Genomic DNA, 212777 nt, shown 5'->3' with positions numbered 1-212777 from the left:
GGTGGATATGGCGGCGGATGTGGACCATGTGGTCATGGCCATCATCACCATCATCACCACGGGCATCAAATATCTCCATTTGGACCAGGACCGAATGTATCTCCATTTGGACCAAATATGGGACCAAATGTTGGTGGAATGTTTAAAAAGTAAATGATATGTTAGAACTAGCAAAATGCTAGTTCTTTTTTTGTAATTGGAGTGTTGGTATGAAAGTTGTTGCTGTAACAGGATATAAGCCATTTGAGCTTGGAATATTTAAAAATGATCATCCAGGAGTAGAATGTATAAAAAAGGCGTTGCATCGTAAATTAACGGCCTTTGTAGAAGAAGGTTTGGAGTGGGTTATTATAAGCGGCCAGTTAGGAGTCGAGTTATGGGCTGCTGAAGTTGTTTTTGAGATTCAAGTAGAGTATCCGGATTTGAAATTAGCGGTATTTACCCCTTTTTTAGAGCAAGAAGAAAATTGGAAGGAAGATAACCGTGAATATTACGAGCATATTCTTTCGCAAGCAGATCACATTGATAGTATTACGAAACGGAAGTACGAAAGCCCGGAGCAATTTAAATTAAAGAATCAATTTTTTATTGAAAAAAGCGATGCGCTTTTAGCGGTATATGATGAAGAAAAGCCTGGGAGCCCGAAATATATTGTAGAAGCAGCAAAGAAAAAAGGAGAAATAGAAAATTATCACAGTTATTTCATTCTTTTTTCTGATTTACAAGATATAATAGAAGAGGAACAATGGAATAATGCAGAGTAATATGTAATATAGTGCTCGTATATATGATTGACAAAAGGCGTTGTTTCTGAAAAAATTTAGTTAATGAAAGTTTTGGCAAAAATTTGAGGTGAAGAAAATGATTTCGGATAAAATTAAATTAACGGCGAAAGATATTTTAGAAAAAGAATTTAAAACAGGTATGAGAGGTTATCAGCAAGAAGAAGTAGATAAGTTTCTTGATATGATTATTAAAGACTATGAAGCCTTTCATAAGGAGTTTGATCAATTAAAACAACAAAATGCTCGTTTGAAACGTGAATTAGAAGAACAGAAAGTAGCGGCAACACAAGTTCCGCAACAACCGGTACAAACACCAGTTGCACAACCGGTATATAACAATACGAATACGGATATTTTAAAACGTCTATCTAATTTAGAAAAAGCTGTATTTGGAAGCAAGTTATACGAATAATTTAAGGTAACAAAAAGGTTAAAGCATTTTACATAGAAAAAAACATTGCAAAATCTTTTTGTTTCCACTATACTAATGGATGTCATAACGTTTGGGTAATCGCTGCAACGCCAACGTTGTAGAGGAAAGTCCATGCTCGCACGGCCTGAGATGGCTGTAGTGTTCGTGCCTAGCCAATTCATAAGCTAGGGTATTCTGGCTGTAAGGCTGGTTTAACGGCAGGGAAAAAACCTAAGTCCTTTCGGATATGGTTTGACTACCTTTAAAGTGCCACAGTGACGAAGTCCTTGAAGAAATGATAGGAGTGGAACGAGGTAAACCCCACGAGCGAGAAACCCAAATAATGGTAGGGGAATCTTTCCTAAGGAAATCAACGATGGGAAAGGACAGGTTTTCGTAACCTGTAGATAGATGATTGCCACCGGAGTACGAGGCGTGGGCCGTTTGCAGTACAAAGGAACAGAACATGGCTTACAGAACGTTATGAACCAACTATGAAATAACTCAGCTCTCCTTTGTTAGAGGAGGGCTTTTTATTTGTATGAAGTTATAAATTGTGAGTTAAAATGGTAAATGAGAAGATTCTTCGTAATATGTAATAATTAATAGGACAACATGCTATTAATTATTGTTTGATTATACATAAGAGGTGAATGCAAATGGGAAAAGTTACTTTAATTGCAACAGCGGCAATGGGTATTGAAGCGTTAGTTGCCCGAGAAGTTCGCGATCTTGGTTACGAATGTGAAGTGGAAAACGGAAAGGTAACGTTTGAAGCGGATGAAAAAGCGATTTGTCGTACGAATTTATGGTTACGTACTGCGGACCGTGTGAAAATTAAAGTCGGTGAATTTAAAGCAACGACATTCGATGAGTTATTTGAAAAAACGAAAGCATTAAACTGGGGAGATTATATTCCGGAGGATGGAGAATTTCCTGTTATCGGTAAATCATTAAAATCTGAATTGTTTAGTGTTTCGGATTGCCAACGTATTGTTAAAAAAGCGGTTGTTGAAAAATTAAAAACAACATACAAACGCACAACTTGGTTTGAAGAAACTGGTCCACTATTTCGTATTGAAATCGCAATGTTAAAAGATATTGCGACATTAACAATTGATGCGAGTGGTGTTGGGCTTCATAAACGTGGATATCGTGTGGATCAAGGGGAAGCTCCTTTAAAAGAAACGTTAGCTGCATCTTTAATTAAATTAACAAATTGGAAGCCAGATCGTCCTTTCGTTGATCCTTTCTGTGGATCTGGAACAATTCCAATTGAAGCTGCATTAATAGGACAAAATATCGCACCAGGATTTAACCGAGGCTTTGCATCGGATGAATGGGGCTGGGTTGGTAAACAAAATTGGCGCGAAGCTCGTCAAGAGGCTGAAGATTTAGCAAATTATGATCAACCATTGCAAATTATTGGATCAGATATCGATCACCGTATGATAAGAGTTGCCCAAGATAACGCAGAAGAAGTTGGACTAGGGGATCTTATATCATTTAAACAAATGCAAGTAAAAGATTTCACAACAAAAGAGGAATATGGCTATGTTGTAACGAATCCTCCATACGGAGAACGTTTAAGTGAAAGAGCGCTTGTTGAAAAATTATATAAAGAAATGGGAGAGGTATTCCGCCCATTAGATACGTGGTCAATGTATTTATTAACAAGTTATGAAGCATTTGAGAAGTGTTACGGAAAAGATGCATCGAAGAAGCGTAAGTTGTTTAACGGCTTTATCCGTACAGATTACTACCAATACTTCGGAAAACGTCCACCGCGTAACTCATAGTATAAAACTCCTCCGGCGCGCATATACTGGCTATTATGTAATGCGTAAAAGGAGGAAGCGATATGGATGGTTTCCAATTATCAATGATTCAAAAGGCTATTCACCGTACGTATGATGAGCTCGGAAAAGAAGTGGATAGTCACGGCGTAATTGCGGATGAAATACAAAAAGCGCAGGAAGAGTATTTATCGGCACTGTCACATGAAACAGCGATTGATAAACGGTATTTAAAGTCATTAATATAGAAAAAAATTTTCCTTTTTCGAAAGGAAATTTTTTTCGTGTATTTTTATGTATCACAACAGGGGAAAAGCAACTGCGCACGTATGAGTAGCAGTTGCTATATCTTTTTATAGAAAAACTTTTTGGTTGGAGGCTAAGGATGTTTACTGAGAAGAGGTTACCATTTGAAGTAGGAAAACAAGATAATTTTTATGATAAGTTGAATGAGTGGATTGGAGATGTGTTTTACGACATCCTTCCGGAAAAAGGCTTCGAAGAACGTGATGAGCAAATTTTTATGGCGTTTCAGTTAGAACGTGCTTTCCAAGAGAAGAAAGTTATGTTCGCAGAGGCGGGAGTAGGAACAGGGAAAACAATTGTATATCTTCTATATGCAATTTGTTACGCGCGTTATACTGGAAAACCGGCTATTATCGCTTGCGCAGATGAAACGTTAATTGAACAGCTTGTGAAAGAAGAAGGAGACATTGCTAAGTTATCTGAAGCATTAGGACTATCTGTTGATGTTAGACTTGCGAAATCAATGGATAATTATTTATGTTTACGTAAACTTGAAGATGTTATGAGTGGACGAGCTCCAGAAGTAATTGAAGATGTATATTACGAATTACCTCAGTTCGTATTCGATCATGGTACGATGCAAAACTTTACTCACTATGGTGATCGAAAAGAATTTCCACTGTTAAATGACGAGGAATGGTCAAAAGTAAACTGGGATTACTTCCAAGATTGCTTCACTTGTGATTCCCGTCATCGTTGTGGTCAAACACTTTCTCGTGAACATTATCGTAAAGCTGCAGATTTAATTATTTGTTCTCAAGACTTCTATATGGATCATATTTGGACATATGATGCTCGTAAACGTGAAGGGCAAATTCCATTATTACCTGAAAGTAGCTGTGTTGTATTTGATGAAGGGCATCTTGTGGAGTATGCAGCGCAAAAAGCTTTAACATATCGTTTAAAGCAAACAATGATGGAACAACTTTTAACGAGATTGTTACAAAACGATATTCGTGAAGAGTTTGCACATTTAGTAGAAGAAACAATTTGGCAAACTGAACGATTCTTTGAGGTACTACAAGAGAATAAAAAGGAAATTGAAGGTTCTGATCGTTTAGAAATTACTGTAACAGAAAAGGTAACTGCTGAGGCGAATAGACTTTATGCAAAAATCGGTGAGGTTGGTGACGCATTAGTATTTGAAAGTGAAATGCATACAGTAAACACATACGATTTAAATATCGTTGATGAGCATTTAGATGTGTTAGAGCACTCACTTCGTCTTTTCATGCACGAGAAAAATGTAATTACGTGGGGTGAAGAAGGTGATGGTGCCTTCACGTTAGTTATTATGCCGCGTGCAGTTGAAGAAGTGTTACAAGAAAAAGTATTCTCGAAGAAGATTCCGTATATTTTCTCTTCTGCGACATTATCGGACAACGATTCGTTCGCATTTACTGCAAATAGTCTAGGGGTAAAAGATTACTTATCATTCTCAGTTGCTTCGCCGTTTGATTATGAAGAGCAAATGACAGTAAACTTACTTCCGTGTGCGGAAGAAAATGAATGGGAAAGAAAGTGTCAATATACACTTGAAAATATACAAAAAACAAATGGACGTACACTCGTATTATTCCGTACAACGCAAGAACTTGCAGCGTTTAAAGAATATGTAAGTAAAGAGCAAATGTCAGTTCCGTTCCTATATGAAGGGGATCAAGAAATTAGTCAGCTCGTTTCTCGTTTCCAAAATGAAGAAGAGACTGTACTTTGTGCCGTTCATTTATGGGAAGGTTTAGACATTCCAGGTTCATCATTATCACATGTTACTATTTGGTCATTACCATTCCCTCCAAACGATCCTGTGTTTGAGGCGAAGCGTAAACATGTAAATGATCCATTCTGGGACGTAGATGTGCCTTATATGATTTTACGTCTTCGTCAAGGAATTGGACGTTTAATTCGTACAAGTGAAGATAAAGGTGCTATATCATTATTCTTATCAGATAGTGAAGATGAAAAAGTGATAGAAGCAGTGAAGAAAGTGCTTCCAGTAGAAGGAAAAGTACTATAAGTGAAAAAATATTTGTTATAGGAAAAAGCTTGGCGCTTGCCAAGCTTTTTTTCTATTAGAAAAGGAATTTATGTTTTAATGTCGAAATAATTTTGAGGTAGAAAAAGGAGGTTTTTTATACTATGACAGTTGCTACACATGAAGTAGAAAAACAATTTTTAGCATATGTGAAGAAGATAGCGAATTATGGGGAAGCATTAAGTTTAATGTTTTGGGATTTAAGAACAGGTGCACCAAAGCAAGGTGTAGACCAGCGTTCAGAAGTAATTGGAATGCTTTCATCCGAGGTGTTTGTAATGTCAACTTCGGATGAGATGGGGAGCTATTTAACTGAACTAGAATCATTAATTGCTGAAAATAAACTTTCTGAAACGACAAAGAAAATGGTTGAAGAGTGTCGTAAAGAATATGATAGAAATAAGAAAATTCCACAAGCGGAATATGAAGAGTATGTGAAATTAGAAGCGAAAGCGGAAAGTGTATGGGAAGAAGCTCGCGAAAAATCTGACTTCGAAATGTTCCGTCCGTATTTAGAAAAAATTGTTGAATTCAAAAAGAAGTTTATTACATATTGGGGTTACGAAACGTATAAATATAATACACTATTAGACATGTATGAGCCAGGAATCACAGTAGAAGTATTAGATCATGTATTTGGTCAATTGCGTGAACGGATCGTTCCGCTTGTAAAAGAAATTTCTGAGTCTAAAAAAGAACTGAAAACAAATTCTTTATCCGAACATTTTTCAAAAAAACAACAAAAGAATTTTACTTTAGAGTTATTGAAACAGTTGAATTATAACTTTGAAGCGGGTCGTCTTGATGAAACGGTACATCCTTTTGAAATTACATTAAATAGAGGAGATGTTCGTATTACGACTCGCTATGATGAGAAAGACTTCCGTATGGCTGTTTTCGGCACGATTCATGAATGTGGTCATGCTGTATATGAACAAAACATTGCAGAGGAATTAGAAGGTACACCGCTTTGCAGTGGAACATCTATGGGTATTCACGAATCACAATCGTTATTCTTTGAAAACTTTATCGGCCGTAATAAATCATTCTGGAAGAAAAATTATGATTTATTAAAACGATATAGCGATGGTCAATTTGATGATATATCAGTGGATGAGTTTTATGATGCGATTAACGAATCGAAGCCGTCATTCATTCGTATAGAAGCAGATGAGCTTACATATCCGCTTCACGTTATGGTTCGCTATGAGCTGGAGAAAGAATTATTTGATGGCACACTGCAAGTAAAGGAGTTACCAGCAGCATGGAATGATAAGATGGAAACGTATTTAGGAATTTGTCCGGAAAACGATGCGCAAGGTGTATTACAAGACGTTCACTGGGCTGGTGGCTCATTTGGCTATTTCCCATCTTATGCGCTTGGTTATATGTATGCAGCGCAATTTAAACAGAGGATGTTAAAAGATATTCCGAACTTTGATGCATTATTAGAAGATGGAAACGTGACACCAATTCGTGAATGGTTAACAGAGAATATTCACCAATATGGTAAAACGAAGAAGCCGCTTGAAATTTTAGAAGATGTGACTGGTGAAGGTTTAAATGCAAACTATTTAGCTGATTATTTAGAAGCGAAGTATAAAGACATTTATGAGTTATAAAAAAAGAGCTGCTTAATTGCAGCTTTTTTTTTTGAAAGGGGAGCGTAGTGATGGGATATGTTTTTACAGTAATGACGCAAAAGGAAGCAGAAGAAATTGCACACAACTGGCATTATGAAGGGGAGTATTCTTTTTATAATATGGAGGCAGATCAAGAAGATTTAGCTGAGTTTTTAAATGGTGAGATGAGGGGAAATCATACATTTTCGGTGAAGGAAAACGGTACCACAATTGGTTTCTTTAGCTTTTGTAAAATAAATAATCGAACGGTTGATATGGGACTTGGAATGAGACCTGATATAACTGGCAATGGATTGGGTTTAAAGTTCGTAAACGCTGGACTAGATTTTAGTAAAGAAAAATACGGCTGCAATTATATAGCATTATCAGTAGCGACATTTAATGAAAGAGCAATTAAAGTATATAAAAGGGCAGGATTTGAAGCAGTTGGGACGTTTATTCAGAAAACAAATAGCAGTTGTTTTGAGTTTTTGAAAATGAACTATCTATGTAAAAATGATTAAAAAACAGAAGGAACTCTTCTGTTTTTTATTTTGATGTTAAAAGTAGAAATAAATGATGTTTGTTTTTATACTTGGTGTAATTTGAAGTTTTGAAATTTTGGAAGAGGGTGTGTATGATTGAACTTAAGTAGCAAATAGCAAGTTTAGCAAGGAGAGATAACATGATTACAATTAAAACGAAAAATGAAATAGATTTGATGCATGAATCTGGAAAATTACTTGCTTCATGTCATAGAGAAATTGCCAAAATGATGAAACCAGGTATAACTACAAAAGAAATTGATACGTTTGTTGAAATGTATTTAAGAGACCATGGTGCAATATCTGAACAGAAAGGTTACAACGGGTATCCATACGCGATATGTGCATCTGTAAACGATGAAATGTGTCACGGTTTTCCTAGTAATGTACCTTTACAGGAAGGAGATATTGTAACAATTGATATGGTAGTAAACTTAAATGGTGCACTCTCAGATTCTGCATGGACGTATATAGTAGGGGATATTTCTGATGAAGCAAAAAGGTTATTGTTAGTAACTGAGAGTGCTTTGTATAAAGGGATTGATCAGGCGATAATCGGTAATCATGTAGGAGATATTGGCTATGCAATTGAAAGTTATGTAGCTTCTGAAGGTTTTTCTGTTGCAAGAGATTTTACAGGACATGGGATTGGTAAAGAGATTCATGAAGAACCAGCAATTTTTCATTTTGGGAAGCCAGGACAAGGACCAGAACTACAAGAAGGAATGGTAATTACAATTGAACCGATTGTAAATGTAGGTATGAGGTATTCTAAAGTAGATCTAAACGGATGGACTGCACGAACGATGGATGGGAAATTATCTGCTCAATATGAGCATACAATTGTAATTACAAAAGATGGGCCAGTCATCTTAACGACGCAGTAATAAGAAATGTAAGAGTTTACAAAACTCGAACGAAAATAGTATTTTTATAAAATTCGTACGTGTTTTTTTGATAAATGCTTTTCAAAGTATAAAAAGTGCGTTATAATCCTTCTATAAAATAAATAGTTAGCTACACTCATATAATCGCGGGGATATGGCCTGCAAGTTTCTACCGAAGTACCGTAAATACTTCGACTATGAGTGAGGACGAATATATTTGCTTGTTTAGCATTCTTTTTTGCGAAACTCCAAAAGCACGTCTCTCACTTGTAACGAGTGGTGGCGGCTTTTGGAGTTTTTTTATTGCATAAGAGGGGGAACCAACATGAAAGTATTACAAGAAAAGATTTTGAACGAAGGAAAGGTTTTATCTGGAGATGTATTAAAGGTAGATGCATTTTTAAATCATCAAATTGATCCAGTACTTATGCAAGAAATCGGAAAAGAATTTGCTAAACGTTTTAAAGAAGATAACATTACAAAAATCGTGACGATTGAATCTTCTGGCATTGCACCAGCAGTTATGGCTGCTTTAGAGCTTGGTGTAAAAGTGATTTTTGCAAGAAAGCGTAAATCGTTAACGTTACAAGATAATATGTATGTTGCGAAAGTATACTCATTTACAAAACAAGAAACGAACGAAATTTCATTATCTCGAAATCATATCGATGAAAATGATCGCGTGTTAATCATTGATGACTTTTTAGCAAACGGTCAGGCTGCTTTAGGTTTGATGAGCTTAGTAGAGCAAGCCGGAGCAAGTATTGCAGGAATTGGTATTGTTATTGAAAAAGCATTTCAAGATGGAGGAAAGAAACTGCGTGAACAGGGCGTTCGTGTTGAATCACTAGCAGAAATTGCATCACTTGATAACGGCACAGTTACATTTGTACAGCAAGAAACTGCGGAGGTGAACTAACAATGAAGCAGCACCCATTTAAAATCGCATCGCTTGGTATTCAGCACATGCTTGCTATGTATGCTGGTGCAATTATCGTTCCGCTTATTGTGGGCGGCGGACTTGGTTTAAATCAAAAAGAGTTAACATATTTAGTCTCAATTGATTTATTAATGTGCGGCGTTGCGACAATTTTACAAGCATTATCAAATCGCTTTTTCGGTATTGGACTTCCAGTTGTACTTGGTTGTACATTTACAGCGGTTGGACCGATGATTGCAATCGGGAAACAATACGGCGTATCTTCTATTTATGGAGCAATTATTGCTGCGGGGTTATTCGTTGTTATTTTTGCGAAATTATTTGGAAAGCTTGTAAAACTGTTTCCACCTGTTGTAACAGGATCTGTCGTTACCGTAATTGGAGTTACACTTGTTCCAGCAGCAATTAATGATATGGCTGGAGGAGTAGGAAGTAAAGATTTCGGTAGTCTTGAAAATTTAGCGTTAGCATTTGGGGTTTTATTATTTATCATCGTTATGTATCGTTTCTTTGACGGATTTATCCGTTCAATCTCTATATTACTGGGTCTTTTGTTCGGTACAATCGTTGCAGCATTTATGGGGAAAGTAAGTTTGCAAGCGGTTGGAGAAGCGGATTGGTTCCACGGTATTCAGCCATTTTACTTCGGTACACCAACATTTGAATTAACACCAATTATTACGATGATTCTTGTTGCTTGCGTAGGGATTGTGGAAGCAACAGGTGTATATTTTGCATTATCTGATATTTGCAATAAAAAGATTGGTGAAAAAGAATTAACAAAAGGTTATCGTGCAGAAGGATTAGCAATGATATTAGGCGGTATTTTCAACGCTTTTCCGTATACAACATACTCTCAAAACGTAGGTCTTGTTCAATTAACTGGAGTAAGAAATCGCGTTATTATTTATACTTGTGGTGGTATGTTAATCGCTCTTGGATTTATTCCTAAAATCGCAGCAATTACAACAATTATTCCGAAATCAGTACTTGGCGGTGCGATGTTAGCAATGTTCGGCATGGTAATGGCTTATGGCATTAAAATGTTAAGTAGTGTTGATTTTGGAAAACAAGAAAATTTATTAATTGTTGCATGTTCTGTCGGAATCGGGCTTGGTGTTACAGTTGTTCCAACGTTATTCTCGCAGCTGCCTGAAAGCATTCGTATTTTAACGGATAACGGAATTGTACTTGGAAGTGCATCAGCAGTTCTGTTAAATATCGTGTTTAATATGGTACCGCAGCGTAAAGTGAAAGTAAAAGAAGAGCCAGTCTCTATGCAAAGTGCAGTAAGAGAAGCGTAAAAAAGCAAGTAGACACAATACGAATTAATATACAGGATACAAACTGTTAATATCCGACGTATAGGTACAAGTAATGTAGAGGTATTAAAAGAAACAAGAATGTATGACTTTGGCTTTCAACAAGCGTATGATTATTTTTATCAGCGAAAAAGTCAGAAGGATTACGTGAAAAAACGATTACTAGCCACGAAGAACACTTTTGCTTTTTTTCTAAAGTGGGTATCTGCGTATCATCCCGAATTAAAAAAGGCGTCAGAAGTAAATACGCATTTGATACGTAAGTACATGGTCTATATGATAGTGGTGTATGCGGAGAAACGAAGTGATCGGTAACAGTGTCGAAAGTAGATATAAAGTCGAAACGGATTGTGTATGTAATTAAGCCTATCTCATGTGAGATGGGTTTTAATTTTGAACCATTAACGTGGATGTTTTTTAATCACCAATCAAATTCTACCCTTCGATTTTAGACAAAAATAAAAACCACCTCATTTGAAGTGATTTTTTTATCATGACAATACTCTGGTTAAATTTGTTGCCAAATCTATTTTCAAACCTTTTCAATCGTTATATCCTGCTTTTCTTCTACTGAATCCTTGAGTGCACTTCCTAGTAAATCAAGGAAGGTTTTTCCTCTTTTGGTAGTATGATATTCTGCTAAGTTGGTTATATCTTCAGGAATCTTATCTCCATAAGGAGGTTTTTTTGTTAAGTCTTCAATATCCCAAATTACTTCTGAAGGGGGTATTTCACTTAATGTTCCTCTAATTTCTTCCACATTTTTTAGAGCCTCAGATGCATCCTGCCATTTTAATTTATTAAAATACAAGTCTTTCACTAATAAAGGGTATTTAGTCCCCCATCCATCTGGCTCACAATGGTATGACACTGTTGAGAAAAAGCTGTGTAAAAAATCAGGGTGTCCTGCTTCATAAAAAAACATATCTACAGAAAATCCTACTGCCATTTTTATCAGTCCTCTTTAATAAATTTTATTTCTGGTAAGGTATTAGCTTTATTGCTTATTCCAGTCTTTATTTCCTTTAATATTTCATTAGTAACAATTTGTCCCCTTGTGTCAATAACTACAGTCTGTCTTGTTCCCTCAGGTAAGTGAATATCTCTATCATTTAGTTGTTTGACAATTACATTCACTAAATTAGTTCTTTTTGATTTGGTGGATATATCATAATTTTTAAGTTCTACACTATGACCCTCTATATGGAAATCAGGTCTGGTACTACCTTTTGTGTTCTTGGATACTTCTTGTCCATCTTTGAAAGCTACTTGATCATTATATTTAGGATGCATTTCGCCATACTCAGTTTCAGTTGTTCTCCACGAAGGTCTAGCAAACATAAGATAACCACTTAAATAATTACCCCAATGTCCCGATGGTGGAAGTGTACTAAGTATTCCTTCACCAGTTAGGCCACCACCTGCAAAAGCAGGTGGTAAACGTGGTGGAAAGGCTTCTGTTACTTTATATACATTTACTCCTCTAGCAAGCTTAGAAACCTTATCAAGACCTTTTCCTCCGATAAATCCTGTCGCAATTGATGTTAGAAAGTAAGAACTCCAATGAAATCCACTCTCAACATCTCCATTCCAAACATCATTCATGAAAGAATCAGAGAAAGCATTCCACATGGCAGGAAGAGTCTCATCATAATTTACAACTGCATCCCACATATTTGACCATGTTTCACCGTCACCTAATGATATGAAACCTTCCACTGCATCTCCGACTGCTTCTCCTGCTCCGTTGTAAAGTCCGTCCCATGCATCAGAAATATTATCCAATATATTACCAGAATCACCTGATTCAGATGTATTCTCATATATTAGGTCTTTATTAGTTGAATTGTCTTTATAACTTTCATCTGTATTACGAAATTTCTCAGCAGCTCTCATTAGTTCATCGGAAACTTTGTCTAGTTCCATTAGAACAGTAAACATTTTTGGTTTTGCCTCGTTAAATCTCTGATAAAATTGTTCTCTACTCGCTCCATTCCACTGAGAAGCGATATTTTCAATTTGATTGTATAAGTCATTATGTAAATACTCTAAGAAGTGTCTAGTATTACTTACTGTTTTTGCAGCCTGTTCTAACATCTCAGGCGTTACTTTTATTAATACCATGCCATCCCTTCTTTACAAATTGATTGACATGTAAATTATACCATATTCCTTTAGGGGATTATTAGCGAAATAAGAGTAAAGACAATAAGTTTTCTTCTTAAGTAGAGTGTGTAGTTGGCGCTATTTCTCACAGATTTACTTGGTAATAGAGTAACACGTTCGTTTAATAAAGTTGTAGTATGTATTGTGCAGTGAGAAAAAGAAAGAAGAGCCAGTCTCTATGCAAAGTGCAGTAAGAGAAGCGTAAAAAAGCAAGGTCTCATTATGAGACCTTGCTTTTCTTTTTAAGTGGCATCATCTTTCCGTACGTACCTAAGCGCCATATATATTCAAGTGGCCCGTATTGGTAACGAGAAAGCCACCAATGGCTAACAAAGATTTGTAATGTGTAGAACCCGATGCAAAATAGTGGTCCAACCCATAATGGAGCAGGATAATAATTTTTCAAAATTAAGCCGAATACAATTAACGTAATAATTGTATGTGAAATATAGTTTGTTAATGCCATTCGTCCGACATATTGGAACGGGCGTAATATTTTTTGCCATCTTTCTTTTTGTAATAAGCGCATCAGTGTGAAAATGTAGAAGATAAATAATGTTTTTCCGCTAAACATTGTAAAGGCTTGCATATAAAATGGTTCATAAGATGGTTTTGATAAGAAGTAACGGACCATGAAGAACCACATTGGTAATGTCAAAATGAACATAATGATTTGCCACTTTTTAAGTTTTGGATCTAACTCTTTCGTGCGGCGGAAAATATCTTTTTTGCCAGCGTATAAACCGAGTAAAAATAGCCCAACTGTTTCTGGGAGCATGAATACATTTAGTCCAATTCCTTCAGAATAAAATGCATGGAAACGATTTTGTATTTGTGACATCCAATCTTCAAGTGGCATGATCGGTAAGGAAAATCCTAACTCTGCCTTTGGTACTAAGGCAACCACTATACTAGCGATTAGCATGAAAAATTGAAAAACACTTAGTAAAACTAAAGCCCATATTAAAATAGTACGAGGCTCTCTCTTATAAAATAAGAATAAGAAAAATCCAGCGATGGCATAACTATGTAGGATGTCTCCGTCCCATAAAAGAACGTAATGCAAGAAACCAAATAGTAATAAAATGAGCAGGCGGCGAACAAATAAAGTTTTCGGACGATCTGTTTTCGCCTCAGCACGATTCATAAAGATATAGAAACCTAATCCAAATAAAAATGAAAAAATAGTATAAAATTTCGTTTGAATAAACATGTCATAAAATAAGCGAATATAGCTATCTAATCCCTCGTAAACGCCTGAAATGTCTCGAGAGTCAACACCAGCGATAACTGGCCAGTTAACAAGAAAAATACCAAGTACAGCTATGCCTCTAATAATATCGATGGAGTGTATCCTATCGCCTTGTGAAAGATTTTGTGTCATTATTTTCCTCCTTGATAAGTAATTCCCTTTTATTATACAAAATGTAAGATGGCGGAGCTAGGGGAGATTTCCAATTTTTAAAACTGTTAAGATGTGTATTATGAGATATAATAAGAGTGCACAACAAGTTTTAAACTTCTTTAAAACAGGCAGTAAAGCTCCTTTTCCCGAAGGAGCTTTCTTTTTTAGAAAATTGTTGATAATGATTCTCTTTAATGATAAAATATATTCAAAAGTGATAATCATTATCAAAAAGGTTGGTGTGTTAATATGGTATATGCACTTGTTGCAGGAACGGTTGCTATATATGTTGGTGTTACAAAGTATGTATTAAATGGAGTAGGAACAACAAAATGAACGATATGACATAAAATCCCTTTCATTTTTAAAAAGAATGAAAGGGATTTTTTATTTTTGATGAGAATATGCTGAAAATTTAGTATGATAATAAAGTGAAACTTTAATCAGTGAGGAGGTTCATCTCCTGCTGATTAATAGCCCACATCAATTGGGCTTTTACTGCCCGTAAATAGTGGGATAAAGTATATACATCTTGGATAAAGGGGAACAAGGGGATGACAAACATAGTACAGACAAACGGTATGAAAAAACTTGTTTGTTTTTATGAAGAGTGGCAAAAACACGGCGATACGGAAAATAGTTTGAAATTGTTTGAGGTGATTCAAAAATATAAACAAGAACAGCTTATGATAGCTTTCTGTGGTCATTTTTCTGCGGGGAAATCGACAATGATGAATCACCTATATAAAGCGCAATTATTACCGACAAGCCCGATTCCAACGAGTGCTAACGTCGTTAAAATTGAAAGAGGATCTGATCGCGTTGTTGTAACGATTAAGTCTGGAGAACAGTATGAATATGACGGTGCATATTCAGCAGAAGAATTAAAACAAATTTGTAAAGATGGTGATGAAGTAATTGGTGTCCATATTTATCGAAATGATGCGCCAATTCCTGATGGGGTTATGTTAGTTGATACACCAGGAATTGATTCTACGGATGATGCCCACCAATTAGCAACAGAATCAACTTTGCATCTTGCAGACGTTATTTTTTATATGATGGATTATAATCATGTCCAATCAGAAGTGAACTTACAGTTTGTTAAAGAATTGAAACAACGTAATAAAACGGTTTATCTCGTTGTAAACCAAATAGATAAACATAAAGAAAATGAACTATCGTTTGAAGATTATAGAGATAGTGTAAAACAATCCTTTTCTAACTGGGATATTGAAGTAGATGGTATTTTTTATACATCATTGCGAATGATGAATCATCCATACAATGAGATTCAAAGTTTAGAGACATTAATCTCTTCTATTATGAAAGAAAAAGAGCAGTATGTAAGAAAGGGAATGGAGCGAGAAACAGAACATTTACTGCAAGAACATTGCTCGTTCATTCTTTCTGAAAATGAAAAACATCTCATGAAATATGAAGAAGAGTTAACATCACCACTGTCACTTTCAGAGATAGTTGAAAAAAAGGAAGAGTTAACTGAAAATAAACATCGCACGGTTAGTAAAGAATCTGATGTGAGAAATGAATTTATAAAAGGTTTACAAGCTATATTAGATAACGCGTATTTAATGCCATTTGAAATGAGAGAGCTGGCGAATGAGTATTTAGAAACGAAATTAACGAAGTTTAAAGTTGGTTTGTTATTTGCGAAAGGAAAGACGGAGCAAGAAAAACAGAGACGTGTAGATGCTTTTTATTTTGCTCTTCAAAAGACTGTTGAAACGCAACTTGATTTTCATGTGAAAGAATTTATTGTAGCCTTCTTAAAAGAAGAAGGGTTATTTACAGAGGAAATCGGGAAAGACATATATGCTTTAGAAATTGCTTTCGGACCAGAAGTGTTGGCTGAAACAATTAAACAAGGGGCTGGATTTACAGGCGATTACTTACTTCTTTATACTGCTGATGTTGCAAATGAGTTGAAGAAAAGATACTTTATGAAATCTCAGCAAATTTTTGAAAAAAGTACGGGTGCACTGCAGAAGAAAGTGAAGATAGAAATTGCTCGTATTGAAGAAGAAATTGAAAAATACACGATGTTACAAACGGCGAAAGAAACGAAATTACAATACATTCAGACGTATGAGAAATATGAGGGCTATTTACAAGATGTTTGGTATGAACGTGTTTCTACACCAGATGGATTGCGAATAGACGAAATATTACAAAGTGAAAAACAAATCGTTAGTGAGAAGTTTACTCTACAAGAGCAAGAAAGCATAAATGATAACATAACGGCTAGGGAGGAAGAGATTAAAGGAACGGCAACATTAAATATCCAGCGCATACTAGAAAAAGTGAAGAAGGCTGAAACAATATTAGATCCATTGCCTACACTTAAACATTTACAGCAAGAAGTAGTTAGTAAAAGACAGCGCGTGGAAACGAAGCAATTTACAGTAGCGTTATTTGGAGCTTTTAGTGCAGGGAAATCATCATTTGCCAATGCATTACTTGGTGAAAAGGTACTTCCTGTATCACCAAATCCAACGACAGCAACAATTAATCAAATTTTGCCGGTTACAAAAGAAAAGCCGCATGGAACGGTAATTGTTCAGTTTAAGTCCGAGCAAGCGCTATTAGAAGATATGAAAGCTGTTTATAAAATGTTTCATTATGAAATTGCTACGCTAGAAGAAGCGTTAATACAAATTGATAAAATTATGAAATACCCTTCACCAAGCGGGAAGCAAAAAACAACATTTAGCTTTTTACGAGCGGTACAAAAAGGATATGAGGCAGTTGCTACTCATTTAGGGGAACAAGTACAAGTCACGTTAGAAGAGTTCTCTGATTATGTAGCTAATGAAGAAAAATCATGTTTTGTTGAGTATATGGAGCTTTATTACGATTGTGCTTTAACAAGGCAAGGAGTAGCTCTTGTAGATACACCAGGAGCTGATTCTATTAACGCCCGCCATACGGATGTTGCATTCCAGTATATTAAAAATGCGGATGCTATTTTATTTGTAACATACTATAATCATGTTTTCTCTCGTGCAGATCGTGAGTTTTTAATCCAGCTTGGTCGTGTAAAGGATACGTTTGCACTTGATAAAATGTTCTTCCTAATTAATGCAGCCGATTTAGCACAATCTGAAGAAGAACTTGAAATGGTAAAAGGTTATATTGCGGATCAGCTTTTACAATACGGTATTAGAAATCCACGTTTATTTGCAATTTCAAGTTTATGTGCGCTTGAAGAAAAACAAGGGAAAAGTATTGAAAAAGAAAAGTATGGTATTTTACAAAACTCTGGGATTGCTAAGTTTGAAGAATCATTTACGTCCTTTATGATGAGGGATTTAATGCTTGTGTCTGTGCATGCTTTATACGGAGCATTGCAAGGTGCAAATCAGCTTCTTGTAAATATGATAAATGGCGCGAAGCAGGGAAATGATGAGAAGGAGAAGCAAACAAAAAAATATGAAGCAGAGCGTGATCAGCTACTTCATATTATTTCATCATATAGTGTACTTGCTGAAGAGCAAGCAATGCAAAATGAAGTGAAAGAATTGCTTTATTACGTGCAACAACGTCTATTTTTACGCTATAACGATGTGTTTACTGAATTTATTAATCCGGCGTCGCTTCGAACAGATGGGAATGTAAAAGCACAGTTGCAACAGTGTGTAATGGAATTAGTTTCATTTATTCAACATGATTTATTACAAGAAATGCGTGCGACATCATTACGTCTTGAAAAATGGATAGATGAAGCGATGAAGCGTGCAAAGGATGAAATTGTTGTGAACTGCAAAGTAGAAAATGAATCGATTTCTATGAGTGGAACAGTGGATTATGAATATAAGGTTATTACACATAAAGAGCCGTTTCCTTCAATAGAAATTAAGGATTTCAAAAAGGCATTAGCGCATTTTAAAAATGAGAAAAGCTTTTTTGAAAAAAATGATAAAGCTTTTATGCAAGAAGACGCTAAAGGAGTGCTAGAACCTTTCGTATCAAACTATGTAGCTGATGAAGAAGGATTATTCGTTCATCATTATAAGCGAGAGTGGGATGCAAAATGGAACTTATTCCAAAAAGTGATGCAGCAAGATATTGAGAATTATTATGAAAGTATATTATTCGCTTTAGCTGAAACAATTGATGTAACACTATATGAACAAAGTAAAGAGCAACTACAAAAGCAGTTAGTAGAAATTGAAAAAGAAATTTATATTATATAGTCGTTATGAAAAAAAGATTCGTTCAATTTTCTTTTGTAGTACAGTATCTAGAGATTTTACGAACCCTGCAAATTCATCAGTAGAAATCATATGGGTAAGAACTAATCGTCTGCCGTCTGGTGTTTCACCGCATAAGACGAATGAAGAAAATTCATATGTTTTGTTTTCTACTACTAATTTTGGATAGGAATATGTGTCGCTCTTCTTTTTCTTTCCATCAATGGAGATGACGTTGCATTTTTTCTCATTGTTGTCCATGGTGAATCCCTCCTTTCTATTACTTATGGTAGACAAGGAGGGATTAGAACAATAGAGAAGGGAGAATTTTTATGTCTGTTGTAATAGAGCGTATTTCGAAAGAAGCTATACCGAAATCTTTATTGCTCCTTGCTGATCCAAGTGAACGTCAAATTGATGCATATGTGCAAAGAGGACTTATGTATATAGCTAAACAAGAGGAAAGAGTTATCGGTGTATATGTGCTTTTGGAAACAAGACCAAAGACAATGGAACTTATGAATATTGCGATTGTAGAACATATGCAAGGAAAAGGTATTGGTAAGAAGTTATTGTTGCATGCAATAGAAACTGCTAAAGAATATAATATGTACAAGCTTGAAGTTGGTACAGGTAATTCTAGCGTTTCACAACTTGCGTTATATCAAAAATGTGGATTTCGGATTTTTTCTATTGATTTTGATTACTTTTCGAAGCATTATGAAGAAGAGATTATTGAAAATGGAATTGTATGTCGTGATATGATTCGGCTTGCAATGGAATTAAACAAATAAGTATAAATTATTTAGGGGGAAAGAGAAGATGGAAGTACATAAAGCAATTACAGCACATTCTCGTAAACAAAATGAAATTGTAAAAACATTTTTGCAATTAGATGCGCAACGTGAAGCAGCAATAGAGGCTGCAATCGCACTTGCATCAAATGGAAAACATTTCTCAGTTGATGCAATAAATATGGTAACAAAGCAAATTAATGACCTTGCAAAACGCGGCGTTGCACCGCAGCGTAAACTTGTTACAGCAGAAATGGTTATGGAGTATGTAGATCGCACGCAAGAGAAAGAAGGGCGTTAAGGATGATTGTTACAGTCGAATGGTTGCGTGAGCATTTAGAAGATGAACATGTCCGTATAATCGATTGTCGTTTTGATTTAGCGAATCCAAATTGGGGTAAAGAGAAGTATGAGGAAGAACATATTCCACATGCATTATATTTTGATTTAAATTTAGATTTATCAAGTCCTGTAATTGAGCATGGTGGTCGTCATCCATTACCAAATGTAGAGCAGTTTGCGGACAAGCTTTCAAAAGCGGGGATTGATGAACATACGACAGTGATTGCATATGATAGTCAAGCTGGGGCAAATGCTTCTCGTTTATGGTGGTTATTAAACTATGTAGGACATGAGAAAGTATATATACTAGATGGCGGTTTTCCTACTTGGAAAGAGAATGGATTACATACAACAACGGAAATTCCAATTGTTGCACGAAAAACATTCAAAGCAAACATACAAGATAATATGCTTGTAACGATGGAAACGGTCAAAGAGAACATTCATGCAGGTGCAGATATTACGTTAATTGATTCTAGAGAGCCAAAACGTTATGCTGGTGTAGAAGAGCTTGTTGATCCGAAGGCAGGACATATTCCGACAGCAGTAAACTGTTTTTGGAAGGATGGAATTCTAGAATCAGGACAATTTAAACATGAAGCCCAGCAACAAGAACGTTTCAAAAATCTTTCGAAAGATAAGGAAACAATTGTATATTGCGGCTCTGGTGTTACAGCATGTCCGAACATAGTTGCATTAAAATTAGCTGGTTTTCAAAATGTTAAATTGTATGCAGGTAGCTGGAGTGATTGGATTTCTTATCCAGAAAATCAAATTGCAAAAGAAGAAGATTAATCACTTGCATGCAAAAATAATTTGTATTAAAATAAGGTCACAAGCAAGAGATTGCTTGAAAAATATTATATTTTACACATTGGAAACAATGTGATAATATAACGACAAGTAAATAATACATCCTGCGGTGTACGTAACTTATTTATGTCTAAAACCGATGTTAGTTATACGGAAGCTCAATATTTAGCGACCATTATCAAGCCTTCCTTGTGGAGGAAGATATACGGTAACTGTGAGGGCATCCACCTGCGAGTAGCGGGTTTTTGGACATTTACGAGGGACGGCACGTGCGGGGGTCTTATTTCAACTAACATCATATAAAATTCCTACGGTGTACGTAGCTTGTGTATGTCTTAAACCAATAAGTATAATACGGAAGTTCAATATTTAAATGTAGATAGCAGGCCATCTTTTTAAGAAGGAAGTTACAAACATTTGTGAGAACATCCACCTGTGAGAGCAGGTTTATGGACATCTATAGATAACGGCATATGTGGGGCTATATAAAAACCTTACGTTTTATACGTAAGGTTTTTTTGTTGAATAAATATGTACATCTTATCTCGATTCACCTGTGAAATTTCCATAATAAATATAGCACTTGCGGTCTTCATCAATTTCTCTTGAATCTAGGGTGAATTCCATATGTCTTCCATCTCTTTGGATGTATATAATATCTGAATGGAGAAAGGGTAAGATTTCCTCGTAATTCCACACATCTTTACTTTCTATCATAATTGAGCTTGTTTCCTTTAGTTCCCTAATTTCAAAACCAATGTGCGAGTATGTAGAATCTGAAGGGTCGTTGAAAAAAGCTTCTTTTTGTACATATAGCGCTACTGTTCCGTCTGGATCTACCGAAGTTGCAGTAACGACATATGTATTTCTATCTTTTATAAAATATTCACAAGTCATACGCGCGATAATTTCAGAATTAGAAATATTTACGTAGTTCCATAAAGCAGGATACCCGTTAGTTTCATCATTGAGTCGATATTCTAATCGCATTTTATCCCTCTTCTTCCTTTTTCTTCTACTTTATCATGGCTTCTTATATAATAGAAATATAATTTAAAAAGGGGAGTTCAAGGGTGACAAAAACGAAATGGCTTGTAGGTAGTGTCTTGACGTCATTAATGACGGGGACCCTATTTGGCTGCGCGCAAGATGTTCCTGCCGAACCGAATGATAATAGTTGTTCTGATTGGGATTGGGATGATGAACTTGGTGTTTGGCAGTGTGATGATAGTAGTTCAGGGTATCGTGGACATTACTTTTACGGTGGTAAATACTATCAAAATAAATCCACTTTCAAAAATTCATCAGAATTTAAATCTTATCAATCTTCGGCAGAATTTAAAGGTGGAATTGGAAGTGGTTCAAAGGGCGGATTTGGAGGATAAAAGATGTCACAATACATAAAGAAACGAAAAAGATTTTATTCAAATTATCCGCATTTCTGGTCGGATTTATATGGTGGTGAGTATAGTTTGTTTCATGTTTGTCCGATAACAGAACAAACTATGAAACAGCTACAATTAGCAACTGAACGAATGGGGAAAATATTTTTTAAGACTGCTAGACTTCTACGAGAATTATCTAATGAACAGCTTCTTGAACTTGGTTTTCCATCGGCAAGCTTGCCTTTTATTAGAATGAAGGGTATGTATCCTGAATCTGTTATTTCACGATTTGATTTTGCCTTAACAGAAGATAATCGTATTAAAATGCTTGAGTTTAATAGTGATACGCCAACTTTTATTATGGAATGCTTTCAAATGAATGGGAAAGTTTGCGAACAGTTAGGCTATGCTGATCCGAATATAAATCAAGAGCGTTTACTTTCTTCTGGTATTACAAAAGCCGTAATGGAAGCTGCAAAAGGAATACAAAATCCAAATGTCGTTTTTACAGCTCATCATGAACATATAGAAGATTGGAATACGACTATGTATTTGAGTCAACTATGTCATGTTGAAAATAAAGTGATGTCAATGTCAGAGCTTAGAATTACAGATGATGCTTTAGTGGACGGAGATGGAATGCCAATTGATGTTCTGTATCGCCAAACGTATCCAATTGAAGATTTGATTGAGGATCAAGATCCTGAATCAGGGGATTTAGTAGGAGTAGAACTTTTACAACTTGTAAAGGAAGAGAAGCTTTTTATTATAAATCCTGTATCAGCATTTTTACTACAGCCTAAATCAATTCAATGTCTTATTTGGGGATTAGCAGAAGAAGGTGCTTTTTATACGAGAGAGGAACAACAGTGGATTACAGAATATATGCTACCTACATATTTAGAACCAAATTTGTTTTTAGGGAAAGATTCTTTCGTTCAAAAGCCATCGTTCGGTAGGGAGGGTGATACGATTACTATTCGTGATAAGGATACAAACATTATGATTCGAAATGTACATCAAACGTATAAATCGTCACTTCCTATATTTCAAAAATATATAGACCTTCCAATAGTATTTTTGGAAACTGAAAAAGGGATTGAAAAACTATCGTATGTGTTTGGGTCATTTTTAATTGCTGGAAAAACGAGTAGCATCGGTATACGTGCCGGAGAAAAAATTACGGGAAATGAATCGTATTATTTACCGGTAGGTATTAAGAAGGAGGAAAATAAATGATTAATTTTTTACTATACTTAGCAGTATCACTTGTACTTTTATGTATCGGTCTTTTTCTTATGGAGGTGACAACGAAAGTGAAGGAATTTAAGTTAATGGCTCAAGGGAATAAAGCGGTAAGCTACGTACTTGGAGGAAGATTACTTGGTCTTGCTATCGTTTTATATTCAACGGCTGCTAATTCTATTTCACTTCTTGATATGGTGTCATGGGGAGCAGTTGGGATTTTAGCACAAATTGTTGTCTATTATTTAGCGGAATGGCTTACACCACGTTTCAATATTAGTAAGAGTCTGGAAGAAGATAATCAGGCAGTCGGTCTTTTCCTTATGTTTTTATCACTTTCAATTGGAATTGTAATTGCTGGCTGTGTAACATATTAAAAGCCTTACGTTTAAAACGTAAGGCTTTTATTGTTCGCTAATTCTTGAAAAATATGTTCGATTAATTTAAATAGTCGAAGGATGAATGTGATGTATATTACCGTACTACATTAGAGTTAGTTGTTGTAATAAGGAAAAGTTTCCATACAAAGTGTTGACATCTATTTTAAATAAGAGTAACATTTTCTATGTAATTAAAATAAGTCTCTGTTAGGTGAGGCTCCTGTATAGAGAAATGCTACTGCCCAAAAATGTCGAGAGACGCCAATGGGTCAACAGGAATGATCGAATTAAGGTTTTTCTTAACGTAGCTGGTAATGTACCTATGCTATACAGTGCTAAAACTCGACGAGGGAGAGGTCCATAGATTTCTAATTATATTAGGAATCGTTTATTTGTGCATGTAATGACCTTTGCTCTCTTATGAGTGGGGTCTTTTTTGTTACCAAGCTATGAGTAATTTCATAGTATAGATTATAACTATAAAATAAACGAGGAGGTGAGGAACATGTCAAATTCTGACTCGGTTCCGTTACCCATATACTTCAAAGCAAAATTATATGATGTAGGCAGGAAACGACTTGTTCCTCCCTCTATATTTATCATAATGTAGCGTTTATTCGAGTAGTTAAGCGCTAGACACTTTCACGATAAAGTGGATAAATCGAGAAACAAAGCGTTTCTTCCTATGTTATAAAGGAGGAGACGATAATATGTTATATGCAAATAAAACTGTGGGTAACACGTCATATAAACCAAGTAAAAAATCAATGAAAGAACAAACAATGCTCCAAAAAAATAAAGATTTATTAATTGAAATTGCAACAAGAGATGTAAAATCTGTATTTGCGTATTTTAAAACAACAAGAGACGGATTATCTGTGAAAGAAGCACAGAAACGTATTCAAGTATACGGTCGAAATGAATTAATTTCAAAAAGAGCGCTTCTTGCAGAAGTGATGATAAAGCTAAGTGGAATGATTCCAGGTCTTTCAAAACAAAATGTGAATGATGAATTACAATGTGAAACAGTTACTGTTTCTCGAGTAGCAGGCTGTAACGTAACAGGGCTAAACAATGAATTGAAAATGATGAAGCTACCAGTACAAGAGCTTGTACCTGGAGATATGATCTTTCTTTCCGAAGGTGATACAGTACCGGCAGATGTACGTATTATTTATGCAAATGATTTATTAGTAAATGAATCTGTGCTGACAGGAAACGATGCGAGTATTGAGAAATTTGAAAGTTGCTATCATATTGAACGTAAACGATTTATTCCATTAAAACGGATGAAAGACTATAATCCACTGGAGCTTGAAAATGTTTGTTTCAAAGGTACGTATATTGTTGGTGGCAATGCAAAGGCTGTCGTTGTTTCAACAGGTAAAAATACGTATTCAGGAATACTTCATACTTGTTGTGGTAGAACGTCTTAAGGTGTTAATGATGCTAAATATACAAAAACAATGTATAATAGACAAAGTTGAACAAAAACGTAGAATGGTAATCTATTTATATAACCTTACGTGATAACGTGAGGTTATTATTTTTTGTTAGTAGGAGAGGAATTATGAAAAAAGTATTGTTAGTTGATGGTATGGCACTATTATTTCGTGCTTTTTACGCAACAAGTGTCTATGGACAATTTATGAAACGACAAGATGGTACCCCGACGAATGGGATTCATGGTTATATGAAGCATTTATTAACAGCAACACAAGCAATCAAACCAACGCACATTGTAACGTGCTGGGATATGGGAAGTACGACATTTAGAACGGAATCGTTCTCGAATTATAAAGCGAATCGTGCAGCACCGCCAGAGGAATTAATTCCGCAATTTGATTTAGTGCAAGAAATGACTGCGAAATTATCTATGCCTGTCATCGGTATGAAAGGTTACGAAGCGGATGATTGTATCGGTACGCTTGCAAAGCAATATTGCAATGAAGCGGAAGTTTATATTTTGACAGGTGATACAGATTTACTTCAACTTGTTGATACGAATGTTACAGTTATGCTTCTTCGTAAAGGAATTGGAAATTACGAGTATTACACACCAGAGAAAATCATGGAAGAGAAAGGTGTAGAACCTTGGCAAATTGTTCATGCGAAAGCTTTCATGGGAGATACAAGTGATAATTATCCGGGTGTAAAAGGTATTGGTGAAAAAACAGCGTATAAGCTTATTCAAGAACACGGAACAGTATCAGCTGTACTAGAAAATATAGCATCATTAACAAAAGCGCAGCGCACAAAAATTGAAAGTGATTTGGAGAACTTAAATATCTCTTTACAATTAGCGCAAATTCATTGTGAAGTTCCAATTACATGCTCGTTAGAAGAAGGGTTACACACAATGGATGAAGAAAAGCTACGATTCGTTTGCAACGAAATGAATTGGGGAAGACCTGAAATATTAATTAATATGCTTTAAAGAGTATAGAAAGGTAGATCAAATATATTTTTGATCTACCTTTCTTTTTTGTTCACAAAGTTGTCAGAAAATAAACTCGGTTTTCATATGAAGTTCAAATAGATTTCACAACAATCAATTATTATAAGAACACACAGATAATTCCTTATCTTTTATATAAACCATCCCCCAAGGAGGAAAATGAAAATGCGAAAAAAAGTGAGAAAATCCTTTAAACAATTATTAATAGAAAATAAACAATCCCTACTAACTAATAAAGAAAATATGAGAGAGATTGAAGAACGGATTGAGAAACGCCATGTAGCATATAGTGGCTCCAATAATTAAATAAAATAAAAAAAGATAGTCTATAAAGGCTATCTTTTTTTATTTTATATTCAAAAAAATCTATTTCCTTTATAGATTTAATAAATATGCAAGGTATATTTATGGTGTTTTTCTATCAATATTTCCCATTTTTCGAGGTTGAAATTGGTATATACCAATTATTGGGATTTTCTATTCAAAATATTACAAAAAATGTTACAATACACTCAAATTTATAATATAAAATCATTTTAATATGAAAAAATGGAATGAAAAGAAGGGAGAGGAATATGAATAAAGATGTCGCTTTGAAATGATTATTATCATCATTTCATTAGGAGTTGATGTAAAACGATGAAGAGGTATGAAGAACTGGATTCTATAAGGGGAATTTCTTCATTTTTAGTAATGATTGGACATCATCTAATGATTTTCTCAGCATATCAAAATTACAGTTATGAAGATAATAAACCATTTGTTGTATATCTATTAAGAGAAACGCCTGCTCGTCTTATTTTTAGTAGTGGTAACGAATCTGTTATTATCTTTTTTGTTTTGAGTGGATTTGTTTTGTATGAATCCATTCGAAAAAACTATAGTAGCTATGGATCATACCTTTTAAAACGTATATGCAGAATATATATTCCATATATTGTAGCAATAATTATAGCTATTATATGCCAGACTACAATAAGTGAATATGGTATTTCTTATTTAAGTGAATGGTTTAATCGCTCATGGACGATTGAAAGCTCTTTAAGCTTAATAGCACAACATGTTTTATTGATCGGGAAATATAATACAGATGCATATAACAGTGTGATTTGGTCACTTGTACATGAAATGCGAATATCAATAATTTTTCCGTTAGTTTTAATGATATGTTTACGAAAAACAATTTGGTATTCATTATTATGCTTGTTTAGTTTTAGTATATGTTCTGTCGTAATATTATTTTTATTTCACTCTGGTTTAACATTGACAAGCTATGCATTAACGTTGTATTACACAGTACTGTTTTTATTTGGAGCGCAAGTTGCGAAGTATAAAAAACATTTAATAATGTTTTTTAGTAATTGTACCAAAAACAAGAAAATTTTATGGTTTTTATTAGCGGTTTTTCTTTATATGTATGAAGGGATTATTGGAGAAATTAATGTGCTCAATAATTTCGTATTTCGAGACTACGCAGTAGCGATAAGTGCATGTCTATTTGTCATATTAAGCTTGTCAGTATCAACTTTGTCATCTTTGCTGCATAATAAATACTTGTTATATTTGGGGAAGATTTCTTACAGTCTTTATTTATACCATACTATATCTTTATTTTCCCTTATATACATGCTCCATGAAACAGTACCATTACCTATTGTTTTAATTATGTCGCTTATTATGTCGTTTATACTTGCAACGATTTCGTATGTATTTGTAGAAAAATTTGCATTTAGGGTCGGAAAGTATGTAACAAAGCGAGCGGATAGAGATAAGAAAGAGTTATCTGTAGAAAATGACTTGCAGGACGTTATTCAGACAAAGGCGGTGAAATAATTGAGGCAAGAAATGAGTATAAAAGATTTTCAACAGTTATTGAAAAGAAGATTCGTAACGATTATTTTGACGATGTGTTGTTTAACCGTTTCTCTAGTTCTTATTTCTATGTATGTGCTAAAGCCTTCGTATCAATATTCAGCGCAAATCCTTGTTGGGAATTTAGATGAGTTTAATAAGGAAAATACAGCGAATAAAACACAAGAAAATAAGCAACTCGTAACATCGTTTGTTGATATTTTAAAAAGTCCACTAATTATTTCGACAGTAAAAAACACTTTAAAATTAGAACAATCAAGTTATGAATTAGCACAAAAAATTTCGGTGGTGAATACGGACAACTCGCAAATTGTTACTGTAACAGTAAAAGATTCAGATCCTCAAGTCGTTAAAGAGATTGTAAAGACATTGGCAGAACAATCTCAAAAAAGCTTTCAACAGTATACGAATGTACAGGGCGTAAAAATATTAATTAGTCCAGATTTACAGGAAAAAGCGGAGAAATTGTTTCCGAAATTACAACTTATTATTCCTATCTCTTTAATTGTTAGTTTTTTTGTTGGCATTGGTTTAGCTGTACTTCGGGATTATTTTGATGAGCGTATATATGTGGAACAAGATTTAGAGAAAATAACAACAGTCTCTGTTATTGGTCACATAAATATGGAGCCAAAAAGAAAGAGAAAATCTACAGAAGTTGAAACGCAATCATCTATATATGGAGGTGAACATGTCGATGTTTAAGAGAAAGAAACAGCTGAAGTTCGATCCGCATGATGCTGTAATGAAAGAGCAATTTTATACTGTATATCATGAGTTGAAAAAATCGGGAAAACAAGTATTCACAGTTAGTTCGACTAAGGATAGAGGCGCTGTTGCTTTACTAATAGTAAATATGGGATTAGTTTTTGCGGAAATGAAGAAAAAAGTGTTACTTGTCGATGTGAATTTTTCTGATCCTAAGCTGCATCTATTGTTACAAAGTAATCATATGACAACAGTAAACGATATAATAAGCTCTTCTACCTTAAATTATGAATCTTTTTCTAGTGATCTTTCTGAATACTTATATTGTATTCCTGCAAAAAAGACTGTACATATTGGAACGCCCTTAGTTGCTATGGATGAATTTGATAATGTAATAGATAAGTGGAAAGAAGAGTTTGATTACATTTTCTTTTATTCATCTGAAGTGTTTGAGCTTCCTGTTACGCATTTTATTGCGGAGAAATGTGATGGAGTAATTTTGGCAGTCAAAAAACGAAAAGATTCATTGAGTGCAGTACAAAAAGTAATCGCGGACATAAAGCGGAAAGAATGTGAATTGCTAGGTATAGTTTTATATTCTTGAATTTGGGGGTAACGATCCATGATTCGTGAAACAAATCAAGCTAAGTTGTATACTATTCCGGCTCAAGAAAAGAATAGCATTTTGAATCGAAGTGTAAAACGCTTGTTTGATGTAATATTTTCACTCATATTGTTACTAATAATGTTACCACTTATGTTGTTCTTTTGTATTTTGATTGCTTTAGAAACACCTGGGGCTCCAATCTATTTTCAAGAGCGCTTAGGAATAAACGGAAAGAAGTTTAATTTATTTAAATTAAGGTCGATGGTAAAGGATGCTGAAAAGAACGGACCGCAATGGGCAAACGAAAATGATCCAAGAATTACAAAGGTTGGATTGTTTATAAGAAAAACGAGAATTGATGAATTACCACAACTTATAAATATTTTAAAAGGTGATATGTCTTTTGTTGGCCCTAGACCAGAGAGAGAGTATTTTTATAAAAAATTTGAAGCTAATATTCCAGAATTCAAGAACCGTTTATTAGTGAAACCAGGGCTAACAGGATGGGCACAAATAAATGGAGGATATAATCTTGATCCGAGAGAAAAGTTGAAGTTTGATATGGAATATGTGGAATTGAAAACGATTAGGATGGATATTCGTATTTTATGTAAGACAGTTTTTATTGTATTGAATGGGAATGGTGCAAGATAAAAAAACATAGTAAATATAATTGTATACAAATATAGGTAGGTTACATGCAAAGGAGAACTGGTATGGGTAGATCCATTCTAAATAATATTGTACATCTATTTTATAGTACGATTTTAGCTAATCTTCTTCAAGCCATTAGCTTAATTGCTTTAGCCAACTTTTTTAATGCACAAAATTATGGGATGTTTAGTGTTGCGATAGCATTAACGTTTGTTATGTTATTTTTTACAGATTTAGGACTTAGTAATACATTTCTTCGAGAAGGAGCAAAGGAAGGAGTAGATTTAGGGAAGATTGTATCTTCATACATAAAAATAAGGATGCTTCTTCTTATTTTTATTTCTGTAATTGGTTATATAACTATTCATTATGTGTACGATGATAAGGATTTAATTTATATGATGTTAAACGTAATGTTTCTGATGTTAATAGGCCTCACATGGCAAAATATAGGGATTGCCTATTTTCAGCTTATGGAACGTATGAAATATATAGCACTAATTAAAGTTGTATCAGCATCAGTTGTTATTATAATTACATGCTTTTGCATTTTCGGAGAATTACCAGTGTATATAACGGCTCGCTTATATGGTTTTGGTTATATGATCGGTGGTTTATTTAGTTTTTACGTAATGAGAAGAAAAACGAATATGAATATGAAAGTAATAGTTCACAAAGGATTATTTTGGCAATTAACACCTTTTATTGTAAGTGGGTTTTTAATAATGAGTACGCCACAATTAGCACCTATTTTACTCAACTATACATTGTCATTAGGTATGGTAGGTGTTTTCGCGGTTGCTTATCGGATGCCAGCAGCTTTATACCAAGTGCCGGGGGTAATTGCAGGAGCGTTTTTCCCGGTGCTCTTTAAACATTATAACCAAAATAATTTAGAAGAGCATACGAAATTAAATATGCTTCAAATGAAATCAATGGCAGTTGTGGGCATATGTATGACGATAGGCTTATATAATTTAGCGCCATATTTTATTTCTATATTTTTTCATGAGGAATGGAGTAATGCAGTAAAGCCACTTCAAATATTATCTTTCCTTATTGTGTTACAAAGTATAAATATTGCTATCGCTGATGGTTTAACAACGAGTGGGGGTCAAAAAAAAAGAACTGCCGTGCAGTGTGTTGCTCTAGTAATTGGTGGGATTATGCTATATAGCTTCAGTAGTATTTGGGGAGTTATAGGAGCAGCTTATGCTATGGTTTTATTTGAGATAGTGGCCTTAGTTGGGTATATAACAGTAAGTGTAGTGAAGAAAAAAATTGCATTTCAAATAGTAATCCCTTATACAATTTACTTTGGCATAACTTTTATAGGAGTGCAATATATGTTGCATACGTACAATTTGATTGCACTTGTACTTCATACGTTTATCGTAGTAGTTGGTATATTCCTATATGATTATGAGTTAAAAAAACTTATTCTTTCATTTATAAGAAAAACACGAGAAAAGGATTATATTACGAAGCAGGGGATATAGCCTATGGAAAATAATATGCAAATTTCGATGAAATGGATTTTTCTTCTAATCTTGTTTGTAATGCTAAGTAAATACAACATATATATCGGATTTTCTTTAAAGATATACATGATTTTTCTAGTCATTTATTTTTGTTTAACAATTAAAGATTTTTATATTCGAAAGCTATATTTTCATGAAGTTGTATTTTTGCTGTTTTATTTCATCTATTGTTTAAGTGGCATTCTTTCTATATATTTAAGCGCTAGTATTCGTATGATTTTTGGCGTATTACTTGTTTTAGGGTGTTATTTTATTATGAGGAATTTATTGGGTAACACCGAAATAGTAGTACTCGAGTCAGCCATTGTCTATGTAGGATTAATATTTAATATTGTGAGTCTCATACTCTATATAGTCGGATTACAACATTTTGGATTACATGGCGGAGAAGAGAGAGAGGTTTATGCTGGATTATTAGTAGATAGAGGGTATCCAAGATTAATCGGATTATTAGATGATCCCAATATTTTTATTTTTTATAATACAATATTTTTTATGTATTATATGACTAATTTAAATAATATAACCAATCTAATAGGATTGATTCTATGTGTTACAACGAGTTTATTAACCTTTTCAAGAGGTGGTATTTTAGCGATTGTACTCGTCATTTTTGTATATGTATGCATGTCCAGTTTTGCTAAAAAAGTAAAACTAATAATGGGTTTAGTATTGTTTAGTGTTATTGTTTTTAGTTTATCGAATGTATTAATGGGTGGAGAACTAGATGATATATTGAATAATCGGATTTCTGATTTTTCGCACGATAATGGGAGTGGCAGATTTACACTATGGGAAGCTGCTTTCAAATATTTTTTATCTAATCCATATATCGGTATCGGTGCGTTTAATTTTTCGAATTATTATGAGTATCAGTTCAATGAAAAACTATATGTGCACAATACATTTTTAGAAATTTTATCTGAATCGGGTACAATTGGTTTCCTTTTATACAGTGCTTTTTTATGTATTCTAATGGTGAAGTTGACTAAGTATAACTTGTTCCGTGAAAAGCCATATCTTTTATTGACTATGATTGCATTTTTATTTCAGATGATGTCATTGTCACTTATTATTAACGAAGCTTTCTTTCTATTTTTAGCAGTTGTTATGAAATACATTTCAATATATGAAGGAAGGGGAACGATAGATGGTAAAGTGTCTATCAGTACATAACGAGACGCCTCGAGTTTCTATAATAACACCTTCTTATAATAGTCTACGTTTTATAGGTGAGACAATCACATCTGTGCAGAGTCAATCTTATGAAAATTGGGAAATGCTTATCGTTGATGATGCTTCAACGGACCACTCAGCTGTAAAGATTAAAGAGATGATAGAAAGGGATTCACGAATTCGGTTATTATCATTAAATGAAAATATGGGTGCTGCTAAAGCTCGAAATATGGCGATTAAAGAAGCGAGAGGAAGATATATTGCCTTTTTAGATAGTGACGATATTTGGCTACCGAATAAATTGCAGACGCAATTGTTATTTATGGAAGAAACAAATGTTGCGTTTTCGTATACCTCTTATAGTTTAATAGATGAAAATGGTAATGATCTGAATAGAGAGGTGAACGTACCGAAATCTGTTGATTATCATTATTTAATGGGAAATACAATTATTGGGTGTCTAACGGTGATGATTGATCGTGAGAAAGTCCCTTATATTGAAATGCCTAGCGTACAACCTGAAGATACAGCGTTATGGCTAGAATTGTTATATAAAGGATATGAAGCGAATGGGATACAGCAAATGTTAGCAAAATATCGAATTGTTACAAATTCCGTTTCAAGAAATAAAATAAGAGCGGCTTTCCGTTATTGGAAGTTATTAAGAGCGCAAAAACCTCTTAATTTAGTGCAAACTTTCTTTTATTTTAGTAAGTATGCTTATCATGCTTATAGAAAAAATAAAATTAATGTAATGGAGAAGACAAGATTATGAATATATTGTTGATGACAGATAAGTTGATAACTGGGGGAGCCGAGAGTTACTTTTGTAAATTAGAAAATAATTTACAATGCGAGAGTTTTACAATTTATACAGCTGCAGGCGATGGGGAATTATATCAATCTCTTGCTAGAAAAGAAAATTTTATTTTACTTAGTCGATCGAATCATTTAAGAAATATATATTACTTACGAAAAGAAATTTATAAACGAAAGATAGATATCATTCATGCGAATAGTTTGCGAATGGTATTGTATGCTTTCATACTTCAAAAGTTTATTAAAAGAAAGATAAAAGTCGTGTATACGAAACATAATGTAACCATATTAGAAAAGAAAATACCAAGGGTCTTTCGTTACTTCATGAATGAATATGTGAATAATATTATTACAGTAAGTGAGTTTGAAAAGAATAATTTAATTTCAATTCGTGTAGCTGAAGAAAAGATAAGAACAATTTATAATGGTGTGGATATTGAAAAATTTTTATTCCAACAGAAAAAGAAAGAATCTGTTTATAAGATAGGTATATTAGCAAGATTATCAAAGGAAAAAAACCATCAACTATTTGTTAAAATTGCAAATGTGTTGAGAACGAGAAAAGATTTTTTGTTTTACATTGCTGGTGATGGACCAGAGAAAGAATCTATTATGGGAGAAATAGAAAAATATGGTTTGCAACAAAGTGTAAAGATGCTAGGGAATATTTCAGAGCCACATGAGTTTATCGGAAATATGGATGCGTTACTTTTATTATCTTTTCGTGAAGTGTTTCCAATGGTAGTAATTGAAGCGATGGCTACCGGAACACCAATTGTTTCGATAGATGTCGGAGGAATAAATGAAGCGGTAATAGATGGAGAATCGGGTGTATTGATACCTGAATATTGTGACTATTTATTTGCAGATGCACTTAAGGAATTACAGGGAAATGAAGAAAAGGTGAATGATATTAGAGTGAACGCACGAGAAAAAGCAGAAGTATATTTCTCGTTAACTAAAATGGTAGAAGAAACGAAAGGTATATATGAATTAAACAAATGACCGTAGAGGTCGTTTGTTTTTTTTATTACAGAAACTTTTAAGAAGAAAACAGCATATGATATGAAAAGAGCAATATGAGGAGTGAATTTGTTTTGTCAGAATATATTTCATCACAAGAAGGTTGTGCACCAGCAAGTAGTGTTCATATTGATTGTTTTGGAGCCGTTCCGAATTCAGGGAATGATAGTTCGTTAGCGATTCAACAAGCTATTGATTATTGTGTATCGAACCGAATTTCGACGGTAAGAATTACAGGGGTAAATACGTATAAAATATTGAAGCCGATTGTTATTAAATCCAACGTAAGATTAGAGTTAGATTCCACCGTAACGCTGCAAATTGATGGAGATTTTAATGCGTTTGAGTTACAAAGTAATGCTTCTATAACTGGCGGTACTATTCAAGTTATTAATCAAGTATTTCAGTCATCTGTTATTTATGTTTCCGGTTCACAACAAATAGAAGTGCCTAATCAATCTGTCATATCAAATATAAATATAATAAATACAACACCATCATATAAAGGAAAAGCTATACATTTTTATTGTCAAAAAGCGTGGGATTATATTAGCTTCTTTCAAGTTAACTATATTCAAATTAAAAATTTTCAAGCTGCAATATATTTAAAAGCGGAATATATAGATAATATAAATACACCTTGCTGGATTAACGCAAATGTATTTCAATCTATATTTATTGATGGATGTCAGTATGGAATAGAAGTAGATGGGAATAGTGATTTACCAAATGAAAGTTCAGGAAATACGTTTCATGATATTCAAGTGCAATGTAGACAACAAACGAAAAAAGCAATTCGTTGCTCAGGTGCGTATAATACATTTAACTGTATGATTTGGGATACGTACAGGATGAGTAGTGAACAAATAGTAATTGAATTTTCTTCTAATTCCCATCGTAACTACCTTTTTTCAAATTTACTTTCAACAACTATTGTAGATAACGGACAATACAATGTTTGTAAGTCTACTTATGAAGAATCACTTCGGATTCAGTTACCTTTGACGCTAAATAAACCACATTTAATAGGGAATCAAGATGATATTTTAGTAAATGCTCAGCTGAAGTATAGTGTTAAACAAGTAAGTGGGAAATTACCTTACGGAGGAAATATCACTAATTGTTTTAATTTAATAGATGAACAAAGTGTGAATTATATCGATGTTCCAGATAGTAATCCAGTTGTTATTGAACTGGACTTTACGAAAAATCCGATTAAAATGTTGAATTGTATTGGGATGTACTTTGGATGGGGAGAGAGCCCTAAAAAAATTAAAATTGAATATGCATTAAGTGCAACTGGAAGTTGGGTTATCGCAGCAGATGTTCCATTAAATGTTGGAGATACAATTATATCGAATATGAAGGCTAATCAGTTATATAAAGTAAGAATTACATTGAGTGGTTACGCTCAAGATCATAAGCGTTTTCGAATTAATCGTATTTTTGCAAGGTCTTCTATGGAAAATGGGAATGCTTGGTTGGCGACAACTGGTGGAAGAATGTTTGGAGATATTGAACTAGAAGCGAGTAAAGGTGTGATTATGAACACTTCTGGTGGAGTGAAATGGAAAGTTACTATAAATGAAGCTGGTCAGCTTATTACGAGTAAAATAACTTGAGATATTCTATTCTTTGCAAAACTTTGTACAAGTATTAGGTGATGTGATGAATTCGATTTAAAAGAGGGAGTGTAGTCCATGGAATGAAAAAAAGCTTGTAGTTTGATATTATCAAACTACAAGCTTTTTATTTTTTTGGATTAATGCTACCAAATATAGGTCCAAAAGTAATTTTGTATATGTCGAGGAGTGATGTGTATAAAGCGTTTCCCATTAATGAAGACAGTACCGTTAACAAATTGTAAACTTGCTGGAATCATATCTAAAATGGAAGTACTTATTGTAGGAATAGGGGAATGATCGAATTGGAAATTAGAGTGGAGCGTCTTAGGAGAGAAAAAATAGAGGATATTGTAGCATTATCTTCTTATATTGGCTGGGATTATAATAGAGAAGAGATTGAAACAATTTTGAATACAGGTATAGTATATGGTATGGTAAATGAGAAGGAAGAGCTTATTGCAAGCGCGGCAATTATATTATACGGAGAGACGTTAGCGTCTATCGGAATGGTAATTGTACATCCAGATTATAAAGGAAGAGGGATTGGAAAGGCGATAACGGATTTATGCGTTAAAAGCGTATCAACTCAAACTCCAATAGTGCTTATTGCTACGGATGAGGGGAAGCCTTTATATGAAAAACTAGGATTCAGGACTGTGAGCTATGTTTCTAAATACATATGTAGCTCGTACAATAAGAATTATAAATGTGTAGGAAATGAAGAGTATATCGTGAATTATGAAGAATGTGATTTAGAAGAAATAATACAAATAGATGAAGATGCATTTGGAACAAATAGAGAAGATTTTTTAAAGTGTCGAATTATACAAAGTGAACAATGTATTGTTATAAAGGATATACAACAAAATGTATTAGGATATGGTATGAGTATACAAACGCCAGAAAATAAAATAATAGGACCAGTCGTTGCTAACAATGATGCGATGGCAATGAGAATTGTTCATTATTTAGCAAGAGAGCATAATGGTAAATTAAGAATTGATGTACCAGAAGGAAAGGGGAATTTTATGAAAGAATTAGAGATTACTGGTTTTCAAAAGGTTAATAAACCACCAATTATGATGAAAAATAGTGATCAATTATTAAAAAGGAATAATGAGCTATATAGTATTGCAGCGCAAATTTTTGGATAAAAAAGAATCCTTTTCACGAAAGGATTCTTTTTTATAGTTAATTTAATCACGATATTGGTCATGAGTAGGTTGAAAGAGGTTTTCCTCAATATCTCTAACAACGGAAAAATGATCAACGTTATAATGACCGTGTAATGTTTTATTATGGTGCTCGATAATTTGCTGTGCAGACAATACGTTAGAATCAGTTGTTGAATGACCATTTTTAATTAATGTAACATCAAATCCTTTTACAGTTGCTGCCCTAACAGCAGTGTCGATGCAATGTTCTGTTTTACATCCACCAATAACAAGATGGTTAATCTTCTCTTCTTTTAAAAGGTCATGTAAAGAAGTACCGTAGAATGCATTTGTTGCTTGTTTATTAATAAGTATTGCAGATTGAGGCATTTTAATTTGATTATGTACTTCAAATCCTTCTCCTGTACCAGAAGCAACATCAGTATCTCTTACGAACACAATAAGGGCATTTGAATCTATTGCTTGCTGTACAGCGGTATTTAGTGTAGCTAATAGCTCAGTTTTACGGAAAACTTCATTTTCTTGTTCGTTCCCATCAATTAATTCTTGTTGAGCATCAATAATTAATAGTGCTTGTTTCATTATGTCTCTCCTTTAATACAAAATAATTATCACTTTATATATTCCGTAATATTGTAGAAGAATCCTCTTTTGCTATAGGAGTAGGCGAGCTGTTTACAAAGTTGTCAAAGAAATTTCATTCTCATAGAGTGTAAAAACATGTATGATAGGAGGTGGAGAATTTTTGAGTAGGTGGGAATATTATGCAAACAGTAGAAGATTATCTTTCATTCTTACATACGAAAGGATTTAAGTTATCAGAGGAAGCGCAAGGGTTTATTATGTTTGGACAAGGATATACTGGCGCATCTGATGGAATTGTGAATGCGGCAATAGAAGCGACGATCAAACATCAACTACAGTTTGATGGCAGTTATTTTGTTGCGTTATTAGAACGATTGAAAGAAGAAGAAATTACAGATAAAAAAAGCGCTAAGGCTTTTATGCGGAAGTTACAAGCGTAACTTCACGCAGCCTGCGCTTCTTTTTTTGCTTTTGAAGGCAGTTCAACAAAAACCATACCTAGGAAAATGCATAGACACCCGATAATGGCAGAAATAGAAAGTTGTTCGTTTGCAACTAGAACGCCTGTTAGTGCTGCAAAAACAGGCTCCATTGCGAAAATAATTGCTACTCGCGTTGGAGAAGTGTGTTTTTGTGCAGATGTTTGAATGAAAAAAGCAATTGATGTCGCAAACAGGGAAGTGAGAAATAGAGCGAATAAAAAGGAATGATTCGTCCATAGTGATACTGAAAATAATTTTTCCCAATCTTCAAACAAAAAAGCGCAAATAGAAGAAAACATACCTACAGCTAATACTTGAGAGGTGCTTAGTAATAAAGGTGATATTTTCTTAGAAAAGAAACCGTTAACAAGAATATGGGCAGCGAAAGCGACAGCACAACCGAGAACGAGTATATCTCCAATGTTTAATTGAAAAGAATCACCAGCCGTTAATAAGTATAAACCTGCTGTTGCCACAGTAATACCAAGTACGATGAAAATTGTAGCCCGCTGTTTTAAAAAGATAAAAGACAGGATTGGAACCATAACGATACTAAGTCCTGTTAAGAAACCAGCTTTTGAAGAGGTTGTATAGAGTAAACCGAATGTTTGTAATAAATAGCCAACACATAAAAAGAATCCAACAATCAATCCGGCGAGACTACTCTGTTTTATATCTTGTTTTGAAGTTTTTTGTGAGAAAATAATTTGAACGAATAATAAAATAATTCCAGCGAATAAAAAGCGAACTCCATTAAAAGTAAATGGCCCAACAAAAGACATAGCATTTTGAACGACAACAAACGTAGCTCCCCAAATGAAAGAGACAAATAATAAAGCGAGAGGAGCAATCCACTCTTTTTTCACAATCATACCCCCGTTAATTTTGTAAAATAGCTTTTCTAGCTAATTCATCAGCAACTTTATTTTGACTACTTGGAATCCACTTAATAAAAAAGAGATCGAAATTTTTTATGTATTGCAGTGCTTCTTCTAGAAGTGGTGCAAACATTTTATTTTTTGCGTATTCTTTTTCAACAGCTCGCTCAACAAGCTGGGAATCTGTGCGAAAAGATACAATGCTATAATTATGCTCTGCACAATATTTTAATGCTGCAAGTAAAGCGTGGTATTCAGCTTCATGGTTGGACATTGTCCCAAGTGGTAATGATAATTGTACAGGTGGCTGTATGCCTTTAATAAAAACTCCCGCTCCAGAAGGTCCAGGATTGCCTTTTGATGCACCATCGATATATACTTCAATCAAAATGAGAAACCTCCATTTATAAGGTTATCCCCTACGTGAAAACTTTATAGAAGTAGGGGATAGAGTACTTATCCAATTGTAATGCTATAACGACATGTAAATGTTTCATTCGCTTGTAACGATTGAATTCCTTTTTTTTCTTTAAAATCTTTTGCTTGCTTTATTTCATCAGCAATTCCGTACCAAGGTTCAATACATAAGAAAGGTGCGTTATCTCCTGGTGTCCAAACGCCGACAAATGGGAAACCATCGAATGCTACTTTTACAAATTTATTATGTTTATGAGAACGAATTGAAATTTCATTCGTATTCATATTTTCAAAAATAAGTGCGTCATTTTTGAATAAATCATATGTAAGTGGCAATTCTTTTGTATTTTCAGCGATTAGTTGCTTTTCATTTGAAAGAAAAGGGCCTTCTAATATACTAGATTCTAAACGTTCAGATCCATTAAATGATAGATGATAATCTGCAAATGATTCGCCGTCTAATAAAGGACAGTTGAATCCAGGGTGTGCTCCGATTGAAAAGAACATCTCTTTTGAAGCGGGGTTGTTTACTTCATATGTAACATGTATATTTTGTTCGTCTACTTCATAAGAAACGAGTAATTCAAATTCATATGGATAGTTTTTTAATGTCTCTTCATTACTAGTAACGATATAAGTAATTTTTGTTTCACTTTGTTCTTGTACAGAGAACATTAGATCACGAGCAAAACCGTGTTGTGTTAATGAATAAGGTTTACCGTCTACGTAGTATGTATTTTCTACTAATCGACCGACGATTGGGAACAAAATTGGTGCACGACGTCCCCAATAAGTAGAATCACCTTGCCATAAATATTCTGTGTTGTCTTCTTTTAAGCGAACGCTTTGTAATTCTGCACCTTTGTCAGAAATGGAAACGATCACTTTTTCATTTTGAATTGTTACTGTCATGAAATGGAACCTCCTAAATCTTTCATACGTTATATTATACGTCTTCTATAAGAAAAAGGGTAGTTAATGATAGGAATCTATTGACGAAAGAGTGCATATTGCGTAAAATGTAATCTTGTTGCCTAAAAACGAATAACGTGGTTCGAAACCATCCCACGTAAAAAAACTAAGGAGATTTTGTCATGAATATAAGAACATTAGTCGGTAATGGTATTTTAGCGGCATTATATATTGCTGTTTCTATGCTTATTCAGCCATTTGGCTTTACGAATGTACAGTTTCGTATTTCAGAGATGTTTAACCATCTCGTTGTATTCAATAAGAAAGCAATTTACGGGATTGTATTAGGTGTATTTTTAACGAATCTCTTTTTCTCACCAATGATCGCTTACGATTTAGTATTTGGAGTAGGGCAATCAATTCTTGCATTACTTGCAACTATTATTTCTATGCGCTTCATTAAAGGTGTTTGGGCTCGTATGATTTTTAATACAGTGATCTTTACAGTCACAATGTTTATGATAGCAATCGAACTTCATCTTGCATTTGATCTGCCATTTTTATTAACATGGCTAACGTGTGCAGTTGGTGAATTTGTTGTAATGGCGATTGGTATGCCTGTAATGTACTGGATTAATAAGCGAGTACAATTTGAAAGATTTATGTAATAGGTGAAAGAGCCGTTCCTTATAGGATGGCTCTTTTTGTATGTGATTATATTGAATATAATACAGTGACTCTTGATAAAATATAATAAAATAAATATAAGAAGTCTTATATAAGGGGAATCTAGTATGAAATATAAAATGCATTGGTTGTATAAAACGAAGCGCGGTTTACAAACTGAATTAGCAACAGACTATATGAACATAGAAGAAGTGCTTCAATTTGCGGAGGATTTTGAGAAAACAGGAAGGGTAAAAGAGCTTTTATTTTACGATGAAATGGACGCGGAATGGTCATTAAAAGAAATGAAAAAATTGAGTAAGCAAGTGGAGGAAGAGATTCAAGAAATTCAAGTTTATTTTGATGGTGGCTATGATGTGCAGACGAAAGAAGCTGGGGTTGGCATATGTGTATACTATAAAAAAGGAAATACAAATTATCGAATTCGTCGCAATGCATACATAGAAGGCATATATGATAATAACGAAGCGGAGTATGCAGCATTATTATACGGGATAAATATACTTGAGGAATTAGGAATTAAATATGAAGCAGTTACACTTCGTGGAGATTCCCAAGTTGTACTGCAGCAATTAGCTGGTGAATGGCCTTGCTATGATGAACATTTAAATCATTACTTAGATCAAATTGAACAAAAAGCAAAGCAAATGAAATTAAAGTTTGTTTGTGAACCGATATCTAGAAAACAAAATAAAGAGGCACATCAATTAGCAGCGCAAGCATTAGAAGGGACGACAATTGATAGTCATAAAGAAATAACCGAATAGAGAGGTGCACACGTGAATAAAAAGCAACTCATTACAGAGGTAAATGACTTATTAGAAACGTATTGCGAAGGGTGTTTCTTGCAGGAACATAATCGGAGAAATCATAGTAAATACTATGCCCATTCTTTTTGTATACGGCAATGTACGGTTGGAGAGAAATTGAAAAAGTATGGGGAGCAATTGTCATGAAAAAACATCCAGAGAATTTTCTCTGGATGTTTTTTAGTGCTTCGCTTCGTGTAATTGATGCTCGCATTTACTTAATTTTTTTTCTTCATTCATTAGAAATGGCTCATCTAAATCCGTCGCAACGGATTTCATAATTTCCAGCTGAGAACGAGCCGCTTCTACTGCAGTAGTGGCATGTTCTAATGTGTCTGGATCCATTGAAATTGTTGCAGAACCGACCATTTTTTGTGCTGTTTCTACACGGAATTTTACTTCTTCAAAATCATTTACATGTGAACTCATTGTTATTGCCTCCTTTGTATTTTGCGCATTTCACATAGTTTTTGCTCTGTAAAACGGAAATATACAAAGGAATAACAAAGGAGGTTACCAAGTAAGGTAACCTCCTGTCATATGTTGGATTAAAGTTTTACTACGTTAGCAGCTTGAGGTCCACGGTTTCCTTCAGTAATGTCGAAAGATACTTCTTGACCTTCCTCTAAAGCTTTGTAGCCGTCGCCTTGAATAGCAGAGAAATGTACGAATACATCATCAGAGCCTTCCATTTCGATAAATCCAAAACCTTTTTCATTGTTAAACCATTTTACTTTTCCTTGCATGTTACAATTCCTCCTAAAAAACGATTACTTTTTTTCATTTAGTGAAATTCATTTGAAAAGATAATATAAATTAAAAATGCTATATTCTCGAATATTCTGCTAAATGATTAATTTAAATATACACGAATTGGTAGAATTTAGTCAAGTAAGCGGTTTTAAATTTTTGTATTTTTAAATAATTTTTCGTTCAAATTTATAAAAAGGTATAGGACAAGCTGATTATGTAATATTCTTAAATGAATGCTGTACATAATGAGGTGAAAGAATGGGTGAGTCTTATTTATTAGATAATGAAGGAATGAAAAATAGAGACGATATACCGAATTGGGTTGCGAAAGAATTTAATAATTTTTCGAATGTCGTGCTAGAACCCACTTTTCCATGTTATTTCGGTTTGACAGCTTTAAAAAAGAATGAGCTTCGTTATTCATTTCTCTCTCGTAATGATTGGAGTCATTTGCCGAATACAATGTTATCTTTCTTAGAGTTAATGAAAGAGCGACCAATTGTAAGAAGAGGATTTTTTCTTTTTGTAGAACCTGAACGTGAAGAGCAGCCACTCGAATATTATCGTGATTATTTTTGGAAAGTACTACAGTATTTACATGAAAAAGATAATCAAACATGGCCGAAGCAAATTCCGAAAGATCCAGACCATTATTTGTGGGAATTTTCATTTGGGGGTGAACCGATATTTGCGTTTGGGAATGCGCCGGCTTATAAACAGCGAAAGACTAGGCATTTAGGAAATTCCCTTGTTATTGGATTCCAGCCACGCACTATTTTCGATGGATTAGAAGGAGATCGTCCTAAAGGTGCATATTCCAGACAAATGGTCCGTGAGCGAGTTAAAAAATGGGATCAGTTGCCGAAGCATCCTAACATTAGCCACTATGGTGATATAGATCATCGTGAATGGAAACAGTATTTTATTGGGGATGATATTGAGCTGATTAAAGGTAAATGTCCTTTTCATCATAAAGTGAAACTTTAATCAGCGGGGAGGGTTCATCCCCCACTGATTATTATCCCGCAAATAGCGGGATAAGGTAGAGAAATGAGGGCCATCAACTGGATGGCTCTTTTGCATATTTTGGATAAAAAAGGGTATTTTAATAGTGGATATTTCTTATGAAGCGAGTCTATTTTTCATATTTGCATCATTACTTAGTAGTAAAGGAAGTAGAAAGGATAGAGCGATGTTTGGAGCGATTATACAGCAAATAGTATTAGGTATTTCATTAGCTGCACCGGTAGGTCCGATTAATATTGAGATGTTAAAACGAGGAATTGAACGCGGATTTTGGCATGCTTGGATTGTTGGAATTGGGGGAATGACTGCAGATATTTTGTTTATGCTTCTTATTTATTTCGGTTTATCTTCTGTGTTTATGTATACATATGTACAAGCTTTTATGTATTGCACTGGGTTTTTCTTATTGTTTTATTTAGGATTTCAAAGTGTAAAACAAGGGATTTCTCACGCGAATATGGAATATAAACAAGAAGAGGTAGGTGGACTTAAACAATCTTTTATGGCGGGATTTTTAATCGCGATATCCAATCCGTTAAATCTTGTTTTTTGGTTTGGTATATACGGAAGTACACTTAGCTCATTGCTTACGAAGGTAACGAAACAAGAAGCTTTTTTATACAGTCTTTGTATTATTGTTGGTATTATTTTATGGAATTTAAATATTGCTTTTTCTGTTCATTTTGGAAGAACTTTATTAAAGAAAAAAGCACTTGGCTATATTACAGCAGGAGCAGGTATTATTTTAGTGGGATATTCTATCCATTTTGCATACAAAGCTTTACAGTTGTTCACATAAGATTGAAGGGGAGATTTTTATGTATCGAACCACTATTGACGGAAAAGAAATTATCATCACTTTAGCACCAAAAATTCGAAAAGAAATTACTGATAGAAATCCACTATATGAAGCGGTATTTAACAATGCAGCAAGGTTGCTGCAAACGAAACAACCAACGTTTGCGGTAAATCATGAAGTATTTGGGCTTATTATTGGAGAAGTACAAAGGGGAGAAGTAACAGTATTTGCAGTGGAACACATTATTCCGAAGCAAAATATATTTGGTCCGAACACTTTTTTCTCGACAATAGAGCAGCAGGCAAATTTGTAAAGTGAATAGAATAAGAATAAAATAGAAATAGTCGTAACGATAGGTTGCGGCTGTTTTTTTGGAGAAGGGGGAAGAAAGATGAAGAGAGTGGTAAAGGAGTTCTTTTTACAACATGATATTGTTATTATGTATAGTGTCCTATTAATTTTTATCATTATTTTAAAAATGCAATTTTTCACATGGATCGGTATTTTATCGTGTCTTGCTGGAGTCGTTTTTTATACGCTTAACGAATATGTAACTCACCGTTTTTTATTTCACATTAAGCCACCAAAGAATCGTTTTTTATTAAAAATGCTTCGCAGATTACATTATGATCATCACGTGTATCCAGACGATTTGAAATTATTATTTTTACCTGTTTGGTATAGTTTACCTGGTTTTGCAATTTATTTATTCGTTTTATACGGATTTACAAAGAGTGTTACAGTTACACTCTCCTTTGGAATTGGAATGATCATAATGCTTCTCGTTTATGAATGGAAACATTATATTGCACATAAGCCGATTCGTCCCTTTACTAAGTTTGGAAGATGGCTTAAAAAACAGCATATATTACATCATTACAAAAATGAAAAGTATTGGTTTGGTGTTTCTAATCCAGTGTATGATTTTTTATTCGGTACGTATAAAGATGGGAAAGATGTTGAACTTAGTGAAACGGCTCGTAATTTAGAAAAGAAGAAAGAGACAGAAGTAGTGCAATAGCACTACTTTTTTGCGTCTTAATGAGGGAAAAGATTGATTTAGGTTTCACCTTATTTTGAAAAAGTATATTAAAAATTTAGGGAGAAATGACGAAAAATGTCTATCGAAAAATCTTTGCAGGAACGTAAGGATTGTCTAAAATAAATATAAGTTTCTGAATATTTATAAAATTTAGTCTTTAGGTATACAAGGGGGAATTGTATTTCAAGTAAGAGAGGGGATCGGAGAATGAAACGAGATGATACGTCAGCACGTAAGTTGCAAAATGAGGTGAATTATACAGAGGTTGTTCAGTCAGAAGAATTTCAATTGTTATTAAATAGGAAAAAGAAGTTTATCGTTCCAATGAGTATTTTCTTTTTAAGTTTTTTTATTGCACTACCTATTTTAACATCGTATTCAAAGGTGCTCAATACACCGGCATTTGGTGATATTACTTGGGCGTGGGTATTTGCTGTTGCGCAATTTATAATGACATGGACATTATGTATGATTTATAGCAAAAAAGCAGAATCCTTTGATGAAATCTCGCAAAAAATTCTGCAAGATATGCAAAAAGGGAGGGGCTGAATTTGAATACAACTGCTTTTGCACTATTTTTAATTATCGTCCTTGGTACACTCGTTATAACTTATTTCGCATCGAAAAAAACGAAAAATGCGAGTGAATTTTATACGGCTGGAGGGGGATTAACTGGTTGGCAAAATGGTCTGGCCATCGCCGGTGATTACATGTCTGCTGCGTCATTTCTTGGCATCGCCGGAGCGATAGCATTAACAGGATTTGATGGGTTCTTTTATAGTATAGGTTTCTTAGTTGCTTACTTAGTTGTATTGTACCTAGTTGCAGAACCGCTTAGAAATTTAGGGAAGTATACGTTAGCTGATATGATTGCGGCGCGTTTTGATGCAAAGAAGGTTCGCGGGATTGCAGCATTAAATACGATGACGATTTCAATTTTTTATATGATTGCACAATTAGTTGGTGCGGGTGCACTTATTAAATTATTATTAGGAATTGAATATACGACAGCCGTATTAATAGTTGGTACACTTATGACAGTATACGTTATTTTTGGTGGTATGACGGCTACAAGTTGGGTGCAAATTGTAAAGGCTTTACTACTAATGGCTGGTACTTTTATTATTTCTGTTATCGTTTTTGCAAAATTTAATTTTAGTGTGACAGAAATGTTCGCTCAAATGAAAACAGCTACTCCATTAAAAGATTCGTTTTTAAATCCGGGAGTGAAGTATAAAAATGGTCTTGATACACTTTCTTTAAATTTAGGACTGGTTCTTGGTACAGCGGGATTACCGCATATTCTTGTCCGCTTTTTTACAGTACGTGATGCAAAAACTGCGCGTCAATCTGTTGTATATGCTACGTGGTTAATTGGGGCATTTTATATTATGACAATTTTCTTAGGATTTGGTGCGGCGGCGTTTGTAGGAAATGAGGCAATTATTAAAGCAAATCCAGCCGGTAATATGGCAGCACCTTTGTTAGCGAAAGCGTTAGGCGGAGATTTCTTATTCGCGTTCGTATCGGCGATTGCTTTTGCAACCATTTTAGCTGTGGTAGCAGGTCTTGTATTAACAGCAGCTTCAGCATTTGCTCATGATTTTTATAACGAGATTATTCGCAAAGGAAAATCAACGGAAAAAGAGCAAGTGTCAATGGCCCGCTATGCGTCTATTGGAGTAGCGATAGTATCTATTATACTCGCTTTGTTTGCTCAAACATTGAACGTAGCATTTCTAGTATCGCTTGCATTTGCAGTTGCAGCGAGTGCTAATTTACCAGTTATATTATTTACGATATATTGGAAACGCTTTAATACAACGGGTGCTATTTGTGGCATGGTCGTTGGTCTTATCTCAGCAATTGTTCTTGTAGTGCTAAGTCCAAACGTTTGGAATCCGGTAGCAGGGAAAGCTATTTTTGTTGGAGAGGCGATATTCCCATATACGACACCTGGAATTATTTCTATTCCGCTTGGATTCCTTGCCGCATATTTAGGAACAATTTTCTCTAGTAAGAAAGAAGATGCAGCAAAATTTGATGAAATTCTTGTGAAATCTAATACTGGTCATGGTATTAGTGATGCATCTACACATTAAAAAAGAGGAGCTTTTCGAATTATAAGAAAAGCTCCTTTTTCTTTTGTCATTTTCTTATAAATATTACTTTATTTTTGGTAGGATTTGTCTTGGTTTTGTGGAATGAAAATAGGCAGGGAGAAATTTAACTCATCATGGGACCAGCGCAGCTTTGTGAAAAATAAGTTGTTATGGAAGGTGGAAGAAAGGATGAAAACAAAACAAACAGATGAATTATTAGCAAAAGATGAGCAATATGTTTGGCACGGAATGCGTCCCTTTAGCCCGAGTAGTACAATGGTAGGAGCAAAAGCAGAAGGGTGCTGGGTTGAAGATATACAAGGAAAAAGATATTTAGATGGTATGAGTGGTCTTTGGTGTGTAAATAGCGGATATGGGCGAAAAGAGCTCGCAGAGGCAGCTTATAAGCAATTGCAAACATTGTCATACTTTCCGATGTCACAATCACATGAACCAGCAATTAAGCTCGCTGAAAAGTTAAACGAGTGGCTTGGTGGAGAGTATGTTATATTCTTCTCTAATAGTGGATCAGAAGCGAATGAAACGGCTTTTAAAATAGCAAAGCAATATTATGCTCAAAAAGGTGAACCACATCGTTATAAATTTATGTCACGTTATCGTGGTTATCACGGAAATACAATGGCAACGATGGCGGCGACTGGACAAGCGCAGCGCAGATACCAATATGAGCCATTTGCATCAGGATTTTTACATGTAACGCCTCCGGATTGTTACCGTATGCCAGAAATGGAATCGCAAAATATTTATGATGTAGAGTGTGTGAAAGAAGTAGATCGTGTTATGACGTGGGAATTAAGCGAAACGATAGCCGGATTTATAATGGAGCCGATTATTACAGGTGGAGGTATTTTAATGCCGCCACAAGACTATATGAAAGCGATTCATGAAACGTGTCAAAAACACGGTGCACTACTTATTAGTGATGAAGTTATTTGTGGTTTCGGCCGTACAGGAAAGGCATTTGGATTTATGAATTATGACGTTAAGCCGGATATCGTTACAATGGCAAAAGGTATTACGAGCGCGTACTTACCATTATCAGCAACAGCTGTGAAAAAAGAAATTTATGAAGCATTTAAAGGAACGGGAGAATATGAATTCTTCAGACATATAAATACATTTGGTGGAAATCCAGCTGCTTGTGCATTAGCGCTTAAAAATTTAGAGATTATGGAAAATGAAAATTTAATTGAGCGCTCTGCACAAATGGGTTCACTTTTATTAGATCAATTAAAAGAAGAAATTGGGGAACATCCGCTTGTTGGGAATATTAGAGGGAAAGGGCTATTAGTTGGAATTGAACTAGTAAATGATAAAGCGACGAAAGAACCAATTGATAACGACAAAATCGCAAGTGTTGTAAATGCTTGTAAAGAAAAAGGGCTCATTATCGGACGAAACGGTATGACAACAGCAGGTTATAATAACGTCTTAACATTAGCGCCGCCGCTTATTATTTCAAGTGAAGAAATTGCCTTTGTTGTTGGAACGTTGAAGACAGCTATGGAACGTATTTAGTAACTAGGACGAGAGAAGCGAGCTGTAATATAAGGCTCGCTTTTGTTTATTATTTTGATTAGGGGGTGTATTAATAGATAAGTATGATTTTAACCAACATTATCACATTGGCTATTATGAAGATGGGCATGATTTAGAAGTGACCGCATACAAAAGAATAAATGAACCAATTTGGGATGCTTATATTCCACAATATGAGGCAGACGATTTTTATAAAAAGGGGGAGAAAATGAAGCTAGGTGAATATATAGATGACTATGGTATAAAAGTATATTCATTTAGTGATGATATCGATGATGAGGAAGTACGAACTATTTTTGAAAAATGGTTAAAAACGAATGCGATTGTTTAAAGATGAAATGAAAAAGGAGATTCCTATTTTATAAGATAGGAATCTCCTTTTATTATATTAAACTTATTTACTTGCTTTCATTGCTTTATCTTTTGCACCAAAAGTGTATTTTAACATTGGTGGTGTAATCATTGTAGTTAAAATAACAACAATAACGATGGCTGTAAAGTAGTCTTGTGCTAATAGACCAGAAGAAAGTCCTGTTCCTGCGATGATAAGAGCAACTTCACCACGAGAAACCATTCCAGCACCGATAATTGCAGAAGACTTTGCATCAAATCCAGTCATTCGTGCACCGAATCCACAACCGATTAGTTTCGTTAATACAGCGATTACTGTTAATGCTAAGATGAACCAAATTTGATCACCAATACCGTCAAATGTAATATTCATACCGATACTAACGAAGAAGACTGGTACGAACATAGCGTAAGCGATTGGTTCTACTTTCTTTTCTACTTCATGTTTGTAGTTCGTTTGAGAAATAGCGATACCAGCTGCGAAAGCACCGATAATACCAGCAATTCCTAATAGTTCGCCGAAATATGCGAATGAGAAACAGATGATAAGTGCTGCACTTACGATAGACTCAGATACGCGAAGTGGTGATAACCAACGCATAATCGCTGGAACACCTTTCCATCCGATTAAAATAATAGAAGCGAAGAATACTACTTTCTTCAAGATAATCATTGTTAAATTAACATCATCTGTACCTAAGAAGCTCATTGCAAATGCTAATAAAATAACAACAAGAATGTCATCAAATACAGCTGCTCCAAGCATTGTTGTACTTTCACGTGTTTTCATCTTACCTAAATCGCGAAGTGTTTGAACGGAAATACTAACACTTGTCGCACATAGAAGTAATCCTAAAAAGACAGCGTTCCCTTGTTCCATTCCCATAACAAGACCGGCAACATAACCACCTACGAATGGAAGAACGATACCTCCAACCGCAACTGCTAAAGAAGAATTACGGTTTTCATTTAATTCTTTTAAGTCTGTTTCAAGTCCAGCCATAAACATTAAAAGAATAACCCCGACGTTACTTAATTGTGTTAGAAGTTCTGAATTCTCAATCCAACCTAATACAGCTGGACCGATAACGATACCGACAATTAATTTACCAAGTACAGAAGGTTGACCTAATCTTACGCTAAGGTCGCCAGCAAGTTTTGTACTTAATAAAATAAGTGCGATTTGAAAGAAAAATTCGAATTCCATCTGATCCTCTCCTTATCACTTTGTATTTTTATTAAACGATTTCTCGGAATTTGCTTAATGATGATATGTAAAATTACATTAAACAAAGGGTCTTTTTACAGGTTCTTTTGAACTTGTAATTTGAACCTGTAATTAATATATAATATATTTTATAAAAAATCAACGGAAAAATAGTAGGTTTTCATGAGAGGATTCGTTTTAGAAACGGGGGATATAGCTATATAATAAGAAGTAATAAAGCTTACATATAATGAATGGAGAAAGAAAAATGTTATTAAATCAACGCTTTACAATTGGAGAAATGGCGAAAATGCATAATATAGCGGAATCTACATTACGTTATTATGATGAGAAAGGTATTTTTCATCCGTCAACTGTTGACCCTCAAACCAATTATCGCTATTACACAATTGATCAGTTTTCACTATTAGATACGATTAAATTTTTACGCCAATTGAATATCCCGTTAAAGGAAATCAAGAAATATATTGATGAACGAAACCCCTCTTATGCGCTGAATTTACTTGAAAAACAACAAGAAATGATGCTGAAAAAGCAAAGAGAAATCGAGTATGCTTTGGCAAAAATGGAACATAAAATCCATTTAATGAAGAAGGCGACGAGATCAGAAGCGAATCAAATTATTTATAAAAAGATATCGAAACGAAAAATCACAGCAATTGCAGTTGCGCCTAATACAACGGATGATATGTTTGAGTATTATATCCATTCGCTGCAAAAAAATATAAAGCAAATTGATAATAGTTTATTTTCAGGAGATATCGGTGTAACAGTTTCAAAAAAAGCATTACTTCAAAATGAGTTTCAAGCATATAACAGTGTGTTTATTCTATTGGATTACATGCCTTTTCAAGTACATACTTCAGATGAAATAAAAGAAGGGATATTTGCTTGTTCTTATCATCATGGACCATATGAAGAAACAGATGAAACGTATACGGAATTATTAAAGCACATTGATAACGAAGGATACGAAGTGTGCGGAGATGCGCTTGAGCTTGCGTTAATTGATTGGTCTGTAACAGAAAATCCGAAGGAGCAAGTAACGGAAATTCAAATACCTGTTGCTAAAAAAATAAATAAACAATAAGCTTATATATTTTTCAATTCTCTATTGACCTTCAAGTTACTTGAAGGTTTAAACTGTGAACAGAGCGTTGAGAAAAAGGAGCATATTAGTATGGAAGCAACAGAAAAATTAAGAGAAAAACCGATAAAAAGTTTATTTATTTCGTATTTAATACCAGCAGTTCTTGGGATGGTATTAATGTCAGTGAATATCATGATTGATGCGGTCATGATTAGTAGAGGAGTTGGAGCGAACGGTTTAGCAGGAGTAAACGTGGCTGTTCCAGCGTTTTCAATTTTCTTCTCTATCTCATTATGGATTGGAATGGGTGGAGCAACGCTATATTCTATTGCACTAGGTGAAAATAAATTAGAAAGAGCAAGATCTATTTTTACTCAATCTATGACAGTGGCAGTTATTATCGTAGGTGTTTTAGCGGCTATTTGCTTATGGAGAATAGAAGATTTAGCATATCTGTTTGGTGCAAATGAAGTGATTTTACCATATGCGTTAGACTATTTACACGTGTTATTAACATTTGGAATGATATATGTTTTAGAAAATATTTTAAGTACATTTATACGTAACGATGGAAATCCTAATTTAGCAATGGCAGGTCTTGTCGTAACAGCTGTATTGAACATTATCTTTGACTATATCTTTATTTTCATCTTTGGATGGGGCGTAACAGGTGCTGCATCAGCGACTATTCTTTCGGCAGCAATTGGTTTCCTAGTATTATTAACTCACTTCTTTAGAAAAAGTAGTGTTTTAAAGTGGACGAAATTCCATTTTGAATGGGATACGGTTAAACAAATTATGGTGATTGGTTTCCCGAGCTTTACAACTGAAATTACAGTAGCGATTGTAACGGTTGGTTTTAATATTGCTTTTGTTCAATATGCAGGAGAAGTAGGTGTCGCTTCTTATGCGATGGTCAATAGTATTCATGCAATGACATTACTATTATTCTTCGGTGTTGGTGCCGCATTACAACCTATTGCTAGTTTCCATTATGGTGCAAATTTACCAGAAAGACTGCGTGAAGGATTACGGTTGGCTGTGAAAATTGCAGTTGTACTCGGAGGCGTAGCAATTGTTGTTGGTTTATTCTTCGGGAAATATATAATTGGTTTATTTGATGTTCAATCCCCAGAACTATTGGAGTTAACGTTAACAGGTATAAGTTTATTCTTTATCCAATATGTATTTTTAGGCTATAACATTGTGTATGGTGAATATTTCCAATCTGTGCGACAAACGACAAAATCAGTTCTTATTATTTTGAGCCGTGGTTTACTATTTATTATCCCACTGTTATGGATTATGCCGAAATTATTTGGCGTAAATGGAATTTGGCTCGTTATGCCAGTAGCAGAAATATTGACAGCAATCATTGTATTTACGATGAATCGTATGAAACATCCTGTTCCATTAAACTTGGCGGGAAAGAAAGAAGCAATATAATAAAAAAGTCCCCTTGAAAATAATTAAGGGGATTTTTTCATTCCTTTAAACTAATAGCAAAAGATCCATCTGTTTCCTGCACAGAAGCGAAAGCAACGTTTTTAATATTTGTAACGCCTTTCGCCTGTAACTCTGCATGTAACCACTTTACATTTTTATGGATTAGCTTTAAGTTATCGTATTGAATTTGTGAATCAACGATAAGAGCAATTGGTAATCCAGAATACTTAACATCTATATTCATATCTTTCGGAGTCAATGGTATGAGTTCTCTTTTTGGCAAAATACTTATAGATCCATTTGCTTCTAAAATTGCATATTCAATTTCATGAACACTCGGATAGCCTGCAACACGGAGGTTGGATAGTAATTCGGCAATTGGATATCTACTCTTCTTTAGGTTTTCAAAAATAATATCTCCATGTTTTATTAAAATAATGGGATGCCCGAGAATGAAGCGATTCAATTTATTTAATAAGCTTAGCTTTGTAAGAAGTAGATGTAAGCATGTAATGGCAACCATGCCGGAAAAAGCTTGCAAAGCACCGTCGACTGGTATCGCTTGAAAGGCCAAATAAGATAAAAAGATAATTGCGCCAAAATCATGAGGAGTTAGTTGTGCTAGTGCGGATTTCCCTAATAACTTAAGTGATATTAAAAATAAAATAAAAAAGAACGATACATTACATAAAAAGACGAGCAATATGTACACTCCTTCGTGCGAAGTTGTACTTACTATTCCCAAAGATATGATAAATATTACTTTTAGAGGGGAATTTAGACTGAATTGGAATTTATCTGTATACAAACGACTTAGTGGATATTATGATGAACAAATAGAGAAAATAGGAGTATATGTGAATGCTAAAGAAAAAAATTATTAAGTATAGTTTAGTTATGTTGATGATTTGCGCTGTTTATGTGGGATTTTTACAATATAACATTTATAAGCATGGTCATATGAAAGCACCAGATGAAGTGGATTACATGATTGTACTAGGCTCGAAAGTAAATGGAACGAAACCGTCTTATTCACTGCAATATCGTATCGATAAAGCAGCTGAGTATTTAAAATCACATGAGAAAACAATTGCTATCGTATCTGGAGGGCGAGGAAAAGGCGAAGATATTTCAGAAGCTTTAGCAATGAAACAAGGATTAATGAAACAAAATATTGCAGAAGACCGAATAATAATGGAAGACCGTTCGACGAGTACGGATGAAAATATTAAATTCTCAAAACCTCTTATCTCAGAAAATATGAAAAAAGGGATGATTGTAACGAACGATTTTCATATGTTTCGAGCGAAAAAGATTGCGGAAAAACAAGGATTAACATTAGAAGGTCTCCCGGCAAAAACACCGAAACCAATTATCATCCAATCGAACGTTAGAGAATATTTAGCAATCACACAATATTGGTTATTAAATCGAATATAATCAACTTGAATCCCACCTGAAATTTTAGGTGGGATTTACCTTAATGTAAATCTTACAAATATGTCATCTTAATGAAAGGTAAAGCGATAGTTTCTAAAGTGGTTTCCTGACATAATGAAGGTAACAAAAAACTTTAGAGGTGAATCGTATGAAAGGGAATAATATATTATCTTCGCTATGTTACTTTAGTATCTTTTTTGCACCATTTTTACTGCCAATTATCGTTTATTTCGTTGCGGAAGATGAAGTGAAATATCATGCAAAAAAAGCATTTTGGTCCCACGTTTTCCCGTATGTAATCCTATTTGGTGGATTAGCATTATCAGGAGTATACGGCTTAAGCTTCAATCAGTCTGAGAGCGTTGGAATTGGGATGATTATAACGTATGCAGTGTTTATTCTTGTAGGGATTTACTATTTCATTTGGAATATTGTTAAAGGTATTAAAGTTTTGAAAGCGGATTAACAAGAATTACTATCATATAAATCCGTCGTTATTTGTCGAAACGTCGATATAATTTCATTTACCGTAACAAAAGACACTTAAAAAAAAGAGTAATTCGCAAAGAATTGCTCTTTTTGTGCTTATAAGTTGTGAATAATGAAAAAGATATGTTAATTTTTCATTATGGAGAGAAAAAAGGAGGGATTTTTATGAATGAGATTATACATAAAATGGAGCAACACGTTTCAGTTCGTAAATATAAAGAAGAACCAATTTCAAAAGATGTAGTGGAAAGAATGGTGCAAGCTGCTCAGCATGCCGCTTCTTCACATTTTGTCCAGGCGTACTCGGTTATTTATGTAACAGATAAGGAACTAAAAGTTAAATTAGCTGAGCTATCTGGAAATCGTCATGTGAAAGATTGCGCAGCATTCTTTGTTTGTTGTGCAGACTTAAAGAGACTTGAAATTGCATGTGAAAAACATGGTACAGAGATAAAACATGAAGGGGTGGAAGACTTTATCGTTGCGACGGTAGACGCTTCACTTTTTGCACAAAACTTAGCACTTACAGCAGAATCATTAGGATACGGTATTTGTTATATCGGTGGAATTCGTAATAACCCGAAAGAAGTAAGCGAATTGCTTCATTTACCGGATAAAGTATATCCTGTGTTCGGAATGACAGTCGGTGTACCAGATGAAGATCATGGAGTTAAACCGCGGTTACCAGTAGCAGCCATTCTTCATGAAAATGGATATAATGAAAAGAAATATGATGAATTGTTAAACGAATACGATGATACGATGAGCGCGTATTATAAAGAAAGATCGTCAAATCAAAAAAAAGTAACATGGACTGAATCAATGAGTTCATTTATGGCCAAAGAGAAGAGAATGCATATGAAAGAGTTTTTGAGTGAGAAAGGATTTAATAAGAAATAAGTAAAAGGACAAACCTGAGATGTGGGTTTGTCTTTTTTTAGAGGAGAAGTATGCGGTCTTTACTTTATAAAATATTTAATGTAAAAAGCGGCCAAATAGCCGCTTTTTATTGTGCAGTTAATATTCTAATGATGATCCTGTAGGTTTAAAATATTTTTCTTTTGAAGGAGTCATTACTCGGATTGCTAATAAACAGGAAAGGAAGAGGATGAGTAAAGAGCTACTTATCACAGTAATTTGAACGGAAAGAAACTGTGCAGATGCTCCAATTGCTAAAATGAAAAAGATTTGGATAAAGTTTTTTATTGAGTCAAATACGCTATCGATACGTCCTATCATATGTACTGGGATGTTATTTTGATAAAATGTTATAAATCCAGTACCGGCAAATGATGAAGAGATTCCAAGCAAAATAAAACCACTTGCTGCGATCATAAATGAATTTGAAAAGGCGAAAATCACATAGCCGACTGCTGTAAAAATCATACCTAAGCCGATGCAATATTGAATCGGTAACCGTTTTACAAAGAGAGAGACAAGAAATGAACCGCAAACGTAAGCTGCCCCGGTTATACTAACGAGCATGCTATATTTTACATCTGATAAAAACAGTACTTGTCTTGTAAAAACAACTTCTTGTGAATCCAGTGCCATTGAGACAAGCATTGTGGCTTGGAATAGAACGAATACGAGAATAATGTAAGTTTCAGTCCGTGCGAATGAAAAGACTTGTTTCCAATCGCTTCGTAATGTTTGTACGAAAGTATTTGTAACCTCTTTGTTTTGCTTTGTTTGTAATGTGATGTTTGGCAAGAAGTAAATGAGAATGGTAGAAAGTAGAAATGAAATTGAGTTGCAGTAAATAACAAAGGCTGCCGAGTATGTAGTGAGAAGTATTCCAGCAAGAGCCGGACCGATAATAAAAGCCCCATTTGTACACAGGCTATTCCAAGCATTAAATTGAGCACGTTCTTCAGCTGGTATGAGCATGGTTTTATAAGTGAATGAAGCTGGATCGAAAAATGATGTAGCAATACGAGTCAAAAAGATAAAAATATAAATCGCCCAAATAGAATCAAATAGTGGAATACAGCCGATGAGCACTGCTCGAATAATATCTGTGATAAGCATAATTGACCGTTTGTTTAAACGATCTACTATACTACCAGACCATATTTTTGTGACAACGGTGGCAATTGGACCAACGATCCATAATCCTGCTACAGCAGCGGGAGAGTTTGTACTATTTAATACCATTAAGTTTAGAGCTATGAGGTACATAAAATCACCTAAACGAGAAATGCCTGTTCCCGACAATAATAATAGTTTATTTTTCATGGGCATATGGACCTTTCTTTCATTGTTTTTTTATACGGCAGGAAATAGCGTATTCCTTTTCAGAGTTTGATTGACGAGCGGTTTTGTTTTCCCAGCGTAATAAAACTTGTGAAATCTCCCAAGTGAGTTGTTGTAATTCCTCTGGAGTTAAAAATAAATGAGAAACAATGTGGCTCCCTGTATTTGTTCCTTCCGTGCCCGCTTCTTCAATATAAAAATGAGCAGATTTTGCTTTGTAATATTTTTCTATAATTCCCCGTTTTTCTTTTGTATCTACTAATTCAAGTAAACCTCCGTCATATAAAATTTGAATGTGATAGTGAACACTGCCAGCAGATTTATTTAGTTTAGTAGCTACTTGCTTTGCAGTGAGTGTTTCGTCTTTTAAAAGGTGAAGAATTTGAATACGAGTTGCATTGGAAATTAGCTTTTGTTGTTCAGCTGAAATGGTAAGTCGATCCTCAAACATTATGGTAGCTCCTTTCTTATAATCTAATTTTATTGTACGTTCTAAAAAATTAGAACGTAAGAGAAATAAATCGCCTTTTTCCTATGAATTTCGACATAAATAAAAATAGCATGTACATAAACATGCTATTAAGCTATTTTAGATTCTTCACTAAGTTCCCCGCGATAAAACAAGAAAAGCCATATAAAACTAACGAAAATACAGCATATAGCTAGCGAACTACCGATTATTTGCGGAGAAAATATTTCTAAAAGCCATCCTGTTATAAACATTGATAACTGAATAAGAGATCCGTAAATGGAGTAGTGGAATGAGAAAACTTTACCAATCATATTTTCTGACGTATACGTTTGTAGCAATGTCGTATCAAGTGGAACGATGATTCCTCCTGCTATACGCATACAGAGTAATGTAATGATACCGATAATAAGTTGATCGGATAGAATGAATCCGAGAAAGAAAAATCCTTGTAGTAAATAGGCCCAACCAAATGCTCTTTTCATTTTTTCTTCATTTTTAGATATATATAAGTTAACGAGAAGACTACCAATCATAAGTCCCGCTCCTTGAACTGTATATAAAATTCCGATGTTAGAGTGGAAAATTCTTTCGGCATAGATTGTTAGAAGTAGCTGATAAGCGCCTCCCATAATGCCCCATGAAATTCCGACAAGAATTAATGTTAAAATAATTTTTCTTTGTAATATGTATGTATAACCATCCTTTATATCAGTAATAAATGCTTTTTTCGTGTTAAAAGTATTACGAGAAGGGATATGCATTTTATAAATAATAAAGGCTGAAATAAAGTATGACAGGCTGTTCATTAAAAAAGCGATCTCAATATTTAAAGATTGTGCAATAATCCCACCTAAAGAAGCCCCCATAATAGACATAGAACCATTGATTGTACTAGAAAGAGAGTTAGCGGTTACTAAATGATTTCGATGTACGATATTCTTTAGAGTTGATTGCTTAGCAGGCTCGAATAAACAAGAGAGTACAGATAAACATATATTAGAAACGAAAATAATCTCAATTTTATAGAATGCAAATAAGTAAGTGAGGACGATAATCCCTCGTAGAATATCGGTGGAAATCATAATCTTCTTTTTGGAAAAACGGTCTACAATTCCGCCTATGAATGGGCTAAGAAGGAGTTGAGGTAATCCTTTACTCATAAAAGTGAGCGCTATCATAAACGGAGATTCTGTTATGCTATAGACGAATGTTAATAAAGCTACAGTATGAAACCAATCTCCAAGTACGCTTAACGTTTGACCATAAAATAGTTTTTTGAAGTTTTTATTTGTTTTAAGCAGTGTGGAATAAGAAACTGATTGCGCTGACATAAAAACTAATCCCTATCTATTGGTGATGTTTGTACATGCTTTTTCCATTCGCTTAAATACATTTTTTCTGCTTTGGGTAGTCCAATAGGTAATTTTGCAATAAATTCTAAACTATTTCCATCAAGATCGTTAAAATATACAGAGGCGTGTGCTAGTTCGGGAAAAACGATAGGCTCAATTGGTTCCATTCCGAAGTCTTTCCTTGCTGAAATTCCTTTTTGATTTAGCCAGTGTATCGCGTTTTCTAAATCGTGTAAGCTTACTTGGAAAGCGATATGTCGTAAGGATGGATGATAATTAACTTTGTATTCTTTTCCTTCCCAAAGGCCAAGCCAACTTTCATTTTCTACAATCCAAAAGAAGGCGATATCCTTGTCTCTTTTATATAATTTTAGCCCTAGTGATTCGTAAAAAGGTATTGAAACTTCTAAATTATGGACAGGTAAATGTGCTTCATAAAGACCTTTAATCATTATAATCCTCCTTAGTAATAATGTTTCTTATTTCATATTAAACGATGTTTTGTTTATTGAAATCGCTAAAAAGAAGGATATAAATTCATACGAAAGTATGAAAAAACAGCTCAAATATGAGCTGTTTTCGTATAGTTTTTAGCTAACGCACTCATTCATTTTGAGCTTAACGGAAAGGATATTTTATATTAATATCCGAATCCCCCGCCACCCCAACAGCTACATCCGATAATGATTAGAAGGATGAATAGTACGATGAGTAAAGCAAATCCCCCGCCGAAACCAGCGCAACTACCACCAAAGCTCATGTTTTTTCCTCCTTGTTAGTAAATTAATCTATATAATTAATGGATTACTGTATACAGTATGTTTTTATATGGAAAAGGAGCAAGTCTTACTTCTAATTAGACAAAAGCCTGTGAGTTCATTTAGGTTTGATGTTCAGTATACGTCATATCGTATTTTGAATAGGGAGTATTACTGATTGCAAATAGTGGGATAAGTGGTAAGATGACATGGAAGTGTATAATAAGTGAACGAGTTGTTAAATAAATTGTGATGTAACTTACAATTACGTTAAACTTTCTTTTCACAAATATAAAATTTGTAAAAAAACATTTTTATATTTTTTTATGTGTAAAAATGTACTATAATTTTACAAGTAATATTATGGGAAAAGGGAGCTTGTAAAGAGATGGAGATGAGAAATCTACAAGATACTATAGAAAATAATAAGCAAGAATTAATTCGACTAGTTGCAACATATGGATTAGGACATAATAAAGTTTTGTTATTTAGTCGAGATTTAGATATATTAATTAATAAGTTTATGAATATAAAAGACAAAGTGTATAAGTGAATAATCTTTAGTTTTTATATTAGGATTATTTACTTACAAAGGAGAGAACAGTTATTGGAACGTTTACAAGAAGAATTGTATAAACAAATAAAAGAAGAAAAAGGTACAGTTACTATATTTTTAAAGAGCGGAGTAAGAATAGTAGGAAAAGTAGTTGGGGTAGATAAATTTACAATTTTAATGTTAGTAGATGGGAAGCAACAACTTATTTACAAACAGGCAGTATCAACAATTATGAAATAAGACACTCATTTTGAGTGTCTTATTTCATAATTAAACGGTTACTGTTTGCAAGCTTCGACGTCAATGCCAGCAGCGAGTAATTTTTTTTCTCCTTCTTGTTCAATGAGTTTTTGTAATTTGGATAAGAAAGAGTCAAAATCTGTATGTTTACCAACTTGGAAAGTCATCTTATGCTCAATTGGTAGCCACGTATCAATGTCAGCTTCGTTATGCTGAATTTTCACTTCAAGTTTATCAAGCGCGTTAGCAACTTTTGCTTCATACGTTTCTTTCGCTTCGAATTCCATCCATAAATTGTGTAATTCTTCCCCAAGAGGACCTTCTAATGTACGTTTAATATTTAAAATGGCCTCTTGCTCATTTTTTTGTTTTTGTAATTGTAATTCACGGCTATTCATCGTGTCAAAGGCGGGGATGTCACCTGCTTCAGCTTCAACAAGGTCGTGAATAATGACCATTTTAAGTAATTTTTCTATATTTACTTTTTGATCTAAATAAGGCTCAACTAAGATGGCCATTAGCGACATACGCCATGTATGTTCTGCAACACTTTCTTGGCGTCCGTTAGAGAGCCAGCTGTGTCGCATTTCGTATTTTAGTTTTTCTGCTAATGCAATGACCTGTAAAATAGTATGTTCCATAGGGATCCTCCTCACACTGCTATATTATAATTCTAGTATAGAAATGAAATGTGTCAATTTTATGAGTATATTGCGATAAATAGATGAAAGTCGTATAATGGTTATTATATATGAAAACGTATTATTAAAATAAAAAAATGTTTTATAAAAACGAAAAGGAAGGGCAGGAATATGGGAGACGAAAATCAAGTGTTAGTTAGGCCACAAAGGAAAAAGAGAAAGTTTGATATTTCTAGCCCATTTGGCATTTTAATAGGTTTTGTCATTGTAATTGCGGCGATCATGCTTGGCGGTGGTGGAATAAACGCTTTTAAAAATTTTTTAGATGTTTCATCTATTTTAATTGTTATAGGGGGAACAACAGCGACAATTGTGGTGGCATATAGATTTGGAGAAATAAAAAAATATACGAAAAGTATTTTTACTGTTTTACATAGAAGAGAGGAGGATTTAGAACAGTTAACGGATTTGTTCGTTGATTTTTCGAAAAAGTCTAAAAAACATGGTTTGCTCTCATTAGAAGTTGATGGAGAGCAAGTAGACAATCCTTTTATTCAAAAGGGGATCCGTTTAATGTTAAGTGGATATGATGAAGCAGAATTAAAAGAAGTATTAATGAAGGATGTTGAAACAGAGGTGTATGAGTTAAGAAAAGGAGCAACATTATTAGATAAAATCGGTGATTTCGCTCCAGCGTGGGGGATGATAGGAACGTTAATTGGTCTTATTATTATGCTTCAAAACTTGCAAGACACATCGCAAATCGGTACAGGGATGGCAGTTGCTATGTTGACGACATTGTATGGATCTGTTATTGCAAACATGATTGCGATACCATTATCCGAAAAAGTGTATCGTGGTATTGAAGATTTGTATACAGAGAAGAAGTTTGTAATAGAAGCAATTTCGGAGCTTTACCGAGGACAAATTCCTTCTAAGCTAAAGTTAAAACTTGATACATACGTATATGAAACGAAGATGACAAAAGAAAAACGAGCCGCCTAATATTTTAAGGAGTGGTATGATGATAAAACGACCGCAAAAAGGATCGCCTCGTTGGATGACGACTTTTACTGATTTAACGATGTTATTGTTAACTTTCTTTGTACTATTAGTTGCCACATCAAAACAAGATACAGTAAAATTATCGAAGATGCTTGAAAAGTTTAGTGATGCAGAGCAAGTAGATGCGAAAGTAATGGAAGGTACAATACCAGATATTTCACATGAAAAAAATGATGAAAAAGCAGTTTCAAAAAAGCGAATGGATGAATTATATAAAAAGTTAAAGGCATATGTAGATAATAATGGTGTTAGTCAAGTGAATGTATATCGAGAAGATACAGGCGTGAGCATCGTTATAGTAGACAATTTAATATTTGATACAGGTGATGCGAATGTTAAACCAGAAGCGAAAGAAGTAATTAGTCAATTAGTAGGGTTCTTTCAATCGGTACCAAACCCAATTGTTGTAGAAGGACATACAGATAGTAGACCGATTCATAATGAAAAATTCCCTTCCAACTGGGAATTATCTTCAGCACGAGCAGCTAATATGATTCACCACTTAATTGAAGTGTATAATGTAGATGACAAACGATTAGCGGCGGTAGGATATGCAGACACAAAACCAGTAGCATCAAATGATTCACCGCAAAATTGGGAGAAAAACCGTCGCGTTGTAATATATATTAAAGAATAATATATTTCTATTTTATTAATAAAATAATAAAATACAGAAATTCTTTTAAAAAAATATTAAATTTTCTCGTTTTATTTTGTATAATGAGTGAGAATGATAAGGTGAAATATTAAGATATATTTATACATAGAAGGAGAGAACCGAAAAGAATGGCACATAAAATTTTAGTTGTAGACGATGCGATGTTTATGCGAACAATGATTAAAAACTTATTAAAAAGTAATTCTGAATTTGAAGTTATCGGTGAAGCAGAGAATGGGGTAGAAGCGATTCAAAAGTATAAAGAACTTCAACCTGATATTGTAACACTAGATATTACTATGCCAGAAATGGACGGACTTGAAGCATTAAAAGAAATTATGAAAATGGATTCAAGTGCAAAGATTGTTATTTGTTCCGCAATGGGACAACAAGGTATGGTATTAGATGCAATTAAAGGCGGGGCAAAAGACTTTATTGTAAAGCCATTCCAAGCGGATCGTGTTATCGAAGCTTTAACAAAAGTAGCAAACAGCTAATATAGAAGGGGAACCACAAAGAATCAAAACAATGATAGCGGATAGACGTGTGGCCCCCTTTTTTTTTGTTTTAAAACACTAAATTGTTATACATAAATGAAATGTTTGTTAGACAGGTAGGGGATTAAAATGCAAACAGATCTATTAAATATATTTTTTGAAGAAGCAGAAGAACATTTACAGTCGCTAAATGAAAATGTGCTAAATTTAGAACAGAATCCTGCCGACATGGATGTTGTAGGAGAAATATTCCGCTCAGCTCATACATTTAAAGGTATGTCTGCGAGTATGGAATTTACGGAAATGGCGGATTTAACTCATAAGATGGAAAATGTTTTAGATGAAATCCGTCATGGCAATATGATGGTGAATGCTAATATTATTGATGTTATTTTTGAGTGCATTGATAATTTAGAAAAGATGGTTGCAGATGTGCAACAAGGCGGAATGGGTAATATTGATGTAGTATCAACAAAACATAAATTAGAAGCATTATTGAACGGTAATGTAGAATCTTCTATGGAACATACAGAACTAAGTAGTATAAACAATGACGATACAGTTTCGCATGAAGTATATATAACAGTTGAACAACAAGCTATTTTAAAAGCAGTACGTGCCATTATGTGTATTGAAGCATTACAAAATTTAGGAAGTATACAAAAAACAGCTCCAAGCATTGAAGAAATCGAAGCGGATGCTTTTGGATTTGAGTTTACAGTATATATGGATACTGATCGTAGTGTTGAAGAATTGAAACAGGTAGTGCTTCATGTTTCTGAAATTGAGAAAGTAGAAGTGAAGCAAGGAAACTATATAGCACAAGAAGTCGTACAGGTAGAAGAAACTATACTACCGATTGCAGCCACGCAGCATGAGTCATCTTTAGAGGCATCAACGCAACCGGCCAGCACAACGTCAGCTAAAAGTACTACAAAAACGAAAAATGCTAAAGTAGAAAATCGTTCTATTCGTGTTCAGTTAGAAAAAATCGAAAGATTAATGAATATGTTTGAAGAAAGTGTAATTGAGCGTGGACGAATTGATGAATTAGCAGAAACGATTCAAAATAAGGAGCTAATCGAGCATTTAAATCGATTAGGGGATATTTCAAAAGATATCCAAAATGTATTGTTGAACATGCGTATGGTACCGATTGAAACGGTCTTCAACCGTTTTCCACGTATGGTACGTATGTTAGCGAAAGATTTAGGTAAAAAAATCGATTTACAAATTAAAGGTGAAGATACTGAAGTTGACAAAATTGTTATTGACGAAATTGGTGATCCACTCGTTCATTTAATTCGTAATGCAATTGATCATGGTGTTGAGACTGTTGAAAAACGCCGTGATGCCGGTAAAAATGAGACAGGTACTATTAAATTAGAGGCGTTTCATAGTGGAAATCATGTCGTAATTCAAATTACTGATGATGGAAACGGTATTCATAAAGGGAAAGTATTAGAAAAAGCGATTAAAAATGGTGTAGTAACAGAAGCAGAGGCAAATAAATTATCGGATCGTGAAGTGTTTGATCTTATCTTCCAACCGGGATTTAGTACAGCTGAAGTTGTATCAGATCTCTCTGGACGTGGAGTTGGATTAGATGTTGTTAAACATACGATTCATAGTTTAGGTGGGCATTTAATTATTGATTCTGAAGAAGGAAAAGGAAGTACATTTAGAATTGAACTTCCTTTAACATTGTCTATTATTCAATCAATGCTTATTCAAACAAATGATAAGCGTTATGCCTTGCCTCTTGGTAATATTGTTGAAGCCATTCGAATTAAGAAAGAAGACATACAATCGTTACAAGGGAAAGACGTTTTAAACTATCGCAATCAAATTATTGAAGTGAAACATTTAAGTACTGTATTTGGTGAAAACACAGTAGATGAGGCGTTCGCATCATATGATAGTCAAATGGTTCCTGTGTTAATTGTTCGTAATACACATCGTAGCTATGGACTGATTGTAAACACAATTATCGGTCAAAGAGAAATAGTCTTAAAATCATTAGGTGATTTCTTTGCAGAGAGCTCTAACTATTTCTCTGGTGCGACAATTCTCGGTGATGGACGAGTGGTCCTCATTTTAAACCCAGAAGGTTTATAATAGGAATGAAGGAAGCTCCCCACTTGTATACAATTGGGGAGCTTTTTGGGTAGAACTAATAATATAAGCATATGACAACTGTCGTTTGCACATATTGTGGAAATAAATACATGTTCACAATTCGAATAATAAGTTTGGTAAAATATAACGAGTGTAATAGAGAGTTTACCCCGTATTAGCGGGCAGTAAAACTCCGACATCAAAATGCAGTGAATACGAGAGAGATAGGTGGGAGATTAACTCCCCATAAAAGCCCGATTGGTGTGGGCTAATAATCAGTGGGTGAGGGACAAAATCACCACTGATTAAAGTTTCACTTTATATTATTTGATAGAAAAACAAAAATGAGGAGGCAGGAAAAATGCCTGAGCAACACACAAAAGGGGATACTAGCACAATTGTGCTAGAAAAAGAAAATGAGCATTTAACGTCTCAAGAATGTGATATTCTTGGTGAGATTGCAAATATATCATTCGGTTCAGCTTCGACTGTATTATCAACAATTTTAAATAGGCAAGTAAGTATTACTGCTCCTCATGTAGAATTGGTAGATTTATATGATACAAGTGATGTTGAAGTTCCACATGTTGTATTAAATATCCATTTCACAAAAGGATTAGATATGGAAAATCTTCTTGTTCTTAAGCAAGATGTTGCTTTATCTATTGCTGATCTAATGATGATGGGGACAGGGGAAGTTGAAGAAGGAAAAGAGCTTGGTGAATTAGAGCTAAGTGCAGTGCAAGAAGCAATGAATCAAATGATGGGATTCGCAGCAACATCTATGTCAGAATTCTTCCAAGATACGGTAGACATGTCTCCGCCAACAATTAAAGTTGTGCAACTTACGGAAGAGATAGAGAAGATTTCTGGTATTAATGGGAATAATATGGTTGTTAAAGTATCGTTTGAATTAAAAATAGATAATCTTGTAAATTCTCAGCTTGTACAGATTGTTTCAGTTGAACATGCGAAGCGAATGATAAATAAATTGTTACAATTATCTGGTGGTGTGGAAGAAGAAATAGATGAGCAGGCAGAAGTGCAGGAAATTGAGATTGTAGAAGAGCATGTGGAAAAAGAGCAGTTAACACAAGAAGAGAAAGATGTACTTGGTGAAATTGCGAATATTTCAATCGGTTCGGCTTCAACAGTACTATCGACGCTTTTAAATCAGCCTGTCACTATTAGTACACCAAATGTAGAGGCGATTAATGTTCGTCATTATGAAGGAGTACCAGTTCCGTTTGTTATTTTAAATGTCGATTTTGTTGAAGGACTAAAGAATGAGAATGTATTCGTATTTACGAAAGATGTTGCTTTAACAATGGTAGATTTAATGATGATGGGAACGGGTGAAATTGATCCGGAGAAAGAGCTAAGTGAATTAGAGTTAAGTGGCATTAAAGAAATTATGAACCAAATGATGGGGCATGCTGCAACAGCAATGTCAGAAATGTTTAAAGAAAAAATGGATATGACACCGCCAGACGTTAAATTTGTTTCGTTAAAAGAAGAAATGGAATATTTGGGAGAAACGATGGAAGTGGACGAGCTCGTTCAAATTACATTCAATCTTGAAATTGGTGATTTACTTCAATCAAAGATGTATCAAATACTACCAATTTCAGAGGCAAAAGAAATGGTTAGACGACTTCTTTATCCGATGGTGGAAGAGCAAGAAGAAATAGTTGAGGAAGTTGTTGAAGAGGAAGAAATTCCTGCATCAGTCGTACAGCCAATTGAATATAAAGAAGTCAAACAAGTTGAGCCGATATATATGGATACATCTATTCTACAAAATGTAGAAATGAATGTTAAATTTGTATTCGGAAGTACAGTGAGAACAATTCAAGATATTTTAAGTTTACAAGAAAATGAAGCGGTCGTGCTTGATGAAGATATTGATGAACCAATTCAAATTTATGTGAACGATGTATTAGTGGCGTATGGAGAACTTGTAAATGTAGATGGGTTTTTCGGAGTAAAAGTGACGAAATCGCTATAAGGCGTCAAAATAGGAGTTTGAACAAATAGATGAAGATGAAAAACGTAAAGTTTTTTCTAGTTAGTTGGCTATTTTTACATATATGTACTTTCCTCCCATTGCAAGGTCATGCGGAAGAAATAAGTGTAAAAGATCAAAATATAAGCGAAGTGAATGAGCAAGAAGGGCAAAATATAGAAAATCGGGAACAGCCGGAACGAGCGGAAATGCCCCCGGTTGAAGATGAAACAAAAGCAATAGAGAAAGAGAAAGAACAAAAAGAAGCAAGAAAGATAGAGACAGGCCAAGGAGTTATTACAGTTAATAAGCAGGAACTAAAGGTTGGCGAAGAAGTACGAATTGCTGTAGAACCGAATGGGAAAAATATTCAAAGTGTAAAAGGCATTTTGCAATTACAAAAAACTGGTGAGCAGTACAGACAAGAAAGAATTATATCTTTTGAGTATGAAGAAGAAACGAAGCGATGGATTGCCAATTATAAAGTTGGAATATATGATTTACAAGGTGATTGGAACCTGCAGCTCGTTGAAAGCTATACAGAAGATGAGAAGAAAGAAGTAATAGAGAATGAATTAAATGTCCCACTCATTCGCATAAAAAACGAAACACCCACTATAGATAAAGAATTGCCGAAATTAGAGAAAGTTACTATTGATGAGGCGAAAGAGAACTTAATTGAACGGAAAAAGGGAGAGTCCGTTCATATACGAGTACAAACGCTAGATATAGAATCTGTTGTTAAAGAAGTGCGAGTTATATTAAAAGGAAAAGAAGAAGGTAACGATATTACTTTTTTATTAGACTATAATAAACACGACATGGATTGGCAGAAAATATTTGAAATAACAGAAGCATTACCTGTTGGACCACACCAACTTATTGTGGAAGTAATAGATGAGGCAGGCAATAAACTTGTTGTAGAAAGTGAATATATCGTTTCTATTATCGAACAAAAGTTGAAAGATGATGAAAAGATAGAAGAACAAGAAAATCAAAATAAAGTAGAAGAGAAGAAAGAAACTGAGAAGCAGGAAGATTCAAAAGTAGAGATTCCGCTCCCGGAAGAGAAATTTCCAGTTGTTCAAATCCCGAAGCAAGACGAGAAAGTAAACTATTTTATAAAAGAGCCGTTGAAAGAGAAAGAGGAAATCAACCACGTTATAAAAGAGCCGTTGAAAGACAACAAGGAAGTAAATAATGTGAAGGTTCATAAAGACAAAAAAAGCAAAAATGATAATCAAGGCGTTTCTAAAAAGAAAGAAAAAATAGAAGAACAACAAGAAAAGAAGGAAGAAAAAAGTGAGCAGGGAGTACAGGCTTCGAATGTGTTTGCTGTTATGTCAGGATTATTTGTACTGTTTTTAGTTTTAAAGAGTAATAAAGAATGGAGCTAATAATTTGATAGTAGTGGAGGCGCTTAAATGGAGATTAAACGTACTACAATTGAAAATAAGACGCTACAACCATTAAAACAGCCTGCAGCTATTTCAGAACATGAAATTCAGAAAGAACGAAAGCGGAGTAACCTGGTGTTTACTGGACAGTCCCAAATTATTTCAAAAAATAATGAAATAGGAATTTTACTTGCAAGTTTAGGTGATGGAAAGATTGTAAAAGAAATGCTTTCTAAGGAAATGGATACGGTTTTGCAGTTGTTTTCAAAGTTACATATGTTGTCCGCGGAAGGAAAGCAATCGGAAAAAATATATGAACAAATTGTTAGAAGTTTACATGCGCTTATTAAGCAAGCGCATATAAAAGAAATTCCGTTATTAGACGGAACGTATGATTTCGCTGAAGTGCAGCTTTCGTTTGGAAGGAAAGTACATATTCCGTTACTCGATGTAAGTGCGCTCATTTCTAGAGTAGAAAATGATTCTTCAGAAGGCAATACAAATTTAATGATAACGGTTATTACAGCTTACATGACGAAATTGTCTAACGAAACAATTTTAATTAGCGGTACGGATCGTATTTCTAAAGAACGTGATGTCAGTGTGTGGAGAGCACTGGCAGAAATGAATATGACGCAATTATCGCATGCGTTGAAACATACGATTCAAGAGCATAAATGGTCTGTTACGGCTCTATTTCTCTTTATATGGGTTATAGGTATCATATTGATTCGTATTATATAAGAAAAGGTCGTCATTTTAATTATTGAACTGTACCCCGAATTATGGGCACTTAAAAAAAGCAGGGTTAATTCAATTGAGAATTACCCTGCTTTTTCTATATTTTTTCGTAAAAGAATGTATCAAAACGCTGAAGATTGTAGCGTTCAGGCGTTAAAATTTGTTCTGTGCTACCAACGAATAATACGCCGCCTTTTCGTAAAGAACGACTAAATTTTTCATAGAGCTTTATTCTTGCTTCTTCTGTAAAGTAAATCATTACATTACGACAAATGATTAAGTCGTAGTTTGTATCGAATGACTGCATTAATAAATCGTGTTGTTTGAATGTAACTTGTTGTTTAATGTTTTGGTGCAATATATATGTATCATCTTCTTTTGTGAAATGACGCTGCTTCAAATCAATAGGTAATTCTTTTAAAGAGCGTTCTGTATATTGGCCACGTTTCGCAGTTTCTAAAATATGAAAATCGAGATCGGTTGCTTGGATTTCGTAGCGAAATGGAGCTAGATGCTTCGATAAGATTAAAGAGAGTGTATACGGCTCCTCACCAGCAGCGCAAGCGGCACTCCATACTTTTAATTTACCATTATTTTGTTCAAGTAGCTTTGGTAGTGCTTTCGTCTCTAATGTTTGCCAACGTTCTTTATTTCGGAAAAACTCTGATACGTTAATTGTAATATAGTCAATAAAACTTAAAAATAATTTTTGGTCGGTACGTAAATTATTTAAAAAATTCGCGTAATCTTCAAAACCTTTTCTCGAAATGAAAGCATCGATTCTTCGGCGCATTCTATCCTGCTTATAGGAAGCGATATCCATATTAAATTGTTGTCTAAAACTCGCGATAAAATGATCATAATCTTGTTCAATTATCATATTTACAATAGGCACAATAATGATATTGTGCCTCCCCCTTTACATCATACGAATTTTTTGTTCAAAGTTTTTTTTCATCTGCTTTGCATGTAAGCCTGGTAAATCATAAATAACAGCATCAATTCCTGCTTCTTTTGCAATGTCAACGGGAATGACAGACGTATGTTTATCTCCGTTATAAAAACAGAGAACTAAATCGGTATCTTCGACAATTTGCTTTACAAAAAACATATAATCTGATCGAAAAATGGAGTCAGAAGGATGATCAAAAGCAACAAATTCAGCTCCGTGTTTTTTTAAGTAATCAACGACTTCTTGAAATTCGTCTGTTAATACATGTAACGGTTGTAGCGTGTAAAGGCATAAATTTTGAGCAAGTCTTTCGTTTTCGATGAAAAAACGAAGAACTTCATTTTCAATAGATTTATAACATAATATGTAAATTTTATGTTTGTGAGCATAGTCAATTAAAAATTTTTTTATTTCTTCCTGATCTAATGCTGTTAATTGATTTGAACCACAAAGGAAAATATTCATAGATTTGTGCCACCTCATGCTAAATTGTAACATATCTTCTATAAAAAATAACTGCAAAATGTCAGTGTTCAGAGTATAATTATAAATAACTGGATTTTACGATTAAGTTTAGAAAGAAATAGAAAAATAAATAGGTGATATATATGCTGCGTTCTATCTCGCATAATCCAATTTTATCGCATATACCGCCTGCTACTCAAATGCCGAAAGAAGCAAATGTCAGAACAGGACTTGCTTTTTCGGATAATTTGCATGCAGATCCGAAAAAAGATAAATTGCTAGAACAAATGGAAGCACTTGTTGATAACATTGGAGAAATTAAAGAGAAAATCGAATTAGAGTTAACGCTCGATAATGTTATGGAATACAAAAATACTGTAAAATCATTTTTGAATTTTTACGTTGATAATGTATTGCAGTATAAAGATGTTATGTCTCGTCATCCGCGTTACGGATATTCACAGAAAATGACGATTGTAAAACAAGCTGAAATGGGATTAACTGAGTTGGAAGATGTTATGAATTTAATTAATACGAAAACAGGGCATTTAGAAATGTTAAATCAAATTGGAGAAATTCATGGTTTAATTGTAAATTTAGTCTTGTAAAAGGAAGGAAGCTATATGTACATACAATTATATGAAAAGCTCGTTATTATACAAAAAGCATATGAAAATATTCATACGCTTGGAGAACAAATATATGAAAATTTAAAACATAAAAATGTTAATGCAGTCCAAAAACTGCAAGTAGAGCAATTGCAGTACATAGAAGGTGTAAAAGGATTATCTCGCTCTTTTGAGGAAATGGTTGTTCAGTTTTGTAAAGAAAAGAAAGTCGAACCATTGCGTATGCGTTCACTATTTTTGTATTTTTCTCAGGAAGAAATTGAAAAAATGGAAGAATTACAAAAAAAATTAAACGAACTAGAAGAAAATGTAAAAATGATTCTTTTGAAAAATCAATATTACTTAAACGTACTATTAAAAACTACAGAAAGTATTGTGGATTCCGTTTCTGAATACAATTTGGAGAAAAACAATAATTCGCAAATCTTTATGAATGAACTATTGTAAAGGAGAAGTGAAGAATTATGAGATTATCTGATTATAATACGCCGCTATCTGGTATGTTAGCGGCTCAAATGGGTTTACAAACGACGAAACAAAACTTATCTAACATTCATACACCAGGCTATGTGCGTCAAATGGTGAATTACGGATCTGTTGGAGCAAGTAACGGTCATACGCCTGAACAGAGAATCGGTTATGGTGTACAAACATTAGGAGTTGACCGAATTACTGATGAAGTGAAAACGAAGCAATTTAATGATCAGTTGTCACAGTTCTCTTACTACGCATATATGAATTCTACTTTATCACGAGTAGAGTCTATGGTAGGAACGACAGGAAAGAATTCGTTATCTAGTTTAATGGACGGTTTCTTTAATGCTTTTCGCGAAGTTGCAAAAAATCCAGAACAACCAAACTACTACGATACATTAGTTTCTGAAACCGGGAAGTTCACAAGTCAGATAAATCGTCTTGCGAAAAACTTAGATACAGCAGAAGTACAGACGACTGAAGATATTGAAGCGCATGTGAATGAATTTAATCGTCTTGCTACTAGTTTAGCAGAAGCGAATAAAAAAATTGGACAAGCAGGCACACAAGTACCTAATCAACTTTTAGACGAACGTGATCGCATCGTTACAGAGATGTCTAAGTATGCCAATATAGAAGTATCTTATGAATCTATGAATCCTAATATCGCGAGTGTTAGAATGAATGGTGTTTTAACAGTAAATGGACAAGATACATATCCACTTCAATTAAATAAAGAAAAAGAACCGATGACTGTTGCGATTTATGGATCGGATATTCCTTTAAATGGTGGAGCAATTCAATCAGCGATAGATACGAAAGCGAAGATTGCTAGTTATAAGAAAAATCTTGATGACTTAATGAGTTCTGTAAAAGGTCAAGTGAATACAGTGATGGGGAAAGATTTCTTCGTTGGAGATCATGCGAAAGATATGCAGTTAAATCCTGAATTCGCAAAAGATGTTTCGAAAATGAAAATTTCCGCTGAAACAGCAAATAAACTGGCAGGAATTACAGATGGAGATTACAAAGAAGGTCTTTCTTATAAACAAGCATTAGACCAATTTATAGTCGGTGTAGCTTCTGATAAAAGTGCAGTGAATGCTTATCAAAATATTCATAACGATTTATTAGAAGGTATTCAGCAAGAAAAGATGAGTATAGAAGGCGTAAATATGGAAGAGGAAATGGTAAATTTAATGGCCTTCCAAAAATATTTTGTCGCAAACTCTAAAGCTATTACGACTATGAATGAAGTGTTTGATAGTTTGTTTTCAATTATTAGATAACATGTAATAGAAAAGAAAAAGGTCTTTCTTTTATGATGGAGGAGAGTATCCGGCGAGGTGTAGAAGCGGACAGAGCCTTTAAGTGGACCAAGCCTGTAAGACCAGAGATATGAAATGGTTGAAGGATAAGTTAGCTAAGAGGAAAGCCATGTTTAGTAAATTTATCACCTTCATGTTAAATAAAAACGAAAAATCTCTTTCTTTATGTTGGAATAGAGTATCCGTCGCAGGGGAGAAGCGGACAGAGCCTTAAAGTGAACCAAGCAATGTAAGACCAGAGATATGGGATGGCTATAGGATAAGTTAGCGAATAAGAAAGCCATGTTTAGTAAATATATCCCTCACATGTTAAATAAAAACGAAAAATCTCTTTCCTTATGTTGGAAAAGGGGGTCCGGTGAAGTTATGGAAAGGAATCGCCGTAGATAGTTGCGGCTTTTTCTTCACGCCAATTCAAATATAGATAAAGGAGAAGATAGAGATGAGAGTATCTACATTTCAAAATGCAAACTGGGCAAAGAATCAGATGATGGATTTGAATGTGCAACAGCAATACCACCGAAATCAAGTAACTTCTGGGAAGAAAAACCTTCTTATGAGTGAAGATCCACTTGCGGCAAGCAAATCATTTGCGATTCAGCATTCGCTAGCAAATATTGAACAAATGCAAAAAGATTTAGCGGATTCGAAAAATGTATTAACACAAACTGAAAATACGTTACAAGGTGTTTTTAAATCTTTAACAAGAGCGGATCAATTAACAGTGCAAGCGTTAAATGGGACGAATAGCGAAAAAGAATTGAAGGCAATCGGTGCAGAGATTGATCAAATTTTAAAACAAGTTGTATATTTAGCGAATACGAAAGAGCAAGGCCGTTATATTTTCGGTGGGGATAGTGCTGAACAAGCTCCATTTACAGAAGATGGTACGTATCAAGGTGGAAAAAATGATGTGAACTGGCAACTAAATGATGGTTATGAATTAAAGGCATTTCGTAACGGGGAAGCATTATTATCACCAGTTATAAAAACGTTAAAACAGATGAGTGAAGCAATGAATAACGGTGATCAAAAAGCTTTGCAACCGTTATTAGGAGAAAATAAGAAAAACCTAGATAGCATCATTAACCGTACAACTGAAGTTGGTTCAACTATGAACACAATGGAGACGTTTAAAACAATTTTAAGCGAGCAAAATTTAGCGCTTCAAGAAAACCGTAAAGAAATTGAAGATGTCGATTTAGCGGTAGCAATTTCTGACCTAGCGTATATTAATGCAACTTATGAAGCAACGCTTAAAGCAGTTAGTACGATGAGTAAAACGAGCATTTTAGATTACATGTAAAGAATAAGGAGTGAGAAATATGGCAGGGACGTTAACAGGTATTGGCGGTAGACAACAGATTTGGAACCTCGGAAATAATATGATCGATACTTCTAACTTTGTAGAATTAGAAATGCAAGCGTTAGATATGAGAAAAGCACCGTATACGAAAGAAAAGAACGATCTTTCAAATGATAAACTATTATACACAAGTTTAAAATCAGAATTTAGTTCTTTTACACAGACTTTTAAAAACTTAGCAGCTTTTAAAGGGAATGAGAAAAAGGTAACAACATCACAAGACGGTTATATTAATGTAAAAGCTGATGGTGGTGCGATTGCAGGAACTTTTAATATGACGATTACACAGCTCGCACAGCGTCATCAAATAGCTTCTAATAAAATTACTGATATAAATGCAAAGCTTTCTAAAGATGAAACATTAAAACTAGGCGGTAAAGAACTAAAAGTAACAACTGATATGACATATAAAGATTTAATTAATAAAATTAATGACGGAGATTATGGCGTATCGGCTTATACACTTGGAGATAAAATTTTTATGTCCTCGAAAACAGAAGGAACAGATGGAAAAATTAATTTTTCAGGGAATACATCTACACTGTTTCAAGATATTGGTTTAGCTAATGCGGATGGCACAGCAGTCAATACAATCAATGAAGCGCAAAATGCTAAATACAGTATTAATGGTATTGAAGACGAAAGTTCTACCAATACAATTGAAGCTCTTCCTGGTGTGAAAATTGAATTACTAAAAGTGACGGAGTCAAAAGTAGATGAAAAAACAGATGCAGGTACAACAACAGATCCAAAAGCAAAAGGTGTAGATTTGAAGTTTACAGTAAGTGACTCAAACGTAACAGATGCATCGAATGTTATTAAAAAGATGGTTGCGGATTATAATAAAGCTGTTTCTACAGTAGATATCTTTGCCGGGAAAGGTGGAGCTTTCCAAGGTCAAGCCATTATGCAGAGTGTTCGTCAAGCGATGAATAACGTCGTAACATTTTCTCAAGATGGAAATTATTTATTCTCATTTGGTATTCAATTAAAGCAAGACGGTACGATGGAAGTTAATGACGAAAAATTAACGCAAGCGTTAAAAGAAAAACCGGATGCAGCGAAACAATTTTTCTTTGGTTCTAAAGGTTTAGGGAAAATGATGGAGGAGCCGCTTGATAAACTATTTGGTGATAAAGGTGTAGTCGGAGAGCGTGTAAAAAACATCGATTCACGTGTAAATGATTTAGATAAAAAGATTAAAGATATTGAGACACAAAATCTGCAAAAACAAGATGAAATCGTGAAGAAGTATCAAAAGTTAGAAAGTACATTAGCGGCGCTAGACAGCCAACTAAAAACAATTAAAGCTATGACAAAACAAAAAAGTGATGATTAATGAAAGTTGAGGAAGTGATCGTATGCAAGCATGGCAACGTTATATGCAAAATGATATTATGACGAGTAATCCAATTAAAAATACAATTTTTATTTATGAAAGATGCATCGTTGAGTTTCGTAATTTAGAAGAACTATTAAATAGTTTTAAACTACAAGAAGGAGATGCACTTCTTGAAAAATTAGAACGTATTTTTGAAGAATTAAAGCTTCAATTAAACCCAGAGATTACGAAAGATTTATATGATAGTCTGTTTGGTTTATACGATTGGATTAGCATTCAAATTCAAACGATGAAAGTAACACGTGAAGCGAATGATATGGATGCGATTGTGCAAGTGTTACAAGATTTAATAGACGGTTATCGCGGAGTACTTGAAAATGAACAATGATATTTATCAAGCGTTTGTCGGCTGTTTTAATGAAATCGGTGAATTGCAAGTGTCAGATGTAGAATTTGCTGAGAAAAGTGCATTGTTAAATCGTTGGATGATGACTTTGGATGAAAAGACGCGCGCAGATGTTGCAGCGGAAGTGAGTCCATTAATAATTAAAGCAGCGCAGCATATTCGAGATAAGCAAAAGATTTTGGAAGAAATGATTATGACAAATGATGGACGAATGAAAGCTAATTCATTTTACGGTAAATATTAATTGGGAAGTATGGAACGGATTCCTCTTATTAAAAGGGGGATCCATTCCGTTGTTTGAATAAAGGCGTTCCGCTAATTGAGGTTTCACTTTATGACTGTAATGGAAAAATGGTAATAGTATAAATAATAAAAAAATGGATGTTATTTTATTGTTCATATATCGAAATGTTAAATGGATTATTACGGGTATACAGTTTTTTATATTCTTTTTTATATTTTTGTATTTTTCTAAAGACAACAATGGAAAAATGGAATAAAATATGTAAGGGTACATAATAGATAATATTTTAATAAATACATATAAAGAAATGAATAATGAAGTGAAACTTCCATTAGTGGATGATCATGCCCTAAACGAGCATGATAGAAAAGGAAGGGTGTGGAATATGCCAGATTTAGTTAGTGATGTAAGTCATTATATGAATTATTTAGTAACGAAGCGAAATACTGTTTCTAGTAATATTGCAAATGCGAATACACCTGGCTATAAAGCACAAGATGTAACATTTGCTGAACAAATGAATAAGAGCAGTGCATTATACAAAAAAAATGCCGCGGATTTAAAGAGTAATCCAGATTTATATCAAACGAATGAAATGCACTTACCGACAGCAAATGCGAAAAATACATATGCAAAGATTCAAACGAAATCAATGCAAACAAATAAAGATGGGAATAGTGTGGATGTAACGACAGAAATGCTAGATTTAATGAAAACAAACCAATTATACGGTATCTCAATTAATGCGATTAATACGCAATACGCAATTAACCAAGCGGCGCGTGGACGTTAAGAGTAGAAGGGGAGACAACAATGTTTCAGGCAATTAATGCAAGTGGCTCTGGGCTAACTACAGCGAGAAAATGGATGGAAGTTACTTCTAACAATATTGTAAATGCAAATACGACGGGAGCGCCGGGTGCAGAGCCGTATCACCGTCGAAGTGTAGTGTTAGAATCAAACAATAGTTTTGCAAGTATGCTAGATGGAGCTCCTACTAATGGAGTGAAAATAAAAAGTATTGAAACAGATCGAAATGAAAATCTTGTGTATGATCCGACGCATCCGCATGCAAATGAAGAAGGATATGTACGTTATCCGAACATTGATGTGACAGCTGAGATGACGAATGTAATGGTTGCTCAAAAAATGTATGAAGCAAATACAAGTGTATTAAATGCGAACAAAAAAATGCTCGATAAAGATTTAGAAATCGGCCGAGGATAAGAGGGAAGAGGGGAAATATGAAAATTCAACCAATGTTAAATACACAGCCATTTGGAGCAATTCAGCCGATTGGCACACCGAAAGCTTCAGAAACATCTGTAGTTGAAGGTAAAAAGTTTATTGATTTATTGGAAGATATGAATCAAACGCAAAATAATGCTCAGACAGCAGTATATGATTTACTGACAAAAGGGGTAGGAGAAACGCATGACGTTTTAATTCAGCAGAAGAAAGCTGAATCACAAATGAAAACGGCTGCTCTCGTACGCGATAATCTTATTGAAAATTATAAGTCACTAATTAATATGCAAATTTAGGAAAATGGACGGGTGTGTTTAAATGGAAAAGATAAAAAATGTTTTCCAATCGTTGAAAACGTGGCATAAGTTAGTGATTGGTGCTGCGCTTTTAGCGATTGTAACAGGAGCACTTTTATACTTCACCTTGCCAGATAAATATGTTGTTGTATATCAAAATTTAAATGATGCAGATAAGCAAGAGATTACAGCAGAATTATCGAAGCTAGGTGTTGATTACCAATTAGCAGCCGATGGTTCGATTCGAGTGCAAAAGAATGATGCTCCATGGGTTCGAAAAGAAATGAATGGAATGGGCTTACCGTTTAATTCTAAAAGCGGTGAGGAAATTTTATTAGAAAGCTCGCTCGGTTCAAGTGAGCAAGATAAGAAAATGAAGCAGATTGTCGGTACGAAAAAGCAATTGGAGCAAGATATTGTACGAAACTTTGCGACAGTTGAAACGGCAAATGTACAAATTACATTACCTGAAAAAGAAACAATTTTTGATGAAGAAAAAGCGAAAGGAACAGCGGCAATTACTGTTGGTGTGAAACGTGGACAACAATTAACAGCTGATCAAGTTGCGGGTATACAGCAAATGATTAGTGCGGCAGTTCCTGGGGTGAAAGCAGAAGAAGTAAGTGTTATTGATAGCAAAAAAGGTATTATCTCGAAAGGAGCAGATGAAGCACATTCTACTAGTTCCTCTTCTTATGAAAAAGAAGTTGAGATGCAGCAACAAATTGAAGGTAAATTAAAGCAAGATATTGATGCGACGTTAATGACGATGTTTAAGCCGAATGAATATAAGGTGAATACAAAAGTGTCTGTAAATTATGATGAAGTTACACGTCAGTCAGAAAAATATGGTGATAAAGGTATACTTCGCAGTAAACAGGAACAAGAAGAGCGCTCTACTGCACAAGAAGGAGCAGAAACGAAGCAAGGTGCTGGTATTACAGCGAATGGTGAAGTACCAAACTATGGTACGAACAATAATCAAAATGGCAAAATTGTCTACGATAATAATAACGGTAACAAAATTGAAAACTATGAAATAGATAAAACAGTTGAAACGATTAAGAAACATCCGGAATTAACAAAAACAAATGTTGTTGTATGGGTCGATAACGATACGTTAGTAAAACGAAAAATTGATATGACAACATTTAAAGAAGCGATTGGTACGGCAGCTGGACTGCAAGTTGATCCGAATGGAAACTTTACAAACGGTCAAGTTAACGTTGTAACAGTTCAGTTTGATCAGCCGAAAGTAGAGAAAGCGAAAGAACCAGAAGAAAGTGGCATTAACTGGTGGTTATTCGGTGGAATTACAGGTGGATTGTTAGCACTTGGTGGCCTATTATGGTTCTTCTTAGCAAGACGTAAGAAAAAGAAAGAAGAAGAGGAATATGATGAATACTTAGCAGAAGAGGAAGTTGCTGCTAGTAATGAAAGTATTTTTGAAATTCCTGAAGAAAAAATAGTACCAGAGCCAAAACCAGAACCAGTAGAACCATCAGAGCCTACATTAGATGATCAAGTGCAGGAAGCTACGAAAGAGCATGTAGAAGGTACTGCAAAAGTAATTAAAAAATGGTTAAACGGACAGTAAGGGAGGAAAAACAATGTTAGATGAAATCTCCTCCAAAGAGAAAGCTGCCATCCTCATTCGTACATTAAACGAAGAGGTGGCAGCAAAAGTCATTGAATATATGACGGCTGAGGAAAAAGAAGTATTACTTCGTGAAATCGCGAAGTTTCGTGTATATAAACCAGAAACATTAGAAAATGTACTAGGGGAGTTTTTGTACGAACTAAATGTAAAAGAATTGAATTTAGTAACTCCAGATAAAGAATACATTCGTCGTATATTTAAAAATATGCCAGAAGACGAGCTGGAAAAATTATTGGAAGACCTTTGGTACAACAAAGATAATCCATTTGAGTTCTTAAATTCACTTACAGATTTAGAGCCACTTCTTACAGTGCTTAATGATGAATCGCCACAAACGATAGCGATTATTGCTTCTTATATTAAGCCGCAACTTGCTTCTCAATTAATTGAGAGATTACCAGATCATAAACGTGTAGAAACGGTAATGGGTATTGCAAAGCTGGAACAAGTAGATGGTGAATTAATTAATCAAATTGGTGAGTTATTAAAAGCAAAATTAAATAATATGGCATTTAGTGCCATTAATAAAACAGACGGCTTGAAAACAATTGTAAACATCTTAAATAACGTTTCACGAGGTGTTGAAAAAACAGTCTTTCAAAAGCTGGATGAAGTCGATTATGCGTTATCTGAGAAAATTAAAGAAAATATGTTTGTCTTTGAAGACTTACTTGGTCTTGAAGATCTTGCGCTTCGCCGTGTATTAGAGGAAATTACAGATAACGGTGTTATCGCGAAAGCACTTAAAATTGCTAAAGAAGAAATTAAAGAGAAACTATTTACATGTATGTCTTCAAACCGTAGAGAGATGATTCTAGAAGAGTTAGATGGCTTAGGACCGCTTAAGATGACGGATGCTGAAAAAGCACAGCAAACGATTACAGGTACGGTGAAGAAGCTAGAGAAAGAAGGAAGAATTATCGTTCAAAGAGGTGAAGATGATGTCCTTATTTAAAAACAGAATTCCGAAGAATTCTGTTTCTTTTTCTGAAGAAACGTATGAATTACAATTCCCGAAACCAGTATCAGTTCACATTGAAGAAGAGATACAAGTAGATCATGCAGAACTTCTTGCACAGCAAGATGCATTACATATTGAAATGAATCAGCTAAGGCAGCAGCAGCAAATGCTAGAACGAGAGCGGCAGCAGTTGTTACAAGATAAAGAACAGTTTCAAATGCATATTCATGAACAAATGGAACAGATGGAAGCAGCGCGTATACAGTTTCAAAAAGAACAACAAGAAACAGCATATGAATGGACAGAGTTATTATGGAATCAATCTTTTCAGTTAGCGGAAAAAGTAGTGAATCAAGCGATAGATTCACGCCTATTAGACGTTTTACCGATTTTGACAGGCATCGTTCAAACACTGCCTACTTCATTTGAAAAATTAATTATAACGGTTCACCCAGAAACGTTTGAGAAGGTACAAGAGGAGAAAGAAAATACGAAAGAGTATTGGCTGCTGCAATTAGTAGAATGGAAGTACGATTTCTCTTTACAGTTTGGCGAATTTGTTCTGGAAGAAGAGAAAGAGTTTTTCGAATTTAAATTTGCGCCTATATTTGAGAAACTTCTTCATAAATGGGAAGAAGAAAAGCTTTTTGAGGAGCAAAACGTATGAACCGCATGTTAATGAATGAAAATCATAAATGGAATGCGTTCATTGAAACACCACTCTATACGAAAGTCGGCAAAGTTCATAGTGTGCAAGAACAGTTTTTCGTAGCGAAAGGGCCGAAAGCGAAGATTGGAGATGTTTGTCTCGTTGGAGAACATAGCGTCTTATGTGAAGTCATTGCGATTGAAAAAGAAAATAATATGTTGCTCCCATTTGAACAGACAGAAAAAGTGTGTTACGGTGATTCGGTTACATTAATTGCGGAAGATGTCGTTGTACCCCGTGATAATCACTTGCTCGGTAAAGTGTTAAGTGCAAATGGAGAAGTGTTAAATGAGGATGCTGAAAACATTCCATTGCAAAAAATAAAATTAGATGCACCACCGATTCATGCATTTGAGCGTGAAGAAATTACAGATGTATTTGAAACGGGAATTAAATCGATTGATTCTATGTTAACGATTGGGATCGGTCAAAAGATTGGTATTTTCGCAGGATCAGGTGTTGGTAAATCTACTTTACTTGGGATGATTGCGAAAAACGCAAAAGCTGATATTAATGTTATTAGTTTAGTAGGTGAACGTGGCCGGGAAGTAAAAGACTTTATTCGAAAAGAATTAGGTGAAGAAGGTATGAAAAAAAGCGTCGTTGTTGTAGCGACGTCAGATGAAAGTCACCTTATGCAGCTTCGTGCGGCGAAGCTGGCAACGTCTATTGCCGAATATTTCCGTGACCAAGGGAATAACGTATTACTTATGATGGATTCTGTTACACGCTTTGCTGACGCACGTCGAAGTGTAGATATTGCGGTAAAGGAATTACCAATCGGCGGTAAAACGCTGTTAATGGAAAGTTATATGAAAAAGTTATTAGAGCGATCGGGGAAAACGCAAAAAGGATCAATAACGGGTATTTATACAGTACTCGTTGATGGTGACGATTTAAATGGTCCTGTACCAGATTTAGCTCGTGGTATTTTAGATGGACATATTGTATTAAAGCGTGAGCTTGCGACGCTTAGTCATTATCCTGCTATTTCCGTACTAGATTCGGTAAGTAGGATAATGGAAGAAATCGTATCGCCGAATCATTGGCAACTTGCAAATGAAATGAGAAAAATTTTATCTATTTATAAAGAAAATGAATTGTATTTCAAATTAGGTACAATTCAAGAAAATGAAGAAAATACTTATATTTTTGAATGCAAAAATAAAGTAGAAGGTATAAATACGTTTTTAAAACAAGGTCGAACGGATAGCTTTCATTTTGAAGATATTGTCCAAGCGATGCACCATATTGTATAAGACCTCGTGCTTTGAGGTCTTATTTTTTTGTTTTTTAATATTTCACAGATTTTTTTGTAAAAAAACTATATAATAGAAAAAGGGAACGTTATAATAGGAAGGGGTTATGAAAACAGGTGGATAAACAGCAGTACGACACGATTAAATTGCAGATTAATCAAGAGAAAGAACATATCTTGAAAGAAGTGTACGAACTAACAGCTGAAAAAAGAAAAATAGAACAAAAAAAAGAATATGATTTATATGTTGTGAAATCACGCAATAAGGTTGTACAAACGGGACAACGTATTATGGCTGGTATGCTTTCTTCACATACATTTTCACCTGAAAGAATAGAAGAATGGAATCGAAAAATTAAAAAAACAGAAGGTTTTATTCAAAAAAATGAAAGCCTTTTAGAGCAAGTAAAAGAAAAAGAACGTGTCATTGATGAAATGTATCAAGAAGATTGTAAGAAGCTTGCGAAAGTAAAAGAAAAGCTGGAAGAAAAAATGCTTCTTGATTTAAAAATGTGTATGAACGGATGAGGTGGATGTAGTGATACAGTTTGTATTACCGGTGCAGCAAAGTTTACCTCCACAAAAAGAAAAAGGGCTAGAAGTACAATCGAAACATGAAAATTCTTCATTCGATAATACAATGAGAATTGAAAATAAAAAGCAGCCGAAAACGGAGAAACTGAAAAAAGAAGAAGCACCTGAAGAAGAGAAGAAAGAATATCTTCTAGCAAAAAAAACGGTGACGAAAGAAGAGCCGACTGTAAAGAAAGAAGAAAAAAAAGAGACAGAACAGCTATTACTAGCTGTATCTGAGCAAATGGTTGCAATTGAGCAATTACGTGTGCAACCAGAATTGTTATATCAATACATACAAAAAATACAAGAGTTATATAAAGAATACGGAAATATTAAACTCAGCGAATTGCCCGCAGCAGAATTACAACAACTACAAGAGCTTCTTTCAAACATGAATATTAAAAATGCTATATGTTTAGAAGATACAATGCAAATGGCGTTAGACAAGGTGACGATGTCAGGGCAGACGTTGCAAGCATTAAAAGCTGTAGAAACAGAAACTTGTAATATTGCAAAGAAGAAAGAGGAATCTAAGGAAGTAGAACTCCCGAAAGATGAGAGCGATGATGTGAAGTTAGAGTTGCTAGAAATTGATAAATTAAATGATTCAAGTTCGACGGGAGTGGAGTTATTAAATAAGACGACAGGTACCGACCAAATAGGAAAACAAAATAATGGAGCAGAGAAGGTTACATTACCTGACTTAGGCAAGAAAATGGAAGCACAAGTAGAAGCTCTACAAAAATTTGTTGTGAAACAAGAACGTGTTTTATTCCAGCTAAATCCAGAAAAACTTGGTACATTAACTGTATTTATGAAAAAGCATGGAGATCAAATTGATGTCCATGTAGAAATGGAAAAACACGATGCGAAAAAACGTGTTGAAATGATTTTTGACGAATTGAAGCTAAAGTTAAAAGAAAAAGAAATTAATATTCAAATTAGTTATTCAGATAAAGATGAAAACCGTAAAGAACAACGAGAACAAGAGCAAAGACAAAAGCAAAAATTAGCAAGTACGAAACAGGAGAAACAAGAATCAAAAGAATTTGCTGGATTATTGGAGGAATAAAGCGTGCCAACAGTTGGATTAAATACAACGAGTACAAACCATATTCCGTTACAGGCGGGAGCGCAAAAAAGTAACGAACCTGTTAACGGTGTACAATCGCCAGTTCAACAAACAAACGGAGTATCAACAAGTGAACAAAAAACTCCTGGTGTAATGGGGAAAGATGATTTTCTGAAATTGTTTTTATCGAGTTTCCAGCATCAAGATCCGTTCAATGCAATGGATATGAATCAAATGATGAATCAGACAGCGCAGCTATCTCTTATGGAACAGGTCCAAAATATGACAAAAGCAGTTGATTCTTTAAGAACGACGATGTATTCGACAGCGCTTGATGGCGGAATGAAGTTTTTAGGGAAGTATGTAAGAGGTGTTGACGGCGACGGAAAGAAAGTAGTAGGTCAAGTAGAGACAGTTCGTCTTGCAGAAAATAACGATGTGCAGCTCGTTATTGATAACAAAGTTGTATCCCTTCGTTTCGTTGAAAGAGTGTCTGATAAACCGATTGGAGACACAAATCCAGAAGACGAGAAGAAAGATGATCAAAAGGTAACTGAAGAAGTAAAAACTACAAATTCATAAGGAGTGTACATACGTTATGATTAAAGCGTTATATACAAGTATTACAGGGATGAATGCAACACAAAATGCATTAAGTGTAACTTCAAATAATATTGCCAACGCACAAACAGTTGGTTATAAGAAACAAAAAGCAATGTTTGATGATTTACTATATAACAATTCGATTGGTGCAAAAGGCGACGGGACATACGCAGGGACGAACCCAAAAAGTATCGGTAACGGTGTGAAAATGAGCGGAACGGTTACAGATTATAGTGATGGTACAATTACGCTAACTGGTGGTAAAACACAAGCAGCAATGGAAGGTAATGGTTTCTTCGTAGTTGGTGATTCAAAAGGTGGCAACATGGAATTTACGCGTAAAGGTACGTTCGGGATATCTTCAAATTATTATATTACGAATACAGAAGGCCAATACGTATTTGCATACCCAGCAAATGAAGCGACTGGTGAAGTTGATTTATCTGGTATTCCAGGGCCATTGCAAATTCCGATGGGAACAGCAATTGGCGGTATTCGAACATCAAAAGGGACGATTAAAGGAAATATTCCAACTGATGCAAAACAAATTACACAAGATTTGCCTGTATACGATAATGCAGGGAATACATGGACAATGCGTGTAGAGTTTAAACAAGATAGTGAACATAATTATACATATAAAGTACAGATGCGTAATGATTCGAAAAAAGATACAAAGTTTGAAGATGTTCAAGGTGCAACTGGTAAAATGACGTTTGATGAAGTAGGAAATCCAAATCAGCCAAACCCTGGAGCATCTATTCCGTTTGATGGTGGAACAATAAATTTAGATTTTAGTAAATTAACAAACCATCCGACAGATAAAACGTTATCAGTAACAGACGTAGATGGTAGAGCAGCGGCAACTGTAAAAGATTGCTTTATTGCTGACGGTGGATATGTGATGGTAAAATATTCTGATGGAAGTATGAAATCTGCTGGTCAATTAGCTGTTGCGATGTTCCCGAACGAAGGCGGCCTAATGAAAACGGGAAATGGTAACTATACAGCGACGAATACAACTGGTATTTTAGCGCTTGGTGCATCTGGCCAAAACGGTGCAGGTAAAGTACGTGGTGGTGCACAAGAAGGTGCGAACGTTGATTTATCTGTAGAATTTGTAGATTTAATGTTATACCAACGCGGATTCCAAGGAAATGCGAAAGTAATTAAAGTGTCAGATGAAGTATTAAATGAAGTTGTAAACTTAATTCGATAATACATCGTAAAGAAAAATTGTAACGTAGTAGAAAGGGTTTTTTATTCGTATGACAAGACAAGAGCGAATTTTACAATTGCCTTTTTTCGAAAATAAACGTGAGCTTGCTGAGCAAGTGTTAAAAATAGAACGAGAAGAGCATGTATATTTACCGGATCAATTTGAAATTAAACAAGTGCCTCCATATGCATTTGGTGAGAAACAGGCAATTATTGGCCGCATTCATGAGTTTTATTTTGTGAGTGTTGGCAGTGATAGTGTTTGGAAGTATCAACTATTTAAAGATGAGATGAAGTGCCGCGAGTTCTTCGTTATGTTGCCTGATATTACAGATCAGCAGCTTGCTTTTTGGTTCAATAACATCGAGTTATTGAAGGGTGCTTAAAAGATTTTAAAAGCTTTCTTTTAGGTTTTGAGAGAGGGCCCAGCGATATTTAGTAGCGGCTAGTGTCTATGAGTGGTTCGCGCATTGTAAGACGAGAGATATCGAGTGGTTATAAGGTAGTTGAAGAGGCAAAAATCCAAGTGTTTAGATGGTGCCTCTTCACTTTTTGGAGAGAGGATTTATCCGAGTCTAGTAGCATTGATTTGAAATAGATTTAGATTAATTAAGATATTGTACAATTAGACTAAATTTATATAAAAGGAGAGGTGAGGAGGATGGCGCAGAATAAGTATCGCGTTACATTCATTTCGCCAAGTGAGGTTGAGCAAAGAACTGTAATGGCGGCGAGTAGTTTACCTAATTTAATACGTCAAGTAGAGAGTATTATTGCAGATCCGAACGGTTATTTTGTAAATGATAAAAAAAATAATTGCTATTTTAAAGTAATTAAAGAAAATGTTACGTATATTCAATATGAGTTACTATTTTCGGATAAGGAAATTCATATTGAAAAATTAAAGCATATGGCGCCTAGTGTATTGAAGAAATTATTTGAGAAAATAAATGATCCTGAACTATATGCTCTTTCGCTTCTTGACGTAGATATAGCGACGAAGGAATATGTGCTAGGAGAAATGGACCCAGCGTTAAGAATTAGGGTAGAAACAGAGCTTTCAAAAAAATGGGAAGCGATGCCGACAGAAATTGTAGGAGCACAAGAAGTGTTACTAGAGGCACTTGCGTCGTTTATACAAGATTAAGTTTTACCGATAGTATTACTACTTTAAAACTGTGAGGATCCCTTAACTATCTATATTTTTCATATAGGTAGTTGACTTTTTGGTTTTAATAAAGCTTAATAATTAGATATATAGAAATAATAGAAGGGGAGCGACACCTTTATGTCACAAGCACAAAGTATTTTATTAGAAAGTGGAACAAACGAATTAGAAATTGTAACGTATACTGTTGGTGAAAATTTATTTAGCATCAATGTAATGAAAGTACGTGAAATCATTAATCCATTCCCTGTTACAACTGTGCCAGAATCTCATCATGCAGTTGAAGGTGTTGTTCAAGTACGTGGTGAAATTTTACCTGTTATTAACCTAGCGACAGCTCTTAATTTAAAATCAACAAAGCCACTTGATCAAACGAAATTTATCATTTCAGAATTAAACCAAATGAAAGTCATTTTCCGTGTTGATGAAGTGCATCGTATTCAACGTATTTCGTGGGAACAAATTGATGAACCAGCTTCATTATCTATGGGACTAGAAGAAACGACATCTGGTATTGTAAAACTAGATGGAAAAATCATTTTATTATTAGATTATGAAAAAATTGTATGTGAAATTAGCGGTACTGGTTACGACAATAAATCACTTTCAGGGTTAGAGCAAAAAACAGATCGAGCTGAAAAAGTTATTTATATTGCAGAAGATTCAGCGATGCTTCGTCAAATACTAGAAGAAACATTATCATCAGCTGGATATACGAAAATGAACTTCTTCAGCAATGGTGCAGAAGCGTTAGCACAAATTGAAAAACTAGCAAAAGAGCAAGGTGAAAAAATGTTTGAACATATTCACCTGCTTATTACAGATATTGAAATGCCGAAAATGGATGGACATCATTTAACGAAAGTGGTTAAGGATAGTGAAGTAATGAATCGTTTACCTGTTATTATTTTCTCTTCATTAATTACAAATGAATTATTCCATAAAGGTGAAGCAGTAGGAGCGAATGCTCAAGTAAGTAAACCGGATATCCAAGAGCTAATTGGGCTAGTTGATAAGTTAGTACTTTAAAAGCTTCTTTTAGTTGGAAGAGGGGATCCAGCCATGTGTGTAAAGACAGAACGGTGGAGTGTTTCTAAGATAGTATTGTTTTTCTGTAGCCACCGTGGTGATAATGGTCATTCTTTCGGGTAGATTAGTTAGCGCTGCGTATAAAAAATTTTAATTTTGCCCTCACCTTTACTATAAAGGTGAGGGTTTTCTTACCTGATATCCAATTATTTTAACTATAAGATTTCGTGGTAACGTAAACTTTTTCGGTGAAAGTACATTAAAAATACCATATAATATAATTAAGTGAAGTTTTGCTGATATAATATTTTTCGTAGATGTTTTTTATTTTTTATTTCGATACTTTTTATACCCTTTTGTATGTTTATTATTTGACAGATAATTTGGAAATGTTATAATATGGATATGCAAAAATTTCTATTTTCTTAAAAGGCATGGGAGTCCGATGAGAATTGTGAGAGGATGAGGGGAGTGGCACAGATTATGTATCACCACACAGCAATTAATGTATTAAGTCTTTTACAAAACATGTCAAATAATAAAACGAACGATATGAAATTAGAAGCGGAATTTAAAAAAATAGAGAAACAATTCCGAATAGGGTATGAAGAGCTAATTGATTTATATAATAGAATGGTATTATTTCAAATAGATATAGAAAAAAATGGCGGTATACGAGTATATGAAAAATCAGCGATTACTTGGTTGAAGTCTGAACTAGAACTATTGTATGAAGTATATCAATTTTGTCAACGTCATGGCTTAAACATCGCAAATATTTCAAAATATGTTAGTAAATATGAATTGAATCTTTTTCCGAAAACGGAAAGCCAATTACAAAATACGTATTATAAATTAAAAAAACAAGAGATGCCGTTTGAAAATATTGAAAAACAAAAACCAGGGCGAAAACGAAAATATATATCTGTAAAAGAGACGATTGCCCAGACGAAACAAGAAAGCAAACAAGAAGTAAAAGAAGACGTTCGAAGTGAAGAGGATGAAAAAAGCCTCGTAACAGTTATATCAGGTATCGTTGACAACTTTGAAACTATTAGTCAATGTAGTGAAAAGAAAGAACATGAATTACACCAGTTCATGGAAGGGATTTATAAGCTTTCTAGCATGGCTGCAGATCGTTCGAAAGATGAAAAAAATGCACGTGGTCTTGAAGGACAATTACAGTCGCTACAGGCTGAAAATGAAAGATTAAAGCGAGAGAAAGAAGAACTTGTTCATGATATTAAAGAAATGACGCATCATTTAATTCATTTCATTACGAGCTCTGACATCGATCAAATTCGCACATTGCCTTACTTCGTAAAAGAGTGCAAACAAGATCTACATAAGCTAGGGTTATATAACGCACAAGACGGCAAAATGAAAATTATGGTAGACCGCAGTGGACAAGTTATGACCGTAACACAATAAAAAAATTGGGTACAAAATAAAAGGGAGATACATAGTGTATATGTATTTCCCTTTTGTTTTGTATGGAATCGCTCTAAAAAAAGAAAAATGTATTTTGTAAAAACATTATAAGTGAAACTTTAATTTATGGTTAACAATAAATCAGTTATCAACTTGACTTGGAAAAACAGTTCATATCATTAGTTTACGGCTTTGATACGGATGAAAACCGTAATCTAAACCTGTTTTTTTGTTGAAATTATAACAAATAGAGGACAGCAAAGTAACTGTCAAAATGTTTTAGCCATAAATTTTAGCATTTAATTTGGCTTAATAGGAAATTCTATTGATAGCAAAGCGCTTATCTAATTTTGGTTTTAGAAAGGAGAGAAGCGGATGGATTCAATATGGCTAGAGTATGCTTGGGCATTATTAATTCTAATCGGATTAGAAGGATTGTTATCGGCTGACAATGCCCTTGTACTAGCAGTTATAGCCAAGCATTTACCCGAAGAAGAGAAAAAACGAGCTATAAATTACGGGATCATTATGGCCTTCGCTTTTCGTTTTGCAGCTCTTTTTGCCATTTCATTTATTGCAAATGTTTGGCAAATACAGGCGATAGGAGCAGCTTATCTTCTTTACTTAGGATTAAAGCATGTCATTCAGGCGCAATTCGGAAAAGACAATCAAAATATTCATGAGGAAGATGAAAAGGAAGCGGCAGGTAAAAGCTACTGGTTCACAGTAGGAAAGATTGCATTAGCTGACCTTGCTTTCGCGATCGATTCAATATTAGCTGCGGTTGCTCTTGCCCTCGGTCTTCCGGATTCACCGCTAGAAGATTTCGGTGGTATGGATGGAGGACAGTTCATCGTTGTACTTCTCGGAGGGATTGCCGGACTTATCTTAATTAAATTTGCGGCAACTTGGTTTGTACAATTACTTGAGAAACGTCCAGCATTGGAAACAACAGCATATGCAATTGTTGCCTGGGTCGGCGTCAAACTTGCTGTAATTACACTTGCTCATGAGGATATTGGTATTTTAAACCATGATTTCCCGCACAGTACAACTTGGACTTTAATCTTCTACGGAGTATTAGTCGGTATTGCACTAATTGGTTGGTTTGCACCGGGAAATAAGTCAGCTCAGAATAATCCTGAAAGGTAATAAAAAGGTCAGAGCATTATGTGCTTTGTCCTTTTTAACGATAATTATATTGTGTATTTTTCGATTTAACGCTATAATTACAGTGTTAAAGATGGAATCGTGATATGATCTGTTATGAATCTATCATTTTATTTATGAATAAATGGATTGGTATTTTAGCAAGATGTGCTAATAAACTACTCCACCATGATGATAACGTACCAAAAATGTGGTGCGTATATTTTCGTGGTGGAGTTTTTTTATTCTCAAAAAGGGGGAGTAACCATGAACGACAGCATGGTTCATATTACAATTGACGGCAAAGAATATAGTGCTGAGCCTGGTTCAACTATACTAGGCATTATTAATGAGAACGAAATTGAACATCCACAAATTTGTTACGTGCCGGAAGTAGATCCGATTCAAACGTGTGATACTTGTATTGTAGAAGTGAATGGAAATCTTGTACGATCGTGTTCTACAGTAGTGACGGACGGTATGAATATTGAGTTGTCCTCTATTAGTGCGAAGGCAGCGCAACATGAGGCGATGGACCGCTTATTGGAAAATCATTTACTTTATTGTACGGTGTGTGACAACAATAACGGGAACTGTAAATTGCATAATACGGCAGAATTAATGGAAATAGAGCATCAAAAATATCCTTACGAGCCAAAAGTTGATGCAAATGAAGTTGATATGTCTCACCCATTTTATCGCTATGATCCAAATCAATGTATCGCGTGCGGTCAATGTGTAGAGGTGTGTCAAAACTTACAAGTAAATGAAACGTTATCTATAGATTGGGAAGCGGAGCGTCCTCGTGTTATTTGGGATGATGGAGTAGATATTAATGATTCTTCATGTGTAAGCTGCGGTCAATGTGTAACGATTTGTCCTTGTAATGCATTAATGGAGAAATCGATGCTTGGTGAAGCTGGATTTATGACAGGGCTAAAACCAGATATTCTTGAGCCGATGGTTGACCTTATTAAAGAAGTGGAACCTGGATATAGTGGTATTTTTGCTGTGTCAGAAGTAGAAGCTGCGATGCGCGACACCCGTACGAAGAAGACGAAAACAGTATGTACATTTTGTGGTGTAGGTTGTTCATTTGAAGTATGGACGAAGGGTCGTAAAATTCTTAAAGTACAACCAACTTCTGAGGCACCTGTTAATGCGATTTCCACTTGTGTAAAAGGAAAATTCGGTTGGGATTTCGTTAATTCTGAAAAACGACTTACGAAACCTTTAATTCGTAAAAATGGAGTGTTCGTTGAATCAACTTGGGAAGAAGCGCTTAATGTAGTGGCGAATAAATTAAGCTCTATTAAAGAAGAGCACGGTAAAGGTTCTATCGGCTTTATTTCTTCTTCTAAAATTACGAATGAAGATAATTATGTTATTCAAAAATTAGCGCGTCAAGTGTTTGAAACGAATAACGTCGATAACTGCTCACGTTATTGTCAATCACCAGCGACAGATGGATTGTTCCGTACAATTGGTATGGGCGGAGATGCAGGGACGATCAAAGATATCGCGCAATCAGGTCTTGTTATTATCGTTGGTTGTAACCCAACAGAAGGCCACCCAGTACTAGCAACTCGTGTGAAACGCGCGCATAAACTTCACAGTCAAAAGCTAATTGTTGCAGATCTTCGTAAAACCGAAATGGCAGAGCGTTCAGATATTTTTATTAGTCCAAAGCAGGGCACAGACCAAGTATGGTTAATGGCTGTTACGAAATATATGATTGATCAGGGTTGGCATGATGAGCAGTTCATCGACGAGAATGTAAACTTCTTTGAAGATTTCAAAGGAAGTTTGGCAGAATACACACTTGAGTATGCAGAAGAGATTACAGGTATTTCAAAAGAAACGCTCGTTAAAATGGCTGAAATGATTCGTGATGCAGATGGTACTTGTATTCTTTGGGGAATGGGTGTAACGCAAAATACGGGTGGTTCAGATACTTCTGCTGCAATTTCAAATTTATTACTTGCAACAGGAAACTATCGTCGTCCAGGTGCTGGTGCATATCCACTTCGAGGCCATAATAACGTGCAAGGTGCTTGTGATATGGGAACACTTCCAGGATGGCTTCCAGGGTATCAGCACGTTACTGACGATGTAGAACGTGCGAAATTTGAAATAGCTTACGGAGTAAAAATTGATAATAAACCAGGTCTAAATAATATTGAAATGCTTCACGCAATTGATGAAGGGAAAATGAAAGCTATGTATCTTGTTGGAGAGGATATGGCTCTTGTAGACTCTAATGCAAATCACGTACATGAAGTGTTATCAAGTCTTGAATTCTTTGTCGTTCAAGATGTATTCCTTTCTAAAACGGCACAATATGCAGATGTAGTTTTACCAGCAGCACCATCTCTTGAAAAAGAAGGTACTTTTACAAATACAGAGCGTCGTGTACAAAGATTATATCAAGTACTTCCAACGCTAGGTGATGCGAAACCAGACTGGTGGATTGTACAAGAGATTGCCAATAAACTAGGTGCAAACTGGGACTACAGTCATCCAAGTGAAATCTTTGCTGAAATGGCAAGCTTATCACCACTATTCGCACACGCAAACTATAAAGTGCTTGAAGGATGGAACAGTTTCCACTGGGGAAGTTTTGATGGAACGAATACGCCGCTTCTTTTCCAAGATGGATTTAACTTCCCGGACAAAAAGGCTCGTTTTGCGATAGCTGATTGGGTACGTCCTGCTGAATTCCCGGCTGAATACGATCTTCACATTAATAACGGCCGTATGCTTGAACATTTCCATGAAGGGAACATGACAAACAAATCAACTGGTATTCAATCGAAAGTACCAGGTGTTTTCGTTGAAGTTTCTCCAGAACTTGCACAGGAACGTGGAGTGAAAACTGGTTCATTAGTACGCCTTGTTTCTCCATTTGGAGCACTTAAATTACGTGCGTTTGTAACGGATCGTGTAAAAGCAAATGAACTTTATTTACCGATGAACTCAACGGATAAAGATTCGGCAATTAATTTCTTAACAGGTCCTGCGGTTGATTTGCGTACAAATACGCCCGCATATAAACAAACGAAAGTGCGTATGGAAGTGTTACAAGTAGAAGGGGGAAATCCGATGCCAAAAACGAACCCACGTAATAAAAAGCGTCATCCTCAAAACGGCATTGAGGTAAATCGCAAGTGGGCTCGTCCAGGCTACGTACATTTAACGGATAACTAGGGAGGAGAAAAGAATATGGCAGCACCTATTCAAGTAATCCAGAAGCAGGAGCTAACTGAGGAAGAAATAAAACAACAAAAACTTGAAGATTTAAAAGAACTGCTAGCTAATAATGAAGATGCTTTAAATCAAATGTTTAATATAGTAGGTGAATTGAATGACATTGGGATGCTAGAAGCTGCAAATTCTATGCTGAAAGCGAAAGAACCAATCGCAAAAATTGTTCTAAGCCAAGTCACTCGTGAACCAGTTACAAATTTAATTAATAATATGATGGGCGCTGCAGGAGCTTTAACAGAACTTGATCCGGAACTTACGAAAAAGCTTGTAGGTAGTGTATTAATAGGTATGGATGAAGGTAATCAGCATCTGCAAAACAATAAAAAAATAGGAATACTAGACCTTATGAAAGTACTGAAGGATCCAGATATTAACCGTGCTATCGGATTTGGTCTTCATTTCTTAAAAGGTATGGGTAAAGGGTTAAAAGATGAATAGATACGCAACAATAATAGTATTTTATATGTTGTTTGCGTGCTTGAGATAATTGTAAAGGATGATCCATTTCGTCTCGTTATTAAATAGTTTAGACGAAATGGTCATTTTGCTACAATAATTATGATAGAACGCTATCCGAGAAGATAGTATGGATTAATTGGGAAGGAATGAGAGTATGTCAAAAATGGTGCATGAATTTAATGATATGATACGAAAGCTTCGAAAAGAGCTGTTCGGGAAAGGGCCGGAGCGAATTCATACTGTATTTACTGAGAACATGGCGATTGCCACACTGTATGGGAATTTGACACCTACTGAGAAATTTATTTCGGGAACTATGGATGGTGCGGAAATGGTTCATATGGCTCGAACGAAAATGATTCAAGAAGTTTATGCTGCTAATACTCATGAACATTTAGAAGAACTTGTTGGGGCGAAGTTAGTTCATCTGTTTTCGGATATGAAAGTAGATGAAGATATTGCAGTTTCGGTGTTTGTCTTTGATAAAAATATAACGTGAGAGAAGGATACTCATCGTGAAATCAATACAGGTGGAACGGGGAATTTTTCGTTATGAGCAAGGTGAATTTAAACATATAGAGGACAGCATTGTAACAGAGTTTCCTGTTACGGTTAAAATGAACGGACAGGAATTTGTTACAATGGTTAGTACCCCAGAGTATATTGAAGATATGGTAATCGGCTATTTAGCATCTGAAGGTATTATCCGAAAGTATGAAGATATTGATGAAATATGGGTGCAAGAAAAAGAAGGATATGTGCATGTAAAAACGACAAGAATCAATCCTTATTATCGTGACATGCAAAACAAACGTTATATTACTTCGTGCTGTGGAATGAGTAGGCAAGGGTTTGTTTTCGCAAACGATGCGCTGACGGTGAAAGAGATGAATGATATTCGCGTAAAAGTCTCTACCGAGGATTGTTTTCGCCTAATGAATGAAATGCAGCAATCGGCGTCTACGTTTCAACATACAGGCGGCGTTCATAATGCAGCTTTATGTGATGTGAATGGAATTGTTTTAAGTCGCATGGATATAGGGAGGCATAACGCTTTAGATAAAATTTACGGTTATTGCTTAAAAAATAACATTTCGATTGGTAATAAAATTATTGTTTTTAGCGGCCGTATCTCTTCTGAAATTCTATTAAAAGTTGCGAAAATTGGCTGTGAAATTATATTGTCAAAATCCGCTCCAACTGAGTTAGCCTTACAGCTAGCGGAGCAGTTAGGGATTACTACAATCGGCTTCATTCGTAATAAATCTTTAAATGTATATACGCATCCAGAGCGGGTCATAAATATAAAATAAGTAGAAACGAGGCAATAAATATGAAATCTGTTACATTAGACAAATTGGATCGTCCTTTAAGGGATTTACGTATTTCTGTTACCGATCGCTGTAATTTTCGCTGTCGATATTGTATGCCAGAAGAAATATTTGGTCGTGATTATTCTTTTTTGTCTAATGATAAAATTTTATCTTTTGATGAAATTGAAAGGATTACACGCATTTTCGTTTCTTTAGGTGTAAGAAAGTTACGCATTACTGGGGGAGAGCCTTTACTTCGGAGAAACCTTCCTGAACTCATACAGCGCTTAAACAAAATTGATGGAGTAGAGGATATCGGTTTAACGACAAATGGATCCTTGCTTAAGAAGTTTGCTCCTGATTTATATAAGGCCGGATTATCTCGTGTGACAGTTAGTTTGGATTCTTTGGACGAAGAGCGGTTCTCTTATTTAAATGGAAACAGAAGTAAAGTAAAAACGGTTCTTGCAGGAATACAGGCTGCAGCAGAAGTCGGAATGAAAATTAAAATGAACATGGTTGTTCAAAAAGGAAGAAATGAACAAGATATTGTTCAGATGGCAGAATACTTTAAAGAGAATAAGCATATTTTGCGATTTATTGAATATATGGATGTCGGAAATTATAACGGTTGGGAATTAGGTGAAGTAGTTTCTAAGCAAGAAATATTAAAGATGATTCATAAAGTTATGCCACTTGAAAAAATTGAGGCGAACTATCCTGGTGAAGTTGCGACACGTTATCGTTATAGCGGTAGTGATGAAGAAATAGGAATTATTTCATCTGTAACAGATTCCTTTTGCTCATCATGTACAAGAGCGCGTATTTCCGCAGAAGGAAAATTGTATACATGTTTATTTGCTTCTAAAGGAAACGATCTTAAAGAGTTACTTCGCTCTGGATATACGGATGAGGAGATTACTCATGTTATTCGTGGCATTTGGAATAATCGTTCCGATCGCTATTCAGAAGAACGGTTAAGCAATACAAATAAAAAAGCATTGCCGAAAATTGAAATGTCGCATATTGGTGGTTGAGAAATTGCTATGAAAGAAGGCTTTTCGATGCTTCTTTTTGTTGTGATTAATAATGGGAAGTTTGCAAGTCTTGTAGATTTTCTATGAGTATAGTAAAAATGATGATTGATATTTCTGTAATAGACATGCAGAGAAATTAAGCAGCATTCAAAAATCCTTACTGAGTTAAGGTTTTTTGAAGCTGCTTTTTTAGTCCCACATTAACGGGCAGTAAGACTCCCACCTCAAAATTTGGCGAATGCAAGGAAGCTAGGTGGGAGGTCAACTGCCCGTAAATGCCCGATTGGTTCAACTAATAATCAGTGGGGATGAACAAAACCCCCACTGATTAAAGTTTCACTTTATTGAGAAAAATGGAGGAATTGGTTATGGCATTTCATAAACCGGAACAAATCGCTGCACTTGTGATTGAATCCGGTGTTCAAAAGGTAAGGCAGCCACTATCAGCTATGCTTATCCTTGGTTTTTTAGGAGGAGCATTCATTTCATTAGGATTTTTACTTAATATTCGTGTTCTAGGTAATGTACCGGAGCAATGGGGAAGTTTAGTCAATTTTATAGGAGGAGCGGTTTTTCCTATCGGACTGATGCTCGTTGTTTTAGCAGGAGGAGAATTAATTACGGGAAATATGATGTCAATGTCCATGGCACTTTATGCGCGGAAAATTTCATTGAAACATGTGTTAAACAATTGGGCTTGGATCACTTTAACTAACTTCTTAGGTGCACTTTTCGTAGCTTATTGTTTCGGTCATCTTGGCGGGCTTACAGAGGGTGCGTATTTAAATAAGACGATAGCGATAGCTCAAGATAAGTTACATGAATCTTTCGGGAGAACGTTAATTTTAGCAATTGGTTGTAACTGGCTCGTTTGCCTTGCGATTTGGTTAGCATACGGAACGAACGATTTAATTGGGAAGATTGTTGGAATTTGGATTCCGATTATGGCATTTGTCGTAATTGGATTTCAGCAAGTAGTAGCAAATATGTTTGTCATTTCAGCAGTTATTTTTGCTGGTCATCTTACGTGGATGGACCTTGCTAAAAACTTTGTACCTGTCTTTATCGGAAATGTAATTGGTGGAGCTGGCTTTGTTGGATTCGCTTATTTTTCTTGTTATCAGAAACAAAGTGTGATCGAGAAAGATGTATTGAAAAAATAATCGAATAGGAAACAAATTTTTTACATGAAAGGAAGGCTATTTCATGATAGAGCGATATTCACGTCAACAGTTGTTCACTCCTATTGGAAGTAAAGGACAAGAGAAAATTAGAAATAAGCATGTGTTGATAGTGGGGGCTGGTGCATTAGGAAGTGCAAGTGCAGAAAGCTTTGTACGTGCAGGTATCGGAAAATTAACGATTATTGATCGTGATTATGTAGAGTGGAGTAATTTACAGCGGCAACAACTTTACGCTGAACAAGATGCGATAGAAAAGTTACCAAAAGCAATTGCAGCGCAGAATCGTCTCAAACAAATTAATTCAGAAGTGCAAATTCAAGCTCTTGTGATGGACGCAAGAGTAGATAATATGGAAGCTTTATTAGACGATGTCGATGTCATCATTGATGCAACAGATAATTTTGATATTCGGTTCGTGATTAATGATCTATCACAAAAATATAATATTCCTTGGATTTACGGTTCTTGCGTTGGCTCATATGGCATGAGTTATACGGTTATTCCGAAGAAAACACCGTGCTTACATTGTGTGCTGAAAAGTGTTCCTGTTACAGGAGCGACGTGTGACACCGTTGGAATTATTAGCCCAGCTGTTCAAATGGTTGCAGCGTATCAAGTAGGAGAAGCGTTCAAAATTTTAGTAGAAGATTTCGAAGCAGTTAGGAAAACATTTTTAATGTTTGATATATGGAGTAATCAACAGCATTCTATCAAACTAGGAAAAATAAAAACAGAAGACTGTCCTTCGTGCGGAAAAAATAGAACTTATCCTTATTTATCATACGAAAATCAAACGAAGGTAGCTGTTTTATGCGGAAGAAATACAGTTCAAATTAGACCGGCGCATCATAGTCATTACAACTTTGACGAGTTAGAAAAAGTATTAAAAAAACACGGGAAAGTTGATCGAAATCCGTATTTGCTATCTTGCCAATTAGAAGATTATCGCATCGTCATTTTTCAAGATGGGCGTGTATTTATTCACGGAACGAATGAAATTCAAAAAGCGAAACAACTATACTATCGGTTATTAGGCTAATAGAAAGGGAGTGGTAATGATGGAAAGAAGAGTGCCAATTACAGTTGAAGAGGCTGTCCGTAAAATAATGGGATTTGCTAATCAAGGTGTGAAAGAACTAGTACCACTTGAATTAGCATACGGACGTACATTAGCAGCTGATTTAGTAGCAAATCACGATGTCCCCTCTTTCGATCGCTCGCCATATGATGGATATGCTATTAGGGCAGAAGATACGATATGGGCAAGTCGTGAGAATCCAATTGTATTTGAAGTAATCGGTGAAATTGGAGCAGGTTCCGTATTTCATAAAGAAGTAGGAGCGTTTCAAGCGGTTCGCATTATGACAGGGGCACAAATTCCGAAAGGATGTAATGCGGTCATCATGCTGGAACTGACTCGTCAATATGAAGATGACGGAAACACCTATATGGAAGTGAAGCGTTCATTTAAAAAAGGAGATAACATTTCCTTTCAAGGTGAAGATGCTCGTAAAGGAACAGTTCTCGCAAAAAGAGGTTGTTACATTAATCCAGGTATTTCAGCTCTTCTTGCTACATTCGGTTACAGCGAAGTGCCCGTTGCGAAAAAGCCTGTAATTGGACTGTTAGCGACTGGGAGTGAGCTTCTTGATGTCGATGAACCATTACAAGCAGGAAAAATCCGAAATAGTAATACACATATGATATCGTCTCAAATTCGAAGAGTAGGTGGAAGAGTAAAATACTTTGGGAAGTTTAGCGACGATTTGAATACGTGCTACGAAGCAGTGAAAAAAGCGTTAAGCGAAGTTGATATGTTAATTACAACTGGCGGTGTTTCAGTAGGGGATTATGACTATTTGCCAGCGATATATGAAAAATTAGGTGCATCAGTTCTCTTCAATAAAGTAGCAATGAGGCCAGGTAGTGTTACGACTGTAGCGCAATTAAACGAAAAATTATTATTCGGATTATCAGGTAATCCGTCTGCTTGTTATGTAGGTTTTGAATTGTTCGTACAACCTAGTATTCGTGCATATATGTTTAGCGAAAAACCACATGTAAAACGAGAAAAAGCAATACTCGGAGACGATTTTCTAAAACCGAATCCATTTATAAGATTTGTAAGAGCAAAGCTCCAGTATAACGAAGGACAACTAATCGCTTATCCATCAGGATTCGATAAATCTAGTTCCGTTTCTTCATTAGTAGAATCAAACATTTTTATCGTACTACCAGGCGGAACGAGAGGATATAAGAAAGGGATGTTTGTAGACGTTCTTTTATTAGAAGATAACGAAGGCAGTGAATGGCCTTGGGCATTCCGTAAAGAAGGGAGAGGTTTTGATGGGACAAGCACGATTTGAAATTGTAGATATTCCGATTGTAGTTGAAGAAGTAACGAATAAAGTAGCAAGAAGAGAAGCAGGAGCGATTACAGCTTTTATTGGGACAGTAAGGGAATTAACGAAAGGAAAACGAACGTTACATCTTGAGTATGAAGCATATAAACCGATGGCAGTAAAAAAGCTTACTGAAATTGGAGAAGAAATTAAGGGGAAGTGGCCGGATGTGAAAATAGCAATCACACATCGAGTAGGACGATTAGAAATAATGGATATCGCAGTTGTCATTGCAGTATCATCTCCACATCGTAAAGTAGCTTATGAAGCGAATGAATACGCAATTGAACGTATAAAGAGAATCGTCCCAATTTGGAAAAAAGAATTTTGGGAAGATGGAACGAAGTGGATTGGAGATCAGCTCGAAAATACTCCATATCCAGAAGGAAAACCAGAGAAAGAAGAATGAGAAGATGATTACAATTTTACTGTTCGCAAATTTACGAGAAGAAGTCGGCTCAGAGAGGTTAGCAATAATAGCAAAGCGAGAGATGAATGTTCAGCAATTAAGAAAATGGCTGAAAGATAAATATCAATTACAGACGCTAGATAGAGTTATGGTAGCGATTAACGAAGAATTTGTAACGGACGTAGATATTGTAAAGGCCGGGGATACCGTAGCGTTTATCCCGCCTGTAAGTGGGGGTTAATTCTTTCTACTTGAATACCGTATTTTTTATACAGCAAGGAGGATCATTATGAGTGAGTTTTCGCACTGGAACGAAGAGGGAAGAGCAAAAATGGTGGATATCTCTCAAAAGGAGATTTCAACACGTACAGCTGTTGCACAAAGTACAATTTTTTTATCAAATGAATTATTTGAAGCAATTCAAAGTGGTGGATTGAAAAAAGGTGACCCGCTCCAAGTAGCACAAGTTGCTGGAATAATCGGTGCTAAAAAAACAGCGGATATTATTCCGATGTGTCACCCAATATTAATCCAAGGGACAGACTTTACGTTCCATTATGAAAAGACAAGTGATGGGTATGAGTTAATCATGCGAGCGACAGTAAAATGCAGTGGGAAAACAGGTGTAGAAATGGAAGCATTAACTGCCGTATCGATTGCCGCTCTTACTTTTTACGATATGTGTAAAGCTGTTGATAAAACGATGGTCATTAAAGAAACATATTTAGTGCAAAAAACGGGTGGGAAAAGCGGAGACTTTTTTCAAAACGTGAAATGATTATAATGGAAGGAATGTGTATAATGATTACTCACGAACAAATTATGAAAGCTTTAAGCCATGTAGAAGATCCAGAGTTACACAAAAGCATTGTGGAATTAAACATGGTCAGAAATATAAATATTGATGGTACAGAGGTTGGGCTAGAAGTAGTTTTAACGATACAAGGTTGTCCGTTAAAGGCGAAAATTCAACAAGATATTGAAGACTCACTTCGAAATATTGGGGCATCAAAAGTTTCTTTAACATTCGGTTCAATGACACCAGAAGAACGAGCGGCATTAACAGCGTCGTTAAAAAAAGAGGCTAGAACAGAAACTGGTATGCCTAGTATGCTGCGACCTGATTCGGGTGTACGTTTTATCACCGTAACGAGCGGAAAAGGAGGAGTCGGAAAATCAACTGTGACGATTAACCTTGCTACTGCTTTAGCTCGTATGGGCAAAAAGGTTGGGATTTTAGATGCAGATATATATGGATTTAGTATCCCTGCTATGATGGAAACGATTGAAAAGCCAACAATGATCGATCAAACCGCAATTCCGGTTGTTAGTCACGGTGTTAAAATTATGTCGATGGGATTTTTTACAGAAGGGAATAACCCAGTTATGTGGCGCGGACCGATGTTAAACAAATGGATTCAAAACTTCCTTGCGAATACGCACTGGGGAGAACTAGACTATCTTCTTCTAGATTTACCACCTGGAACAGGAGACGTTGCCATTGATGTCGCCGCAATGATTCCACAAGCGAAGGAAATTATCGTTACAACTCCTCATAACGTAGCTTCATTTGTTGCTTCTAGGGTAGGAGTAATGGCAAAACATACGAAACACGATATTTTAGGTATCGTTGAAAATATGGTATATTATGAAGAACAAGACGGATCAAGAAACTACCTCTTCGGAAAAGGTGGAGGCGAAATGTTAGCAGAACAACTGCAAACAGAAGTAATCGCTCAAATACCGTTTGCGAAGCGTGAAGAAAATAAAGGCTCATGTGTATATGACGAAGACTCGCTAGTTGGGGAGATATTTACTTCTTTAGCTGAGGATCTTATTTATAAAGGATAAGTTGAAATAAAAAGTGGGATACATAGCACGTACGTATTCCACTCTTTATTTTTTATGGAGCTATTTCAATAGTTTTAAAGGCTATATTTAAGATTGCAGTAACTTCGAAACCATTTGCGGAATTTGATTTGCTTGTGAAACCATGCTAAGTGCAACTTCAGTTAACAATTTAAACTTTAAAAAATCACTCATCTCTTGTGCCATATCCGCATCTTCAATTCGAGAAGCAGCAGCTGTTAATGCCATACTTTGGCTATTTAAATTTTCAATATTAAATTGTAAACGATTCATCATCGCGCCGATATCAGCACGATGAAGTGATACATTTTGCAAAGCTTCTTCAATTTTACGAATCGCCGCTCTTGCTTCTTGTTCTGTTGAAATCTTGATGTCATGTTGTGTAGGGGAAGAGGGAGTATGTTGCGCTATATCTATTTCATGGCCGATATCGTCTAACGTAATAGGACGGCTTTGTCCGTCAAATACAGATAAATCGTTAAACTCAGTCGTCTCATCAATATAGCCAATTTGTTCTGTTAAAGACTGAAACTCTTTATTCAGTGAATCACGGTTTTTGTTTGAATTTGTACCGTTTGCTGATTGAACGGCTAAATCGCGCATACGCTGCAAAATATTCGTAACAGTTTGAAGTGCAGCTTCTGCTGTACGAAGCATCGCTCTCGCATCCTCATTATTACGAATCGCAACGCGCATACCACTCGCTCTCCCATGCATACGAGTCACAATCGCAATATTAGCGGGATTATCAGAAGCAGTATTTAACTTCTTACCAGTCGCTAAATACTCCATCGTAACATTCATATGTTTCTCATTCTCATACAACGACTGTCTAGCATTCATACTTAAAACATTCGTACCGATACGCATAATGTACACTCCTTATAGATTGATATATGGTCTTAAAGTTACTAACGGTTATGAAAAGAAAAAGGGGCTTATGTTAATTTCCTGTTTGTGTTTTAACATGGGAGGTGATAGAAATAGGCACTGACCGCTTCTACGCATCGCTGATGCTCTCTTCCACCTAAAAAAGAAAGGTTTTACAAATAATTCGTTTATATAGAAAAAATAAACCTCTCCGCAAGCAGAGAGGTTTATTCATGAAGCTAAATCAAATGGATTATTGTAATAATTTAGAAACCATTTGAGGAGTTTGGTTTGCTTGAGAAAGCATGCTAATACCAGCTTCGTTCAAGATTTTGAACTTTGTCATTTCAGACATTTCTTTCGCCATGTCAGCGTCTTCTACTTGAGAAGCAGCTGATGCCATGCTAGATGCTTGGCTCTTCAGGTTGTTTACGTTAAAGTCTAGACGGTTTAATGTAGCACCTAAAGTTGCACGGTTGTCAGCAATTGTTTTTAGAGCTGCATCGATAGCTCTAATAGCTTGTAGTGGGTTTGCTGCAGAATCATCAGCTGATTTAGCTACTGCTAAATCAGTTGTTGGGAATTTCGAAGCAATATCATTACCCTGTTTACCAGTAGCAGATCCAGCTGTTGTTTCCGTTCCATCGAATGCTTTAAATGCGTTATCTAATGCTGTTCTGTCAGATTCTTTTAAGTAATCTTTGATTTTATCGAAGTGTTCTTTAGCAGCTGCAACGTCTTTACCTGTTGAAGTTGCTGTTAATCCTTTAATTGCATCTTTAGCTGCAGTGTATACATCTTCAGAAACTTTTGCCATACTAAAATTAGTTATAGTTTTGTATACATTTGAGATTTCCAGTGCTTTAGCACCTTTTTCTCCTGATGCAGCGTTATCATAATTTTCAAAAGCTTTCGCAAGTGCTTGAGCATCAGCATTACTTAATCCATCTTTAATTTGATCAAATGATTTTTTTGCAGCAACAACAGCATTATCATCTGATGTTCCGCTTAATGTTTTAATAGTTGCATCAGCATTATCTTTAGTTGCTTGTGTAATCTTACCTGACCCAATATTTAATGTATCAATACCTAGTGCTTTAGTAGAAGCGCTTCCTAATTCAATGCCAATTTGTCTTGAACCATCTTCAGAGTCGAGAGTTTGGATGTTGATTGTTTTGTTAGAACCATCTAATAAGTTTTTGTCATTAAATTGTGTATTACTTGAAATGTAATCAATTTGCTTTTGTAATTCACCGAATTCTTTTTGAAGAGCAACTTGGTTTTTATTTGTATTTGTTCCGTTTGCAGATTGGTTTGCAAGGTCACGCATACGAAGTAAGATATTAGACACAGAACCTAATGCTGAGTCAGCTGTACGAATTAAAGAAATACCGTCCTGTGTGTTGTTAGCAGCTACGTTTAGACCGCTTTCACGTGAACGCATACGAGTTGCGATTGCAAGACCTGCTGCATCGTCAGAAGCGTTGTTGATACGTTTACCGCTTGATAAACGGTCCATAGAATTGCTCATTTTTGCTTGGTTTTGACGCATGTATTCTTGCGTACGTAAACTATTAATGTTTGTATTAATTCTCATGTTAAGAACCCCCATTTTTTTATATTGATTTTTCTGCAAATTGAAAAACGGTAATATGCGAAAAAATCAATTTCGAGATTTATTGTAATCCTTGCTACAATGGGTGTCAACTAAAAATTCGAATTAATAAATATAAAAAAATAACAGTTTAACAATATATTCATTTTTTTATTAAAATATTATTAAAAGGATTATTGCAAACTTTTTTAAAAAACTCTAATATTAGATTATCTTTGTTTACCGAAAAGGTGATATTATGGTAGTTGGAAATATAGTAAAAGAAGTTCTTGCATATAAAAAAGGACAGATTCAGCAAAAGTTAAGTAGTCCGCAGGCGTTCGTTAGTAGCCGTTTTCAAGATCAATTACAGAGTGAACCTGCGAAGGAGACGAAAGTTGCTAAAGAGCCGGCAAAAGTAGAAGATATGAGTCAGCCGGTACAATCTACGAAAATAGAAACGGTTGTTAATAAACTGGAAGAACCTATTAATAAAGTAGAGGAAGCGGCTAAGCCTGAGGAGAAAGCTGAAACGAAGAAAGTGGATGAAGTGCAAGTTGCACAAAAAGAGTTTGAACGGCGTTTCCCAGAAACGAAAAATGAGTCTGCTGATACGTGGAAATTAACGAAGAAGTATAATATTCAAAAAATACGTTCTTCCAATGAAGGCAAGTATGAGGATATTATTAATCGTGTAAGTCGTACATATGGAATTCCGAAAACGTTAATTCAAAAAATGATTGAAGTAGAGTCTGATTTTAATCCAAAAACGGTGTCACATGCAGGGGCGATGGGGCTGATGCAACTTATGCCAGCGAATGTGAAAGAGATGGGTATAAAAAATCCATTTTCACCAGCTGAAAGTATTGAAGGCGGCGTGAAAGAGTTAAGCGGTTATTTAAAGAAAAATAACGGTGACATAGTATTGGCGCTTGCTTCTTATAATGCTGGTCCTGGTAATGTGAGAAAGTACGGAGGCGTACCGCCATTTAAAGAAACGCAAGGATATATTAAAAAAATATTAAATATCGACGTTTCAAAATAAGAAATTTCATATATAGAGAGAACATGAAATTTTCGTGAACATGATATGGGAGTTGGCTAGATTTGAAATTACAAGATGATATTCCGTTAACAATTTATTTTGAAATCGGAAATACGAAAAAGAAAATTGAAGATCTGCTTCATATTACGAAAGGTACATTGTATCGTCTTGAAAATTCAACGAAAAATACGGTGCGTCTTATGCTTGAAAATGAAGAGATTGGAACCGGAAAGATTTTGACGAAGAATGGGAAAATGTACGTTGAAATCGTTGAATTGAAAAGGTAGGGAAGGGGATTGTCATGAGTGGCGATAAATTAAGCCAAGAGCAAATTGATGCCCTGCTGAAAGCGGTAAATGAAGGCGAGGAAATGCCAGCTTTCGCACAAGAAGCAGGAAAGCAAGATAAATTTCAAGAGTATGATTTTAATAGACCGGAGAAATTCGGTGTTGAGCATTTACGTAGTTTGCAGGCGATTGCGTCTACATTTGGCAAACAGACGTCACAAACGTTGTCAGCGCGTATGCGTATTCCGATTGAACTCGAGCCTTCGACTGTTGAGCAAGTTCCATTTACGAGTGAGTATGTGGAGAAAATGCCGAAAGATTATTATTTATATTGCGTGATAGATCTAGGTTTACCAGAGCTTGGAGAAATTGTTATTGAGATTGATTTAGCGTTCGTTATTTATATTCATGAATGCTGGCTTGGCGGAGATAGTAAACGTAACTTTACGATGCGTAGACCGCTAACGGCGTTTGAATTTATAACGCTTGATAATATATTTGCTCTTCTTTGTAAAAATTTACAACAATCATTTGAAAGCGTTGTTGCGATTGAACCGAAGTTTGTAACGACGGAGACAGATCCGAATGCGTTAAAGATTACAACAGCGAGCGATATTATTTCATTACTGAACGTAAATATGAAAACAGAGTTTTGGAATACGACGGTTCGTATTGGAATTCCGTTCTTATCTGTTGAAGAAATTATGGATAAGTTAACGTCTGAAAATATTGTCGAACATTCTTCGGATAAGCGTAAAAAATATACGTCTGAAGTAGAAGTGAAAGTAAATCAAGTGTACAAACCTGTTCACGTTGCGATTGGTGAGCAAAAGATGACATTTGGCGAGATTGAGCAAATTGAAGAAGGGGATATTATTCCGCTTCATACGAAAGTTTCAGATCAACTACGTGGATATGTAGATGGAAAACATAAATTTAATTGTTTTATCGGGAAAGATGGAACGCGTAAGGCGCTCCTATTTAAAAGTTTTATAGAGTAGGAGGATCCATATGAAGCATAAAGTATCTCCTGTGTCATTAATGGGATTAGAAGAATTTGCAGGGAAGCGAAATGAAGCGGGTAAAGCGCATATTGATACCGTTTCAGATATTTCGATTGAACTTGGAGTAAAGCTTGGTAAGTCATCTATTACGCTTGGTGATGTGAAACAATTAAAGGTCGGCGATGTTCTTGAAGTAGAGAAAAATTTAGGACATAAAGTAGATGTATATTTAAGTGATATGAAAGTCGGTATTGGTGAGGCAATAGTAATGGACGAGAAGTTCGGCATTATTATTTCTGAAATTGAAGCTGACAAGAAACATGCAGCGCTTATGAAGGCGCAAAATCAAATGCAGGATAAAGAGTAGAGGAGGAGTCATATGTCGTATATGACGACCTTATTTCAAGTCGTTTTACTGTTTGGTGCGCTCGGTTATGGTGCGTATTATATGACGAAAAAGACGCGCAAACAGCAGTTTTTTAAGCAAGGTGAAAACGGCCATATTCAAGTGAAAGACGGCGTTTTTTTAAATCATCAAACGAGTGCCTTTTTGTTTGAAGTGGACGGGAAGCAAGTGTTTACTGTTATAAGTAATAACGGTGTGCAATCTGTGCAGTTAACAGGAACAGGAAATCAGTTTCAACAAGCGCTAGAAGACGCGGTGAAGAGTGAAACGAAAAAAGTAGAGGATCCATCATGAGAATAAAGAAACAGTTATCGTTATTTGCCGTTATTTTCGTATTTTCTATTATTTTTTCATTTGTTTTTGTAAATCCAGCGTATGCAGCCCCGAACGGTTTTATTAATTTCGAAAATGGAAAAGAGTTTACGAGTAATTCAAGTGTACAACTATTCGCACTCGTTACCCTTCTATCATTATCTTCTTCTATCGTTCTTTTATTTACGCATTTTACTTATTTTATGATCGTTCTTGGGATTACTCGTCAAGGGCTTGGTGTTATGAATTTACCACCAAACCAAGTGCTTGTTGGACTCGCTTTATTTTTATCACTATTTACGATGCAGCCAGTGCTTGGTCAGTTAAAGAGTGATGTGTGGGACCCGATGACGAAAGAAAAAATAACAGTAAGTCAAGCTGCGGAGACGACAGCTCCTATTATGAAAGAGTATATGTCGAAGCATACGTATAAGCACGATTTGAAAATGATGCTGAAAGTGCGCGGAGAAGAGTTGCCGAAAGATATGAAAGATCTTTCACTATTTACGCTCGTACCATCCTTTACGTTAACGCAAATTCAAAAAGGATTATTAACGGGGATGTTTATTTATTTAGCGTTTGTTTTTATTGATTTAATTATTAGTACACTTTTAATGTACCTTGGGATGATGATGGTACCGCCGATGATTTTAAGTTTGCCATTTAAAATACTCGTTTTCGTATATTTAGGTGGATATACAAAAATTGTCGATATTATGTTTAAAACGGTCGCCTGAAGCGTTTGATGCTATGTGATAGGAGTCATATAAATGAATACGTCACCAATTATAGATATTTTTCAAACCTTTTTTTATAAAGGGGTTATGATTTTAATGCCGGTTGCCGGTGTAAGTATGATTGTCGTTATTATTATCGCTGTCATTATGGCTATGATGCAAATTCAAGAGCAAACGCTGACGTTTTTACCGAAAATGGCGAGTATTGTGCTCGTTATTATCATTTTAGGTCCGTGGATGTTTCAAGAATTAACGACGCTTATTTTAGATTTATTTGATAAAATCCCATCGCTATTGCGTTCGTACTAAGATAGGTGAATTGAAATGAATATGGAATTATGGGCGGCGACGTTTTTTGCGTTTTGCCGCATTACTTCATTTTTATATTTTTTACCGTTTTTCTCAGGACGATCGATTCCGGCGATGGCAAAGGTTACATTTGGGCTCGGTCTTTCGATTACAGTTGCCGATCAAGTTGATGTCTCCCACATAAAGACAGTTTGGGATGTAGCTGCTTATGCAGGAACGCAAATTGTAATTGGATTATCACTTTCAAAAATTGTCGAGATGCTGTGGAACATTCCGAAAATGGCAGGGCATATTTTGGACTTTGATATCGGTTTATCACAGGCAAGTTTGTTTGATGTAAATGCAGGATCACAGTCTACTTTACTATCAACAATTTTTGATATATTTTTTCTCATTATTTTTATTTCACTTGGCGGCATTAACTATTTCGTTGCCACGATTTTAAAGTCGTTTCAATATACAGAGGCGATTTCAAAATTGTTGACGACTAGTTTTTTAGATAGTCTACTCGCAACGTTATTATTTGCGATTACATCAGCAGTTGAAATTGCTTTACCTCTTATGGGCAGTTTATTCATCATTAACTTCGTCCTTATTTTAATCGCAAAAAATGCACCACAGTTAAACGTTTTTATGAATGCGTACGTTATTAAAATTACGTGCGGTATTTTGTTTATTGCGATGAGTGTACCGATGCTCGGTTATGTGTTTAAAAATATGACAGACGTATTACTTGAAGAATATACGAAACTATTTAACTTTTTCTTAACGAAGTAGGGGGACGCGCATGGCAAAGGATAATAAAACAGAAAAGGCCACCCCACAGAAGCGTAAAAAATCGCGTGAAGAAGGGAATATCGCCCGGAGTAAAGATTTAAATAACTTATTTTCCATTCTCGTATTAGCAGTTGTCGTTTACTTTTTCGGAGATTGGCTCGGTTATGAGATTGCGAATTCCGTAGCGGTTCTGTTTGATCAAATTGGGAAAAATACAGATTCGACCGAGTATTTTTATTTAATGGGCATTTTACTTCTGAAAGTATCAGCTCCTATATTAATACTCGTATACGCTTTTCATTTATTCAATTATATGATTCAAGTCGGTTTCTTATTTTCTTCTAAAGTAATTAAGCCGAAAGCGTCACGTATTAATCCAAAAAACTATTTTACGAGATTGTTTAGTCGTAAAAGTTTAGTAGATATTTTGAAATCACTGTTTTATATGGGGTTAATCGGTTACGTTTCGTACGTTCTCTTTAAAAAGAATTTAGAGAAGATTGTTAGTATGATTGGATTTAACTGGACAGCGTCACTTACTGAAATTATTAGCCAAATTAAATTTATCTTTTTAGCTATTTTAATTATTTTAATCGTTCTTTCTATAATTGATTTCATTTATCAAAGATGGGAGTACGAACAAGATATTAAGATGAAAAAAGAAGAAGTAAAACAAGAGCATAAAGATAATGAAGGGGACCCGCAAGTAAAGGGGAAACGAAAAAACTTTATGCATGCTATTTTGCAAGGAACAATTGCGAAGAAGATGGATGGAGCAACGTTTATTGTGAATAACCCGACGCACATCTCGGTTGTGCTTCGTTACAATAAACACATTGATGCGGCGCCTATTGTCGTTGCAAAAGGGGAAGATGAGCTCGCATTATATATACGAACGCTTGCCCGTGAACAAGAAATACCAATGGTGGAAAATCGTCCGCTCGCTCGTTCTTTATATTATCAAGTCGAGGAAGACGAGACGATTCCAGAAGATTTATATGTAGCTGTAATTGAAGTTATGCGCTATTTAATTCAAACGAACGAACTTGAAGTATAATAGCGCGGTTGGAGGAGATCTCTTGTGTTTAAGATAGATTCTGCAAGAACCTATTTTTCTATCTTTTTAGCAGCGTCATTCGTTGTGGCGCTCTTAATTCCACTTCCACCATTTATACTTGATATCATTATCGTTTTTCTATTAAGTATGTCAGTGCTTATTTATATGCGAGCGACAAGTATTAACGAGTGGGATGAATTAAAGTCATTTCCGACGATGTTGTTATTAATCGGGATTTTCCGCGTATCGATTAACGTTTCGACGACGCGGGCGATTTTAACAGACGGAAATGCTGGTCATGTTATTGAAGAGTTCGGTCAGTTCGTAATTGGCGGAAACTTATTAATTGGTATCGTTATTTTTACAGTATTAATCATATTCCAGTTTATCGTTGCAAACGGTGCGTCTCGTACAGCTGAAGTTGCAGCTCGTTTTACACTTGATTCTTTACCAGGGAAACAAATGTCTATCGATGCTGACTTGAACCAGCGTATTATTACAGAAAAAGACGCACAGGTAAAACGAAAAAAATTAAATATGGAAACAGAGTTTTATGGAGCGATGGATGGTGCCGGAAAGTTCATTAAAGGGGACGTTATTTTCGGGATTGTCATTTTATTCGTTAACATTATTTTCGGTTTAATTGTTGGTATGATGCAGCAAGGAATGAGCTTTGCAGAAGCGGCTCTTCATTATACACAGTTAACTGTTGGTGATGGAATTGTAAACCAAATCGGTTCGTTAATGCTTGCGATTTCAACAGGTATTATCGTAACGCGTGTATTTGACGGTTCACCTGATACAGTAACTGAAGGAATCTTTAAAGAGTTATTAGCGCATGAAGTTGTTGTATATGCGCTTGGTGGTTTATTTATCGCAATGGGTATTTTTACTCCGCTACCATTTCTGCCATTTGCTCTCGTTGGAGGCACGATTATATTCTTAGGAGTTCGTAATAAAAAACGAATAAAGAAAGAAAAAGAAGACGAGCTTCAAAAAGAATTAGAAATGATTCAAGGTGATGAAGAGCAACTGCAACAAGTGGAAGATTCATTCGGAGTCTTTACAGATAAATATCCAATTATCGTAGAGCTCGGATTAGATTTAGCGGCACTTGTAAAGCAGAAAATTAATGGAGAAACAGCTCGTGATAAAGTTGTTCTTATGAGGAAGTCGATTATTACTGACCTTGGAATTAACGTTCCTGGAATTAACTTTAAAGATAATACGAGTTTTAGACCGCGCGGACGTTACATTATTCGTATTAAAGGTGCGAAGGCGGCTGAAGGTGTTTTAAAATCAGGCTATTTATTAGCACTGAAAACACCGAACGTAATGGCTGATTTAGATGCAGAACCAGCGAAAGATCCAATTTTCGGCGAAGATGGATATTGGATTTTGGAGCATATGGTACAAGATGCACAAATGAAAGGCTATCAAGTGTTAGAGCCACTTAGCATATTAATTACACATTTAGATGTTGTCGTGAGACGTAACCTTCATGAGTTAATTCAGCGTCAACATGTGAAAGACTTAATTAACTCGCTTGAAACTGATAATGGCGTTTTATTAGAAGAAATTAAGAAGAAAGAAATCGATTTATCACTCGTACAAAATGTTGTGAAGCAGCTTCTGAAAGAAGGAATTTCGATCCGTGATTTACCGACAATTATTGAAGGTATTATTGACGGGAAAGAAATTTATCAAAACCATGTTGATGGCGTAACATCATTTGTTCGTGAATGTATTTCAAAAGTTATTTGTGAGAGTGCGAAAAATCCTGACGGAAAAATTTATGCGGCGCTATTCTCCGATTCAATCGAGTTAGATGCAGATGTTGTTAATAATTCATATCAAGGTTACTTATTAAACTGGGATTTGGATTTAGAAACGCGAGTAGTAGAGCAAGTACAGCGCGTTTTCAAACAGGCTCGTTTAATGGGAAGAGAGCCAGTATTATTAACGCGCAGAAAAGATTTCAGATTTGCGATTGTGAGACTTCTTGAACGTTATCAAATAGAAGCTAAAGTATTATGTATTAGTGAATTAGCACCAGAAATTGTTGTAGATCAAATTGCTTATATTGAATAGTAGGGGGTGAAGTAATGGAAAGTACAGAAAAAAAAGAAGCGTTAATGCGAATAAAAGCAGCTTCGAAAAATGAATTGTATCGAAAATTATTTGACCAATATGGTACAGATTATTACTACGTTGTCGATGAAAGTGTAAAACGAAACATCCCGTTTTTCTGGAAAAAGAATTATGAAATGTTAGTCGCTTTTCCTGAAGATAAACAGGAAGAAAGTAACGAAGGCCTAGCTCAATTTCATGAACAATTAATGGATGTTGTAGGTGAGCCTTCAGAAGAAATCGTGAAGGCGAATGGAATTCAATCAGTACTACACAATTTAGAAAACGTAACGACTCCTATGTCATACGCGGCGATGCAAACAGGAAATAGTGAAGAATGGGCAAGAAAAAAAGAGAAACTATTACAACTGTTTGAAAAAGGAATCGTCGTTGTGAAACATACGGAGGAGACGAAAGTAACGAAAAAACAACCTGCTGTGAAACAAGCCATTCCTGTAAAGAAAGAAGAGGTAGCTATAAAAAACGAAAAGCAGGAATCTGTACCGTTTATTATTCAAAAAGTAATTCGGATGTTAGAGCAAAATGATGTGGAACAATATTTTATTCATGCATATGCTGAAAAGTTAAAAGTGAAGTTTGAGAGTGCAACGATGATTACGGAAGAAGAAGTGATCGGATACATATTGGAAGATATGAGATCTCATTTCAATACGGAAAACGTATTTGAAAAAGAGGTACAAACAATTGCATTAATCGGTCCAACTGGAGTCGGAAAAACGACGACACTCGCGAAAATGGCATGGCAGTTTCATGGGAAGAAAAAAACGGTTGGTTTTATTACAACAGACCACTCTCGCATTGGGACAGTGCAGCAATTACAAGATTACGTAAAAACAATCGGATCAGAAGTAATTGCTGTGCGAGATGAATCCGCAATGACACGGGCGCTTACTTATTTTAAAGAAGAAGCGCGCGTCGATTATATTTTAATTGATACAGCCGGAAAAAATTATCGTACGTCAGAAACGGTTGAAGAAATGATCGAGACGATGGGTCAAGTAGAGCCAGATTATATTTGTTTAACGCTATCAGCTTCTATGAAAAGTAAAGATATGATTGAAATCATTACGAACTTTAAAGATATTCATATTGATGGTATCGTATTTACGAAATTTGATGAAACAGCAAGTAGTGGTGAGTTGTTGAAAATTCCAGCTGTATCATCAGCTCCAATTGTATTAATGACAGATGGACAAGATGTGAAGCAACATATACATATCGCTACAGCTGAACATTTAGCGAAACAAATGTTACAAACATCGTAAGAAAAGAGGTGAAGAATAAGGCACTTGCCTTATTCAAACGAGTATGAACGGTCTTTATATAGGTTCTATGGGTATGATGAATTACATGCAACGTTTAAATGTTCATGCGAATAACGTCGCAAATGCCCAAACAACAGGATTTAAAGCAGAAAATATGACTTCTAAAGTATTTGATGTGCAAGACGCATATCGCCGTGGAGATGGAGCTACGACAAATATCGGTTCGGTCGATTACGCTGTCGTACCAGCTGCGAGTCATGTGAATTTAGCGCAAGGAAATGTACAAATTACAAATAGCCCTACAGATTTCTTTATAGATGACGGTGCAGCAGGCACATCAGCATTTTTCGTTACTTCAAAAAATGCTGAAACATTTTTAACGAGAGATGGAAACTTTACAGTGAATAGCGACCGTTATTTACAAACAGCATCTGGCGCTTTCGTTATGGGTGAGAATAATGAACGTATTCGTATTCCAGAAGGAGCAAAGGTGGCTGTACAAGCAGACGGCACATTATACGATGAAGTAACACAAAATAGTATTGCCCGCTTGCAAACGAAAACAGTAGATGCAGAAGCGAACGCTCGCCTTTTGCAACGTGAAAATAAAAGCTTTACACTAGCTGAAGGAAATGTTGCTGATTTACCGAACGGAACAGGGGCAGTACGTAATCATATGCTAGAAAATTCAAATGTAGATATGACGAAAGAAATGGCAGATTTAATGACGAATCAAAAAATGATTCAAGCATCGCAGCGTCTTATGACCTCATTTGATAAAATTTACGAAAAAGAAGCGAATGAAATATTGAGATAAGGGACTCCCGATAGCGGGAGTCTTTCTTTTATGAGTAAAAATAAGTTACGGTTAAAAATTCAGAATTATCAGTTGACTGTATGAGATTTCTTTTTTATATTAGTAGCTATAGTAATAACTACTATTGGGAAGTGAAGTATAGAGCTATATAGATTGTGAGGGATTACCAATGGATGAAATTATAAAGGAATTACAAAAGCTAGGTTTTTCTCAATATGAATGTAAAGCATATATTGGCCTATTAAAGCATTATCCAGCAACAGGTTATGAAGTTAGTAAGCAAACAGGAGTACCCCGTTCAATGATTTATGAGGTACTCGGTAAGTTGATGGATAAAGGTGCAGTGCATTTAGTTCCTTCTGAACCAGTGAAATACGTACCTGTAGCAGCTACTGAATTAATGGATCGAATACGAAAAGACTTTGAAAGATCCTTTGAATTTTTAGATGAAAAATTAAATTGTTTGGAGCAAGAGCGACAAATAGATGTAATTTCGCATATTCGCTCAAATGACCGTGTTTTGAAAGAAATATGCAATATAATTAATAGGGCGAAGGAAGAGTTATGGATTTCTGTATGGGAAGATCAAGTGCATGAGATTGAACCGTTTATTCATAAAAAGGAAGCGGAAGGAGTACATATATTTTCAATCTTATTTGGTGCTCCGAAAACAAAAATAGGAGCGACATTTCATCATAATTATATGACGCCTCACGTTGTTGAAAAGAGAATGGGTGGTCATTTAACTGTTATCGCGCGTGATGGAGAAGAAGTTTTAATTGCTAACTTTTCAAATGATAGCACTTCATGGGCAGTTACAACATATGATCCAGCTTTAGTTCTCGTTGCTACAGAGTATGTTCGGCACGATATTATGGTGGAAGAAATTACGAAAGAGTTTGGTGCTGATAAATTAGATACGTTATGGCGAGAAAATATAGATTTAGTTCATGTTGTAACAGGAAAACGTAGTATGGAAGAAATGGAGGGAGAAAAAGGTGAATAAAGCTCAGGCACATATAACATTGCAGAGCGATGATACATTTCAACAAGGCGTAAAGGATTGTTTACCAACTGTATTTGGATATTTAAGCATTGGTATAGCAGCGGGGGTTATTGCAAAGACAGCCGGTTTCTCCGTTATAGAAATTGCTTTTATGTCCACATTAATTTATGCAGGTTCTGCTCAATTCATATTAGCAGGTATGTATGCAGCCGGTGCACCTACTTCAGCAATCATTTTTACAGTATTTTTTGTTAATCTACGCCACTTATTAATGAGCGCTGCGCTTGCACCCTATTTCACGAAAATTCCTCTATTTAAAAACTTAATAATCGGTTCGCAAATTACTGATGAAACTTTCGGTGTTGCAGTGCAGCACGCAGCGCAAAAAGGCTATTTAGGTGAAAGGTGGATGCTGGGACTAAACGTAACAGCATATTTAAATTGGATTATCGCTACAATTATCGGCGGGCTCTTTGGTGAATGGATACCAGATCCTCATACGTACGGGATGGATTATGCATTACCAGCAATGTTTATCGGATTATTTGTTCTTCAGCTAATAAGTAGTAAACCGAAACTAGCAATTCATCTTACTGTTGCAATTGTAGCTATTATTATTGCATACGTTTCACACTTGTTTATGCCAGATAGTATAGCAGTTATTATCGCAACGCTGTTAGCTGCGACAATTGGGGTGGTGATTGAAAAATGGAAATAAGATTGGATATATTATTACTTTTAATTGCGGCAGGAGCTGTCACACTCGTACCACGTATTTTACCTCTACTCGTATTTAGTAAACTACAAATTCCAGACTGGGGTTTGAAATGGTTAAATTACATACCAATTGCGATATTAGCAGCACTTTTAGCGCAAGTATTATTTATGCACGAGACGGTGCAGTGGGATTATATCATTGCGGCAATTCCGACTTTTTTCGTAGCGATATATACTCGTAGTTTATTAGGAACCGTATTAACAGGAGTCATTGTGATTATTTTGTTACGTTTCTTTTTCTAACAAGGATTCCATTCATATAATGGCGAACAGTGTAATAACATGAAGCATATAGGGGTGGTGTTATGATACTTTTAACGATAGGTGCTATTTTATTAACGCTATTTATTTTCTTTATTATTGGATTCATTACGTTTATGATGTTTGTTGATAAGGCAACACCGCAAATTTATTATACACCTTGTGAATCAGTGACAGTGAAATCTAAAGGTAAAAATAGAAGGAAGAAAAGTTGATGTTGGGCTTTTCTTCCTTCTATTTTATCTGATTTTTCTGTATAATTTAAGTTAGTTATCCAACTAACTTAAAAGACCTGTGGTGTGATGTCAAGTAGGTATTTTAGTACTTGAACTATTAAATCTAGTATTACAGCTTAAAAAAGGCAATAGGAAACTAGACCATCAACTAATTGTAAATTAATGGTATTTAAAAGGAAGGGAAAATGTCGCTAGATATCATCTATCAACGCCCCTTCCAGGCGCGTAAATTTGGTTATTGCGTAGTAGCGCATCAACCAAACGCACAAATTTTCTTGCAGTTAAGACGAGGGCACGTTTGTGCTTATGTTTAGGCACTTCTGCAGACTTTTTCGTATAATAATCACGATATTCAGGTACATGACGTCTTACGGAGTTGGCGGCTTCAACTAGGTAATAACGTAAGTACGGATTTCCTGATTTTGTTAAGGATGTATTTTCTGCAGTAAAGCGACCAGACTGGTATTTTTTCCAGAAGAGGCCTGCATATTTTGCGATACGTGTTTCATCGGCAAAGCGGTCAATTTGACCAATCTCAGCGACAATACCTGCCGCGAATACAGGACCTACACCAGGAATACTGTCAAGGGTTTGCGGTAACGTTGACATCAAACTTTCTATACCTTTCTCAATCTCTTTAATTTGAGCTTGATAGGTGCGCATAATCTGAATAGAGGTGCTTAGTAAGAGATCAATAGAATCTTCTACGACTTTGCTTAATCTATACGAACCTTTAACAGCTTTTTGGATGGATTTCGCAACGTCTTCTGGATTACCAAAACGCTTTTTTCCTTTTTCCTGAAGGAAAAAAACGAGCTCTTGTAAAGGCATTTGAGCCATTTCTTCTAAACTAAATCGTTCTAGAAATAATTCCATCATGGCATTTCCGAATACAGAGGATTCAACGTCTTGAGTAAATTGGCTGCATTTCAATCCTAGGTGTTGAAGAAAATGTTGTTTTTCTTTCGTCAAGGCATGTACGAGTTGATAGCGAGAACGAGTTAATTGTTGTAAGGCCATATATTGTTCTTCTTTTACAATAGACATCGTATGGCGACCAAAACGAACATAGTCTGCAATGACAAATGCATCAATTGTATCGGTTTTATCCATTTCTGGATAGCTTTTTTTAAAATTTGAAATTTGTTTTGGATTAATCATAAATACCTGAGAACCGTAGGTTCTAAGTTCCTTGTCATTATGAAGGAACATGGCTGGGTGGTAGCTATAAATTGATGTAGATTCTAATCCAATCTTAATGATTTTACAATTGGATTTAGAAGCTGTGTCTAGAATTTTTTTCTTTAAAATCAAAGCGCCAGGTAAATCATTTGTAATAGTGAACGATTGTAAACAATCCCCTTCACCATTTAAAAAACAAATTTTCGCATCTTGAGAGCTCACATCTAAACCTACAAATAATTTCATGAGAAAACTCCTCCTTTCTTTTAGAATCACTGGAAACTTTCTTGGACGTCTGGGGATATCCCTAGTGTGATCGCTGACCAACATCCTCGTGTATAAGAACTTATTCTTACTCCAAAAGCCGCCCTAGCGCTACTAACAGCTAGGTTTGAAGTAAGGGGAACAGCCTGTGAGTAGGAAGCATAAAGCGAACACTGGGAAACAGTCTTTCCTTGTAGTTATATCTACAGGTGGTGAAGGAATTGTCCCAAATGATCCTTACTGTCATTATCTAGGAATATCCTCGGACGTCCAAGAAAATATAGATTAAATATGTCCGACAAAAAGTAATTAAACATAATATACGAGGTGGTGATATAAGTGGCAAAACCGAATGTTATTAACAAACAGAAGTTGCTAGAAGCAGCAAAAGAAATTATTGCAGAGCACGGGATGGAAAAATTAACATTAAAAGCAGTCGCAGAGAGTGCTCAAGTTACACAAGGAACCGTATATTATCATTTTAAAACGAAGGATCAATTATTACTTGAAGTGACTGAATCGTTTTGTAAAGCATCGTGGGAACAAATAGGAAAGGGCGTAAAGTTAGAAAAGGCTTTACAATCTGCCAAAAGTAGATGTGTGAAAGATTCAATGTATCATCATTTGTTTTTTCAATTAATAGCTAGTGGACTACAAAATGATACGATGAAAGAAAAAATTGGTGAACTGTTACAGTATGAAAATCAAGAATTAAAAGGAGTTTTAGGTAAAAAAGTAGGAGGTGCAATTACATCTCAAATTTCAACTGAAACGTGGAGCATTTTATGTAATGCATTAATTGACGGATTGGCATTGCAAGCCTTATTCAATCCATCTTTTTCTACCGATAAAGTATACGGTGATTTGTACATGCTATTGGGAAAATTTATAGCGCTACAAAAAGGAGGTAATGGTAGTGAATAATAAACTTTGGCTCACTATTTTATTTTCTATTGGGGTTTGGTTTGCTGCCTTAGCATTCTTCATTATTTTCGGTTCTTCAGTTTTATTAGAATACACCTCAAATAAATTTTTTCTGCAAATGACGGTTCTCGAATTAGGAACAGCTATAACTTTATACTTTGTAATGTGGCTATATCAAAAACTAGACACTTCGAAATATGCAGTTATTAAGTTAGGTATATGTGGTACAGCAATTGGTTTAACGTTAGATTCTTACATCTTGTATAATTCTTCTAGCATACTTTCACAATTATCCTCACAGCAAATCTTATCATTTACCATTTGGATGGTTATCGCTTATGCTTTATATTTAATAATTCCTTTAGTTATGGAACGTAAAAAACTGTTGTAAAGAGGTTTTTTACCCGCTTTACAACAGTTACATTCCAGAAAGAACTAACAACAATAATCCAAATAGAAAACTTATAAAAGAAAGGAAACCGATAGATATGGAAAAAATACGATTGTTTTTCCATTCGCGTATGCAAACGATAAAGCCTAAAACGCAAAGAAAGAACCAAATGGGCAGAAATAGAAACTGGCTAACTTTTTCGGGCAGTAATGTATAAAAATTTGTTAAATACAATATCCAATTTGTAAAAAATAAGGCGCATACGATGAATGATTGTAAGTAGGGATGTTTTAAAAATGTCCCTTTTTTTACGGTGATAAAGATGAGGATTAGCGCTGAAATAAAGGGAATTATTATGAATATGAGTAAAAGTAATGTAAGTGACATATGAAACTTCTTTACGAGATAGTTTTCATAAGAATTGAATCTATTATATTGTATACTTGCTTTGTAGAGTGCTCGTTATATTTTTCAGAGTATGGATTTAGAAAGCCATGTTCACCGTGTAGTTGTTTTATTTTTAGTAACGGATAATTTTGTTGTTGTAATGTTTCAATTAAAGGGGATACTGAAAAACTAGCTTCTTTTTCAGGGAAAATAAGTAATGTAGCACATATAGGTTTAATGTGAACATAGTCACGTATACGGGAACCGTAACATCCAATGATAAAATCTATTTTCGGATTGTTACTACAGAGCCAGGAAATTGTCGCTCCAATGCTAAAGCCGATAAGTCCTATATGTGTGTAATTACTAGAAAGGCTAGTGACGAGTTCTTCAATTTGTTTTTTTCCACCATCAAATCCAATGTGATTCATAAAATGCTGATATGCTTTTTCTTCATCACTATAATGAAATGAATTTTGTAGTTGTAGAAGGTTAGGACAGAATACATCTGTATTAGATGATGTGAAGTGGTCTATAACATGCTGCATATGGTCATTCACACCGTATATTTCATGAACAACAACGAGAGCTAATTTTTTCTTCATAGTCACAAAACCTCTCCCTGAAACTTATATTCTTTCTCCACAAGGCAAATTCGTAGATGAAAGTTTTCATACCATTGCTCACGCCCTCTTTTTTTCGCTTCTATATGTAAGGCGTTCGTTTTCCAATTTTCAATTGCTTCAAGTGATTCCCAATAAGAAATTGTAATCCCTAGGCCAGATGAATCACGTGAGCTTTCTACGCCTAGAAATCCAGGTTGCTGTTTTGCAAGTTCCTCCATTTTTTCGGCAACGGTACTATAGTCTGTTGTGTCATTTGATAGTTTAGAAGTAAATATAACTGCATAATAAGGACTAGTTTTTTGTGGAGTGTTCTCCATACATTTTCCCCCTTTAAAATCAGTTCATAGTTTGTATTTTAGCACGTAATAAAAAGAAAAGAAGCACGAGGCTTCTTTTCTTTTTAGGCGGTAAATTTTAATCCGGCATATATTTTACGACCTTTTTTTGAATCCAGCACACTCGCGCTTCGTACTTTTGAATATTACGGTTTCGCACTGTGATTTGTATAATTTGGTCTGTTGTGAGTGGGGTGTTTGTTTGTACTTGGCAACCACCAGCACTATAATCGACAATGGTTGCTTCAATTGGAATTCCGTTCATATGCAATGTTCCAGGAAACATAAGTGGTTCACGTATGTGCTGTCTTCAATATTGTCGTATCTTTTGCTTGCGAAGGCTAATAAGTAATTCAAAATAAAAAAATGCCACTTCAGAAAATTGAAGTGGCATTGCTTATATTTCCTCTAAGCTATTAACTGGAACTGTTAATTCGCGTTCTGGATTTGTTACTTCATATATGCGGGCGGTTTCGTTGCTTTCGTCCACGTGTTGAATCATAACAGGCATGCCTTGAAAACTGATATTGGCTTGTTCTGAGGACTCAGAAAGCTCTTTTGCGCGTTGTATATTCATTTATATTCCTCCCATCATTATTATCTTTGCTAAAAAGGAGGGATAATATACCATTTCGAGACATTCTTAAAGTTTTTGTATTATTTGTAATGTTTCCTTAATAAAAGAAGAAAAAATGGAATCCGGATAAGGTTGTATCTTTTGCACGGCTTCTGTTGCTTCTTCAAGAGCTTTTTTCGTATCGTTAAGTTTTACATAGCAAAGGGCACGATATGCACCTGCTGTTGTAAGCCATGCTTGATCAAGTGGATGCATCATATAATCTGGTATTTTAGCACGTTGAAAAGCTTCCAGAGCTTCCTCGTATTTCTTTAATCCGTACAAAGCTTTTCCGGTTTCGAGGTAATACAATCCATCCTCTTGGAAAATCGGTTCGTCTTTTAGTTTTTCTCGAAATTGTTCTACATGTTCTAATGCAATTGTATATTCTTTAGTAATCGTGTTGTAGTAATACGCTTTTAATATATCTACGATTGCAACGGATAAAGTGTCTTCTGTAAAAATGGCGAATTGCTCAGATTTCTTAATGTAATGTAAATACTGTTCTTTATCAGCCGTCATGACTTTTTGATAAGATAATATGCGATAAAATTCATCTGTTTTATAATACACTTGATGTTTTTTTGAAAATGCTAATGCTTCTAATATGATTTTTTCACATTCCTCATATTTGCCACATGCGAGTAAAATAATGGCTTCTTTTAAGCACAATCGGATATGTATAATAAGATCCATTTCTAAATGGTTCGCTTCATAATCATCTCGAATACGAGCAATAAGTTGCAAACATTCCTCATACTTTTTACGTGAGAATAACGTATAAGAGAATGTTAATTTTGTTTCAGTACTGTCTCTGTATAAAGTATATTTTTCAAAAATAGAAGTTGCTTTTTCAACGAAAGATTCAATGTTGTAATCTTTCATTATAGATGCTCCAGTAATAAATTGTTTATATAATCGGGCAGTATTTAAAGTGAGAGGGAGTTCCTTTTGAACGATAGGAAGTAAAGTTTCATACACCTTATCACATTTATTAGCCTTTATAAGTTGATCCATTTTTTGAATGAGTTCTGTGATTTCTACATCATCTTCTTCTAGTAAAAAACTCGTTTCACATCCAAGTTTATTAGCGATATATTGTAATGCTTTCATGGAAGGTGTAGCTTTTCCATTTTCAATTTGACTTAACATACTTTTTGTCAGTTCTGAACCTGCTAGCTCAGTTTGAGTAAGCTGTTTTTCTTTTCGTAACGTTTTAATTTTTTCACCGAGAGTAGCCATATAATTGCTCCTTTATGATTAAAAGTTAAATACAATTAAACTTTTTGTTGTAAAAATTGGAAAGATGATTATATAATAAGTTTAACACAATTAAACTTTTAAGGGGAGAGTGTCATAATGGGGGATGTAAGTATAGTTCCAAATGATTCAAAACTGAAGATTGCAACGAGAAATATTATTTTAATGATGATTGGAAAGATGACGTCTTTGCTAGGAGCGGGTATTTATACGTTCGCAATGGGATTATACGTATTAAAGACAACAGGATCAGGGATGGGTTTTGCAACTACGCTCGTTTGTGGATCGATTCCAAGGATGATCTGTGGCCCAATTGCAGGTGCTGTAGCAGACCGTGTTAATCGAAAATGGCTTGTCATTGGCACGGATTTATTAAGTAGCTTAACGATGCTTATTATGTTTATTCTTGCTACTATATTTGGGCCATCACTTCTGTTTATTTATGTTTCAGCGGCATTATTATCAATTTGTGCAAGTTTTTATTCTGTAGCATTAACTTCGTCTATTCCTAATTTAGTAGATGAAGGGCGTATTCAAAAAGCGAGTGCTTTAAATCAAACGGCATCTTCTTTATCAAATATTTTAGGGCCGATTATTGGCGGAGTTGTATTTGGTTTCTTTTCAATTAAGTCGTTCTTTTTGTTAAATAGCATTACTTTCTTTTTAGCAGTTATTTTGCAATTATTTATCGTATTTGATTTATATAAAAAAGAAGTGGCTGAGAGTAAAGAGCATTTCTTGACGAGTATAAAAGAAGGTTTTTCATATGTAAAACGACAGCATGAAATATATGGTTTAATGAAAATAGCACTGTGGGTAAACTTTTTTGCTTGTGGGCTAACCGTTGCACTTCCATACATTATCGTCCAAACATTGCATTTATCTTCAAAGCAACTCGGTACTGTAGAGGGAATGTTAGCAGTCGGGATGTTAATGGGTGCGATTGTTTTATCAGTGCGTAAAGAAGTGAATAATCCGTTTCGTTCTATTTATAGTGGACTGTTTTTATTTGCGGGTTTGAGTTTATGTACAGTCTTCCCGTTGTTAGTTACCATTCCGAAAGTAGCAAGTTTTATTTACTATATTGCTTTTATGATGTTAACTGGTATATCAATTATGATTGTAAATATTCCGATGCAAGTACATATGCAAAAGACGACAAATCCGAGCTATTTAGGGCGTGTGTTCGGCCTACTTGAAACAATTGCTACTGCAATCGCACCGCTCGGTATGATTGTATATGGATTATTATTAGATATGTTACCTACTAGCATTGTTATGATGACAATAGGCGGAGGATTATTGTTAGTTGTATTAGTTGGAGTAAAGCAGCATATGGCGAAAAGAAAAGTGGATGTGTCAGCTTAAAAGAAAATTTTAACAAAATAAAAATGACCATATTAGTATTTTAGTTTTTGAAACTCTTTTTCATGTATGTTACAGTAAAGTGAGCAGGCAAAGAAAAGGAGAAAACATCATGAAAAAATTAAGTTTTGTTATGCTTTTTCTGTTAGTCGTAATGACTGGATGTAGCAATTATGACACGTATATTGAAACAGGTATGCAATCATTGAAAAATGAAAAATATAGTGATGCGATTATGTGGTTTGAAAAAGCGGAAAAAGAGAAATCAGGAAATGAAGCGAAGGCATATAAAGAAGTCGCTCAGCTATTGGATCGCGGTGCGACAGCATTAAAAGATGGGAAGTATTTAGAAGCGAAAGACGATGCAAATGAAGTATTGCAAAAGAAAAAGGACGATACACTTGAAAAATCCGTAAAATCAAATGCAGAAGATATGCTTCAAAAAGCGAAAGACGTTGAAGAGAAAGTAAATGAGAGAGTAGCGAAACGAAAAAAGGTAGATGAAGAAGGAATCGATAAAGTAATTAAAGCTGTTGATAGTATAGATGAAGTAAAAGAAAAAGAGAAAAAAGTGTCAGAAGCATTAGATAAGGCTGAAGAGGCACAAGTGAAAATTGAAGCGAAGAAAAATAAATAGAGTTATAGTTTAAAAGAGGGTATCCCATAGTCGAAATTTTTGATTAGGTGATACCCTCTTTATTTCGTACAATAGTACACGAAATTATATGAGCGATTATTCGAATATATCGACCGTAGATCTAAATATATCAGCGATTTGACAAGCGATATCGATTTCTGGACAAAAAACGACAACTGTAGCATCCTAAATAATAAGAGGAGGCTGTCCCGAAATATCTTTTGGGACGTCCTCTTTTTAGTATATATAAATGAAATTAATAAAAGAGCATTAAGCTAAATCAGCTGACACGAACATTTCACTATTTTGAAGGTTTTTAGAGCGCAAACTATAAGCAACCACTTTCTTTTTATGTTGTTTTACAACGTCAACATGCTCTTCATGACCATAAATATAAAATATGAAATCTTTTTTGCCACGTTTTGCATTGATAATTAATGGAGTGCCCTCATTTTGTGGTGGTGCATAATAGCGATCTAAAAATAAACCTTCGTTAAAATCATTAATAATTTGAGATTTCTTATCGCCTTCTAAACTATTTCCATTAATCGTTATAGTAGCATTCTCTTCATCAATTTGCGGATGTGTTTCATATCGGCTAATGATGGATTCAATAACGGAGTTTGGAAGACTAGAAACGATAATTTTAAATGCCCCAAATACAACTAACAGTACAATAAACCAAGTCGTCATATTGTATCATCCCCTTTACACTATTAAATAATATAACCCATATGGTAATAGTACATATGGTGAAGTTTTGTATATTTTGTGAAGAATTTTCCTTTTTTGAACGTTTTTTAACAAATTGAGATGTTTTAAATTTGTAAGGGAATATTTAGTATGATAAAAATGTAAAAGTTTTCTATCGATTATAAGGGGGTTATGAAATGGGGAAATTAGATGGAAAGGTTGCTTTTGTTACGGGAGCTGCGATGGGGAATGGAGCTGGAATTGCTCATGTGTTTGCAGAGCTAGGGGCGAAAGTGTTACTTGTTGATATTTCAGAGACAGTTCATGACACTGCAAAAGAAATTGTTAGTAAAGGATTAGATGCTGTGAGCTACGTAGTTGATGTGGCTAATTTTGACGCTGTAAAAGAAGTAGCGAAAGATGCATATGAGAAGTACGAAAAGATTGATATATTAGTCAATAACGCAGGCGTAATCCGGCTTGCTAATTTTCTAGATATGTCTGATGAAATGCGTGATTTTCAATTCCAAGTGAACATTAATGGTGTATGGAATTTCTCTAAAGCAGTATTGCCATATATGATTGAGAAAAATTACGGGAAAATTGTTAATATGTCTTCTGTAACAGGAACATTAGTAGCTGATGAAGGTGAAACAGCATATGCGACGACAAAGGCGGCGATTGTTGGATTTACGAAAGCATTGGCGCGTGAAGTTGCGAAGCATCGTATTACTGTAAATGCGATTTGTCCAGGTTATATTATGACGCCAATGGCAGAGCAAATTGCAAATGAATCTGATCCCAATAAGCCAAGTAATATCATCGATGGTATTGCTTCAGGTGTTCCGTTAGGAAGATTAGGAAAAATTGAAGAAGTAGGTCAGTTAGCAGGTTTTTTAGCATCTGATGAATCAAGTTACATAACAGGTACACATATTGTAATTGATGGCGGTAGCACATTACCAGAAACTGTTTTGGTCGGTGTAAAATAAAGTTTAACTAATAACCAGTGGAGGGGCATCCCCACTGGTTATTAGTTAAACAGAACTGGCGTTTACTAGAAGTTAATGTAGGATAAAAAATGATACTAATAGGGATCTGAAAGAGATTTCTCCTAGTATTAAAATCTGTTTTTATATTGTTAGAAAAATCAATTTTGTTACAAAAAGTTGAAATCGAAGTATTTTAAAAGAAAAAGGTTTATAATAAAAATATAACTAATTACAAGGAAGTGTAACTATGAGTACTGTAGCAATCGTGTATGGTATTATTCTTTCTACAATTTTTGTTTTATTTTTCGTTGGAGTTTCACGTTATATTCATAAATGGAAAGAAGGCGTTGCGAAATTAAATCACATTGAAGAAGAACTTAGTGATTTAATGTTACATCATGGTAAGTAAAAGGTTTATTTTTTAACTAAACAATGTGAAGAATATCACAAAACATGCTCTCATAATGACAGCATGTTTTTTTGTTATGTTGTTAATAAACACATCCATCAAATTTTTCCATACGATACAGTGTGAAATCAGAAATGTTCGGAGCGGGATAGAGGGGGAAAATAAGTAATTCAGGCTATATTACAGATAATAAAAATTTTAAGAAAAGCTCAGGAACTCCAAACCTTTTCTTTGACTCAAGAAAAAATGAAGAAACCTATGGAAAGTTAAAAAATAATATAGATTACTTTATTCGAGATGGTATAACAAGTGAAGAATTTAGAAATTAAATTATAATAATATGATTTAATTATATAAATAAAAAGATGCTTTGTATAAAGCATCTTTTTGTTTGTTTTATAAGAAATGTACTCAAAGGAATTAGCCGATATCTAACCGAATTAATTGAATAGATGCGTTAATGGCAGGAGCGCCAGTAGTTGTAATAATGAGTAATAAAGTTAATAAGGTTTTACATATAAGTAGGTTGCGATTTGAAAGTAAATGATTTTAATGGGAAAGGGTTGGATGTTATGACTACAATATATTTCGTTAGGCACGCTCACTCTACATATACAAAGGAAGAAAGGGAACGTCCCTTATCTGAAAAGGGTTGGCTAGATGCAAAGAACATAACAAACTTGTTAAAAGATGAGAAGATTGATGTTGTTATTTCTAGTCCATACAAAAGAGCGATTCAGACCGTTGAAGGAATTGCAAGTGTAAACAAACTATCAATACAACTGGAAGAAGATTTACGGGAAAGGTTATTAAGTAAAGATCCAGTAGAGGATTTTCATGATGCTATTCAGAAAGTGTGGGAAGATTGGACTTTTGTATATGAAGGCGGAGAATCAAATGATGTAGCGCAAAAGCGTGCTGTAATATGTATGCAAAATATATTGGAAAAGTATAAGGGGAAGAATATTGTAATAGGTACTCATGGGAATATTATGGTGTTACTGATGAATTATTTTGATGCTACATATGATTTTCATTTTTGGAAAACACTTCTTATGCCTGATGTATTTAAGTTAACTTTTCATAATGAGAGTTTAGTTTCTGCCGGAAGAATATTGCATACAGGTTATCAGATAAATAATTTGTAAAAGTTTATCAAAAAAAGAGGAATAAGAGAAGTTATTGTAGAAGTATGACTTTGTAACATAAAAAATATGTTAAAGGAGGCTGTTTACATGTTTGAGAAAGAGAAAGACGGGCTTATTGAAGTTCACAACGTATATGAAATTGCACCAGCAGATGGAACAATTATTGGTATGGCAACGGAAGAAGAAATGGAAATTGCTGCTGAACTTGAGTTACAGTACTATGCCCATTCTCGTTTATTAGAAGCAAATATTCAGTTAGACGGTTCCTCCTATAAAGGATTACTTCAGGAGTTCCAGGAGTATGAAAGAAAATCAATGAACTTTTGGCGAGCGATACATAAACGTTTAGCTGTGCCATGGGCATGGGTACTGCGTATTGATGTTGCGAACGGCCCTATATATGTAAGCAATGGGAATTCGTATTATGAAGAAGTTGATGATGAAGAAGATTATGAATAGATAAGTAAGGAAGCAGCTTTAGTTGCTTCCTTTTTTTATTTACAATGGGTGAATTGCTTCAATGATAATATCTGGTCGATCATTTTCTATACCGTGACCAGCATGTTTGGCAAGAATATATTTGCTGTTTATTGAGAGATTTAATTGTTCACGTATAAGTTCTTGCCACATCTCTTCAAGTTGTGTAGCTTCTTCTTTTGGCATATCGCCCTCAATCATTTGAGTAATAGAATAATGGGGATCTCTGCCGATAACGGTTAATGGTATTTCTAATGTTTTATATAGTTCTTTTATTGAGCGAGCGCAATTTTTCCACTCCGCCAGTTCAGAAGCTGTCGCTTTATATAATGAAGGCGATATAGAAAATTCGATATGATGTTCTGATTGATTGATGAGTGTAGGTTTTAGTTCAGTATAAAGTGCATCTACATCCATTTTGGAGTAAGTATGATATTTTTGAAGCCAAATATCATCAGAATCAGTTTGATCAGAAATCGGTAAATGAAGCTCATCTAATCGGTGTAAGTTCATGGAGGTAGAATCAACTAAAATAAGCGCTTTTATTTGGTCCTCATGTAACATTGCAAAATGTTGTGCGCATAAACCCCCGTAGGAATGACCGATTAAAATGATTGGCTCGTGAATAGCTAGTTCATGTAGCAACATATGTAGTTCCTTTGCAACTTGCATAGTTGTACGTGGATTATTTCCAAGATCACTTTCTCCATAACCTGGGCGATGGTATGAAATGACTGTAAATTTTTGTGAAAGCTTTTCTATAATAGGAAGCCAATCATAAAATGAGCAGCCCATTCCTGTTTGAATCACGACAGTTTGTTTACTATTACCTCTCATATATACTTCTATTTTTCGCCCGAGTATTTCTACTATTCTATTAATGTTAATTCCCCCTAAGCTTGAAATAATTTTTGACAAGCAAAGGCGATACACCAGGCGCCTATGCCGAAGAGTATAGATGTACTAAGTGAAAAAGAGTTCTTTAAACCGATATAAACAATAAATAATAGTAATGCTGATGCAGGAAATCCATATAATACGCCCATAGCGAATTGACTTAACTCCTGTTTACTCCCACCTTCGAAAGAAATCCAAAATAAACTAAGTAAACTAATAAGAGGAAGGGCTGCGATAAAGCCACCAAGTGTACTATAATATTTAGCAAATTCGGTTACACCGCCAATAATGAGGGCGGAGACGATAATCTTAACGAGGAAATGCATATTTTGCCTCCTTAGCTAATAACGAAAAAGCTTTATCAATTAATTGTTGCTCTTCTTTTGATAGCTGTGACTCTAATATTTGTATCTTTTTTTTATCTAGTAAAGTATGCTTTTCTAATACTTCGATGCCTGTTTTTGTTAATGCAAGGTTCACAACTCTTTCATCTTGTTTATTTCTTTCTTTAATGATAAATCCCTTTTGAATAAGACGTTTTACATGTTCGGACGCTGTATTATGAGATAGACCAAGTTCAGAAGCAACTTTTCCAATTGTTATATCTTTCTCACGAGAAATGATTTGTAAAATGCGGATTGCTTGGTGAGAAAGATTGTCTTCATATTCATATCGTAAGTGGTAGTATATTGTCTCCCAATGTTGATTGATGTCTTTCATATGCGTAATCCTCCAAATTTTTATGTCGTATAATAAGATATATTCGTTTATTAAGAATTAAAATCCTCTTATTTTCATAATAAATGTTGAAAAAGTTTATTTTTACTGAAATATAAGGTAATCTATGTGTAAAGGTATACATTTAGCAAGAGAGAGGATGATAGCTGTGAATACATTTAAATGGATTAGTCATGAAAAGATGTATGTAGATCAAATTCATGTTGAAAAATGTGGTCCTCTTTCAGTCGGCATATATGGGGGGAGTCAAGAGAGTGATGCATATGAAAGAGGAGATGCAGTGCTAGCTTGGTGGGATCCGAAATTAGAATTTGAATTTGTTATGATATTTGATACACACCATAAAACGAAAAATATACATTATATAATAGAGGCCATTTCAGAAAGAAAAGAAAAACTAAAAGAGTTATTTTCATACCCGATACATTTAGCTTTTCATCATACACATATGTACTTATTAGCTTTATTTACAGATGAGCTATTTATTGAGAAATGCGATCAAGATGATGAGGAGCTCGCATGCTTAATTTGTTTGCGAAAAGGCGAGTTTTTATATTGGTTATCAGTTGGTGATTGCTTCGCGTATTTATTCCATTCTGAGAAAACGAAAAATGGAAAGGGTAGGCTAAATAAGCGTAAGAATTATGAATATATAGGAAGAAAAAATGTTTTTGCAGCGAATACACCTTGCTTTACATCAGGCGTAAGGGGATTAGAAAGAGGCCAGAACCACATTGTAATGGCGACGGATGGTATTTTAGAATGTGATAAACGAAAGTTTGATGATGATCAATCTTTAGTAGAAATATTACACGACGGAAATTGCTTACAGATTGAGCCTGTATTAACAAATGTACTTGAGTGGAAAGGTAGAGATTGTGCCACTATTATCGGATGGTCCATCGATACTGAAGATAGACAATGTGCAAATTAAGAACTGAAAAGGAGTTCAAGGTTTTTTATCCTTGAACTCCTTTTTATTAAGCAATATGAATGTGATATGTTTTTAACCATTCATTCACTTGGAGCATATACTCCATAGCACTTCTTGCTTCAAAATTGTTAATCTCTTTATTACTTTGATTAGCAATTGCAAGTATTTTGGAATGGTTAATAAGTGAGAAAACAGGATTGTTTTTATTGCTGCACATATCAAGTGTTAAATTGCGAATTGTTTGTAAATAGTGTGGGTCTTGTGAAGTTGGATAAGCACTCTTTCTTCTATTTCGCACGTCGTCTGGTAAAGCAGGTTTCAATGCTCTACGCAAAATACCCTTTTCAATATTATCAATACTTTTAATGTTGAAAGGAACGTTCCATAAATATTCAACAAGTCTGTAATCACAAAACGGTACACGAACTTCAAAGCCAACAGCCATACTCATACGATCTTTACGGTCGAGTAAGAAGGGAAGGAATCTTGTTAAAAATAAATAAAACATTTGACGTTGTTTCGCTTCTTTTTTACTTTCTCCTTCAAGGGTAGGTACTTCCAAAATAGCTTCGTGGAATCGTTTGTCAATGTAATGCTCAGGATTACATTGATTCGTTACGTCATTTAATAATAGAGAAGATGTGTTTTTCCAGTTTGTTAACCATGGAAACTTATCTACATATAATAACTCTTCTTGATGAAACCAAGGATACCCCCCGAATACTTCATCGGCCGATTCGCCAGATAAGGCAACGGTTGCGTCTTTTTTCATTTCGCAAAATAGTAAATACAGTGAAGTTTCCATTTCACCAGCACTCGGTAAATCTTTCGCATGTAGGGGAACAAATAAGTGATTTGCTAGTTCTTCTGCATTAACAATAATATCATGATGTGATGTCCCTACGTGCTGAGATACACGTTTTACCCAAGGAGCATCTAGACCAGTACGAGCAAATGTAAGTTCGAAATCTTTAGCACTGTTTACAAAGTCAATTGAATACGTGTGAAGTGCTTTGTGTTCCTCTGCAAATTCTTTACCTGCCAATGCAGTAATTCCACTAGAATCTAACCCGCCTGATAACATACAAACGAGGGGAACATCGGCAATTAATTGTCTTTTTACTGTATCTTGTAAGATAGATAAAATATGTGAGGATGTGTCTTCAATAGAATCTGTATGGATCTTACTTTCTAAATTCCAATACTTCTTAACTACTTTTTTACCACGTGTGAACGTTATAGAATGTCCAGCACGAACTTCTTGAATATGTTTAAAGACGCCACATCCTGGAGTTCGAAATAAGCCTAATCCAAATATTTCATTTATTCCGTCTGTATCAAGTTCAGCAGGAACAGATGGGTGAGCTAATATCGCTTTTATTTCAGAACCGAAAATAATGCTGTTATTTCTTTCTGTATAAAAGAGTGGTTTTACCCCTAAATGATCTCTTGCTAAAAACAATTGTTGCTTCTGATCATCCCATATTGCAAAAGCGAAAATTCCATTTAAATGTTGTACGCAATCTTCTTTCCATTCTAAATAAGCATGTAGTAACACTTCTGTGTCTGAGTGTGTTTCAAATGTATGACCTTGTTGTTGAAGTAATTCTCTAAGCTCACGGAAATTATAAATTTCACCATTATAGGTAAGAGCATACGTATAATCTCCAGCACGAAATGTTTTTGGCTGCGTTCCTCCTTTAGGATCGATAACAATTAAACGACGATGTGCAAATGACGCGTGACGTGAAAACCAAAAGCCTTCAGCATCAGGACCACGATGCTGAATACTGTTCGCCATCTTTTTTAAAATAACATGTTCATTTGAAAGATCCTCTTTCCAATCTACCCAACCTGTAATTCCACACATATACATCTCATCTCCTACATTTAAATTATAAAATGGAAATAAATTAATTGAATAAAATGTACATCAAGTTTAAAGGTAACTACATAAATATTGTACTACATTAAATACTTTGTAGACTTGAGAAAATTCCCTTCAAACTTACATTTATATGAGACAATGGCTAAGGAAAAGTATTCCATTGCATACAAAAAATAAAAAAGATGAGAGAAAAAATTTTCCAGAACGTTATATAGGATGTAAAAGCTTTTACAAAAAATAAGGGGAATCGCTACATGAAATCAAATGAGAAAAATTTTATTAAAAGATTACAGCGGCAAAAAGAAGATGCGCTAGAATTTGTTGTTGATACATATTTACCTTTAATAAAAGGAATCACGCATAAAGTACTGCTGCCAATTCAAAATGATGGACTGATAGAGGAATGTATAAATGATATTTTCCTATCTGTTTGGAATAACGCAAATAAATTTCATGGAGAACCAAATGATTTTAAAAAGTGGATTGCGGCGATTGCTAAGTTTAAAGCAATTGATTATTACCGAAAAGCGAATAAAAAAGTAGAAATTATTTCAGATGAATTTAATGTAAGCACAGAAAAATCGGCAGAAGACGAATTAATCGTTATGGAAGATAGAGAAGAATTAATAAAACTCATTAATCAATTAGAGCCTATAGATCAAAAAGTGTTCATTATGAAATATCTCCTCGGTTTAAAGACGGAAGAAATAGGAGAAAAGTTAGGGTTAACTCGATCAGCGGTAGATAACCGTATTTATCGAGGGAAAAAGAAACTACAACAAAATGCTACGAATTTTAGTTTTGGAGGTAGTGCAATATGAAAGACATTTATGAACTATTAAATGATATTGATATAGATGAAAAAGAACTTGAGGAAATTGAGGCTTCTGAAATTGAAAAAGAAAAAGTGAAACGTAATTTAAAACAATCGATACGTACGAAGAAAAAGATGAAAACTTGGAAAAAGAGTGTTGCTGCTGCCTCTGTTTTAGTAGGCTTATCAGTCGCAACGCTTGGTATTGGATTTCCTACTTACGCTGGAGGACTGCCAATAGTAGGTGACATATTCCGATTTTTAGATAATGGTAGAACAGGGCTATATGAAAATTATAAAGAGTTTTCAACTGAGTTGAATATGACAAAGGAGAGTAATGGGGTTAAGGTTACAATTAATGATGTAATTTCTGATGGCAGAACAGTATCTATAACGTATTCACTAGAAAGTGAGCAAGACTTAGGGAATGATCCTATCATATTAGGTGGATTGGATATAATGGACGCTCATGGTAGTACAGGAAGTGGAAAAATGACTAAAGTTACTGAAAAAAAGTATGTGGGTATGGTAACAACGACACATCATGATAGTAATAAAAAGGACAAAGTAAACTTTAGATGGAATATAGAGAGAATAGAGATGTCAGATAGGAAAAAATCAATACAAGGAAATTGGAATTTCGCGTTAACGGTAAAATCAGTGGATAGTAAAGAAAGAACAATTGGTGGGAGTTCGGAAAAAGAAGGTATAAAAGTAAAGATGGAAAAGGTCGCAATGTCGCCGGTTTCATTTATTCTTTATTACAATCAAGAGGTTTCTAAGGGTGCAAGAAAAGAGTGGGATAGTGTAGATGTTGAATTGAAGGTTAAGGATGATTTAGGTAATGATTATTCTGGTGAAGGAAATGGGGGAAGTGGTAACGATCCTTACAATATTCGATGGAGTGCCACATTCCAAAAATTGAACGAAAATGCAACAAAGCTTATCGTTACACCTCATGTGAACTTACGAGTGCATACACCTGAAAATCATGGTGGAGTGGAGTATGTGAATGGAAAAGAGAAGAAAATTGAAGTGCCAAAAAAAGAAGCGAAGAGTAAAGATATAGTGTTAGATGATATTGTAATTGATTTAAAGAAATAAATAGAGAGACTGCCTGAAACAAATAGGCAGTCTCTTTTCGTTAAGAACTAGTAACGAGCAATGCATGTGGATGCTGCGTTTTATACTCATCCTTCCACGGAATGTTTAGTTGTTCCCACGATTCGCCGCTATCATTGGATTGAAACACGCCATTATTATTTAAAGTGTAAAACGTATGTGGTTCTGCTTGGTTTGTAGCAAACATCGAAATGACTGTGCCAATTGCAGATGGTAGTCCTTGCTGTACTTGTTGGAAGGGAGTATCTTTCGTTTTACGATAAATATAAGATTCATAAGGAATACGGTGATGAGCAAGATCAGCGCTCGGTGCGGCAGAAACGAGAATCGTATCACAATCAGCTGGATCGATGGCCATGCTGTATAAATAATGGTGCTCAAGACCTGCACTACATGATATCCAGCTACTTCCGTTGTCGTAACTTTCTAGATAAGCGCGATCAGGACCGTTCATAAATCCGTCACCGCATGATGCATATAGGCGATTTGGGGCTTCGGGATGCATAATTAATTGATGAGCATCAATAGGAGCACCGAATTTTTTATCAGTCCATGTATGCCCTTTATCATTACTTTGAATAACAGCACCAGCTTCGATTGAAACGTGGATTGTGCTTGGATTGTTTGGGTCAATCGTAATCCAGCGTACGTGATGGGTAAAAGGTCTAGGCGGGAAAGCCCACGTATAAGAAGATAATAATGATTTCATATTTTTTAGTTCAGTCCAAGTTTCACCGCCATTTTCAGAACGGAATAAAGCGCTCGGTTCTGTGCCGACATAAACGACGCCATATCCGTTAACTTGTTCATTAGAGCTTATCGTTATGGAAGTGATAGAAGAATGTAAAATACCATCTTCATTCGGAAAATCAAAGTAACGATAAGAGTCCCCAATTGGTCTCCACGAATCCCCGCCATCATCGCTTAACCATAAACCCCGGCCGAATGTTCCGCAATATACACGGTTTTTTTGAAATGGATCAACTGCAATACAAGTAGGTTGCATATTTTGTAAGTGATATGTGGTTTCGTAGTTACCATATTGTTCTTTTACTACAACGAGTTCACGCTCCATACAGAGAAATAGTCGTTTCAATTTCATAACCCCCTTAAAAATTCTTTCATTAGTAAACAATATGAAAATAAAAAAGAAGTAGTCTTGTTTTTAGTTGAGAAAAAGGAATTGCTTGAAAAGTAGCGAAGTGTGTATACAGAAGGAAGCGGGATAAAGTGAAACTTTAATCAGTGGGGGTTTTGTACATCCCCCACTGATTATTAGTTGAACCAATCGGGCGTTTACGGGCAGTTGATCTCCCATCTAACTTCTTTGCTCCAGCCGAATTTTGAGATGGGAGTCTTACTGCCCGTTAATGCGGGATAAAGAGAGAGAGAGCTTGTTGCATACTAACATACAGTTATTGCACTTAAAGGAGCATTTGTATGGGACACTCACATGATCACGGTCATTCAAAAAATAAAAAGGCGTTACTAATTGCCTTCCTATTAACGACAAGCTTTATGATTGCTGAAGTTATTGGGGGATTTGTAACAAATAGTTTAGCACTATTATCTGACGCGGGGCATATGTTAAGTGATGCGGTATCTTTAGCTTTAAGTTTACTTGCGTTTAAGCTCGGAGAAAAAACAGCAACTACCGCGAAAACATACGGGTATAAGCGAGCCGAAATGTTAGCGGCATTATGTAACGGTGTCGTTCTTATCGTGATTTCTATATACATTTTTATTGAAGCAATTCGTCGTTTTAAAGAACCAGTTGAGATTGCTAGTAATGGGATGCTCATTATTGCTGTACTTGGTCTGCTTATTAATATTTTATCAGCTTGGATATTAATGAGAGGCGGAGATGTGAAAGGGAATTTGAATTTAAGAAGTGCTTTCTTACACGTACTAGGTGATCTATTAGGGTCAGTCGGAGCGATTATTGCTGCGTTACTTATTAAATTTTTCGGATGGAATGTTGCAGACGCGATTGCTAGTATGCTTGTGTCTATTTTAGTCATTATTAGTGGGTGGCGTGTAACACGTGATACAGTCCATATATTAATGGAAGGTGCACCGCAGCACATAGATGTTGATGAAGTGAAAAATACATTATTAACGATTGCAATTGTAAAAGAAGTTCATGATTTGCACATATGGTCTGTCACATCGGACTTTCAAGTACTAACTTGCCACCTGATTATTAAAGGTAATGAAACGCAAAGTGTATTAAAAGAGGCTACGGATGTATTAAAGGAGAGGTTTCATGTAGAACATGTCACCATTCAAGTAGAGATAGACGGTGAATTTAATCATAGTGAGACAACTTGCAAAGTATGAAAGAAAAAGGATAAGAAAAAGTGTCATAACATTTTTCGCACGACATACATATATATAATGTGGCCACAAATACTTTGTAAGGTAAATATTTCATAAGATTACTTTACTTATAAAGAATCATCTTTTATAATCAGAAGTGGTAATTGATAAAGATTATCATTTTCAATGATCGTAGAAAGGAGTTTTTTAAAAGATGAGTAGTCAACTCCGTTTTGCTGTTGAAAATCGTAAGAGGCACTTAATTGATGAGTTAATTGGAGCAGGGGTGTTTAAAGTTCGTGATCGGCAATTATACGAGCTTTCTTTAGAGGAATTGGAAAAAGAGTACGAAGATATGGAAGATTATGCAGATATTCAGGCATAGCTAAATAGATTAGTAAAAGATGAGCTGGTTACGATTTTGTGTAATCAGCTCTATTATTATTTCGTAGAAATCATTTTTTGGATTTCTTTCATTGGACGGAGCCAGTTTTGAGACATCATTTGTTCCATTTGTTTTTCGTCCTGCTTTTGTAGTGCTTGAATTATAGAGTGATGTTCTTCAATAGATTGACTTGCAGGAACAAAGTTTTGGAAAAACAAATATTCAAGGCGTAAAACGTGAAGTTGCGTATTTTCTAGAAAAGGTTCAATATATGGATTTTTAGCAATAGAAGTAATTGTATTGTGAAATTGAATATCTAGTTCTAAAGCTCGTTTCGAATTTTTTTCATTTATAGATTGTTGAAAATCAGCATTTATAAATGAAAGTTGTTGTATATCAGTTTCTGTAATTCGTTGAAGTGCTTGCTTTCCTATAATAGAGTGAAGACCAGCCATCGTTTCATAAATGATAGATACATCGTCTAACTTAATAGGAGCGATTTTCGTTTTTTGCCCAGGTACCATTTCCACTAATCCAGAAAGCTCTAATATTTGAAGTGCTTCTCTTACAGGTGTTCTGCTTACTCCTAAAGCTTCAGCCAATTCCACATCATTAATTTTTTCATCAGGTTGTAAAACACCTTCAATAATCCAATCTTGTAGTTGATTTAAAACGAGTGATTTTGCTGAAACTCTTCCTGGTTTTTTATAATTTTGAGGAACAGGCATAGGAAATTCAATCCTTTCATTGTATATTTTTCTTTTTTGCATTAACCAGCTTTAATTTCGGTTTTCCTTCATCCGGTTTTTGGCTTAATATGAGCACCATTACAATGACACAAAAAGCACCTATTAACTGAAAAGATTGAAATGGTACGTGCAAAATAAGCACAGAAGAAATAATAGCTGCGAGCGGTTCTGTGCAACCAAATAATGTTGTTTCTTTCGGAGTAAGGTATCGTATGCTGTCTAAGTATAAATAAAACGCGATAAGTGTTCCGAAAATGACTACAAATATAATAAGGGGGAGGGTATTTAATTTTACGTATTTTGTCGTTGATAATAAAATGAATTCATTTGTGGAAATAAAGTGTAAAATCGTTACACCAATTCCCCCAATGACCATGCCCCATCCAACGATAACGGATGAAGACCACTTTTCTAACAATTCTTTTGAATACAAACTATAAAATGCAAGGGATAGTCCAGATAAAATGCCCCAAATGATAGCTGGTGTAGAAACAGCTAAGTTATGAACAGAACCGTTTGTTAGTAAGAGAAAAGTCCCTACTAATGAGAGGGCAATTGAAATAAAATCAATTTTTGATGGACGAACGTTCCATCTGAAAAGTAAGTATACAGTGATAAATATAGGGGCTAAATATTGTAATAATGTTGCAACGGCAGCATTTCCTTCTTTAATAGAAGCGAAGTACGTGTACTGTACAGCAAGCATGCCTAATAGACCGAACAAAATCATCTTATTTGCATCAGACTTTTGTTTCCAAATGCCGAATATCTCTTTTTTTCTCGTTCCGAATGATGACATAATGAGCAAAATAGCACCGGATATAAGCAAACGAATCGTAACTAACCATTCAGTAGAAACGTTTTCATATTGAAAAAGTTGTTGCGCAGCTGTTCCGGATAAACCCCATAAACAAGCGCCGATTATGACCATTATAATTCCTTTTAATCGATTTGGATCCATAAGGTTTATAGCCCTCCTTTCCAAAATATATATTGTATACAATATGCAATATATCACAGAACGGATTATTAATAAAATGAAAATTCTAATTAAAAATAAAATTGTTTATTAAGAACGATAATCCCTTTTTGTGTATGGTAAAATTTGTTGAGAGGGTGGTGTTGAAATGTTAGCAGGGTTTTTGATTTGTTTAGTTGTCGGATTACTTATCATATTTTTAGGATATCAAATACACGTGAAAAAGAGATTGTTTCTGTTGGCAGGTTATCAAGAAGAAATGTTTATTGGAGATAAAAATAAATTAGCGAAACTTTCAGGAGTGTTTTCCTATATAGTCGGAGTTGCCACAATAATATTACCGTTTGGCTTAGAAAAAATAGGTGATGTAGTTGGTGCCGTATATGCTGTATTAGTTGTTTTAGGCACAATTGTGTTTCTTATTAAAGTAAGTCTGTTAAATAAGAGTACTACAAAGTGAAAAAAGGCTTCATTCTACGGAAGCCTTTTTATTTTTGGTTATGAAGTGTAAGTAAAAGCTGGAATAGGATCAACAAATATATTCCAATCTTGTTTCATTTCTTTTTCTGTTAATAGACAATCATCTAATGCTTGTTCAATCAAAGAACGATTCATGTCAATGCCGATAAATACGAGTTCAGTTATTCGATCTCCGTATCGGTCATCCCAATTTTTCAACACTTCTGGTTCTTCTGTAATCAATTGATTTTTTTCAGCCTCAGGTAATGCTGCAATCCATTCACCAGCACCTTGTATTGTAATAGAGGAACCTGCTTGAGATAGAAGTCCTATCATATTATTGCGAGATGCGAGCCAGAAAAATCCTTTCGCTCTTACAACATCTAAAGGCCATTTTTCTAGCCAATTCATAAGGCGTTTAGGGTGGAAAGGATGTTTACGACGGTACACAAAGGAATTGATACCGTATTCTTCCGTTTCTGGTGTATGGTGTTCACTATTTAACTCTTGAATCCATCCAGCTGATTGACTGGCTTCTTCATAATTAAATAAATTAGTGTTTAAAATTTCTTGTAATGGTACTTGGCTAAAGGAAGACTCAATAATTTTTGCACCGGGATTTAATTTCTTTAGTAAATGACGAAGTTCTATGATATCTTCTTTTTCTAGTAGATCTACCTTATTAAGAATAATGACATTCGCAAACTCAATTTGATCTATTAATAAATCAATAACTTCCCGAGTATCATTTTCATCGATTGCTTGTTTGCGGTCTAATAAACTTTCTCCATCTGCAAAATCATCCCAAAATCTATTGGCATCTACAACTGTAACCATCGTATCGAGACGACAATTTCTCGTTAAATCAATGTTAAGAACTTCGTCTGTATAAGTAAACGTTTGGGCAACTGGAATAGGCTCACTTATACCAGAGGATTCAATCACAATATAGTCAATATCACCGTTTTCAACAAGACGATTCACCTCTATTATTAAATCTTCTCGTAGTGTACAGCAAATACAACCATTTTGAATTTCTACTAATTTTTCCTCCGTACGTGAAAAACCTCCCTTTTTGATAAGAGAAGCGTCAATATTTACTTCACTCATATCATTAACGATAACAGCTACTTTTAAGTTGTTCTTATTAGTCAAAATATGATGCAGTAAAGTAGTCTTTCCAGCTCCTAGAAAGCCGCTTAGTACAGTAATAGGTATCTTTTTCATAGAATAATTCCTCTCTTTTAAATCGTAATTATTACGTTTTATGATAAGTGATAGGAAAGAAAAAATCAACAACAAATCATAATGATTACGATTTAAGGGTAGAAATAGACTATAAAATTTTTGTTGTTGTAGTAGGGAGCATGTGGACAAGCATACAGTTAAAAATAAATTAAATGGAGGCGAGAATATTGGTCTTTAATAGAATTTCAAAAGAATAAATTCTGCATATTTTTATGAAATATAATCATAATCGCGATGCCCAAAAAATAAAGATAAGAGTAATTTGGTTGTTAAAAATATGTGTATAAGAAGATATGAGATGAACTGGATTACTCATAAACCATCGTTTGAATTTGATAATTTTAGTCATATTATTTGGTCGCAATCTGCGTGGAGTGGACATTTAGATTTCGTAGATGTAAAAATGACTCGGAGCTGCAACATTTTCTTTCTATAGGCACGAACTGATTACGATACCGGTACCTTATACTGATTCTTCACCAAGAAGAACCTTTAGGCTTTTGCCAAACCGCCATTCAGCTCCCACCTACTCATTGAACCATGTCCTACCCATTCCTTGAGGTGGGAGCTTTCTGTCGGGAAATGATAAATAAAAGAGGGGCATGCATCTGTTAAATGATGCGTGCTCTTTTTGTTATGGGGAAATATAGTACTACATATAGGTTGAAGGCAGTAGTAAAAAATTTTGTTGTGGTAAAATTAAAAAGTTATTATTTGGTAATTCTTTCTAAATAAATAAAAATACAACATTTTTTATATTTTTCATTGCGAAAAGAGCCATCTACTTTTACAATAGAAAGGGTTGTGAATATATTATACTGGAAAAATAAATCGAAATAATATGAAAATTTTGTTTTGTCTTCGCTAATTGTATACTACATACACGTGAGACTACATACATCATGTTATCGACTTGTAAGGAGAGAAAAAAATGAAAAGTGTAAGATTACCATCGATGCTAGAAATTATTATTCTTTTATTCCTATTTCTTGCTGTCGTCTTTTCCTTCCAAACGATTTTTGATCTCCCAATTCAATTAGCGCTATTTATTTCATGGTTTTTAGTTATTGCGCTTGGATTAAGATTAGGATTTCGTTATCAAGAATTGCAAGATGCAATTACGAAAGGGATTTCTAATGGATTAGAAGCAATTCTTATTTTAGTTGCAGTTGGGGCTTTAATTGGAACGTGGATTGCTGGTGGGGTTGTACCTACATTAATTTATTATGGATTAGAATTCATTCACCCTAGCATATTCTTATTGGCAACTTTAATTATTTGTTCAATTACGTCTATCGCGACAGGAACATCATGGGGAACGGTTGGAACAGCTGGTATCGCTATGATGGCGATTGGTGAAGGGCTTGGATTACCACTTCCGCTTGTAGCTGGTGCAGTCCTGTCAGGAGCTTATTTCGGGGATAAATTATCACCACTTTCTGATAGTACAGTTCTTGCAGCTTCTATGGCGAAAGTAGATGTTATTGCTCACGTTCGAGCTATGCTCGTATTAGACGTTCCGGCGTATATTATTACCAGTATTATGTTTACTGTTGCTGGATGGATGTATGGCGGGGATAATGTAGATTTAAATAGAGTAGAGTTTTTAAAAGAAGCTTTATTAAAGCAATTTGATATTAAAATATGGATGCTTGTTCCAGCGGTAATCGTTATTGTGCTATTGGCGATGAAGAAACCATCTATGCCAACAATTGCTATGGGAGCATTAATTGGTGCAATTTGGGCAACTCTTTTCCAAGGAATGCACTTTGGAGAGGCAATTGGAACAGCATATAACGGATTCTCAATTCAATCTGGTGTTGAGTTTGTGGATAAGTTATTAAACCGTGGTGGAATTAATGGTATGCTTGGTTCAGTAGCCGTTATTATTTTCGGCTTAGGTTTTGGTGGATTACTTGAAAAGCTAGGTGTTCTAAAAGTAATCGTATCGAAATTTGAGAAGAAATTAAATTCTGCAGGTAATGTAACATTGTCTACTTTAATCGTTGCGTTTTTAGCTAACATATTTGGTTGTGCGATGTACGTATCACTTATTTTAACACCAAAAATTATGGAAGATAGCTATGATAAATTAAAAATAGACCGCCGCGTATTAGCGCGTAATTCAGAAGTAGGTGGAACGTTAACTTCTGGTATGGTTCCGTGGTCTGATAATGGTATTTTTATGGCTGGTATTTTAGGTGTCGCAACGTTCTCATACGTTCCGTTTATGTGGCTAAGTTTCGTTTCACTTATTTTAGCAGTTATTTACGGATATACAGGCAAGTTCATTTGGTATGTAGATGACGTTGAAAAAGGAAAGCAAGTATCGTAAAAAAAATACCTTCTGCCATCGCAGAAGGTATTTTTTTTACGTATGAATGAGAATTCTTATCATTTGAACGAAAGTCTGTTAAAATAAGAAATGTAAGTATTTTATTTTCAAGGGGATGAAAAAATGGAGTACAGAATTGAAAGAGATACATTAGGAGAAATGAAAGTTCCAGCTGATAAATTATGGGCAGCACAAACGCAACGTAGTAAGGAAAATTTTCCAATTGGAACAGAGCATATGCCGCTTGAAATTGTAAAAGCATTTGCGATTTTAAAGAAGAGTGCAGCGCTTAGTAATCAAAAATTAGGGAAGTTATCAGAAGAGAAAGCGCAAGCAATTGTGGAAGCTGCTGATGAGGTTATCGTAGGGAAATGGAATGAACATTTTCCACTTGTAGTCTGGCAAACAGGTAGTGGTACACAATCGAATATGAATGTGAATGAAGTAATTGCAAATCGTGGAAATCAAATTTTGAAAGAAAAGGGATCTGACGTATATATTCATCCGAATGATGATGTGAACATGTCCCAAAGTTCAAATGATACATTCCCAACGGCGCTTCATGTAGCGTGTGTAATTGCGGTAGAAAATCATGTATTACCAGCTATTACGAAATTAAAAGAAACGTTAGCAGAAAAAGTAACTGCATTTGAACATATTATTAAAATTGGTCGTACGCATTTACAAGACGCAACACCGTTAACGTTAGGGCAAGAAATTAGTGGTTGGCACCGTATGCTTGAAAAAACAGAGCGTATGATTGCAGATAGCAATACATATATGAAAGAATTAGCAATTGGTGGTACGGCAGTTGGAACAGGAATTAATGCGCATCCTAAATTTGGCGAGATGGTAGCAGCAGAAATTAGTCAATTTACAGGTAAACAATTTGTGTCTGCATCAAATAAGTTCCATGCGCTAACGAGTCATGATGAAGTTGTATTTACACATGGAGCATTAAAAGCATTAGCGGCTGATTTAATGAAGATTGCTAACGATGTGCGCTGGCTTGCAAGTGGTCCACGTAGTGGTCTTGGGGAAATTACTATTCCTGCAAACGAGCCAGGAAGCTCTATTATGCCAGGTAAAGTAAATCCAACGCAAAGTGAAGCGTTAACAATGGTTGTCGCACAAGTTATGGGGAATGATGCAACAATCGGATTTGCTGCGAGCCAAGGTAACTTTGAGTTAAATGTATTTAAACCAGTAATTGCTTATAACTTCTTGCAATCTGCTCATTTATTAGCTGATGCGATTGTTTCATTCAATGACAAATGTGCAGTTGGTATTGAAGCAGATGAAGAAGTAATTAATGAAAATGTAAATCGTTCATTGATGCTTGTAACAGCGCTAAACCCACATATCGGATATGAAAATGCAGCGAAAATTGCAAAGCATGCTCATAAAGATGGATTAACTTTAAAAGAAGCAGCACTGCAATCGGGATTACTAACAGAAGAGCAATTTGATGAAATTGTAGATCCGAAAAAAATGATTGCTCCGAAAGAATAATAGAAGAGGCCAAGGTTCTTAGTTTAGAATCTTGGCATTTTTTATTGTATTTCAGTTTTTAATTGCTTGGGGGAAGGTAAATACGTTTAGTGGGTCATATTTTTTATTTATTTTTCTTAATTTGTTTGCATGTGTTCCGTAGTAAGCAGTCATGTAATCTTGTAAACGACTGTACGGAAAGTTGACAAATGAGCCTTCTGTTATGGATTCTATATGTTCAAATCGTTTTTCTAACCATTGTACATTATCTTTTTTTAAGATTGGATCTTCCCATATAGATTGAAGCCCGATAATATAATAGGCATCTCGGTAATAAAAAGCAGTTTCATCTTTATTTATTTCTTTTACTTTCCCACCTAGCGGATAGAGGCTTATCGCTGCAAAAACACTGCCGGTCGCTCTTTTTTGAATAAGACTAATGATTTGTTCTATTTCTTCCTCATTATATTGTTTCTGCACGAATCGTCCTGTAGATTTAGATTGTTCAGAGGGTGGATATGAAGACTGTACGATTTCCATTGCCTCGAGAAAGCTAATATATTGTAAATTTGTTGTTACACCGTCTATATGAAGTAAATCTTGTAAAATGATATTAGCTTCTTCTGGTGTCCCGTAAAATAAACCTCGTCCATTTATTGCTAGTCCTTCTGTAGCTGAATTATATATACTTGCACCAATAGTCATCTTATTATTTAAATCTACTAACCAATTTTGCCATACATGAAGAAATTCCTTTTGGATGTTTACTGAAGCATTTGGCCAATATAGTTCAACTAAAGTAACTTTATCAACTTTTGGAGGGAGCTTAAAAGTTAGCGAAACGACAATGCCAAAGTTTCCGCCACCAGCGCCGCGGCAAGCCCAAAATAAATCTTTATGGCAAGATTCATTAGCTGTAATTACGCTACCTTTGTAGTCAATCAATTCTAGCTCAATTAAATTGTCGCAGCCAAGGCCGAAATATCTACTAGAGTAGCCCCAACCGCCGCCTAACGTATATCCACTTACTCCAACAGTTGGACAAGTTCCTCCTGGAAATGGGTAACCTTTTGAAGAAATAAAGTCATAGACTTGTTTATTTTGAGCACCTCCTTGAATTTTTATTGTATTTTTATCTTGATTAAACTGGATGCAGTTCATTCTACTTATATCGATTACAAGGACGTTGTTGCCAATAGAATACCCTTCGTAATGGTGCCCGCCAGACCGAATGCGAATAGCAATTTCATTTTTTCTTGCCCAAATAATTGCATTACTAACATCCCATTTTGTATAACAATAAACAATAGCTAAAGGGAATTTTTGAACAGCACGATTCCATTCTTGTCTAGCGTCTTCATATTCATAATCATATCGTGTAATAATTTCACCTGTTAATCCTTCATAACTTAACTCATACATGATAAGCACCTTTCATTCGTTTAGAGTAAGAGTTCACTTTTTTAGAAATAGTGTATGTTCGTATTGTTTGTTGGTGATGGAAAGATAGAGATATCTTTTTGGAATAAAAATAGGCTAACTTAGAAATTAGTTAGCCTGAGCGAGCGATTAATATGTAAATAGTATGAATTAGTGGGGGATTAATCGATTACTTTCATATGTGGGCAGTTCTCTTTTAAGTATGAAATGAATTGTTCCTCTTCTTGCGGTACAAATGATGTTACTGAATCGAATAGATTATAATAAATTTCTAATTGTTGCCTTGTCCATTTTTCGGAATAAAGTTTTTTACCAGAGTATTTAATGTGACGTATATCTTCAAACGGAATTTCAGTGCGGAGAATGAACCCATGTTTAATAACAAGAGAAGATTGCGTTATTTTGTAATGAGAAAAATAGAAAGAAGAGAGATTCACGATATTTAAGAGCATCATGAGTGTGAAAAAAATTGAATTCTCATTTTGAAAGAAAAGAGAAATAAAAAAAACAACTATAAACAATGAAATTAAAATGATATGAAATGGATTTTTTTTCGCTTTAAATTTCAAGTAAATCACCTCGGTATACCAGTTATTAAAATAATTAAATCACAATATAATAATGAAACGTAAAAATATGCAATATTGCATATTTTTACGTTTCATTATTCGTGTAAACTTTTTTGATGGGATAAATTTAAATGAAGTTTTTCAACAGTGGAGTTGCATAAAATGACTTGCATAAAAAGAGTTAAAGTAATAGTCATAATTAGTTGTACGATGATCATTAGTGGTTGTTCAAATAGATTTGTTGAAGATGGAAATGGAAAACATGTATTTGTACAAGCAAGTAAAGTTTTAATAGAAGTTATTTATAAAATATATAAGAGGTAAAAAGGTGTTTCCGCATATGGAAACACCTTTTTTATAGTTAAAATTGAGTGCTGGAAGGATCTTGAATAGTAGTCATGTTTTGCTTCACATCCCATAATAATTAGTTTGTAAAATACATTCGCTTTTCGGTGTGATAAGTCCTTTTTGTATCTTTGAATAGATATTTTTATAAAAGTTTATAAAATAGGCAAACGGAATGTTGAAATGTTTATTTTCATTGTGTTAAGATGATGAAGTGATAATAAACGATATTATAATTTGTTTGTTTTTAAATAAACCTTTTGGAGGAATGTTTAGTATGGGTGATATTTCAGAGAAGTTTTGGGATGCGTCGGTAGGGGAATTGAAGAAAGGGTATGTGTTTGATACGGAAGCAGAAGAATATATTTGCTTAGCTTGCGGAGAGACATTTATAAAAGGGGTTATTTATCAAGATAATCAAGTTTTGTATGAAGCAGAGAAGTTTGTACAGTTGCATATTCAAAACGAGCATACGTCTATGTTTGATTATTTATTAAATCTAGATAAGAAGTTTACAGGTTTGACCGATTTGCAAAAGAAAATGGTTCAATTCTTCCATATGGGACTTAATGATAAAGAAATTGTAAAAGAGATGGATGGTGGGAGCACATCAACAATCCGTAATCATCGATTTACATTACGGGAGAAGATGAAGCAAGCAAAAGTATTTTTAGCATTAATGGAATTATCAGAAGAAAAATCAAAAGTTCAATCTAAATTTGTTCCGATTCACAGAACAGCTACGATGGTAGACGATCGCTACAATATTACAGAAGAAGAAAACGATGAAGTGTTAAAAGCGCATTTTATAGAAGGATTAGATGGACCGCTGTCTAAATTTCCCAAAAAGCAAAAACGTAAATTAATTATATTGCGTCATTTAGTGAGAAAGTTTGATAGTAATAAAAAGTATACTGAAAAAGAAGTAAATGCAGTCTTAGAAAATGTATATCCGGATTTTGTGACTTTAAGAAGATATTTAATTGAATATGGTTTTATAGATAGAACAGCTGATGGAAGCCAATATTGGGTGAAATTATAAGAAATAGAGAAGGAAAATGAATAGAAGCACATAATTAAAACAACTATACAAAGAGATAAAAGTTAAAGAGAGTGTATGAAGTGAATAGTAAGAGTACGATTTGAAGTGTTAGAAGTTAGTAGTTTAATGAGTAGACAGAATTGAAAAATTAGAAGAGAAATGGTTGGTGCAATTTCAACCATGTGGAGCACGGATATAGCCGTGTGGTCTCGAATTAAAAGGAGAAATGAAATTTGAAACCACCTACAGATAACAATAAAGAAGGTGTAGAGTCACAGAAGTCAGAAAAGGAAAATAAACCGATATGGAAATCGATGTCCATGTTTTTAGTTCCCTTACTATTAAGTAATGTATTACAATCAGTAGGACAATTATTTGGTATGGTAGTAGTAGGAAGATGGCTTGGTGTAAATGATTTAGCAGCTATATCGGCATTCTTCCCGTTATTTTTCCTACTCGTTTCATTTGTAATTGGAATTGGTTCTGGTAGTTCTATTTTAATCGGTCAGGCGTTTGGTGCTAAAAATGAAGAACGTTTAAAAGCTATCGTTGGTACGACGCTTACGTTTACTTTTATTATCGGAGTTGTATTGGCGATAGTAGGAAGTGTGTTTGCACTGGATATTATGCGCATTATGGGAACACCAGAAAACATTATTGATATAAGTGTACATTATGCGCGTATTTTATTTATATCTATGCCAGTTTTATTCTTATATTTTGCGTATACAACTTTTATGCGAGGGACGGGAGATTCCAAAACACCATTTTACTTTTTAATAGTTAGTACAGCACTAAATATGTTATTATTACCGATCCTTATTTTTGGTTGGTTAGGACTTCCGAAATTAGATGTTTACGGAGCAGCCTATGCTTCGGTTATATCTACAGTAATTACTTTTATTGTCATGCTAATGTATTTAAAGAAGAAAAATCATCCACTACAATTAGATAGGACAGTAAGAAAATATCTTCGTATGGACTGGGAGTTATTAAAGTTATTGTTACGCCTCGGTATTCCAGCGAGTATTAATATGATATTAGTTTCATTATCAGAAATCGCGGTAATCGCATTTGTAAATCGATATGGTTCAGATGCAACAGCGGCGTATGGCGTTGTGAACCAAGTAGCAAGTTATGTACAAATGCCAGCGGTTAGCCTCGGTATTACAGTATCAATTTTTGCAGCGCAATCAATTGGTGCGAACCAATTTGGTCGATTGCAGAAAGTTGTTAAGGCCGGAATTATTATGAATTACATCATTGGCGGTGTATTAATATCTCTTATTTATTTGTTCTCAAGAGATATTCTAGCACTATTTTTAACGAGTCAGAATACAATTGAAATTGCTCATAGCCTAATCATGATTACATTATGGAGTTACTTAATTTTCGGTCATGCACAAATTATTAGTGCGACAATGCGAGCTAGTGGTACAGTACTATGGCCAACTATAATCGGTGTTGTATCAATTTGGCTTGTTGAAGTACCTGTGGCGTATTATCTTTCTTACCATACGAGCCTTGGCATAGAAGGGATATGGATTGGGTATCCAGCTGCATTCATCGTCAGCTTAATATTACAGTATGCATATTATAAGCTTTCATGGCAGAAGAAACGAATTACACGATTAGTAAGTTAGAAGATGAAAATGAGGTGATGCCCTTTTGATTTCGTGCAATAGTAAATGGAATTATATCAATAATTTTTCGAATATATCTATCATAACTTGCAATATATCGGCAATTAGACAAAGTATATCGATTTACCAACAAATACTGACAATAGTAACAAGGCTATAAAAAGAAGAGGCGGTGCCAAAATATCATTTGGCACCGCCTCATTTTTTGTTAGCAAATGTCTATAAATAACTTTTCAAAGTTATGTCAAAATGTTGTCTAATGAGTTTTCCATTATTCATATAAAACTCCCAAGCTTTCTCTGGTTCACCGATAATTTCAAATGAATCTTCTGTAATATATAAAGCGCAATTATCTTCTAATGCAATGCCCTCTATATGACCTTGGTGAGTTTGTAAAAACGTATGGAAGGCATTCATTCTATTTAATTGATTGTAATGGGGGCAAAATCTTTTGTTAACAATACTCCAGCCACTACTTTCTATATAACCAGAACCTTCATAATCTGAACGGATGCTAGATGTGAACCAGCACATAGCACCAGCACTACATCCTGCAATAAGTGTTCCATGTTGTAAAGCAAATAGTAATTTTTCATCTAGTTTATGTTCTTTCCATTGTTCCAGCATTTGAACGTAATTTCCACCGCCAAGATAAATTAAATCGGCAGAATGAATCATCTCATCTATTTCATATTTAGTAGGTGTTTCGTTTATAATACGTAAAATTTGAACCTCACAATGTAATTGCTTTTCAAACGTTTCTAAAAATAATTTTATATAGTCTTCATCATCATGACTAGCTGTTGGAATAAATAATACTTTTGGGTATTGTTTATTTGTTAATTTTATAAGTCGTTCATTAATATGCAAGTGATTTGAATCTTGTAAATCACCGCCACCAATGACAGCTAATTTCATAGGAAAGCACCACCTAATAATATTTGTTATGTAAAAATTCGATAGCGGGGAGTTACATTCCTTCTGTGATTTAATGAATTAACAAGTGGAATGAATAATAAAAAATACAGTTTAAAATATATTGAAATAGTAAGGGCTGTCGGTAGCTGTAGATAGCAAGGGATTAGAAGCAGTTTATTGATATATAATACTGGATACTATCGTTTCAAAATATGGAAGTAATATGGTTAAATGAATATAACGACGTATTAATTAATATTGAATAAGTTTTTATAGTTAAAAGGTGCGGGAAATACCAGAGAATTTACAAAAGTGGCTTTTACTTTTTATAGGAACTTATTTTATAATAGGGTAAAGTTATATCAATATATTTATTTGGTATGAAATGAAAAGAGGGAGCGTGAAAGAGTGGATTTTCGATTTGAATTTACAACAAAACTGAGAGAATATTTAGATGATGAGAAGGATGAAAAAATAATAAAGGATGGACACAGAGATATAATTTTTCAGTATTTATATCCTTTAGAGAGTGAAATTGGCTTTGTTAAAAATCCTAATTTTACTTTTTTGGCATCAGGAAGACGTTCACATATAGTATTAGAAAATATTGAATTTAAAACAGAAGTAAACGTAGAAAGTAATGTAATTGAAATTACAAAAGTAGTGGATAATGTCGTTATTCCATTGGATACTATCGTAGCAAAGGATCGGGAATTATTTGCACTAGGGCGTAATGAAAAATTTAGTGTGCAAATATTAGAATATTATCTCTTTGAGACATTTGGTGAGAAGTTAGGTTTACAATAACAACTATGTTGGCAGAAGATTAAGGTTTACAATGAACCTAACACGGTACAGGCTAATAATTAGTGGGAATTGGTAAAAAGCTAATTAAAAGTATCGTTTTACATCATTCATGTTTGACCTTTTATTTATTTCGTACTACAATCTGTAGTGTGAAAGGAGTTATAATATGTTTACTCAAAACTACAAGTTAAATGAGCAAGGATTAAATCACTTTTTCGGACCGCTTGAAGCGAAAATTATGGAAATTGTTTGGTCTACTCAAGGTATTACTATTAAAGAAGTACAGCAAAAATTAAGTGAAGAATCCCCGGTGAATTTTAATACTGTAATGACAGTTATGAACAGATTAGTAGAGAAAGCACATTTAGAAAAACATATTGTGAAAAGAAGTGGCATATATCGTGCTGCACAAACGAAAAAAGAATTTTTATCTAATCAAACGAAGAAAATGACACAGGAATTAATGGGGGAATTTGGAGATCTTGTTGTGAACCATATGATAGATGAGTTAGAGCAAGCTGATCCGTCTTTAATAAAAAGGTTAGAAGAGAAATTAAATCAGCTAAAAAAAGAGGACCGATAACATGAAGTGGCAAATGCGTAAAATCGTTTTGTTAGCAGTGAGTATTAGTGTTCTTTTTTTTAGTATGTTAGTATACTACGTCACATACCCATTTCTTTTTCAAAATAAAGCATTTTTTCTTTCACAGTTTTGTTTATTTGAATTGCAAAAGCATATGAGGGAACTATCAATACTCCGCATTATGATGGCTGGATTACTGTTATTTACTATATTCATTATAAGTAAAAGAATTTGGAAGCAGTTTTTTTATAGTAAAAGATTGAAGAAAAATCTCGTGTCTATTACAAGAAAAGGAAAGCGAGTATACGTATTATCGACGTTACAGATTACAGCATTTACAATTGGGTTATTTCGACCGAAAATTGTAATTTCAGAAGGGATGTTTCAGTCGTTTTCAGAGGAAGAAATTGATGCGATTGTTTTACATGAGGAGTATCATCAAAAAAATCGAGATCCATTAAAATTATTTTTCTTTACACTGTTAGCGGAAGGAATGATGTATATTCCTATATTAAAAGGGATGCTACAGCGTTATCATGTGTATCAAGAGCTATCAGCTGATAAATATGCGATGCAAAAAATGAAATCTTCATTCGAGCTAGGTAGTGCGTTATTAAAATTAATTAAAATAAAGACGATGGAAAATAAATGTATTACAGCTTCATTTGCGAAAACCGCAATTAATTTACGGATCGAGCAAGTGTTGAATGAAAAAGTTGTTAAGCTCAATATACCATTACATACAAATTCAGTATATGTTACGTTAGGGCTATTTTGTATGTCGATTGTACTTATTGTCGGAGAGTGCATATAGCCTCTTTTTTTACTTATTAGCACTACAACTCGTAGTGCAATGCGGAGGAATAAAATGAATGCAGCGGATCTAACAATTTGGCTAGTAGTGGGGCCAGGGGTACTTTCATTTATATCACCATGTTCTTTACCACTATATCCATCTTATTTATCATATATTACAGGATTTTAGAAATGAGGAGGCAGAAAAGTGAAGAAACTAATTGTTATTATATTAGCCGGGGCATTAATTTGGGCAGGAGTTAACTTTTATAATACTAAGAAAGAAGAAAAAGAAAGAAAAGCGAAACAAGCGGAGTTACAAGAGAAAGAAGTATTACCACAAGTGGGATTTAAAGCGCCGAACATAACATTAAAAGGATTAGATGGGAAGCTTTATTCGTTAAATGATGCAAAGGGAAAACCATATATTATTAATTTTTGGGCATCATGGTGTGGCCCATGTGAAATGGAGGCTCCTGACTTAGTTCGTTTGTATGATAAATATAAAAAGGATGTTGAAATCTTTGCGGTAAATGCAACTATCGGGGATCCAGTACAAGAAGCGAGCGCATTTGCAGATCGTCACGGATTTAAATTTCCTGTTCTATTAGATATGGATGGAGTAGCTGGAATCGATTATAAAGTATTCTCGTTACCAACGACATTTTTTGTTAATAAAGATGGAATTATAGTAGATCAAGCACGAGGGGTATTACCTCCAGAACAATTAGAAGAGAAGTTTAAGAAATTAATTGAGAATTAAGAGGGGATTTTATAGTGATGGAGTGGGTAGTGAGGTTACAACCAGTATCGCTTATAATAGGAAGTCTATTTGGATTTATACTGATGAAACGAAAGATGAGGCACCAAAATGTATCATATGAAAAAATGATGGATGTTGTAACAAATGCTTTTCTTATCATCGTATTTGTATGGAAATTTGCACCGGCAATTTTAAATCCAGTATGGGCAATAGGATCGCCATTGCAAGCGTTATTAGCTGTAGGAAGTATTCAGCACATTATAGTGGGGTGCATAATTGCAAGTATATACATTGTTTGGAAAAGTAAAAAGAAGCAATTTTCGCTTCGTATTTTACTTGATGCATTGCCTTTTGGACTATGCATGAGTATTATTTTTTATTTTCTATTTCATCAAAAATTAGGTGTACAAACTACAGTGCCTTGGGGTGTGAAAATATATGAATCTAAATTTTTATATCATCCTATTTTCGTGTATGAAATTGTACTCGCACTTTGTATAATAGGCTCGTTATGGTTAAAGAATGAAAGATTAGGAAATAGAAAGAATATAAGCTTCTTTCTAATCTGTGAAGGAATAGCTCATATACTCCTTTCGCTAATTAGTGAACAAAACTCGATTCTATTGGGTCTGTCTATACAGCAAATAATGAGTTTTTGTGTTATTAGTTTAGGTATTTTGTTAGTGCCAAAAAAATAAAAATAGCCATGTACGGAGAGCATCCGTGCATGGCTATTTTTAATAGTTATTTTGTAATAGTTTGTTGTAAAAAGAGAATTATATTTCTCTCTTTACAAGTACAATTCAGAGGAGTATATTTACAGACAGAATAGCTCAATTTGTATTTGGCAGCCGAATATGTATCGCTTAATCCATTATGGAGCGGGGGAACCAAATTTGTGCATATGGCACTAGGGGTGAATCCTTTTTATAGGTAGGGCTACTCTCAAGGTCCGAATCCGACAGCTAACCTCGTCAGCGTTTTGAGAGGGGGGACTTGTGTATATAAAACACTAGGTGCAACCTAGTGTTTTCTTTTTTTATTCTCTTAGTAGCAAAAAATGAAAATATGTATTCTTAAAGAGAGGGAGAAAAGAATGAGCTGGTTTACAAGTCTAATTACAATTGGTCTATTCGTGTTAATCGCAAAACCTATGGGAGATTATTTATATAACGCTTTTCAAAAGCATCATTCATTTCAAAAAGTATTTGGACCGATAGAAACAGTATTATTTAAAGTGACTGGAGTTAAAGGTCATAGTCAAAGTGGTAAAAGATATATCTTTTGCTTATTAATGACGAATTTTTCTTTTATTGTAGTCGTATATGCTATTTTTAGGTTACAAGGAATATTGCCGTTAAACCCTAATCATTTTGAAGGATTAGAACCTACTTTAGCTTTTCATACAGCGATTACGTTTATGACGAATGCAAATTTACAACATTATGGTGGTGAAAGTAGTTTATCGCATTTTTCTCAAATGATAGGCGTAACGTTTATGATGTTCGCGGCTCCAGCAACTTCAATGGCGGTAGGTATTACATTTATTCGTCTATTGGCTGGGAAAAGAATTGGGAACTTTTTTGTTGATTTTGTTCAATCTATTATACGTGTACTTCTGCCGATTGCGTTTATAACATCATTGTTATTTGTATTATTAGGAGTACCGCAAACCCTTGATCCAACAGTAACTGTGAAAACGGTAGCAGGAACAATACAAGAGCTTCCACGCGGGCCGGTAGCTTCTTTATTATCTATTAAAGAACTAGGTGACAACGGTGGCGGATTTTTTGGAACGGTTTCTGCACACCCTTTCGAAAATCCTAATATGGTCAGTAATGTGTTGCAGATGGTATTACAAATGCTAATGCCAATGGCGTTTCCATTTGTATATGGGAGAATGGTCGGTAATCGAAAGCAAGGAAGAATGCTTTTTATATCAATGCTTATTCTTTTTATAATTGGTTTCTCGGTTCTTGCTACGACTGAATTAAAGGGGAATCCGCTATTAAATCAATTAGGATTAGAAAGTTCACAAGGAAATATGGAAGGGAAAGAAACGCGTCTCGGTGTTATTTCTTCAGCTCTTTACGCGAATGTTACAAGTGCCTCTGGTACTGGTGGGGTCAATACGACTCATGACACGTTAACGCCAATTGGAGGGATGGTCCCGCTTGTAAACATGCTTTTAGGAGCAGTGTTTGGTGGTATTGGAGTTGGGTTTATGAATATAATCATGTATGCGATGATTGCTGTGTTTTTAGCAGGATTGATGATCGGCCGTACACCGGAATTTTTGAATAAGAAATTGGAAGGAAAAGAAATGAAGTTAATCGCGATTACGATTGTATCTCAGCCATTACTTATTCTTGGAGCGGCGGCAATTGCTTTTTCGACTTATCATGGAACGGATGCCATTTCCAATCCTGGTTTTCACGGTTTAACTCAAGTAATATATGAATATACGTCGTCAGCTGTTAATAATGGATCTGGATTTGAAGGGTTAAAAGATAATACACCGTTTTGGAATCTTTCAACTGGTATTGTAATGTATATTGGTAGGTATTTTGGAATCATTACAATGCTTGCTGTTGCAGTAGGGCTTAAAAAGAAGAAGATTATCCCTGAAACGATAGGAACCTTTCAAACTGATACTCGTTTATTTGGCGGGATTTTGTTAGGGACAATATGTATAGTAGGTGCATTAACATTTTTACCAGTGCTCGTACTTGGCCCAATTGCTGAATTTTTAACGATAATTTAACTGTATCATGTAATAAAGAAGGGTAATCCGTGTTTTTTAGGATTACCCAGTTTTCATTTTCATAATATGAACTAAAAAATCGGCGGAGTAACAGAAAATAAAACAATTGCATTTTTCTCGAATTGATTCACCCATTTATGCTTTAGATAAGCCGGTATTTTTACACTATCACCAGTTTCTAATATGTATTCCTCGTCATTTAAATACAATGTAATTTTCCCGTCTAATACAAATGCTAATTCTTCTCCTTTATGTTCTAAAGGATTTTCTGATGAAGAAGTATTTGGAGGAACAGTCATAATTGCTGTTGCTAAATTTCCTGTGAAATCAGGCGATAACAATTCATATGATAAATTATCAATAATCATTTTTTTTCGTTTATTAGAACGAACGATTAAATCGTCTGTATTTGTTTCTTCAAGTAAAAAACTAAATGTTGGAACATCAAGAGCTTTTGCGAGTACCTTTAATGTTTGAATGGAAGGATTAGCAGAACCACGTTCAATTTGACTAAGCATAGATGGTGTAATTTCCGCCAACTTTGCTAGTTCTTTACTAGTTAACCCTTTTTCTTTTCTTTGTCTTTCAATTTTTTTACCAATATCTATATTTTCCATAATAAATTCTCCTTAATAGTTATTAAATTATATTTAAATAAATTAAATTAAAATTAACTAAAACTGAATTTTGTGTTAAACTATATTAAAATTAATTCAATTATAATTTATTGTATGGCTAGCTACAAGGATATGAGGAGGAAGAGGAATGAAGGAGATAGAGGCATTAAAAGAACGATACCCACTATTAAACAACCTTATTGCAACGGAAGAAGTATTTTGGGTGAACCCGAATACGGAAAAGTATGAAACGGCGATAAAAGGTTCACCGCTTAATGAAGAAAATGTAAAAGATGCAGAAGAGAGGTTAAAACGCTTCGCACCATATATTGCAAAGGTTTTTCCTGAAACGAAAGAAACGAGCGGAATGATAGAATCTCCTTTAGTGAAAATACCTTCTATGAAACAATCTTTAGAGAAAAATTACGGGCAACCTATTTTAGGAGGATTATTATTAAAGTGTGATAGTCATCTTCCAATATCAGGATCAATAAAGGCAAGAGGTGGCATTTATGAAGTGTTGAAACATGCTGAGCAAATAGCTTTGCAGCATGGAATGTTAACTGAGCAAGATAATTATTCAATTTTAGATAGTGATAGATTTAGAGAGTTTTTTGCGAAATATTCTATTGCGGTAGGTTCGACAGGAAATTTAGGGCTTAGCATCGGCATTATGAGTGCGAAATTAGGTTTCAATGTGACAGTTCATATGTCAGCAGACGCAAAAGAATGGAAAAAAGATTTATTAAGAAGCAAAAATGTAAACGTTATTGAATATGAAGCTGATTATAGTAAAGCGGTAGAAGAAGGACGTCAACAAGCAGATGCTGATCCTAGTTGTTATTTTGTTGATGATGAAAATTCACATGACTTATTTTTAGGATACGCAGTAGCAGCGTCTCGTTTGCAAAAACAATTAGAAGAGTTAGAGATTGTAGTAGATGAAGAACATCCTTTATTCGTTTATCTTCCGTGCGGAGTCGGTGGGGGCCCAGGTGGAGTAGCATTCGGTTTAAAGTTATTGTATAAAGACAATGTTCATTGTTTCTTTGCTGAGCCTACGCACTCTCCATGTATGCTACTAGGTTTAATGACGGGACTTCACGATAAAATTTCTGTTCAAGAAATCGGCATTGATAATATAACAGAAGCTGATGGACTTGCGGTAGGAAGACCATCAGGATTTGTCGGTAAAACGATGGAACCGTTTTTGAGCGGGAATTATACAGTAAGCGATGAAGAGTTGTATAGATTGTTAAAAGAACTGGCTGATACTGAAAACATTTACTTAGAGCCTTCTGCGTTAGCAGGTATGATAGGTCCGTTAAATGTATGTAAAGCTGAAAATGAGTATTTACAAAAACATCAGTTAACGGAAAAGGTAAAGAAAGGTACACATATTGTATGGGGAACTGGTGGGAGTATGGTACCAGAAGATGTAATGAGTGAGTATTATAAAAAAGGTGTGAAATTGACGTTAAAAGAAAAATGAGGCTATTTGCAGCCTCATTTTTCTTTTATTTATATGGAATGTTTAAAAAATAGGGAGGAGTAAATTATTATGACGAGTGTAAAAATAAAAGTGTATAGCAAATGTTCAACAAGAGCAGCTCCTATCCAGTCTCTTAGCTCTTTAGAAGTATCACTTTAAATACTCGGTATAAATGAATGAGTAATTCCAAAAAATGTATAAGTAAGAAATGTTCCTTAAAACCTTCCTAATAAGATAACTAACCTTGGCAAAAGGTATCCTCCAAATATAATTCCTTCTTCAAAACCAATATTTTAATTAAATAGTAATAGAGATAATAAAACATTTCTAAATTTAGCCCATTTATTTTTTTGATACTTATAGGAATCATTATAAAAACTTTGTTATTTTCACCCTAGTTCTTTATAGTATAGATATAAAGGATTGCTAATATTGATTAAATATAATAAGAAAAGCTTTATTTTATATAATAAGAGGATGTGTGTATACGATGTCATTACAGACAAAATATATAGCGGGTATTTCGCTTGGAGTTATGGGGGTAGGCTTTGCGGCTTCTATCCCTTTTCAAGGGACGGTAGCAGGGGAAATTATACAAGGGGGATTTGAAGCGGGATTAGTCGGCGGGCTTGCGGATTGGTTTGCGGTTACAGCTTTATTCCGTCATCCGTTGGGAATTCCGATTCCACATACAGCATTATTACCTAAAAATCGGAAGCGGGTAACAAAGGGGCTCGTTTCTACGTTAGAAAATGAATGGCTGACGAAAGAAAGTATTACAAGTAAAGTAAAAGAAATGCAGCTAGCACAAATGGTACTGCAAATTGCTGAAAAAGAGTTGCAGTCTGATGCTGTGAAAAAAGGGATTGTAACAATTGCTGAGAAAGCGATTCTTCAAATAGATACGGAAAAATTAGCGGTTATTATTGAAAAAGAATTAAAAACATATTTGCATACAATTGACACAAGTAACATATTAAAAATGCTTGTTGATCAATTAGTAGTGCAAGAATATGATGAAAAAACACTTGATTACATATTAGTAAAAGTGAAAGATTGGACGGCTCAAGATGAAGCTCGTTATCAGCTCGGAAGCTTAGGGATGAAGGCGATGGAAAACATAAAAGTAGATGGATTTTTACAGTTTACTTTGAAATCGTTTATGAATATTGTAGATGAAGATAAAATTGGAGGCATTTTGCAAAAGTTTATTATTAGCAATATTAACAGCTTGCAAGATGCTGATAATAGTACAAGACAACTTATAGTAATGAAGATTCGTCAAGAGCTTATAAATGTGAAAGAAAACGAAGCTTTATTACAGGAATTAGAGAATTGGAAAGAAAAATGGATTGCCAATTGGAATGCTACTGACAAAATAAAAGAGATGCTAGAGCAAGTACAACAAAGAGCAGTTACCTTCGTGCAAAATGAAGAATTTGCTAATAAATACCTTGTTCCATTTTTAAAAACACAAATTAATAAAGTAAAAGAAGACGCACTGACTGTTCAAAAAATAGAAGAGTGGTTACAAAAGCAAGTTGTCACGCTTGTTGAAAAAAATCATTCGAAAATTGGAAAGCTCGTACAAGAAAATCTTGATAAGCTAGATGATAAAACATTAATCGAAATGATTGAAAATAATGTGGGGAAAGATTTGCAGTGGATCCGTGTGAACGGGGCTGTTTGTGGTTTTATGATTGGATTAGTTTTAGAAGGAATAAAAGCGATTATATGAGAAAAACCTTCCACAAATGTGGAAGGTTTTTTACTTTTCGATAACGCTCATATTTAAATTATAAGCCTTCTCAATATTTACTTTATATGTCCCATTTCCTGTTTTAACCGTGTTTTTATACCAATGTTCTCGTTCGTTTAATTCTGGATTTTCTTCTGAAGAATTATCTTCTTTTTTCGTTAAGTTTTCTACTTGTTCCCAAGGTGTATTTCCGTGAGTTTCTTTTTGATTTGTTACGGCTGTTAAAGATACATCACTTTCTTTTGCTAAATGAACAGATACGCTTGAGCTGTTTTGTACAAACCAATTATTTTGTAATTGACCTGGATAAAGAGATAGTTCGTTATTCGAAGCACGAATCTCCACATTTTTATTTTGCGGAAGAACAAGCGTGGGTTTCACCTGTGCTGCTGAGTTAAATAACGTATGCTGAACCGGTAATGATTTTAATGTTACATACATCGTTTCTCCAGCTGTTTGGACTGAAAGGAAATCCTCTTGTTTTAAATTGAGTTTATCATTAGCTTTCGTCGTCATTTCATATGTTCCAAAAAGATGAATTTGATTTGTATTATTTCCCTCTATCGTTAGAGGGTGATGCCCCGCATCCACTACGATTTTTTTGATAGATTCAGGTATATCAAGTTGTCCGTCTGGAATATTACTCGTTTGCCTAGTTGTGTTAATAGAATGACGAACTTCTTCTAGTAATCCAGTTGATACTAAACAGTAAAAAGCAATTCCAATGCTTCCTAAAACTCCGATAAAGAAAATACTAAAAATATCATATTTAATAAATGATTGTTCCTTCTTAGAAAATAGAAGGTATAGTAAAATTTCAGCGCCAAGTATGATAAGTAACACAGGCCACCATGCTGTTAATGTATCTAATGCTTGAACTCCTTTTGCGACTGAAAATAGTAAGAAACAACCTAATAAAATAATTGAAATTCCCATCGAGAATGTTCCAACGCGCCATGTTCTCATTCTTTTGTACCACCTTTTCTTTCTTTATTTCCAAGTAACAATTTAAAGCCGCCACCAATTAAGAGGAGAGCAACGATGGATGTTTGGAAATAGCGATAATATAATTCTGTAAGATGAATATTAAAAATAACAGAAACATACTCGTCTAAAATAGGAAGAAGAGTTTGATCTAATAAATAATAACCACCTAACGCAATTAACCCAATGCCGATCCATCTTTGATGATTTATGAAATAATCGATAATAGGTTCGTCATTTACACGTTCTTTTCCGTATTTTGCTGTTTGCTGTAAAGTATCAAAAAAGCTATAAAACCAAATAATTGGTACTAAAAATAAGAAGGCAGAAAGTCTTAATAAATCAAGTAAATAAATAGATAGTAAAAAGGCTGCCATAAGCTGAAGGCCACGACGCTGTAAGCCTAAGTACATATGTCCTGCTCCAGGAAACATTGCTAAAATAGAAGCGAATGTTTTACTTTTCTTTCCTTGTTCTCGATGTTCTTCAAACTCTTCGAAAATAGTACGATCAACTAATTGCTCACCACGTTCTTTTTTCTGTAGTTGTTGAACGGCATCGAAGAAGTTATAGATCCATAAAACAGGTAACGTAACGAGAAAGATAAGGAAACTTCCTTGAGATGTTAAGAGAGCAACGAATATAATCATACTTCCTATCCCTGTACAAGCTACTAAAAATGTAAGGCCACGCTGCATAAGCCCTAATTGGAAATGACCAAGTCCAGGAATAATCGATAAGAGAATGATATAAAATCGTTCACTTTCTTTAGAGGACTCTGTAAATTGTCCGGCTACTTGTTTTTTCGATTGATTTATAATAGTGATAACTAAATCCATTAAGTTGATCACCCATAACACTGTTAGTAAAAATAGAGAAAGAAAAGCAATATTGCGCTCTCCTAATGCTATTGTACAAAATGCTGCAAAGATAAATAGAAATAAAGATCCTCCGCTATATAGAATAAAACGTCCTATCCTCTTTAAATATAAATGTCCAAGTCCAGGAATTAGCCCTAAAACAAGCGCTAAAAAGGGATTTTTATTCATGCTTTAAACCTCCGTCCTTTTTTGATGTGTGCATCGTTTTGTTTACAAATTGTTGTGAGATGGAAGTCTCATTATGTTTCGAAGATTTCTCGAAATTAGATGTAGCTGTGAAAATATAATGGAATAAACCACTTGCCATAAAAATGATTGTAGCCGCAGTCGCAATTATGTAGTGAATGATCGTGCGCTTTAGTTGGCTTGATTTCATATTTTCATTAGATTGTAGCGTTTCAAAATTAATTTGTGCCATAACTTCGTTTGTAAATGAATCATCATTTATCATTGGAAGGTTTTCGTTTTGTTCATCAATACTTTCCATATAAAGTGCTAAACAATGATCACATTCATAAAGATGCTCTTCCATAGATTCACGTTCATTGTTTGATATAAGATCTAGTGTATAATTGCGCCAATCTTCTTTTGAATAATGCGTCATAAAAACTCTTCCTCCTTCCAATGTTTTTTAATCCATTTTCTTGCCCTATACAGTTTCATTTCGACTGTTTTCACTTCGATGTTTTCCTGCAAAGCAATTTCTTGATAGCTTTTTTCTTCTAAGTAATGTGCGAGAACAACGTCACGGTAATTTTCGGGTAGTTCTCTTAGCTTTTGAGCAATGAGTAATTTTTGCTCTTTCGTCAATAATAAAGCCTCAATATTATGAGAGGATTTTATATTTTCTTCAGTTTCTTTACATAAGGAGAGTTCTTCGTTTTCTCTAGCTTTTTTCCTCTTATAATCAATAGCGTGATTGGTGGCAATACGTGCCATCCACGTTTTTAATCCGCGAAATTGATAATTAGGGAGAGAGGCGTGAATTTTTACGAATACTTCTTGTGTCACATCTTGGGCATCTTCTTCATGTCTTAAAATAGAAAAGATAACTTGGAAAATATAATGACGATACGTTTGTACAAGGATACGAAAAGCATGCTCACTTCCTTGCTGTGCTTTTTCAATTAATTGTTCTTCCTCAATCGGTCTCTCCCTCCTTTTGACGCATTCTATTATATAGACGTAAGAAATGATAAGTCACCCTACACATGTTGTAAAAAAAGAATAATATATTTTTAGCGAAGGTGCTATATGAAAAAGGTGTGAAAAAATGGTAAGGCGAAGTATATAATGAGCAAGAAGGAAATGTTACACGGAGAAAGGATGTGAATGTTAGTGGGGGCAGGTCCATACTAACAAACATGAAAATTAAAATATTAATAGCAGATGATAATTCTTTTATTAGAGAAGGCATGAAAATTATTTTAAATACATACAAGGAATTCGAAGTATTAGAAACTGTGAATGATGGAAAAGAAGCTGTAGCGTATTGTAAAAAATATGAAGTGGATATTGTGCTTTTAGATGTTCGTATGCCAAACATGAATGGGGTAGAGGCGACGAAGTTAATTTGTGAAGAGACAAAAACGAAACCTCTTATTTTAACGACGTTTGATGATGATGAATATATTTTGGACGCAGTGAAAAACGGAGCGAAAGGTTATTTATTAAAAAATAACGATCCGGAGCGTATTCGTGATGCAATAAAAGGAGTATATAACGGCCAAACTGTTATGCAAGATGTGGTGCTTGATAAAATTAAGAGTAATTTACTAGAAAATAAAGAAACGGAGTCTAAAATAGATAAGAGCCTTTTCACAGAAAGAGAGCTTAGTATTATCGCATTAATTGCAAAAGGATTTTCGAATAAAGAGATTTCAAAGCAACTTTTCATATCAGAAGGAACGATTGCAAATTATATTACATCAGTTTTAGGGAAAACTGGACTTGAACATCGCACACAAATTGCGATTTATTACTTAACGGGGAAAGTAGATTAATGATATGGAATTTTGGTTAACTGTAAGTAAACTTATTGTCTTTTTATATATAGTGTTCAGCTACATTCATTTAAATGTTACGAACTTACCGTGGATTATACTTACTTTACTTATATATCTTTCTATAAATGTGATGATTTCTATATTAAAAAAAGATACGTACAATAAGGTTTTAATCTGCGTGTCAGTTGGCGTAATCATACTATTTACGTGGAAAGTTCATCCGTTTTTTATTTTGTTTTTACCTTTGAACTTATATGAAATTGCAAATTATTATATAGAAAAGAAATGGTTAATCTTTTTCATTATGGTCCTTCCTATTATTTTTATAGATGAAGGTATTCAAATGACGTATGGACTTATTAGTGCATTTTGTTTTTTTTCCTTAACGATAGCCCACCGCTATATAGCACGATTATTAAAACTCGAAATGCAAAATGATAAAATGAGAAAAGACATACAAAGACTTACGAAAAGTTTAAATGAAAATAAAGATTACATAAGGCAATCAGAATACACATTTAAGTTAGAGGAGAGAAATCGATTATCTCAAGAAATTCATGATAAAATTGGTCACTCGATGACGGGTGCACTTATTCAAATGGAAGCAGCAAAGAGATTAATGGAAATAGATAAAGTGAAATCTGCTGAGTTATTACAAAATGCAATTCATATTTCGAAAGGCGGCATTGAAAGCATTCGGATTACATTAAAAAATATGAAGCCGCCAACTGAACAAATTGGCATTCATCGTATGAAATTATTCATAGAGGAATTTGCCAGTAAGCATGATGTAAATATTCCTTTCGTATATAAAGGAAACTTAGATATGATTTCTCCAATTCAATGGAAGATTATCGGTGAAAATGTTACGGAGGCGTTAACAAATGCGATGAAATACGCTGATGCGACAGTTATCTCAATAGATATTCATGTACTTAACAAGATGGTCAAAGTACAAGTGAAGGATAATGGTAAGGGAGCAGCTCTTGTTAAAAAAGGTCTCGGTATTATGGGGATGGAGGAGCGAACAGCGTCTGTAAACGGTAAAATTATTGTAGATGGGACAAGTGGTTTTTCAGTAACAATGTTGTTGCCGATATAAGGGAATGGGACGAGGATGAATCATCTCATATGAAAAAAGTGAATAATCTCATGTGAAAAGAATGAACTTCTGCACTGAGCAGGTTCATTCTTTTTGTTTATAATAACAGCAGAGAAACCGAAATAGGGGTGAAATGATGAACACATTGGAAATTAAAAATTTAACGAAAAAATTTGGTGATTTCATCGCGGTAGATAATATGTCTTTATCTATTAAAGAAGGAGAAATATTTGGATTTTTAGGATCGAATGGTGCTGGTAAGAGTACAACGATAAATATGATTGCTGGCTTGTTAAGAAGTAATGAAGGTGAAATTAGCATACTAGGAAAAAATATAAAGAAACATAATCGATTTGCGAAAATGAACATCGGTATTGTTCCGCAAGATATTGCAATATATGAAGAGCTAACCGCCTATGAAAATGTGAAATTCTTTGCTGGATTGTACGGACTAAGAGGAGCTGAACTAAAAGCGAGAGTAGAGGAAGCACTTCAATTTGTGGGGCTTAGTGATAAACATAAAAGTTACCCGAAAAACTTTTCTGGCGGGATGAAAAGAAGGCTGAATATCGCTTGTGCAATCGCTCATAGACCGAAGTTAATTATTATGGATGAGCCGACAGTTGGAATTGATCCGCAGTCAAGGAACTACATTCTTCAGTCTGTCCGAAAATTAAATGAAATGGGAAGTACGATTATTTATACAAGTCATTACATGGAAGAAGTAGAAGAGATTTGTACGAAAATAGCAATTGTAGATCACGGTAAAGTAATTGCAGAAGGCACGAAAGAACAGTTAAAAGCGATTATTACCGATACGAAAGACATTTGGATTGAAGTGAAGTCAGTAGAAAATTTAGACGTTGAAAAATTAAAAGAGATAAACGGTGTGAAAGCTGTTCAAATTGAAGAGAACGTAATTAAAGTAAATTCTGATGCAGGATTGAATAATTTAAATAAAATTATTCAACACTTTATTAATCATGATATTGAAATTCGTTCATTAGAAGAGCAGGCTCCGAATTTAGAAACAGTATTCCTTACATTGACCGGAAGAAACTTACGAGATAAATAAAGTGATTGTAAGAATAGAAAAGGGAGGTTCATCGATTGAACATCTTCAATATTGCAGTTATGCACATTAAAAGAGATTTCAGGGACGTAAGAACTTTAGTTTTTATGTTAGCATTTCCGATTGTGCTTATGCTTGTATTAGGAACAGCGTTAAGTAACGCATTTAATAGCGATAGTCATTCGATTAAAGATATACAAGTGCTATACAAAGATGAAGCGGGTAGCACGTTTTCTCAATCATTTGAAGCATTTACTAAAGAGGTCGATAAATCGGGTATTCATTTTAAAAAAGCTTCCGAAGGTATAGATGGGAAAGAAGAAGTGAAGCAAAATAAATATGCTGCATATGTAGAATTGAATAAAGATGGTGCGAAATTTTACGGAAGCGACAGAAGTAGTATTGAAGGAAGTATTGTTGAAGGAATGCTTACGACATTTGTTGATAAGTACAATGTAGCAGTTGAAGTTGCAAAAGTAGATCCTAGTAAGGTTAACGCAGTTATTTCAGACGGAAATCATAATGATTATATTAAAGAAACGTCTTTACAAGCTGCTAAAAAACCAGGTTCTATGGATTACTATGCAGTTGTAATGACGACGATGATTGCACTGTATGCTGCAATGGGGGCGAGTTTTTTAATTCGAGGAGAACGAGTACGCAAAACAGGAGATCGTTTAATTGCAGCACCTATCAGTAAGGCGGAAATTTTCATTGGGAAAGTGCTCGGTAGTCTTGTAGCAAATGCACTTTGTCTATTACTCGTCGTTTTATTTAGTAAATTTGTTTTTCAAGCGAATTGGGGCGACCATCTTGGAATCATATTTATTATTTTACTAACAGAAGTCTTTCTAGCAATTAGCTTCGGTTTAGGGATCGGATATATTACAAAAACAGGTGAGGCATCTAGAGCAATTATTATGGTTGTTGTGCAATTAGCTTCTATTTTTGGCGGTGCTTATTTCGTAGTGGAAGAAAATGTCGTTACGAATTTATCGCCATTAACGTGGGCCAACACAGCCATTATGAAAATTATTTATGCAAATGACATAGGAGCAGCACTGCCGGTTATTTCTTTAAATCTTGGAATTTCAGCAATCTTTTTATTAATTGCGATTATCGCATTACGTAGACGGGAGGGGCTGTAATATGAAAGATATTTTATGGCTCATACGAAAAACATTAGCTGCGCTTTTAAAAAATAAAAAAGGATTATTACTTATTGTAAGTTTGCCGATAATAGGAACGCTCATTTCTTTTTCAATATATGGAAATGTAGGGCAAGGAACGTTAAATATTGGGGTTATAAATAAAGAAAATCAGCCTATCGCAAATGATACAGTGAAATTTTTAGAAGGACTCAAGCATGTAAATGTTAGTAAAATTAAGGAATCTGAAGTGGAAGATAAACTCACTTCAAAAAAACTTGATGGTGTTATTACATTACAGTCTGGTTTTTCCGAAAGTGTTCGAGCAGGGAAACCGAGTTATATTGAAGTTTCATCGATTAAAGGTGATCAAGTAACAGTATTTATAAAATCATATTTATATAACTATGTTGATAATATCGCTGCGATTAGTAAAGTGGCAGGGGCGGATCAAAGTACGTTTGATAGTATGTACGCTGGTTATCAAAAAAGTTCATTTAAAGTAAAAGTAGAGACACTTGAAGATACTTCGAAAAATAAGGATATGACAAATCAAACGATTGGCTATCTTATCATGTTTATGCTATTTTCGGCAGCGAATTTATCTGGAATTATTTTAAAAGAAAAAGAGAACAGAACGTATTTTAGATTATTATCGACACCGATAGATGGAAAGAAATTTATATTATCTAATGTCGCGGTGAATATGATTATACTAACAGTGCAGATTGTAATTACCGTATTATTTATGAAGTATGTTTTTCATACAAATATAAATATGCCTTTCACAGTGATGATTGGTGTACTCATGATATTTGCTTTAATCGCAATTGGTTTGTCTTTAGTAATTGTGTCTTTTGCGAAAAATTCAACTGCTTCAAATGCGATGCAAAATGTCGTTATTGTACCGACATGTTTATTAGCGGGATGCTATTTCCCATATGATATCATGCCGAAAACGGTACAAAAAATAGCTAATTTTTTACCGCAACGCTGGCTAATGGATACGATTTCGAAATTACAGCAAGGGATTCCGTTTTCTGAGTTGTATTTAAACATTTTAATCTTATTTGCTTTCGCAATTGCATTTTTCTTAATTGCAATTTATAAGTTTGGAAGAAATAATGATGCGAGGAACTTCATTTAATGAAAAGGTGTGGCGTAATGCCACACTTTTTTTGTTCATAATTTAGAGTATCTTTTGTAATATAGGAATGCTTTTATAGAGCACTTCATTATGTGAAGCATGCACAACATATTTATTGCCATCTAAAAGAAAAACGCTATGTAGAACAGCGTTACCGTCACCATGTTTTGTAAGTATGTCACCGACGACTTTTCCGTCTGCCCATTTCAGCTTGGAATGTGAGGGAACGACTTGTAAATATTGAATTGTTTCTACTCCATCTCCTGCAATGAGTGTAGTTTCAATATTTCTTTTCTCTATAATAAACCTATTTTCATTTAATGTATCGAGGAAAGGGTTTTTCGTTTGCATCTTGCTATAGGGAAGAAATGTAATAGAAGAGCCGCATCTTATAAATAAATAATTACCGTAATCTTCACAAGGAATAACATCTTGTAATCCTGGAAAGTAACGGTGTATTGCTTCAACTTTATTAATGTTATATAAGGTGCTTAAGTAATGAATGTATTGTTCCATATAGAAATGAACGATATTTATTTTAGAAGATGCATGTACTGGGAGATTACCGCCAGTCCAATAACTATAATTAGGAGGCGATCCGGCGTTTGGTGTGCAGAGTATAATAAGTTGCTCCACATCATTTTCATATTCTTCACTTTGAACGTAAGAACGTGCAAGAAGTCCGCCCATACTATGACAAACTAAATTTAGTTTATCGCAACCTGTAAATTCTTTAACATAGGTAATTGTTTTTAATAAATATTTTTGAGTTGAAAAAACAATACGTTGACGCCAGTCATAAAAACAGATAAACAGGTTTTGATTTCGTTTGTATCCCATACTTTCTAACATCATGATGAATGGTTCATAAACAAACGCAGAAAGCCCAAAGTTCCAATTACCGGCACCAGGAATAATAATATTACTCATTGAACCGAAAAGACCAGGTATAAAAACAATAGGAGTTTTTCTTATTTTCATATTCTGCTCTCCTTTAACTTTTTAACATCCAAAAAAAGTGAGAAATACATTTTGTATGAAAACATTTTTAAATGAAACACTACGGAGTAGAAAGTAATTTGAGCGGAAGGAAAACAAAATGATTAAAAAAATATTGCGAGTTACTTCTATTATTATCGGTATATTCGTTGTTGTTTTAATTGGGATGCATGTTGACGTTACGCTCGGACGGAAAATGGAAGCCGGGAAAAATATGCCGACAGAGTATGCACCTCATTATAGTGACTTTCAATTATATGTAGAAGGGAAATCATTATATGAGCAGCTATTTGAAGATATTAAAAAAGCGAAAAGCTCCATCTACACTTATTTTTACATTTTGTCGGATGATAAAAGTAGCCATACGTTTTTAAATTTATTAAAAGAGAAGGCGAAAGAAGGAGTAACTGTATATTTATCAGTGGATTTAATTAATGATTTGTCATTCGAAAGAAAGATGAAAAATGAATTACAGGAAAGCGGTGTTCATTTTACATATAGTAGAAAACCTGAATTGCCATTCGGATTTTATTCCCTTCATCATCGGAATCATCGCCGTATTACGACGATTGATGGGGAAATTGGTTATACGGGTGGGTTTAATATAGGGGATGAGTACTTAGGTAAAGATAAGCGATTTGGATATTGGCGTGATTACCATGTGCGGATAAGAGGAGAAGGAGCGATAGATTTAGAAGAACAGTTCGCTTTAGATTGGAAACGAGATACAAAAGAAGATATAAAAAGAAGTACGAATAAGGCTAGTAAAGGGAATACATTACATACGATGGCTAGTTACAATGGGCATCACGTCGCTGAAAAATATATAGAGTTAATAAAACAAGCGAAGCATTCGATTGTCATTACAACGCCTTATTTTATAGCGGAAAATAAAGAACTAATGAATGCTTTAATTAGGGCGCAAAAACGTGGTGTTACAGTAAAAATCCTTTGGTCATATAAACCAGATATTCCTCTTATTAAAGAGGCGGCATACCCTTACATACGTCAAGTTGTTAAACATGGAATTACTGTATATGGCTATAAAAAAGGGATGTTTCATGGGAAGTTAATGCTTATTGATAATGAATTAACCGTTATCGGTACAACAAACTTTACTGCACGTAGCTTCTATATAAATGATGAGATGAACTTATATATTCATGGTGGTCCTATCATAGCGCAAGTAAATGAGACGTTAACGCAAGACTTTCATGATTCGAAAGAGATGACGAAAGAATTTTTTGAGAGGTTATCTTTTTGGGAGCGTTGCAAGGAGAAATTGGCCGGATTGGTTGATTTTTATTTATGATAATTAAGGAGGAAAGGGTGTCTATAAAGGACACCCTTTTTTGATGGAAATAGTTATTTTTCATGTACAAGCTTAGTAACATCATCATTAATCAACGTCCCCACATGTTCCCCTAAACATATTTTCTTCATAACTCCAGGCTCATCAAAGTTAAAGACATGTGCCGGCAAATTATAATCCCGAGCAAGTAATAAAGCCGCTTGGTCCATTACTTGTATGTTCTGCCTAACAACATCATTATAGTTTAGTTTTCGGTACATTTTTGCTGATTTATTATGTTTTGGATCACTTGTAAAGACCCCGTCTACGCCTTGTTTTGCGACTAAAATGGCGTCACTATTCATTTCAATGGCTCTTTGTACACTTGGATAATCTGTCGTAACGAACGGTTGCCCGTTACCACCGCCGAAGATGACGACATAACCGTTATCTAAATGATGTACTGCGCGTAGGCGAATATAAGGTTCAGCTACTGCATTAAAAGGGATGGAAGTCATAACGCGCACTTCTCTATCAGTTTTACTTGTTAAAACGCCGCGAAGCATTAAGCTGTTAATTATTGTACCTAACGTCCCGATATTATCAGCTTCTACACGGTCAATTCCCCATTCTTCTGCTAGATGACCTCTGAAAATGTTACCGCCGCCAATGACGATAGAGACTTCGATACCTAAATCAACAATGGATAAAATTTCGTTTGCGATATGTTCTAATCGTTTGGAGTTAAAGCTATTTCCCGATTGATCAGCAAGTGCACCACCGCTTAATTTAATTAAGACACGCTTATATGGCTTCATAACAATTCCCCCTATATAAATGACAATAAAAAAGGAACAAAGGCGAATGCCCTTGTTCCTTACTAAGAAAATGAAAAAGAAAAGAAGAAGATAGGATGAATTTCTGTACACAATTTTTCATAACATCCACTCCTCTTCATTTCGATTTGTTGTAAGTATATATCTTTTTGATTATACGAAACAATCTGATTACTTATCAAGTATATTTTATCGTTTTTTAACAAAATGGTGTCAATGAATTTTATAAGAAAAATATTTGAGTTTTTTGTGACAAACTTGTAGGTTTTTGTATGATTTTGTAGGTTCGCTTATATCATGTGTGAGTAAGCTTTTATAAATTCAAATTGAAAGCGTTCGCATGAAGGGGATGAACATAAATGAAAAAATTCGGATTGGCAACACAAATTTTTGTCGCACTTGTTTTAGGGATTGTAGTAGGGGCAATCTTTTATGGCAATAAAACGGCGATTTCTTATATCACACCAATTGGGGATATATTTATTCACTTAATTAAAATGATTGTAGTACCAATTGTTATTTCAGCATTAATTGTTGCGGTAGCTGGTGTAGGTGATATGAAAAAGCTTGGGAAACTGGGCGGTAAGACAATTCTTTATTTCGAAATTATTACGACGATTGCTATTTTAATGGGATTACTTGCAGCGAATATATTCCAACCAGGTACTGGCGTTGATATGAATAATTTGCAGCAAAGTGATATTTCTTCTTATAAACAAACAGCAGATGCTACAGAGAAGAAAGGTTTTGCTGAAACGATTGTTCATATTGTACCGAAAAACGTATTTGAATCTATTGCACAAGGTGACTTATTACCGATTATATTCTTCTCAGTATTATTCGGTTTAGGAGTTGCGGCAATTGGAGACAAAGGAAAGCCTGTCTTTAATTTCTTTGAAGGCGTACTCGAAGCGATGTTTTGGGTCACAAATCAAGTGATGAAGTTTGCACCGTTTGGTGTATTTGCATTAATTGCTGTTACGGTTGCAAAATTTGGTGTAGGCACACTACTTCCTTTAGGAAAACTAGTGCTAGCTGTATATGTAACTGTTATACTATTCGTTGTGATTGTATTAGGTATTAATGCACGAATGGTAGGAGTAAACATTTTTACATTAATGAAAATTTTAAAAGAAGAACTTATTCTTTCATTTACGACAGCAAGTTCAGAAGCTGTTTTACCTAATATAATGAGAAAGATGGAAGAGTTCGGTTGTCCAAAGGCAGTTGCCTCTTTCGTAATTCCGACAGGTTATACATTTAACTTGACTGGATCAGCTATTTATCAAGCGTTAGCGGCATTGTTTGTTGCACAAATGTATGGTGTACACATGTCACTGACGGAGCAAATAACGTTATTATTCGTTCTCATGTTAACATCCAAAGGTATGGCGGGAGTTCCAGGTGCATCGTTCGTTGTTGTACTAGCAACGTTAGGATCAATGGGATTACCGCTAGAAGGCATCGCATTAATTGCGGGAATTGACCGTATTTTAGATATGATTCGCTCAGCTGTCAATGTATTAGGAAATGCATTAGCTGCCATTGTTATGTCGAAGTGGGAAGGCGAATTCGATGATGAGAAAGCAAAACAATATGTAGAAACAGTCAAACAAACAGAAGCAGCATAAGAAATCGTTAAGGAGTGAATAATCATGGCAACATTAACTGAAGTTAAAAATGGTGTGCGAATTGAAAAAGATTTTCTAGGTGAAAAAGAAGTACCAAATTATGCGTACTACGGCGTACAAACAATGCGTGCAGTAGAAAACTTCCCAATTACAGGATACAAAATTCATGAAGGCTTAATTAAAGCGTTCGCAATTGTAAAAAAAGCAGCAGCACTTGCTAATGCAGATGTAGGAAGATTGGAATTGAAAAAGGGCGGTGCTATTGCAGAAGCATCACAAGAAATTCTTGATGGGAAATGGCATGATCATTTCATCGTTGATCCAATCCAAGGCGGTGCAGGAACTTCAATGAATATGAACGCAAATGAAGTCATTGCCAATCGTGCCCTTGAATTATTAGGAATGGAAAAGGGAGACTATCATTATATTAGTCCAAACAGTCATGTAAATATGGCGCAATCAACAAACGATGCATTCCCAACAGCGATTCATATCGCAACATTAAATGCATTAGAAGGCTTATTACAAACGATGGGTTATATGCATGATGTATTTGAATTAAAAGCAGAACAGTTCGACCATGTTATTAAAATGGGTCGTACACATTTACAAGATGCTGTGCCAATTCGTCTTGGGCAAGAATTTAAAGCATATTCTCGTGTACTTGAACGTGATATGAAACGTATTCAGCAATCACGTCAACATTTATATGAAGTAAACATGGGAGCAACTGCAGTTGGTACAGGCTTAAATGCAGATCCAGAGTATATTGAAGCAGTTGTAAAACATTTAGCTACAATTAGTGAATTACCGCTTGTTGGTGCTGAAGATTTAGTAGATGCAACGCAAAATACTGATGCGTACACTGAAGTATCTGCAGCATTAAAAGTATGTATGATGAACATGTCTAAAATTGCGAACGACCTTCGATTAATGGCATCAGGCCCACGTGTTGGATTAGCAGAAATTATGCTACCAGCTCGTCAACCAGGTTCATCTATTATGCCAGGTAAAGTAAACCCTGTTATGCCAGAAGTAATTAATCAAATTGCGTTCCAAGTAATTGGTAACGACCATACAATTTGCCTTGCTTCAGAAGCAGGACAATTAGAATTAAATGTTATGGAACCAGTACTTGTTTTCAACTTACTTCAATCTATTAGCATTATGAATAACGGTTTCCGTGCCTTTACAGATAATTGCTTAAAAGGAATTGAAGCGAATGAAGATCGCTTAAAAGAGTATGTTGAGAAGAGTGTAGGAATTATTACAGCCGTGAACCCTCATATCGGTTATGAAGCAGCAGCTCGCGTTGCGAAAGAAGCAATTGCAACAGGTCAATCCGTTCGAGAACTTTGTGTGAAAAATGGTGTATTGTCACAAGAAGACTTAGAGTTAATTCTAGATCCATTCGAAATGACACATCCAGGGATTGCAGGAGCAACTCTTTTAAAGAAAAATTAAAAGAAGAGGGGGACAATCCCCTCTTTTTTGTTTACAATATAGAAATGCTATATATGAATAGAGGTAGGGATGTTATGAGTAAGTTTACAGTGGCTTCTAATGGTTCATTAGAAACAACATTAAGAGGAGTAGAAGTATTAGCAACACCACTTTTAAATAAAGGGGTAGCTTTCACACAAGAAGAAAGAGAAGAGTTAGGCTTAAAAGGGTTATTACCGCCAGCGGTTTTAACGTTAGAAGAACAAGCACGCCGAGCATACGAACAATTTTGTTCTCAGCCGGATGATTTATTAAAGAATGTATACTTAACAGCGTTACATGATCGAAATGAAGTATTATTTTATCGTATATTAACAGATCATTTACGTGAAATGTTACCGGTTGTATATACACCAACTGTAGGTGTAGCAATTCAAAGATATAGTCATGAATACCGTAAACCACGTGGGGTTTATTTATCAATTAACGATCCATCAGGTATTGAAGAAGCATTTGCAAATATCGGTGCAACAGCTGAAAACATTGATTTAGTCGTTGTAACAGATGGAGAAGGTATATTAGGAATTGGTGACTGGGGTGTTGGTGGAATTAACATCGCGATCGGGAAATTAGCTGTATATACGGCCGCAGTTGGAATCGATCCTAGCCGTGTATTACCGGTAATTTTAGATGTAGGTACAAATCGTGAGGAACTATTAAACAATCCATTTTATATTGGAAATCGTCACCCTCGTATAACAGGTGAAGCATACGATGAATTTATCGATACATTTGTACAAGCGGTAAATAAACAATTCCCGAAAGCACTTTTACATTGGGAAGACTTCAGTTCTCGAAATGCACGAAAAATTTTAGATAAATATCGTCATGATGTTTGTACATTTAATGATGATATTCAGGGTACAGGTGCAGTTTCACTTGCTGCTGTATTATCGGCAGTAAAAGTTTCTGGTGTACCGTTAAGTGAACACCGTGTCGTTGTGTTTGGTGCTGGTACGGCTGGAATCGGTATCGCAGATCAAGTAAGAGATGCAATGGTTCGTGCGGGATTATCAGACGAAGAATCTCATAATCGTTTCTGGTGTATTGACCGTAACGGATTAGTTACAGATAATATGGAAGATCTTCTTGATTTCCAAATTCCATATGCAAGAAAAGAAGCTGAAGTAAGTGAGTGGAAACAAAATGATGTGATCGGACTTGCTGAAGTTGTGAAACATGTAAAACCGACAATTTTAATTGGTACATCTACTGTTGCGGGTGCATTTAAAGAGGAAATTATTAAAGAAATGGCTTCTCACGTAGAAAGACCAATCATATTACCGATGTCGAATCCAACGCCACTTGCTGAAGCGAAACCAGCAGATTTAATCGAGTGGACAGAAGGAAGAGCGTTAGTTGCAACAGGAAGTCCGTTTGAACCGGTTACATACAATGGTGTAACGTATGTTATTGGACAATCAAATAACGCACTTATTTTCCCAGGGCTTGGTCTTGGAACAATTGTTGTTCGTGCAAGCGTAATGACAGACGGTATGTTTGCGGCAGCAGCAGAAGCAGTTGCAAGTATGGTAGATACAAGTAAGCCAGGTGCGCCTATCTTGCCAGAAGTTGAAGAGTTACGTAATATTTCTGAAATGGTTGCAATTGAAGTCGCGAAAGTTGCAGTTGCAGAAGGTGTCGCTAGAGAAAGCTTAAGTGATAACGATATTAAGATAGCGGTAAAAGAATCAATGTGGAAGCCTGAGTATCGTCAAATAAAAGCGGTAGAAAAGGTTAGAATATAGAGAAAAAGCCCGTTTATAATAATAAGCGGGCTTTCCTTGTTCATTTTTGAAAAAATACATAGGAAGTGGCAGCTTTGAATTGGAATCAATTATGGAAGAAAGATATGTCTCTTTTAATTATTTTAATGGTTGTTGTTCCGATTGCTGGAGAACTGAATTTTCATCCTTTTAATGATACGTTTCGTGTTAGCTTCGGGACACCGCTTTTCTTCTTTTTGTTATTATTTTTAAGAAAAATACCAGCAGCTGCTGCAGGTATTCTTGTCGGTATATCTGTAGTCTTATTCCGCGTATGTCTTGATTGGATCATGCAAGGTTCATTTCATATGACAGAATCATTTTATTTGCGCTACCCTGTGTTCTTTTATTATTTTATTTATGGAAGTCTTTTTTCGCTTTGTAGGGTGAATAAGTTTCATCAGAAGCCAATCGTTATTGGTTGCCTCGGGATTACAATTGAAATTATCGCAAGTATGTCAGAACTTGCGTTTTATCATATGTTAGTGCTTGGCACAACGATAACAGTTTCTGAAGTGAATAAACTAATCATTATTGCTATTTTTCGTAGTTTCTTTGCGCTTGGTTTTTTAAATATGATGAATTTGTATGAAACAAAATTAAAAGAATCACAAGTGCGAAAAGAAAATGAGAAAATGTTGATGCACCTTTCTAATTTATATGTGGAATCTGTTCATTTGAAAAAAACGTTACAAAATGCGGAGTTAATTACACAAGAAGCGTATCAATTATATCGTAATTTACAAGCGAACGATGATTCGAGTAGTAAAACAGCATTGAAAATAGCGGGGGAAGTACACGAAATAAAAAAGGATAATCAAAGGATTTTTGCAGGATTATCTAAATTGTTATTAGATAAAAATGTGGCTGAGTATGTAGAAGGTCATGAGCTTGCGGAAATGATTGTGAGAATAAATGAGAAGTACGCTGAAATGTTAGAAAAAGATATACGTTTTTCTGAACATATAGAAGGTGAGCATGCAGAATATCATGTGTATACGGTCTTATCAATTTTTAATAACTTAGTTGCAAATGCAGTTGAAGCAATTGAGGATAATGGTGTTATTATTATTAAGCTATATAAAATTGACAAACATATATTCTTTGAAGTAATTGATGATGGACCTGGTATTGCACAAAAATATAAGAAATTAGTATTTAAACCTGGATTTACTTCGAAGTATGATCAAACGGGAACACCGTCAACAGGAATTGGACTTTCTTACATAAACGAAATGGTAACAGAACTCGGAGGAGAAGTAAGATTAGAAGACCGAGAAACTGGTAGAGGGTGTAAGTTTGTAGTTTGTTTACCGGAGTGCAGTTTAAAGCGGGAAGGGGAATAAAGTTGTTTTATTATATCGTAGATGATGATGAAGTTTTCCGCTCTATGCTTTCACAAATTATTGAAGATGGTGATCTTGGGGAAGTGATTGGAGAATCGGAAGACGGAGCTTTTATTGAAGCAGATCAACTAAATTTTAAAAAAGTAGATATTTTATTTATTGATTTATTAATGCCAATGCGAGATGGGATTGAAACAGTTCGCCATATTGCATCTTCTTTTTCAGGGAAAATCATTATGATTTCTCAAGTTGAATCGAAGCAGCTTATAGGTGAGGCGTATACACTTGGTGTTGAATATTATATTACAAAACCACTAAATAAAATTGAAGTTGTATCTGTTGTACAGAAAGTGATGGAACGTATTCGTTTAGAGCGTTCTATATATGATATTCAAAAATCATTGAATAACGTTTTCAAATGGGAACAGCCGCAAGTTCGAAATGAGCCAATGCAAGAAGGGAAAAGAATAGCAGATTCAGGACGCTATTTATTATCAGAACTCGGTATTGCGGGAGAGAATGGAAGTAAAGATTTACTTAGTATGCTGGAATATTTATATGGACAGGAAAAGGCACAAACATTTGAATTTGGATTTCCTGCGCTAAAAGATATCTTTCACCATATAACGATAAGAAAGTTAGAGAATATAGCTTCAGATGCAGATATAGATAAAGAGAGAAAAGCATCTGAACAAAGGGTACGAAGAGCGATTTATCAATCGTTAAACCATTTAGCTTCTCTTGGACTAACAGACTTTTCGAATCCGAAATTTGAAAGCTATGCGCCGAAATTTTTTGATTTCACTGTAATTAGAAAACGGATGACAGAAATGACGAAAGATGAAGTAGCAACTTCTGGGCATATACGTATTAATACGAAGAAATTTATTCAAGTGTTGTATTTTGAGGCGAAACGGTTGATGGAGATAGAGTGAAAAAAGGTGCTTATAAATAAGCATCTTTTTTTGTTAAATCCGTATTTTATATTTTTGCGCATAGCATGTAAAATGTTAGTTAAGAGAAACTGGTTTTAAATTAAGGAAGTGTCAAAACAATGAGTTTTACATTAAACAAATCGATTATTAAAGAAGTATGCGGAGAGACCTCATATAAAAGAGGCGAAGCTTATTATAAATCAAATAAAGTGATAGTAAATTATTATGATGAAAATAAAGAAATTTGCGAAGCGACGGTAAAAGGGAACGAAGATTTTCATGTCACAGTAGAAAAAGCTAAAAAGGGTGATGTTGTTGCGAAATGTAGTTGTCCTTCATTAGCTTCTTTTCAAACGTACTGTCAACATGTTGCGGCTGTATTGTTATATATGAACTATAATCAGAAAACAGGTGGAAAGTTGCCCATTAGTAGCGAAAACATGAGCGGAAATGATCAATTAACGAGCGGTATGTTTCAGTTATTTGCAGAAAAACCATTAAGACCAAAAAGTAAACAACACCGTTTTGATACACGTGAAATACTTCATGTTGAATTTATATGTACACCAGTAGTTACGAAAAATGGTGGGGCACTTCTAGGGATTCAGTTAAAGCTTGCCAAAACGTATTTCGTAAATCATATTAGAGAATTTCTTTCCAAAGTGGAGAAAAGAGAGCCCTATAATTGTTTGAATGAATTTACATATACACCGGATGTACATAGTTTCAGGCAAGAAACCGATGCGATTATTCAGCAGCTCATTAAAATTTATCATAACGAAAAAATGTATGAGGATACGCTGGAAGTACATGCAAAACAAGATGATAGTATGATTTTAATACCGCCAGCGTCTTGGTCAGATATGCTTTCTTTACTTTCTAAAGTTGAGTTTGTGAGACTTAATCAAGATGGACAACCTTTTCATGGTTTACATATTTCAAAAGGACTACTTCCTTTACATTTTGAGTTTAATAAAGGGAGTAACGGTGGATTTACACTGTATATTGATGGCTTGCAACAAGTGGAAGTAATGGATACATACGCTTATGCTCTATTCGAAGGGAAACTGTATCGGTTGAACATGGAGGATTGCAAGCGGCTTATCGAATTACAAAAAATGATGAAGCGTTCTAGTAGTAATCAATTGTATATTCCGGCGGATAAGATGGAGCACTTTGTAGCAAAAGTTGTTCCAGGTTTAATGAAGCTTGGAACTGTGCGAATAGATGAGATAATATCAGATCGTGTTGAAACGCCCGCACTAAAAGCGAAATTATACTTAGATCGAGTGAAAAATCGTTTGTTAGCGGGTTTGGAATTTCATTACGGAAATGTTGTTATAAACCCGTTAGAAGAAGAGGGACAGCCGTCTGTTTTTAATCGTGATGAGAAAAAGGAAAACGAGATTTTAGAAATGATGAATGATAGCGCCTTTGCAAAGACTGAAGGCGGTTATTTTATGCATAACGAAGAAGCTGAGTATAACTTCTTATATCACGTCGTTCCAACGTTAAAAGGTTTACTTGATATTTATGCGACGACAGCAATCAAATTACGAATTCATAAAGGAGACACAGCTCCTCTTATAAGAGTTAGAAGGAAAGAGAGAATTGATTGGTTATCATTCCGTTTTGATATAAAAGGTATTCCAGAGGCAGAAATTAAAGGTGTATTAGTTGCTCTTGAGGAGAAACGAAAATATTATCGTTTAGCAAGTGGTTCTCTATTATCACTGGAGAGTAAAGAATTTAATGACATTAATCAGTTTATAAAAGAATCGAGTATTCGAAAAGAATTTTTAAAGGGTGAAGAAATAGATGTCCCTCTTATTCGTAGTGTAAAATGGATGAATTCACTGCAAGAAGGAAATGTTTTAAGTTTAGATGAATCTGTTCAAGAATTGGTAGAGAACATTCAAAACCCTAAAAAGTTAAAATTTATGGTGCCAAGTGGTTTAAGTACGATAATGAGAGAGTATCAAACATATGGATTCGAGTGGATGAAAACACTTGCTTATTATCGTTTTGGAGGTATTTTAGCAGACGATATGGGACTAGGGAAAACGTTGCAAAGCATTGCTTTTATAGATTCTGTTTTGCCTGAAATTCGAGAGAAGAAACTGCCTATATTAGTTGTTTCTCCGTCTTCCCTTGTTTATAACTGGCTAAGTGAATTGAAAAAATTCGCGCCACATATTAGAGCTGTTATTGCCGATGGAAATCAAGTAGAGCGCCGAAAACTTTTAAAAGACATAACGAAATTTGATGTAGTGATTACGTCATATCCTTTACTGAGAAGGGATATAAGGTTATATGCGCAGCCATTTCATACGCTATTTCTTGATGAAGCACAAGCATTTAAAAATCATACAACGCAAACTGCGAAGGCAGTAAAAACGATTCAAGCGGAGTACCGTTTTGGATTAACGGGAACACCTGTAGAGAATTCATTAGAAGAGCTATGGTCCATCTTCCACGTCGTCTTCCCAGAATTATTACCGGGGAGAAAAGAGTTCGGTGATTTAAGACGTGAAGATATAGCGAAGCGCGTAAAACCATTCGTGTTAAGAAGGTTAAAGGAAGATGTATTACAGGAGCTACCAGAAAAAATTGAGCACTTACAATCATCAGAACTATTACCGGATCAGAAGAAGCTTTATGCGGCTTATTTAGCGAAGTTAAGAGAAGAAACGTTAAAACATTTAGATAAAGATACGTTACGTAAAAATAAAATTAGAATTTTAGCTGGTTTAACGAGGTTAAGACAAATTTGTAATCATCCTGCATTGTTTGTTGATGATTACAAAGGAAGTTCAGCTAAGTTTGAACAACTTCTAGAAATTTTGGAGGAGTGCAGAAGTACAGGGAAGAGAATTCTTATCTTTTCTCAATTTACGAAGATGCTTTCGATAATCGGGCGAGAATTAAACCGTAAAGCTATTCCATACTTTTATTTAGACGGAAGTACACCAGCGCAAGAACGTGTAGAGCTATGCAATCGGTTTAACGAAGGAGAAGGAGATCTATTTCTCATTTCTTTAAAAGCTGGTGGTACGGGTCTTAACTTAACTGGTGCAGATACGGTCATATTATACGATTTATGGTGGAATCCAGCTGTTGAACAACAAGCAGCAGATAGAGCGTATCGAATGGGACAAAAAAATACGGTGCAAGTTATTAAGTTAGTAGCCCACGGAACAATTGAGGAAAAGATGCATGAACTTCAAGAGAGTAAGAAAAATTTAATCGCTGAAGTGATTGAGCCAGGAGAAGAGAAATTATCCTCTATAACTGAGGAAGAAATTCGGGATATACTTATGATTTAAAATGAAAAAAGCTATGCTTTCAAATTTATGAGAGCATAGCTTTTTTGTTGTAATAATTATATTTTGTTTTGTACAAAGTAAAGAAATCAAATGCTATTTAGATTACTTCTTTGTGCCTTTACTTTTGTATGGTTTTGCAGCTTTCTTTTTCTTTGCACTAGATTGCCAACGGTTCCATCCTTTACTTCCTGTACCTTGTCCTACACCTTTTTTTGGTTTCGCTTTCGTTTTACTCATATGATCACTCCGTTATATAAAAAATCTTATTTGATAATAGCCAATGTTTTAGAAAAATACTCTCGATAAATGACTATGTTTGTTTTAAGTAAAAACAAACTGCTTGAATGCTATAGTATATCATGAAATTGCGAGTAAACTGAAAGGAATTATAAAGAAAATGAAAATAATAAGAAATACTGCGGATTCTATATTTCGAACGATTACATTAATTGTTGTGTATATGTTAGTTTCAGTTAGTGAGACGTTTTTTGGGGTGTCAAGACAAAAGAAGTAAAGAGGCTATATTGGAAACAATCAATCAAGCCGTAAAATAAAGAATTGAAAAATATTTTAAAACTTTTTGTTGACTTTCTCTGTTTTTTGTATAGAATAATCATTAATAAAATGTTTCAGAGATGTGACAACAAACGACTATGAAAGGACGAGTAGTAGTAGGATGTAGTTTAAGCGAGTCAGGGACGGTGTGAGCCTGATACGAAGCCTATTATGAAGAACCTCCTGGAGTCGCTAACCGAAATCCTTTATAGGAAAGTAGACTTAGCCGGGAACTTCGCCGTTACAAGAAGAACAGTATCGAGATTTTTAATCTCCGTACTGTATAAGTGAGCAACCTCTGTTGCTAATTTGGGTGGTACCGCGGAACCAAAGCCTTTCGTCCCAGTTTTTTGGGAAAGAAGGGCTTTTTTTGTTGGCTTTTTTCCACAACATCCAAACATTTTAGGAGGAAACCACCATGTATCAATCATTAATGACAGTAAGAGAGACTCAAATCGCAATTAAGGAAGTTAAAACATTTTTCGAGGATCAATTAGCAAAACGCCTTGAACTATTCCGCGTATCTGCACCATTATTCGTAACGAAAAAGTCAGGTTTAAACGATCACCTAAACGGTGTAGAACGTCCAATTGAATTTGATATGTTACATTCAGGAGAAGAATTAGAAATTGTTCATTCACTAGCGAAGTGGAAAAGATTCGCATTACATGAATACGGATATGAAGCTGGTGAGGGTTTATATACAAACATGAACGCAATTCGTCGTGATGAAGAACTTGATGCAACGCATTCTATTTACGTTGACCAATGGGATTGGGAAAAAATCGTTCAAAAAGAATGGCGTACTGTAGATTACTTACAAAAAACAGTACAAACAATTTATGGAATATTCAAAGATTTAGAAGATCACTTGTTTGAAAAGTATCCGTTCCTTGGAAAGTATTTACCAGAAGAAATTGTTTTCGTTACTTCTCAAGAACTAGAAGATAAATATCCAGAATTAACACCGAAAGATCGTGAACATGCAATTGCGAAAGAACACGGTGCAGTCTTTATTATTGGAATTGGTGATGTACTTCGTTCAGGTGAAAGACATGATGGACGCGCAGCTGATTATGACGATTGGAAGTTAAACGGTGACATTTTATTCTGGCACCCAGTACTACAAGCTTCATTCGAATTATCATCAATGGGAATTCGCGTTGATAGTAAATCACTTGACGAACAGTTAACGAAAACGGGTGAAGACTTCAAACGAGATTACGATTTCCACAAAGGAATTTTAGAAGACGTACTACCATTAACAATCGGTGGTGGTATCGGCCAATCAAGAATGTGTATGTACTTCTTACGTAAAGCACACATCGGTGAAGTTCAATCTTCTGTATGGCCTGACGATTTACGTGAAGCTTGTAAAAAAGAAAACATTCATCTGTTCTAAAATAAACATGAGGGAGAGTAGCTCGGAAATAGAGCTACCCTCCCTTTTTTGTTATGTAAACGAATGGTTGCTTTCATTGATTATGAAGGAATTAAATGGGTTTTATTGGGAGTTGCATTATTCATGATGGCTTTTTACTCTGACATGAAGAGAGTTATTTGGAATGAATATAGATTGTTTTTTCAAGGGGAACAGCAAAAAAGTATAAATGATAAAAAGTGAGAAAAGTCTGTTATATTTCCTGGGAAAAGGGTAAAATGAATAATTCAATTATTTTATAATGATTTTCGGATATTGATAACATGTTAAAAGGCTGTTTGTATAGAGTGTTGAACTCTATACAAACAGCCTTTTATTTAAATTAGGAAGGAAATAGATTAATATGATTTTTTGTAAGCTTTACTGAAAAATATTAAATTAGCCCATTTGCACTAAAGGCTCAATTTTCGCCATAAATGATTGATGAAGCGCTTCAACACCATCTACTAAGTGAATTCGGTCAATGACAACCGATACTTTAATTTCAGATGTACTTACCATTTTAATATGAATACCTGCTTCTTTTAAAGTAGTGAACATATTCGCAGCAACACCTGGGTTAGATACCATACCAGATCCTACAATTGATACTTTTGCTAAATGATTTTCATATTCTACAGATTCATAGTGAAGTGTTTCTTGATTTTGTTCTAACACCTCTAATGTTTCTCTTAAATCATTAGAATGGATTGAGAAGGAGAGGTGAACAGTTCCTTCATTTGTAATGCTTTGAATAATAATATCTACATTAATATGTGCTGCTGCTAATGTAGAGAAAACAGTTGAAAGTGAACCTTGTTCTAATCCTTTGATTGTGACGCGTGTAATATTATCTTCAAATGCAATACCTTTTACGATTGATTGTTGTTCCATGTTACATTCTCCTTTTACAATTGTTCCGTTTTCTTGTTCCATACTTGAGCGTACTTCTAAAACTACGTTATGATTTTTAGCAAATTCAACAGCGCGCGGGTGTAATACGCCAGCGCCGAGGTTTGCGAGCTCTAACATTTCGTCATAAGAAATTTCATCTAATTTATAAGCATCTAGTACTACGCGTGGGTCAGTCGTGTACACACCTGTCACGTCCGTATAAATATCACATTTTTTTGCTTTTAGTGAAGCGGCTAATGCGACAGCAGTTGTATCGGAACCACCGCGGCCAAGAGTTGTAATTTCATTTTCTTCACTGATTCCTTGGAAACCAGCGACTATAACAATCGTGCCTTCAGTAAGATAGGACTGAATACGCTCAGTGTTAATGTCAGTAATCCGTGCACTACTATGTACAGATTCTGTCGTAATACCAGCTTGCCATCCTGTTAATGAAATTGCGTTATAACCTTTTGTTTGTAGTGCCATTGTTAATAAAGAAATGGTTACTTGTTCTCCTGTAGATAGAAGCATATCCATTTCACGTTTACTTGGACTTTCCGTAATAGCATTGGCGAGTGCTACAAGTTCATCTGTATTTTTCCCCATTGCTGAAACGACAGATACAACGCTATGACCTCGTTCATATTCTTCAATAATTAAATTTGCTACATGTTGAATACGTTCAATACTTCCGACAGAAGTACCACCAAATTTTTGAACAATTGTTTCCATTACGAATTCCTTCTTTCGTCCATTTTTAAGAATAGGTTAGGACATATACAAATCCCAATATCCCTGTAGTTACCAGAAAGACAAACAAAAAACACCATCTCAAATAAGTGAGGATGGTGCTGTTACAGGAAAAGGGAAACAGAAAACGGAGCTAATAAAAAAACCGCCAAAAAAGGAATATCATAAAAATGATATCTCTTTTTTGTAGATAGCTCTTCATATGTACACGTCTGTACATATGACAGTTCTGTTTCTATTCGAAAACAGCCCCAATCGATAAATGCAGAGAAATTTATCAATTTCGGCAACACTTCCTTTCTTCTAAACTCATAGACATCTCTGTGTCTCCTTTAGAATACTCATAAGTATTGCAACCTCTATCTCACGTTTTAGGCGAGAGTGTTTGAATTATAAAGTTGTTGGTAACATTTGTTTTATAATAATTTAAATTTTTCAGGGAATCAAGTGTTTTATGTGTTTTTTAAAAATTCTTTCTTTTCATTGAGCTAGTTTGTGAAAAATGTAGCAAAATCAATTCATTGCCTGTACATTAAAAATATAGTGCATAGGAGGTGGAAGAATGAAAAGGAAAAAGCCTATTTATGTTGTGACAGAAATGAAAACAACAATGGAGAAATTATGGGAATATACGCAGCAACCAGACATACATACAGAGTGGGATGCTCGTTTTACTGAAATTTCGTATTTAGAGAAAAAAGAAGGAGAACCACAGAAGTTTTTATATAAAACAAAGATTGGTTTTGGCCTTGAAATAGCTGGAGAAGGGGAATCGATAGGTAAAATAAGAAAAGATATTTTAACGCCGTTATGCAGTTGGATGAGGAGGGAAAAGAAATTGTAGATTATTTTGGTGAACCACATTTACTCGTTTCTACATTGAATTTTCATATTGATGAGGCAGGGGCAATGCATATTTCTTCAAAGAAGCAATGGTTTTTTATGTTTGGTATAAAAATTCCGTTACCAAAATTTTTATACGGAGAGGCAAAAATTATTGAAAGATATGATGACGCACTACAATGTTTTCGAATTCATGTACAAGTACGAAATTCGTTAATTGGTTCACTATTTTCATATAAGGGAACATTTGTGGAAAGGAAATAAATGAAATGAAGAATATAATATTTGGACTTGCTTGTTATATTATATTTCTAATAGGCGAGTGGTCGAATTTAAATCCTGTTGAAGCAATTATACTATTATCTATTTTGTTATTCATACCGATGTCATTTTGTATTATTGATAAAAAAACAAGAAATGGATCGTATGTATTATTTTATAAATTTGTATCGTTCCTATATCCAATAGCAGCAGTTAGTGCGATGCTAGCTTTCATAACAAATCATTTCATCTTTGCGTTCTTTTGGTTTATGTATACAGGGATTATTGCATTATTTGGTGTTATTAAATTGCTAGAAAGAGGATGGAGGCCTTTTGAAGAAACAGCTATAGATAGTGCGTTTATTTATTTGTTTTTAGGTGGTTTTTGGTTTTTTGCTTCTGTAGTGAAACTTCCAATTATGCATTTTAGCTCTGACATAGTATTACTCACAGCTGCACATTTTCATTACTCGGCATTTTTATTGCCGTTATTGGCTGGTTTACTTGGAAGGAAAAGAGAAAAGAGAAGTAAATTATATGACGTTATTATGTTTATCATCGTTGTTTCTCCTATGACAGTTGCGATAGGAATTACGTATTCGAGGGTATTTGAATTCTTTGCAGTGTTCATATATTTATGCGCCATTTATGGATATGGGATTTACGTTTGGAAAGCGAAATTCAATGTAATAAGTGCAAAGGTTCTCCTTACTATTTCATCTAGTACGCTTATGGTAACAATTATGTTTTCACTTGTATATTCATACGGGAATTTCAAACAAGTAATGACGATTACAATTGCACAAATGGTTTGGATTCACGGAGTTGTAAATGGAGTTGGAGTTGCATTACCGGCTTTTCTCGGTTGGATGATTGAAAAGAGTACTCTGAATTATAAGTACTATGGGAAACCAATGAGCCAATTAAGAGGGGATTCTACAGTTGGAGAGAGTTTTTTACATAATCAAAGCGTAGTAGATAGCAAGCAATACAGTGGTCTAGTTGATAAAATGAATGATTTTCATAGTGACACATTTGATGGAATGAAGGTTCCTTTAAGTATTATTCATTTTTATGAGAATACGAGAGAGTATCAGTTGCAAGCGAATATTAACTGGGCACGTTGGTTCCGTCCATTTGCATTTTGTTATGAAAAAATGAGTAAGCGTGTAGCGCAAATTCATTTAGGGATGGGCGGTAAGTGGGAAAAGATGCAAGGCTCTATCGTTAGTGTAAAAGATGAAAGTGATGGAAGAGAAAACGTAAGAGCCTGGCTAAGAAAAAATGAAGCAGGAGAGTCTATTTTTGTAGCTCTTTATTCAACATATACACACGAGAAAGAGACATACATGAATATCGCATTGCCTTTACCGTATTCGAATATGACTGGTATTTTGAAATTGTACAATGATGCTAACCGCTTAATTATTACTAGTAAGCTAAGAAATAGTGGTAAGGGAGATGAAGGGATTTACTTACATACTCGTTTCTTTACACTACGTTTACCATTAGCAGAAACTTTTATTATTAAAGATGACGGGGATCTAATGCTAAAAGCTCACCATAGAATGTGGATATTCGGAATTGAGTTTTTAGAGATTTATTATGATATTAAGAAAATAGAGAAGAAATAAGAAAAGCTTGGAGAGATGTCCAAGCTTTTTATAGTTTAAATATAATTTTATATTCCAAAATATACAATAATAATTGAACATGAAAAAGATAGTCGTATGTTAGCAGAAAAAATACAAAAACGACCAGTTTAAGCTCTAGATACAAGAGATTGTAGTGTGAAAGAAAACCTTTATGTAATAAGAGAAAATGAGATGTCCGCAGTATTAACTGAACTAGCATTTTTAGATAATAGTGCAGATTATGAGAAGTTGGCTTCAGAATCAGGAAGACAAATTGCTACAGAGGCAATTTATGCTGGTATTTTAGATTATTATGAGTGGAAAGGTTTCAATGTTTCAATGTTTCAAAGTATCGTTTAGCTAAATAAAAATCATCTATTGCTAAGCCCATCGTCTATATAGAGATGGGCTTTTTATATAAATTTATGTAATTTTGTATCGGAATAAAAAGATATATCGTATTATGCTGATTATAAATAAAATAATGGTAGATTAGTTTATTTTTATCACGTATACTTTTACTGTTGACTAATTAAGAGTTTGTTAGTTTGATAGGGAAAATTTTATTATAAAGGGAGGCAAGTTAACACGGGACAAGCATATACATAACGTGTTAAAAAATTATGAAAAAAGTTATTACTAATGTTTTAGCAGCGACAGTCGCACTTCAAGTAGTGATGGCTCCAGCAGCTGCATTTGCAGCTGAAAAAGAATTTCCTGATGTTCCGAAAGGGCATTGGTCATATGAAGCAATTACAAATTTAACGTCAAAAGATATTATTGCAGGGTATGATAATGGTAAGTTTGGATTTGGTGATGTTGTAACTCGTGAACAAGTGGCAGCATTAATGTATCGTGCATTAAAACCAGAAGCGAAAAGCGAGTATAAAAATCCATACTCTGATATTAGTGCAGGAACAACAATGTTCCAAAAAGAAATTTTGACTTTAACGGATATGGGGATTTTTGTAGGTGATGGCAAAGGGACGTTTAGACCGAAAGATTCTCTAACTCGTGCTGAAATGGCTGTTATTTTGCAAAAAGCATTTAAATTAGAAGTGAAAGCACCACACACATTTAATGATGTAGATACAACTCCTTGGGCGAAAGATGCAATTAGTGCTTTGCAATCTAATGGTGTAGCAGCAGGGAATAATTTTGGCGGATTTGATCCATCAGGTGTATTAACGCGTGAAAGTTATGCACAACTTTTATATAAAGCAATGCAAGTGAAAAACGATATTCCGGTTGAACAACCATCATATATTAATCTAGATGTAACATTACCATCTAACGTAAAGGCACAAGAGATTGATAATTTCATTGGAAAGTATCATTCAGACAGTCCACTTGTTGGAACTGGACAAGATTTTATTAAAGCGCAAAATGAATATGGCGTGAACGCTTTATATTTAGCAGCACATGCAATCTTAGAATCTGGATACGGGAAATCAGAAATTGCATATCGTAAACATAATTTATTTGGACTACGAGCGTATGATTGGGATCCATTCGCACATGCAAAATATTTACCGTCTTACGGATTAAGTATTTCATACAATGCTGATTATGTAAGAAAGAACTATTTAGAACAAGGTGCTAGGTATTTTAATGGTTACACATTACCTGCAATGAACGTTATGTACTCAACTGATAAAGAATGGGCTGGCAAAATCGCTAATATTATGGAGCGTATTAAACCTTTTAATAAGGCAGATTATCAAAATGTAAAACGCCTACCGAAAAACCCTAATACATTAAATGTAGAGGTATTAAGTGAAGCAATTCCATATAAAGATTATGCAAAAGATGCAACAGCTACTGTTCAATCGGTAGGATCTTACTATCAAGTTCCATTCCCGTTTAACAACCCAATTAAGAGTGTACCAAATGTTACACAAAATGAAGTTGGAAAATTAGAAAATGGTACAAAAGTAAATGTATATCGTGAAGATCCAAATGGCTGGGTAGAATTCTCACTTGAAAATGCTCCGGAAAAATATTGGACATTGAAGAAGAATTTAAAATTATAAAGTGGAAAGGTGTTTTCATATATGAAAACACCTTTTTTATTTATATTCATCACGTGATATTTCATATTATGTAAGAGTGATAGAATCATTATGATGTTTTCCTTTATGTTTTTGATATTTTTACCAAGAAGTAAATAGTTTCAGATATAATTAAAATCAATGAAGAACGAATTTTCAGTATTTAATTTTAGAGATTAAGGTCTTTTGAAAAGAGGAGAGGGATATGCAAGGAGAAATACAAACAGAGAAAAAGTTAGGTTATGTTGGAAAATTATTATTACCAGCTAAAGTATCACCATACTTTAAGTTTTTATGGATCGGACAATTACTCTCGACCTTGGGTAGTTCAATAACGATGGTGATTCTTCCTGTCGTTGTTTATTCATTAACTGGTTCAACAGTTGTAATGGGAATGACTATGGCAATGTACATGCTTCCTAATATTCTTGCGTTACCGTTTGCTGGATTAGTCGTGGATCGGATTGACCGGGTGAAATTAATGTTATTTACAGATATAATCCGCTGTATATTAATGCTATTACTTGCAACACTTATATTTATGGATTTGTTAACGATTACGCTATTATATGTACTCGTTGCATTATATGGACTTATGGAAGGTATATTTCAACCGGCGTATTCAGCTGTAAGAGCGAAAGTATTTGTACCGGAAATTCGAAATGCAGCTAACGCATTAACGCAAATGAGTAATCAAGGTATACGACTAATCGGACCAGCTCTTGGAGGATTAATCGTTTCAGTTACATCTGCTGGAATAGGGTTTGGATTGGATGCAGTAACGTACTTGCTATCATTTTTATGTTTATTATTTTTAAAAGAAATAAAGTTTAATAAAGTACAGAAACTAGAAAAAAATAAAGTGAATTATAAAAAGGATTTTATGGAAGGTTTCCTCGTTCTAAAAAGTCATCCATGGTTATGGATTACAATTTTAGTTTTTTCATTCGTTAATATTTGTTATGCAGGAATTATAGTTGTATTAATTCCATGGTTGTTTAATGTTCATCATCATTTTGAAGCTTACGTGTATGGCTTGGGTATGGCTTCTTCTGGTGCTGGAGCTGTAATTGCAGCACTAATTTTTGGTGGGAAGCAGCAGTGGCATAAGAGAGGACTACTTGCTTATGGCGGTGTTTTAATAAGCGGATTGGCACTTTTAATTATGCCTTTCATTACTTGGGCACCTGCCTTAATAGCTTTAATGGCAATTGAAGGGTTTGGTATGATGATATTTGGACTTATTTGGGAAACGAGTTTGCAAGAGCTTGTACCAGAAGAAGCATTTGGTAGAGTAGCAAGCCTTGATATGTTAGGTTCTTTCGCTTTATTACCATTAGGATATGTGGTTGTAGGATGGTTAGCTACTGTAATAGGCGGCAAGATAACAATTATAACGCTAGCCATTTTAGTAATCATAACAATTGTAATGGCATTGTCTGTACCAAGTATTCGGCGGTTCGATTGATTATGTAGGCTAAAAGGGGATATGGCATATAATCGATTCATCTTAATTAAGCATTTGTCTAATGAAGATCCTTCCGTACATATTTGGGCTAAAAAATTTGTGTGGATGCTACGAAAATGGATATTGCAAAAGAATTGACTGAAGCGATTCAATCTGGCTTTGTAAATAAAGACTAAGCCCTAATCTAATTAGGACTTAGTCTTCATTAAATACAAATGTTTGTTTCATTTTTTTACTCTCATTTACCGGATGACCGTTGTAAGAGAAAGTCGTTTCTTCCCAAGTAATAACGACTTTAAAATTATGGCTATTAAAGTCTAATGGGAATACCATGTAGTCAAAGCTCGTATGACTTTTTGAAACGTTCGAATTTGATGTAGTAGGTTTAAAGGTAGCTTTAGATGTAGGAGTGTTATCAAGTATTTCCACAGATACATTCGATACATCATTACCGATGTTTTTTACGAGTAAACTATACGTATCATATACACCTTGTTTTGGTTGTACCGCTTGCTTGTTTGAGTTATGAGATTTGTCAATTTCGATATACCATTGTTTAGACTTTGATGCAATTGGTAGCGACTGAAATGTGTAGGCACTAGCTTGCATCGGGAGTGCTAAACATATAAGCGTAAAGAGAGTTACTATTTTTCGTTTCATGTTTTGAGAGCTCCCATTCTTTAATGGATTTATTTGTTATTATCTTCTCTTTTTGAGATAATATACCATGCTATTTAGAGGGAGGGTATATTGAAGGAACTAGCAAGTATGGGAAGCGGTATTTTTCTACAACTGTTATTTTTGTATATATTTATTGCTGGTGTTTTATTGGAACTCAATCCATGGTATGCGGTAGAGGTTTTTCGGCATAGTTTCCTTGTTTGGTTTTTGTGATTAATAATAAATGCTTGCTAAAGGATGCTAAAAAGCATATCAGTGGGATTAATTTATTAATATAAAGAAGAGTCTAACTTCCAAAGGATAGATGCAGGTGGAGAGGTACGAGCGTTAGTCAAAAGGAATAAGAATATGAAAAAATTCCCAATAAATATGTTAAAATAACATTGTCATATAATAAGGGGGATTTATTTTATGGAAAAAGAGCATCTTGCTAAAGTAGATTTAACGAAAAGGGTGGACTCCAAATCTAAGTACAATAAGAAACTCGAAAAATATCAAATGCGCTTATTGGCACTACAGCAAATTTTAAAAGAAGAGAAAATAGCTGTTATGCTTGTTATGGAAGGCTGGGATGCAGCAGGTAAAGGCGGAGCGATTAAGCGAGTAACTGAACATCTTGATCCGCGTGGATTTCAAGTAAATCCAATTGGGGCGCCTGCTCCTCATGAAAAACGGTATCATTATTTGCAACGTTTCTGGCGGAAAATTCCTCAATATGGGCAAATTACTATATTCGACCGTTCATGGTATGGTCGTGTATTAGTTGAACGTGTTGAAGGGTTCGCCACAAAAGAAGAGTGGACGAGGGCATATGGTGAAATTAATGATTTCGAGAAGCTATTAACAGATGATCATTACATAATAGGAAAGTTTTTCTATCACATTAGTAAAGACGAACAGTTGAAACGATTTAAAGAAAGAGAGAACAATCCTCTTAAAAGATGGAAAATTACAGATGAAGACTGGCGAAATCGTGAAAAATGGGATGAGTATGTCGAAGCAATGGAAGACATGTTTGAAGAAACAAATAAGCCGAATGCTAAATGGAATATTATTGCGAGTAATGATAAATTATACGCTCGTTTGAAAACATTGAAAGAACTTATTTCATTAATTGAGGATTATTTCTTAGAACATAATATAGAATTACCTTCTTATTATTATGAAATAAAAGAAGGTAAGAAAGAGAAAAATGAGTCTATGCAAGATGCAGGGGTTAAATAGTAAAAAGGTTTGTATAGGAAATATGAAGGGAAGCTGTCTTGTAATTTGGTAAAACAAAATTACAGGACAGCTTTTTTAGTTAGAAACATTTTACAATTTACAGAATAAGGTATATAATCAATAATCATATTAACAATGTTAATATGATTATTGATTATATACTATGTGGGGGGCTTATTTTGAAGGGAAGAGATGTTGTTTTAGGTTTATTGATGGAAAAAGAATTGTCTGGTTATGATATTAAAATTGTGTTTGAAGATGTATTTACTCATTTTTTTGATGGAAGCTTTGGAATGATTTATCCAACTTTAAGACAATTGGAAAAAGAGGGGAAAATAAAAAAAGAGGTTGTTATGCAAGAAGGGAAACCGAATAAGAAAATGTACTTTATTACAGATGAAGGGCGTGAAGAATTTTATCAATACATGCAAACTGATGTAGAGAAAGATGTTTTACGTTCAGATTTTTTAATGAGGATGTATTTTGGTAATTATAGTGATGGTGCGACGATAAAAAAATGGATTGAAGACGAAATTGAGAGGAAAGAAGCGTACATTGCGGATCTTCGTTTGAAATATGAAAAGTGGAGAGAAGGTATTACTTTTGTCGAGGAAATTTCACTCGATGTAGGTATCGCATCGTATAGTGCGCAAGTAGAGACATTGAAGAGAAAATTAAAGCAGTTAGAAGCGAAAGAAAACAATAAAACAGAAGAATGAAAAACACGTTCACAATAAATAAAGGGGTAAATGAACATGGAGCAATCAAAAGGTATTAAGATTGTTTTTTTAATGTGCTTAGGTATTTTTCTTTGTATGATTGATACGACGATTATGAATATAGCCTTACCAGCTATACAATCAAGTGTGAATACTTCATTAGAAAAAATGTCTTGGGTATTAAATGTTTATACAATGACGATTGCAGTACTTGCAATTCCACTAGGGCGAATAGCTGATATTTTTGGGAAAGCAAAGATGTATATTCTCGGTCTAGTAATATTTGGTGGCGGCTCAGTGCTTTGTGCTTTTGCAAATACAGGTGACTTCCTCATTTTTTCTCGTTTTATACAAAGTGTTGGAGCAGCAATTTTATTTCCGACAAGTATGGTAATTGGTGTATCAGCTATGCCTTTAGCAAAGAGGCATGTTGCACTTGGCATTTTAGGAGTAACACAGGGGTTGTCAGCTGCAATTGGTCCAGTAATAGGCGGGGTTATTACGCAAAATTTAGGATGGAGATGGGTGTTCTTCGTCAATGTTCCAATTTGTATTATTGGAATTATTTTATGCTACATTATGCTACAAATAAAAAATGAAGAACGTATTATCTCAAAAATTGATTGGATTGGACTTATATTAAGTAGTTCAGCAATTTTCTCTTTTACTCTCGTATTAGTGAAAGGGAATGCGTGGGGATGGCAAAGTAATATTGCTTGGTATTGTTATATAATTAGTATTATTTCTCTTGTTCTATTTGTTTTAGTCGAAAGAAAGATTCATAATCCGATGGTGAATTTAAAACTATTTAAAGATAGGATGTTTGTAGGTGCATCTATTGTTGTTGTAGTAAGTAATTTATTTTTAATTGGCGTTACTGTATTGCTTCCAACTTTTTTGACAAAAATACAGCACCGAACGGAAATTGAAGCTGCTTTTCTGGTGACACCTATTTCAGCGATGATATTTCTTGTTTCACCATTTGCTTCACTATTAATGAAAAAACTTGGAAAAGCAACTATTATTTTGTCAGGGTTTCTCGTTATGAGCCTAGCGTATTATTGGCTACAGATGATTGGAGTAAATTCAACAAATATCGAAATTATTATTCCATGTATGATATTAGGTGTTGGATATGGTTTAGTAGTGGGACCAATTACAGTTTTAAGCGCATCTTCATTTGAAGGAGAGTTATTAACAGCTTCTCAAAGTGTCGTATCGATGTTACGCCAAGTAGGTATTGTCTTAGCGGTAGCAATATTCGTTTCTAACTTAACTCACAACTTATCAATAAATAAAGAGAATGTATATCGTCATGCAGAAGGAATAGTGCGTAATATACATGTAGATAGTGCTCAGCAAGCTGAAATATTACAAGTAACAAAAGAAAAAATAAAGAATCAAAGTATAGAAACAAATGTAGAAAAGAAACAAAATGAAACAATGGTGGGATTAAGTAAAGAGAAAAAAGACGAATTAATTCACCAAAAAGTGGATGAGATATTAATTGGAGTTCCAGTAGAATATAGAGATATAAAAAGAGAAGAAATTACGAGTCAAGTAACAAAAGAAGTTGAAAAACAAGAGGAGAATATAAAGAAAGAAATAGTCGTATTTTCAAATGATGTGAATCATTATGCTCAGAATCAGATGGCTATGAGTTTTACTGATTTATATAAAGCGAGTGTGCCAATTATTTTAGTTTGTGCTTTAGTAAGTTTGTTATTTTGGGAAGGAAAAGCTTTCAGTAAGAGAAAAGGGGAAAGGGTAGTAGAGGAATTGTAAGGGAAATAGGCTAAATATGAATTGTATTTTAATTATGGGACGTTAGCAGTCAAAAAAATAGTATAGAATTATTTTTGGAACTCCTCGGTAATGGGCGAAACGTAAACTGTGGGGTTCTTTATTTTGTTCCTATTGGCATATGTATCACTGTCATTAAGTATTTGCCTGCATTCATTATCCGTCAAAATCACGTTTTCGAATTTTAGAAAGATAAACTGAATAGAATTAATAAGTTGTATAATTGTTTTTTTACATGTAATGAATGGGCACGTATCAAGTTCAAATAAAGGATGCATAATATTATTTTCATAGGATTTTAAACATATTTTCCAAAGGAGTGTTCTTTAAATGTTTATAAAACCTATAAATTTAGCGATTCGATTTTTTCTAGAATTATGTGCTCTTGTATCACTATGTTATTGGGGCTTTCAATTTTGGGAAAGTGTATATGTAAAATTTATTTTTTGTATTGGTTCACCGCTACTTTTTGCGATAATATGGGGGATTTTCATTGCACCTAAAGCATTATTAAAATTGCCAGAACCATATAGGTTTATATTGGAAATCATATTGTTTGGAGTTACCTCAGTTGCGCTATATGTTGTTGATCAAACAACCTTAGCTATTATTCTTGGAATGGTATTTATAATAAATCGCACTTTAATTATCGTTTAGAAACAATGATTTTTCTGCAGTATCTGTATAAAATCATATATCATGTAGTCTCATACTGTATTTTAATGCTAAGTTTCTTCACGAAAGAAACTTAGCATTATTTGGCTTTACTAATAGGAGAGAAATGGCAAACTTAAAAAAGCATTATTTAAAATGTAGGAGTGACGAAATATGGATAAATTTAAATGTTTTAAATTTTGGGATTTTGTTGTTTTATAGTACATTAACAAGAGATATTAGTTTCATAGGGAGGTTGAGGAAATGATAGATACAGCAGATGCTTTAATAAGTAATCGTATGTATACAACAGAAGAGCAACAAAAATTATATAAACGAACGTTAATAATCGTAAGCATTTCACAAATGTTTGGCGGGGCGGGGTTAGCTGCTGGAATTACAGTAGGTGCACTTCTTGCACAGCAGATGCTTGGAACAGATGCATATGCAGGATTACCGGCTGCTATGTTTACGTTGGGATCTGCGGTAGCGGCTTTCATAGTAGGAAAGCTTTCGCAACGATATGGACGCCGAGTAGGGCTTGCAACAGGTTTTATGGTAGGTGGACTTGGTGCTATTGGAGTTGTAATGGCAGCTGTAACTAATAGTATTATTCTCTTACTTGCTTCTTTACTCATTTATGGTGCGGGTACAGCTACAAATCTACAAGCTCGTTATGCTGGTACAGATTTAGCAGATAAGAAGCAACGAGCAACTGCTGTTAGTATTACGATGGTTATGACAACTTTCGGTGCGGTTGCAGGCCCGAATTTAGTAGGTGTAATGGGGAGTTTTGCTCATTCGATTGGAATTCCTGAACTTGCAGGTCCGTTCATCTTATCAGCAGCAGCTTTCATGCTTGCGGGTCTCGTACTTTTCGTTATGCTTCGTCCAGATCCATTAATTATTGCTAACATAATAGAAAAATATAAACAAGAACATACATATAAAGGGCATGCGGTAACAAATGAAATGGTAGAAAATAAACGGGGCATTACCGTTGGAGCAATTGTTATGATACTTACTCAAGTAGTTATGGTTGCGATTATGACTATGACCCCAGTACATATGGGACACCATGGTCATGGACTAAGTGAAGTAGGGCTTGTCATTGGATTCCATGTAGGGGCAATGTACCTACCATCTCTTGTTACAGGAGTTCTTATTGATAAAGTTGGCAGAACAGCGATGAGTATAGCTGGTGGAGTTATATTACTAGCTGCCGGTGTACTAGCTGCGATGGCACCAAACGACTCTTTAATATTATTAGTTGTAGCACTTTCTCTACTTGGATTAGGATGGAACCTTGGATTAATAAGTGGTACTGCTCAAATCGTTGATTCAACAGAGCCTTCTACACGTGCAAAAACACAAGGGAAGATAGATGTTTTTATTGCGTTGGCAGGAGCTTCTGGTGGAGCGATGTCAGGTATGATAGTAGCTAATTCAAGTTATGCGGCATTATCGTTAGCTGGAGGGGCTGTAGCCTTATTACTTATTCCTGTTGTGATATGGCCTCGGAAAGGTGAATAAATTTCATGAAATTAAAAAAAGGTTCTAGTTACTCCCTAGAACCTCTTTTAATACATTTAACTTAAATCCCACGCTACAATAAGCCCTAAATGCGTAAGTCCACCGCCAAATCCGTACAGTAAAAGTGTATCTCCATTATTTAATTTCCCTTCTTTTCTAGCTAAATCTAAGGCGAGTGGAATGGAGACGGAAGATGTATTCCCCATATATTCCACACTCGTTAATGTTTTTTGAATAGATATTTTTGATTTTTCGCAAATGGATTCAATCATTCTTAGGTTAGCGCTATGTGGTATGAACCAATCTATATCATCTATTTGCAAATTTGCAGTATGTAATAGTTCTTTTATGCCGTGTGGTACAGTTCGTACGGCCCATTTATATACTTCTCTTCCATTTTGAACGATCTTTTCATTTGTTTGTAGTGGCGTGCTATTCATAGTAGTAGATAAATTTGTTCTGTATAGATGAATACCGCCTTCACCGTTTGTTCCCATGTGAGCAGCGATAAAACTTGGTTTGTTTTCGTCTTTTTCTAATAAAATAGCTCCAGCACCATCACCGAACAAAATACAGGTCGTTCTATCTGTGTAGTCTGTTACTTTAGATAATGTTTCAGTCGCTACGACTAGTACTTTATTGTGGGCACCAGCAGTTATTAAGCTGTTACCGACATGTAGTCCGTATGTGAAACCAGCACAAGTAGCGTTTAAATCAAAAGCTAGAGTATGGGGGATATTGAAGTATTGTTGTATTTGACAAGCGACGCTAGGAAAGACATAGTCAGCAGTTGTTGTAGCGACGATAATGCAGTCAATATCTTCTAAGCTTTTCTTATACGTTGTACATAAGTTTTCGATTGCTTTAATGGCTAAGTGAGAGGAGTATTCTTCTTCTCCAGCGATTCTTCTTTCCTTCATTCCTGTTCTTTGCACAATCCATTCATCATTCGTATGGACTATCTTTTCTAAATCGTAATTAGACAAAATTTGATTTGGAACATAAGTGCCAATTGCGGTAATGCGAGATTTAGAATTCATAGGAACATCTCCTAATTCGTTTTTATAATCTGATACTAATATCAGGTTATAAAAATGTCAATAATGACTTTTATTGTATTGAAACGATAATGTTTAATTTACTATGGAGGAATTTGGCGAGTGACGTAAAAATAATATACGGGAAACTTCTAAAATTGATAATGAAGGGAGTTGAGCCCATTGAAAAGAATTTTGCACATGTTGCCTGTTGTCATTATTTGTAGCTTTATTCTTATTATTTTTCCAGAGAAATCTTATGCTTGTGATTGTATTAACATATCAGCAGAAGAAGCGTTTCAAAAAAATGATGTAGTGTTTGAGGGGAAAGTAATTGAAGTTGGAAGGAAAGATGGAGTTGGAACTGAAGTATTATTTGAAGTGAAGAAAATTTGGAAAGGAACAAGTTCTTCGCAAATTATTATATATACAAATGGTGGTGATTGTGTCTTTCACTTTTTAGAGGGGGAAGAGTACTTAGTGTTTTCTTCTCAAAGAGGGGAAGAGAAACAATTATACACACATAGTTGCAGTGGAACGAAGAGATTAGATGAGGCAGAGATGGAGAAAAATGCTTTAAGTCATATTGCAAAAGAGTCTGTTCCATCGAAGAAGGTGAATTTGAAAGGGGATATGGCTAACGGTTTAAGTTGCTATCCTGTTATTGATAATTGCTTTTGTTATTTTTATTGTTAGAAGAACTCGCAAAAAATGACGATTAAAGTAAAAATACAAAGATTTTCTTTCTGATTCTATAGGTGGTTTAATCTTGTGAAAGCGAAATACTTATGCTACACTTTATGTAACTTAAAATGAACGGAGGGGCTTCCTTTGATCTTAATCAGATTACGTCTCAATACTTTGTGCCGATAATTGAATAGCGCTCAAAGGCTCTGTCTGTGTACAGAGTGAACGGGATTGGTCTGCCTATTTTAAAGGAACCCTTTTATTAAGCTTATATGTGAAAAAGAGGGAGGGACGAATACGCCCTCTTTTTGTTTTGCCTTTATAAATAGAATGGGATAGTATAGGTGAACACTTGTTGTGAATACGTATATTATCTTGGGACTTATTGACTATGAAATAGGATGAAAGCATTGCTTTCTTCTATTTCTTTGGTGAACCCTTATCCGTTTACGAAAACACAGGCAGTGACCTGTGTTTTTTATTTTGCGTAATCGAAATGGAGGAATAAATATATGGAAGAATTATTACAAAGAGCAATTTTAGTTGGTGTAAACTTAGGAAATGAAAGTGATTTTGCATATTCGATGGAAGAGCTAGCAAATCTTGCGGAAGCTTGTGATGTAGAGGTAATCGGGCAAGTGACGCAAAATTTACAACGAGTAAATCCATCGCATTATATTGGAAAAGGAAAGATTGAAGAAGTAGCGGCCTACGTAAAAGAAATAGACGCGAATATGGTCATCTTTAATGATGAATTATCTCCATCACAAATTCGAAATTTAGAGGAAGATTTAGATTGTAAGGTTATTGATCGTACCATCTTAATTTTAGATATTTTTGCGCAACGCGCGAAAACGAAAGAAGCGCAGTTGCAAGTAGAAGTAGCGCATCTTCAGTATATGATGCCTCGTTTAATCGGTCTTCGTGAATCTTTAGGAAGACAGAGTGGTGGTGTTGGAACGAAAAATAAAGGTGTCGGTGAGAAGAAATTAGAGTTAGATCGTCGTAAAATCGAAGAGCAAATTTCAGTTTTAAATAAAGATTTAGAAGCACTTGTTGCCCAGCGTCAAACACAGCGAAAGCAACGTAAGAAAAATGAAATACCAGTTGTAGCATTAGTAGGCTATACGAACGCAGGAAAGTCAACGACGATGAATGCAATGCTTGAAATATATAATGGCACGGAAGAAAAACAAGTATTTGAAAAAGATATGTTATTTGCGACGTTAGAAACATCTGTACGAAATATTGATTTGCCAGATAATAAATCATTTTTATTAACGGATACAGTTGGATTTGTTAGTAAATTACCACATCATCTTGTGAGAGCATTCCGTTCAACATTAGAAGAAGTGGCCGAAGCAGATTTACTCATTCACGTTGTAGATTACGCAAATCCAAATTATGAACAATTAATTGATATTACAAATGAAACGTTACAGAAAATTGGCGTGGAAAATATCCCGACGATTTATGCATATAACAAATCAGATATGGTAGATGTTGAAATTCCAAAAGTACAAGAAGATCGCGTTTATTTATCAGCGAAGAAACATGTTGGAATTGAAGAGCTTGTAGAAATGATTCGCTCACACATTTATAAAGAGTATACAAAGTGTGAAATGTTAATTCCGTATGATCAAGGACAGGTAGTTTCGTATTTCAATAATCATGCGCACGTTTTATCTACGAGTTATGAAAACGAAGGTACGAAAATTGCACTAGAATGTAAGACGAGTGATTATGAGAAGTATAAGCGCTTTGCTATTTAATAGAAAAAGGCGATCCTAATATGTTTTAGGATCGCCTTTTTCTTATTCTTCAATATAAGCCCATTTATAAGAGTAGATTCCAGCAAATGGACGAATAACAACACCTTGTACGGTTGGTCGTTCTAAATATACAAGTCCTGATTGGAAAATTGGGGCAATGGCTGCATCGTCTTCAATTAAAATTTTCTCAGCATCTTGGAACGCTTTCCAGCGTGCTGGTAAATCAGTTACTAAAGTAGAGCTCGTTTTTTCAATTAATTCGTCGTACTGTTTGTTTGAATAGCTCATTTTATTAAAAGGTCCATCTGTGACGAACATATTTAAAAATGTTGTAGGATCAGGATAATCTGGTCCCCATGTAGAAAGTGAAATTTCAAAGTCACCATTTCCTTCGCGATCTAAAAATGCTTTTACTGGAAGTGGTTGTAACGTAATTTTTAATCCCGGTAAATTTTTCTCGAGTTCACCCTTTAAAAATTCGCTAATTTTTTTATCGTTAGACTCATCCGTTGTTATGATTGAAAGAGAAGCATTTTGTAAATTTGTTTCTTTTTTCGCAGTTTCCCATAGTTTTTTTGCTTCTTTTACATTTGTTTCTACTTTTACATTACTTGTACTACGAAAATCTTTATTGTCAGGACCTTTTACGAATCCTTTTGGAACGAAGGCATTCGCAGGTATTGAACCGTTATTTAAAATCGTTGTTGCGATTCCTTGTTTATCAAAGGCAAGAGAGATAGCTTTTCGGGCATTTTTATTTGCTAGTAAAGGATTCTTCTGACTAAAACGGAAAAATGTCATGGAAGGGCGTTCCATTTTCTTTAAGCTAGGATCCTTTTGGTATTTGTCGACAAACTCTGAATTAATCGTGATACGGTCTACTTGTTTACTTTCGAATAAATTAACAGCTGTTGAAGTATCTTTCACTATATTTACATTAATTTCATTCAATTTCACATTTTTATTATCCCAGTAATTTGGATTCTTCGTCATTTTGTAACTCGTATCATGTTTCCATTCACTTAATTGGAACGGCCCGTTATAAACTACATTTGCAGCTTCAAGTCCGTAATTTTTCCCTTGAGCTTCTACTACTTTTTTGTTTTGAGGATAAAATGTTGCAAATCCCATTAAACCTAAAAAGTATGGAACAGGGTGCTCTAACTGTACTTCTAACGTGTTATCGTCAATTGCTTTTACACCGAATGAATCGATTGGCAATTCTTTTTTATTTATTTTTTCAGCGTTTTTAATATCGAACATGATGTGTGCATATTCAGAAGCAGTTTCCGGATTTACGGCGCGCTTCCATGCGTATTCAAAATCATGAGCGGTGACTGGATCACCATTTGACCATTTTGAATCGTGTAATTTAAATGTGTATGTTTTTCCGTCTTCACTTAGTTTGTATGATTCAGCAGCCGCAGGAACAGGTTTGTTATCAGGTCCAGGCATATATAATCCTTCCATTACGTTGTTTAAAGCAGCGTAAGAAAGCCCATCGGTTGCGATAGATGAATCGAGTGTAGAAATTTCCCCAGATTCTACAATGTTTAATACTTGTTGTGACGATTCTTTTTTCTTTTTTTCAGTAGTTGTTGCCTCATGTTTTTGACCACATGCTGTCAAAAACATAGATAATGTGATTGAGAGTGCAACGATTCCTTTTGTTTTTTTCTTCATAGTTGACATCCTTCCCTTCATCTCTGCCTTAGTATAAAAGAAAATATAGAAAATTTCTATAAATAAATCCGATAAAACATATAGAAAAAATATATTTTATAAGAAGTTGTATTTCTGGAAAAAGAAATGAAACCAGTATAGAATAGAAATGTTTCAAAACTCAGAATTTACTCTGATTAAAGTCTTGATTTATTACAGCCCTTCCCGAACGAGAAAACCCATCGCCTTTAGGCATGGGATGAAAGTGAGGTTGGATACAGAGTACCACTAAAAATCGCAAGGTTCGTGGTACTTTAAGTATCCAAAGTATAGGTAGTTTCTTCCGGTCTTTTTGTTGTAATTTTTCGAAAATAAATGATATATTGTAACGAGAATCAATGATGATAGAAGAACGTTTCAAAGTGTTTGAGAGAAAAATCTCCTCGTCTCATGCAGTTGCAAAGTTTATGGACACGTTCTTATTTTGTTTCTATTGCTAGAAATGTATCAAATGAACGATGCTGAAAATCAAAAAACAAGGGGATGAAACGTATGTCACAGACCCTAACAGTGAAAGTGAAATTGATTCCAACAATAGAACAAATCCGTTTATTGGAACAAAGTAGTCACGAATATATCAAAGTTATAAATACACTTGTATCGGAAATGGTTAAAGCAAAGAAAACTACGAAAAAAAGCACAAAAGATATTGAAGCAAATATCCCAAGTGCGGTGAAGAATCAAGCGATTAAAGACGCGAAAAGTTTGTTTGCTACAAAAGTAAAGAAAAGCCATTATAAAATCATTCCGATTCTAAAAAGACTTGTTTGTGTATGGAACAATCAAAATTATTCATTTGACTGTACTTATATTTCCATTCCATTTATGGTAAATGGAAAGTCAACTCGTTTAAAGGTTCGAGCTTTATTAACAGATAAAAATAATCGCAATTTAGATTTGTTAAAACATAAGTTAGGTACACTTCGTATCATAAAGAAATCGAATAAGTGGATGGCCCAAATAGCTGTCACGCTTCCTACAAATGAAAGGGCGGGAACGAAAATTTTAGGAGTAGACTTAGGTCTCAAGGTCCCCGCTGTAGCAATCACAGATGATGATAAGGTTCGTTTCTTTGGAAATGGTAGACAAAACAAATGTAAGAAGCGTAAGTTTTGTTGTATTCGTAAGAAATTAGGAAAAGCCAAAAAAGTGAATGCGATTCGGCGATTGGATGATAAAGAACAAAGATGGATGCAAGATAAAGACCACAAAATAAGTCGTGAAATTATTGATTTTGCGATTGCAAATCATATTTCTGTCATTCGATTAGAACAATTAACGAATATAAGACAGACGGCAAGAACAAGCCGTAAAAACGAAAAAAACCTACACACTTGGTCATTCTATCGTTTGTCAAAATTTATTGAATATAAAGCGATATTAGCTAATATTCAGGTTGAATATGTGAATCCAGCTTATACAAGTCAAAGCTGTCCGAAATGTGCTGAAAAGAACAGGGCACAAGACAGAAAGTACAAGTGTCCATGTGGGTTTGAGACACACCGTGATATCGTTGGGGCGATGAATATTCGCTATGCAACTGTGATTGATGGTAACAGTCAATCAGCCTAAGCACCTATATGGTCTGGTTTAGGAGGGGCAATGGGATGCCCTCATCTTGAAGGCTGTTCAAAACAGAAATGGACTGCGAACGCTTAGTCATTCAAGAATCCCGCCCGTAATTCCGTAAGGATTCGGGCTTGCGACTTTAGTCGTGGGAGTCTCAAACTTACTGTAATAAATATATATTTTGTACAGGAAGGAGAGATTCATATATGCAGGCAGTTTCACAAAAAAATGCAGTAGAAACACCGACAATATACCGTATACTATTTGCAATTAGTTTCGGACATTTTTTAAATGATTCGATGCAAGCGGTTGTGCCGGCGTTGTTTCCTATTTTGGAAAAAACGATGAATTTATCCTATATGCAAGTAGGATGGATTGCGTTTGCATTAAATATGACGTCATCGATTATGCAGCCGGTTTTTGGTATGTATTCGGATAAGAAGCCGTCACCATTCTTATTACCGCTCGGTATGTTTTCGAGTATGCTTGGGATGATTGGACTCGCATTTGCACCGAATTTTATTATTGTTATTATTTCTGTTTTATTTATTGGATTAGGTTCTGCAGTCTTTCATCCAGAAGGTGCCCGAGTTGCTTATATGGCAGCAGGTGCAAAACGAGGTTTAGCACAAGCGATTTATCAAGTGGGAGGAAATACAGGGAACTCTCTAGCACCTATTTTTACAGCGCTCATTTTCGTTCCGCTCGGTCAAATTGGTTCTCTTGGTTTTACTGCTTTCGCAGCGGTAGGGATTGTATTGTTAATCTTCGTTTCAAATTGGTATAAAAATGAATTAATGAATGGTGCTGTAAGAAGAAAGAAACGAGCTGCGCTTGAGGCTGAAAATGCGATTGTAAGTACGCACATTAAATTTGTTATTTTGCTTCTTGTTTTTCTAACATTCGTACGTTCTTGGTACGGTGCTGGTATCGGGAATTTCTATCAATTTTATTTAATAGAGCATTACGGTTTATCTATAAAAAATGCACAGTATTTCGTCTTTGCTTTTATGATTGCAGGGGTGTTAGGGACTTTCTTCGGTGGTCCGTTAGCAGATCGATTCGGTAAGAAAAAGATAATTGTATTTTCAATGCTCGGTTCAGCGCCGCTTGCACTTTTATTACCTCACGTTTCGCTCGTGTGGGTTGTACCGTTATTTTTATGTATCGGTTTTATTAGTTCAAGTAGTTTTAGTGTAATTGTTGTCTATGCGCAAGAGCTTGTTCCTGGAAAAGTAGGGATGGTATCAGGATTAATTGTAGGCCTTGCGTTTGGTCTTGGAGCATTAGGTGCTGTAGTTCTTGGGAAATTGGCTGATATGTATAGTCTTCAGTTTATTATGCTATTATGTAGCTGTTTACCATTAATTGGACTGACTTCATGGTTACTGCCAAATGATAAGAAAACGATAGAATAGGGGATGCGCTATGAAATTATGTGAAAACATTACAGAATTAATAGGAGATACACCTGTCGTCCGATTATCTAAATTTATTCCAGAAGACGCAGCGGATGTGTATGTAAAACTGGAAATGTTTAATCCGTCGCGGAGTGTGAAAGACCGTGCTGCTTATAATTTACTTCATGCTGCTGAGGAAAATGGACTTATAAAACCTGGTGATACAATTATTGAACCGACAAGTGGAAATACAGGAATTGGTTTAGCGATGAATGCAGCTGCTAAAGGATATAAAGCTATTTTAATTATGCCAGATAATATGTCAAAAGAGCGTATTAATTTATTGAAAGCATACGGAGCAGAAGTAGTTTTAACACCAGCTGAACAAAGAATGCCAGGAGCAATTGCGAAGGCGGTAGAGTTACAAAAACAAATACTGAATAGTTTCATTCCACAGCAATTTGAAAACCCAGCAAATCCGAATATTCATCGTTATACGACTGCACTTGAAATTTATGAACAAATGGATGGAGAGCTTGATGCATTTGTAGCAACGGCAGGAACGGGTGGAACAATTACGGGGACAGGTGAAACGTTAAAAGGGAAACTACCCAACTTATATATTGCAGTAGTAGAACCGAAAGGATCACCAGTTTTATCTGGTGGTGTTCCAGGCCCTCATAAACTAGTAGGAACAAGTCCTGGTTTTATTCCAAAAAACTTAAATACAGAAGTGTATAACGAAATTATTCAAATTGCAGATGAAGAGGCATTAACTACTATGAGAAACTTAGCAAGACAAGAAGGTTTATTAGTAGGACCATCTTCAGGAGCTTCTGTTTACGCTGCGATAATGATAGCGAAACGTTTAGGCACTGGCAAAAAAGTTTTATGTATTGCACCAGATACAGGTGAACGTTATTTGAGTATGGGATTATTTGAATAAAAACGATAGAAACACCTTAATGGTGCAATAGCCACTATTAAGGTGTTTGTTTTAGGTTATTAAGAGAGGTGAAGGACGATGAAACTATTGAAACCGAAATATGAATATAGCGAACAAATTATGGAGTATAGGCAGGCATTTTCTAATTCAGGAGAACAACCACACGGTAGTTGTTCTTTACAAAATTTTGATTCATTTGATGAATGGTTTGAAAAAGTGAGTATACAAGAAGTAGGAGAAAACTTACCATCTAATCGAGTGCCGTCTAGTCAGTTTTTAAGTGTTGAGAATGGAAAATTAATAGGTTTTGTGAATATTCGACACAGGTTAAATCCAGAGTTATTGTTGGAAAGTGGTCATATTGGGTATAGTATTCATCCCGATGAACGTCGAAAGGGATATGCTACTAAACAACTTCAACTTTCATTAGTTGAAGCGAAAAAATTAGGTTTGAAGAAAGTGTTAATAACTTGTGATAAAGCGAATGTTTGTTCGGCTAAAACAATTCAAAAGGTTGGCGGTGTGTTAGAGGATGAAGTTGTTTCTTCTAATTCTGATGAAATTGTGCAGCGTTACTGGATAGAAATATGATTGAGTTAATTTTGAAAAGGTGAAAGTGGTAAAGGGAATATAAGATGTAATATCGAAATAGATAAATGTAAATAAAGGAGAATGATTTAGCTTTAGGGGGAAATGAAATGGGATTAAAAGAGAAAGCGATAGAAATGTCGGAGATTTATAGGAAAAATCCGAAAGTTAAAGCTATTATTTTAGCAGGCTCTGTAGCGAGAAAATTAGAAGATGAACATTCAGATATTGAATTGCATATATTATGGTCATCACCACCAGAGGATGAGGATCGTCAAGGGCCTATTAACAATATTGGTGGAACGATTTTATCATATCATCCTTACGAGGAAGAAGAATGGTCGGAAACATATTTGACGAAAGAAGGAATTAAACTAGAGATTAGTAATTTTTTAACAGTGACAGTAGAAAAGGTTATTTCAGAAGTTGTAGAGCAGTATGATATAAATTATGAGAAACAATGTATTGTATCATCGGTTCATGATGGTGTGAGTTTGTATGGAGAAGTGAAAGTGAATGAATTAAAAGGTAGAGTATCGGCATATCCAGACGAACTAGCGAAACGAATGATTTCAGAAAATCTATGGTTAAGTAATCGTTGGCATAATCGCAAGGCACTTTTGAAGCGGAAAGATTGGCTTATGCTTTATGATATTATTTGTGAGGTACAAAGAAATATATTTGGGGTCTTATTTGGTCTGAATAGAATGTATGTGCATCATCCTGCATTTAAATGGATGCCATATAATGTGGAACGAATGACTATTAAACCTGAAAATTTATATGAACGTATGGCGGACACGTTAATAGGGAATCCGGAATATAGTGTGCAAGAATTAGAGTTGCTAATAGGAGAAGTGGTGCAATTAGTTCATACATACGCTCCAGAAGTAACTATTGATGAGCAAGAAAAATCTATTTTTTATTTTGTGAAATAGAAAATGAAAACAAACATTTCTAACCTTGGTTCTTTTTGTATAAAGAGGCTAAGGGAGATGTTTGTTTTCTATTTTTCTATGAAGTTAAATTGTTTATTTAATTTCTTTTTTGTCTCTTCGCTCATTTCAATAATGCGAGACCAATATGCCTTTGTAATCGGATTATATTCTACTCTAACGGTGACACTCTTTTGAGAATTTATATTTAAATATCCAATAATCACTTTTGTCACCATCTTTGCAAAGTTGAACTTCTAATTAAAGAAGCGCATTACATACATAAATAAATACTGTTAAATCGTTTTGTTTTATAAAGAATTTGAAAATGATACAATTGAATTACAGGGAAAATTTGTTATTATCTATTTATTATAATTGAAATAAGAAAACAGTAATAAGGGGGAAGCTATGGGTTTTTTTAATAGGTTTTTCAAAAAAGTTGAACAAGTAAACAATCAAGAAGCAACTCTACATGAATTAAATGAAGAATTGTATGTTGAATCTCCGATAGAAGAAGCAACTGGATATTGGGTATCGATGGCACAAAATATAATTATTAATGCTGTAAAGGCGGCTGACAACAATGTGGAACGTGCATTCGTTTTACTGAACTTGAAAAAAGGTGAGGCTTCATTTGATATTTTCTATCAAATAAACGGGCAATTGTATTTTTGGGATCAGCTAGAAAATGAGACTATAAAAAATAGAATTCAGAACGAGTTGTTACCTCAAGCCTCAGAAGTTTCAAATGCAGTAAATCAGCAATTTAATGAAGCTGAACATCCTACAATTTCCTTTGCAGAATTACAATTTGAATGGGAAACAAAAGCCTGGTTTTCACATATTATCTGGGAAGATGATTCTGCCGCCCAATTGCCAAAAACTCAAATATTAAATGAGTGGTTTAACTTAATCCAAGAGGAAACTAAGAATAAACCGCTGGATAGTGACACGAAATTCTCTTGGTATCCATCAAACTCTTAAACATCTAATAGTAATTGAAAGAAGGTGGAGTTTCAAGAGTAGCATCTTGAGACTCCATTTTTATGTTGATAAGAAAAAATCTTCATGTGCTTAAAGTACTAGAAAATCTCCAAAATAAGAACGAAGCTTAATTTGCATAATCTATTTATTGTCAAAAGATATAAAAATGTTTTTGGTACTTAATAATATTCGCTTGATGGACATGTGGTAATGATAGGGAAAATGAATTTTGATGTAGAAATGTTAACTTGGGAAAGATGAATAACATCATAATGGAGATTAGATAGGAATCGTGATGCCGGTTAAGGTTCGATTGGTGAGGGCTAATAATCAGGGGGAAGAACCCCACTGATTATAGTATTATTTTATTTCACTAACTTTCCTAGTACAGGTAAACGTTGAATACGATCACCGAGAATATGAGAAGCAAGTCCGCTCGTTAATACGAATAAAAGATAAACAAGTCCTCCTGCTGCTGCGCATATAAACACAATGATCAGTGATTCTATATAAGATTGGCCAGGAATAATCCAACTTATAAATGCTCTTAATGCAATTACAACAGCAGACATTGCTGCGGAGTAAAGCGTAATAAGAAATACTGTTTTTGTTGTTTCGCCAATTTTGAATTTCGCAAACTTAATGATGCAGTACAACATAATAATATTTGAAACGAGATATCCAAGAATTGTGCCGAGTACAGCACCGTGTCCGCCAAATAAATGTAAGAG

General features: G+C 34.7%; 217 protein-coding genes, 3 other RNA genes, 13 pseudogenes, 5 riboswitches and 1 other annotated feature (1 of these 239 only partly in view). Of the genes and pseudogenes, 177 read left to right on the top strand and 56 right to left on the bottom strand.

Going from position 1 to position 212777, the window contains the following annotated elements:
* The 12 genes and pseudogenes from BAU28_RS31180 to pbuX form a co-directional block, all read left to right on the top strand.
* Window positions 1–153 (top strand): annotated as a pseudogene (locus BAU28_RS31180) (spore coat protein); the annotation flags it as partial.
* Window positions 154–209: 56 nt separating this feature from the next.
* On the top strand, window positions 210–764 hold the full coding sequence (locus BAU28_RS26970; protein WP_025147199.1) for an SLOG family protein: 555 nt from the start codon (window positions 210–212) through the stop codon (window positions 762–764).
* Between the two features lie 97 nt (window positions 765–861).
* Complete coding sequence (gene gpsB, locus BAU28_RS26965) at window positions 862–1197, top strand: cell division regulator GpsB (RefSeq protein ID WP_000622426.1); 336 nt, start codon at window positions 862–864, stop codon at window positions 1195–1197.
* 87 nt (window positions 1198–1284) lie between these two features.
* An RNA gene (gene rnpB / locus BAU28_RS26960) (RNase P RNA component class B) lies at window positions 1285–1676 on the top strand.
* Window positions 1677–1856: 180 nt separating this feature from the next.
* Window positions 1857–2996 (top strand): THUMP domain-containing class I SAM-dependent RNA methyltransferase, encoded by a 1140-nt coding sequence (locus BAU28_RS26955; RefSeq protein ID WP_071721018.1) that lies wholly within the window; start codon window positions 1857–1859, stop codon window positions 2994–2996.
* A gap of 62 nt (window positions 2997–3058) precedes the next feature.
* Window positions 3059–3241, top strand: a complete 183-nt coding sequence (locus BAU28_RS26950) for a DUF3921 domain-containing protein (RefSeq protein WP_002171205.1) — start codon at window positions 3059–3061, stop codon at window positions 3239–3241.
* 137 nt (window positions 3242–3378) lie between these two features.
* Complete coding sequence (locus BAU28_RS26945; protein ID WP_071721016.1) at window positions 3379–5316, top strand: ATP-dependent DNA helicase; 1938 nt, start codon at window positions 3379–3381, stop codon at window positions 5314–5316.
* A 122-nt stretch (window positions 5317–5438) separates the two neighbouring features.
* Entirely contained in the window at window positions 5439–6956 is a 1518-nt protein-coding gene (ypwA, locus tag BAU28_RS26940; RefSeq protein WP_071721014.1) for a carboxypeptidase, read from the top strand.
* A gap of 50 nt (window positions 6957–7006) precedes the next feature.
* The gene (locus BAU28_RS26935) at window positions 7007–7480 is read left to right on the top strand and encodes a GNAT family N-acetyltransferase (protein WP_071721012.1); all 474 of its coding nucleotides are present in this window, start codon (window positions 7007–7009) and stop codon (window positions 7478–7480) included.
* 161 nt (window positions 7481–7641) lie between these two features.
* Window positions 7642–8388 (top strand): type I methionyl aminopeptidase, encoded by a 747-nt coding sequence (locus BAU28_RS26930; RefSeq protein WP_071721010.1) that lies wholly within the window; start codon window positions 7642–7644, stop codon window positions 8386–8388.
* Between the two features lie 116 nt (window positions 8389–8504).
* A riboswitch (purine riboswitch) is annotated at window positions 8505–8606 on the top strand.
* A gap of 107 nt (window positions 8607–8713) precedes the next feature.
* A complete protein-coding gene (locus tag BAU28_RS26925) occupies window positions 8714–9307 on the top strand; it encodes a xanthine phosphoribosyltransferase (RefSeq protein ID WP_002171210.1) in 594 nt (197 codons plus the stop codon).
* Between the two features lie 2 nt (window positions 9308–9309).
* Window positions 9310–10632 carry a xanthine permease PbuX gene (pbuX, locus tag BAU28_RS26920; protein WP_071721009.1) on the top strand — a complete coding sequence of 441 codons (1323 nt, stop codon included), beginning with the start codon at window positions 9310–9312 and terminating at the stop codon, window positions 10630–10632.
* 550 nt (window positions 10633–11182) lie between these two features.
* Here pbuX and BAU28_RS26910 read toward each other — a convergent pair.
* The 3 genes from BAU28_RS26910 to BAU28_RS26900 all read right to left on the bottom strand — a co-directional run bounded on the left by BAU28_RS26910 (window position 11183) and on the right by BAU28_RS26900 (window position 14200).
* Entirely contained in the window at window positions 11183–11599 is a 417-nt protein-coding gene (locus BAU28_RS26910) for an Imm70 family immunity protein (RefSeq protein ID WP_071721005.1), read from the bottom strand.
* A 5-nt stretch (window positions 11600–11604) separates the two neighbouring features.
* Window positions 11605–12774: a WXG100 family type VII secretion target gene (locus BAU28_RS26905; protein WP_071721003.1), complete on the bottom strand. Its 1170-nt coding sequence runs from the start codon at window positions 12772–12774 to the stop codon at window positions 11605–11607.
* A 262-nt stretch (window positions 12775–13036) separates the two neighbouring features.
* Window positions 13037–14200: a DUF418 domain-containing protein gene (locus tag BAU28_RS26900; protein ID WP_048373238.1), complete on the bottom strand. Its 1164-nt coding sequence runs from the start codon at window positions 14198–14200 to the stop codon at window positions 13037–13039.
* Window positions 14201–14775: 575 nt separating this feature from the next.
* Between BAU28_RS26900 and BAU28_RS26895 the strand changes: the two genes are divergently transcribed.
* On the top strand, window positions 14776–18435 hold the full coding sequence (locus BAU28_RS26895) for a dynamin family protein (protein WP_071721001.1): 3660 nt from the start codon (window positions 14776–14778) through the stop codon (window positions 18433–18435).
* Between the two features lie 3 nt (window positions 18436–18438).
* On the opposite strand, the gene BAU28_RS26890 is transcribed toward BAU28_RS26895, so the two are convergent.
* Window positions 18439–18693: a DUF3931 domain-containing protein gene (locus BAU28_RS26890; protein WP_000369740.1), complete on the bottom strand. Its 255-nt coding sequence runs from the start codon at window positions 18691–18693 to the stop codon at window positions 18439–18441.
* Between the two features lie 71 nt (window positions 18694–18764).
* Here BAU28_RS26890 and BAU28_RS26885 point away from each other — a divergent pair, with 71 nt between their 5' ends.
* From BAU28_RS26885 to ssrS (BAU28_RS26865), 5 genes are all read left to right on the top strand, one after another.
* Window positions 18765–19226, top strand: a complete 462-nt coding sequence (locus BAU28_RS26885; RefSeq protein WP_048373244.1) for a GNAT family N-acetyltransferase — start codon at window positions 18765–18767, stop codon at window positions 19224–19226.
* Window positions 19227–19254: 28 nt separating this feature from the next.
* Window positions 19255–19527: a DUF2533 family protein gene (locus tag BAU28_RS26880; protein ID WP_071720999.1), complete on the top strand. Its 273-nt coding sequence runs from the start codon at window positions 19255–19257 to the stop codon at window positions 19525–19527.
* Window positions 19528–19529: 2 nt separating this feature from the next.
* A complete protein-coding gene (locus tag BAU28_RS26875) occupies window positions 19530–20363 on the top strand; it encodes a sulfurtransferase (protein ID WP_071720998.1) in 834 nt (277 codons plus the stop codon).
* Between the two features lie 116 nt (window positions 20364–20479).
* Window positions 20480–20662: non-coding RNA, 6S RNA (gene ssrS / locus BAU28_RS26870), on the top strand.
* Window positions 20663–20683: 21 nt separating this feature from the next.
* A non-coding RNA gene (gene ssrS, locus BAU28_RS26865) (6S RNA) lies at window positions 20684–20867 on the top strand.
* 54 nt (window positions 20868–20921) lie between these two features.
* Here ssrS (BAU28_RS26865) and BAU28_RS26860 read toward each other — a convergent pair.
* Window positions 20922–21371 carry a hypothetical protein gene (locus BAU28_RS26860; RefSeq protein ID WP_071720996.1) on the bottom strand — a complete coding sequence of 150 codons (450 nt, stop codon included), beginning with the start codon at window positions 21369–21371 and terminating at the stop codon, window positions 20922–20924.
* An 83-nt stretch (window positions 21372–21454) separates the two neighbouring features.
* Between BAU28_RS26860 and BAU28_RS26855 the strand changes: the two genes are divergently transcribed.
* From BAU28_RS26855 to BAU28_RS26780, 16 genes are all read left to right on the top strand, one after another.
* Window positions 21455–21766 (top strand): hypothetical protein, encoded by a 312-nt coding sequence (locus tag BAU28_RS26855; RefSeq protein ID WP_071720994.1) that lies wholly within the window; start codon window positions 21455–21457, stop codon window positions 21764–21766.
* A gap of 3 nt (window positions 21767–21769) precedes the next feature.
* Complete coding sequence (locus BAU28_RS26850) at window positions 21770–23005, top strand: glutathionylspermidine synthase family protein (protein WP_071720992.1); 1236 nt, start codon at window positions 21770–21772, stop codon at window positions 23003–23005.
* Complete coding sequence (locus BAU28_RS26845; RefSeq protein ID WP_025147182.1) at window positions 23002–23388, top strand: DUF350 domain-containing protein; 387 nt, start codon at window positions 23002–23004, stop codon at window positions 23386–23388. The genes BAU28_RS26850 and BAU28_RS26845 overlap by 4 nt, the downstream gene beginning before the upstream one ends.
* A 199-nt stretch (window positions 23389–23587) precedes the next feature.
* Window positions 23588–23753, top strand: a riboswitch (M-box (ykoK) riboswitch).
* Window positions 23754–24101: 348 nt separating this feature from the next.
* Window positions 24102–24827, top strand: coding sequence for a P-type ATPase actuator domain-containing protein (locus BAU28_RS26840; RefSeq protein ID WP_071720990.1), 726 nt, complete (start codon window positions 24102–24104; stop codon window positions 24825–24827).
* A gap of 134 nt (window positions 24828–24961) precedes the next feature.
* A complete protein-coding gene (locus BAU28_RS26835; protein WP_002171218.1) occupies window positions 24962–25828 on the top strand; it encodes a 5'-3' exonuclease in 867 nt (288 codons plus the stop codon).
* Between the two features lie 186 nt (window positions 25829–26014).
* Complete coding sequence (locus tag BAU28_RS26830) at window positions 26015–26155, top strand: FbpB family small basic protein (RefSeq protein ID WP_071720988.1); 141 nt, start codon at window positions 26015–26017, stop codon at window positions 26153–26155.
* A gap of 333 nt (window positions 26156–26488) precedes the next feature.
* Window positions 26489–27682, top strand: coding sequence for an acyltransferase family protein (locus tag BAU28_RS26825; protein WP_071720987.1), 1194 nt, complete (start codon window positions 26489–26491; stop codon window positions 27680–27682).
* A complete protein-coding gene (locus BAU28_RS26820; protein ID WP_071720985.1) occupies window positions 27683–28426 on the top strand; it encodes a YveK family protein in 744 nt (247 codons plus the stop codon).
* On the top strand, window positions 28413–29033 hold the full coding sequence (locus tag BAU28_RS26815) for a CpsD/CapB family tyrosine-protein kinase (protein ID WP_071720983.1): 621 nt from the start codon (window positions 28413–28415) through the stop codon (window positions 29031–29033). The genes BAU28_RS26820 and BAU28_RS26815 overlap by 14 nt, the downstream gene beginning before the upstream one ends.
* Window positions 29034–29051: 18 nt before the next feature.
* Entirely contained in the window at window positions 29052–29690 is a 639-nt protein-coding gene (locus BAU28_RS26810; protein WP_071720981.1) for a sugar transferase, read from the top strand.
* A 62-nt stretch (window positions 29691–29752) separates the two neighbouring features.
* Window positions 29753–31189 (top strand): oligosaccharide flippase family protein, encoded by a 1437-nt coding sequence (locus tag BAU28_RS26805; RefSeq protein ID WP_071720978.1) that lies wholly within the window; start codon window positions 29753–29755, stop codon window positions 31187–31189.
* A 3-nt stretch (window positions 31190–31192) separates the two neighbouring features.
* On the top strand, window positions 31193–32407 hold the full coding sequence (locus BAU28_RS26800) for an O-antigen ligase family protein (RefSeq protein ID WP_071720976.1): 1215 nt from the start codon (window positions 31193–31195) through the stop codon (window positions 32405–32407).
* Window positions 32382–33182, top strand: a complete 801-nt coding sequence (locus BAU28_RS26795) for a glycosyltransferase family 2 protein (protein ID WP_071720974.1) — start codon at window positions 32382–32384, stop codon at window positions 33180–33182. The genes BAU28_RS26800 and BAU28_RS26795 overlap by 26 nt, the downstream gene beginning before the upstream one ends.
* On the top strand, window positions 33179–34231 hold the full coding sequence (locus BAU28_RS26790) for a glycosyltransferase family 4 protein (protein ID WP_071720972.1): 1053 nt from the start codon (window positions 33179–33181) through the stop codon (window positions 34229–34231). Before BAU28_RS26795 ends, BAU28_RS26790 begins: the two co-directional genes overlap by 4 nt.
* A gap of 92 nt (window positions 34232–34323) precedes the next feature.
* Entirely contained in the window at window positions 34324–35871 is a 1548-nt protein-coding gene (locus tag BAU28_RS26785; RefSeq protein ID WP_071720970.1) for a glycoside hydrolase family protein, read from the top strand.
* Window positions 35872–36167: 296 nt separating this feature from the next.
* Window positions 36168–37028: a GNAT family N-acetyltransferase gene (locus tag BAU28_RS26780; RefSeq protein WP_071720968.1), complete on the top strand. Its 861-nt coding sequence runs from the start codon at window positions 36168–36170 to the stop codon at window positions 37026–37028.
* Window positions 37029–37070: 42 nt separating this feature from the next.
* Here BAU28_RS26780 and BAU28_RS26775 read toward each other — a convergent pair whose 3' ends face one another.
* Window positions 37071–37631 carry a cysteine hydrolase family protein gene (locus BAU28_RS26775; protein ID WP_071720966.1) on the bottom strand — a complete coding sequence of 187 codons (561 nt, stop codon included), beginning with the start codon at window positions 37629–37631 and terminating at the stop codon, window positions 37071–37073.
* Between the two features lie 182 nt (window positions 37632–37813).
* Between BAU28_RS26775 and BAU28_RS26770 the strand changes: the two genes are divergently transcribed.
* The gene (locus BAU28_RS26770) at window positions 37814–38074 is read left to right on the top strand and encodes a DUF6123 family protein (protein ID WP_001195212.1); all 261 of its coding nucleotides are present in this window, start codon (window positions 37814–37816) and stop codon (window positions 38072–38074) included.
* A 2-nt stretch (window positions 38075–38076) separates the two neighbouring features.
* Here the strand turns inward: BAU28_RS26770 and BAU28_RS26765 are convergent, their stop codons facing one another.
* The 3 genes from BAU28_RS26765 to BAU28_RS26755 form a co-directional block, all read right to left on the bottom strand.
* Window positions 38077–38982 (bottom strand): DMT family transporter, encoded by a 906-nt coding sequence (locus BAU28_RS26765; RefSeq protein WP_071720964.1) that lies wholly within the window; start codon window positions 38980–38982, stop codon window positions 38077–38079.
* A 13-nt stretch (window positions 38983–38995) separates the two neighbouring features.
* Window positions 38996–39382, bottom strand: a complete 387-nt coding sequence (locus BAU28_RS26760) for a reverse transcriptase-like protein (protein WP_048373284.1) — start codon at window positions 39380–39382, stop codon at window positions 38996–38998.
* A 68-nt stretch (window positions 39383–39450) separates the two neighbouring features.
* Complete coding sequence (locus BAU28_RS26755; protein WP_071720963.1) at window positions 39451–40323, bottom strand: aldose 1-epimerase family protein; 873 nt, start codon at window positions 40321–40323, stop codon at window positions 39451–39453.
* Window positions 40324–40454: 131 nt separating this feature from the next.
* A riboswitch (PreQ1 riboswitch) is annotated at window positions 40455–40499 on the top strand.
* A 6-nt stretch (window positions 40500–40505) separates the two neighbouring features.
* On the opposite strand from BAU28_RS26755, the gene BAU28_RS26750 reads away from it, so the two are divergent.
* From BAU28_RS26750 to BAU28_RS26740, 3 genes are all read left to right on the top strand, one after another.
* The gene (locus tag BAU28_RS26750) at window positions 40506–40991 is read left to right on the top strand and encodes a QueT transporter family protein (RefSeq protein WP_002171225.1); all 486 of its coding nucleotides are present in this window, start codon (window positions 40506–40508) and stop codon (window positions 40989–40991) included.
* 126 nt (window positions 40992–41117) lie between these two features.
* Window positions 41118–41777 carry a ribonuclease H family protein gene (locus BAU28_RS26745; RefSeq protein ID WP_071720961.1) on the top strand — a complete coding sequence of 220 codons (660 nt, stop codon included), beginning with the start codon at window positions 41118–41120 and terminating at the stop codon, window positions 41775–41777.
* A gap of 12 nt (window positions 41778–41789) precedes the next feature.
* Entirely contained in the window at window positions 41790–41966 is a 177-nt protein-coding gene (locus BAU28_RS26740) for a zinc-finger domain-containing protein (protein WP_033795353.1), read from the top strand.
* A gap of 33 nt (window positions 41967–41999) precedes the next feature.
* On the opposite strand, the gene BAU28_RS26735 is transcribed toward BAU28_RS26740, so the two are convergent.
* Window positions 42000–42248 carry a DUF2564 family protein gene (locus BAU28_RS26735; protein WP_048373299.1) on the bottom strand — a complete coding sequence of 83 codons (249 nt, stop codon included), beginning with the start codon at window positions 42246–42248 and terminating at the stop codon, window positions 42000–42002.
* A gap of 119 nt (window positions 42249–42367) precedes the next feature.
* Entirely contained in the window at window positions 42368–42565 is a 198-nt protein-coding gene (gene cspB / locus BAU28_RS26730) for a cold shock-like protein CspB (protein ID WP_002171227.1), read from the bottom strand.
* A gap of 265 nt (window positions 42566–42830) precedes the next feature.
* Between cspB and BAU28_RS26725 the strand changes: the two genes are divergently transcribed.
* The 8 genes from BAU28_RS26725 (at window position 42831) to BAU28_RS26690 (ending at window position 49432) form a co-directional block, all read left to right on the top strand.
* Complete coding sequence (locus BAU28_RS26725) at window positions 42831–43559, top strand: YqcI/YcgG family protein (RefSeq protein WP_071720959.1); 729 nt, start codon at window positions 42831–42833, stop codon at window positions 43557–43559.
* Window positions 43560–43764: 205 nt separating this feature from the next.
* Window positions 43765–44397 carry a LysE family transporter gene (locus BAU28_RS26720; RefSeq protein ID WP_025147163.1) on the top strand — a complete coding sequence of 211 codons (633 nt, stop codon included), beginning with the start codon at window positions 43765–43767 and terminating at the stop codon, window positions 44395–44397.
* Window positions 44398–44416: 19 nt separating this feature from the next.
* The gene (locus tag BAU28_RS26715; RefSeq protein WP_002171230.1) at window positions 44417–44710 is read left to right on the top strand and encodes a hypothetical protein; all 294 of its coding nucleotides are present in this window, start codon (window positions 44417–44419) and stop codon (window positions 44708–44710) included.
* A 78-nt stretch (window positions 44711–44788) separates the two neighbouring features.
* Window positions 44789–45418: a sterol desaturase family protein gene (locus BAU28_RS26710; protein ID WP_002171231.1), complete on the top strand. Its 630-nt coding sequence runs from the start codon at window positions 44789–44791 to the stop codon at window positions 45416–45418.
* A gap of 228 nt (window positions 45419–45646) precedes the next feature.
* Window positions 45647–45988: a DUF485 domain-containing protein gene (locus BAU28_RS26705; RefSeq protein WP_071720957.1), complete on the top strand. Its 342-nt coding sequence runs from the start codon at window positions 45647–45649 to the stop codon at window positions 45986–45988.
* A gap of 2 nt (window positions 45989–45990) precedes the next feature.
* Complete coding sequence (locus BAU28_RS26700; RefSeq protein WP_025147162.1) at window positions 45991–47541, top strand: solute symporter family protein; 1551 nt, start codon at window positions 45991–45993, stop codon at window positions 47539–47541.
* Window positions 47542–47730: 189 nt separating this feature from the next.
* Window positions 47731–49080, top strand: coding sequence for an aspartate aminotransferase family protein (locus BAU28_RS26695; RefSeq protein WP_071720955.1), 1350 nt, complete (start codon window positions 47731–47733; stop codon window positions 49078–49080).
* Window positions 49081–49153: 73 nt separating this feature from the next.
* Window positions 49154–49432, top strand: coding sequence for a DUF3986 family protein (locus tag BAU28_RS26690; RefSeq protein ID WP_071720953.1), 279 nt, complete (start codon window positions 49154–49156; stop codon window positions 49430–49432).
* A 63-nt stretch (window positions 49433–49495) separates the two neighbouring features.
* Here BAU28_RS26690 and BAU28_RS26685 read toward each other — a convergent pair whose 3' ends face one another.
* Window positions 49496–50659 (bottom strand): cation:proton antiporter, encoded by a 1164-nt coding sequence (locus tag BAU28_RS26685; RefSeq protein WP_002171236.1) that lies wholly within the window; start codon window positions 50657–50659, stop codon window positions 49496–49498.
* A 268-nt stretch (window positions 50660–50927) separates the two neighbouring features.
* On the opposite strand from BAU28_RS26685, the gene BAU28_RS26680 reads away from it, so the two are divergent.
* Both BAU28_RS26680 and BAU28_RS26675 read left to right on the top strand, forming a co-directional pair.
* Entirely contained in the window at window positions 50928–51770 is an 843-nt protein-coding gene (locus BAU28_RS26680; protein ID WP_071720951.1) for a MerR family transcriptional regulator, read from the top strand.
* Between the two features lie 90 nt (window positions 51771–51860).
* Complete coding sequence (locus tag BAU28_RS26675) at window positions 51861–53216, top strand: MATE family efflux transporter (RefSeq protein ID WP_048373308.1); 1356 nt, start codon at window positions 51861–51863, stop codon at window positions 53214–53216.
* Between the two features lie 37 nt (window positions 53217–53253).
* Here BAU28_RS26675 and BAU28_RS26670 read toward each other — a convergent pair whose 3' ends face one another.
* Complete coding sequence (locus BAU28_RS26670) at window positions 53254–53919, bottom strand: DUF421 domain-containing protein (RefSeq protein WP_071720948.1); 666 nt, start codon at window positions 53917–53919, stop codon at window positions 53254–53256.
* Between the two features lie 158 nt (window positions 53920–54077).
* Between BAU28_RS26670 and BAU28_RS26660 the strand changes: the two genes are divergently transcribed.
* The 3 genes from BAU28_RS26660 (at window position 54078) to nfsA (ending at window position 56045) form a co-directional block, all read left to right on the top strand.
* Window positions 54078–54656: a YdcF family protein gene (locus tag BAU28_RS26660; RefSeq protein ID WP_002171240.1), complete on the top strand. Its 579-nt coding sequence runs from the start codon at window positions 54078–54080 to the stop codon at window positions 54654–54656.
* Between the two features lie 148 nt (window positions 54657–54804).
* Window positions 54805–55122 (top strand): magnetosome magnetite crystal formation protein family, encoded by a 318-nt coding sequence (locus tag BAU28_RS26655; RefSeq protein WP_071720944.1) that lies wholly within the window; start codon window positions 54805–54807, stop codon window positions 55120–55122.
* Between the two features lie 188 nt (window positions 55123–55310).
* Window positions 55311–56045 (top strand): oxygen-insensitive NADPH nitroreductase, encoded by a 735-nt coding sequence (gene nfsA, locus BAU28_RS26650; RefSeq protein ID WP_071720942.1) that lies wholly within the window; start codon window positions 55311–55313, stop codon window positions 56043–56045.
* A 117-nt stretch (window positions 56046–56162) separates the two neighbouring features.
* Here nfsA and BAU28_RS26645 read toward each other — a convergent pair whose 3' ends face one another.
* The 5 genes from BAU28_RS26645 to BAU28_RS26625 all read right to left on the bottom strand — a co-directional run bounded on the left by BAU28_RS26645 (window position 56163) and on the right by BAU28_RS26625 (window position 59985).
* Window positions 56163–57383: an MFS transporter gene (locus BAU28_RS26645; protein WP_071721039.1), complete on the bottom strand. Its 1221-nt coding sequence runs from the start codon at window positions 57381–57383 to the stop codon at window positions 56163–56165.
* Window positions 57384–57402: 19 nt separating this feature from the next.
* Window positions 57403–57852 (bottom strand): ArsR/SmtB family transcription factor, encoded by a 450-nt coding sequence (locus BAU28_RS26640; protein WP_048373317.1) that lies wholly within the window; start codon window positions 57850–57852, stop codon window positions 57403–57405.
* Between the two features lie 128 nt (window positions 57853–57980).
* A complete protein-coding gene (locus BAU28_RS26635; protein ID WP_071720940.1) occupies window positions 57981–59204 on the bottom strand; it encodes an MFS transporter in 1224 nt (407 codons plus the stop codon).
* Window positions 59205–59209: 5 nt separating this feature from the next.
* On the bottom strand, window positions 59210–59677 hold the full coding sequence (locus BAU28_RS26630) for a VOC family protein (RefSeq protein WP_002171260.1): 468 nt from the start codon (window positions 59675–59677) through the stop codon (window positions 59210–59212).
* 188 nt (window positions 59678–59865) lie between these two features.
* Window positions 59866–59985, bottom strand: coding sequence for a YjcZ family sporulation protein (locus tag BAU28_RS26625; RefSeq protein ID WP_000007804.1), 120 nt, complete (start codon window positions 59983–59985; stop codon window positions 59866–59868).
* 334 nt (window positions 59986–60319) lie between these two features.
* Here BAU28_RS26625 and BAU28_RS26620 point away from each other — a divergent pair.
* Together BAU28_RS26620 and hfq are read left to right on the top strand one after the other, a co-directional pair.
* Window positions 60320–60536 (top strand): annotated as a pseudogene (locus BAU28_RS26620) (Spo0E family sporulation regulatory protein-aspartic acid phosphatase).
* A 54-nt stretch (window positions 60537–60590) separates the two neighbouring features.
* Entirely contained in the window at window positions 60591–60779 is a 189-nt protein-coding gene (gene hfq / locus BAU28_RS26615) for an RNA chaperone Hfq (protein WP_002171262.1), read from the top strand.
* A 38-nt stretch (window positions 60780–60817) separates the two neighbouring features.
* Here hfq and BAU28_RS26610 read toward each other — a convergent pair whose 3' ends face one another.
* Window positions 60818–61420, bottom strand: coding sequence for an HD domain-containing protein (locus BAU28_RS26610; RefSeq protein ID WP_071720938.1), 603 nt, complete (start codon window positions 61418–61420; stop codon window positions 60818–60820).
* Window positions 61421–61591: 171 nt separating this feature from the next.
* On the opposite strand from BAU28_RS26610, the gene BAU28_RS26605 reads away from it, so the two are divergent.
* The 7 genes from BAU28_RS26605 to BAU28_RS26575 all read left to right on the top strand — a co-directional run bounded on the left by BAU28_RS26605 (window position 61592) and on the right by BAU28_RS26575 (window position 69904).
* Complete coding sequence (locus BAU28_RS26605; RefSeq protein WP_071720936.1) at window positions 61592–62425, top strand: flagellar motor protein MotP; 834 nt, start codon at window positions 61592–61594, stop codon at window positions 62423–62425.
* 19 nt (window positions 62426–62444) lie between these two features.
* A complete protein-coding gene (locus tag BAU28_RS26600) occupies window positions 62445–63122 on the top strand; it encodes an OmpA family protein (protein WP_002012067.1) in 678 nt (225 codons plus the stop codon).
* 149 nt (window positions 63123–63271) lie between these two features.
* The gene (locus BAU28_RS26595) at window positions 63272–63640 is read left to right on the top strand and encodes a response regulator (protein ID WP_071720934.1); all 369 of its coding nucleotides are present in this window, start codon (window positions 63272–63274) and stop codon (window positions 63638–63640) included.
* Between the two features lie 129 nt (window positions 63641–63769).
* Window positions 63770–65758: a chemotaxis protein CheA gene (locus BAU28_RS26590; protein WP_071720932.1), complete on the top strand. Its 1989-nt coding sequence runs from the start codon at window positions 63770–63772 to the stop codon at window positions 65756–65758.
* Between the two features lie 361 nt (window positions 65759–66119).
* The gene (locus BAU28_RS26585; RefSeq protein WP_071720930.1) at window positions 66120–67766 is read left to right on the top strand and encodes a flagellar motor switch protein; all 1647 of its coding nucleotides are present in this window, start codon (window positions 66120–66122) and stop codon (window positions 67764–67766) included.
* A 35-nt stretch (window positions 67767–67801) separates the two neighbouring features.
* Window positions 67802–69160 (top strand): transglycosylase, encoded by a 1359-nt coding sequence (locus BAU28_RS26580; RefSeq protein ID WP_071721037.1) that lies wholly within the window; start codon window positions 67802–67804, stop codon window positions 69158–69160.
* 27 nt (window positions 69161–69187) lie between these two features.
* Window positions 69188–69904, top strand: coding sequence for a hypothetical protein (locus tag BAU28_RS26575; protein WP_071720928.1), 717 nt, complete (start codon window positions 69188–69190; stop codon window positions 69902–69904).
* A gap of 94 nt (window positions 69905–69998) precedes the next feature.
* On the opposite strand, the gene BAU28_RS26570 is transcribed toward BAU28_RS26575, so the two are convergent.
* Together BAU28_RS26570 and BAU28_RS26565 are read right to left on the bottom strand one after the other, a co-directional pair.
* Window positions 69999–70781 carry a CheR family methyltransferase gene (locus BAU28_RS26570; protein ID WP_071720926.1) on the bottom strand — a complete coding sequence of 261 codons (783 nt, stop codon included), beginning with the start codon at window positions 70779–70781 and terminating at the stop codon, window positions 69999–70001.
* Between the two features lie 39 nt (window positions 70782–70820).
* Window positions 70821–71318, bottom strand: a complete 498-nt coding sequence (locus BAU28_RS26565) for a flagellar motor switch protein FliG (RefSeq protein ID WP_071720924.1) — start codon at window positions 71316–71318, stop codon at window positions 70821–70823.
* 143 nt (window positions 71319–71461) lie between these two features.
* Between BAU28_RS26565 and BAU28_RS26560 the strand changes: the two genes are divergently transcribed.
* From BAU28_RS26560 to BAU28_RS26385, 36 genes are all read left to right on the top strand, one after another.
* On the top strand, window positions 71462–71926 hold the full coding sequence (locus BAU28_RS26560) for a YaaR family protein (protein ID WP_002086502.1): 465 nt from the start codon (window positions 71462–71464) through the stop codon (window positions 71924–71926).
* Window positions 71927–71941: 15 nt separating this feature from the next.
* Entirely contained in the window at window positions 71942–72394 is a 453-nt protein-coding gene (locus tag BAU28_RS26555; RefSeq protein WP_071720922.1) for a hypothetical protein, read from the top strand.
* 17 nt (window positions 72395–72411) lie between these two features.
* Window positions 72412–73710, top strand: a complete 1299-nt coding sequence (flgK, locus tag BAU28_RS26550) for a flagellar hook-associated protein FlgK (protein WP_071720920.1) — start codon at window positions 72412–72414, stop codon at window positions 73708–73710.
* A gap of 481 nt (window positions 73711–74191) precedes the next feature.
* On the top strand, window positions 74192–75055 hold the full coding sequence (locus BAU28_RS26545; protein WP_071720917.1) for a flagellar hook-associated protein 3: 864 nt from the start codon (window positions 74192–74194) through the stop codon (window positions 75053–75055).
* 19 nt (window positions 75056–75074) lie between these two features.
* The gene (locus BAU28_RS26540) at window positions 75075–76454 is read left to right on the top strand and encodes a flagellar hook-associated protein 2 (protein WP_071720914.1); all 1380 of its coding nucleotides are present in this window, start codon (window positions 75075–75077) and stop codon (window positions 76452–76454) included.
* Between the two features lie 22 nt (window positions 76455–76476).
* Window positions 76477–76845, top strand: a complete 369-nt coding sequence (locus tag BAU28_RS26535; protein WP_071720912.1) for a flagellar export chaperone FliS — start codon at window positions 76477–76479, stop codon at window positions 76843–76845.
* Window positions 76835–77107 carry a flagellar biosynthesis protein FlgG gene (locus BAU28_RS26530; RefSeq protein WP_071720910.1) on the top strand — a complete coding sequence of 91 codons (273 nt, stop codon included), beginning with the start codon at window positions 76835–76837 and terminating at the stop codon, window positions 77105–77107. The genes BAU28_RS26535 and BAU28_RS26530 overlap by 11 nt, the downstream gene beginning before the upstream one ends.
* Before the next feature lie 307 nt (window positions 77108–77414).
* Window positions 77415–77900 carry a flagellar basal body rod protein FlgB gene (gene flgB, locus BAU28_RS26525; protein WP_116500489.1) on the top strand — a complete coding sequence of 162 codons (486 nt, stop codon included), beginning with the start codon at window positions 77415–77417 and terminating at the stop codon, window positions 77898–77900.
* Between the two features lie 20 nt (window positions 77901–77920).
* A complete protein-coding gene (gene flgC, locus BAU28_RS26520) occupies window positions 77921–78334 on the top strand; it encodes a flagellar basal body rod protein FlgC (RefSeq protein ID WP_002030933.1) in 414 nt (137 codons plus the stop codon).
* A 17-nt stretch (window positions 78335–78351) separates the two neighbouring features.
* Window positions 78352–78651 (top strand): flagellar hook-basal body complex protein FliE, encoded by a 300-nt coding sequence (gene fliE / locus BAU28_RS26515; RefSeq protein ID WP_071720905.1) that lies wholly within the window; start codon window positions 78352–78354, stop codon window positions 78649–78651.
* 22 nt (window positions 78652–78673) lie between these two features.
* On the top strand, window positions 78674–80248 hold the full coding sequence (fliF, locus tag BAU28_RS26510; RefSeq protein WP_071720903.1) for a flagellar basal-body MS-ring/collar protein FliF: 1575 nt from the start codon (window positions 78674–78676) through the stop codon (window positions 80246–80248).
* A gap of 13 nt (window positions 80249–80261) precedes the next feature.
* Complete coding sequence (fliG, locus tag BAU28_RS26505; protein WP_002030936.1) at window positions 80262–81266, top strand: flagellar motor switch protein FliG; 1005 nt, start codon at window positions 80262–80264, stop codon at window positions 81264–81266.
* Window positions 81253–81939: a FliH/SctL family protein gene (locus BAU28_RS26500; protein ID WP_071720901.1), complete on the top strand. Its 687-nt coding sequence runs from the start codon at window positions 81253–81255 to the stop codon at window positions 81937–81939. Before fliG ends, BAU28_RS26500 begins: the two co-directional genes overlap by 14 nt.
* Window positions 81936–83240, top strand: a complete 1305-nt coding sequence (gene fliI / locus BAU28_RS26495) for a flagellar protein export ATPase FliI (protein WP_071720898.1) — start codon at window positions 81936–81938, stop codon at window positions 83238–83240. The genes BAU28_RS26500 and fliI overlap by 4 nt, the downstream gene beginning before the upstream one ends.
* 116 nt (window positions 83241–83356) lie before the next feature.
* Window positions 83357–83767, top strand: a complete 411-nt coding sequence (locus BAU28_RS26490) for a cytoplasmic protein (RefSeq protein ID WP_071720896.1) — start codon at window positions 83357–83359, stop codon at window positions 83765–83767.
* 10 nt (window positions 83768–83777) lie between these two features.
* A complete protein-coding gene (locus BAU28_RS26485; protein WP_071720894.1) occupies window positions 83778–84887 on the top strand; it encodes a flagellar hook-length control protein FliK in 1110 nt (369 codons plus the stop codon).
* Between the two features lie 3 nt (window positions 84888–84890).
* On the top strand, window positions 84891–85469 hold the full coding sequence (locus BAU28_RS26480; RefSeq protein WP_071720892.1) for a flagellar hook assembly protein FlgD: 579 nt from the start codon (window positions 84891–84893) through the stop codon (window positions 85467–85469).
* A 16-nt stretch (window positions 85470–85485) separates the two neighbouring features.
* Window positions 85486–86709: a flagellar hook protein FlgE gene (locus BAU28_RS26475; protein ID WP_071720890.1), complete on the top strand. Its 1224-nt coding sequence runs from the start codon at window positions 85486–85488 to the stop codon at window positions 86707–86709.
* A gap of 49 nt (window positions 86710–86758) precedes the next feature.
* Window positions 86759–87094, top strand: coding sequence for a DUF3964 family protein (locus BAU28_RS26470; protein WP_071720888.1), 336 nt, complete (start codon window positions 86759–86761; stop codon window positions 87092–87094).
* Window positions 87095–87369: 275 nt separating this feature from the next.
* Entirely contained in the window at window positions 87370–87855 is a 486-nt protein-coding gene (locus BAU28_RS26465) for a LysR family transcriptional regulator (protein ID WP_071720886.1), read from the top strand.
* A gap of 141 nt (window positions 87856–87996) precedes the next feature.
* Window positions 87997–88905 (top strand): chemotaxis protein, encoded by a 909-nt coding sequence (locus BAU28_RS26460; protein ID WP_000075950.1) that lies wholly within the window; start codon window positions 87997–87999, stop codon window positions 88903–88905.
* Window positions 88906–89388: 483 nt separating this feature from the next.
* Entirely contained in the window at window positions 89389–90336 is a 948-nt protein-coding gene (locus BAU28_RS26455) for a DNA-binding domain-containing protein (RefSeq protein ID WP_071720884.1), read from the top strand.
* Between the two features lie 375 nt (window positions 90337–90711).
* Window positions 90712–91488, top strand: a complete 777-nt coding sequence (locus tag BAU28_RS26450; RefSeq protein WP_002171268.1) for a TerC family protein — start codon at window positions 90712–90714, stop codon at window positions 91486–91488.
* Window positions 91489–91592: 104 nt separating this feature from the next.
* Entirely contained in the window at window positions 91593–91784 is a 192-nt protein-coding gene (locus BAU28_RS26445; protein ID WP_071720882.1) for a hypothetical protein, read from the top strand.
* Window positions 91753–94692 (top strand): formate dehydrogenase subunit alpha, encoded by a 2940-nt coding sequence (gene fdhF, locus BAU28_RS26440; protein ID WP_071720880.1) that lies wholly within the window; start codon window positions 91753–91755, stop codon window positions 94690–94692. The genes BAU28_RS26445 and fdhF overlap by 32 nt, the downstream gene beginning before the upstream one ends.
* 15 nt (window positions 94693–94707) lie before the next feature.
* The gene (locus tag BAU28_RS26435) at window positions 94708–95190 is read left to right on the top strand and encodes a helical membrane plugin domain-containing protein (RefSeq protein ID WP_071720878.1); all 483 of its coding nucleotides are present in this window, start codon (window positions 94708–94710) and stop codon (window positions 95188–95190) included.
* 175 nt (window positions 95191–95365) lie between these two features.
* A complete protein-coding gene (locus BAU28_RS26430) occupies window positions 95366–95710 on the top strand; it encodes a Na-translocating system protein MpsC family protein (protein ID WP_071720875.1) in 345 nt (114 codons plus the stop codon).
* 16 nt (window positions 95711–95726) lie between these two features.
* Window positions 95727–96524, top strand: a complete 798-nt coding sequence (fdhD, locus tag BAU28_RS26425; RefSeq protein WP_071720873.1) for a formate dehydrogenase accessory sulfurtransferase FdhD — start codon at window positions 95727–95729, stop codon at window positions 96522–96524.
* Between the two features lie 20 nt (window positions 96525–96544).
* A complete protein-coding gene (moaA, locus tag BAU28_RS26420; protein ID WP_071720872.1) occupies window positions 96545–97561 on the top strand; it encodes a GTP 3',8-cyclase MoaA in 1017 nt (338 codons plus the stop codon).
* 368 nt (window positions 97562–97929) lie between these two features.
* The gene (locus BAU28_RS26415) at window positions 97930–98724 is read left to right on the top strand and encodes a formate channel (protein ID WP_070139059.1); all 795 of its coding nucleotides are present in this window, start codon (window positions 97930–97932) and stop codon (window positions 98722–98724) included.
* A 43-nt stretch (window positions 98725–98767) separates the two neighbouring features.
* Window positions 98768–99784, top strand: coding sequence for a molybdopterin-synthase adenylyltransferase MoeB (locus BAU28_RS26410; RefSeq protein WP_071720870.1), 1017 nt, complete (start codon window positions 98768–98770; stop codon window positions 99782–99784).
* 19 nt (window positions 99785–99803) lie between these two features.
* Window positions 99804–101111 (top strand): molybdopterin molybdotransferase MoeA, encoded by a 1308-nt coding sequence (locus BAU28_RS26405; protein ID WP_071720868.1) that lies wholly within the window; start codon window positions 99804–99806, stop codon window positions 101109–101111.
* Window positions 101092–101556, top strand: a complete 465-nt coding sequence (locus BAU28_RS26400) for a molybdenum cofactor biosynthesis protein MoaE (RefSeq protein WP_071720866.1) — start codon at window positions 101092–101094, stop codon at window positions 101554–101556. The genes BAU28_RS26405 and BAU28_RS26400 overlap by 20 nt, the downstream gene beginning before the upstream one ends.
* 4 nt (window positions 101557–101560) lie before the next feature.
* Window positions 101561–101797: a molybdopterin converting factor subunit 1 gene (moaD, locus tag BAU28_RS26395; RefSeq protein WP_071720863.1), complete on the top strand. Its 237-nt coding sequence runs from the start codon at window positions 101561–101563 to the stop codon at window positions 101795–101797.
* Window positions 101798–101845: 48 nt separating this feature from the next.
* Entirely contained in the window at window positions 101846–102334 is a 489-nt protein-coding gene (gene moaC / locus BAU28_RS26390) for a cyclic pyranopterin monophosphate synthase MoaC (protein ID WP_071720861.1), read from the top strand.
* A 20-nt stretch (window positions 102335–102354) separates the two neighbouring features.
* On the top strand, window positions 102355–103407 hold the full coding sequence (locus BAU28_RS26385) for a P-loop NTPase (protein ID WP_116500493.1): 1053 nt from the start codon (window positions 102355–102357) through the stop codon (window positions 103405–103407).
* 87 nt (window positions 103408–103494) lie between these two features.
* Here the strand turns inward: BAU28_RS26385 and BAU28_RS26380 are convergent, their stop codons facing one another.
* Both BAU28_RS26380 and BAU28_RS26375 read right to left on the bottom strand, forming a co-directional pair.
* Window positions 103495–104295 carry a flagellin N-terminal helical domain-containing protein gene (locus BAU28_RS26380; protein ID WP_071720859.1) on the bottom strand — a complete coding sequence of 267 codons (801 nt, stop codon included), beginning with the start codon at window positions 104293–104295 and terminating at the stop codon, window positions 103495–103497.
* Between the two features lie 253 nt (window positions 104296–104548).
* A complete protein-coding gene (locus tag BAU28_RS26375; protein ID WP_071720856.1) occupies window positions 104549–105892 on the bottom strand; it encodes a flagellin N-terminal helical domain-containing protein in 1344 nt (447 codons plus the stop codon).
* 256 nt (window positions 105893–106148) lie between these two features.
* Here BAU28_RS26375 and BAU28_RS26370 point away from each other — a divergent pair, with 256 nt between their 5' ends.
* The 16 genes from BAU28_RS26370 to BAU28_RS26295 all read left to right on the top strand — a co-directional run bounded on the left by BAU28_RS26370 (window position 106149) and on the right by BAU28_RS26295 (window position 118315).
* Window positions 106149–106934 (top strand): lytic transglycosylase domain-containing protein, encoded by a 786-nt coding sequence (locus BAU28_RS26370; RefSeq protein WP_071720854.1) that lies wholly within the window; start codon window positions 106149–106151, stop codon window positions 106932–106934.
* 62 nt (window positions 106935–106996) lie between these two features.
* On the top strand, window positions 106997–107221 hold the full coding sequence (locus tag BAU28_RS26365; protein ID WP_000775712.1) for a flagellar motor switch protein FliN: 225 nt from the start codon (window positions 106997–106999) through the stop codon (window positions 107219–107221).
* A gap of 14 nt (window positions 107222–107235) precedes the next feature.
* On the top strand, window positions 107236–108222 hold the full coding sequence (gene fliM, locus BAU28_RS26360) for a flagellar motor switch protein FliM (protein WP_071720852.1): 987 nt from the start codon (window positions 107236–107238) through the stop codon (window positions 108220–108222).
* Between the two features lie 10 nt (window positions 108223–108232).
* On the top strand, window positions 108233–108592 hold the full coding sequence (fliN, locus tag BAU28_RS26355) for a flagellar motor switch protein FliN (RefSeq protein ID WP_071720850.1): 360 nt from the start codon (window positions 108233–108235) through the stop codon (window positions 108590–108592).
* Window positions 108593–108604: 12 nt separating this feature from the next.
* Window positions 108605–108925, top strand: coding sequence for a hypothetical protein (locus BAU28_RS26350; protein ID WP_000121171.1), 321 nt, complete (start codon window positions 108605–108607; stop codon window positions 108923–108925).
* Window positions 108922–109680, top strand: a complete 759-nt coding sequence (locus tag BAU28_RS26345) for a flagellar type III secretion system pore protein FliP (protein ID WP_071720846.1) — start codon at window positions 108922–108924, stop codon at window positions 109678–109680. Before BAU28_RS26350 ends, BAU28_RS26345 begins: the two co-directional genes overlap by 4 nt.
* A 33-nt stretch (window positions 109681–109713) precedes the next feature.
* Window positions 109714–109989 carry a flagellar biosynthetic protein FliQ gene (locus tag BAU28_RS26340; RefSeq protein ID WP_001098085.1) on the top strand — a complete coding sequence of 92 codons (276 nt, stop codon included), beginning with the start codon at window positions 109714–109716 and terminating at the stop codon, window positions 109987–109989.
* 15 nt (window positions 109990–110004) lie between these two features.
* Window positions 110005–110766: a flagellar biosynthetic protein FliR gene (locus BAU28_RS26335; protein WP_071720844.1), complete on the top strand. Its 762-nt coding sequence runs from the start codon at window positions 110005–110007 to the stop codon at window positions 110764–110766.
* A gap of 10 nt (window positions 110767–110776) precedes the next feature.
* Window positions 110777–111823 carry a flagellar type III secretion system protein FlhB gene (flhB, locus tag BAU28_RS26330; protein ID WP_071720843.1) on the top strand — a complete coding sequence of 349 codons (1047 nt, stop codon included), beginning with the start codon at window positions 110777–110779 and terminating at the stop codon, window positions 111821–111823.
* A gap of 24 nt (window positions 111824–111847) precedes the next feature.
* Entirely contained in the window at window positions 111848–113914 is a 2067-nt protein-coding gene (gene flhA, locus BAU28_RS26325) for a flagellar biosynthesis protein FlhA (protein WP_071720841.1), read from the top strand.
* Between the two features lie 14 nt (window positions 113915–113928).
* Window positions 113929–115239 (top strand): flagellar biosynthesis GTPase FlhF, encoded by a 1311-nt coding sequence (flhF, locus tag BAU28_RS26320; RefSeq protein WP_071720839.1) that lies wholly within the window; start codon window positions 113929–113931, stop codon window positions 115237–115239.
* Window positions 115240–115282: 43 nt separating this feature from the next.
* Entirely contained in the window at window positions 115283–116056 is a 774-nt protein-coding gene (locus BAU28_RS26315) for a flagellar basal-body rod protein FlgG (RefSeq protein WP_071720838.1), read from the top strand.
* 169 nt (window positions 116057–116225) lie between these two features.
* The gene (locus BAU28_RS26310; protein WP_071720837.1) at window positions 116226–117062 is read left to right on the top strand and encodes a TrmB family transcriptional regulator; all 837 of its coding nucleotides are present in this window, start codon (window positions 116226–116228) and stop codon (window positions 117060–117062) included.
* A complete protein-coding gene (locus BAU28_RS26305) occupies window positions 117055–117780 on the top strand; it encodes an AzlC family ABC transporter permease (RefSeq protein WP_071720835.1) in 726 nt (241 codons plus the stop codon). Before BAU28_RS26310 ends, BAU28_RS26305 begins: the two co-directional genes overlap by 8 nt.
* Window positions 117771–118082 carry an AzlD domain-containing protein gene (locus tag BAU28_RS26300; protein WP_025150586.1) on the top strand — a complete coding sequence of 104 codons (312 nt, stop codon included), beginning with the start codon at window positions 117771–117773 and terminating at the stop codon, window positions 118080–118082. Before BAU28_RS26305 ends, BAU28_RS26300 begins: the two co-directional genes overlap by 10 nt.
* 62 nt (window positions 118083–118144) lie before the next feature.
* Window positions 118145–118315 carry a DUF3951 domain-containing protein gene (locus BAU28_RS26295; protein WP_000602235.1) on the top strand — a complete coding sequence of 57 codons (171 nt, stop codon included), beginning with the start codon at window positions 118145–118147 and terminating at the stop codon, window positions 118313–118315.
* 219 nt (window positions 118316–118534) lie between these two features.
* Here the strand turns inward: BAU28_RS26295 and BAU28_RS26290 are convergent, their stop codons facing one another.
* Window positions 118535–119764 (bottom strand): IS110 family RNA-guided transposase, encoded by a 1230-nt coding sequence (locus BAU28_RS26290; protein ID WP_000765657.1) that lies wholly within the window; start codon window positions 119762–119764, stop codon window positions 118535–118537.
* Window positions 119765–119930: 166 nt separating this feature from the next.
* Between BAU28_RS26290 and BAU28_RS30595 the strand changes: the two genes are divergently transcribed.
* Genes BAU28_RS30595 through BAU28_RS26280 form a run of 3 tightly spaced genes read left to right on the top strand, consistent with a single transcriptional unit; the run spans window position 119931 to window position 121097 of the window.
* Complete coding sequence (locus BAU28_RS30595) at window positions 119931–120071, top strand: hypothetical protein (protein WP_165615197.1); 141 nt, start codon at window positions 119931–119933, stop codon at window positions 120069–120071.
* A gap of 50 nt (window positions 120072–120121) precedes the next feature.
* Entirely contained in the window at window positions 120122–120706 is a 585-nt protein-coding gene (locus BAU28_RS26285) for a TetR/AcrR family transcriptional regulator (RefSeq protein ID WP_071720833.1), read from the top strand.
* Window positions 120699–121097: a DUF5367 family protein gene (locus tag BAU28_RS26280; RefSeq protein WP_116500488.1), complete on the top strand. Its 399-nt coding sequence runs from the start codon at window positions 120699–120701 to the stop codon at window positions 121095–121097. The genes BAU28_RS26285 and BAU28_RS26280 overlap by 8 nt, the downstream gene beginning before the upstream one ends.
* A gap of 27 nt (window positions 121098–121124) precedes the next feature.
* Here BAU28_RS26280 and BAU28_RS26275 read toward each other — a convergent pair whose 3' ends face one another.
* The 6 genes and pseudogenes from BAU28_RS26275 to BAU28_RS26250 all read right to left on the bottom strand — a co-directional run bounded on the left by BAU28_RS26275 (window position 121125) and on the right by BAU28_RS26250 (window position 124303).
* Window positions 121125–121484, bottom strand: a complete 360-nt coding sequence (locus tag BAU28_RS26275) for a hypothetical protein (protein WP_071720829.1) — start codon at window positions 121482–121484, stop codon at window positions 121125–121127.
* Between the two features lie 11 nt (window positions 121485–121495).
* Complete coding sequence (locus BAU28_RS26270; protein WP_071720827.1) at window positions 121496–122089, bottom strand: dienelactone hydrolase family protein; 594 nt, start codon at window positions 122087–122089, stop codon at window positions 121496–121498.
* Window positions 122090–122091: 2 nt separating this feature from the next.
* Window positions 122092–122427: an antibiotic biosynthesis monooxygenase family protein gene (locus BAU28_RS26265; protein WP_071720825.1), complete on the bottom strand. Its 336-nt coding sequence runs from the start codon at window positions 122425–122427 to the stop codon at window positions 122092–122094.
* A gap of 83 nt (window positions 122428–122510) precedes the next feature.
* Window positions 122511–122755, bottom strand: a pseudogene (locus BAU28_RS31175) (PilZ domain-containing protein); the annotation flags it as partial.
* Window positions 122756–122842: 87 nt separating this feature from the next.
* The gene (locus BAU28_RS26255; protein ID WP_048373351.1) at window positions 122843–123022 is read right to left on the bottom strand and encodes an H-type small acid-soluble spore protein; all 180 of its coding nucleotides are present in this window, start codon (window positions 123020–123022) and stop codon (window positions 122843–122845) included.
* Between the two features lie 66 nt (window positions 123023–123088).
* Window positions 123089–124303: a helix-turn-helix domain-containing protein gene (locus BAU28_RS26250; protein ID WP_071720823.1), complete on the bottom strand. Its 1215-nt coding sequence runs from the start codon at window positions 124301–124303 to the stop codon at window positions 123089–123091.
* Window positions 124304–124420: 117 nt separating this feature from the next.
* Here BAU28_RS26250 and BAU28_RS26245 point away from each other — a divergent pair, with 117 nt between their 5' ends.
* Both BAU28_RS26245 and BAU28_RS26240 read left to right on the top strand, forming a co-directional pair.
* Window positions 124421–125689: an MFS transporter gene (locus BAU28_RS26245; RefSeq protein ID WP_071720821.1), complete on the top strand. Its 1269-nt coding sequence runs from the start codon at window positions 124421–124423 to the stop codon at window positions 125687–125689.
* A gap of 109 nt (window positions 125690–125798) precedes the next feature.
* On the top strand, window positions 125799–126323 hold the full coding sequence (locus tag BAU28_RS26240) for a COG3014 family protein (RefSeq protein ID WP_071720819.1): 525 nt from the start codon (window positions 125799–125801) through the stop codon (window positions 126321–126323).
* Between the two features lie 270 nt (window positions 126324–126593).
* Here BAU28_RS26240 and BAU28_RS26235 read toward each other — a convergent pair whose 3' ends face one another.
* The gene (locus BAU28_RS26235; protein WP_071720818.1) at window positions 126594–127016 is read right to left on the bottom strand and encodes a YfmQ family protein; all 423 of its coding nucleotides are present in this window, start codon (window positions 127014–127016) and stop codon (window positions 126594–126596) included.
* A 197-nt stretch (window positions 127017–127213) separates the two neighbouring features.
* Between BAU28_RS26235 and ucpA the strand changes: the two genes are divergently transcribed.
* The 5 genes and pseudogenes from ucpA to BAU28_RS26215 all read left to right on the top strand — a co-directional run bounded on the left by ucpA (window position 127214) and on the right by BAU28_RS26215 (window position 130024).
* On the top strand, window positions 127214–128008 hold the full coding sequence (ucpA, locus tag BAU28_RS26230) for an SDR family oxidoreductase UcpA (RefSeq protein ID WP_071720816.1): 795 nt from the start codon (window positions 127214–127216) through the stop codon (window positions 128006–128008).
* Window positions 128009–128255: 247 nt separating this feature from the next.
* On the top strand, window positions 128256–128417 hold the full coding sequence (locus tag BAU28_RS26225; RefSeq protein ID WP_002171285.1) for a hypothetical protein: 162 nt from the start codon (window positions 128256–128258) through the stop codon (window positions 128415–128417).
* Between the two features lie 122 nt (window positions 128418–128539).
* Window positions 128540–128665, top strand: a pseudogene (locus BAU28_RS30785) (cupin domain-containing protein); the annotation flags it as partial.
* Window positions 128666–128989: 324 nt separating this feature from the next.
* Window positions 128990–129565 (top strand): histidine phosphatase family protein, encoded by a 576-nt coding sequence (locus BAU28_RS26220; protein ID WP_071721033.1) that lies wholly within the window; start codon window positions 128990–128992, stop codon window positions 129563–129565.
* A gap of 87 nt (window positions 129566–129652) precedes the next feature.
* A complete protein-coding gene (locus tag BAU28_RS26215) occupies window positions 129653–130024 on the top strand; it encodes a hypothetical protein (RefSeq protein ID WP_071720813.1) in 372 nt (123 codons plus the stop codon).
* A 39-nt stretch (window positions 130025–130063) separates the two neighbouring features.
* Here the strand turns inward: BAU28_RS26215 and BAU28_RS26210 are convergent, their stop codons facing one another.
* Genes BAU28_RS26210 through BAU28_RS26200 form a run of 3 tightly spaced genes read right to left on the bottom strand, consistent with a single transcriptional unit; the run spans window position 130064 to window position 131659 of the window.
* Window positions 130064–130975: an alpha/beta fold hydrolase gene (locus BAU28_RS26210; RefSeq protein WP_071720812.1), complete on the bottom strand. Its 912-nt coding sequence runs from the start codon at window positions 130973–130975 to the stop codon at window positions 130064–130066.
* Window positions 130936–131265, bottom strand: a complete 330-nt coding sequence (locus BAU28_RS26205) for a DUF3147 family protein (RefSeq protein ID WP_025148993.1) — start codon at window positions 131263–131265, stop codon at window positions 130936–130938. Before BAU28_RS26205 ends, BAU28_RS26210 begins: the two co-directional genes overlap by 40 nt.
* Complete coding sequence (locus tag BAU28_RS26200) at window positions 131249–131659, bottom strand: MarR family winged helix-turn-helix transcriptional regulator (RefSeq protein WP_002171290.1); 411 nt, start codon at window positions 131657–131659, stop codon at window positions 131249–131251. The genes BAU28_RS26205 and BAU28_RS26200 overlap by 17 nt, the downstream gene beginning before the upstream one ends.
* Before the next feature lie 124 nt (window positions 131660–131783).
* Between BAU28_RS26200 and BAU28_RS26195 the strand changes: the two genes are divergently transcribed.
* Entirely contained in the window at window positions 131784–132611 is an 828-nt protein-coding gene (locus tag BAU28_RS26195) for a PP2C family serine/threonine-protein phosphatase (RefSeq protein WP_071720810.1), read from the top strand.
* 46 nt (window positions 132612–132657) lie between these two features.
* On the opposite strand, the gene asnB is transcribed toward BAU28_RS26195, so the two are convergent.
* Window positions 132658–134481: an asparagine synthase (glutamine-hydrolyzing) gene (gene asnB / locus BAU28_RS26190; RefSeq protein ID WP_071720809.1), complete on the bottom strand. Its 1824-nt coding sequence runs from the start codon at window positions 134479–134481 to the stop codon at window positions 132658–132660.
* 272 nt (window positions 134482–134753) lie between these two features.
* Here asnB and BAU28_RS26185 point away from each other — a divergent pair, with 272 nt between their 5' ends.
* Together BAU28_RS26185 and BAU28_RS26180 are read left to right on the top strand one after the other, a co-directional pair.
* Window positions 134754–135320: a sigma-70 family RNA polymerase sigma factor gene (locus BAU28_RS26185; RefSeq protein ID WP_071720806.1), complete on the top strand. Its 567-nt coding sequence runs from the start codon at window positions 134754–134756 to the stop codon at window positions 135318–135320.
* Window positions 135317–136417 (top strand): DUF4179 domain-containing protein, encoded by a 1101-nt coding sequence (locus BAU28_RS26180; protein WP_071720805.1) that lies wholly within the window; start codon window positions 135317–135319, stop codon window positions 136415–136417. Before BAU28_RS26185 ends, BAU28_RS26180 begins: the two co-directional genes overlap by 4 nt.
* Before the next feature lie 40 nt (window positions 136418–136457).
* On the opposite strand, the gene BAU28_RS26175 is transcribed toward BAU28_RS26180, so the two are convergent.
* Window positions 136458–137531 carry a WD40/YVTN/BNR-like repeat-containing protein gene (locus BAU28_RS26175; protein ID WP_071720803.1) on the bottom strand — a complete coding sequence of 358 codons (1074 nt, stop codon included), beginning with the start codon at window positions 137529–137531 and terminating at the stop codon, window positions 136458–136460.
* A gap of 344 nt (window positions 137532–137875) precedes the next feature.
* Here BAU28_RS26175 and BAU28_RS26170 point away from each other — a divergent pair, with 344 nt between their 5' ends.
* Together BAU28_RS26170 and fbpA are read left to right on the top strand one after the other, a co-directional pair.
* Window positions 137876–138775, top strand: a complete 900-nt coding sequence (locus tag BAU28_RS26170) for a cation diffusion facilitator family transporter (RefSeq protein WP_071720801.1) — start codon at window positions 137876–137878, stop codon at window positions 138773–138775.
* Window positions 138776–138968: 193 nt separating this feature from the next.
* Window positions 138969–139139 carry a Fur-regulated basic protein FbpA gene (gene fbpA / locus BAU28_RS26165; RefSeq protein ID WP_048373384.1) on the top strand — a complete coding sequence of 57 codons (171 nt, stop codon included), beginning with the start codon at window positions 138969–138971 and terminating at the stop codon, window positions 139137–139139.
* A gap of 56 nt (window positions 139140–139195) precedes the next feature.
* On the opposite strand, the gene BAU28_RS26160 is transcribed toward fbpA, so the two are convergent.
* Together BAU28_RS26160 and BAU28_RS26155 are read right to left on the bottom strand one after the other, a co-directional pair.
* Window positions 139196–139867 (bottom strand): GntR family transcriptional regulator, encoded by a 672-nt coding sequence (locus tag BAU28_RS26160; RefSeq protein ID WP_071721031.1) that lies wholly within the window; start codon window positions 139865–139867, stop codon window positions 139196–139198.
* A 16-nt stretch (window positions 139868–139883) separates the two neighbouring features.
* Window positions 139884–140849 (bottom strand): DMT family transporter, encoded by a 966-nt coding sequence (locus tag BAU28_RS26155; protein ID WP_071720799.1) that lies wholly within the window; start codon window positions 140847–140849, stop codon window positions 139884–139886.
* Between the two features lie 166 nt (window positions 140850–141015).
* Here BAU28_RS26155 and BAU28_RS26150 point away from each other — a divergent pair, with 166 nt between their 5' ends.
* Window positions 141016–141327: a DUF3784 domain-containing protein gene (locus BAU28_RS26150; RefSeq protein WP_071720797.1), complete on the top strand. Its 312-nt coding sequence runs from the start codon at window positions 141016–141018 to the stop codon at window positions 141325–141327.
* Between the two features lie 38 nt (window positions 141328–141365).
* Here BAU28_RS26150 and BAU28_RS26145 read toward each other — a convergent pair whose 3' ends face one another.
* The gene (locus tag BAU28_RS26145; RefSeq protein WP_071720796.1) at window positions 141366–142553 is read right to left on the bottom strand and encodes a GTP-binding protein; all 1188 of its coding nucleotides are present in this window, start codon (window positions 142551–142553) and stop codon (window positions 141366–141368) included.
* A gap of 319 nt (window positions 142554–142872) precedes the next feature.
* Between BAU28_RS26145 and BAU28_RS30120 the strand changes: the two are divergent.
* From BAU28_RS30120 to fumC, 3 genes and pseudogenes are all read left to right on the top strand, one after another.
* A pseudogene (locus BAU28_RS30120) lies at window positions 142873–142965 on the top strand (class I SAM-dependent methyltransferase); the annotation flags it as partial.
* A gap of 540 nt (window positions 142966–143505) precedes the next feature.
* Window positions 143506–144909, top strand: coding sequence for a Na+/H+ antiporter NhaC (gene nhaC, locus BAU28_RS26140; protein ID WP_071720794.1), 1404 nt, complete (start codon window positions 143506–143508; stop codon window positions 144907–144909).
* A 123-nt stretch (window positions 144910–145032) separates the two neighbouring features.
* Window positions 145033–146421 (top strand): class II fumarate hydratase, encoded by a 1389-nt coding sequence (fumC, locus tag BAU28_RS26135; RefSeq protein WP_071720792.1) that lies wholly within the window; start codon window positions 145033–145035, stop codon window positions 146419–146421.
* A 51-nt stretch (window positions 146422–146472) separates the two neighbouring features.
* On the opposite strand, the gene BAU28_RS26130 is transcribed toward fumC, so the two are convergent.
* Window positions 146473–147822, bottom strand: coding sequence for an FAD-binding oxidoreductase (locus BAU28_RS26130; RefSeq protein ID WP_071720791.1), 1350 nt, complete (start codon window positions 147820–147822; stop codon window positions 146473–146475).
* 179 nt (window positions 147823–148001) lie between these two features.
* The gene (locus BAU28_RS26125) at window positions 148002–148418 is read right to left on the bottom strand and encodes a PH domain-containing protein (protein WP_116500485.1); all 417 of its coding nucleotides are present in this window, start codon (window positions 148416–148418) and stop codon (window positions 148002–148004) included.
* 613 nt (window positions 148419–149031) lie between these two features.
* Here BAU28_RS26125 and BAU28_RS26120 point away from each other — a divergent pair.
* Window positions 149032–149796, top strand: a complete 765-nt coding sequence (locus BAU28_RS26120; RefSeq protein ID WP_025148979.1) for a DUF2087 domain-containing protein — start codon at window positions 149032–149034, stop codon at window positions 149794–149796.
* 233 nt (window positions 149797–150029) lie between these two features.
* The gene (locus BAU28_RS26115) at window positions 150030–151439 is read left to right on the top strand and encodes an MATE family efflux transporter (RefSeq protein WP_071720788.1); all 1410 of its coding nucleotides are present in this window, start codon (window positions 150030–150032) and stop codon (window positions 151437–151439) included.
* Between the two features lie 219 nt (window positions 151440–151658).
* On the opposite strand, the gene BAU28_RS26110 is transcribed toward BAU28_RS26115, so the two are convergent.
* Window positions 151659–152357 (bottom strand): peptidase E, encoded by a 699-nt coding sequence (locus BAU28_RS26110; RefSeq protein ID WP_002171309.1) that lies wholly within the window; start codon window positions 152355–152357, stop codon window positions 151659–151661.
* Between the two features lie 408 nt (window positions 152358–152765).
* Here BAU28_RS26110 and BAU28_RS26105 point away from each other — a divergent pair, with 408 nt between their 5' ends.
* The 7 genes and pseudogenes from BAU28_RS26105 to kdpA all read left to right on the top strand — a co-directional run bounded on the left by BAU28_RS26105 (window position 152766) and on the right by kdpA (window position 158069).
* The gene (locus BAU28_RS26105) at window positions 152766–153164 is read left to right on the top strand and encodes a DUF3942 family protein (protein WP_025148976.1); all 399 of its coding nucleotides are present in this window, start codon (window positions 152766–152768) and stop codon (window positions 153162–153164) included.
* Window positions 153165–153330: 166 nt separating this feature from the next.
* Entirely contained in the window at window positions 153331–153747 is a 417-nt protein-coding gene (locus tag BAU28_RS26100) for a BlaI/MecI/CopY family transcriptional regulator (protein ID WP_048373406.1), read from the top strand.
* Between the two features lies 1 nt (window position 153748).
* Complete coding sequence (locus BAU28_RS26095; RefSeq protein WP_048373408.1) at window positions 153749–154561, top strand: M56 family metallopeptidase; 813 nt, start codon at window positions 153749–153751, stop codon at window positions 154559–154561.
* A 54-nt stretch (window positions 154562–154615) separates the two neighbouring features.
* Window positions 154616–154726: pseudogene (locus tag BAU28_RS26090) on the top strand (cytochrome c biogenesis protein CcdA); the annotation flags it as partial.
* A gap of 24 nt (window positions 154727–154750) precedes the next feature.
* On the top strand, window positions 154751–155305 hold the full coding sequence (locus BAU28_RS26085; protein WP_048373410.1) for a TlpA family protein disulfide reductase: 555 nt from the start codon (window positions 154751–154753) through the stop codon (window positions 155303–155305).
* Window positions 155306–155319: 14 nt separating this feature from the next.
* A complete protein-coding gene (locus tag BAU28_RS26080; RefSeq protein WP_116500483.1) occupies window positions 155320–156003 on the top strand; it encodes a prolipoprotein diacylglyceryl transferase family protein in 684 nt (227 codons plus the stop codon).
* A 155-nt stretch (window positions 156004–156158) separates the two neighbouring features.
* Window positions 156159–156301: riboswitch (cyclic di-AMP (ydaO/yuaA leader) on the top strand.
* A 100-nt stretch (window positions 156302–156401) separates the two neighbouring features.
* Window positions 156402–158069: a potassium-transporting ATPase subunit KdpA gene (gene kdpA, locus BAU28_RS26075; RefSeq protein ID WP_048373413.1), complete on the top strand. Its 1668-nt coding sequence runs from the start codon at window positions 156402–156404 to the stop codon at window positions 158067–158069.
* 71 nt (window positions 158070–158140) lie between these two features.
* Here the strand turns inward: kdpA and BAU28_RS26070 are convergent, their stop codons facing one another.
* Window positions 158141–158686: a helix-turn-helix domain-containing protein gene (locus tag BAU28_RS26070; RefSeq protein ID WP_048373415.1), complete on the bottom strand. Its 546-nt coding sequence runs from the start codon at window positions 158684–158686 to the stop codon at window positions 158141–158143.
* A 148-nt stretch (window positions 158687–158834) separates the two neighbouring features.
* Here BAU28_RS26070 and BAU28_RS26065 point away from each other — a divergent pair, with 148 nt between their 5' ends.
* Both BAU28_RS26065 and BAU28_RS26055 read left to right on the top strand, forming a co-directional pair.
* Window positions 158835–160178, top strand: coding sequence for a D-serine ammonia-lyase (locus tag BAU28_RS26065; RefSeq protein ID WP_071720784.1), 1344 nt, complete (start codon window positions 158835–158837; stop codon window positions 160176–160178).
* Window positions 160179–160668: 490 nt separating this feature from the next.
* On the top strand, window positions 160669–161916 hold the full coding sequence (locus BAU28_RS26055; protein ID WP_071720782.1) for a DUF445 domain-containing protein: 1248 nt from the start codon (window positions 160669–160671) through the stop codon (window positions 161914–161916).
* A gap of 30 nt (window positions 161917–161946) precedes the next feature.
* On the opposite strand, the gene exsE is transcribed toward BAU28_RS26055, so the two are convergent.
* The 4 genes from exsE to BAU28_RS26035 are packed head-to-tail and all read right to left on the bottom strand — an operon-like array spanning window position 161947 to window position 164891.
* The gene (gene exsE, locus BAU28_RS26050; RefSeq protein WP_071720781.1) at window positions 161947–162903 is read right to left on the bottom strand and encodes an exosporium protein ExsE; all 957 of its coding nucleotides are present in this window, start codon (window positions 162901–162903) and stop codon (window positions 161947–161949) included.
* Window positions 162900–163970 carry a hypothetical protein gene (locus BAU28_RS26045; protein ID WP_071720779.1) on the bottom strand — a complete coding sequence of 357 codons (1071 nt, stop codon included), beginning with the start codon at window positions 163968–163970 and terminating at the stop codon, window positions 162900–162902. Before BAU28_RS26045 ends, exsE begins: the two co-directional genes overlap by 4 nt.
* Window positions 163963–164406 (bottom strand): hypothetical protein, encoded by a 444-nt coding sequence (locus BAU28_RS26040; RefSeq protein WP_071720777.1) that lies wholly within the window; start codon window positions 164404–164406, stop codon window positions 163963–163965. Before BAU28_RS26040 ends, BAU28_RS26045 begins: the two co-directional genes overlap by 8 nt.
* A complete protein-coding gene (locus BAU28_RS26035; protein WP_071720775.1) occupies window positions 164403–164891 on the bottom strand; it encodes an RNA polymerase sigma factor in 489 nt (162 codons plus the stop codon). Before BAU28_RS26035 ends, BAU28_RS26040 begins: the two co-directional genes overlap by 4 nt.
* Window positions 164892–165166: 275 nt before the next feature.
* Between BAU28_RS26035 and BAU28_RS26025 the strand changes: the two genes are divergently transcribed.
* The 5 genes from BAU28_RS26025 to BAU28_RS26005 all read left to right on the top strand — a co-directional run bounded on the left by BAU28_RS26025 (window position 165167) and on the right by BAU28_RS26005 (window position 170277).
* Complete coding sequence (locus BAU28_RS26025; RefSeq protein ID WP_071720773.1) at window positions 165167–165805, top strand: response regulator transcription factor; 639 nt, start codon at window positions 165167–165169, stop codon at window positions 165803–165805.
* Between the two features lie 4 nt (window positions 165806–165809).
* Entirely contained in the window at window positions 165810–166910 is a 1101-nt protein-coding gene (locus BAU28_RS26020; RefSeq protein WP_071720771.1) for a sensor histidine kinase, read from the top strand.
* 136 nt (window positions 166911–167046) lie between these two features.
* Entirely contained in the window at window positions 167047–167985 is a 939-nt protein-coding gene (locus tag BAU28_RS26015) for an ABC transporter ATP-binding protein (protein WP_002148977.1), read from the top strand.
* A 35-nt stretch (window positions 167986–168020) separates the two neighbouring features.
* Entirely contained in the window at window positions 168021–169130 is a 1110-nt protein-coding gene (locus BAU28_RS26010) for an ABC transporter permease (protein ID WP_071720768.1), read from the top strand.
* A gap of 1 nt (window position 169131) precedes the next feature.
* Window positions 169132–170277, top strand: a complete 1146-nt coding sequence (locus tag BAU28_RS26005) for an ABC transporter permease (protein ID WP_071720766.1) — start codon at window positions 169132–169134, stop codon at window positions 170275–170277.
* Window positions 170278–170319: 42 nt separating this feature from the next.
* Here the strand turns inward: BAU28_RS26005 and BAU28_RS26000 are convergent, their stop codons facing one another.
* Window positions 170320–171258: an esterase/lipase family protein gene (locus tag BAU28_RS26000; protein WP_071720764.1), complete on the bottom strand. Its 939-nt coding sequence runs from the start codon at window positions 171256–171258 to the stop codon at window positions 170320–170322.
* Between the two features lie 118 nt (window positions 171259–171376).
* Here BAU28_RS26000 and cls point away from each other — a divergent pair, with 118 nt between their 5' ends.
* The gene (gene cls / locus BAU28_RS25995; RefSeq protein WP_071720762.1) at window positions 171377–172588 is read left to right on the top strand and encodes a cardiolipin synthase; all 1212 of its coding nucleotides are present in this window, start codon (window positions 171377–171379) and stop codon (window positions 172586–172588) included.
* A 53-nt stretch (window positions 172589–172641) separates the two neighbouring features.
* Here cls and pyrH read toward each other — a convergent pair whose 3' ends face one another.
* Entirely contained in the window at window positions 172642–173385 is a 744-nt protein-coding gene (gene pyrH / locus BAU28_RS25990; RefSeq protein ID WP_071720760.1) for a UMP kinase, read from the bottom strand.
* 377 nt (window positions 173386–173762) lie between these two features.
* On the opposite strand from pyrH, the gene BAU28_RS25985 reads away from it, so the two are divergent.
* From BAU28_RS25985 to BAU28_RS25960, 6 genes are all read left to right on the top strand, one after another.
* Complete coding sequence (locus BAU28_RS25985) at window positions 173763–175034, top strand: cation:dicarboxylate symporter family transporter (RefSeq protein ID WP_071720759.1); 1272 nt, start codon at window positions 173763–173765, stop codon at window positions 175032–175034.
* A 24-nt stretch (window positions 175035–175058) separates the two neighbouring features.
* A complete protein-coding gene (gene aspA / locus BAU28_RS25980; protein WP_071720758.1) occupies window positions 175059–176498 on the top strand; it encodes an aspartate ammonia-lyase in 1440 nt (479 codons plus the stop codon).
* A 74-nt stretch (window positions 176499–176572) separates the two neighbouring features.
* Window positions 176573–178285: an oxaloacetate-decarboxylating malate dehydrogenase gene (malS, locus tag BAU28_RS25975; RefSeq protein WP_071721029.1), complete on the top strand. Its 1713-nt coding sequence runs from the start codon at window positions 176573–176575 to the stop codon at window positions 178283–178285.
* A 65-nt stretch (window positions 178286–178350) separates the two neighbouring features.
* Window positions 178351–179649, top strand: coding sequence for an ATP-binding protein (locus tag BAU28_RS25970; RefSeq protein WP_131801221.1), 1299 nt, complete (start codon window positions 178351–178353; stop codon window positions 179647–179649).
* 2 nt (window positions 179650–179651) lie between these two features.
* Entirely contained in the window at window positions 179652–180584 is a 933-nt protein-coding gene (locus BAU28_RS25965) for a response regulator (RefSeq protein ID WP_025148953.1), read from the top strand.
* Between the two features lie 119 nt (window positions 180585–180703).
* Window positions 180704–183910: a DEAD/DEAH box helicase gene (locus BAU28_RS25960; RefSeq protein ID WP_071720755.1), complete on the top strand. Its 3207-nt coding sequence runs from the start codon at window positions 180704–180706 to the stop codon at window positions 183908–183910.
* 102 nt (window positions 183911–184012) lie between these two features.
* Here the strand turns inward: BAU28_RS25960 and BAU28_RS25955 are convergent, their stop codons facing one another.
* Window positions 184013–184147 (bottom strand): DUF3934 domain-containing protein, encoded by a 135-nt coding sequence (locus BAU28_RS25955; protein WP_000047591.1) that lies wholly within the window; start codon window positions 184145–184147, stop codon window positions 184013–184015.
* A gap of 407 nt (window positions 184148–184554) precedes the next feature.
* Window positions 184555–184813, top strand: a binding site (T-box leader).
* Window positions 184814–184883: 70 nt separating this feature from the next.
* Between BAU28_RS25955 and asnA the strand changes: the two genes are divergently transcribed.
* Together asnA and BAU28_RS31480 are read left to right on the top strand one after the other, a co-directional pair.
* Window positions 184884–185867, top strand: coding sequence for an aspartate--ammonia ligase (gene asnA, locus BAU28_RS25945; RefSeq protein WP_048373452.1), 984 nt, complete (start codon window positions 184884–184886; stop codon window positions 185865–185867).
* Window positions 185868–185930: 63 nt separating this feature from the next.
* Window positions 185931–186089, top strand: a pseudogene (locus BAU28_RS31480) (helix-turn-helix domain-containing protein); the annotation flags it as partial.
* Window positions 186090–186284: 195 nt separating this feature from the next.
* On the opposite strand, the gene BAU28_RS25940 reads toward BAU28_RS31480, so the two are convergent.
* Window positions 186285–187514, bottom strand: coding sequence for an aspartate kinase (locus BAU28_RS25940; protein ID WP_071720754.1), 1230 nt, complete (start codon window positions 187512–187514; stop codon window positions 186285–186287).
* Between the two features lie 201 nt (window positions 187515–187715).
* Window positions 187716–187902: riboswitch (Lysine riboswitch) on the bottom strand.
* Between the two features lie 192 nt (window positions 187903–188094).
* On the opposite strand from BAU28_RS25940, the pseudogene BAU28_RS25930 reads away from it, so the two are divergent.
* From BAU28_RS25930 to BAU28_RS25905, 6 genes and pseudogenes are all read left to right on the top strand, one after another.
* A pseudogene (locus BAU28_RS25930) lies at window positions 188095–188328 on the top strand (hypothetical protein); the annotation flags it as partial.
* A pseudogene (locus tag BAU28_RS25925) lies at window positions 188316–188639 on the top strand (DUF4166 domain-containing protein); the annotation flags it as partial. The pseudogenes BAU28_RS25930 and BAU28_RS25925, both read left to right, overlap by 13 nt.
* A 5-nt stretch (window positions 188640–188644) precedes the next feature.
* Window positions 188645–190270 carry a YndJ family protein gene (locus tag BAU28_RS25920; protein WP_071720746.1) on the top strand — a complete coding sequence of 542 codons (1626 nt, stop codon included), beginning with the start codon at window positions 188645–188647 and terminating at the stop codon, window positions 190268–190270.
* Window positions 190271–190345: 75 nt separating this feature from the next.
* Window positions 190346–190630, top strand: a pseudogene (locus BAU28_RS25915) (N-acetylmuramoyl-L-alanine amidase family protein); the annotation flags it as partial.
* 263 nt (window positions 190631–190893) lie between these two features.
* Window positions 190894–192303: an S-layer homology domain-containing protein gene (locus BAU28_RS25910; protein ID WP_071720744.1), complete on the top strand. Its 1410-nt coding sequence runs from the start codon at window positions 190894–190896 to the stop codon at window positions 192301–192303.
* Between the two features lie 223 nt (window positions 192304–192526).
* Window positions 192527–193789: an MFS transporter gene (locus tag BAU28_RS25905; protein WP_071720740.1), complete on the top strand. Its 1263-nt coding sequence runs from the start codon at window positions 192527–192529 to the stop codon at window positions 193787–193789.
* Window positions 193790–193984: 195 nt separating this feature from the next.
* Here BAU28_RS25905 and BAU28_RS25900 read toward each other — a convergent pair whose 3' ends face one another.
* Window positions 193985–194449, bottom strand: coding sequence for a hypothetical protein (locus tag BAU28_RS25900; protein ID WP_048374355.1), 465 nt, complete (start codon window positions 194447–194449; stop codon window positions 193985–193987).
* Window positions 194450–194539: 90 nt separating this feature from the next.
* Between BAU28_RS25900 and BAU28_RS25895 the strand changes: the two are divergent.
* The 6 genes and pseudogenes from BAU28_RS25895 to BAU28_RS25870 all read left to right on the top strand — a co-directional run.
* A pseudogene (locus tag BAU28_RS25895) lies at window positions 194540–194653 on the top strand (alpha/beta hydrolase); the annotation flags it as partial.
* A 228-nt stretch (window positions 194654–194881) separates the two neighbouring features.
* The gene (locus BAU28_RS25890; RefSeq protein WP_071720739.1) at window positions 194882–195694 is read left to right on the top strand and encodes a polyphosphate kinase 2 family protein; all 813 of its coding nucleotides are present in this window, start codon (window positions 194882–194884) and stop codon (window positions 195692–195694) included.
* Between the two features lie 179 nt (window positions 195695–195873).
* Window positions 195874–196413, top strand: a complete 540-nt coding sequence (locus BAU28_RS25885; RefSeq protein WP_071720738.1) for a PadR family transcriptional regulator — start codon at window positions 195874–195876, stop codon at window positions 196411–196413.
* A gap of 36 nt (window positions 196414–196449) precedes the next feature.
* A complete protein-coding gene (locus tag BAU28_RS25880) occupies window positions 196450–198198 on the top strand; it encodes an MFS transporter (protein WP_071720736.1) in 1749 nt (582 codons plus the stop codon).
* 348 nt (window positions 198199–198546) lie between these two features.
* On the top strand, window positions 198547–198873 hold the full coding sequence (locus BAU28_RS25875; RefSeq protein WP_071720734.1) for a YrdB family protein: 327 nt from the start codon (window positions 198547–198549) through the stop codon (window positions 198871–198873).
* A gap of 261 nt (window positions 198874–199134) precedes the next feature.
* Window positions 199135–200403: an MFS transporter gene (locus tag BAU28_RS25870; protein ID WP_071720733.1), complete on the top strand. Its 1269-nt coding sequence runs from the start codon at window positions 199135–199137 to the stop codon at window positions 200401–200403.
* A 56-nt stretch (window positions 200404–200459) separates the two neighbouring features.
* Here BAU28_RS25870 and BAU28_RS25865 read toward each other — a convergent pair whose 3' ends face one another.
* Window positions 200460–201443: a ketoacyl-ACP synthase III gene (locus tag BAU28_RS25865; RefSeq protein WP_071720731.1), complete on the bottom strand. Its 984-nt coding sequence runs from the start codon at window positions 201441–201443 to the stop codon at window positions 200460–200462.
* Window positions 201444–201623: 180 nt separating this feature from the next.
* Here BAU28_RS25865 and BAU28_RS25860 point away from each other — a divergent pair.
* A pseudogene (locus tag BAU28_RS25860) lies at window positions 201624–202155 on the top strand (cobalamin biosynthesis protein CbiN).
* Window positions 202156–202639: 484 nt separating this feature from the next.
* Entirely contained in the window at window positions 202640–203899 is a 1260-nt protein-coding gene (gene hflX / locus BAU28_RS25855) for a GTPase HflX (RefSeq protein ID WP_071720729.1), read from the top strand.
* 42 nt (window positions 203900–203941) lie between these two features.
* On the opposite strand, the gene BAU28_RS25850 is transcribed toward hflX, so the two are convergent.
* On the bottom strand, window positions 203942–205582 hold the full coding sequence (locus BAU28_RS25850) for a peptide ABC transporter substrate-binding protein (protein ID WP_048375900.1): 1641 nt from the start codon (window positions 205580–205582) through the stop codon (window positions 203942–203944).
* 396 nt (window positions 205583–205978) lie between these two features.
* On the opposite strand from BAU28_RS25850, the pseudogene BAU28_RS31170 reads away from it, so the two are divergent.
* The 6 genes and pseudogenes from BAU28_RS31170 to BAU28_RS25825 form a co-directional block, all read left to right on the top strand.
* Window positions 205979–206108: pseudogene (locus BAU28_RS31170) on the top strand (IS200/IS605 family transposase); the annotation flags it as partial.
* Window positions 206109–206113: 5 nt separating this feature from the next.
* A complete protein-coding gene (locus tag BAU28_RS25845; protein WP_071720727.1) occupies window positions 206114–207193 on the top strand; it encodes an RNA-guided endonuclease TnpB family protein in 1080 nt (359 codons plus the stop codon).
* 203 nt (window positions 207194–207396) lie between these two features.
* Complete coding sequence (locus BAU28_RS25840; protein ID WP_002171353.1) at window positions 207397–208608, top strand: MFS transporter; 1212 nt, start codon at window positions 207397–207399, stop codon at window positions 208606–208608.
* Between the two features lie 10 nt (window positions 208609–208618).
* A complete protein-coding gene (cysK, locus tag BAU28_RS25835) occupies window positions 208619–209536 on the top strand; it encodes a cysteine synthase A (RefSeq protein WP_071720725.1) in 918 nt (305 codons plus the stop codon).
* A gap of 78 nt (window positions 209537–209614) precedes the next feature.
* Entirely contained in the window at window positions 209615–210127 is a 513-nt protein-coding gene (locus tag BAU28_RS25830) for a GNAT family N-acetyltransferase (RefSeq protein ID WP_071720723.1), read from the top strand.
* Window positions 210128–210234: 107 nt separating this feature from the next.
* On the top strand, window positions 210235–211062 hold the full coding sequence (locus BAU28_RS25825) for a DUF4037 domain-containing protein (RefSeq protein ID WP_071720722.1): 828 nt from the start codon (window positions 210235–210237) through the stop codon (window positions 211060–211062).
* A 68-nt stretch (window positions 211063–211130) separates the two neighbouring features.
* On the opposite strand, the gene BAU28_RS30780 is transcribed toward BAU28_RS25825, so the two are convergent.
* Entirely contained in the window at window positions 211131–211298 is a 168-nt protein-coding gene (locus tag BAU28_RS30780; RefSeq protein WP_208610981.1) for a hypothetical protein, read from the bottom strand.
* A 172-nt stretch (window positions 211299–211470) separates the two neighbouring features.
* Here BAU28_RS30780 and BAU28_RS25820 point away from each other — a divergent pair, with 172 nt between their 5' ends.
* The gene (locus BAU28_RS25820; protein ID WP_071720720.1) at window positions 211471–212046 is read left to right on the top strand and encodes a hypothetical protein; all 576 of its coding nucleotides are present in this window, start codon (window positions 211471–211473) and stop codon (window positions 212044–212046) included.
* Between the two features lie 365 nt (window positions 212047–212411).
* Here the strand turns inward: BAU28_RS25820 and BAU28_RS25815 are convergent, their stop codons facing one another.
* Window positions 212412–212777, bottom strand: the 3' end of a protein-coding gene (locus BAU28_RS25815) for a putative polysaccharide biosynthesis protein (RefSeq protein ID WP_071720718.1). Its footprint extends 1269 nt past the window's final position; only the last 366 of its 1635 coding nucleotides appear in the window; the start codon falls outside the window, past its right edge; its stop codon occupies window positions 212412–212414.

The sequence above is a fragment of the Bacillus paramycoides genome (assembly GCF_001884235.1).
Classification (GTDB): domain Bacteria; phylum Bacillota; class Bacilli; order Bacillales; family Bacillaceae_G; genus Bacillus_A; species Bacillus_A paramycoides.
The sequence above is the reverse complement of the archived record's forward strand: the minus strand, read 5'-3'. Positions and strand labels throughout refer to the sequence as shown.

Bases quoted from the DNA above. Each gene is read 5' to 3' on its own strand.
- BAU28_RS25905 (WP_071720740.1), top strand. From the start codon at position 192,527: ATGCAAGGAGAAATACAAACAGAGAAAAAGTTAGGTTATGTTGGAAAA.
- moaA (WP_071720872.1), top strand. From the start codon at position 96,545: ATGAAATCTGTTACATTAGACAAATTGGATCGTCCTTTAAGGGATTTA.
- BAU28_RS26535 (WP_071720912.1), top strand. From the start codon at position 76,477: ATGCAAGCATGGCAACGTTATATGCAAAATGATATTATGACGAGTAAT.
- BAU28_RS26300 (WP_025150586.1), top strand. From the start codon at position 117,771: ATGGAAATAAGATTGGATATATTATTACTTTTAATTGCGGCAGGAGCT.
- BAU28_RS26715 (WP_002171230.1), top strand. From the start codon at position 44,417: ATGTATCGAACCACTATTGACGGAAAAGAAATTATCATCACTTTAGCA.
- BAU28_RS26845 (WP_025147182.1), top strand. From the start codon at position 23,002: ATGATTAATTTTTTACTATACTTAGCAGTATCACTTGTACTTTTATGT.
- BAU28_RS26580 (WP_071721037.1), top strand. From the start codon at position 67,802: ATGAAAAACGTAAAGTTTTTTCTAGTTAGTTGGCTATTTTTACATATA.
- BAU28_RS26475 (WP_071720890.1), top strand. From the start codon at position 85,486: ATGATTAAAGCGTTATATACAAGTATTACAGGGATGAATGCAACACAA.
- BAU28_RS26545 (WP_071720917.1), top strand. From the start codon at position 74,192: ATGAGAGTATCTACATTTCAAAATGCAAACTGGGCAAAGAATCAGATG.
- flhB (WP_071720843.1), top strand. From the start codon at position 110,777: ATGGCAAAGGATAATAAAACAGAAAAGGCCACCCCACAGAAGCGTAAA.
- BAU28_RS26970 (WP_025147199.1), top strand. From the start codon at position 210: ATGAAAGTTGTTGCTGTAACAGGATATAAGCCATTTGAGCTTGGAATA.
- BAU28_RS26735 (WP_048373299.1), bottom strand. From the start codon at position 42,248: ATGAGTTCACATGTAAATGATTTTGAAGAAGTAAAATTCCGTGTAGAA.
- BAU28_RS26890 (WP_000369740.1), bottom strand. From the start codon at position 18,693: ATGGACAACAATGAGAAAAAATGCAACGTCATCTCCATTGATGGAAAG.
- BAU28_RS26120 (WP_025148979.1), top strand. From the start codon at position 149,032: ATGGGTGATATTTCAGAGAAGTTTTGGGATGCGTCGGTAGGGGAATTG.
- BAU28_RS26605 (WP_071720936.1), top strand. From the start codon at position 61,592: ATGGGAGACGAAAATCAAGTGTTAGTTAGGCCACAAAGGAAAAAGAGA.
- kdpA (WP_048373413.1), top strand. From the start codon at position 156,402: ATGAGCTGGTTTACAAGTCTAATTACAATTGGTCTATTCGTGTTAATC.
- BAU28_RS26800 (WP_071720976.1), top strand. From the start codon at position 31,193: ATGGAAAATAATATGCAAATTTCGATGAAATGGATTTTTCTTCTAATC.
- BAU28_RS26225 (WP_002171285.1), top strand. From the start codon at position 128,256: ATGAGTACTGTAGCAATCGTGTATGGTATTATTCTTTCTACAATTTTT.
- BAU28_RS26540 (WP_071720914.1), top strand. From the start codon at position 75,075: ATGGCAGGGACGTTAACAGGTATTGGCGGTAGACAACAGATTTGGAAC.
- aspA (WP_071720758.1), top strand. From the start codon at position 175,059: ATGGCAACATTAACTGAAGTTAAAAATGGTGTGCGAATTGAAAAAGAT.
- BAU28_RS26595 (WP_071720934.1), top strand. From the start codon at position 63,272: ATGGCACATAAAATTTTAGTTGTAGACGATGCGATGTTTATGCGAACA.
- fdhF (WP_071720880.1), top strand. From the start codon at position 91,753: ATGAACGACAGCATGGTTCATATTACAATTGACGGCAAAGAATATAGT.
- BAU28_RS26950 (WP_002171205.1), top strand. From the start codon at position 3,059: ATGGATGGTTTCCAATTATCAATGATTCAAAAGGCTATTCACCGTACG.
- fliM (WP_071720852.1), top strand. From the start codon at position 107,236: ATGAGTGGCGATAAATTAAGCCAAGAGCAAATTGATGCCCTGCTGAAA.
- BAU28_RS26415 (WP_070139059.1), top strand. From the start codon at position 97,930: ATGGCATTTCATAAACCGGAACAAATCGCTGCACTTGTGATTGAATCC.
- BAU28_RS26240 (WP_071720819.1), top strand. From the start codon at position 125,799: ATGAAAAAATTAAGTTTTGTTATGCTTTTTCTGTTAGTCGTAATGACT.
- asnA (WP_048373452.1), top strand. From the start codon at position 184,884: ATGTATCAATCATTAATGACAGTAAGAGAGACTCAAATCGCAATTAAG.
- BAU28_RS26710 (WP_002171231.1), top strand. From the start codon at position 44,789: ATGAAGAGAGTGGTAAAGGAGTTCTTTTTACAACATGATATTGTTATT.
- BAU28_RS26020 (WP_071720771.1), top strand. From the start codon at position 165,810: ATGGAATTTTGGTTAACTGTAAGTAAACTTATTGTCTTTTTATATATA.
- BAU28_RS26470 (WP_071720888.1), top strand. From the start codon at position 86,759: ATGACAAGACAAGAGCGAATTTTACAATTGCCTTTTTTCGAAAATAAA.
- BAU28_RS26290 (WP_000765657.1), bottom strand. From the start codon at position 119,764: ATGAAATTATTTGTAGGTTTAGATGTGAGCTCTCAAGATGCGAAAATT.
- BAU28_RS26795 (WP_071720974.1), top strand. From the start codon at position 32,382: ATGGTAAAGTGTCTATCAGTACATAACGAGACGCCTCGAGTTTCTATA.
- BAU28_RS26205 (WP_025148993.1), bottom strand. From the start codon at position 131,265: ATGCATTTCCTCGTTAAGATTATCGTCTCCGCCCTCATTATTGGCGGT.
- BAU28_RS26905 (WP_071721003.1), bottom strand. From the start codon at position 12,774: ATGGTATTAATAAAAGTAACGCCTGAGATGTTAGAACAGGCTGCAAAA.
- BAU28_RS26695 (WP_071720955.1), top strand. From the start codon at position 47,731: ATGAAAACAAAACAAACAGATGAATTATTAGCAAAAGATGAGCAATAT.
- BAU28_RS25825 (WP_071720722.1), top strand. From the start codon at position 210,235: ATGGGATTAAAAGAGAAAGCGATAGAAATGTCGGAGATTTATAGGAAA.
- BAU28_RS26645 (WP_071721039.1), bottom strand. From the start codon at position 57,383: ATGAAAAATAAACTATTATTATTGTCGGGAACAGGCATTTCTCGTTTA.
- BAU28_RS25865 (WP_071720731.1), bottom strand. From the start codon at position 201,443: ATGAATTCTAAATCTCGCATTACCGCAATTGGCACTTATGTTCCAAAT.
- BAU28_RS26025 (WP_071720773.1), top strand. From the start codon at position 165,167: ATGAAAATTAAAATATTAATAGCAGATGATAATTCTTTTATTAGAGAA.
- BAU28_RS26830 (WP_071720988.1), top strand. From the start codon at position 26,015: ATGCGAAAAAAAGTGAGAAAATCCTTTAAACAATTATTAATAGAAAAT.
- BAU28_RS26430 (WP_071720875.1), top strand. From the start codon at position 95,366: ATGTCAAAAATGGTGCATGAATTTAATGATATGATACGAAAGCTTCGA.
- BAU28_RS26630 (WP_002171260.1), bottom strand. From the start codon at position 59,677: ATGATTAAAGGTCTTTATGAAGCACATTTACCTGTCCATAATTTAGAA.
- BAU28_RS26565 (WP_071720924.1), bottom strand. From the start codon at position 71,318: ATGAATATTTTCCTTTGTGGTTCAAATCAATTAACAGCATTAGATCAG.
- BAU28_RS25955 (WP_000047591.1), bottom strand. From the start codon at position 184,147: ATGAGTAAAACGAAAGCGAAACCAAAAAAAGGTGTAGGACAAGGTACA.
- BAU28_RS26465 (WP_071720886.1), top strand. From the start codon at position 87,370: ATGGCGCAGAATAAGTATCGCGTTACATTCATTTCGCCAAGTGAGGTT.
- BAU28_RS26720 (WP_025147163.1), top strand. From the start codon at position 43,765: ATGTTTGGAGCGATTATACAGCAAATAGTATTAGGTATTTCATTAGCT.
- BAU28_RS26435 (WP_071720878.1), top strand. From the start codon at position 94,708: ATGGCAGCACCTATTCAAGTAATCCAGAAGCAGGAGCTAACTGAGGAA.
- hflX (WP_071720729.1), top strand. From the start codon at position 202,640: ATGGAAGAATTATTACAAAGAGCAATTTTAGTTGGTGTAAACTTAGGA.
- nfsA (WP_071720942.1), top strand. From the start codon at position 55,311: ATGAATGAGATTATACATAAAATGGAGCAACACGTTTCAGTTCGTAAA.
- BAU28_RS26295 (WP_000602235.1), top strand. From the start codon at position 118,145: ATGATACTTTTAACGATAGGTGCTATTTTATTAACGCTATTTATTTTC.
- flgC (WP_002030933.1), top strand. From the start codon at position 77,921: ATGTTTCAGGCAATTAATGCAAGTGGCTCTGGGCTAACTACAGCGAGA.
- BAU28_RS26790 (WP_071720972.1), top strand. From the start codon at position 33,179: ATGAATATATTGTTGATGACAGATAAGTTGATAACTGGGGGAGCCGAG.
- BAU28_RS25820 (WP_071720720.1), top strand. From the start codon at position 211,471: ATGGGTTTTTTTAATAGGTTTTTCAAAAAAGTTGAACAAGTAAACAAT.
- BAU28_RS25830 (WP_071720723.1), top strand. From the start codon at position 209,615: ATGAAACTATTGAAACCGAAATATGAATATAGCGAACAAATTATGGAG.
- BAU28_RS26245 (WP_071720821.1), top strand. From the start codon at position 124,421: ATGGGGGATGTAAGTATAGTTCCAAATGATTCAAAACTGAAGATTGCA.
- BAU28_RS26660 (WP_002171240.1), top strand. From the start codon at position 54,078: ATGCTAAAGAAAAAAATTATTAAGTATAGTTTAGTTATGTTGATGATT.
- BAU28_RS26640 (WP_048373317.1), bottom strand. From the start codon at position 57,852: ATGTTTGAGGATCGACTTACCATTTCAGCTGAACAACAAAAGCTAATT.
- ucpA (WP_071720816.1), top strand. From the start codon at position 127,214: ATGGGGAAATTAGATGGAAAGGTTGCTTTTGTTACGGGAGCTGCGATG.
- BAU28_RS26380 (WP_071720859.1), bottom strand. From the start codon at position 104,295: ATGCGTATCGGTACGAATGTTTTAAGTATGAATGCTAGACAGTCGTTG.
- BAU28_RS26345 (WP_071720846.1), top strand. From the start codon at position 108,922: ATGAGAATAAAGAAACAGTTATCGTTATTTGCCGTTATTTTCGTATTT.
- BAU28_RS26875 (WP_071720998.1), top strand. From the start codon at position 19,530: ATGATTGTTACAGTCGAATGGTTGCGTGAGCATTTAGAAGATGAACAT.
- BAU28_RS26155 (WP_071720799.1), bottom strand. From the start codon at position 140,849: ATGGATCCAAATCGATTAAAAGGAATTATAATGGTCATAATCGGCGCT.
- BAU28_RS26275 (WP_071720829.1), bottom strand. From the start codon at position 121,484: ATGTCACTTACATTACTTTTACTCATATTCATAATAATTCCCTTTATT.
- BAU28_RS26745 (WP_071720961.1), top strand. From the start codon at position 41,118: ATGAAATATAAAATGCATTGGTTGTATAAAACGAAGCGCGGTTTACAA.
- BAU28_RS26270 (WP_071720827.1), bottom strand. From the start codon at position 122,089: ATGAAGAAAAAATTAGCTCTCGTTGTTGTTCATGAAATATACGGTGTG.
- cysK (WP_071720725.1), top strand. From the start codon at position 208,619: ATGAAATTATGTGAAAACATTACAGAATTAATAGGAGATACACCTGTC.
- BAU28_RS30780 (WP_208610981.1), bottom strand. From the start codon at position 211,298: ATGGTGACAAAAGTGATTATTGGATATTTAAATATAAATTCTCAAAAG.
- BAU28_RS26005 (WP_071720766.1), top strand. From the start codon at position 169,132: ATGAAAGATATTTTATGGCTCATACGAAAAACATTAGCTGCGCTTTTA.
- BAU28_RS26335 (WP_071720844.1), top strand. From the start codon at position 110,005: ATGAATATGGAATTATGGGCGGCGACGTTTTTTGCGTTTTGCCGCATT.
- BAU28_RS26265 (WP_071720825.1), bottom strand. From the start codon at position 122,427: ATGGAGAACACTCCACAAAAAACTAGTCCTTATTATGCAGTTATATTT.
- fliF (WP_071720903.1), top strand. From the start codon at position 78,674: ATGGAAAAGATAAAAAATGTTTTCCAATCGTTGAAAACGTGGCATAAG.
- malS (WP_071721029.1), top strand. From the start codon at position 176,573: ATGAGTAAGTTTACAGTGGCTTCTAATGGTTCATTAGAAACAACATTA.
- BAU28_RS25845 (WP_071720727.1), top strand. From the start codon at position 206,114: ATGTCACAGACCCTAACAGTGAAAGTGAAATTGATTCCAACAATAGAA.
- BAU28_RS26150 (WP_071720797.1), top strand. From the start codon at position 141,016: ATGTTAGCAGGGTTTTTGATTTGTTTAGTTGTCGGATTACTTATCATA.
- BAU28_RS26145 (WP_071720796.1), bottom strand. From the start codon at position 142,553: ATGAAAAAGATACCTATTACTGTACTAAGCGGCTTTCTAGGAGCTGGA.
- BAU28_RS25890 (WP_071720739.1), top strand. From the start codon at position 194,882: ATGGAAAAAGAGCATCTTGCTAAAGTAGATTTAACGAAAAGGGTGGAC.
- BAU28_RS26445 (WP_071720882.1), top strand. From the start codon at position 91,593: ATGATCTGTTATGAATCTATCATTTTATTTATGAATAAATGGATTGGT.
- BAU28_RS26350 (WP_000121171.1), top strand. From the start codon at position 108,605: ATGTCGTATATGACGACCTTATTTCAAGTCGTTTTACTGTTTGGTGCG.
- BAU28_RS25850 (WP_048375900.1), bottom strand. From the start codon at position 205,582: ATGAAGAAAAAAACAAAAGGAATCGTTGCACTCTCAATCACATTATCT.
- flhF (WP_071720839.1), top strand. From the start codon at position 113,929: ATGGAAAGTACAGAAAAAAAAGAAGCGTTAATGCGAATAAAAGCAGCT.
- BAU28_RS26045 (WP_071720779.1), bottom strand. From the start codon at position 163,970: ATGAATAAAAATCCCTTTTTAGCGCTTGTTTTAGGGCTAATTCCTGGA.
- BAU28_RS25880 (WP_071720736.1), top strand. From the start codon at position 196,450: ATGGAGCAATCAAAAGGTATTAAGATTGTTTTTTTAATGTGCTTAGGT.
- BAU28_RS26575 (WP_071720928.1), top strand. From the start codon at position 69,188: ATGGAGATTAAACGTACTACAATTGAAAATAAGACGCTACAACCATTA.
- BAU28_RS26130 (WP_071720791.1), bottom strand. From the start codon at position 147,822: ATGTATGAGTTAAGTTATGAAGGATTAACAGGTGAAATTATTACACGA.
- BAU28_RS26100 (WP_048373406.1), top strand. From the start codon at position 153,331: ATGTTTACTCAAAACTACAAGTTAAATGAGCAAGGATTAAATCACTTT.
- flgB (WP_116500489.1), top strand. From the start codon at position 77,415: ATGAATAATGAAGTGAAACTTCCATTAGTGGATGATCATGCCCTAAAC.
- BAU28_RS26600 (WP_002012067.1), top strand. From the start codon at position 62,445: ATGATAAAACGACCGCAAAAAGGATCGCCTCGTTGGATGACGACTTTT.
- BAU28_RS26775 (WP_071720966.1), bottom strand. From the start codon at position 37,631: ATGAAACAAGCACTATTAATTATTGATGCTCAACAAGAATTAATTGAT.
- BAU28_RS26235 (WP_071720818.1), bottom strand. From the start codon at position 127,016: ATGACGACTTGGTTTATTGTACTGTTAGTTGTATTTGGGGCATTTAAA.
- BAU28_RS26555 (WP_071720922.1), top strand. From the start codon at position 71,942: ATGTACATACAATTATATGAAAAGCTCGTTATTATACAAAAAGCATAT.
- moaD (WP_071720863.1), top strand. From the start codon at position 101,561: ATGATTACAATTTTACTGTTCGCAAATTTACGAGAAGAAGTCGGCTCA.
- BAU28_RS26705 (WP_071720957.1), top strand. From the start codon at position 45,647: ATGAAACGAGATGATACGTCAGCACGTAAGTTGCAAAATGAGGTGAAT.
- BAU28_RS26935 (WP_071721012.1), top strand. From the start codon at position 7,007: ATGGGATATGTTTTTACAGTAATGACGCAAAAGGAAGCAGAAGAAATT.
- BAU28_RS26570 (WP_071720926.1), bottom strand. From the start codon at position 70,781: ATGATAATTGAACAAGATTATGATCATTTTATCGCGAGTTTTAGACAA.
- BAU28_RS26170 (WP_071720801.1), top strand. From the start codon at position 137,876: ATGGGACACTCACATGATCACGGTCATTCAAAAAATAAAAAGGCGTTA.
- BAU28_RS26770 (WP_001195212.1), top strand. From the start codon at position 37,814: ATGCAAACAGTAGAAGATTATCTTTCATTCTTACATACGAAAGGATTT.
- BAU28_RS26055 (WP_071720782.1), top strand. From the start codon at position 160,669: ATGTCATTACAGACAAAATATATAGCGGGTATTTCGCTTGGAGTTATG.
- BAU28_RS26400 (WP_071720866.1), top strand. From the start codon at position 101,092: ATGGGACAAGCACGATTTGAAATTGTAGATATTCCGATTGTAGTTGAA.
- ypwA (WP_071721014.1), top strand. From the start codon at position 5,439: ATGACAGTTGCTACACATGAAGTAGAAAAACAATTTTTAGCATATGTG.
- BAU28_RS25840 (WP_002171353.1), top strand. From the start codon at position 207,397: ATGCAGGCAGTTTCACAAAAAAATGCAGTAGAAACACCGACAATATAC.
- fliI (WP_071720898.1), top strand. From the start codon at position 81,936: ATGAACCGCATGTTAATGAATGAAAATCATAAATGGAATGCGTTCATT.
- BAU28_RS26195 (WP_071720810.1), top strand. From the start codon at position 131,784: ATGTGTAAAGGTATACATTTAGCAAGAGAGAGGATGATAGCTGTGAAT.
- fliG (WP_002030936.1), top strand. From the start codon at position 80,262: ATGTTAGATGAAATCTCCTCCAAAGAGAAAGCTGCCATCCTCATTCGT.
- BAU28_RS26945 (WP_071721016.1), top strand. From the start codon at position 3,379: ATGTTTACTGAGAAGAGGTTACCATTTGAAGTAGGAAAACAAGATAAT.
- BAU28_RS26095 (WP_048373408.1), top strand. From the start codon at position 153,749: ATGAAGTGGCAAATGCGTAAAATCGTTTTGTTAGCAGTGAGTATTAGT.
- BAU28_RS26340 (WP_001098085.1), top strand. From the start codon at position 109,714: ATGAATACGTCACCAATTATAGATATTTTTCAAACCTTTTTTTATAAA.
- fumC (WP_071720792.1), top strand. From the start codon at position 145,033: ATGGAGTACAGAATTGAAAGAGATACATTAGGAGAAATGAAAGTTCCA.
- BAU28_RS26065 (WP_071720784.1), top strand. From the start codon at position 158,835: ATGAAGGAGATAGAGGCATTAAAAGAACGATACCCACTATTAAACAAC.
- BAU28_RS26680 (WP_071720951.1), top strand. From the start codon at position 50,928: ATGTTATTAAATCAACGCTTTACAATTGGAGAAATGGCGAAAATGCAT.
- BAU28_RS26860 (WP_071720996.1), bottom strand. From the start codon at position 21,371: ATGCGATTAGAATATCGACTCAATGATGAAACTAACGGGTATCCTGCT.
- flgK (WP_071720920.1), top strand. From the start codon at position 72,412: ATGAGATTATCTGATTATAATACGCCGCTATCTGGTATGTTAGCGGCT.
- BAU28_RS26635 (WP_071720940.1), bottom strand. From the start codon at position 59,204: ATGTCAGCGCAATCAGTTTCTTATTCCACACTGCTTAAAACAAATAAA.
- BAU28_RS26850 (WP_071720992.1), top strand. From the start codon at position 21,770: ATGTCACAATACATAAAGAAACGAAAAAGATTTTATTCAAATTATCCG.
- BAU28_RS26180 (WP_071720805.1), top strand. From the start codon at position 135,317: ATGAAAGACATTTATGAACTATTAAATGATATTGATATAGATGAAAAA.
- BAU28_RS26370 (WP_071720854.1), top strand. From the start codon at position 106,149: ATGGTAGTTGGAAATATAGTAAAAGAAGTTCTTGCATATAAAAAAGGA.
- asnB (WP_071720809.1), bottom strand. From the start codon at position 134,481: ATGTGTGGAATTACAGGTTGGGTAGATTGGAAAGAGGATCTTTCAAAT.
- BAU28_RS26725 (WP_071720959.1), top strand. From the start codon at position 42,831: ATGGGTGAGTCTTATTTATTAGATAATGAAGGAATGAAAAATAGAGAC.
- BAU28_RS26625 (WP_000007804.1), bottom strand. From the start codon at position 59,985: ATGAGCTTTGGTGGTAGTTGCGCTGGTTTCGGCGGGGGATTTGCTTTA.
- BAU28_RS26805 (WP_071720978.1), top strand. From the start codon at position 29,753: ATGGGTAGATCCATTCTAAATAATATTGTACATCTATTTTATAGTACG.
- BAU28_RS26070 (WP_048373415.1), bottom strand. From the start codon at position 158,686: ATGGAAAATATAGATATTGGTAAAAAAATTGAAAGACAAAGAAAAGAA.
- BAU28_RS26885 (WP_048373244.1), top strand. From the start codon at position 18,765: ATGTCTGTTGTAATAGAGCGTATTTCGAAAGAAGCTATACCGAAATCT.
- BAU28_RS26815 (WP_071720983.1), top strand. From the start codon at position 28,413: ATGTCGATGTTTAAGAGAAAGAAACAGCTGAAGTTCGATCCGCATGAT.
- BAU28_RS26315 (WP_071720838.1), top strand. From the start codon at position 115,283: ATGAACGGTCTTTATATAGGTTCTATGGGTATGATGAATTACATGCAA.
- BAU28_RS26840 (WP_071720990.1), top strand. From the start codon at position 24,102: ATGTTATATGCAAATAAAACTGTGGGTAACACGTCATATAAACCAAGT.
- BAU28_RS26780 (WP_071720968.1), top strand. From the start codon at position 36,168: ATGATCGAATTGGAAATTAGAGTGGAGCGTCTTAGGAGAGAAAAAATA.
- fliN (WP_071720850.1), top strand. From the start codon at position 108,233: ATGAAGCATAAAGTATCTCCTGTGTCATTAATGGGATTAGAAGAATTT.
- BAU28_RS26455 (WP_071720884.1), top strand. From the start codon at position 89,389: ATGTATCACCACACAGCAATTAATGTATTAAGTCTTTTACAAAACATG.
- BAU28_RS26750 (WP_002171225.1), top strand. From the start codon at position 40,506: ATGAATATAAGAACATTAGTCGGTAATGGTATTTTAGCGGCATTATAT.
- nhaC (WP_071720794.1), top strand. From the start codon at position 143,506: ATGAAAAGTGTAAGATTACCATCGATGCTAGAAATTATTATTCTTTTA.
- BAU28_RS26560 (WP_002086502.1), top strand. From the start codon at position 71,462: ATGCTGCGTTCTATCTCGCATAATCCAATTTTATCGCATATACCGCCT.
- BAU28_RS26955 (WP_071721018.1), top strand. From the start codon at position 1,857: ATGGGAAAAGTTACTTTAATTGCAACAGCGGCAATGGGTATTGAAGCG.
- fbpA (WP_048373384.1), top strand. From the start codon at position 138,969: ATGAGTAGTCAACTCCGTTTTGCTGTTGAAAATCGTAAGAGGCACTTA.
- BAU28_RS26250 (WP_071720823.1), bottom strand. From the start codon at position 124,303: ATGGCTACTCTCGGTGAAAAAATTAAAACGTTACGAAAAGAAAAACAG.
- BAU28_RS26675 (WP_048373308.1), top strand. From the start codon at position 51,861: ATGGAAGCAACAGAAAAATTAAGAGAAAAACCGATAAAAAGTTTATTT.
- BAU28_RS26220 (WP_071721033.1), top strand. From the start codon at position 128,990: ATGACTACAATATATTTCGTTAGGCACGCTCACTCTACATATACAAAG.
- BAU28_RS26685 (WP_002171236.1), bottom strand. From the start codon at position 50,659: ATGGAATTCGAATTTTTCTTTCAAATCGCACTTATTTTATTAAGTACA.
- BAU28_RS26930 (WP_071721010.1), top strand. From the start codon at position 7,642: ATGATTACAATTAAAACGAAAAATGAAATAGATTTGATGCATGAATCT.
- BAU28_RS26530 (WP_071720910.1), top strand. From the start codon at position 76,835: ATGAACAATGATATTTATCAAGCGTTTGTCGGCTGTTTTAATGAAATC.
- BAU28_RS25920 (WP_071720746.1), top strand. From the start codon at position 188,645: ATGAAGAATATAATATTTGGACTTGCTTGTTATATTATATTTCTAATA.
- BAU28_RS26925 (WP_002171210.1), top strand. From the start codon at position 8,714: ATGAAAGTATTACAAGAAAAGATTTTGAACGAAGGAAAGGTTTTATCT.
- BAU28_RS26310 (WP_071720837.1), top strand. From the start codon at position 116,226: ATGGATGAAATTATAAAGGAATTACAAAAGCTAGGTTTTTCTCAATAT.
- moaC (WP_071720861.1), top strand. From the start codon at position 101,846: ATGAGTGAGTTTTCGCACTGGAACGAAGAGGGAAGAGCAAAAATGGTG.
- BAU28_RS26585 (WP_071720930.1), top strand. From the start codon at position 66,120: ATGCCTGAGCAACACACAAAAGGGGATACTAGCACAATTGTGCTAGAA.
- BAU28_RS26015 (WP_002148977.1), top strand. From the start codon at position 167,047: ATGAACACATTGGAAATTAAAAATTTAACGAAAAAATTTGGTGATTTC.
- BAU28_RS25910 (WP_071720744.1), top strand. From the start codon at position 190,894: ATGAAAAAAGTTATTACTAATGTTTTAGCAGCGACAGTCGCACTTCAA.
- BAU28_RS26200 (WP_002171290.1), bottom strand. From the start codon at position 131,659: ATGAAAGACATCAATCAACATTGGGAGACAATATACTACCACTTACGA.
- fliE (WP_071720905.1), top strand. From the start codon at position 78,352: ATGAAAATTCAACCAATGTTAAATACACAGCCATTTGGAGCAATTCAG.
- BAU28_RS26880 (WP_071720999.1), top strand. From the start codon at position 19,255: ATGGAAGTACATAAAGCAATTACAGCACATTCTCGTAAACAAAATGAA.
- BAU28_RS25870 (WP_071720733.1), top strand. From the start codon at position 199,135: ATGATAGATACAGCAGATGCTTTAATAAGTAATCGTATGTATACAACA.
- BAU28_RS26590 (WP_071720932.1), top strand. From the start codon at position 63,770: ATGCAAACAGATCTATTAAATATATTTTTTGAAGAAGCAGAAGAACAT.
- BAU28_RS26610 (WP_071720938.1), bottom strand. From the start codon at position 61,420: ATGGAACATACTATTTTACAGGTCATTGCATTAGCAGAAAAACTAAAA.
- BAU28_RS26410 (WP_071720870.1), top strand. From the start codon at position 98,768: ATGATAGAGCGATATTCACGTCAACAGTTGTTCACTCCTATTGGAAGT.
- cspB (WP_002171227.1), bottom strand. From the start codon at position 42,565: ATGCAAGGAAAAGTAAAATGGTTTAACAATGAAAAAGGTTTTGGATTT.
- BAU28_RS25985 (WP_071720759.1), top strand. From the start codon at position 173,763: ATGAAAAAATTCGGATTGGCAACACAAATTTTTGTCGCACTTGTTTTA.
- BAU28_RS26110 (WP_002171309.1), bottom strand. From the start codon at position 152,357: ATGAAATTAGCTGTCATTGGTGGCGGTGATTTACAAGATTCAAATCAC.
- BAU28_RS26375 (WP_071720856.1), bottom strand. From the start codon at position 105,892: ATGAGAATTAATACAAACATTAATAGTTTACGTACGCAAGAATACATG.
- BAU28_RS25940 (WP_071720754.1), bottom strand. From the start codon at position 187,514: ATGGAAACAATTGTTCAAAAATTTGGTGGTACTTCTGTCGGAAGTATT.
- BAU28_RS25960 (WP_071720755.1), top strand. From the start codon at position 180,704: ATGAGTTTTACATTAAACAAATCGATTATTAAAGAAGTATGCGGAGAG.
- BAU28_RS26500 (WP_071720901.1), top strand. From the start codon at position 81,253: ATGTCCTTATTTAAAAACAGAATTCCGAAGAATTCTGTTTCTTTTTCT.
- gpsB (WP_000622426.1), top strand. From the start codon at position 862: ATGATTTCGGATAAAATTAAATTAACGGCGAAAGATATTTTAGAAAAA.
- BAU28_RS26215 (WP_071720813.1), top strand. From the start codon at position 129,653: ATGTTTGAGAAAGAGAAAGACGGGCTTATTGAAGTTCACAACGTATAT.
- BAU28_RS26910 (WP_071721005.1), bottom strand. From the start codon at position 11,599: ATGGCAGTAGGATTTTCTGTAGATATGTTTTTTTATGAAGCAGGACAC.
- BAU28_RS26835 (WP_002171218.1), top strand. From the start codon at position 24,962: ATGAAAAAAGTATTGTTAGTTGATGGTATGGCACTATTATTTCGTGCT.
- BAU28_RS26185 (WP_071720806.1), top strand. From the start codon at position 134,754: ATGAAATCAAATGAGAAAAATTTTATTAAAAGATTACAGCGGCAAAAA.
- BAU28_RS26755 (WP_071720963.1), bottom strand. From the start codon at position 40,323: ATGACAGTAACAATTCAAAATGAAAAAGTGATCGTTTCCATTTCTGAC.
- BAU28_RS26655 (WP_071720944.1), top strand. From the start codon at position 54,805: ATGAAAGGGAATAATATATTATCTTCGCTATGTTACTTTAGTATCTTT.
- BAU28_RS26460 (WP_000075950.1), top strand. From the start codon at position 87,997: ATGTCACAAGCACAAAGTATTTTATTAGAAAGTGGAACAAACGAATTA.
- BAU28_RS26895 (WP_071721001.1), top strand. From the start codon at position 14,776: ATGACAAACATAGTACAGACAAACGGTATGAAAAAACTTGTTTGTTTT.
- exsE (WP_071720781.1), bottom strand. From the start codon at position 162,903: ATGAGAACATGGCGCGTTGGAACATTCTCGATGGGAATTTCAATTATT.
- BAU28_RS25875 (WP_071720734.1), top strand. From the start codon at position 198,547: ATGTTTATAAAACCTATAAATTTAGCGATTCGATTTTTTCTAGAATTA.
- pyrH (WP_071720760.1), bottom strand. From the start codon at position 173,385: ATGAAGCCATATAAGCGTGTCTTAATTAAATTAAGCGGTGGTGCACTT.
- pbuX (WP_071721009.1), top strand. From the start codon at position 9,310: ATGAAGCAGCACCCATTTAAAATCGCATCGCTTGGTATTCAGCACATG.
- BAU28_RS26040 (WP_071720777.1), bottom strand. From the start codon at position 164,406: ATGACGCATTATTCAAAAGAAGATTGGCGCAATTATACACTAGATCTT.
- BAU28_RS26160 (WP_071721031.1), bottom strand. From the start codon at position 139,867: ATGCCTGTTCCTCAAAATTATAAAAAACCAGGAAGAGTTTCAGCAAAA.
- cls (WP_071720762.1), top strand. From the start codon at position 171,377: ATGATTAAAAAAATATTGCGAGTTACTTCTATTATTATCGGTATATTC.
- BAU28_RS26405 (WP_071720868.1), top strand. From the start codon at position 99,804: ATGGAAAGAAGAGTGCCAATTACAGTTGAAGAGGCTGTCCGTAAAATA.
- BAU28_RS25900 (WP_048374355.1), bottom strand. From the start codon at position 194,449: ATGAAACGAAAAATAGTAACTCTCTTTACGCTTATATGTTTAGCACTC.
- BAU28_RS26900 (WP_048373238.1), bottom strand. From the start codon at position 14,200: ATGACACAAAATCTTTCACAAGGCGATAGGATACACTCCATCGATATT.
- BAU28_RS26000 (WP_071720764.1), bottom strand. From the start codon at position 171,258: ATGAAAATAAGAAAAACTCCTATTGTTTTTATACCTGGTCTTTTCGGT.
- BAU28_RS26450 (WP_002171268.1), top strand. From the start codon at position 90,712: ATGGATTCAATATGGCTAGAGTATGCTTGGGCATTATTAATTCTAATC.
- BAU28_RS26255 (WP_048373351.1), bottom strand. From the start codon at position 123,022: ATGAATATACAACGCGCAAAAGAGCTTTCTGAGTCCTCAGAACAAGCC.
- BAU28_RS26825 (WP_071720987.1), top strand. From the start codon at position 26,489: ATGAAGAGGTATGAAGAACTGGATTCTATAAGGGGAATTTCTTCATTT.
- BAU28_RS26810 (WP_071720981.1), top strand. From the start codon at position 29,052: ATGATTCGTGAAACAAATCAAGCTAAGTTGTATACTATTCCGGCTCAA.